The sequence below is a fragment of the Bacteroides sp. PHL 2737 genome (genome assembly GCF_004115325.2).
GTDB lineage: Bacteria > Bacteroidota > Bacteroidia > Bacteroidales > Bacteroidaceae > Bacteroides > Bacteroides hominis.
This window is the reverse complement of sequence record NZ_CP040630.1, coordinates 2,941,243-3,171,928: the sequence shown is the minus strand read 5'-3', so window position 1 is coordinate 3,171,928 and position 230,686 is coordinate 2,941,243. Positions and strand designations below refer to the sequence as shown.

175 protein-coding genes, 3 tRNA genes, 4 pseudogenes and 1 CRISPR repeat array (2 of these 183 running past the window's edge) are annotated in these 230,686 nt (G+C 41.2%); of the genes and pseudogenes, 48 read left to right on the top strand and 134 right to left on the bottom strand.

Going from position 1 to position 230,686, the window contains the following annotated elements; all coding sequences use genetic code 11:
• The 3 genes and pseudogenes from DBK98_RS12880 to DBK98_RS12875 form a co-directional block, all read right to left on the bottom strand.
• A protein-coding gene (locus DBK98_RS12880) for a DUF4492 domain-containing protein (RefSeq protein WP_005776680.1) crosses the window boundary here: on the bottom strand, positions 1–85 show its 5' portion. The gene continues 131 nt to the left of window position 1, outside the view; only the first 85 of its 216 coding nucleotides appear in the window; the start codon lies at positions 83–85; the stop codon falls past the left edge of the window.
• Between the two features lie 162 nt (positions 86–247).
• Positions 248–427: pseudogene (locus DBK98_RS23280) on the bottom strand (AAA family ATPase); the annotation flags it as partial.
• Between the two features lie 279 nt (positions 428–706).
• Positions 707–1,534, bottom strand: coding sequence for a DUF4373 domain-containing protein (locus DBK98_RS12875; RefSeq protein WP_005776678.1), 828 nt, complete (start codon positions 1,532–1,534; stop codon positions 707–709).
• A 459-nt stretch (positions 1,535–1,993) separates the two neighbouring features.
• Here DBK98_RS12875 and DBK98_RS12870 point away from each other — a divergent pair, with 459 nt between their 5' ends.
• The 6 genes from DBK98_RS12870 to DBK98_RS12845 all read left to right on the top strand — a co-directional run bounded on the left by DBK98_RS12870 (position 1,994) and on the right by DBK98_RS12845 (position 8,752).
• Positions 1,994–3,421: a TolC family protein gene (locus tag DBK98_RS12870; protein WP_005808797.1), complete on the top strand. Its 1,428-nt coding sequence runs from the start codon at positions 1,994–1,996 to the stop codon at positions 3,419–3,421.
• Between the two features lie 14 nt (positions 3,422–3,435).
• Positions 3,436–4,659, top strand: coding sequence for an efflux RND transporter periplasmic adaptor subunit (locus DBK98_RS12865; protein ID WP_005808799.1), 1,224 nt, complete (start codon positions 3,436–3,438; stop codon positions 4,657–4,659).
• A 2-nt stretch (positions 4,660–4,661) separates the two neighbouring features.
• Positions 4,662–5,405, top strand: a complete 744-nt coding sequence (locus tag DBK98_RS12860) for an ABC transporter ATP-binding protein (protein WP_005808801.1) — start codon at positions 4,662–4,664, stop codon at positions 5,403–5,405.
• A gap of 147 nt (positions 5,406–5,552) precedes the next feature.
• Positions 5,553–6,773 carry an ABC transporter permease gene (locus DBK98_RS12855; protein ID WP_005776673.1) on the top strand — a complete coding sequence of 407 codons (1,221 nt, stop codon included), beginning with the start codon at positions 5,553–5,555 and terminating at the stop codon, positions 6,771–6,773.
• Positions 6,774–6,998: 225 nt separating this feature from the next.
• Positions 6,999–8,057: a sensor histidine kinase gene (locus DBK98_RS12850; RefSeq protein ID WP_032536420.1), complete on the top strand. Its 1,059-nt coding sequence runs from the start codon at positions 6,999–7,001 to the stop codon at positions 8,055–8,057.
• Positions 8,054–8,752, top strand: a complete 699-nt coding sequence (locus tag DBK98_RS12845) for a LytTR family DNA-binding domain-containing protein (protein ID WP_005819743.1) — start codon at positions 8,054–8,056, stop codon at positions 8,750–8,752. Before DBK98_RS12850 ends, DBK98_RS12845 begins: the two co-directional genes overlap by 4 nt.
• A 229-nt stretch (positions 8,753–8,981) precedes the next feature.
• On the opposite strand, the gene DBK98_RS12840 is transcribed toward DBK98_RS12845, so the two are convergent.
• The 4 genes from DBK98_RS12840 to DBK98_RS23270 all read right to left on the bottom strand — a co-directional run bounded on the left by DBK98_RS12840 (position 8,982) and on the right by DBK98_RS23270 (position 11,992).
• Entirely contained in the window at positions 8,982–10,136 is a 1,155-nt protein-coding gene (locus DBK98_RS12840; RefSeq protein ID WP_022012965.1) for a hypothetical protein, read from the bottom strand.
• A gap of 193 nt (positions 10,137–10,329) precedes the next feature.
• Complete coding sequence (locus DBK98_RS12835; RefSeq protein ID WP_005808813.1) at positions 10,330–10,659, bottom strand: hypothetical protein; 330 nt, start codon at positions 10,657–10,659, stop codon at positions 10,330–10,332.
• A gap of 403 nt (positions 10,660–11,062) precedes the next feature.
• Positions 11,063–11,581 (bottom strand): hypothetical protein, encoded by a 519-nt coding sequence (locus DBK98_RS23275; RefSeq protein WP_005808815.1) that lies wholly within the window; start codon positions 11,579–11,581, stop codon positions 11,063–11,065.
• 144 nt (positions 11,582–11,725) lie between these two features.
• Positions 11,726–11,992, bottom strand: a complete 267-nt coding sequence (locus DBK98_RS23270; RefSeq protein WP_005808817.1) for a hypothetical protein — start codon at positions 11,990–11,992, stop codon at positions 11,726–11,728.
• Positions 11,993–12,621: 629 nt separating this feature from the next.
• On the opposite strand from DBK98_RS23270, the gene DBK98_RS12825 reads away from it, so the two are divergent.
• From DBK98_RS12825 to uraH, 4 genes are all read left to right on the top strand, one after another.
• A complete protein-coding gene (locus tag DBK98_RS12825; protein WP_050503203.1) occupies positions 12,622–13,356 on the top strand; it encodes an outer membrane beta-barrel protein in 735 nt (244 codons plus the stop codon).
• Between the two features lie 11 nt (positions 13,357–13,367).
• Positions 13,368–15,041: a S41 family peptidase gene (locus DBK98_RS12820; protein WP_032536421.1), complete on the top strand. Its 1,674-nt coding sequence runs from the start codon at positions 13,368–13,370 to the stop codon at positions 15,039–15,041.
• Between the two features lie 262 nt (positions 15,042–15,303).
• Entirely contained in the window at positions 15,304–15,408 is a 105-nt protein-coding gene (locus DBK98_RS23630; RefSeq protein ID WP_198286613.1) for a hypothetical protein, read from the top strand.
• A gap of 46 nt (positions 15,409–15,454) precedes the next feature.
• Entirely contained in the window at positions 15,455–15,877 is a 423-nt protein-coding gene (gene uraH, locus DBK98_RS12810; RefSeq protein ID WP_032536441.1) for a hydroxyisourate hydrolase, read from the top strand.
• 105 nt (positions 15,878–15,982) lie between these two features.
• On the opposite strand, the gene DBK98_RS12805 is transcribed toward uraH, so the two are convergent.
• From DBK98_RS12805 to gnd, 7 genes are all read right to left on the bottom strand, one after another.
• Positions 15,983–16,792: an RNA methyltransferase gene (locus DBK98_RS12805; RefSeq protein WP_032536422.1), complete on the bottom strand. Its 810-nt coding sequence runs from the start codon at positions 16,790–16,792 to the stop codon at positions 15,983–15,985.
• 49 nt (positions 16,793–16,841) lie between these two features.
• Positions 16,842–18,905, bottom strand: coding sequence for a sugar-binding protein (locus DBK98_RS12800; RefSeq protein ID WP_032536423.1), 2,064 nt, complete (start codon positions 18,903–18,905; stop codon positions 16,842–16,844).
• A 441-nt stretch (positions 18,906–19,346) separates the two neighbouring features.
• Positions 19,347–19,661, bottom strand: coding sequence for a hypothetical protein (locus DBK98_RS12795; RefSeq protein WP_032536424.1), 315 nt, complete (start codon positions 19,659–19,661; stop codon positions 19,347–19,349).
• A gap of 222 nt (positions 19,662–19,883) precedes the next feature.
• Positions 19,884–20,108, bottom strand: coding sequence for a hypothetical protein (locus DBK98_RS12790; RefSeq protein ID WP_005808830.1), 225 nt, complete (start codon positions 20,106–20,108; stop codon positions 19,884–19,886).
• Between the two features lie 356 nt (positions 20,109–20,464).
• Positions 20,465–21,181 (bottom strand): 6-phosphogluconolactonase, encoded by a 717-nt coding sequence (pgl, locus tag DBK98_RS12785; RefSeq protein ID WP_032536425.1) that lies wholly within the window; start codon positions 21,179–21,181, stop codon positions 20,465–20,467.
• Complete coding sequence (zwf, locus tag DBK98_RS12780; RefSeq protein ID WP_032536427.1) at positions 21,178–22,674, bottom strand: glucose-6-phosphate dehydrogenase; 1,497 nt, start codon at positions 22,672–22,674, stop codon at positions 21,178–21,180. The genes pgl and zwf overlap by 4 nt, the downstream gene beginning before the upstream one ends.
• 14 nt (positions 22,675–22,688) lie before the next feature.
• Positions 22,689–24,164: a decarboxylating NADP(+)-dependent phosphogluconate dehydrogenase gene (gene gnd / locus DBK98_RS12775; protein WP_005808835.1), complete on the bottom strand. Its 1,476-nt coding sequence runs from the start codon at positions 24,162–24,164 to the stop codon at positions 22,689–22,691.
• Positions 24,165–24,296: 132 nt separating this feature from the next.
• Between gnd and DBK98_RS12770 the strand changes: the two genes are divergently transcribed.
• Positions 24,297–25,475, top strand: coding sequence for a dicarboxylate/amino acid:cation symporter (locus DBK98_RS12770; protein ID WP_005808836.1), 1,179 nt, complete (start codon positions 24,297–24,299; stop codon positions 25,473–25,475).
• A 41-nt stretch (positions 25,476–25,516) separates the two neighbouring features.
• Here DBK98_RS12770 and DBK98_RS12765 read toward each other — a convergent pair whose 3' ends face one another.
• Together DBK98_RS12765 and DBK98_RS12760 are read right to left on the bottom strand one after the other, a co-directional pair.
• Positions 25,517–25,612 carry a smalltalk protein gene (locus DBK98_RS12765; protein ID WP_005786866.1) on the bottom strand — a complete coding sequence of 32 codons (96 nt, stop codon included), beginning with the start codon at positions 25,610–25,612 and terminating at the stop codon, positions 25,517–25,519.
• A 54-nt stretch (positions 25,613–25,666) separates the two neighbouring features.
• Positions 25,667–26,146 carry an HU family DNA-binding protein gene (locus DBK98_RS12760; RefSeq protein ID WP_005808839.1) on the bottom strand — a complete coding sequence of 160 codons (480 nt, stop codon included), beginning with the start codon at positions 26,144–26,146 and terminating at the stop codon, positions 25,667–25,669.
• A 788-nt stretch (positions 26,147–26,934) separates the two neighbouring features.
• Positions 26,935–27,315: a CRISPR direct-repeat array (repeat unit 35 nt; unit sequence ATGTAGATCTATTCCAGTATAATAAGGATTAAGAC).
• A gap of 241 nt (positions 27,316–27,556) precedes the next feature.
• On the opposite strand from DBK98_RS12760, the gene DBK98_RS23265 reads away from it, so the two are divergent.
• Positions 27,557–27,793 carry a hypothetical protein gene (locus DBK98_RS23265; RefSeq protein WP_032558201.1) on the top strand — a complete coding sequence of 79 codons (237 nt, stop codon included), beginning with the start codon at positions 27,557–27,559 and terminating at the stop codon, positions 27,791–27,793.
• A 241-nt stretch (positions 27,794–28,034) separates the two neighbouring features.
• Here the strand turns inward: DBK98_RS23265 and DBK98_RS12755 are convergent, their stop codons facing one another.
• From DBK98_RS12755 to upbY, 30 genes and pseudogenes are all read right to left on the bottom strand, one after another.
• Positions 28,035–28,985 (bottom strand): glycosyltransferase family 4 protein, encoded by a 951-nt coding sequence (locus DBK98_RS12755; protein ID WP_032530624.1) that lies wholly within the window; start codon positions 28,983–28,985, stop codon positions 28,035–28,037.
• 3 nt (positions 28,986–28,988) lie between these two features.
• Positions 28,989–29,996 (bottom strand): NAD-dependent epimerase/dehydratase family protein, encoded by a 1,008-nt coding sequence (locus DBK98_RS12750; RefSeq protein WP_032536428.1) that lies wholly within the window; start codon positions 29,994–29,996, stop codon positions 28,989–28,991.
• Positions 29,997–30,018: 22 nt separating this feature from the next.
• Complete coding sequence (locus DBK98_RS12745) at positions 30,019–31,230, bottom strand: glycosyltransferase family 4 protein (protein WP_032536429.1); 1,212 nt, start codon at positions 31,228–31,230, stop codon at positions 30,019–30,021.
• Positions 31,227–32,090, bottom strand: coding sequence for an SDR family oxidoreductase (locus tag DBK98_RS12740; protein ID WP_005817163.1), 864 nt, complete (start codon positions 32,088–32,090; stop codon positions 31,227–31,229). Before DBK98_RS12740 ends, DBK98_RS12745 begins: the two co-directional genes overlap by 4 nt.
• A 20-nt stretch (positions 32,091–32,110) precedes the next feature.
• Positions 32,111–33,241 (bottom strand): non-hydrolyzing UDP-N-acetylglucosamine 2-epimerase, encoded by a 1,131-nt coding sequence (gene wecB, locus DBK98_RS12735; RefSeq protein ID WP_032536430.1) that lies wholly within the window; start codon positions 33,239–33,241, stop codon positions 32,111–32,113.
• Positions 33,229–34,251 (bottom strand): polysaccharide biosynthesis protein, encoded by a 1,023-nt coding sequence (locus DBK98_RS12730; RefSeq protein ID WP_032536431.1) that lies wholly within the window; start codon positions 34,249–34,251, stop codon positions 33,229–33,231. The genes wecB (DBK98_RS12735) and DBK98_RS12730 overlap by 13 nt, the downstream gene beginning before the upstream one ends.
• Complete coding sequence (locus tag DBK98_RS12725; protein WP_032536432.1) at positions 34,238–35,365, bottom strand: glycosyltransferase; 1,128 nt, start codon at positions 35,363–35,365, stop codon at positions 34,238–34,240. Before DBK98_RS12725 ends, DBK98_RS12730 begins: the two co-directional genes overlap by 14 nt.
• A gap of 11 nt (positions 35,366–35,376) precedes the next feature.
• The gene (gene wzy / locus DBK98_RS12720; RefSeq protein ID WP_033572629.1) at positions 35,377–36,738 is read right to left on the bottom strand and encodes an O-antigen polysaccharide polymerase Wzy; all 1,362 of its coding nucleotides are present in this window, start codon (positions 36,736–36,738) and stop codon (positions 35,377–35,379) included.
• 11 nt (positions 36,739–36,749) lie between these two features.
• The gene (locus DBK98_RS12715) at positions 36,750–37,868 is read right to left on the bottom strand and encodes a hypothetical protein (protein ID WP_032536241.1); all 1,119 of its coding nucleotides are present in this window, start codon (positions 37,866–37,868) and stop codon (positions 36,750–36,752) included.
• A gap of 10 nt (positions 37,869–37,878) precedes the next feature.
• Positions 37,879–39,023, bottom strand: a pseudogene (wecB, locus tag DBK98_RS12710) (non-hydrolyzing UDP-N-acetylglucosamine 2-epimerase).
• Between the two features lie 4 nt (positions 39,024–39,027).
• Positions 39,028–39,624: a hypothetical protein gene (locus DBK98_RS23260; protein ID WP_255504366.1), complete on the bottom strand. Its 597-nt coding sequence runs from the start codon at positions 39,622–39,624 to the stop codon at positions 39,028–39,030.
• 85 nt (positions 39,625–39,709) lie between these two features.
• A complete protein-coding gene (locus tag DBK98_RS23255; RefSeq protein ID WP_255504365.1) occupies positions 39,710–40,255 on the bottom strand; it encodes a glycosyltransferase in 546 nt (181 codons plus the stop codon).
• A gap of 229 nt (positions 40,256–40,484) precedes the next feature.
• On the bottom strand, positions 40,485–40,916 hold the full coding sequence (locus DBK98_RS23250; RefSeq protein WP_255504364.1) for a hypothetical protein: 432 nt from the start codon (positions 40,914–40,916) through the stop codon (positions 40,485–40,487).
• Positions 40,907–41,821: an oligosaccharide flippase family protein gene (locus DBK98_RS23245; protein WP_255504363.1), complete on the bottom strand. Its 915-nt coding sequence runs from the start codon at positions 41,819–41,821 to the stop codon at positions 40,907–40,909. The genes DBK98_RS23250 and DBK98_RS23245 overlap by 10 nt, the downstream gene beginning before the upstream one ends.
• Before the next feature lie 383 nt (positions 41,822–42,204).
• Positions 42,205–42,864 (bottom strand): glycosyltransferase family 2 protein, encoded by a 660-nt coding sequence (locus tag DBK98_RS12695; protein ID WP_255504362.1) that lies wholly within the window; start codon positions 42,862–42,864, stop codon positions 42,205–42,207.
• Positions 42,864–43,965, bottom strand: a pseudogene (locus DBK98_RS12690) (DegT/DnrJ/EryC1/StrS family aminotransferase). The gene DBK98_RS12695 and the pseudogene DBK98_RS12690 overlap by 1 nt, the downstream one beginning before the upstream one ends.
• 19 nt (positions 43,966–43,984) lie before the next feature.
• On the bottom strand, positions 43,985–44,581 hold the full coding sequence (locus DBK98_RS12685) for an MBL fold metallo-hydrolase (protein WP_255504361.1): 597 nt from the start codon (positions 44,579–44,581) through the stop codon (positions 43,985–43,987).
• Between the two features lie 135 nt (positions 44,582–44,716).
• Positions 44,717–45,436, bottom strand: coding sequence for an AAC(3) family N-acetyltransferase (locus DBK98_RS12680; RefSeq protein ID WP_255504360.1), 720 nt, complete (start codon positions 45,434–45,436; stop codon positions 44,717–44,719).
• A gap of 12 nt (positions 45,437–45,448) precedes the next feature.
• Positions 45,449–46,177 (bottom strand): SDR family oxidoreductase, encoded by a 729-nt coding sequence (locus DBK98_RS12675; protein WP_187143812.1) that lies wholly within the window; start codon positions 46,175–46,177, stop codon positions 45,449–45,451.
• Entirely contained in the window at positions 46,177–46,386 is a 210-nt protein-coding gene (locus DBK98_RS12670) for a phosphopantetheine-binding protein (RefSeq protein WP_032536247.1), read from the bottom strand. Before DBK98_RS12670 ends, DBK98_RS12675 begins: the two co-directional genes overlap by 1 nt.
• A 2-nt stretch (positions 46,387–46,388) precedes the next feature.
• A complete protein-coding gene (locus DBK98_RS12665) occupies positions 46,389–47,453 on the bottom strand; it encodes a 3-oxoacyl-ACP synthase III family protein (RefSeq protein ID WP_032536248.1) in 1,065 nt (354 codons plus the stop codon).
• A complete protein-coding gene (locus DBK98_RS12660) occupies positions 47,453–47,683 on the bottom strand; it encodes a phosphopantetheine-binding protein (protein ID WP_032536249.1) in 231 nt (76 codons plus the stop codon). The genes DBK98_RS12665 and DBK98_RS12660 overlap by 1 nt, the downstream gene beginning before the upstream one ends.
• Positions 47,684–47,690: 7 nt before the next feature.
• Entirely contained in the window at positions 47,691–48,494 is an 804-nt protein-coding gene (locus DBK98_RS12655) for a GNAT family N-acetyltransferase (RefSeq protein WP_032536250.1), read from the bottom strand.
• On the bottom strand, positions 48,487–50,016 hold the full coding sequence (locus tag DBK98_RS12650; RefSeq protein ID WP_032536252.1) for an amino acid adenylation domain-containing protein: 1,530 nt from the start codon (positions 50,014–50,016) through the stop codon (positions 48,487–48,489). Before DBK98_RS12650 ends, DBK98_RS12655 begins: the two co-directional genes overlap by 8 nt.
• Before the next feature lie 5 nt (positions 50,017–50,021).
• Complete coding sequence (locus tag DBK98_RS12645) at positions 50,022–50,585, bottom strand: hypothetical protein (RefSeq protein ID WP_033572626.1); 564 nt, start codon at positions 50,583–50,585, stop codon at positions 50,022–50,024.
• Complete coding sequence (locus DBK98_RS12640) at positions 50,569–50,994, bottom strand: FdtA/QdtA family cupin domain-containing protein (RefSeq protein WP_032536254.1); 426 nt, start codon at positions 50,992–50,994, stop codon at positions 50,569–50,571. Before DBK98_RS12640 ends, DBK98_RS12645 begins: the two co-directional genes overlap by 17 nt.
• Positions 50,991–51,395: an FdtA/QdtA family cupin domain-containing protein gene (locus DBK98_RS12635; protein ID WP_032536255.1), complete on the bottom strand. Its 405-nt coding sequence runs from the start codon at positions 51,393–51,395 to the stop codon at positions 50,991–50,993. The genes DBK98_RS12640 and DBK98_RS12635 overlap by 4 nt, the downstream gene beginning before the upstream one ends.
• Entirely contained in the window at positions 51,385–52,278 is an 894-nt protein-coding gene (rfbA, locus tag DBK98_RS12630; protein WP_032536256.1) for a glucose-1-phosphate thymidylyltransferase RfbA, read from the bottom strand. The genes DBK98_RS12635 and rfbA overlap by 11 nt, the downstream gene beginning before the upstream one ends.
• A gap of 30 nt (positions 52,279–52,308) precedes the next feature.
• Positions 52,309–52,791, bottom strand: a complete 483-nt coding sequence (locus tag DBK98_RS12625) for a UpxZ family transcription anti-terminator antagonist (RefSeq protein ID WP_032530583.1) — start codon at positions 52,789–52,791, stop codon at positions 52,309–52,311.
• Positions 52,792–52,794: 3 nt separating this feature from the next.
• Positions 52,795–53,319, bottom strand: coding sequence for a capsular polysaccharide transcription antiterminator UpbY (gene upbY, locus DBK98_RS12620; protein WP_005786813.1), 525 nt, complete (start codon positions 53,317–53,319; stop codon positions 52,795–52,797).
• 521 nt (positions 53,320–53,840) lie between these two features.
• Here upbY and DBK98_RS12615 point away from each other — a divergent pair.
• The 3 genes from DBK98_RS12615 (at position 53,841) to DBK98_RS12605 (ending at position 55,520) form a co-directional block, all read left to right on the top strand.
• A complete protein-coding gene (locus DBK98_RS12615; protein ID WP_032536257.1) occupies positions 53,841–54,179 on the top strand; it encodes a hypothetical protein in 339 nt (112 codons plus the stop codon).
• A 140-nt stretch (positions 54,180–54,319) separates the two neighbouring features.
• Positions 54,320–54,667, top strand: a complete 348-nt coding sequence (locus tag DBK98_RS12610; RefSeq protein WP_032536258.1) for an SH3 beta-barrel fold-containing protein — start codon at positions 54,320–54,322, stop codon at positions 54,665–54,667.
• Positions 54,668–54,716: 49 nt separating this feature from the next.
• On the top strand, positions 54,717–55,520 hold the full coding sequence (locus tag DBK98_RS12605) for a DUF4373 domain-containing protein (protein ID WP_032536259.1): 804 nt from the start codon (positions 54,717–54,719) through the stop codon (positions 55,518–55,520).
• Positions 55,521–55,818: 298 nt separating this feature from the next.
• On the opposite strand, the gene DBK98_RS12600 is transcribed toward DBK98_RS12605, so the two are convergent.
• On the bottom strand, positions 55,819–57,090 hold the full coding sequence (locus DBK98_RS12600; RefSeq protein WP_032536260.1) for an ATP-binding protein: 1,272 nt from the start codon (positions 57,088–57,090) through the stop codon (positions 55,819–55,821).
• 213 nt (positions 57,091–57,303) lie between these two features.
• Here DBK98_RS12600 and gmd point away from each other — a divergent pair, with 213 nt between their 5' ends.
• The 4 genes from gmd to DBK98_RS12580 all read left to right on the top strand — a co-directional run bounded on the left by gmd (position 57,304) and on the right by DBK98_RS12580 (position 62,567).
• On the top strand, positions 57,304–58,377 hold the full coding sequence (gene gmd / locus DBK98_RS12595) for a GDP-mannose 4,6-dehydratase (protein WP_032536261.1): 1,074 nt from the start codon (positions 57,304–57,306) through the stop codon (positions 58,375–58,377).
• 4 nt (positions 58,378–58,381) lie between these two features.
• Positions 58,382–59,452: a GDP-L-fucose synthase gene (locus DBK98_RS12590; RefSeq protein WP_032536347.1), complete on the top strand. Its 1,071-nt coding sequence runs from the start codon at positions 58,382–58,384 to the stop codon at positions 59,450–59,452.
• A gap of 190 nt (positions 59,453–59,642) precedes the next feature.
• Positions 59,643–61,301: an AMP-binding protein gene (locus DBK98_RS12585; protein ID WP_032530426.1), complete on the top strand. Its 1,659-nt coding sequence runs from the start codon at positions 59,643–59,645 to the stop codon at positions 61,299–61,301.
• Positions 61,302–61,409: 108 nt separating this feature from the next.
• Positions 61,410–62,567: an LA_2272 family surface repeat-containing protein gene (locus DBK98_RS12580; RefSeq protein WP_005776596.1), complete on the top strand. Its 1,158-nt coding sequence runs from the start codon at positions 61,410–61,412 to the stop codon at positions 62,565–62,567.
• A 71-nt stretch (positions 62,568–62,638) separates the two neighbouring features.
• Here DBK98_RS12580 and DBK98_RS12575 read toward each other — a convergent pair whose 3' ends face one another.
• From DBK98_RS12575 to DBK98_RS12560, 4 genes are all read right to left on the bottom strand, one after another.
• Positions 62,639–64,633, bottom strand: a complete 1,995-nt coding sequence (locus DBK98_RS12575) for a fructose-bisphosphatase class III (RefSeq protein WP_005776595.1) — start codon at positions 64,631–64,633, stop codon at positions 62,639–62,641.
• A gap of 49 nt (positions 64,634–64,682) precedes the next feature.
• Entirely contained in the window at positions 64,683–66,344 is a 1,662-nt protein-coding gene (locus DBK98_RS12570) for a putative transporter (RefSeq protein WP_005776594.1), read from the bottom strand.
• Between the two features lie 85 nt (positions 66,345–66,429).
• Positions 66,430–67,782, bottom strand: coding sequence for an MATE family efflux transporter (locus DBK98_RS12565; RefSeq protein WP_032536262.1), 1,353 nt, complete (start codon positions 67,780–67,782; stop codon positions 66,430–66,432).
• A 112-nt stretch (positions 67,783–67,894) separates the two neighbouring features.
• A complete protein-coding gene (locus DBK98_RS12560; protein ID WP_005776592.1) occupies positions 67,895–68,341 on the bottom strand; it encodes a hypothetical protein in 447 nt (148 codons plus the stop codon).
• A gap of 479 nt (positions 68,342–68,820) precedes the next feature.
• Between DBK98_RS12560 and DBK98_RS12555 the strand changes: the two genes are divergently transcribed.
• The 7 genes from DBK98_RS12555 to DBK98_RS12525 all read left to right on the top strand — a co-directional run bounded on the left by DBK98_RS12555 (position 68,821) and on the right by DBK98_RS12525 (position 78,568).
• Positions 68,821–71,592 carry an outer membrane beta-barrel protein gene (locus tag DBK98_RS12555; protein ID WP_032536263.1) on the top strand — a complete coding sequence of 924 codons (2,772 nt, stop codon included), beginning with the start codon at positions 68,821–68,823 and terminating at the stop codon, positions 71,590–71,592.
• A gap of 217 nt (positions 71,593–71,809) precedes the next feature.
• Positions 71,810–73,210 carry a leucine-rich repeat domain-containing protein gene (locus DBK98_RS12550; RefSeq protein ID WP_032536264.1) on the top strand — a complete coding sequence of 467 codons (1,401 nt, stop codon included), beginning with the start codon at positions 71,810–71,812 and terminating at the stop codon, positions 73,208–73,210.
• Positions 73,211–73,267: 57 nt separating this feature from the next.
• Entirely contained in the window at positions 73,268–73,762 is a 495-nt protein-coding gene (locus DBK98_RS12545; RefSeq protein WP_005776588.1) for a calycin-like domain-containing protein, read from the top strand.
• A 162-nt stretch (positions 73,763–73,924) separates the two neighbouring features.
• Positions 73,925–74,560: a DUF4903 domain-containing protein gene (locus DBK98_RS12540; protein ID WP_005808896.1), complete on the top strand. Its 636-nt coding sequence runs from the start codon at positions 73,925–73,927 to the stop codon at positions 74,558–74,560.
• Positions 74,561–74,588: 28 nt separating this feature from the next.
• Positions 74,589–76,943: a TonB-dependent receptor gene (locus DBK98_RS12535; protein WP_032536265.1), complete on the top strand. Its 2,355-nt coding sequence runs from the start codon at positions 74,589–74,591 to the stop codon at positions 76,941–76,943.
• A 5-nt stretch (positions 76,944–76,948) separates the two neighbouring features.
• Positions 76,949–77,653 (top strand): HmuY family protein, encoded by a 705-nt coding sequence (locus tag DBK98_RS12530; RefSeq protein WP_005808902.1) that lies wholly within the window; start codon positions 76,949–76,951, stop codon positions 77,651–77,653.
• Between the two features lie 27 nt (positions 77,654–77,680).
• On the top strand, positions 77,681–78,568 hold the full coding sequence (locus tag DBK98_RS12525; protein WP_122200320.1) for a hypothetical protein: 888 nt from the start codon (positions 77,681–77,683) through the stop codon (positions 78,566–78,568).
• On the opposite strand, the gene DBK98_RS12520 is transcribed toward DBK98_RS12525, so the two are convergent.
• From DBK98_RS12520 to DBK98_RS12510, 3 genes are all read right to left on the bottom strand, one after another.
• On the bottom strand, positions 78,569–79,927 hold the full coding sequence (locus DBK98_RS12520) for an MATE family efflux transporter (protein WP_005776582.1): 1,359 nt from the start codon (positions 79,925–79,927) through the stop codon (positions 78,569–78,571).
• Positions 79,928–79,985: 58 nt separating this feature from the next.
• Positions 79,986–80,057, bottom strand: a tRNA-Glu gene (locus DBK98_RS12515).
• Positions 80,058–80,135: 78 nt separating this feature from the next.
• Positions 80,136–80,222 (bottom strand) — tRNA-Ser (locus tag DBK98_RS12510).
• 277 nt (positions 80,223–80,499) lie between these two features.
• Between DBK98_RS12510 and DBK98_RS12505 the strand changes: the two genes are divergently transcribed.
• Positions 80,500–81,081 carry a Crp/Fnr family transcriptional regulator gene (locus DBK98_RS12505; protein ID WP_032530433.1) on the top strand — a complete coding sequence of 194 codons (582 nt, stop codon included), beginning with the start codon at positions 80,500–80,502 and terminating at the stop codon, positions 81,079–81,081.
• A gap of 175 nt (positions 81,082–81,256) precedes the next feature.
• Here DBK98_RS12505 and DBK98_RS12500 read toward each other — a convergent pair whose 3' ends face one another.
• The 6 genes from DBK98_RS12500 to DBK98_RS12475 all read right to left on the bottom strand — a co-directional run bounded on the left by DBK98_RS12500 (position 81,257) and on the right by DBK98_RS12475 (position 89,155).
• Positions 81,257–82,018: a creatininase family protein gene (locus DBK98_RS12500; RefSeq protein ID WP_005776580.1), complete on the bottom strand. Its 762-nt coding sequence runs from the start codon at positions 82,016–82,018 to the stop codon at positions 81,257–81,259.
• Positions 82,019–82,188: 170 nt separating this feature from the next.
• Positions 82,189–84,480, bottom strand: a complete 2,292-nt coding sequence (locus DBK98_RS12495; protein ID WP_022012841.1) for a TonB-dependent receptor — start codon at positions 84,478–84,480, stop codon at positions 82,189–82,191.
• A gap of 68 nt (positions 84,481–84,548) precedes the next feature.
• A complete protein-coding gene (locus DBK98_RS12490; RefSeq protein ID WP_005776578.1) occupies positions 84,549–84,887 on the bottom strand; it encodes a hypothetical protein in 339 nt (112 codons plus the stop codon).
• A 44-nt stretch (positions 84,888–84,931) separates the two neighbouring features.
• Entirely contained in the window at positions 84,932–85,399 is a 468-nt protein-coding gene (locus DBK98_RS12485) for a GAF domain-containing protein (RefSeq protein WP_005776577.1), read from the bottom strand.
• Between the two features lie 6 nt (positions 85,400–85,405).
• Positions 85,406–87,145: a bifunctional UDP-sugar hydrolase/5'-nucleotidase gene (locus DBK98_RS12480; RefSeq protein WP_005808913.1), complete on the bottom strand. Its 1,740-nt coding sequence runs from the start codon at positions 87,143–87,145 to the stop codon at positions 85,406–85,408.
• 96 nt (positions 87,146–87,241) lie between these two features.
• Positions 87,242–89,155, bottom strand: coding sequence for a HAMP domain-containing sensor histidine kinase (locus DBK98_RS12475; protein ID WP_032536348.1), 1,914 nt, complete (start codon positions 89,153–89,155; stop codon positions 87,242–87,244).
• A gap of 115 nt (positions 89,156–89,270) precedes the next feature.
• Between DBK98_RS12475 and DBK98_RS12470 the strand changes: the two genes are divergently transcribed.
• Positions 89,271–91,394, top strand: coding sequence for a Tex family protein (locus DBK98_RS12470; RefSeq protein ID WP_032536267.1), 2,124 nt, complete (start codon positions 89,271–89,273; stop codon positions 91,392–91,394).
• A 145-nt stretch (positions 91,395–91,539) separates the two neighbouring features.
• Here DBK98_RS12470 and DBK98_RS12465 read toward each other — a convergent pair whose 3' ends face one another.
• From DBK98_RS12465 to DBK98_RS12345, 25 genes are all read right to left on the bottom strand, one after another.
• Positions 91,540–92,547: a DUF5106 domain-containing protein gene (locus DBK98_RS12465; protein ID WP_032536349.1), complete on the bottom strand. Its 1,008-nt coding sequence runs from the start codon at positions 92,545–92,547 to the stop codon at positions 91,540–91,542.
• 118 nt (positions 92,548–92,665) lie between these two features.
• Entirely contained in the window at positions 92,666–93,034 is a 369-nt protein-coding gene (locus DBK98_RS12460; RefSeq protein WP_005808921.1) for a hypothetical protein, read from the bottom strand.
• A 19-nt stretch (positions 93,035–93,053) separates the two neighbouring features.
• Entirely contained in the window at positions 93,054–95,027 is a 1,974-nt protein-coding gene (locus DBK98_RS12455) for a BACON domain-containing protein (RefSeq protein WP_005776569.1), read from the bottom strand.
• A gap of 146 nt (positions 95,028–95,173) precedes the next feature.
• On the bottom strand, positions 95,174–96,358 hold the full coding sequence (locus DBK98_RS12450) for a hypothetical protein (RefSeq protein ID WP_032536268.1): 1,185 nt from the start codon (positions 96,356–96,358) through the stop codon (positions 95,174–95,176).
• Between the two features lie 87 nt (positions 96,359–96,445).
• Complete coding sequence (locus tag DBK98_RS12445) at positions 96,446–97,381, bottom strand: fimbrillin family protein (RefSeq protein WP_032536269.1); 936 nt, start codon at positions 97,379–97,381, stop codon at positions 96,446–96,448.
• Between the two features lie 12 nt (positions 97,382–97,393).
• Positions 97,394–98,926, bottom strand: a complete 1,533-nt coding sequence (locus DBK98_RS12440) for a hypothetical protein (RefSeq protein ID WP_032536271.1) — start codon at positions 98,924–98,926, stop codon at positions 97,394–97,396.
• Between the two features lie 40 nt (positions 98,927–98,966).
• On the bottom strand, positions 98,967–99,923 hold the full coding sequence (locus tag DBK98_RS12435; RefSeq protein WP_022012833.1) for a fimbrillin family protein: 957 nt from the start codon (positions 99,921–99,923) through the stop codon (positions 98,967–98,969).
• Positions 99,920–100,990 carry a fimbrillin family protein gene (locus DBK98_RS12430; protein ID WP_032536272.1) on the bottom strand — a complete coding sequence of 357 codons (1,071 nt, stop codon included), beginning with the start codon at positions 100,988–100,990 and terminating at the stop codon, positions 99,920–99,922. Before DBK98_RS12430 ends, DBK98_RS12435 begins: the two co-directional genes overlap by 4 nt.
• A gap of 43 nt (positions 100,991–101,033) precedes the next feature.
• Positions 101,034–102,605 (bottom strand): hypothetical protein, encoded by a 1,572-nt coding sequence (locus DBK98_RS12425; protein WP_032536273.1) that lies wholly within the window; start codon positions 102,603–102,605, stop codon positions 101,034–101,036.
• 18 nt (positions 102,606–102,623) lie between these two features.
• Complete coding sequence (locus DBK98_RS12420) at positions 102,624–103,550, bottom strand: fimbrillin family protein (protein WP_032536274.1); 927 nt, start codon at positions 103,548–103,550, stop codon at positions 102,624–102,626.
• 15 nt (positions 103,551–103,565) lie between these two features.
• A complete protein-coding gene (locus DBK98_RS12415) occupies positions 103,566–104,621 on the bottom strand; it encodes a fimbrillin family protein (RefSeq protein ID WP_032536350.1) in 1,056 nt (351 codons plus the stop codon).
• Positions 104,622–104,643: 22 nt separating this feature from the next.
• Positions 104,644–105,639, bottom strand: a complete 996-nt coding sequence (locus DBK98_RS12410) for a fimbrillin family protein (RefSeq protein ID WP_032536275.1) — start codon at positions 105,637–105,639, stop codon at positions 104,644–104,646.
• Positions 105,640–105,663: 24 nt separating this feature from the next.
• A complete protein-coding gene (locus DBK98_RS12405; RefSeq protein ID WP_175414013.1) occupies positions 105,664–106,638 on the bottom strand; it encodes a fimbrillin family protein in 975 nt (324 codons plus the stop codon).
• Between the two features lie 12 nt (positions 106,639–106,650).
• Positions 106,651–107,652: a fimbrillin family protein gene (locus DBK98_RS12400; RefSeq protein ID WP_032536277.1), complete on the bottom strand. Its 1,002-nt coding sequence runs from the start codon at positions 107,650–107,652 to the stop codon at positions 106,651–106,653.
• A 16-nt stretch (positions 107,653–107,668) separates the two neighbouring features.
• Positions 107,669–108,607, bottom strand: coding sequence for a fimbrillin family protein (locus DBK98_RS12395; RefSeq protein WP_005808946.1), 939 nt, complete (start codon positions 108,605–108,607; stop codon positions 107,669–107,671).
• A gap of 27 nt (positions 108,608–108,634) precedes the next feature.
• Positions 108,635–109,612: a fimbrillin family protein gene (locus tag DBK98_RS12390; RefSeq protein WP_032536278.1), complete on the bottom strand. Its 978-nt coding sequence runs from the start codon at positions 109,610–109,612 to the stop codon at positions 108,635–108,637.
• A 20-nt stretch (positions 109,613–109,632) separates the two neighbouring features.
• Complete coding sequence (locus DBK98_RS12385; RefSeq protein ID WP_005808949.1) at positions 109,633–110,601, bottom strand: fimbrillin family protein; 969 nt, start codon at positions 110,599–110,601, stop codon at positions 109,633–109,635.
• A gap of 28 nt (positions 110,602–110,629) precedes the next feature.
• Entirely contained in the window at positions 110,630–111,742 is a 1,113-nt protein-coding gene (locus DBK98_RS12380; RefSeq protein ID WP_032536279.1) for a hypothetical protein, read from the bottom strand.
• Between the two features lie 18 nt (positions 111,743–111,760).
• A complete protein-coding gene (locus DBK98_RS12375; RefSeq protein WP_032536280.1) occupies positions 111,761–113,332 on the bottom strand; it encodes a fimbrial protein in 1,572 nt (523 codons plus the stop codon).
• 26 nt (positions 113,333–113,358) lie between these two features.
• Positions 113,359–114,282 (bottom strand): FimB/Mfa2 family fimbrial subunit, encoded by a 924-nt coding sequence (locus tag DBK98_RS12370; protein WP_005808954.1) that lies wholly within the window; start codon positions 114,280–114,282, stop codon positions 113,359–113,361.
• A 96-nt stretch (positions 114,283–114,378) separates the two neighbouring features.
• Positions 114,379–116,028, bottom strand: a complete 1,650-nt coding sequence (locus tag DBK98_RS12365) for a DUF5029 domain-containing protein (protein ID WP_032536281.1) — start codon at positions 116,026–116,028, stop codon at positions 114,379–114,381.
• 234 nt (positions 116,029–116,262) lie between these two features.
• Entirely contained in the window at positions 116,263–117,399 is a 1,137-nt protein-coding gene (locus tag DBK98_RS12360) for a clostripain-related cysteine peptidase (protein WP_032536282.1), read from the bottom strand.
• A gap of 4 nt (positions 117,400–117,403) precedes the next feature.
• Entirely contained in the window at positions 117,404–118,516 is a 1,113-nt protein-coding gene (locus DBK98_RS12355) for a DUF3868 domain-containing protein (RefSeq protein WP_033572625.1), read from the bottom strand.
• 14 nt (positions 118,517–118,530) lie between these two features.
• A complete protein-coding gene (locus tag DBK98_RS12350) occupies positions 118,531–119,097 on the bottom strand; it encodes a DUF3575 domain-containing protein (RefSeq protein WP_032536293.1) in 567 nt (188 codons plus the stop codon).
• A 623-nt stretch (positions 119,098–119,720) separates the two neighbouring features.
• Entirely contained in the window at positions 119,721–120,935 is a 1,215-nt protein-coding gene (locus DBK98_RS12345; RefSeq protein WP_005808960.1) for a site-specific integrase, read from the bottom strand.
• A gap of 1,655 nt (positions 120,936–122,590) precedes the next feature.
• On the opposite strand from DBK98_RS12345, the gene DBK98_RS12340 reads away from it, so the two are divergent.
• The 4 genes from DBK98_RS12340 (at position 122,591) to DBK98_RS12325 (ending at position 127,443) form a co-directional block, all read left to right on the top strand.
• The gene (locus DBK98_RS12340) at positions 122,591–123,442 is read left to right on the top strand and encodes a LuxR C-terminal-related transcriptional regulator (RefSeq protein ID WP_005808961.1); all 852 of its coding nucleotides are present in this window, start codon (positions 122,591–122,593) and stop codon (positions 123,440–123,442) included.
• Between the two features lie 83 nt (positions 123,443–123,525).
• Entirely contained in the window at positions 123,526–124,131 is a 606-nt protein-coding gene (locus DBK98_RS12335; protein ID WP_005808963.1) for a DUF3575 domain-containing protein, read from the top strand.
• A 10-nt stretch (positions 124,132–124,141) separates the two neighbouring features.
• The gene (locus DBK98_RS12330; RefSeq protein WP_032536294.1) at positions 124,142–126,271 is read left to right on the top strand and encodes a type IV pilus biogenesis/stability protein PilW; all 2,130 of its coding nucleotides are present in this window, start codon (positions 124,142–124,144) and stop codon (positions 126,269–126,271) included.
• Positions 126,272–126,276: 5 nt separating this feature from the next.
• Positions 126,277–127,443 carry a hypothetical protein gene (locus tag DBK98_RS12325; RefSeq protein WP_032536352.1) on the top strand — a complete coding sequence of 389 codons (1,167 nt, stop codon included), beginning with the start codon at positions 126,277–126,279 and terminating at the stop codon, positions 127,441–127,443.
• A 245-nt stretch (positions 127,444–127,688) separates the two neighbouring features.
• On the opposite strand, the gene DBK98_RS12320 is transcribed toward DBK98_RS12325, so the two are convergent.
• Entirely contained in the window at positions 127,689–128,540 is an 852-nt protein-coding gene (locus DBK98_RS12320; protein ID WP_032536295.1) for a CPBP family intramembrane glutamic endopeptidase, read from the bottom strand.
• A 104-nt stretch (positions 128,541–128,644) separates the two neighbouring features.
• On the opposite strand from DBK98_RS12320, the gene DBK98_RS12315 reads away from it, so the two are divergent.
• On the top strand, positions 128,645–129,691 hold the full coding sequence (locus DBK98_RS12315; protein WP_005808974.1) for a leucine-rich repeat protein: 1,047 nt from the start codon (positions 128,645–128,647) through the stop codon (positions 129,689–129,691).
• 138 nt (positions 129,692–129,829) lie between these two features.
• On the opposite strand, the gene DBK98_RS12310 is transcribed toward DBK98_RS12315, so the two are convergent.
• The 4 genes from DBK98_RS12310 to DBK98_RS12295 all read right to left on the bottom strand — a co-directional run bounded on the left by DBK98_RS12310 (position 129,830) and on the right by DBK98_RS12295 (position 133,710).
• Positions 129,830–130,897: a hypothetical protein gene (locus tag DBK98_RS12310; RefSeq protein WP_032530429.1), complete on the bottom strand. Its 1,068-nt coding sequence runs from the start codon at positions 130,895–130,897 to the stop codon at positions 129,830–129,832.
• A 20-nt stretch (positions 130,898–130,917) separates the two neighbouring features.
• Complete coding sequence (locus DBK98_RS12305; protein WP_005808978.1) at positions 130,918–131,340, bottom strand: hypothetical protein; 423 nt, start codon at positions 131,338–131,340, stop codon at positions 130,918–130,920.
• Entirely contained in the window at positions 131,337–131,900 is a 564-nt protein-coding gene (locus tag DBK98_RS12300; RefSeq protein WP_005776534.1) for an RNA polymerase sigma factor, read from the bottom strand. Before DBK98_RS12300 ends, DBK98_RS12305 begins: the two co-directional genes overlap by 4 nt.
• 196 nt (positions 131,901–132,096) lie before the next feature.
• On the bottom strand, positions 132,097–133,710 hold the full coding sequence (locus DBK98_RS12295; RefSeq protein ID WP_005776533.1) for an ABC-F family ATP-binding cassette domain-containing protein: 1,614 nt from the start codon (positions 133,708–133,710) through the stop codon (positions 132,097–132,099).
• A 234-nt stretch (positions 133,711–133,944) separates the two neighbouring features.
• On the opposite strand from DBK98_RS12295, the gene DBK98_RS12290 reads away from it, so the two are divergent.
• Both DBK98_RS12290 and dnaJ read left to right on the top strand, forming a co-directional pair.
• Positions 133,945–134,532, top strand: coding sequence for a nucleotide exchange factor GrpE (locus tag DBK98_RS12290; protein ID WP_005776532.1), 588 nt, complete (start codon positions 133,945–133,947; stop codon positions 134,530–134,532).
• 50 nt (positions 134,533–134,582) lie between these two features.
• Positions 134,583–135,767, top strand: a complete 1,185-nt coding sequence (gene dnaJ / locus DBK98_RS12285; protein ID WP_032536296.1) for a molecular chaperone DnaJ — start codon at positions 134,583–134,585, stop codon at positions 135,765–135,767.
• Between the two features lie 735 nt (positions 135,768–136,502).
• Here the strand turns inward: dnaJ and DBK98_RS12280 are convergent.
• From DBK98_RS12280 to DBK98_RS12215, 14 genes are all read right to left on the bottom strand, one after another.
• Positions 136,503–138,134, bottom strand: a complete 1,632-nt coding sequence (locus tag DBK98_RS12280; protein WP_005808983.1) for a RagB/SusD family nutrient uptake outer membrane protein — start codon at positions 138,132–138,134, stop codon at positions 136,503–136,505.
• 15 nt (positions 138,135–138,149) lie between these two features.
• The gene (locus tag DBK98_RS12275) at positions 138,150–140,894 is read right to left on the bottom strand and encodes a SusC/RagA family TonB-linked outer membrane protein (RefSeq protein ID WP_005808984.1); all 2,745 of its coding nucleotides are present in this window, start codon (positions 140,892–140,894) and stop codon (positions 138,150–138,152) included.
• Positions 140,895–140,989: 95 nt separating this feature from the next.
• Entirely contained in the window at positions 140,990–143,491 is a 2,502-nt protein-coding gene (gene galB, locus DBK98_RS12270) for a beta-galactosidase GalB (protein ID WP_032530390.1), read from the bottom strand.
• Between the two features lie 13 nt (positions 143,492–143,504).
• Entirely contained in the window at positions 143,505–145,754 is a 2,250-nt protein-coding gene (locus DBK98_RS12265; RefSeq protein ID WP_032536298.1) for a GH92 family glycosyl hydrolase, read from the bottom strand.
• Between the two features lie 62 nt (positions 145,755–145,816).
• Positions 145,817–147,889, bottom strand: a complete 2,073-nt coding sequence (locus DBK98_RS12260; RefSeq protein WP_032536300.1) for a family 20 glycosylhydrolase — start codon at positions 147,887–147,889, stop codon at positions 145,817–145,819.
• A 67-nt stretch (positions 147,890–147,956) separates the two neighbouring features.
• Positions 147,957–149,171 carry a cyclically-permuted mutarotase family protein gene (locus DBK98_RS12255; RefSeq protein WP_032536301.1) on the bottom strand — a complete coding sequence of 405 codons (1,215 nt, stop codon included), beginning with the start codon at positions 149,169–149,171 and terminating at the stop codon, positions 147,957–147,959.
• A 10-nt stretch (positions 149,172–149,181) separates the two neighbouring features.
• Entirely contained in the window at positions 149,182–151,506 is a 2,325-nt protein-coding gene (locus tag DBK98_RS12250) for a family 20 glycosylhydrolase (protein WP_005819544.1), read from the bottom strand.
• A 19-nt stretch (positions 151,507–151,525) separates the two neighbouring features.
• On the bottom strand, positions 151,526–154,096 hold the full coding sequence (locus DBK98_RS12245) for a glycoside hydrolase family 2 protein (protein WP_032536302.1): 2,571 nt from the start codon (positions 154,094–154,096) through the stop codon (positions 151,526–151,528).
• Positions 154,097–154,117: 21 nt separating this feature from the next.
• Positions 154,118–156,190: a GDSL-type esterase/lipase family protein gene (locus DBK98_RS12240; RefSeq protein WP_032536304.1), complete on the bottom strand. Its 2,073-nt coding sequence runs from the start codon at positions 156,188–156,190 to the stop codon at positions 154,118–154,120.
• Positions 156,187–156,849 carry an SGNH/GDSL hydrolase family protein gene (locus tag DBK98_RS12235; protein ID WP_022012119.1) on the bottom strand — a complete coding sequence of 221 codons (663 nt, stop codon included), beginning with the start codon at positions 156,847–156,849 and terminating at the stop codon, positions 156,187–156,189. The genes DBK98_RS12240 and DBK98_RS12235 overlap by 4 nt, the downstream gene beginning before the upstream one ends.
• Before the next feature lie 20 nt (positions 156,850–156,869).
• Positions 156,870–158,882, bottom strand: a complete 2,013-nt coding sequence (locus tag DBK98_RS12230) for a family 20 glycosylhydrolase (protein ID WP_032536305.1) — start codon at positions 158,880–158,882, stop codon at positions 156,870–156,872.
• A 32-nt stretch (positions 158,883–158,914) separates the two neighbouring features.
• A complete protein-coding gene (locus DBK98_RS12225; RefSeq protein WP_005776517.1) occupies positions 158,915–160,549 on the bottom strand; it encodes a sialidase family protein in 1,635 nt (544 codons plus the stop codon).
• Between the two features lie 510 nt (positions 160,550–161,059).
• The gene (locus tag DBK98_RS12220) at positions 161,060–163,075 is read right to left on the bottom strand and encodes a RagB/SusD family nutrient uptake outer membrane protein (RefSeq protein WP_032536306.1); all 2,016 of its coding nucleotides are present in this window, start codon (positions 163,073–163,075) and stop codon (positions 161,060–161,062) included.
• 11 nt (positions 163,076–163,086) lie between these two features.
• Positions 163,087–166,257 (bottom strand): TonB-dependent receptor, encoded by a 3,171-nt coding sequence (locus tag DBK98_RS12215; protein ID WP_005800573.1) that lies wholly within the window; start codon positions 166,255–166,257, stop codon positions 163,087–163,089.
• A 750-nt stretch (positions 166,258–167,007) separates the two neighbouring features.
• Here DBK98_RS12215 and DBK98_RS12210 point away from each other — a divergent pair.
• Entirely contained in the window at positions 167,008–170,277 is a 3,270-nt protein-coding gene (locus tag DBK98_RS12210; RefSeq protein WP_032536307.1) for a TonB-dependent receptor, read from the top strand.
• A gap of 27 nt (positions 170,278–170,304) precedes the next feature.
• Positions 170,305–171,876, top strand: a complete 1,572-nt coding sequence (gene nanU, locus DBK98_RS12205; protein ID WP_032536308.1) for a SusD family outer membrane lipoprotein NanU — start codon at positions 170,305–170,307, stop codon at positions 171,874–171,876.
• Positions 171,877–172,083: 207 nt separating this feature from the next.
• On the opposite strand, the gene DBK98_RS12200 is transcribed toward nanU, so the two are convergent.
• The 7 genes from DBK98_RS12200 to DBK98_RS12170 form a co-directional block, all read right to left on the bottom strand.
• Positions 172,084–173,646 (bottom strand): RagB/SusD family nutrient uptake outer membrane protein, encoded by a 1,563-nt coding sequence (locus DBK98_RS12200; protein WP_032536309.1) that lies wholly within the window; start codon positions 173,644–173,646, stop codon positions 172,084–172,086.
• Positions 173,647–173,664: 18 nt separating this feature from the next.
• Entirely contained in the window at positions 173,665–176,988 is a 3,324-nt protein-coding gene (locus DBK98_RS12195) for a TonB-dependent receptor (RefSeq protein ID WP_032536310.1), read from the bottom strand.
• A gap of 569 nt (positions 176,989–177,557) precedes the next feature.
• Positions 177,558–179,000: an alpha-L-fucosidase gene (locus DBK98_RS12190; RefSeq protein WP_032530379.1), complete on the bottom strand. Its 1,443-nt coding sequence runs from the start codon at positions 178,998–179,000 to the stop codon at positions 177,558–177,560.
• A 241-nt stretch (positions 179,001–179,241) separates the two neighbouring features.
• Positions 179,242–180,861, bottom strand: a complete 1,620-nt coding sequence (locus DBK98_RS12185; RefSeq protein ID WP_033572623.1) for a RagB/SusD family nutrient uptake outer membrane protein — start codon at positions 180,859–180,861, stop codon at positions 179,242–179,244.
• A 20-nt stretch (positions 180,862–180,881) separates the two neighbouring features.
• Positions 180,882–184,133: a TonB-dependent receptor gene (locus tag DBK98_RS12180; protein ID WP_033572622.1), complete on the bottom strand. Its 3,252-nt coding sequence runs from the start codon at positions 184,131–184,133 to the stop codon at positions 180,882–180,884.
• A 561-nt stretch (positions 184,134–184,694) separates the two neighbouring features.
• Entirely contained in the window at positions 184,695–186,263 is a 1,569-nt protein-coding gene (locus tag DBK98_RS12175; RefSeq protein WP_032536311.1) for a RagB/SusD family nutrient uptake outer membrane protein, read from the bottom strand.
• Between the two features lie 21 nt (positions 186,264–186,284).
• Positions 186,285–189,614, bottom strand: a complete 3,330-nt coding sequence (locus DBK98_RS12170; RefSeq protein ID WP_032536312.1) for a TonB-dependent receptor — start codon at positions 189,612–189,614, stop codon at positions 186,285–186,287.
• A 478-nt stretch (positions 189,615–190,092) separates the two neighbouring features.
• On the opposite strand from DBK98_RS12170, the gene DBK98_RS12165 reads away from it, so the two are divergent.
• Both DBK98_RS12165 and DBK98_RS12160 read left to right on the top strand, forming a co-directional pair.
• On the top strand, positions 190,093–191,415 hold the full coding sequence (locus tag DBK98_RS12165) for an ATP-binding protein (protein WP_005809009.1): 1,323 nt from the start codon (positions 190,093–190,095) through the stop codon (positions 191,413–191,415).
• Positions 191,416–192,157: 742 nt separating this feature from the next.
• Positions 192,158–193,408, top strand: coding sequence for an alpha/beta hydrolase family protein (locus DBK98_RS12160; protein WP_032536313.1), 1,251 nt, complete (start codon positions 192,158–192,160; stop codon positions 193,406–193,408).
• A gap of 355 nt (positions 193,409–193,763) precedes the next feature.
• Here DBK98_RS12160 and DBK98_RS12155 read toward each other — a convergent pair whose 3' ends face one another.
• The 6 genes from DBK98_RS12155 to DBK98_RS12130 all read right to left on the bottom strand — a co-directional run bounded on the left by DBK98_RS12155 (position 193,764) and on the right by DBK98_RS12130 (position 203,013).
• A complete protein-coding gene (locus DBK98_RS12155) occupies positions 193,764–195,401 on the bottom strand; it encodes a RagB/SusD family nutrient uptake outer membrane protein (protein ID WP_005809011.1) in 1,638 nt (545 codons plus the stop codon).
• A gap of 26 nt (positions 195,402–195,427) precedes the next feature.
• Positions 195,428–198,715 (bottom strand): TonB-dependent receptor, encoded by a 3,288-nt coding sequence (locus tag DBK98_RS12150; RefSeq protein WP_032536314.1) that lies wholly within the window; start codon positions 198,713–198,715, stop codon positions 195,428–195,430.
• Between the two features lie 459 nt (positions 198,716–199,174).
• Positions 199,175–199,621, bottom strand: coding sequence for a YhcH/YjgK/YiaL family protein (locus tag DBK98_RS12145; protein ID WP_005776497.1), 447 nt, complete (start codon positions 199,619–199,621; stop codon positions 199,175–199,177).
• A gap of 12 nt (positions 199,622–199,633) precedes the next feature.
• The gene (locus DBK98_RS12140) at positions 199,634–200,872 is read right to left on the bottom strand and encodes an MFS transporter (RefSeq protein ID WP_005776496.1); all 1,239 of its coding nucleotides are present in this window, start codon (positions 200,870–200,872) and stop codon (positions 199,634–199,636) included.
• A 15-nt stretch (positions 200,873–200,887) separates the two neighbouring features.
• Positions 200,888–202,072 carry an AGE family epimerase/isomerase gene (locus tag DBK98_RS12135; protein ID WP_005776495.1) on the bottom strand — a complete coding sequence of 395 codons (1,185 nt, stop codon included), beginning with the start codon at positions 202,070–202,072 and terminating at the stop codon, positions 200,888–200,890.
• A 23-nt stretch (positions 202,073–202,095) separates the two neighbouring features.
• Positions 202,096–203,013 (bottom strand): dihydrodipicolinate synthase family protein, encoded by a 918-nt coding sequence (locus DBK98_RS12130; RefSeq protein WP_005776494.1) that lies wholly within the window; start codon positions 203,011–203,013, stop codon positions 202,096–202,098.
• Positions 203,014–203,311: 298 nt separating this feature from the next.
• Here DBK98_RS12130 and DBK98_RS12125 point away from each other — a divergent pair, with 298 nt between their 5' ends.
• The gene (locus DBK98_RS12125) at positions 203,312–204,520 is read left to right on the top strand and encodes an ROK family transcriptional regulator (RefSeq protein WP_005776492.1); all 1,209 of its coding nucleotides are present in this window, start codon (positions 203,312–203,314) and stop codon (positions 204,518–204,520) included.
• Here DBK98_RS12125 and DBK98_RS12120 read toward each other — a convergent pair.
• The 5 genes from DBK98_RS12120 to DBK98_RS12100 all read right to left on the bottom strand — a co-directional run bounded on the left by DBK98_RS12120 (position 204,517) and on the right by DBK98_RS12100 (position 211,173).
• On the bottom strand, positions 204,517–204,981 hold the full coding sequence (locus DBK98_RS12120) for a WbuC family cupin fold metalloprotein (protein WP_005776491.1): 465 nt from the start codon (positions 204,979–204,981) through the stop codon (positions 204,517–204,519). The two genes, DBK98_RS12125 and DBK98_RS12120, sit on opposite strands and share 4 nt — an antisense overlap.
• Positions 204,978–205,511 carry a UpxY family transcription antiterminator gene (locus DBK98_RS12115; RefSeq protein ID WP_032530692.1) on the bottom strand — a complete coding sequence of 178 codons (534 nt, stop codon included), beginning with the start codon at positions 205,509–205,511 and terminating at the stop codon, positions 204,978–204,980. The genes DBK98_RS12120 and DBK98_RS12115 overlap by 4 nt, the downstream gene beginning before the upstream one ends.
• Entirely contained in the window at positions 205,487–206,599 is a 1,113-nt protein-coding gene (locus DBK98_RS12110; protein ID WP_032530691.1) for a Wzz/FepE/Etk N-terminal domain-containing protein, read from the bottom strand. The genes DBK98_RS12115 and DBK98_RS12110 overlap by 25 nt, the downstream gene beginning before the upstream one ends.
• A 5-nt stretch (positions 206,600–206,604) precedes the next feature.
• The gene (locus DBK98_RS12105) at positions 206,605–209,154 is read right to left on the bottom strand and encodes an SLBB domain-containing protein (RefSeq protein ID WP_005809019.1); all 2,550 of its coding nucleotides are present in this window, start codon (positions 209,152–209,154) and stop codon (positions 206,605–206,607) included.
• A gap of 114 nt (positions 209,155–209,268) precedes the next feature.
• A complete protein-coding gene (locus DBK98_RS12100) occupies positions 209,269–211,173 on the bottom strand; it encodes a nucleoside-diphosphate sugar epimerase/dehydratase (protein WP_005776487.1) in 1,905 nt (634 codons plus the stop codon).
• Between the two features lie 198 nt (positions 211,174–211,371).
• Here DBK98_RS12100 and DBK98_RS12095 point away from each other — a divergent pair.
• Positions 211,372–211,444 (top strand) — tRNA-Thr (locus DBK98_RS12095).
• Positions 211,445–211,888: 444 nt separating this feature from the next.
• On the opposite strand, the gene DBK98_RS12090 is transcribed toward DBK98_RS12095, so the two are convergent.
• Positions 211,889–212,869 (bottom strand): IS982-like element IS1187 family transposase, encoded by a 981-nt coding sequence (locus DBK98_RS12090; RefSeq protein WP_032536584.1) that lies wholly within the window; start codon positions 212,867–212,869, stop codon positions 211,889–211,891.
• A 33-nt stretch (positions 212,870–212,902) separates the two neighbouring features.
• On the opposite strand from DBK98_RS12090, the pseudogene DBK98_RS12085 reads away from it, so the two are divergent.
• The 6 genes and pseudogenes from DBK98_RS12085 to xpt form a co-directional block, all read left to right on the top strand.
• Positions 212,903–213,508, top strand: a pseudogene (locus DBK98_RS12085) (DNA/RNA non-specific endonuclease); the annotation flags it as partial.
• A 160-nt stretch (positions 213,509–213,668) separates the two neighbouring features.
• Positions 213,669–214,706 carry an endolytic transglycosylase MltG gene (mltG, locus tag DBK98_RS12080; protein WP_022011271.1) on the top strand — a complete coding sequence of 346 codons (1,038 nt, stop codon included), beginning with the start codon at positions 213,669–213,671 and terminating at the stop codon, positions 214,704–214,706.
• Between the two features lie 83 nt (positions 214,707–214,789).
• Complete coding sequence (locus DBK98_RS12075) at positions 214,790–216,382, top strand: thiamine pyrophosphate-dependent enzyme (RefSeq protein ID WP_032536315.1); 1,593 nt, start codon at positions 214,790–214,792, stop codon at positions 216,380–216,382.
• A gap of 3 nt (positions 216,383–216,385) precedes the next feature.
• Positions 216,386–216,970 (top strand): indolepyruvate oxidoreductase subunit beta, encoded by a 585-nt coding sequence (locus DBK98_RS12070; protein WP_005776481.1) that lies wholly within the window; start codon positions 216,386–216,388, stop codon positions 216,968–216,970.
• A 101-nt stretch (positions 216,971–217,071) separates the two neighbouring features.
• Complete coding sequence (locus DBK98_RS12065) at positions 217,072–218,379, top strand: phenylacetate--CoA ligase (RefSeq protein ID WP_032536316.1); 1,308 nt, start codon at positions 217,072–217,074, stop codon at positions 218,377–218,379.
• Positions 218,380–218,465: 86 nt separating this feature from the next.
• The gene (gene xpt / locus DBK98_RS12060) at positions 218,466–219,035 is read left to right on the top strand and encodes a xanthine phosphoribosyltransferase (protein WP_005776479.1); all 570 of its coding nucleotides are present in this window, start codon (positions 218,466–218,468) and stop codon (positions 219,033–219,035) included.
• Between the two features lie 65 nt (positions 219,036–219,100).
• Here the strand turns inward: xpt and DBK98_RS12055 are convergent, their stop codons facing one another.
• The 6 genes from DBK98_RS12055 to DBK98_RS12030 all read right to left on the bottom strand — a co-directional run bounded on the left by DBK98_RS12055 (position 219,101) and on the right by DBK98_RS12030 (position 225,827).
• Positions 219,101–219,889 carry an EFR1 family ferrodoxin gene (locus DBK98_RS12055; RefSeq protein ID WP_005809022.1) on the bottom strand — a complete coding sequence of 263 codons (789 nt, stop codon included), beginning with the start codon at positions 219,887–219,889 and terminating at the stop codon, positions 219,101–219,103.
• A gap of 424 nt (positions 219,890–220,313) precedes the next feature.
• Positions 220,314–220,664 (bottom strand): 50S ribosomal protein L20, encoded by a 351-nt coding sequence (gene rplT, locus DBK98_RS12050; protein ID WP_002561638.1) that lies wholly within the window; start codon positions 220,662–220,664, stop codon positions 220,314–220,316.
• A 100-nt stretch (positions 220,665–220,764) separates the two neighbouring features.
• The gene (gene rpmI / locus DBK98_RS12045; protein WP_004297539.1) at positions 220,765–220,962 is read right to left on the bottom strand and encodes a 50S ribosomal protein L35; all 198 of its coding nucleotides are present in this window, start codon (positions 220,960–220,962) and stop codon (positions 220,765–220,767) included.
• Between the two features lie 65 nt (positions 220,963–221,027).
• On the bottom strand, positions 221,028–221,639 hold the full coding sequence (gene infC, locus DBK98_RS12040; RefSeq protein ID WP_032530688.1) for a translation initiation factor IF-3: 612 nt from the start codon (positions 221,637–221,639) through the stop codon (positions 221,028–221,030).
• A 118-nt stretch (positions 221,640–221,757) separates the two neighbouring features.
• On the bottom strand, positions 221,758–223,698 hold the full coding sequence (gene thrS, locus DBK98_RS12035; protein WP_005809024.1) for a threonine--tRNA ligase: 1,941 nt from the start codon (positions 223,696–223,698) through the stop codon (positions 221,758–221,760).
• 80 nt (positions 223,699–223,778) lie between these two features.
• Positions 223,779–225,827: a tetratricopeptide repeat protein gene (locus DBK98_RS12030; protein WP_032536317.1), complete on the bottom strand. Its 2,049-nt coding sequence runs from the start codon at positions 225,825–225,827 to the stop codon at positions 223,779–223,781.
• 309 nt (positions 225,828–226,136) lie between these two features.
• On the opposite strand from DBK98_RS12030, the gene DBK98_RS12025 reads away from it, so the two are divergent.
• The gene (locus DBK98_RS12025) at positions 226,137–227,354 is read left to right on the top strand and encodes a 6-bladed beta-propeller (RefSeq protein WP_005809027.1); all 1,218 of its coding nucleotides are present in this window, start codon (positions 226,137–226,139) and stop codon (positions 227,352–227,354) included.
• A gap of 133 nt (positions 227,355–227,487) precedes the next feature.
• Here the strand turns inward: DBK98_RS12025 and def are convergent, their stop codons facing one another.
• The 5 genes from def to DBK98_RS12000 all read right to left on the bottom strand — a co-directional run.
• Positions 227,488–228,042 (bottom strand): peptide deformylase, encoded by a 555-nt coding sequence (gene def, locus DBK98_RS12020; RefSeq protein WP_005809028.1) that lies wholly within the window; start codon positions 228,040–228,042, stop codon positions 227,488–227,490.
• A 35-nt stretch (positions 228,043–228,077) separates the two neighbouring features.
• Positions 228,078–228,494 carry a Holliday junction resolvase RuvX gene (ruvX, locus tag DBK98_RS12015; protein ID WP_005809030.1) on the bottom strand — a complete coding sequence of 139 codons (417 nt, stop codon included), beginning with the start codon at positions 228,492–228,494 and terminating at the stop codon, positions 228,078–228,080.
• Positions 228,495–228,615: 121 nt separating this feature from the next.
• Positions 228,616–229,734, bottom strand: coding sequence for an OmpA family protein (locus DBK98_RS12010; RefSeq protein WP_005776469.1), 1,119 nt, complete (start codon positions 229,732–229,734; stop codon positions 228,616–228,618).
• A gap of 60 nt (positions 229,735–229,794) precedes the next feature.
• On the bottom strand, positions 229,795–230,544 hold the full coding sequence (locus DBK98_RS12005) for a YjbH domain-containing protein (protein WP_032530687.1): 750 nt from the start codon (positions 230,542–230,544) through the stop codon (positions 229,795–229,797).
• A 69-nt stretch (positions 230,545–230,613) separates the two neighbouring features.
• Positions 230,614–230,686: the end of a DUF3869 domain-containing protein gene (locus tag DBK98_RS12000; RefSeq protein ID WP_005776467.1), read on the bottom strand. Its footprint extends 1,004 nt past the window's final position; only the last 73 of its 1,077 coding nucleotides appear in the window; its start codon lies beyond the right edge, outside the window — the gene reads right to left on this strand; the stop codon is at positions 230,614–230,616.

Sequence of the window (230,686 nt, the reverse complement as noted above, 5' to 3'; positions counted from 1 at the left end):
TAATCAGCCACAGGGTGCGGCCCAGAGTCATGCTTCGAAAACCTTCGACATAGAAGTTCCAGATATGGAGCAGTGTATTCTTCATAATACAGGGTAATTTTATAACATATCAAAATTAGTGTCTATACAAATAATAACAAAGATAATCTTAAAAATGTTGATGAAACAAGCAAAATAAACGGTTCTTACTCACCACAGAGGACACAGAACGACACAGAATCGAATCTAAGTTTCTGATTATTACAAAGATAGTCAGGCAGCCACTCTGATAAATCATAGGAATGGGATTGCCCACATTGGCACGGTCATCGTTCAGTGAAGTGGAGGGCACTTCGATTCCTTCCATCTCCCGTAAACCGAAATTGGTCTTCTGCAGCATTTCCACCAGGAAAGCAGGGGTTCCGCCGGTGAACCAATAGTCGCCAAACGAGTTTATCGTACTCGTCGATAAGCAGTTTTTCGAAACTTTGTATCCCTATCGGGAGTTTCCGCAACGGAATGGTTACGGGTGTATTCATGACTCTATTGTGTTTTTAGATACGTGCAAAGATAACATTTTACGACGGATACCCATCCGGGCACCCCCTCACCGACAGCCGGGCTACATCCCACCGACAGCCGGGCTACACCCCACCGACAGCCGGGCTACACCCCACCGACAGCCGGGCTACACCCCACCGACAGCCGGGCTACACCTCACCGACAGTCAGGGACCAGATCTCTGACAGCCGGAGGCCCTTATTTTCCGATCGCCACTTCTTCCGGACACTCCAAGCAAGTGAGGTAGACAAGAGATAGATCTGCAATCCTCCCGCCAATGCCTCGTACCGATAGGGATATGCCCGATACAGCATTGCCTGTCGATCCGCGTTTCGTCCATCCTTATCCGCCGGTCTGTCCGGAAGCCAAACAAAGATTGTATGTTCTCCCCAACAACGGCAGTGGTGGCAGCAATGGCGGCGGCAACAGGAACAAGCACGGAGGTTTCACTTTTACTCTTTTCTGTTGTTTCTGTTGTTGTATTGTATTGTTCTGTATTGTTCTGTATTGTATTGTAGGTTTTTCTGGGTTTTTCTTCCTCAGCCACAGCAAGTTGCAAAGGTTCTTCCGCAACAGGTTCCGTAACCTCTTCCATCACTTCCGGAATCACATTATGCACAGTACGAGCCACCTTTGGCGGACGTCCTCCTTTCGCTCCATTACGACGGCTGTTTGCACATCTCCGGTCCATAGGTTCCATCACCCGGTCCAGATAAAAAGAATGAAACTCCGGCTCCTCTCCTTCACCAAAATCAAAAAGCCCGAAGTTGAGCAGCACATCTCTGAACAACTCAACAGTACCGTTATTGCAACGCGCCAACTGGCTCAATAAGGAAGGTCTGTAACACGTCGTATAGGCAGGCTGATGACGCAAGTAGATCAGAATTGCCATATAGGCTCCCACTCCTCCCGGTCCGAGAGCTTCTATCAAGTCTCCCACTTCCCGTGTGTTCAGGAAATCTTTCTCAAGAATAAAAAATTGTTTTCTTTCCATTTGTTTTTGAGTTTAATTCACCACGGAGGACACAGAGAACACAGAGAGTATCTTTCTCTTAAACATCTTAATAAACAAGAGATTAAAACTCTGTGTCCTCCGTGTACTCTGTGGTGAATCGTATTCATTTCTATACAGTTCATCGTTCTAAACGTTCCGGCTTACAAAAGTAAATATTTACCTTTTAAGAAGTGTGACCTGACAGGTCACACTTCTATCAAAGTTCCTGAAACACACCTCCTTTTTACCTGTGAGGGCAGTTACCGGTCACCGGGACATTTCCCACTCAGGAAATCTTAAAAAAGATTCTCTGTGGAACTCTGTGTCACTCCGTGGTAAACTTCATTCATCGATTATAGTTCATCTTTTATCGTTAAAACCTCCGCTCCCGTCTATCGCTTTTGCGCCTCTTTCTTATACGCTGTACCTTTGTTTCAGTAAAATCAAAGAACCAAGCGTATGACAAACGTAAAAAGAATCACCCTGATAGCCCTCTGCCTGGCAGCCACCCTGCCCGAAGGCGGATTGTGGGCGCAACAAACCGGAACCTCCGGGCAAATGCAGGCCAGCGACTCGGTGGCAATACCTGCCCGGTGGGACCTGCAAAGCTGCATCGATTATGCTTTGCAGCAAAACATCAGCATCCGTCGCAACAGAATCAACGCACAAAGCACACAGGTGGACGTGAAGACAGCCAAAGCGGCCCTCTTCCCCAGCCTTTCATTCTCCAGCAGCCAGAATCTGGTGAACCGTCCCTATCAAGAGTCGAGCAGCATCATCAGCGGATCGGAAGTGCTGAAGAGCAGCAACAAGACAACCTACAACGGAAACTACGGGCTGAATGCACAATGGACCGTATACAACGGCAGCAAACGCCTGAAGACCATCGAGCAGGAAAAACTCAACAACCGAGTGGCGGACCTCGACGTGGCTACTTCGGAGAATGACATCCGGCAGTCCATCGCCCAGACCTACATACAAATACTGTATGCGGCCGAGTCGGTGAAGGTGAACGAAAACACCCTGCAAGTATCCGAAGCCCAGCGGGACCGCGGCAAGCAACTGCTGGATGCGGGAAGCATCGCCCGGAGCGACTATGCCCAACTGGAAGCACAAGTCAGCACCGACCGCTATCAACTGGTCACGGCACAGGCCACGCTTCAGGATTATAAACTGCAACTGAAACAACTGCTCGAACTGGACGGCGAACAGGAGATGCAGATATATCTGCCTGTGCTGGGTGACGAAAATGTACTGTCGCCCCTGCCCACCAAAGCAGACGTGTTTCAGGCTGCCGTGGCCCTACGGCCGGAGATCGAGGCAAGCAAACTCAGTGTGGAGGCTTCGGAACTGGGCATCGGAATAGCCCGGTCGGGATATCTGCCCAGCGTCAGCCTGACAGCCGGAATAGGGACAAACCATACGAGCGGAAGCGACTTCACCTTCGGGGAACAGGTGAAAAACGGATGGAATAACTCCATCGGACTCAGCATCAGCGTACCTATCTTCAACAACCGGCAGACGAAAAGCGCCGTAGAAAAGGCCAAACTTCAGTATCAGACCAGCCAACTGACGCTGCTCGATGAACAGAAAACGCTGTATAAGACCATCGAAGGGTTGTGGCTCGATGCCAACAGCGCACAACAACGCTATGCGGCAGCTGTAGAAAAGTTGCGCAGCACGCAGACCAGCTATGAACTGATCAGCGAACAGTTTAATGCCGGCATGAAGAATACGGTAGAACTGCTTACGGAGAAGAACAATCTGCTGCAAGCACAGCAGGAGTTGCTACAGTCCAAATATATGGCCATTCTAAACACTCAACTGCTGAAGTTCTATCAGGGAGACGAGTTGACAGGACTCACCGCAGAGAACAAAAACATTTAATACGTATAAACGATATGAATAAGAAAAAGATCATCCTTATCGCCGCAGGCATCGTCGTACTGGCAGGCGGAGGGCTTTGGCTCTTCGGAAGCCCGACGGCCAAGCACAAAGTGACCTATACCACGGCGACCGTGAGCAAAGGCGAGATATCCGAATCGGTGACCGCCACAGGAACCATCGAACCGGTAACGGAAGTGGAAGTCGGTACACAGGTATCCGGAATCATCGACAAAATCTATGTGGACTATAATGCGGCAGTGACCAAAGGACAGTTGATTGCCGAGATGGACCGCGTGACGTTGCAGAGTGAACTCGCTTCACAACGCGCCACTTACAATGGAGCGAAAGCGGAATACGAATATCAGAAGAAGAACTATGAACGCAGCCGGGGACTGCACGAAAAGGCGCTGATCAGCGATACCGACTACGAGCAGTCGCTCTACAACTATGAAAAGGCAAAAAGCTCGTTCGAGAGCAGCCAGGCTTCGTTGGCCAAAGCGGAACGCAACCTGTCGTATGCCACCATCACTTCACCGATCGACGGCGTGGTCATCAGCCGCGATGTGGAAGAAGGACAGACCGTAGCTTCGGGATTTGAAACACCGACCCTATTCACCATTGCCGCCGACCTGACTCAGATGCAGGTTGTGGCCGATGTGGATGAAGCCGACATAGGCGGTGTGGAAGAAGGACAACGGGCTACATTCACCGTAGATGCCTACCCGAACGACGTATTCGAAGGAACGGTCACGCAAATCCGACTGGGAGACGCAAGCAGCACCAGCACGAGCAGTACGTCGACCACTGTAGTCACTTACGAAGTAGTGATCTCCGCCCACAATCCGGACTTGAAGTTGAAACCCCGCCTGACAGCCAATGTCACCATTTATACCCTGGACCGCAAAGACGTGCTCTCCGTGCCCGCACGCGCACTGCGCTTCACCCCGGAAAAGCCGCTGATAAGCGACAAGGATGTGGTAAAAGACTGTGAGGGCGAACATAAACTGTGGACACGTGAAGGAAATACATTCACGGCACATCCCGTACAGACAGGTATCACCAACGGTATCAATACCGAAATCACCGGAGGAGCCTCCGAAGGAATGGTAGTAGTGACCGAAGCAACCATCGGAAGCATGCCCGGTGGAAACGTAGCACCCGAAGCCGGACCGGACGGTGGCGGAGAGCAAAGCCCGTTCATGCCAAGCCACCCGGGCAGTAAGAAGAAAGGAAAATAAGTATGAGCAAAACAGTCATCGAACTTCAGAACATCAAACGCAACTTCCGGGTGGGAGACGAAACGGTACATGCGCTGCGCGGAGTTTCGTTCACCATCACCGAAGGGGAGTTTGTCACCATCATGGGTACTTCCGGTTCGGGAAAGTCGACGTTGCTAAACACGTTGGGTTGCCTCGACACACCCACCAGTGGAGAATATCTGCTGGACGGTATCTCGGTGCGTACCATGAGCAAGCCGCAACGCGCCGTATTGCGCAACCGCAAGATAGGCTTTGTCTTTCAGAGCTACAACCTGCTGCCGAAGACGACCGCCGTGGAGAATGTGGAGCTCCCGCTGATGTACAACTCGGGAGTCAGCGCCTCCGAACGGCGCCGGCGGGCCATCGAAGCCCTCCGCGCGGTAGGGTTGGGCGACCGGTTGGAACATAAATCCAACCAAATGTCCGGCGGACAAATGCAGCGTGTAGCCATCGCCCGCGCGTTGGTCAACAATCCGGCAGTCATCCTCGCGGATGAAGCGACGGGTAACCTCGATACACGCACCTCTTTCGAGATTCTGGTGCTGTTTCAGAAACTGCATGCCGAGGGGCGTACCATCATCTTTGTGACGCACAACCCGGAAATAGCCCAATACAGCAGCCGCAACATTGTGCTGCGCGATGGGCAGGTCAAGGATGATAGTGTCAACCCGGACATTCTTTCGGCAGCCGAGGCACTGGCCGCACTGCCTGTGCAGGAAGAATAATACAGTTTAGAAACGAATACGATTCACCACAGAGGACACAGAGGACACAGAGAATATATTTCTCTTAAACATCCTGATAAACAAAATATTAAAACTCTGTGTCCTCTGTGTCCTCTGTGGTGAATAATACTCAAAAACCTTACCATTATGAATGGAACCAATTTATTTAAAATAGCCCTGCGTGCCCTGAACAACAACAAGCTGCGCGCATTCCTTACGATGCTTGGAATCATTATCGGTGTGGCATCTGTCATCACCATGCTCGCCATCGGACAGGGATCAAAGAAAAGCATTCAGGCACAAATCTCCGAAATGGGCTCCAATATGATCATGATCCATCCGGGAGCAGATATGCGCGGAGGAGTCCGTCAGGACCCCAGTGCCATGCAGACACTGAAACTGACCGACTACGAATCATTGCGGGACGAAACCAGTTTTTTAGCTGCCGTCAGCCCGAATGTTTCCAGCTCCGGTCAACTGATAGCCGGTAACAATAACTATCCGTCATCCGTCAGTGGCGTGGGTACGGACTATCTGGAGATACGCCAGCTCTCGGTCGACAACGGCGAGATGTTCAGCGAAGCCGATATCCAGTCCAGCGCCAAGGTGTGCGTGATAGGAAAAACCATTGTAGACAATCTTTTCCCCGGTGGAGAAGACCCCGTGGGACGCATTGTCCGGTTCAATAAAATCCCGTTCCGCGTAGTGGGCGTACTGAAGTCCAAAGGCTACAACTCCATGGGTATGGACCAGGATGACATCGTACTGGCCCCCTACACCACCGTGATGAAGCGCCTGCTGGCACAGACCTATCTGCAAGGCATCTACGCTTCCGCCCTCACCGAGGATATGACGGACAATGCTACGGAAGAAATCACAGAACTCCTCCGCCGCAATCATAAACTCAAGGAAGGGGACGATGATGACTTCACCATCCGCAGCCAGCAGGAACTGAGCAGCATGCTCAACTCCACCACCGACCTGATGACCACCCTGCTTGCCTGCATCGCCGGCATCTCGCTTGTGGTAGGCGGAATCGGAATCATGAACATCATGTACGTCAGCGTCACCGAACGTACCCGGGAAATCGGCCTGCGCATGTCAGTCGGTGCACGGGGAATCGACATCCTGAGCCAATTCCTGATAGAAGCCATCCTGATCAGTATCACCGGCGGCCTTATCGGAGTAATCATCGGGTGTGGTGCCAGCTGGCTCGTGAAAAGCGTTGCCCATTGGCCCATCTTCATCCAGCCCTGGAGTGTATTCCTGTCGTTTGCTGTGTGCACCGTCACCGGGGTCTTCTTCGGATGGTATCCGGCCAAGAAAGCAGCCGACCTCGACCCGATCGAGGCAATCCGATACGAGTAATCTATCACAGAGGACACTGAGAACGTAAAGTAAAAAAAAGTATAAAGAACGACGAAAGCCCGATATTCTATCAGTAAAGCCTATGATGCTGATTGCTTTCATTGCCTATTATATATTCTTTATACATTATATATAGTAAACTCTGTGTCCTCTGTGGTGATCCCCGTTTATCGTTCATTGTTCAAAACGTCCCAAACGTAAACTAAAATTAGTATCTTTGTCCCCATGAAACAGTCTCTGACATCAGCCCGCCGCCCTCTGGAAATACTGATACATATTATCAGCTGGGGGATCGTGTTTGGTTTCCCTTTCTTCTTTATCGATCGTGCGGAAAACAGCATCAATTGGAGTGCCTATCTGCGCCACTCCGTCGTACCCATCTCCTTTGTCACCGTATTCTATCTGAACTACTTCCTGCTGGTCCCCTTCCTCTTGTTCCGGGAACAGAAGAACAAGTACATCATCTATAACATCCTGCTGGTCTGCATAATCGGCCTCCTGCTGCACATCTGGCAAAGCCTGAATGCCCCGGTACCCCCCATAAAGAAACCTCACATGCCTCCCGGATGGATCTTCTTTGTACGGGACATCCTGAGCCTTATCTTCACCATCGGCCTGAGTGCCGCCATCCGCATGAGCGCCCGCTGGGGAGAAGCCGAAGCCGCCCGCCGCGAAGCGGAAAAAAGCCGCACCGAAGCCGAACTGAAAAACCTGCGCAATCAGCTCAACCCGCACTTCCTGCTCAATACGCTGAACAACATCTACGCACTGATTGCCTTCGACAGCGACAAAGCGCAGCAGGCTGTACAGGAACTCAGCAAGTTGCTCCGCTATGTGCTTTATGACAACCAGCAGAACTACGTCCCCCTCTGCAAAGAGGTCGACTTTATCCGCAACTACATCGAACTAATGCGTATCCGCCTCTCTGGAAACGTAGAGGTCATTACGCAACTCGACATACAACCGGACAGCCAGACGAAGATCGCCCCGCTGATCTTCATCTCCCTTATTGAGAACGCCTTTAAACACGGCATCTCCCCTACCGAACCGAGCTTCATCCACATCCTTATCTCTGAGAATAAAGAAGAGATCCGGTGTGAAATACGTAACAGCTGCCATCCCAAAACCAATATGGATAAAAGCGGATCGGGCATCGGCCTCGAACAGGTGAGCAAGCGCCTCGAACTGTCTTACCCCGGACGCTACCGATGGGACAAAGCCATCTCTGAAGATGGCAAAGAATATATATCGAAATTATTAATATTTAATCATCCACAGCCGTGAAACTACATTGCGCCATAGTAGACGACGAGCCTCTGGCACTCAGCCTGCTGGAGAGTTACGTCAACAAAACCCCTTTCCTTGAACTGGCAGGAAAGTATTCCAGCGCTGTACAAGCCATGAAAGAACTTCCGGGACATCAGATTGACCTGCTGTTTTTGGATATCCAGATGCCGGAGCTTAACGGCCTGGAATTCTCTAAAATGGTAGATGCCCGTACCCGTATTGTCTTTACCACCGCCTTCGGTCAATACGCCATCGACGGATACCGGGTCAACGCACTGGACTACCTGCTCAAGCCCATCTCGTATGTCGACTTCCTGCAGGCGGCCAACAAGGCATTGCAGTGGTTCGAACTCGTTCAGAAACCCGAGGAAATAGACAGTATTTTCGTGAAGAGCGACTACAAACTGGTACAGGTAGAGCTCAAAAAGATATTGTACATAGAAGGTCTGAAGGACTATATCAAAATCTATACCGAAGATGCTCCCAAGCCCATCCTATCACTTATGAGTATGAAGTCCATGGAAGAGCTGCTTCCCCCCACCCGCTTTATACGTGTACACCGCTCTTTCATTGTCCAAAAGGACAAAATACGCATCATCGACCGCGGCCGCATCGTATTCGATAAGACCTACATCCCCGTCAGCGATAGCTACAAACAAGCTTTCCAAGCTTTCCTTGACGAACGAAGTTGAAAGGATTTGCAGCTGATTTATCGGTAAAATGTGAGCATTTGTCGATTATTATTTATATATAAACAAAAAAATCTCTATCTTTGTAACAAACAGAACGGAAGTTGTGAAACTTCCAAGAATAGAATAGTTTAGTTAAGTCTAGTTTAGTTTTTGTGTTGAAGGGCTTCTACCTCAGAGGAGGATTTAGAAGCCCTTTCTATTTATACCTTATAATTCTAATAAGAGACATCTACACTTGTTTGAGTCTGAGCGTATTCATCATTCTCTCTATAAATGGTTTTTCGTATGTCAGAGCTTCAAGGAATACATCTGGTAAAATTCCAGGGGTAATTGTATCCAATGTTGCCAATAATGTACTATATTTAGGTCTTAATAGTTCACACCCTTTATTATAGCAGCTATTTACGTATTCTTGCCACTGTCTGACCAACATATGCCCCCGTTGCTCCTCTAAATTCGGGATACTCCAGTTATCTCCACACCCCAAATGAGTAGCAGTAGCAGGCATACCTGAAGCTTCCATAAAAATACTACACGGAATGCACGAACCAATCTTAGAAGTTCCGGAACTCAAAGCAAACTCAACACACATCTCCTGCCTTTTATCCATAGTATTTCCAAATTGCATTATAGCCTGAGTCATCCCATGATTACTTTTGAATAAAAACTTTCCATCTAAAATGTCTAAAGATTCTAAGAGTTCTTTAGTAACAGTATCTGGAGTTTTTTCGCCACTTAAATATCCTGTAGGGATGTAGTGCCTTAATGACTTAAATTGTTCACTTACTTTTTTTATGCACTCTAAAGATTGATTAGTAGTTTTAGCCGCATCTTTGTAAGCAGTACTAATTTTTTCTTGTTCGTAAGTGTCAATTTCTCTATAATGGGGAGAATAGATTTCTAATTTTGAAGCTCCTATAAAAGATATAGTTTTCTCTACTATCTTATATAGCCCTCCTATATATGCTCCACGAAGAGGATTTTGGGCAGCTTTTTGTAATTGATCTACAACAACCTCAAAGTCTTTTGCCCATTGACTAAACTCTTCTACCGTCATTCCACCATGTTTAGCCCCAACAAAAGGCAAGTGAGATGACGGAAGTGCTTCTTTTATATCTACATTACACCCCACATTAGCCAATAGTTTTTGGATTTCCTTATGCTCTTGAACGGTTTTCGCATTTTTATCACTAATTTTTGCATTTTCTATAGCGATCCTCTCTTTTTCTTGCACAGTCATCGTTTTACTTTCTTGAACTAACGATTTTTGTTCATATATAAGCTGCGTCCTTTGTGGTTTTCTTTCAACAATTGATTGGTGAATAAACCCCACTGCAATGGCAGTACATAGAACATCTGCATTGTTTGAATTTAAAATAGCCATAATATTCCTGTTTTTTTAATTAAAGTTAGTGTAAGCTTACGATACAAAAGTATGCAATAGGAAGGTTGGAAGCAATTATAAATTTCTGATAAGGAAAATAACCTTTCGGATGCAAGAGGATTTCTCTTAAATGAGAAAGCCCCGATTCCTAAGAACCAGGGCCATAAAAGTAGAAATTAAGTTGAAAAGCTCACTATTCCTTCACAATCTCACCTTTTTCATTCAAAAGAACAGTGATATCTTCTGTAGATTGATCTTCCTTGGTTACAGTCACAATCACTTTATATACCTTACCGGCTTCTCTTTCCGAAACGAAAGCCTCCTTTATAGAAGCACCTTCATAATCTTTGGCCAATGCATTGATGACAGGAGTAGGAAGTTCCTTTGCGGCAACTTTTGTAAATTCGTCCTGAGGAGTTTGCAGAGTTTGTTCTACTGCTAAAGTGTCACCCGATACGCCGGCAAATGCTACTGAAGTGCCTAATCCCATAATCATTGCTAATGCTACTAATACCTTTTTCATAATCGTAATTTTTTAGTGTGAATAATTAAAACTAACTCTTATGCCAAATAAAAGGCAAAGGACATGCCAGAATACTAACAGGCCGCAAAGCGACTATAAAACAGCAAGTTACATTCAATATAATAAAAAAAAGATTGGGAAATAAATGGGGAATAGACACACACTTTGGGGAATAAATACACAATAAGCTCCGAATCTTTCGATCCGGAGCCTTACACGGTTATAAAAAAACAACGAGGAGAATCGCGTAGTTTTCCGTTTACACAATATTGGAGATAGTTACTTTAGGTGCCAGGGTTACCGATTTACTACTCAAGCAATATATTTCCATACTACCTCGGATATTTCTTCCTACCCTGTGATCACTTTTCAGAACCCGCCCATAACATTTAAAGCACATCAACTAAAGTACCGGACAAATAAAGAACTCCTTGGTTTTGCTGCTTTGTGCAAGTATATAACATGCTTGATTCTCTTTGAACGAAGTAACCGTATCATAAAACGAATCAAGATTTCCATTATTTAAATCTTTGTCTGTTTTTCTATCTGTAGAAAGTTCCCACATAAACCAACGTCTATCTTTCTCGCTGTGGAAATATGCAATAGGTTTGCCCAAATGCACAAATGCAGTCACACTTGGGTAATAGCGTGCCCAATTGCCACATCTCAATTCTGATTGACCGTTCCATTTTGTAGATAACTCAGAAACAAACCATCGATTGTCTTGTGCACTATGCGCAAACAAATAACTACGCCCATTTTCGACAAAAGGTATTAAGACCTTGTAAAAACGTGCCCAACGCCCTTCTTTAATCCTGTTCTTTCCATCCCAATTAGTGGACAACTCAGTCATAAACCAACTCTTATCCGAACTGCTATGAGCAAAAATATAATTTTTACCGTTTTCATTAAAGGGGATCATAACATCATAGTCTTTGCCGAATCCCTGGCCATTTTTTATTTCTTTCTGTCCATCCCATTTAGTAGATAACTCAGAAATAAACCACCGATTTCCTCTGTTACTATAACAGAATATGTAATTTTTTCCATTCTCAACAAACGGAACCTAAGAATTATAATACCAATGCCATTTATCATCGATAAAAACCTGACCTTCTCCCTCTGACGTCAGAGATGACAACTTAATCTTATTTCCATCAGCACTATGAGAAAAAAGAAAATTCTGACCATTCTCCTCAAATCTCACCATTGGTGAAAAGAAATAACTCCAATTTCCTCTCTTCATACCTTTCACATTAAGCAGGTTGCCCGCTTTTCCGTTACCCGCAATATTTCCTATATTGAAACCTGCTGTATCCATCTTTTCATTCATAACCCTAAAAATATTGTTCTACTCTATCAAAGGCTTTTCGAAACCCGCCTATACGTTTTAACTATTTCTGCAAGCTTACGATACAAAAATATGGGATAAAAAGGGAGGGAACAATTATGAATTTCTGATGAGCATATTGGCCTTCCGAAAACCGGGAGATTTCTTTTAAATCGAAGAAAAAAAACAAAATAGCATCAGTCAGATGGATACCGGAAAGGTAATATTACCAATATCATCTAACATATTTGTGGTATTTTTCATATAAATTTTAAAAAAAAGCAATGAAATGTGTTTGTTTTCCGGCATAGAATAATAGTTTTGTAAAATATAGAAGTACCTATTTTAATCAAAACCTGAATATATATGAAGAAATTTAAAGTTTATAGAGATAATCAGATGTAGGCGAATTCTTTCCACAAGAAGAATTCGCCAAGTGATATTTCAATCATAAGATACCTGAATATGATTGAGCATGCTATGGATCTGAATAGCATAAAATCGCATTGATGATACAGTTCCGTTGCACGTTTCTCGTGACAACATTAATACACAGTCGATACCTGTTCGTATTATACCTAATTTAATCCACCATAATTTACTTATTCGAACCACAACATCCGTTTGGTTCTTTGTTTAATTTAAACATTAATTTTATGAAAAAACAAGTAGCAATTTTCATTCTGTTAGGAATTATAACAATTCCTTCATCTGTAAAAGCACAGAAATTAAAAGTTAGTTTGGATGTCGGTATCTCCAAGAGTATTTTAAGTAGCGACGTTTCCAATCTGGTCAATACACGTTACAATACCCAAACAGGGGTTGCAACCGGTGTAAATCTTGAATATAACTTCTTTAAAGACTTTATTGTGGGAACAGGTCTGGGATTCATACAAAGAAACTATGAATATAAAAAGACGGATAATATTACGGGAACGCATACACTGTATAAAAACAACTTTATGAATGTACCGCTGAATGTAGGGTTATATATTTTCAATAACCCTTATAAAGAGAATGGTGTATGGCTCAAAATTCAAGGCGGTGTTTACTATGAATACTTTACAAGAATGCACCGGAAAGGAGAATACCCGATCTTTGCACAATTACAGAAAGACGGTTCCTATATCAGAGCTCAAGTGAATGAAACGTATGATTTCAAGCGAAATGAAAATAACTTGAAAAGAAACCTGTTCGGGATAGAGGGCACAGGAGAAATCGGTTATTCTTTTAAGAAGATCGATGTTTTTGCTTCATATACCTATCAGTATGGTCTAACCGACATATACAAAGCAAAAACTTCTTCGAATCGTAAATCGAGAAGAATCTCAAACATAATATCATTGGGCGTCGCCTATAAATTCTAAAACTATAGATTATGAAAACTAAAAAATATAATTGGACATTACGTCACTTCTTTCTTTTATTTCTTGTGCTCTTTATTTCTGGAAGTTGCGTTGAAGACGTTACAGAATCAACCAAAGAACCAACACGGTATACAGCAAGTGATATAAAATCATATTCTGACCTGTTCGATGTGTTTTGGAATACAATGAACCAGAAATACAATTATTTTTACGAACAGAGTAGTTTGAACTGGGAAGCGATATATAAAGAATATACTCCAAAGTTCAAAGAATTAAAAACGTTTAACAGGGATAAACAGTATACCAAAGCTGAAATATCAGATGATTGTAACAGAGCAATAGAATACTTTACAGAAATCATTGATCCTATCATAGACCAACATTTCTATGTAAAAATAGCACTTCCCGTGTCACATAGTTATTTCAAAAGCACCATTTTTTATGGTGGAATGAAGAGTAAAGACAAGATATATGCTTATCCTTTTGATCTAAAGTATGAATATATGAAACCTAAGATACAACCTGACACAGGAGTATTCGGACATAAAAATGATATGTTAGGTGGCTTCTTATCAGACAATCCCGACATATACTATTTCGGTTTTAAGTCGTTTACAATAAGTAATGATTATATAGTTTCTTTTGGTGATGAATACTTGGTTATAGATGATAAAAGCCCGTATTATTTAACAGGAAAAGAGATAAGAGATACCATTGAAGCGAAAATAAAAGACCCTGCTGTAAAAAGTGTCCTGATTGAGAAGTCTATAGAATATATAGATAAGTTTAACTCTTTCATGATGTCCGAGATCGCGCAAGATGCAATAAAAAAAATAGAGAACTTTAAGCAATCTGAAACTATAGACGAGAGTTTTGTCGAGGCATTACTCAAAGCCAAAAAGAATGCACCCAATATAAATTTAGAGCTATTACAGCTAAGCGGTCTGGAAGAGTTTAAACTAAATCCGAATTATACCAAGTGGTTTAAACAACGCTCGACCGAGCATTTACAATTAGCATGTGAGTATACAGTTTTTCTCTCGGATATAGATAATGTTATCAACAATCAATATAAGATAGATTTCTATAAGAATTTCCTGATACCTCTCAAAAACGGGGATATAAAAAAGATAATACTGGATCTTAGAGGAAACGGTGGTGGTATGGTTCTTGATGCAAGAACATTTACAGATCGCTTTATCACCAAAGACGCCATCTTTGGCTACCAGAGGTTCAAAGAAGACAATAATCCATTCAGTTATACCCCATGGACACCCTGCATGACAAAGCCAACAGACATTGGGATAAAAAAAGAAATACCGGTAGTTATTCTCTTAGACAAGAACAGTGCAAGTATGTCTGAAATCAGTACCCTAATGCTAAAAAGCCAGGGGAAACATGTCACTGTCGTAGGACATTATAGTGCCGGTGCAACTGCCGGATTAGGAGATTCGGATCAGTTTAACGGAGGGCTGAGAGGTAAAGTCGGTGATTACTTAGAGTTTTATATGCCTTTACTTGCAATGCAGGATGCAACTCATACTGTAATAGAAGGAATCGGGATTAAACCGGACTTCCTAATGGAACCACTAACCGAAGAAGAAATTTATGAAATGGCCCTTTCACCTTATACCCATATTGATCGCACGTTAAAACAGGCTGTAGAAATATTAACCAACAATTAACAGCCCTTTTACGATTAAGACCGGAGAGAGCCGGGAATCGACTAAAAATTAATTGCCGCATTGATGTTCCGGTCATGATGTGCCCTGTATTCAGTGTACAATCATTGACGGGATATCAAGCGGCATCCCTCCCGGCATAGCAAATTTGAGAATGTAAATCGAAGCCAGTTGATTTCATCCTTCTCTTTTTAAACTATATTTGTGACCCAATAATAAAAAAATGAATATATGCTTATATTAAGAACTATTTTAGTCTTCATACTTGCTTGCCGGCATTTGTGAAATTGGTGGCGGATATCTGGTATGGTTGTCAGTTAAAGAGGGTAAGTCGGTATGGAGATCCATCTTTGATCCAAACCAAACATAAATTCAATTTATTTGTTAATTATATAATCATAATAACGAAAACAGATATGACGCAACTAATCAAGAAATTCTCGGTAATTATTATTTTATCCCTCCTACCCTTCTCTATCTATGCCCAAACAGAAAGCCATCAGCTAAGTACACACATACTTGATATTAGTAAAGGAGAACCGGCACAAGGAGTTGACATCACCCTCTATAAATTAAATCCTTCCACCCCAAGCCAATGGAAACAGATTGCAACCGGCAAGACTGATGTAAATGGAAGAATCTCCAATTTTTTACCAGGCATAGAGGATAATACAGGTATATATATGCTTAAATTTTATACAGAGCCTTATTTCCTGAAACAAGGCTTAAAATCAATCTATCCGTTTGTCGAAGTTATATTTAGAATTGAAGGCAAAAAGCATTATCATATTCCGATTACTATGTCAGCCAACGGGTATTCTACATACAGAGGGAATTAATATATTCCTTATTACAATTTATAAAGTAAGGCAGCTTTATGAGGCTGCCTTACTTGTTATCTTTCATTTCTGTTCTTCTACATTATACACTACTCTTTGTATTCACTAATACTCTTTCTCAGCACGAAGTTGCCAGAAAGCGATGGCAGACGCAGCAGCCACATTGAGCGAATCGACCCCATGTGACATAGGGATGCGAACGACATAGTCCGCTTCGGCAATCCTCTCATGCGAGAGCCCGTCTCCCTCGGTACCCATCACAATAGCCAACTTGGGTTCGGTTGTCAGCACAGGATCATCGATGGAAATAGAATTATCCGTAAGCGCCATGGCAACCGTACGGAAGCCCCACCGAGCCAGATCACTGAGAGGACCATCCAGCCAAGTCCATGGTACAAGGAAGACCGCCCCCATAGACACCCGGATCGCACGTCGGTTTAATGGACTACAAGAGTTGCGCGTAAGCAATACCGCATCTATTCCGAGAGCGGCCGCCGAACGGAAGATGGCACCGATATTGGTAGTATCCACCACCCCGTCTATGATCACGATGCGCCTGGCTCTCCGGCATACTTCCTCCATACTTCGCGGAACCGGAAGACGCATGGCACAAAGTACACCACGTGTCAAAACGTATCCGGTCAGCGTAGCAAGCAGTTCTCTGTCACCTGTATAGACGGGTATATCACCACAGCGTTCAATGATATTCGCAGCATCCCCCGTGATATGTTTTTGCTCACACAAAATTGCTAAAGGTTCATAGCCTGCATCCAAAGCCACTTTAATGACTTTGGGACTTTCCGCTATAAACAACCCCTTTTCAGGCTCGAGGCGATTACGCAACTGAGCTTCGGTAAGGGTACTGAATATCTCTACTCCGGGATGGGACAAGGATGATATTTCGATAATAGGCATATTGTTATCCTTTATAACATTTGATTAAAGCATTCATATTTCACAGGCTTTATTCCGTTTTTAATCCCTTCTTATCCAGATAAGCTTTAAATTTATGAAGATATTCGTCCGATGGTCCGTCAAAGAAAGAGACACCGGACGCACCATTATCAAACGCCTCATCCAATGCTTTCTCAAAATCATTTTTTATATCAGGAAACATCAATCCTGCATACACTTTCGCACGTCCGTCAACCGTCTTCACACTCTCTTGAACCGAACGTCCGATCCACTCCGGCCCTTCGTAATAAAAGCCGTTATAGATCATCGGGAAATAAGCATCCAGTGTCCAATTTCCCCAATCCTGACGTACCATCTTCTTGGCCATAGAAGGTCCCGGGAATACTGCGGCAGAAATTGCTTTTCCGTCAGCTTTCACCGCTTCAGTAATCCGGTCTACAACACGGGTAATGGCATCCAAACGAAAATTGATCCACGACTGATCTTCCATCGGATACTTCAATTCCAACGGATCACGTCCCGTCTGCGCCTTAAACTTGGCACGACAAACCTCACAATAGCAATAATCATATTCAAAATGTTCACTCGTCTGTTCTATGCCATAATTTTTCCACAAACTGACAGGCAGAACCACATCCGGAAAACGAACATAATCCAGATGTACCCCATCTACATAAGGCAAATGAGCTATTTTCACATAATCATCCGCCAGGTATTGCGCCACTCCTTCATGGTTAGGACAGAGAAAACGGTAATAATCCACATAAGCAGGTTTATCATGCGTAGATTCCCCCTTGCGGTTCACCGCAAACCAATCGGGATGCACGTTCAGCAGTTCCGCACGATTCATTGTCCATTTCCAGAAATGGGCCTCAAGACCGGCTTCTTTACACATGCGATATAGATTTTCATCATACCCTTCAAACATCACCCCACTGATTCCGCACTCCTTAAGCAAAGCAAACCACTGACGGTAATCTGCTTCACTTTTATTCTTATTTATACGTGTCCATACCCAGTTCTTCACCTGACGCGGAGCAATCTTCTCTGTCCAGAAACGTCCTTCATTATTAATAACGTAACGCTTGTTTTCACCCGGAACAGTAATAGCTATCTGGTATGTATTCCGGGTAGCGTCAACTGAGATTTGCGCACCCTGCGGGAGTCCTTTCAACTCCGCATCCGTCAGGAAAAAATCTTTTTCCGTACGTAAATAGCTTTTCTCTTTTGCATATCTCTCCTGCTGTGCATAGAACATAGCCCAAAGCAGTTTATACACAGCAGTATTATACGGTAGCGCAACAGTACGTTCGGGCGCTCCTACTGCCTCGTCAGCGAAAAACAAATATCCCCAACGATCCGGCATGTGCATATCCACCTTTCCCGTAGGTGTCCAAACCCAATTTTCTTCAGGCCCTCCGGCTTTCAACCACTGTACCCGTGAGAAGTTAATTCGCCAGCAATTGCCTGCTTTCAACGGGTTGTTAAAATTCATAGTCAATGCCTTATGAGGAATAGCCATCTCCACACTCCAATATTTATCTTTGTCTTTCGATTTATTCAACGTACCTTCACGATGAATAGCCAACTTTAATCCCGGACAATCCCATTGCACCATAAAGTTGCCTCCCGACCGATAAGGTTTGTCCAGCATCAAATCGAATATAACACCCCGGGCATTGGTCTCTATTTCAAAATAGTTGTGTCCATCCCAATCAGGATCTATAAAAACCTCAAAATCATTATCATAGTAAATAATGGTATCCCGCTGAGTAAGACGTGCCTTGATGTCGTCTTCCTGTAAAATTGCCCCGACATACAAATATTCATCATCCCACAACATCTTAGCTGTAGTTTCATATTTGGGCGTAGGGAATCCTTCGCCACTGATATCTACAAACGGAGCTGTCGATTTTGCCTTCTGCCATGAAACTTCATCCAGTTTACCATCTATTTTCAGTTTACCGTCCACACGATAACACACGTATGAACGAGGTTCCGTCAGGAAACGATCGTATTTCTGAAAAATGCTCTGTGCCCCGGACGGCAAACTAAAAAGAGAAAAAAAGAGAAACAGCTTCACTGCCAGGCAATCTAAATGTATTTGCTTCATTATTGATTAGTTTTAGTTACAGCTTCAAAGATATGAATTATTCTGAAACCCGTAAATAATACCACCCATAATTATAACTTCCATAAAGTAGATATGACTTTTTTATTTACTTTTTTGATAAATCCGACAAAACGGGCAGTGAACAAATGCCGCCATTTATTCACTGCCTATATAACCCGTGCCTTATCCACTGTCTTCCTTATTTCAGGCCAGGCATTTTAGATAAGTTCTTAGTCATTTCTGTCTGCAAATCTCCTGTCCCTGCAAGCCTACAGTACAAAAGTATGGCAGGGGAAAAGCGGAAATAAATATAAATTTCAAACCATTCTATTTACCTCTCAAATACAGAATCATTTCTCCTGAACAAAAAAATAGCCCCGGTTCTTTCGAACCGAGGCTTAACATAAATTCAGTTGTGTGCTTTCTTCAAAAATTGGGAAACTATCTATTCAGTATATTCCCTCTTTCATTCAAGAACACTGCCTGTTCATGAAAATCGCTCGATAATATAATCACTTTGTAGAGTTTACCTTCCGAACGACTATAGGCCATAAAAGCCTCTTTAATCAGTGCTCCCTCACAGGATAACTCATCAATCACTGCCTCAGGAAGATTATTAACCTCGATTGGCGTAAAATCTTCCCGTGAGTCCCTCTGTTCCACTTTCGCAGATTTTTTCTTTAGAGGTTCATCTGCTTTTACTACTGAAAATCCCAATCCCATTACTATTACCAATGCTACTAATACCTTTTTCATAATTCTTGAAAACTTAATTGTTTTAGATCTACTAACTATAACTAAACATCTGAATATTATAATGCAATACACATGCCAGACATATACCAATCCAGATCAACAACTCATTTTCAGGCAATTATATAAAAACAGCTTCCATTGGAATAGTGGAATATGAAGGAGTATTCCACATTTATTGTGGAAAAATTCCACAGAATCGCAAATTGATTACATACTTTTAAGTCACTTCTCCTCCAGCTTCTCCCTGATACGATACAGGCGAGTAATAGCCGGATTGTAAAAAGCATCCGGATAATGGGCCCTGATGCAGGACAAATCAGATTCCACACAAAGTTTCACATCGAAAATGCGCTCCGCTTTACTCAGTTCAAGTTCCTGAGGCAACTGTGCTGTCTGTGCCCATTCCATTAATTCTTTCACACTTTGTTCGTCAAATTTATATTCCATCTTACTCTTGTTTTTCCGCAAATTTACAACTTAAAGAGCATAAAAACAAAACACACTCCCCTTTTCCCTGCGGTCCGATCCCTACTTATAGTGATTGACCTCTTCACAATACCTAAATCGAGTGATTGCTCCACAACACCAAACCAGCTATCTTTGCCAATACATTAATTAGTCATAATTATTACGTAAGTCACATTTAAGTGAGATAAGCCAATCCGGCCGAAGTGATTCTCCCGGATTCCATTTTGTTGAGTTGTTATTTTAATTATCATACTGTTTAATTGTTGTATGTAAATAACGTATTCAAATAGAACGAAAAACGTCCGGTCTGTGAAGATCGGACGTTTTTTTATTTCTTATCTGCTGACAACCTTTTCGGCAGCCGCATTATCCATAAACAACTCCACGTTATCGGCGTGATGCGCTATATAAGCGGCCGGCCCGGTATCCCCCGAATAGAAGATATCTTCTACAACCGGACTTTTTACCTTTCCCGTTATCAGAAAAATGATCCTGCGGGCATTCAAAATCGGAAGTCCTGTCAAAGCTATTCTCTTTTGGCCGTTATTCGGATTAAAATTTGCCTCATATATATGATCAGTTGAAAGCAGTTCCTCCTGTCCGGGAAAGATAGACGACGTATGTCCGTCATTACCCGCTCCTAACAACACTACGTCAAACACCGGAAAATCATTCTCCATCGGTACCTCTTTCATCACCAGTTTTGAATAGCGGGCGGCTTCCTTTTTCGGATTCTTCTCCCCTTGTATTCTAAATACATTTTCGTATGGAATAGGTACAACGCTCAGCAATAACGACCGCATCATGCCATAATTACTATCCGAGTTCTCAGGAGGCACACAGCGCTCATCCACCCAAAACACTTTCAGTCGTTCCCAAGGAGTGATATCCGTATATTCATTCGCCCATAAGTCAAACATCAGTGCCGGAGTGCTTCCACCACTAAATGCAATGCAGAAAGTCTTGTCCGGTTCATCTAACATCAGTTTTACCAAATGTAATATCAGTGCGCGTGCCGTCTCTATGGACGAAGGAAAAATATAGGGTTTCATAGTTCGCAATATTGATCTGTGTTTGTTAAATTCTTACATGGATTGGTCCAGTCAGCACCATGTTCATGCATCATAGCTTCACTCTCCAAAGGTCCCCAAGTTCCAGCAGGATAACCATACAACGGCGCCTCGGGATGTTCATTCCAATAACGCAGAATCGGATCGAAGAAATGCCAGGATGCTTCTACTGCATCACTCCGTGTAAAGAGAGTCTGGTCACCCAGGATACAGTCTTCTATCAGACGGGCATAAGCATCTCCGCTGGGAACACCTCCCAACTGATCATAGCTGAAATCCATCATTACCTGTTTGACCTCAAATCCGGGTCCGGGTACTTTCATGCCAAATTTCAATACAATACCTTCATTGGGCTGTAAACGCAGAATCAGCTTATTTGCTCTCGGACAATTACCACCCGCACAATGGAACATCTGGTGCGGAGTTTCACGGAAATGCACCACTATCTCGGTCACTTTTGTCGGCATCTGTTTTCCGGTCCTGATATAAAAAGGTACTCCACTCCACCGCCAATTACTAATACCCAGTTTCATTGCGATGTAAGTCTCTGTACGTGAATCCGTCGAAATATTCTTCTCTTCCCGATATCCCCTTTTATTTCCTCCGGCCGTATATTGCCCGCGAACAATATGCTCACTCAAATCCGTTTCGGTCAAAGGAGTCAGAGACTCGTATACCTTCACCACTTCATTACGGAAATTATCCGCGTTAAATACAGCAGGCGGCTCCATAGCAGTCAATGCCACCAGTTGGATCAGATGATTCTGTACCATATCCCGCAGTGCACCCGTCGTATCATAAAAACCGCCGCGTTGCTCGATTCCGAGATTCTCCACGGCAGTCACTTCCACATAATCTATATAATTACGGTTCCATAGAGGCTCGAAAATACCATTGGCAAAACGAAAAGCTAACAAATTCTGAGCTGTTTCTTTACCTAAGAAATGATCGATTCGGTAAATCTGATGTTCGTCGAATACAGAAGCATAGATCTTATTCAGTTTCTCAGCTGATTCCAGATCATACCCGAATGGCTTTTCAACGATAATTCGCGCACGGCCTTTATTCAGATGCACCGACTTCAGGTGCAACGGAATCACTCCATACAATGATGGAGGCGTAGCAAGGTAAAACAGCAAGTCATCCGGTCGGCTGTCTCCACTCAGTTCTTCAATTCGCAGGCGGAGTTGTGCGTATCCGTTTTCCACTGCCGGGTCTATTGCCAGATAGTGAAGATGTGCAACAAAAGCTTCCATCTTCTCCTTGCTTTGCTCTTCCGGCTTCACAAACTTTTCCATCTCACTATAAATGTAAGCCCGATAGTCCGCATCTTCATAAACCGTACGTCCCACCCCAAGAATTTCAAATTCTTCCGGAAGACGCTTGGCTACATACAACGAATACAATGCCGGCATCAACTTACGCTTCGTCAAGTCACCCGAAGCACCAAAGATAGTCATTACAAATTTACTCATATTTCTTTTTCTGCTTATACATTATACGTACCCGACTTTGTATCTCCTCCGTGCCCAGTCCAGTTTTCATGGAAAAAGACTCCTCGTAACTCATCTTTTCGCTCGAATGTATGAGCACCGAAATAATCGCGCTGTGCCTGCACCAGATTAGCCGGAAGATCAGCAGACACCAACGAATAGAAATAATTCAAAGCCGAAGAGAAAGCCGGAACAGGCAGTTCCTCACGCATGGCCTGTGCCACCAGATTCTTCCACCCGGACAACAGCCCTTTGATCTCTTCTTCAAAATAAGGAGCCAGCAGCAGATGTTTAGGCTTTTCTTTTGCCTCAAATGCCGCAGCAATATCATTCAGGAAAACACTGCGAATAATACAACCACCTCTCCACATCCGTGCAATCGAAGCCAGATCGAGGCTCCATCCAAACGCATCGGAAGCGCGCTGCAATACCGCAAACCCTTGAGCATACGAAACCAGTTTCGAAGCATACAATGCCGCGAAAATCTCTTTTTCCGTATCTTGTTTATTATATACAGCCATCGAATGTTTAGATTGATACTGTCGGGCGGCGGTTTCACGCAGTTCCTTCTGAGCCGACAAGCTACGTTCAAAAACGGCCGTAGCTATCAATCCTAATGGCATACCTAATTCCATGGCGTTGATCACCGACCATTTACCTGTCCCCTTCTGACCGGCAGCATCCAGAATCTTATCAATCAGATAGGCCCCTGTCTTATCTTTATGACGAAGTATATTGCCTGTGATTTCTATCAGATAACTCCGCAACTTACCTTCATTCCAACGGGTGAACACAGATGCCATCTCTTCATTAGTCATATCCAGCAGTTCTTTCATCACCCAATAAGCTTCAGCAATCAACTGCATATCACCATACTCTATCCCGTTATGGATCATCTTCACAAAGTGTCCCGATCCGGCAGGCCCCACCCACTGACAGCACGGACTGCCATCGGGAGCTTTGGCTGCAATGCTCTGCAAGATGGGCTTTACCTCCTCCCATGCTTTTTCCGAACCGCCCGGCATGATAGAAGCTCCATTCAAGGCTCCCTCTTCTCCACCCGACACACCGGCACCGACGAACAGAAAGCCTTTCGACTCTGCCAGTTTCACTCTGCGGTTTGTATCTTCATAATTTGAGTTACCACCGTCAATCAATATATCACCCGGAGAAAGATACGGGAAAAGTTGCTCCATCAGCTCATCTACGGGGCTACCGGCACGCACCATCATCATTATCTTACGAGGCAAAGCGATCGATTCTACAAAAGCCTCTATATCCGTGAAGCCCTCTATATGCTTGCCTTTAGCCCTTCCATTGATGAAACGTTCCACCACTCCTTCTTCCACACCCGGCACCGTACGATTATACACCGATACGCTCCAACCTCTGCTTTCCATGTTCAGAGCTAAATTTTCTCCCATCACAGCTAAACCAATCAGGCCTATATCTGTTTTATTCTGAGTTGCCATAATTGTAATATGTATCTAAATTAGTTGATATTTTGTTCTATTTCTTATTATTTATAACACATATCGAAAATATTTGTTCGGATAGTTTCAGAATAAAATATTACTTTTGCAACAAACTTCTAAAACCTCGTAATGAAGAAAATACACATAGGACTTTTGCCACGTATCATCATAGCTATTATACTTGGTATTGCTATCGGAAATTTCCTGCCGACACCTTTGGTACGGCTGTTCGTGACCTTCAACTCCATCTTTGGGGAGTTTCTAAATTTCTCCATACCACTTATCATCCTCGGACTGGTCACCATTGCCATAGCCGATATTGGTAAAGGGGCCGGACGAATGCTACTCGTGACGGCACTCATTGCATATGGTGCCACTCTTTTCTCCGGATTTCTGTCCTACTTTACCGGAGCCGCCATTTTTCCTTCGCTCATTACTCCCGGAGCACCTCTCGACGAAGTGAGCGAAGCACAAGGAATCCTCCCTTATTTTTCTGTTGCCATTCCACCCTTGATGAATGTTATGACGGCACTGGTCCTTGCCTTTACCCTCGGCCTGGGGTTGGCAAGCCTGCATAGTGACGCCTTGAAAAACGTAGCACGAGACTTTCAAGAGATTATCGTACGTATGATAAGCGCAGTCATCCTCCCGTTACTGCCCATTTACATCTTTGGCATTTTCCTTAACATGACACACTCCGGACAAGTATTCTCCATCCTTATGGTATTTATCAAGATTATCGGCGTTATTTTTATACTGCATATTTTCTTGCTGGTTTTTCAATATTGCATTGCGGCATTGTTCGTCCGTAAAAACCCGTTCCGCCTGTTGGGACGAATGCTGCCGGCTTATTTCACCGCTTTAGGTACTCAGTCGTCAGCCGCCACCATCCCTGTCACACTCGAGCAGACCAAGAAGAACGGTGTATCAGCCGATATAGCCGGATTTGTCATCCCGCTTTGCGCCACCATTCATCTATCCGGAAGTACCCTGAAGATTGTGGCCTGTGCTTTAGCCTTAATGATGATGCAGGGCATGCCTTTCGATTTTTCCCTGTTTGCGGGTTTCATTTTCATGCTCGGCATTACGATGATTGCTGCTCCCGGCGTTCCTGGAGGCGCTATTATGGCTTCTTTAGGTATCCTCCAGTCCATGCTCGGTTTCGACGAATCAGCTCAGGCATTGATGATCGCCCTTTATATCGCTATGGACAGTTTCGGTACAGCTTGTAACGTAACCGGTGATGGAGCCATCGCTCTGATTATAGACAAGATCATGGGGAAAAGAAAAACTCCCGAAAGCCTCTAATGGCTATCGGGAGTTCACCCTGTTTGGTTATTAATTCCGTTTTATAATGTCATAGCCTGCCCACCGATTACACCGGCTACAGCACTTGCCACAGCAATAATCAACTTCAATATAATATTCCATCCCGTTTTCTTCATATTCTTCATACCTCCTTTCATTTACAATAATTATTATATCTGCAATAAACTTTATCAAGCTGTCGGATCATCTACAATATCTCCATCTCCACTACCCGATCCACCATTAATTGCTCCCCCTATCGCACTGGCTTTCTGGAATTCCACTCCCTGAAGCAAAGCACGGGTAGTACCGATAGCTGCCGGACGAGTATATTCCGCGGTAAACAGGCAGCGAAGAGCCTTCACCTGATTCGGATTCACCTCCTCCTCTTGATCTACCCCATTCCCTTGTGTACAAGCTTTCATCGTGAAAGTACCTAATCCCTCCAGACGTACCGAACGGCTATTTAACAATTCTTTACGCATGGCAGTCATCAGGTTACGAATCACATTATGAACATCACCCGGTGTCAACGATGATTTTTCAGCTATTACTTCGGCCAACTGTTGTGAAGTTACCATTTTTCCAACTTTCACCAGAGTCAGGTGCCACTGTTTCTTTCCCTCTTTCGTTTTCAACTGCGATTGTCTCGCTCTATAAAATAAAGGCATAATTTTTCTCCTTCTTTACTAATGTTACTACTACGTTTCATTCATATTTCGTTGATCAACACTGCAAAGATGAAGATTTACAAATTATCGACAAAGGAAAAAACGGTCCGGAAAGCAGTTTTCTCAGAAAAAGTTGTAACACCCTTATTATCTGCACAATAATTTTAGGAGCCTCATTCAAAGAAACGCAAAGCCATTCGCCCGTAGTTGCCACACGATAGTGTTCACTTTTGTTTTGGGAGACAAATCAAACCTTTTGGTAGTAAAATATTAGCTGCAAAAACCTCTCATAGGCATCTTGAAGATTCCCCGCATTCACTCGAAATAGTTTTTTTCTAAATTCTTTTGCGAAAAAAAGAAAAAACTTAGTCATCTGATAATATGAAGATTATTCTATATTAAGAAAAAATAAGTGTAAAAAGAGATGCGCAAATAATAGCTTTTACGTATATTAGCAAATCATTTGCGAAAAAAGGATTGATATGTTATGCGCTCTTTGAAATATTGTTCTATATATCAGCAACTTACGCAACATAGTTTTAGGGTTGTTTTCGAAACTCGCCCACCCCTAAATATCCAACGATTATTTGCGAAAAATGAAGTTTACACAGCATTCTAATTATCAATCATTTAGGTCAAAAAATCACTATTTACACATCAGAATTACAGAAAAAAAGACCTACTTTTGCGAAAAAAGACTTAGATTCGCATCTACTATTCTGGTTTACAACCTATTATGATCACAGACAAATACATTTAAGAATATATAATAGTCTAATAATCAGAGTATGTAGATCTATTCCAGTATAATAAGGATTAAGACCCCCGATGCGTTGTGCGGCATGAAAAATTTTTATCAATGTAGATCTATTCCAGTATAATAAGGATTAAGACCCAAGCCATAACACCTTCAAGGGTTACTTTAACAATGTAGATCTATTCCAGTATAATAAGGATTAAGACGTTCTTGGTTACATAGGTAATGGTGTCATTGGTATGTAGATCTATTCCAGTATAATAAGGATTAAGACTTCCGGAGCTTCATTCCAATATAGCTCCTTACAATGTAGATCTATTCCAGTATAATAAGGATTAAGACGAAGGCAATTGCTTTTTTTGCCAGCCAATTGTAGAATGTAGATCTATTCCAGTATAATAAGGCTAACGGTTGGTTCTTCTTCAAATTTGGTGGTAAGCTTTCTTCTACTCATGAATCTAATTCAGTTTTCGGAAGTGTAAGCTCTCGTTTATAGTTGACAAGAAAGCAAGTATCCCGGCTTTCGCCCGAAAAGCCCATTCGTGAGGCGGAGAAGCGAATTTTAGACTAAACCATCTGAAAATCAACATCTTTAAAAAGTAAGATTTCTATCCTCAAAAGCTTTGTTTTAACACAGAGTTAAAGCTTATTCTTTGGATGTAAATAACAAGTTCTTTAAATGCATAAGACTTGTTATTTGCGCACAAGAACCTGACAACCTGAAAAAGGCGTTAACAATGTTAATTGAAGAAAGGTATAAGGATGAAGATACCGGTTCAGACGGTGTAGATTCACTTCCGAAACTTGAGTTATCTGATTCAGCCAGTGTCTGTTTTTTCTTATTAAAGCGTAAGCATTCGGCCTCGTGCGTGTTTCTCTCCAAGTTATAATAAAGTCAAAAGCCAGACGTATTTCGTCTGGCTTTTGACTTTATCAATTTATCTTGTTTTACAATCTGACAAAAAATGCCTTCCCTTGCATACAGATAAAAAAACTCCCGATCGCCTTATGGGCAATCGGGAGTTAACTCTATATAATATTGTTTTGTAACCCTATTATTTATCCGACTATAACTTATCTTATTTTTTAGAATATATTAGACCTATGGCAGAAAGCATAATATTTCCAATATCACTTCGCTTGATGCAAGCAAAAGAAACGCTTCATAAATAGAATATAGACCAAACTCAGCGCAATAATGGTACCCGACAAATACCCATATTCATTCCCCGGAAATAGAAGATACCCGGCTATAACTACTGCCTGCACCAACATATACACCAATGAAACCACCACGTGAGGAATTTTCAGTTCATTTGCCATAATCTGGTACAAATGTTTCCGATGTGGCAAACCAATATTCTCATGCAACATCAACCGATGAATTATTGTCAGCACACTATCCACCCCATAGACTGCCAACAAGACAATCCAGCTGAAATTTTCCGTACGGATTATCAACATACCGATCAGAAAGAGGATCACGAAAGCAATGCTAACCGAACCTACATCCCCCGCAAAACACTTTGCCTGTTTCCGGAAATTGAAGAAGTTAAAGACCAACACAGCACAAAGCATGGTATAAATCAAAGCCGGCTCTACAAATGGAACATATACCCCATTTATAAATGCTAATGCCGCCAGCACCACCAACGAGTATCCACCTGTAATGCCATTAATACCATCCATAAAATTATAGGCATTGATAATCCCTGTGCAAACAATCAAAGCAACCACAATGGTCCACCAAGGCAAGCTGAACAACCCCCATTGATAGAACATCAAAGCCATCGCCGTAAAATGAAACACCAAACGTAACCCCTGAGAAGTAGAACGAATGTCGTCTACAAAACTGATAAAAGTAATCAATGTCAGAGCCAGCATAAACCAAGGATACTCAAACTGATTCGTCAGAAAGTAAGCTAATGCGCCAAAGAAGAAAATGATTCCTCCCCCTCTCAAAGTGATCCGGGTGTGCGAACTCCGCTCGTTCGGTTTATCGATGATATTGCATTTATCAGCAATACGGAAATAAAAAAGTTCTACTAAGAATAGCAGAACCAGGATTATTAAATAGTACATAACTTATTTAGTTTCTTCAAATGAACGAATGGTTTTAATCAATCCCTCTTTAGCTGTCACAGGCATTTTATCAATCCCGAGAGCAGCTTTGATCTTAGCATTACTTACCACATAATTCTCTGTCAGTTTACGAAGCCTTTCCGTATTCAGTGGCAAATGGAGTAAAGTTCCCAGTCCGGCACATCCTTCCATAAAGCCCTTATTCATCTTCCAGATATGGGGCTGTTTTCCCATTGCCTCACACATGATGGCAATCAACTCATTTGTTGATAAAGCTTCATCATCCCCCATGTGATAAATGCCCGTAGGTACCTCTTTAGTCAATAATCCCTCAATCACATAGCATAGGTTATCAATTGAAGTAAACGAACGACGATTTTCGAAGTCACCCAATGGCCAGAGAATTCCTTTCTTCACCACATTATACAATAGATTCAGATTTCCTTTATTCCCCGGACCATGAATCATACAAGGTCTTAATATATAAACCTGTTTTTCTGTAAGCGAAGTCATCTCCCGAAAAGGAGAACACTCGCAGGAAGAGACAGCAGGAAATACACAATGTTCCTTTATATACTCTTCAGCTCTTATTTTACTTTCCCCATAAGGACCAACAGGAGCCGGAATAACATCCTCAGTAAGCATATCTCCCACTACACTATCAGCCGCAGCTTTTACTGAACTAAAAAATATGAATTTCTTCGCAGAAGACTCCAAAAAGAAATCAAATATCTTTTGAGTCAGACCGGTATTAATATCAAAATAAGACTGAGCAGCTGATTGGTTTTTCGTATCATGAGCCTTTCCGGCAAGATGAATGATTGCATCAAATTGGGGGAGAGTTTGTAATGGGAATGACTCTGGATCAATATCTTTCCAACAAAATGTTTTCAGTACACCTTCTCTTGTCGGACACACGATATCAAGTCCGTAAAGGTTGTGTTTAATTTTTAAATTATTAATCAGATTAGTGCCTACAAATCCATAAGCCCCTGTAATAAGAATATTCATTTAATTCCATTATTTAAATAAATCACTCAGATTGAAAAACTTCTATTAAATTATCAATTATCTTTTTCTTTGCAAAAGATAATTGATAATATTCCTTCCCGGCTCTCCCTTTTTCATACAGCATATTTTTATCCATTCGAGATAATCTTTTCACATTGTTTGCCAACGATTCAAAATCTCCGGCATTAGCTGTAAAGCCGCAGTTTGCCTCCTTTATTATTTCATTACCAATACCATTTATCATAGAAATAATAGGTTTTCCAAAAGCCATATAAGATTGTATCTTTGATGGAATAGTTAAAGAAAAAATATTCTGGTCTTTTAAAGAGACAAGCATTACATCTGCATGAATAAACAGATCCGGCATGTCTTCCAAAGGATAGCGTCCTAATAAAAAAACAGTATCACATAAATTCAACTCTTTAACTTGCTGCTCTACAAACTCTTTTTTTCGTCCATCGCCAACAATTACCCACTTAATATCTTTATACTCTTTGGTCCGAATGGCAGCTTTCAATATTGAATCAAAATCTTGGGCCTCTCCTATATTACCAGCAAACATTACAACAAATCCATCAGGGATCAACGACTTAAAATGTTCCTTATTAATCAAAGAATCATCAGTGAACAAATCTTCAGCCCAGTTAGGAATATAACTAATTTTATGCTTATAATCTCCTTTTTGCAGTATGGACTGACTAAAGGCTTCCGACTGTATACAAATCCCATCGACTTTTTGATAGATACTTTGTACCATCTTAGTTAACATCCGATATACTAAACCAGAATTCATCTTACCCGCAGCGGACACACTTTCAGGCCACAAATCCTGAACCCAAAGATAAGCACGACTACCAAACAGCTTTTTGTGAAGTAGAGCTGCATACACCTGAGTAATAGGAGAAATTGCAAATGTTAAAGAAATATCAAACTTTCGCTTATGAAAAAGTATGTATAAACAAGAAAACAATACAAAAGACAAATAATTCAATGCCAAACGCAACCCTGAACCTTTACCACGAGGTATTAACGGAACACGAATCAGTTCAATACCTTTATAATATTCTTTTTTATAGCCCCAAAAACTATATCCCTTATAAATAGCCCCTTGAGGATAATTAGGTTTTCCTGTTAAGACTGTCACTTCGTTACCCCGTAATACAAGCTCTTGCGCCAAATCATTAACACGAAATGTCTCTGGCCAGAAGTATTGGGAAACCAATAATATTTTCATAAATATAGAGTTCGGTATAGCTCCTGTTTATTCTGCATCCAATCATATTGTTCCCGAAGCATCTCTTCATATCCGGGTACAACATAACTAAATCTTGCGGACTTTGCGATCGACTTGTCTATTCCATTTCCATCAAATGGCAGGATCTCAACATCTTGTTTGTGCCATATACGGGAAAACAGATGTAACAAATCATATTTACTTATACCAAGGCCATTACTCAGTTGTATCAAACCGGTTACTCCCTGATCGATGGCCACATCAATGGCTTTCGCCAATTCCAGAGTGGTCACACCTCCCCAAATAGCAGTCTGGAAACCATTCACACAACCATGCTGATGCATAAACCAATGAAACAAGCCTTCGCCATTCTCCTTCAATTCAGGACCTATGATAGAAGTACGGATTGTCAGATCTTTGTCATTGATTATCTCACCGAGTGCTTTGCTACGACCATAAACATCGTCAGCATCCCGGAAATCAGTTTCTGAATAGTTGCCTTTTTTACCGGAGAAAACACAATCCGTACTGATATGAATCAACTTTGCTCCCACTTCATCCGATAGTTTCTTGAGCAAATGAGGGAACCATGCATTTATCAGAATAGCATTGTCCGGATGTTCTCTGGAACCTCTTATCAATACGCCAATACAATTCAGGATAAAATCGGGACGGACTTCACGAACGAGCCGACTGACAGCATCCCCATCCGTCACATCCACAACGATACTATCATCAGTCAATTGGGTACGATAAACTACATTCACAAGATCGTATTTCCCCGTACATTGCAGATAATAATAAGCCATATGCCCGGCCATACCTGTGGCGCCGAACAACAGAATCTTCTTTTTAACCATAAAAAATAAAAAAACAGGAACTAGATTTCTTTATGCCAAACCGTACGGTTGACATAATCTGTATAGGAAAGAATGATACGGACTACTTTTTTAGATACATTATCCGAAGCATAATCAGGAATAGAGTGAATTACGTCTGCACCTTCTGCATACTGGGAAGTTACAATTTCGATAGACTCCAGAATACGGTCACTATTCAATCCGGTCATGATCAGCGTCCCTTCATCCATACCTTCAGGTCGCTCGTGTGCCTGACGGATAGTTATAGCCGGAAAATGAAGAATAGAAGATTCCTCCATGATCGTACCACTGTCAGAAATAACACAAAAAGCATTCTGTTGAAGTTTAATATACTCCATGAAGCCAAAAGGTTTCATAAACTCAATCATCGGATTGGAATTAATAAAGCCAATAGATTCCAACTTTTTGCGGGTACGGGGGTGGGTGGAAACAATCACCTTTTTATGATACCTGTCCACTATGGCGTTCAGAGAAGAAAGCAGGTCAGAAAAGTTCTTCTCGGAATCCACATTTTCCTCACGATGCGTACTTACAATAAAGTAATCACCTTTTTTCAACCCCTCTTTTTCTAAAACATCATTCTCTTCTATTTCCGCCTTATGATAGATCAAAACCTCTGTCATTGGCGATCCGGTTTTGATCACGGTCTCCGGACGTAACCCTTCAGCCAGCAAGTATTTACGTGCATGCTCTGAAAGAGGCATATTGATATCACTCAAATGATCCACAATCTTACGATTGATCTCTTCAGGAACACGCTGGTCAAAACAGCGGTTACCAGCCTCCATATGAAAAATAGGAATCTTACGCCGTTTTGCGGAAATCACGGAAATACAGCTATTAGTATCACCATACAACAATAAAGCATCCGGTTTCACTTGGTCCATCAATTCATCCGATTTACGGATTACATTGGCTATCGTCTCTGCGGCATTCTTTCCGGCAGCATCCAGAAAATAGTCCGGCTTACGGATGCGAAGTTCCTGAAAAAAGATTTCATTCAGTTCATAATCGAAATTCTGACCGGTATGGACCATAATATGTTCAGTGTATTTGTCCAACTCAGCCATCACACGGCTCAACTTTATGATCTCAGGACGAGTTCCGACAATCGTCATTACTTTAAGCATACATCCTCCTTTATCATATCAAGTTTCAATAACAACTGTTTCATACCGTCCACATCCAAACGATGGGTATTATGTGAATGGTAGTCCTCGAATTTAGAGACCTTCTCTTGGCCTTCCACAAAATATTTATCATAATTCAGATCACGGGCATCACAAGGTATCCGATAATAATTACCCATATCTTCCGCCTTGGCCATTTCCTCACGAGTCACTAATGATTCATAAAGTTTCTCACCATGGCGTGTACCGATAACACGTACGGGGGTATCCTTTTTGTAAAGTTCCTTTAAAGAACGGGCTAGCGTATCAAGAGTAGCTGCAGGTGCTTTTTGGACAAACAAGTCGCCATTATGCCCGTGCTGAAAAGCATAAATCACCAGATCAACCGCATCATCCAGTGTCATCATAAAACGGGTCATGTTCGGATCGGTTATTGTGATATCCTTACCGGCCTTCATTTGCTCCACCCACAAAGGGATCACTGATCCGCGGCTTGCCATCACATTGCCATAACGGGTACAGCAGATAGTAGTTTGACCACCCTCTCCCATTTGACGTCCTTTAGCAATAGCGACCTTTTCCATCATGGCCTTACTGATCCCCATGGCATTGATAGGATAACAAGCCTTATCCGTCGAGAGCACAACTACATTCTTGACTCCATGCTCAATGGCTGAATCAAGCACATTCTCAGTACCTAATACGTTTGTCCGGACAGCTTGAACAGGGAAAAACTCACAAGAGGGAACCTGTTTCAGTGCAGCGGCATGGAAAATATAGTCCACCCCATTCATCACTCCATCCACAGAACGTTTATCACGCACATCACCAATGTAGAATTTCACCTTCTTATTTTGAAGGTGATGGCGCATATCGTCTTGCTTCTTTTCATCACGGGAAAAGATACGGATCTCTTTGATATCGGAATCCAAAAATCTTTTCAATACGGCATTACCGAAAGAACCTGTTCCACCGGTAATTAAAAGGGTCTTGTCTTTAAAAATGGACATTTTTATTAATATATTTTGAACAAATTTTTAAATACATCTCAGCTCTTTCAGCTGCTGTCTTAAATAAGTTAACTCTTTCAACCCCATTATTTACCAATTTTTCTTGTAAAGATGGGTTCCTATATAATTTAATAATAGAGTTTGCTATATCTATAGGATCAAGAGGATCGAAATATAAGGCTGAGTCTCCACAAATAGAATGTGAGAAGCTTAGATCAGAAGCTAATATTGGTTTGCGCATTATCATCGCCTCAGGAAAGTTCGCTGTAAAGCACTCCAATAGTGAAGGTACAAATGTTGCATGACATTCTGAATACAATTGAGGAACCAACTGGGAAGGAATAGGTCCAACATTAACCACAACTAAACGATATATCTCAGGAATTAATCTCAAATATTCTTTTTGAGAAATAGTCAACACAAATTTAAAATTGAAAAATCCTTTTTGATGCAAGACATCTATTACTGGCAATATTATATTTAGATTTTTATGGGGATATGCACTACTTACGGATAGTAATCTATATTCATCCATCTCCAAATTGGGCAATATTTTATCGTTAAGCAAAGCATCTTTCTTAAAGGAATGAAAATTACGGCTATAAGTATTTGAAACTGTAAAGCAAGGCTTATGGAGTAACTTAGCAAGTCGAATAGTAGCATCTTCTGTTTCAGTAATAAACGCATCAGCATCTCGTTTTAAGAAAAAAAAATGGATATTTTTTTTTATAAGCCAAAACAGTTTATCTTTCCAAGGTACCATTCCCCAAAATGGTGAATCACTATATAAATAATGTCCCAATGCAAATCCCATAATATGTGGAGCTCTAGATTTCCAATACACAGGACCAAAAATAGAAAACACAACATCTGGAACAATTTCCCTTTCAATCTGAGATAAATAAGTATGAAATTGGTAAAATCTCAAATTTGGAATATTATAAAAAACGAAATTAGTCGGATAGCTTGTTACATCAATTTGAGAAGATACATTTTCACTCATAAATACGTAATAAGTGTTCTCGGGTATCAAAGCACATTCTTGAATAAAAGAAAGAGCAACCTGTAACCCCCCTCCGACATAATTCAAAGACGCATTTATTATTAACTTCATTTATATATAAATTAATTATGAACTATCTTCTTTTTTCGGTATACCAATTGAACTATAATTATAAAAAGGATAATAGGATATATACCTTGAGTAATACCAGACAATAAATCACCTCGAATAAATTTACCAGAACATTGAAAAAAGAGTAATGCAATAATTACTGATAAATAATTTTGAGATAATATAAATCTAAAATATAATTTAGAAAAATATCCGCTGTAAACTCCCATTAAAACAGAGTACAAAAATAATCCCAATAATCCACCGTTAGCCCATCCTTCACCAGCAACTCCAACAGCAAACGAAGTCCTCCATTTTACAAGATTTTCAACAGAATAATCATTATTTCCATATTTTGCCTCTGTTAACACAGTGCCAAACCCTATTGGCTTTTTAGGAAAAATAGCACGTGGAATTGGATTACAAAGTACTGTTCCTAATGTATAAGTTACGGGAAGAAATGAAATCTTACTACCATAATTATCGAATGTAAACTGCAAGTCGCTTAACATCAAATCTTTTTCAGATTCTCCATACTCTTCCGTTCCCTGAGATAATTCAAAAGAGCTTAAATGTTCATATAAATCAGCAATATCATCTAATTCGATCCCTCTAATAAAAGTAAGAATAAAAAACAAGAAACAAGAAACAATAATAAGTGAGCAATATTCAAACATCCTTTTTGAATAAAAAGCGAGTTGCTTTACACTATAAAATTTCACATAAAATAAATCAGCTAATATTAAAAACAAAATAGGAGATACAGTTGCTCCACGAGATCCCTTTGGGAAAGAAATTAAGATCAAAATAGCAATTGGTATATAAATTAGGGCTGTCTTTTTATGATAAATATTTTGAAATAAACGAAAAACAAATATTAAAGATATTATAGTAGTCATAATAAATACTTGCATATTAACAAGAAAAGAAGGTGCCTCATCAATAGTCTGACGCACATAAAAACGCGTCATTGCAGCCTCAAAAGAGCCATACAGCCATGTGTTCAACCATAAATCAAAACATGCATAAAGAAAAACAATAAATATAAAAAAGGAAAAAACGCTTCTTTTACACAACAAATCTCCATTACTATTTTCCTTATGAATAATATCATTAATAAATGATACACTTTTTTTTATAACGAGCCTAGTTCCAATAGAATAAGAAATTAAAAATATCAAAAATGAAAATAATAGTAGCATTTCAGATCGTAAAGAAAATTCCACACTTTCATATCGTCCATAAAAATTATAAAAATTAACACAAATCATTGCTAACGGAAGAGTCACAAGTGTTTGTATTTTCCCTTTAACATGTACGATTATTAAAAATAACACACAAAGTGAAATTATACCTGCATAAGTAAAATGCATCGAAGAAAAAATTAAATTGACAACGTATTGTATATTATAGAAGTTGTATCTACAGAGGTATATAACCTCTCTGCTCCCATCTTATAATATTCCATACTATTTTTTATTTTTAATATTTTATTCTTAATTGAATTGGTCGACTGCATATCAAATACTTCACCAGCCATAAATTTTTCAAAAGGAATAGATAAACCTGGAATATTATTACCTATCATTGGTACTCGATAACCAGAATATTCAAATATTTTATTAGGAGCACAAAATATTTGATTAAGTGAAATTGGATTATAGATCAAAATACCTATATACGCTAAAGATGTTATATATAGATGCTGGGGTGAAGAAATTTGGGGTACATAAATAATTTCTGGACAACTTTGAATATAGTCATTTAATGGTCCGTAATCACGTCCCATAATAACAAATACAAATTCATTTCCTAATTCTTTCACAGCCTTTATTGCAGGTAACAAATTTCTATCATATGAAACGACTCCTTGATACAAGATTATTTTTCTGTTATTCTGTATAGCATCATATAATGGAAAAGATTTCTCTTTTACAAATTCAATTGCGGCTTCTTTCTCTAACAATCTATAAGGTTTATTAGGAAGGATAATTGGATATTTATTTAAATTAAACCACATGTTAAATATGGCAGCACGATGTTCCTCACAAACAACCATATTATAAACGTATTTTGCATATTTATCTATTACATATTTATAAAATATAGAATTTTCATAAGTTTCTAAAATATGGAAAATAAACTTATAGCGATTAAATATATTACTACATAACAGAGGAGCAATACTATCCGCATTTACAAACCATATAATAAAATTTGTATCTAGTTGTTTTAATATCCTTAATACAAACATTCTATATTTCAACCAAATTTTTAGTCGACTTATGAGGCTAACCTTTCCACCTCTTAAATATCTATTTATATTAAGGCTAAAATATTCGATATTCCTTTTATGTAATTCCAACTCCCAATATTTATCTATAGATAAGGTTATTAGCTTTACAGATACGCCCAAATCACTTAAAGTTTGAAGTACCATCTGAGTCGGAGGTTCCACATTGATGGAATTCTTATGTACTATTATTACATTCATCTCTTCCATATGAAAACTTTTACATCAAACTTTCAATAATTCTATTACATGCGAACCCATCTCCATAAGGATTAACAGCTTTACTCATCGCATTATAATATTGACTATTATTCAACAATTGAGTTGTTTCTGAGATGATCTTATCATAGTCAGTTCCCACTAATCTTACAGTACCTGCCTCCAAAGCTTCAGGTCGCTCTGTTGTATCACGCATTACTAATACAGGCTTGCCTAGTCCTGGCGCCTCTTCTTGTATTCCCCCACTATCAGTAAGAACTAAATATGCCTGTTCCATTAAATATACAAAGGATAAATATTCCAAAGGTTCTATAAAGAAAATATTCGACAACTCTTCGTTATCAAAAATATCATGAATTGGCTTACGAACATTGGGATTTAAGTGCATCGGATAAACTAAATCTATTTCCGGGTTTTGTTTTGCTAATACTTCTATTGCTTTACAAATAGAGACAAAACCATCTCCAAAATTTTCTCTTCTGTGCCCCGTTATTAAAATCATTTTTCTCCCCTCTTTCAAACGATTTACATCGTATCCTACAGTTTTCATTTTCGTACACAGTTCTATTTCAAGATTTTTATTGCTCTTAATCTTATCAATTATCATATATAAAGCATCAATCACAGTATTACCCGTTACGATAATATCTTTTTCATCCACCCCTTCCATTAACAAATTTTTCTTACTAATCTGCGTTGGAGCAAAATGAAATGTTGCAATACGACTAGTGATCTGACGATTCAATTCCTCAGGCCATGGACTATATATATCATATGTACGCAATCCAGCCTCTACATGTCCAACTGGAATTTGTTGGTAAAAAGCCGCTAATGCTGCAGCAACTGAGGTCGTTGTATCACCATGAACTAAAACAATATCCGGATGAGTATTTAATAAAACACCACGCATCCCAAGCAGGACTTTTGTAGTAACGTCATATAAATCCTGTCCACTTTTCATAATATTTAAATCATAGTCCGGAATTATATCAAATAAATGAAGAACTTGATCCAGCATTTCACGATGCTGTCCCGTAACGCACACAATCACTTTTACAGAATGCGATTTTCTTTTTAATTCTCTCACTAATGGAGCCATTTTTATAGCTTCTGGACGAGTTCCAAAACAAGCATAACTTTTTTCATATCATTATATACTTTTTACAATCTTTCTTACACAATATAGTGGATAAAGACATGCATTTATCACATATAACCCCTTCCCCTTATATCCCAAAGATTTATCATATTTTTTTTTATTTATTCTATCATATTCCACTTCCCAATTTTTCATCACTCTATCCATATCATATACGTATCTAAATAATTCAAAAGCCTTATTTTCTGCTTCTACTCTAAAAATATCATCACAAGATACCTGCAAAATAGCATCTTCAAAAGTTAATCTATATGATTTATACCTCCAGTCCCCTCCTATTGCATTTCTGTCCAACGAAGGCTGCAATCCCCAAAATCCCCATGCATACTCCATCATCCCATCAAACCCACTGGCAATTATAATAGCTTTTCGATAAGAAGCCGCCGTTAGAAGAGCTGTGCCAACTCCAATAAAAGCAACACAATTCTGATATAATACATCTAAATCAGTACCAACAACAGTTCCTTTCATTACCACAGCATTATAACCTACTTCGTCATTTACACTCTTAACTAAACATTCAATCTCTTGCCTTAAAATGCCATCTCCTACAACATACAAATATTTAATTAATCCATCCTTTTTCATTTGTAAGTAATTACCGAATGATTTTATTACAGACTTCAAGTACATTTTATCTTCAGCCAAACGTCCTACCGTCAACAGATAATTATTATTTATAAAAAGAATTATTAATATGAGGTACAGGTATTGGAATTGGAATTGGAAGAATATAAGTACAGAGAGAAGTCTTACACTTATATTCGATGTATGAGTGCATATTTGCTGTCAACGTATAAAATAGTCTTCTGATTGCTAGGTACTTAGTCAAGTAACATAATTGTAAATTGCCATTATATGAAGTTTCCAACAACACATTTAATATATAAGGGATACGATGATACTTATATGACATGGCAATAAACAAAACAGGGGTCGTATTATGTGCTTCAATTACATCAACTTTATTATCTACAAGTATTTTGGAAAGCTGATTTAACGCTTTCTTTAAAACCAATGGGCTATAACTATATGGCATTTGAGCAAAAGTATTCACAATAAAATGCTTTACTTCTACGGGTAACATTTCAACAAAATCTCCACCGCATGAAATTACAATTACTTTATGTCCATGCTCTATCAACCATTTAGATTTTCGAAGAATATAAATCTCAGCGCCGCCTACTACAAATTGTGGAGTCACAAAAGCTATTTTCATTTTATAACAAATCCTTAAATTACAATATCAAATTTCACAAACACACATTAACTATCATAATTAATCTAATTAGCTACCCCATCTAAAGCTAGCGATTAAACTTTCTTTCGAAAAAAAATCCAGTTTTTATACTAAGTTTACGTAAACAAAATAAGGTACAAACGATTAGAAGTAATACCATTCCCAAATAAGATATCATACTATTACTCACATAACTAAACAAAAAGTACTAAATATAAATAATGATACTATTACAACAAGTCTCAAAAAGTTGAATCATGATAGAAATTATACAATTTTCGAGTAACAATAGAATATAGAAAACATGAAAAAAAAGACAACAAACAGAAAAAGAGATAGCAATACCTTCAACTCCCCAAAAATGATAAAACATGACATTTAGACCTAAAACATAGATGCTAGCTACTCCTTCTAACCAAAAAAAAGTTTTTCTATCTCCTTTTGAGAAAGAAATATAACTCATTGGAAATGCAATAGCCTTAAAAAATAATCCTAGACTAAACCAACGTATAACAGGTATTAATGATATAAAACTCTTTGTAAGCAATAAACGTATAACTAAAGGTGAAGTGACAATTAACAGTAAAACCAAAGGTGCTACTATAAGAAGTACAACCTCAGATTGTTGATTCACCAACATCTAACCTTATTATTATCAGAACAGATAGCTGATAAACGAGGGAAAAAATCTAGACTCATAGCTGTAAAAACTAAACCGACATATTGGTTTGTAATTGAATTTGCCGCCTGATATAGACCAACATCTTCTATTGATCCATAGTTACTAATATATGCATTCAATAAGTAATTAGATAATGTACCCAACAGAGTCGCTATCATCATAACCATTCCAAGAGAAACCATCTTGCGTACTAAAGGAAGCATTCCAAACCAAGAAACTACAACTGTAGACACAGATATTTTACTTGAATGGTAACGATAAAACACAAAGACAACAATTGAGAGAATAATCATTGATGGTACAATACCATCATATCTATAGAAATAGTAAAGTGGAACACCAATAAAAAGTCCTACAAATGCTCCTACAATAGAAGCAAAGGCTATTCGCTTTAAAAATTTAACCCCCTGTAATATAGATAATTCTCCATTAGAAAGCGTAGTAAAAAATACCACAATAGATAAACATATAAAATGCCAACGATATTCAATATTACCAAAAGCCCATTTACTCAATTCCGAAGAAAAAATAACTGTTATTATAGCACCAATTGTAGCACTGCAATATAGAAGACGTCGAACTATTACAATTAATCTGGATAGATAATTGCTCTCTTTATTTCCACTAGCTTGAGATACTTCTCTCACTATTGACAGATTTAACCCTAAACTACTAAATTGTTGAATAGTATTAGAGGAAGAGGTCAAAAAAAAAAAAATCCCCATTCCTTCAGGTCCAAGAAAAAGAGCAACCAATTTCCCTCGAATCAAATTAATCACAATATTGAAGACTTGTACACCACCAAAAATAGCTGTACCTTTTAATATTGTGCGATACCCTGATTCATCTTTATTATCTTTCATTCTCTAAACCCTAAAAATCCGATTTAATCTAATATAAGTCATTTAACACATATAAAACCTACTTCTTCTTTAGCAAAACATATATTTTTATCAAAGAAAAAAAACATATAATAACTACGAGCAAACATCTTTAATATAAGATACTTAACCTCATTAGATTCAAATTCTAATATAGAATTCTATATTTCCAATATATTTCTTTTAATTTTTGCCTCTTTTTTTTTCTATCTTGTAACAGATTCTTATCTTTTACACATTTCATCATAAAAGATGTCCAAAATAAAAGATTTTTTTATTTTTAAAAACAATTTTAATTCTTCGTCTATGGAATCTTTTAAATAGTTCTAAAATACGTATATTGGTTTCAAATTGAGTCAATTCTTTTAAACTAACTTTCTTTGTATAAGCATTTGGATCACACTGGTTATAAAAAAAGAAGAGCAACAGAATCCCACATTCTCACAGCTTTTCAGATATACTAATCCCGTATACTCGTCTGAATTATATGAAAAAGTAAAACATCCGATAGATTTAACAATAGACACTTTATAAAATGCATTAGGTGATACCTTACAATTATAAGCACATAATTCAGCTGCTCTTTCACCTGTTAGCTCCTGTCCTAACATTTTTCTTGCATTGAAAAATAACCAATCATGGTCCTCATAGTGCATATAGAGATTAGGCACTAGGGCATCATATTTTCGCAACTGCAAAACATCATTAGCCGTTTTAAAAAAATCTTTATCAAAAGAATCATCTTTTGATGAATAAAAATAATAATCTCCTGATAAATAGCGGATTCCATAATTAATTGCTTTTGCTGGTAGCCCTTCATTTTCCTTTGTTACAATCCGAATTCTAGGATCGCTAATAGCCAAAGATGTCAAAATATCCAATGTATTATCAGTGGATCCATCATTGACACACACAAGTTCCCAATTAGCATATGATTGGGCTTGTAATGACTGTATTGTCGGTATTACTTTTTCTCCCTCGTTATAATATGGAATCAACACCGAAAACTTCAAACTCTCATTCATTACTCAAAATTATTTAACAGCTCAATTATTTTTTTTTTTTTTTCTTCTGTTATCACTGAACTCATCGGTAAACTCAACTCTTCCGCATGGATCCGTTCTGTAATTGGAAAACTTAAGTCATTCCATTCTTTATAACATTCCTGTTTATGAGGTGGAATAGGATAATGAATAATAGTCTGTACCCCATTATCCATTAAATATTTCTGTAGTTCGTCACGTTTTTCACAACGAATTGGGAATATATGAAAGGCATGACTGCTCAATCATTCACTAACGGAGTAATTATCTTAGAATTTGTGATATTTTCAATGTAATACTTGGCTACCATTTTCCGAATGGATACATCCTCATCCAAATACTTCAATTTAACATTCAAAACAACCGCTTGTATTTCATCTAAGCGACTATTACGACCCATATATTTAAAAACATACTTCTTAGTTGAACCATAATTGGCTATAGCACGTACCACATCCGCCAATTCTTCATCATTTGTAGTAACGGCACCAGCATCACCAAATGCTCCAAGATTCTTACCAGGATAAAAACTATGTCCAGCAGCATCACCTAAAGAACCTGTTCTTTTACCATTATAAATGCATCCGTGCGCTTGGGCATTATCTTCTACTAACTTTAAATTATATTTCCTACATATATCCGCTATTTTTTGTGTATAAGCACATTGTCCGTATAAATGGACTATCAGTATCGCTTTAGTTTTAGCAGTTATTGCAGGCTCTATTTTACTATCATCTATTTGATAAGTATCAATAGACGGCTCTACTAAAACAGGTTTCAAGCCATTCTCTGAAATTGCTAAAATAGAGGCAATATAAGTATTTGCAGGTACAATCACTTCATCACCTACTTCCATCACTCCCATCTCTATGTAAGCTCGAAAAATCCAAATCAAAGCATCCAAACCATTAGCGCAGCCCACCGTATATTTAGTTCCAATATATTTTTGAATAATTAGCCTCAAATTTTTTCATTTTCATTTCCTTGTAGATACCAACCTGAATCAACAACTCTATCTACAGCCTCATGTATCTCTTGTGAATACTTTTGAGTTATTTTTTGTAAGTCTAAGAATTTAATCATAATATTATATTTTGAAGATTCATATCTTCTCCATGTCACACTTAATCAAGCAATTCTCTGTTAAACATTCGTTAATCAAGCACTTAACACTATTATACCATAAAGTACGATTTCCACCAGGTAACTTTACACAAGGAGATAATCCTTTCAATAATAAATCACCAACAAATATAAAATCATCAATGGAAATACACATTCCACCTTCTGAATGTCCGGGAGTTTTATAGAGCATTATATCATAAGTACACCAAAGTAATGATGTGTTTTCACTGATTACAATATCAGCGCTTCCCACTTGAAAACCTTTTCCATCATAAAATAAAGACAGATTTTTCTTTGGGTTTGTTATATATTCTGATGCTTTATCACTAGCAACTAAAGCACAATGGTACTTATCCCTCAATTGGTCAACACACCAAATATGATCAAAATGTTCATGAGTTATAAAAATCAGATCAAGTGTCAATTGATATTGTTTAATAATAGAATCAATTTCAACACTATCCAATGAGCCAGGATCTATTATTATACAATTATTATTTTCATTAGGTAACCAAACAATAAAACAATTAGAGGTAACCGGATAATTAGCCAAGCGTATTACTTCCAGCTTCATAGATTACAATGCGACCATCTCTTTAGTCAATTCAAATGTCTTATCTTTTTTTTTAATATATTATTTTCACAATCAACAAAATAAAAAGGATTATAAAGTAAACATTCATGATATGCATCTGCCGCAACTTTTTCTTCAACAATCGATATCGAACTGTCCCCTAATTGTTTTTGAGTGCAATCGAATTACGATACATATCTTCTTCATATATATAAAATTGCTATTGGGACTCACTGTTGCATAACGAACAAATAAATCATATTCATTCTTCTCCATACGTCCTCCCACAATACTAGTACCTAAAAACTTTCTGTCATATCTATAATCAACACCATACAGCCATTCCAAATAATGCATATAAGTAAAGCAATCACCTATTTTTGTCCCTAAAAATAAGAATTTCACATTATCTCTATGCCTCAGCTTGTCAAATGTTGAATTATCCCCTATAGAATGCGTTGATATACCTAGAGCAATATCTTTATCCTCTCCCAATAAAGCAATAGACATTAATGGGTCATTAGAACGAACAACGTGTTCTTGTTTTCTAAAGAACTCATTAAGAACACCCATTTTACTTTTAGACAAGAGAGGATCAAAAGTCAAGCCATTACAATAGCTAAATGTAAAAGTAGGCATACACAATGTAGGCACATTTAAGTGAAGTAAAACAGTATAAATTTCCAATAGTAGCTCCGATCTCTTTAAATTAGGATTAGGAAATCCAAATGTCAATGCACTATGTACATATAAAACCTCACATTTGTTTGCTCCGATCTCCAATAAAGATTCATACAAATCAATATTACTAACCCAATATCCTGTAGTATCTCTAAACAAATCTACTCTTTTCATTTTATATATATTTTATAACACGGAACGCCCGCCATCAATTTTAATAAGTTGTCCTGTAATCCATCTAGCTTTCTCTGATAAGAGAAATTCAACATAATCTGTTATATCCGAACATTCCCCAAAGCCTAAAGGGTAATCTCTCAATTGTCTCTGCCCTATTTCACTATCTAATAACATTTCAGTCATAGGGGTTTTCACTGCTCCTGGCAAGATAGAATTCACTCTAATTGTAGGTGCCAATTCTTTAGCCAAAGAAAAAGTTAATGCATTCAAAGCGCCTTTTGATGCAGCATAAATGCTATTGCCTACTTCACCACGAATACTCCAAAGGCTAGAAATAAAAATGACATTCTTCAAACTTTTTTTTATTGTCTTTTTCAAAAGCGTCTTCAGAATCTCTATGGCCGAAAATAAATTAACAGTAAAAATTTCATCAATATTCATGACTGATATATTCTTTATCGGAAGTATTTTTGTTATACCAGCTGAATAAATCATATTTTGGATTGTTATATTTTCACGAATAAGCAATGCAGTCAACTGTTGGAACAGACAGGCTCTCTCACTGGATAAATCACATATAAATAGTTTATGATTATCCGAATTATAACATTTTAATCGCACCTTCTCTAATTTCTCAGAATTACGTCCAACCAGTAATAAATTAGATTTTTTAGATAAAGAAATAGCCAAGGCCTCTCCTATACCCGAAGAGGCTCCAGTAATCAACGTATATTCCATTAGCCCAAAATTAAAGCACACAGATTCCCTATTGTATGAGCCTCTCTGACAATTTCCGCTGTTAAATGTTTATTATATTGTTCGGAAACCATTGCAATAATAGAAAGTATTGTCAACGAATCCCAACAATCAAAGGTACTCAAAACATCACTATCATTAACTTTCTCAACTTCTAACAAACCCGCCAATTCTTTTTTTAAATTTTCCATAATCAATAATTTATTTGTTCACAAAAAGATAAATTTCCAACTTTCATTAATAAGCTCCCCCATGTCAATCCCACACCAAAACCGGCAAAGCAAAGATTTAACTCTTCATTTAATAATTTCTCTCCTAAATTAAAAGTAATATTAGTAGGTATGGATACTCCACTTGCATTGCCAAAATTTTCAACCACATTACTAGGAAGTTTTTTATGAGAGACTCCTATTTTATCCGCCAATTTATGCAGCATAAATCGATTCGGTTGATGAAACATATAATAATCGACCAAATCTTTATCAATGGAAGCATCATTCAACAAAGCTTTTATCATAGGAGGAACTTCTAATTGGACAAAGTTAAAAACTTCGTCTCCTTTCATAACAAGATTATCTTTGGAGCGAAAATTTCCACTAATATCTTCTTTCATAACCGCTGTCTCAGTTGATGATGGTTCACGAAAACCTCCTGCTGGAATTATTAATGCATCGGCCCTGCTACCATCCATCTGTAGTCTGCCATATATTAGAGATTCATAATAAGAACGCTCTACAATAGTAATAGAGGCACCATCCCCTATCAAAGGATTACTATTACGATCCCTTTTAGACACTTTTTGACTTAATACATCAGCATTCAGCAAAATGACTTTATTTACCTCCGGCTGATCAAGCAACATAAAAGACTGAATTAAACCTATAATAAATCCAGCACAACCTTGATTAATATCCAAACAAATCATATCCTTCTTTAACCCCAGTTTTCCTTGGATAATATTACTTGTAGGTGGCATAAAATGATCAGGAGATTGCGTTACAAGAACTAAAGCGTCTATCTCCTCCTTTTCTATTCTTTTATTAGTAATCAAATAGTCTAATCCATAACAACACAAATCAGATACACAAACACCTTTTTCCACAATACGGTGCTTATTATATCCCATAGCCAATTTCAATTTTAGAGATTTTGCATGAGAGAAATTATAATTATCCATTTCATCTTCAAACAGAACCTCTTTCTCGGGTAAAACTGTCAATATGCCCGATATTCGTTTATTATGAAATAACAACTTCATTATACCACTCCATTCTTTTTTAGAAGTTCCATAATATTTTCTAAAGAAGAAAAATTTTCCGGTAACACATCAATACCATCAATAGAAATACCAAAGGTAGAATCCAACTCATTCACTAAATTAATTACATCAAATGAGTCAAGCATCCCTTCTTCAATAAAATTAACCGACTCACTAAAATCAAATTCTGGTCTTAAACCATTTAGAATTGCTATAATCTTTTCTTTCATATATATGTCATTTTTTAATTAAAACATAATCATATAGTTTTTCTGGAATAAACCCATAATGCAAATAACGTTTTATCGCATTTTCATTTCTTGAGATCACCCAAAGCATCTGCCGCTTCGATAGAATTCCTTCATGCATAAAAGCATTAAACAACATGGCGCCAACTCCCATCTCACGAAATTCCGGCACAACAAACCAATATCTCAAATAGAGAGTGGCTCCAATAAGTTCATAAATAATAAAACCACATATAGAATCATCCTTCTTATAAAGTAGCATTCCTTTATTTGCCACAAAATGTATTAATTCCTCTTCTGAAGGTATTTGCTCTGATAATGGATCAAAATAAAAGTTAAGTAACTCCTTAACCTCCTTAATATTATTCAGTTCTCCTTGTTTTATGTTTTCAGATATAGGGAATGAAACATTTGGATATCCAATCCTATTCATTCGATAAAGTACTTCGTACTCTTCAAATCCCGCAAGTATAAATTTATTTTTAAGTGGTAATATAAATTCATTTCCTACTAAATCAACAACATAAGTCCCAGGTTCCTTTTTAAGAAATATGGAAACGGATTCCATAACAGAGTAAATATCTGTTGAGATAAAAAAAAGATAGGAATAAGACTCGTTCCGTTTAATCAATAAAAAACAATCTCCAAAACATTCATAAAAAAAACTATTATGTCTTATCCAAAACGAATGCTTCAAATTATCAAGAAAGAAGTTTGTAACAAAACCCTTCTTTTTATCCCTTATTTGCTGAATCAGGGTTTGAATTTCATTAATCGATTGTAGATTATCCATTAATCTTCTTATTATAGAATAGTCTATCAATTTTACCATTTGTGTTACGCTGTAATTCATCCAATCGATAGAAAGCAGTAGGTAACATGTATTTAGGTAACTCTTTCCCTATTTTAGTTCTAAATTCTGCTGGTGAAATATCTTTCTCTGATTCATAAAAAAGAGTAATTTCTTTATGGGCAAAATTATAAACTATACATCCATTCTTCACAAGTTTCAACTTATTTATGATAATATGCTCTATCTCCCCCAGTTCTGTACGATATCCCATGTGTTTTACTAAACTGTCTTTTCTACCTTTAAAAACAATTTCTCCTAAAGCATTGATATATACAATATCCCCTGTACGATAAATAATTTCAGGATAAGCACAATTCAATGGATTTTGTACAAAAGCAATAGCCGTTTTTTCCGGATTATTATAATATCCCATCGCTAGAGAAGTTCCCCTAACGCATAACTCACCTTCTTCATCAACCTCTGTGACAAGTTTATTACTTTCGTTGAGTATTAACACATCTGTATTCCGACAAGGAAAACCAATAGGAATAGGTTCTTCATCTTTTATATCTCGGTCTACAATATAATATGTACAGTCTAAAGTTATTTCAATTGGCCCATATAAATTAGCAAACAGGACATTAGGTAACTGCTTCTTCCAATAATTAAATTGTTTGGTCGGGAATACCTCTCCTGCAAACCAAACTGTCTTCAAATCCGGTAATTTTATCGTTGACAGCAAATCCATATTAGCAATATTAACCATAATGGTAGGTACCCAAAAAAGGAATGTAACTTTATGTTTTTTCAATATTTGTAATATAGAAGCGGGAAAAGCGGACAGCTGTTCTGGAATTACCACAATAGTATTTCCCTTTGCCATCAATAGACAAAGTTCAAAACTATATATATCAAAAACTAACGGTGATAAGGACCCAATTATTTCATTTTCTAAGAAATTAAATACACCTAATGCCCATTCTGTAAAATCAATAAAACTTTTATGATTTAGCACTACCCCCTTGGGAGTACCAGTAGAACCAGATGTATTTATAATGCATAGAGGATCGGTATCAATAAGCTTTCGCAAATTAGCTTCAAGTATAACTTCATCAACAGATAATCCCCAATCCATTTCATCCAAATTCACTACCTGCACAGAATCAGGGAGAATATTAGCAATATTCTTTAAATATTGATTGTTAGTGATAATAGTTACAGGAGAAATCAAATCTATTATATTTTTTATACGTTCAGATGGAGTTTTCACATCTAGATTCATATAAAAATTCCCTGAGTAAATAATAGCCAAATCTGCACATACACTTTCGATGCTCTTATTAAGATAAACAGCTACAGGCTGTTTAACCACATCTCTTCTTAACAATATATTAGCAGCTAAAAGTTTCGATCTTTTAGATAACTCTATAAAAGAAATATTCCTTTCTTTATCTATTACAGCTATCTTCTGAGGACATTTATCCACTGTTTCCTCAAAATATTCGATTAAATTGATCTTCATATCATTTATTTATTATATTCCACTCCAAGAAGATTTGTACAAACCTCAACATGTCTCATTTTATTATTATTAAAAAGAGTTTTATCAAATCTTAAATAAATATTTTCTTCATCCTCTTTTATAATTTCTGGTTGAAACGACATATTGAATTTGATTACAGATTTATTATTCTTTCTTATATCAGCATAATCACTTTCTAGTCCTAAAATATCATAAGCAATTTCTTTTACGATTATACTAGATAGTACAGAGAGTCCCACTGGAGACGTAGGTAAAAAGACCCAACTACCTGATGTGAAATCTTTTTCTGTAATATTATATAAGCGAGAAACCCCATAATCAACACCACGAAAACTATAAACAAAATAATATTCAATACCTTTCTTTTCTCTCTCTTTATAACTTTTTATCCAATTAACTTGTGCAATTACATCATCTGACGTAAAATGAATATATTTATTTAATTGAGGATTTGTACGTAAACTAACTATAAACTGAGCATCACTCTCTTTAACAAGACGCACATGTACACCGTACTTATCCATCTGAAAATCAAAAGGCAGAATCATTTTTACACTTCTTAAACATTTCATAAACTCTTATATAATCATTTTCATCATAAACGTGGGAAGCTAATACTAAACAGACAGAACCTGAAGAGAATCCCTGTTCAGAAGCCCAAATACCCGGAGGAATATGTAATCCGTAAAAAGGACGATTTAACAATATGGTACGTTTATTAATCCCATCATCCAGTACGACCTCGAATGCTCCACTAGCCGCTATCAGAAATTGATGGCATTCCTTATGAGCATGAGCGCCACGTGCCTCACCTCCGGGAATATCATAAGAATAAAACACTCTTTTTATAATAAAAGGGATATTTAAATTCCCATGAACAGGAGTTATATTTCCTAAGCGACTCTCTATTTTAGGGAGTTCTATTACAGAACAGTCATAAACAGTGTAATTTTTCATTGTTTCGAATTAACAAACTCTTTATAATCATATATATAATCTTGAGGATTATATGAAGTAGATGAAAGAACCAAAGCCAATGAATTCGTAGAAAAGTTATTCATTTCACGCCATAATCCTTTAGGTACATAAAGCCCATAATAGGAACGATTTAAAGAAAAAACTTTTCTATTACTACCATCATCCAAAACCACATCAAAGCTCCCGGATAAAGCCACAATAAATTCTTCATTTTCTCTATATGCATGTCCCCCACGTGACTCTCCTCCTGGAACATCATAAATCCAGTAAGTCCGTTCTATTTTGAAAGGGATGTTCTTGAATTCCTCAATAATGGATAAATTACCTCGTTTATCCAAGATTTTAGGAAGCTCTACGATTTGAGCTGATTCAGTTTTCATTTTTAGAAAGTTCTTCTATTACTTTAAGCAAATACTGCCCGTACTGATTCTTTATCATAGGTTGTGCCATTATTTTCATTTCCTCTGTAGAAATCCAACCTTGCCTCAGAGCAATACCCTCTAAACAGGCTATTTTCAATCCCTGGCGTTTCTCTATTACCTCAACAAATGTGCTTGCTTCCGACAATGAATCATGTGTACCTGTATCCAACCAGGCAAAACCACGCCCCAGTAATTGAACCTGTAGGCCTCCCCTATTCAAATACATTTGATTAACTGTTGTGATTTCTAATTCTCCTCGAGAAGAAGGACTTATATTCTTAGCTATATCTACCACACTATTTGGATAAAAGTATAATCCCACGACTGCATAATGAGATTTAGGGACAGTAGGTTTCTCTTCAATACTAACCGCCTTGCCTTCTTTATCAAAATCCACTACTCCGTAACGTTTGGGATCATTCACCCAATAGCCAAAAACAGTGGCTTTCTCTGCTCGCTCAGCCGCATCAACTGCCTCTTGTAATTTAGGAGTAAAACCTTGCCCATAAAAAATATTATCTCCTAAAACTAAACAAACAGAATCACTGCCAATAAACTTCTCTCCAATAATAAATGCTTGTGCTAAACCATCAGGAGAAGGCTGCTCTGCATACTCAAAATGTACTCCAAAATCAGAACCATCACCCAGTAAACGTTGAAAACCCGGTAAGTCATGAGGAGTAGAAATAATTAGTATTTCTCGTATCCCAGCTAACATAAGTACAGAGATGGGATAATAAATCATGGGTTTATCGAAAATTGGAAGAAGTTGTTTGCTTACTCCTTTAGTAATAGGATATAAACGTGTACCAGATCCCCCAGCTAAAACAATGCCTTTCATAAGTCAAATAAATAAAAAAATAGAATTATTCTATTCCATTTCACTATAAGGATATGGATTCTCTTCCAAAGTTCTCAAATTATTGATTGCCTCTTTTTTATCTTCAGAAAGTTCTTTATCTTTCCAACTTTCTATGATAGTATGCGCCTCTTTCGCCAACTCCTCTTCAAATACCTCACCATAACAATAAGTCAACAATTGGCATTTCAATAAAGTAGCAGGAAGTTGCTCAAGCACATCCCAACAACGATTGAGAACAACTTGCTTTTTCTCCTCCTTGTCACCCTGATTATAGATGGTTGCATTGTAACCCATCAATAATGCCAGACAGATGTTTGCTTCCTCTTCGGGAGTAGCACCACGCTGAGGATACAACGCATCGGATTGTTCTAAAACTTCTTTGTTCAACTGACGGAAATGATCGGTATAAATAGGAGCACCATCCACACCTAAATAGAGTAACTCGTGCGCGAGACTCTGTAATTGTTCAATTTGAGAAGTGAGTGTATTCATAACTTAAATGACACGTAAATAACTTTTAGGAACTTTGACGCTGGCGCTCAATACACCGGCAATACGAATAACAACATAAGTTTTGTTGGCCTCGCTGGCAAGTTCGCCCTCGACACCACAGAAATCACCTTTAACTACCTGAACCCTGCTACCGACAGATAAATGGTCATTATCGAAACTAACGCCATTCGGATCTAAATCCATGACAAATATGAAGTCCTGCATCTGTTTATCAGGAACTATCAGCATAGCCCTGGTAAGCAGGTCTTTCATATAAAAAAGCTGGATATTGTATTTATTAGAAATATCACAAGCATCTTGCTTGGTAGCTTGGATGAAGATAAGATTCTTAATAACAGGGACTTCCACCCGTTTTCGACGATACTTCAACTGCCGGATGACAAATTGAGTGGGAAGATAGTAATTGAGATCAAGTTCAGTCTTCAATTTTTCAAGAGAGTCACGAATAGCAAACTCTTGCTTATCTCGGGTACGGGCGGCAAACCAATACTTCTGTTGTTCAGACATTTACAATTTATACTTGGGGAAAATTTCCTTTGTTTCGGGTGCGCTTCGCGGTTTGAACGAGACATCTTTTCTCTTTCAAACCGTCAAATTTTACGAAACATTTTTAGAAGTTGAGAACGAACGAATGTGTTTCAAAAAACGTTCGTCTTTTGAAACAGCATTTTTGAATTTTTTTTCGATGAAAAAATGAATATTGTAAAGTAGCTGAGCAGAAAACTTTTTCTTCTCTATATGTATTTGAAAATCAATAACATAAAATCTTTGATAAAATTTTATCCACTAAATATTTTGTACATTAAAACAGACTCCTTACCTTTGTTCAATCAAACGAACGTTTTTTGAAACAACACCTATATCTTAAGATAAACAACTAATAACAAGATCCTTACACTTCAAGATTCTCCCTTTAAGCTAAAAAAACTCCGGTATTCTTTTATATTTATATTTTTTTATACAAACTTTGTCCTTTCATAAATTCATTTAATAACTAACATTATGGAAGAAAAAAAGTAGTTATCTCATTGAATGATAACTTAGTAACCATCGAAGTAAATGGAAAAGTAATCTTTGCGGGTAAAGCCGACTTGCAATTCAGCCTCAATCAAAAGGTTAGAGAACCACTACGCATCACAAAAGGCAAAGGAAAGCTAATGGAGGCACTTACCGAAAGCTTTATCAAAGGCGGAATCAACGACATGGAAAACAGACCCATTGAAGAACTACAGGAAACAATAAAAGAATATCTCACCTTTGAATATCAGCGCAAAGGCATTGCTACAGAGCCCAATAAACGTTCTTTTCTATCAGAGCTGAAAAAATATGCCAGAGCATTCCGGAAAAAGCGAAATGAAAGCAAATAACCGATTGTTAAAATCCTGTAAAAGTCCCTTTCTAAAGTACTTTTACAGGATTAGTCTATTCAAAACTTATTACCGTACTTTGCCACGGGTAAAAATAAAAGCCCGACAATAACTCATTAATAAACTTAAAAAAATCAATTATGAAAAAGAACAGGAAATCAGTATCGAAAAACGAAATGATGAAAGGAAAATGGAAAAGACAAATCATGCTCGAAAAGGACTACACAGAACAGTGCTCCGAATGGATGGCAGAACGACTGGAAGCCCTCATAGAATATATGCAATATGGACATGCAGCCGTAGCTTATATGAAACAGGACGGAACATTCAAACTGGTGAAAGGAACATTGGTGGGATACGAAAAAGATTTCGGAAAGCAGTATGACCCGATGGAAATAAAAAACACAGTGGTCTACCGGGATGTGGAGCAACAAAGGTGGATGACCTTCAAAATAGAGAATTTCATGGAATGGAGAGCGATCGTATAGGAGAATCTTTCAGTGACCAATTAATCAGCAACATAACAACTTAACAATTATGGCAACAACATACGATGGAATAAATTACTTTCCAATAGCTGTAAATTTTATGGAAGAGAACGCAATGGAGGTAATAGAAGCAAAATATGGCATGAAAGGACTCGCGATTGTACTGAAACTCCTATGCAAAATATATAAAGAAGGATATTATATTCCGTGGGGTGAGGAACAATGCCTTATTTTCGCCAACAAGACGGGAAAAGAGGCAGACGCAGAAGAGGTGCAGGGGATTATCGAGATAATGATCGAGAAAGGAATGATAGACAGGGGAAGCTATGCGGAACATAAAGTACTGACCTCTGAAGCAATACAAAAAGTATGGATAGAGGCAACCAAGCGAAGAAAGAGGAACTGGACAGCCATGCCTTATCTACTGATAAAACCGAAAGAGACATGTAATGAAGAAAAGACCGTCTGCACGCAAAATGTAGAGCAGGATGCAGGCTCTGATGCAAAAAATGCATGCAATACCGAACAAAGTAAAGTAAAGCAAAGCAAAGAATTTCCCCCCTCAGCTCCCCCAAGGGGGAAGGAAGAGGAAGTCAATGCTACGCCGGTCAGTATGCCCGGATACGCATTTAATACGATGACACACAACTACGTGGGATTAATGGGAAACCTGGAACGATTCGGAATAACAGACGAAAAAGAGATCGAAGCAATCCTGCGACTGTCGGATTACGGGAGAAAAGGAACCCCTGTATGGAAACTGATTTGCAGCACGAACTGGAGTAACATCGGAGCAAAAGGAAAATACATGATCGCAGCGTTGAACCGGGCAAAGAAAAGAAGCGGAACCTAAAAGAAGAAGAATTTTTCTGACAAACAGTATGTTTTTATATTCCGGAAAATGCTGTTTGCTTGCAATCAATTAAAGAATGCAGCTGTTTTCCTCCGGAAACGAGCACTGATTCTCAAGGGGTTGAAAAGCGATTCAAAAAGCACTAATACGAAGTTAAAATCGTGACTTCAGGAAGTTAACTTCCCAGAGATACGATTTTAACTTCATAATGTTATGATATTAACTTCGTAAACGACAAGATGTTAACTTCGTAAACGGCATCATCCGGACATCAAAGCTATCAAAAAAGATTGTCAGACTATAGTATTTCAGACAGTTGCCAGACTTGTATGTGACGAATCCCTTCTTTGGAGGGCAATGTGGTATCGTCCATAGAAACGACCCACTTTTCATAATTGTCTTGTATCATCTCCAGCGTATTGTACATTTGCTCCACTTGAAAATCATCATTGAGCAGAGGTGCACATTGCAAATACACAATGCGGTCTTTCTTCCTGCCAACAAAATCGACCAGTTTACCCCCACGAAGCACACCTACAAAAACGGTATATCCGGCACGCCGCAGTTCCAGATAAACCTGGTTCTCAAAGCAGGATTTTCGGGAACCGGCAAAAAAAGGATAAAGATGGCGCATGAACGCCCAATCGTTAATATAGTATTTGCAGCTACCCAGAAGGATCTCTTTGCTGCGGATCTGATAACGTTCCACGCGATGAATCAGAGAGGTATCTTCCAGATAGCAGATATAATTGGCAACCGTATCATAACTCGTCTTCCGGTTCTGGGAAGCAAAGTGACTGACCAGCTGACCGATGGTAATCAACTCAGCGAGATGGGTGCACAAATAGACGAACACATCTTCGAGCAGGCGGGCATCCTTAATCCGATACCGACGGATGATGTCACGAAACAGAATCGTATCGCGAAGAGCGGAAATGGCTTTCCATCCGGCCTCCGCATCCGAAAGATTGAAAAGAATGGGTAGTGCCCCCTTACCCATATATTCCGCGTAATTTTTGCCGGTAGCCTCTACCCTCTCCAATATCCTGTGCTCGGAAAAGCTAAAGGGAAATATCTCAAAACTGACGTAATGTCTGGCCAAAAGCTTCTCGGCTTCACCCGAAAGCATATCCTGGTTGGAACCACTGATAAACAGCTCGCAAGTATCTACAAAATCCTGTGAATGGGAATGGACAAAATGTTCCCAGCCCTCCACTTTTTGTATTTCTTCAATAAAAATATAGACTTTACCTACCGGATGGATTTTCTCACGATAGATAAAAAGCAAGTCGTCCAGATCACGATAGCCGGAAAGTACGCCCGAATCTGTGAACTTCTTACTTATATATAGAATGTTCCGTGATGAAACGCCATCGGCAATCAACTGATAAATGATCTGCCGCAACAGGCATCCTTTACCTACCCCTCTCTGTCCGGTCAGGACCTTTACAAGGCGGTTACCTACATACCCGAATATACGGTTTGTGTAACTTTTACGGGCAAATTCCACTTTCGGAAGTTTTCCATTCCAGTAGTTGGACAACGCCAATTCATCAAATATATCGTTCATATATGAATTTATTTAAAATAAAATCCATTATATAAAATAGAATAGATATTTCAATATTAAAAATCATAATATTCATTTCTATTTTAATAAATTACAGCAAAGATAAGTTTTTTCCGTTGAAAAAAGAAAATAATTCAGCAGATAGATTGCCCGTTCTTATGAAAATACCGAATATTGCATCGTCAAAAAGATTATAAACTCAAAACAATAGACATGAAAAAAGCTCTTATTTCAGGTATTACCGGACAGGATGGTTCATTCCTCGCCGAGTTTCTTCTTCAGAAAGGTTACGAAGTACACGGCATCCTGCGCCGTTCATCTTCTTTCAATACAGGCCGGATCGAACACTTGTACTTTGATGAATGGGTGCGCGATATGAAACAGAAACGTACAGTCAACCTGCACTACGGAGATATGACCGACTCAAGTTCACTGATCCGCATCATCCAGCAAGTACAACCCGACGAGATATACAACCTGGCGGCACAAAGCCACGTAAAAGTATCGTTCGATGTACCGGAATATACCGCCGAGGCGGATGCACTCGGTACATTGCGTATGCTTGAAGCTGTCCGCATCCTGGGACTGGAAAAACAGACACGCATCTACCAGGCTTCCACTTCCGAACTCTACGGAAAAGTACAGGAAGTGCCGCAAAGCGAAACGACTCCGTTCTACCCGCGTTCTCCGTATGGAGTAGCCAAACAATACGGTTTCTGGATCACCAAGAACTATCGTGAAAGTTACGGAATGTTTGCCGTAAACGGTATCTTATTCAATCACGAGAGTGAACGCCGTGGCGAGACTTTCGTAACCCGTAAGATCACGCTGGCAGCAGCACGCATCGCACAAGGCGAACAGGATAAATTATATTTGGGTAACCTGGATGCCAAGCGTGACTGGGGCTATGCCAAAGATTACGTAGAATGTATGTGGCTGATCCTGCAACATGACGTACCCGAAGATTTCGTAATCGCTACCGGTGAAATGCATACCGTCCGCGAATTCTGTACACTGGCATTTGCCGAAATAGGCATCAACCTGCGTTGGGAAGGCGAAGGCGTCAATGAGAAAGGAATCGACACGGCCACCGGTAAAGTACTGGTAGAAGTCGACCCGAGATATTTCCGCCCTGCCGAAGTGGAGCAATTGCTCGGTAACCCGACCAAAGCCAGAACCGTATTGGGATGGAATCCATGCAAAACGCCATTCCCGGAACTGGTAAAAATCATGGTACGCCATGATATGGCCAAAGTGAAAAGAATGATTGCGACTAAACATGATTGACAGAATGGATAAAAACGCAAAAATTTATGTAGCCGGACACCACGGACTGGTGGGTTCGGCTATATGGAAAAACCTGCAGGAAAAGGGATATACGAATCTGGTGGGACGCACACATAAGGAACTGGACTTATTGGACGGTGCGGCCGTAAAGCAGTTTTTTGATGAGGAAATGCCGGAGTACGTATTTCTGGCTGCCGCCTTTGTAGGAGGGATCATGGCCAATAGTATCTACCGTGCGGACTTTATCTACAAGAACTTACAGATACAGCAGAACGTGATCGGAGAAAGTTTCCGCCATCAAGTGAAAAAGCTGCTTTTTCTGGGAAGTACCTGCATCTATCCACGAGATGCCGAACAGCCGATGAAAGAGGACGTCTTGCTCACTTCTCCGCTGGAATATACCAACGAACCTTATGCCATAGCCAAAATAGCCGGACTGAAAATGTGCGAAAGCTTCAACCTGCAATATGGAACGAATTACATCGCCGTGATGCCGACCAACCTGTATGGGCCGAACGATAACTTTGACTTGGAACGCAGTCATGTGCTGCCTGCCATGATCCGTAAAATTCACTTGGCACACTGCCTGAAAAAAGGAGATTGGGAAGCTGTGCGTAAAGACATGAACCTGCGTCCGGTGGAAGGCATCAGTGGTGCCAACTCCAACGAAGAGATCCTCAGGATTCTCCGGAAATACGGCATTACTGAAACGGAGGTGACACTTTGGGGAACAGGAACGCCTCTAAGGGAATTTCTTTGGAGTGAAGAAATGGCAGATGCCAGTGTCTTCGTAATGGAACATGTGGACTTCAAGGATACCTACAAAGCCGGTGCAAAAGACATCCGCAACTGCCACATCAATATAGGCACCGGCAAAGAAATAACGATCCGCGAACTGGCAGAACTGATTGTAAGCACAGTCGGCTATCAGGGAAAGCTGACTTTCGACAGCAGTAAGCCGGACGGAACCATGCGAAAACTTACCGACCCGTCGAAATTGCACAACCTCGGATGGCATCATAAGATCGATATTGAAGAGGGGGTACAAAGAATGTACGAGTGGTATCTGGGATAATTATTCACCACAGAGGGCACAGAGGACACAGAGTTTTAAAATAGAAAAAAATAAAACTCTATGTCCTTCGTGTTATCCCGTGATGAATACAATGAAAGCTGCAAAAGAAAAATTTAAATAGCTTCTAAGTTTTCAAATCTCAATTAAATGGCTATATTTGCACAATTTATCATCAAATGTGCAAAAAACAATGGAACAAAGTTTTATAGCTTACATTGAAAACAGTATCAAAAACAATTGGGATCTGGATGCCCTGACAGATTATAAGGGTGCCACCCTACAGTATAAAGACGTAGCCCGCAAAATAGAAAAGCTCCACATCATCTTTGAAGAAAGCGGAATCCGTAAAGGAGACAAAATAGCCGTTTGCGGAAGAAATAGTTCCCATTGGGGAGTTACTTTCCTCGCGACTCTCACTTATGGAGCGGTTATCGTCCCCATCTTACATGAATTCAAAGCAGATAACGTACACAATATCGTCAATCACTCGGAAGCCAAACTCCTGTTTGTAGGAGACGTGGTCTGGGAAAACCTCAATGAGTCTGCCATGCCGTTGCTCGAAGGTATCCTGATGATGAACGATTTTACGTTACTGGTATCACGTAGCGAACGACTGACTCACGCACGTGAACACCTCAACGAAATGTTCGGGAAGAAATTCCCAAAAAATTTCCGTAAGGAACATATCGAATATCATAAGGATCAGCCTGAAGAACTGGCTGTTATCAACTATACCTCGGGAACCACCAGCTATTCAAAAGGTGTAATGCTCCCCTATCGCAGCTTATGGTCGAATACGACTTTCGCTTTCGAGGTACTTCCACTGAAAGCAGGTGATAAGATCGTATCCATGCTGCCGATGGCACACATGTACGGACTGGCCTTTGAGTTCCTGTATGAATTTGCGGTAGGGTGTCAGATCTACTTCCTCACCCGTATGCCAAGCCCAAAGATTATCTTCCAGGCGTTTGCCGAGGTAAAACCCAACCTGATTGTGGCTGTTCCGCTGATTATCGAAAAAATCATCAAGAAGAGCGTACTTCCGAAGTTGGAGACTCCTACCATGAAGCTGCTGCTTAAAGTGCCGATTATCAACGATAAGATTAAAGCAACGGTACGCGAAGAGATGATAAAAGGCTTTGGCGGCAACTTTGAAGCTGTCATTGTAGGTGGAGCCGCCTTCAACCAGGAGGTGGAACAATTCCTGAGAATGATCGACTTCCCTTATACAGTGGGCTATGGTATGACCGAGTGTGGTCCTATTATTTGTTACGAAGACTGGAAACGCTTCAAACCGGGTTCATGTGGAAAAGCTGCACTCAACATGGAAGTGAAAGTCCTTTCGCCCGACCCGGAGAATGTGGTAGGCGAAATTGTTTGCAAAGGCCCGAACGTAATGTTGGGTTACTACAAAAATGAAGAGGCTACCGCCCAGGTAATCGACAAAGACGGCTGGCTGCATACCGGTGACCTCGCTTTGGAAGATGCCGAAGGAAACATCACAATCAAGGGACGTAGCAAAAACATGTTGCTCAGTGCCAGCGGACAAAATATCTATCCGGAGGAAATAGAAGATAAACTGAACAACCTGCCATACGTGGCCGAAAGTATTATCGTACAACAAAACGACAAATTGGTAGGATTGGTTTATCCGGATTTTGACGAAGCCTTCGCGCATGGCTTGAAGAATGAAGATATGGAACGGGTAATGGAGGAAAACCGGATTACCCTGAATGAAATGCTCCCGGCTTATAGCCAGATTTCGAAAATGAAAATCTATCCGGAAGAGTTTGAAAAGACTCCGAAAAAGAGTATCAAACGCTTCTTGTATCAGGAAGCCAAAGGTTAAAAATAATTTCTATTTTCATTAAAAAGACATCGATTACGCAGATTTGCATAGATTTTAATAGGATAATCCGTGCAAATCTGCGTAATTTGCGTTTTAAAAACTTAGCTTATGAAGAAAATCATTCTTGTTGCAGCTCTTCTTTCGGCTGCAGTCTGTCTGCCTGCACAGAATAAAGGCGGAAATAAAAGTGGTGGAATTAATCTTTCTTTATGGAAAAAAGCATGTACGCAACCACTTGACAGTACACAGACTACTTATGTCAACCTGGGACTTTTCTCGGCTATGCATAAGTTACATGGTGTAGGTATCAATGCTTTCGGCAGTATGGTGCAAAACGATATGAACGGTGTTCAAATCTCCGGGCTCGCCAATCTTGCCGGAGGAAGTATGCGTGGCGTACAAATTGGAGGTATCAGTAACGTAAATGGTAACGACCTGGCAGGATTGTCCGTCTCGGGACTCGTAAATATTACGGGAAATAAAGCGAAAGGCGTATTGATTACCGGCTTAAGCAATATCGCCGGAGACAATACACGCGGATTAATGATCAGTGGTATCATGAACATCACAGGTGATAAAGCCGCAGGTGTACAACTGGCAGGTCTTGCCAACGTAACCGGTGAGGAATATGACGGACTTATGATGTCGGGACTGCTGAATGTAGTGGGAGAAAAAATGAATGGGTTGCAGCTCTCCGCACTCGCCAACGTGACCGGCGGCCAAATGAACGGAGCACAATTGGGGTTGTTCAATTTTGCGTCGAAAGCGAAAGGATTGCAAATCGGACTTTTCAATTATTATAAAGATGACATGAAAGGGCTCCAATTGGGACTGGTCAATGCAAATCCGCAAACCAAAGTACAATTAATGGTATTTGGAGGCAACAGAACCAAAATCAATGTAGGTGCCCGCTTTAAGAACAAACTCTTCTACACTATACTCGGTGGAGGTACACATTATCTCGATTTCAATGACAAATTTTCTGCAGCTTTATTCTACCGGGCAGGTCTCGAACTTCCTCTCTACAAAAATCTGTTTGTAAGTGGCGATTTAGGCTTTCAGCACATCGAAACTTTCCGGAATAAAAAAGTAGAAGGTATTCCGGCGCGTCTCTATGCCTTACAGGCACGCCTCAATCTGGAATATCGGTTTACGGATAAATTCGGTTTATTCGTAACCGGCGGTTATGGTGGCAGCCGTTACTATAATAAAGCCAAGACTTATGACAAGGGACTGATCGCTGAAGCGGGAGTGGTTCTGTTCTAATTGATTTACCACAGAGTCCCACAGAGGAATAATTTAAATATAAACTCTGTGGGACTCTGTGGTGAACCTGATCAGACCTTCTCCTTGATCAACCCGATCCGATAAGCTACCAATAACTTCTTTAAATCCTGAATTTGCGTTACCAGCTCTTTCCCCTTATCGGTATCTTTCACCATCATCCGCTGTGAATTGAATTCAATAACAAAAGTAGTCGACTTAATGTCCTGCCCCTCCTCTATTGCCTTCTGAGTAGACTGGAAAGGTTCATGCTGGACCAACTGCAGCCCATGCGAATGATATACCAGCGTATATCCGGCAATACCGGTCTCCGGTTGATAGGCTTTTGAAAAACCGCCATCGATCACCAATAATTTTCCACCTGCTTTCATGGGTTGTTCCCCTTTTATGGTTTTTACCGGCACATGCCCGTTGATAATATGAGTATGCTGTCCCGTCACTCCGAATTCTTCAAGAATACGGTCACAGATTTCTTCTTTATTACGCAACGCATAATAATATCCTTTCGTCTCTTTATGCAAACTTTTGTCCGCAATGAAATAACGTTCAAAAGTAGCCATCTTATCTTTATCGAACGAGGGAGCATCCGGACCACACCACAGATACCAGATATAATCCATCGCAAAGCGTTTCTCCTCTTCGTCATCTTCATCAAAATAAGCCGTACGGATTAGCTGATCGATCTTATCCAGCAAATTCTTTCCCCAATATTCTTTTCCGCAGATATTCACATGTTTGAAACTTCCATCTTCGTTGAGAGGCACAGAGGCATGATAAAGCAGATTGGAATTGCACACCAGATACATACCTCCATAGGTAAAGAGACAACGCATATGCTTCTTCAACTTCTCACTATTCATAAACGAATAGTGTATCTTTTCGATCAACTCCTGTTCTTCATCACTCAGGCGATAAGGGTCTGCCGGATCGACCGTGGGGAAGTTTGTGTCACGCAACGAATATTCTTTGCCCTCATAAACAAATACCCCCCGTTCAAAATCGATTTTCTCAAGTAGTTTGCGGCCTTCCATACCAAATTCCGGACGACGATTGATGATGCCTGCCTCCAGCTTAAACTGAATGATAGTGATGGCTTTATGCATCTGGGTAATCAACCTCAGAGTCTTTTCATTATAAGTAGAATCGGCAAAATTGGTCTTAGGCGCAAAAATAGTGCAGGGATCATCTGCGTAAGTATCCATCGCAAAAGTAGCAAGCGGCAAAAGATTAATGCCATAACCGTCTTCCAATGTCCCGAGATTACCATATCGCATGGAAAGGCGAATGACATTGGCCATGCACGCTTCATTTCCCGATGCCGCTCCCATCCAGAGAATATCGTGATTCCCCCATTGGATATCGAAATTGTGATAATCGCACAAAGTATCCATAATGATATGGGCACCCGGACCACGGTCGTAGATATCGCCAACGATATGGAGTGAATCGATCGTAAGACGCTGTATCAGATTGCACATGGCTATGATAAAATCGTCGGCACGACGGGTTGAAATGATAGTACTGATAATCACATTGATATAAGCATGCTTATTGGGCTCGATAGTCGATTCGTGAAGTAACTCCTGGATGATATAGGAGAACTCGGCCGGCAATGATTTGCGAACCTTCGAACGGGTATATTTGGAAGATACATTCTGGCACACCTTCACCAGCTGATTGAGCGTGATCAGATACCAATCGTCAATATCTGTTTCGGTAGCTTTTATCAACTGCAGTTTCTCTTCCGGATAATAAATAAGGGTACAAAGCTCTTTCTTCTCAATTTCACGGAGAGTGTGGCCGAAGATCTCGTTTACTTTCCGCTTTACGGCTCCCGAAGCGTTCTTCAGCACATGCTGGAAAGCTTCATATTCGCCATGTATATCAGTCAGAAAGTGTTCGGTTCCTTTAGGGAGATTCAAAATAGCTTCAAGATTGATAATTTCGGTACTGGCGGCGGCAATGGTCGGGAAGCTGCGTGAAAGCAGTTGCAGATAACGCAGATCGGCAACGATACTTTCGGGGGTTATATTACTTTGAGCAGTCATATGATTTACGATTTAACGATTTACAATTTTAAAATTCACCCTAAAATGATTACAGAAGAAACATGAGCAACACCTGGGCTATAATGACGCGGAGGAACATACTCAACGGATAAACCGTAGCATAAGCTACCGACGGATTATCCCCGGGAATGGTATCATTGGCATAGTTCAGCGCCATCGGATTGGCCATACTGCCACATAACATGCCGGAAACGCTACCAAAGTCGATCTTCATAATCTTAAAAGCAAAGAAACCCACAAGCACAGTAGGCACAACGGTCAGACCGAAGCCAAGGCCGATCCACAAAAGACCTTCGGGACGAAAAACCGTATCGAAAAAATGGGCACCTGCATCCAATCCCAGGCAGGCAAGGTAAAGTGACAATCCCAAAGCACGCAGCATCAGATTGGCACTACGGGTGGTATAAGTAATCATATGCAAACGGGGACCGAAAGTTCCGATCAGGATACCCACAATGATAGGTCCGCCCGCCAATCCGAGGCGAATAGGTGTACTGATACCGGGAATTGAAAACGGCACGGCACCCAGAGCCAATCCCAGGATAATACCTACAAACACAGCCACAAGATTGGGTTCTTTCAAGCTTTTAACAGCATTTCCAAGTACCTTTTCCACATTCTGAATAGCAGCTGCTTCACCGACTACTGTCAGGCGGTCACCCAACTGCAATGTCAGTTCGGGAGTAGCCAACAACTGCACACCCGAACGGTATACACGGCTGATATTGATTCCGTAATGATTACGAAGACGAAGAGCTCCCAACTTCTTCCCGTTCAATTCTGGACGGGTAACGACAATGCGTTGTGAAATCAACTGGCTGTCGATGGCATTCCAGTCGATATCTTCTTTATTCCAATCCGTATTCTCTTGCTCGCCAAACAACACGGTAAGCGCTAACGCATCTTTTTCGGAAGTAACAACCAACAGGCGGTCACCCTCTTTTATGATCTTTTCGGATGTGGGAATACTGACATTGCCGTCTCTCCACAAGCGGGAGATAACAAATTTGGGATAGCTCATGTGAGCGATATCTTTAATGCTTTTATCAAAAATAGCGGGGTTGTGTACCTGGAAAGCGGCAATATAGGTTTTGTTGGCATCATCTTTCTCCTTCACTTCAAGGTCTTCACGACGCACTAACAGTTTACGGATCAACAGAACAGCCAGAATGACTCCGATCACTCCAAGAGGATAGGCCACTGCACATCCCAGAGCAGGTGTACTGCTTTCAAGCCCCATCTGTTTCAGTGTCTGCTGGGCTGCACCCAAAGCCGGGGTATTGGTCGTGGCACCGCACAGGATACCAACCATATTGGGCAATGAAACTTCTGTGGTATAACTGCAAACAACCGTAAGAAGAGTGCCCAGAATCACCACGGCAATAGCAAGCATATTGAGGGTAACTCCTCCCTTACGGAATGAACTAAAGAATCCTGGACCAACCTGTAACCCCAAGGCATATACAAAAATAATAAGTCCGAAACTCTCGGCGTAGTTCAGCATCTGCGGATCTATGGACAATCCGAAATGTCCGGCCAGAATGCCGGCAAAAAAGACAAAAGTAACGCCAAGTGAAATGCCACAAACATGAATTTTGCCCAATCCAAGCCCAATGGCGGAAATCAGGGAAAGAACGACAACTGCCTGCAAAGCAGAATGTTCGATAAAGAGACTATATAACCACTCCATGTGAATAATTTACCAATGTATCCATAAGCCAATGTATCCGTGAAACGCATAAGGATACATTAGCGTCCGCAAAGATAGCAACTATTTACGACCTCACAAAGCTTTTATTAACCCACTTCATCCCATACCAGCGACGGACAAAAATAATTCCTCGAATGTTCTCGTCGAGAGCAAAAGCAACCCACATACCGCAAATGCCCCAGGCCCAGTAAATTCCAAATAAATAACCGACACCGACAGCAACACTCCACATCACAATCAACCCGACATAAAAAGGATAATTCACATCACCCGCTGCACGCAGGGCATTCGTCGCAAAAATATTAATGGGACGGCCTATTTCAAGTACCACATCAATCAGCAATACAATCACTCCCATACGGATAATTTCGGGATTGGAAGTCAGCCAACTCAATAGAGTGTGGCCTGAAGCCGCAATAATACATGAAAGAATCAAAGTAATCATTACCGACTTCTTCATCACATATTTCCCAAGCAGAAATGCTGCATGGGGTTTCTTCTCCCCTATCAGATGTCCGATACAGATAGCACCTCCCTGTGCCATGGATATACTGAATAAATAGACAAACATAATGATATTGACACAATAGGTGCGGGTAGCCAACGCTTCAACTCCAAGCATGTTAATGAAAAAAGTAATGACTACCTGCGATGAACTGTATGAAAGTTGCTCACCTGCAGAGGGCAGACCAACCCGCATCAAATTTTTCAGCTCTACAAAAGGGAAAGGCCGGAAATAAGCCAAAGGGAAACGATGGATATGTTTGCGGAACAGAATAATAAACAGAATAACCATAGACACTCCCCTGCTGAAAGCAGTAGAGATTGCAGCCCCTTCTACCCCGAGTTCGGGAAAACCGAACTTACCAAAAATCAGCGAATAGTTACCGATGATATTAAGAATATTGATTACCACTGTTACCAACATCGGATATATAGCCTTATTGGCACTGCGTAAAGAAGCTGAAAGTGTAAGAGAAATGGCCTGAAAAAAGGCGAAAGCACCCACGATACGCATATAATCCATACCGTCAGCCATCAGTTCGGGTCCCAACCCCATCCATTGCAGAATGGTGCGGGCCATCGTAAACAGAAGCACACTGATAATCCCTCCAACCAATAAATTAACAAGTAACGACACACCTACCACCTGTACCACTTTCTTTTCGAGCCTCGCACCAAGATACTGCGAACAGAGTACGGACGTACCCAAATTGATCACTTCAAACACCAGAAAAGTCAGCATGATAATCTGATTGACAACTCCGACCGCAGCTACACTGTTATCAGAATGGCGGCTCAGCATAATGGTGTCGACCGCTCCCAGCATCATTATCAGTAATGTTTCAATAAAAATCGGAACGGCCAGTTTTGCCAAGCGCCTCTTTATGCTCTCCTGTTGAATTCTGTGTGTCATTTTACCTTAATCCTTTTCGGGCTGCAAAGGTATTTAAAAACACTGAAAAAGCGGATTGACATATATCAAGAATATATCAATCCGCCTACAATTATTTCAATAAAGGTTCGGGTTATCTCACTCCTGTAAAGTCAACATAATTATCATGTCCGTCCAAGTATCCGCTCAGTACATTCCCCCTGATCCAGACATCATCCAGATAGGAAACATCACCGGGACCATAGACCATCCGGAGAGAATATTGAGAACGGTCTTCCCAATTCCAGGTAAAAGAGTACACCGATTCGGAATAACGTCCATTGGGATATTCCACACGAATATAATCTTCACCATGACGGTCCAGATAAAAATTCAACTCCTGATAACAATAGTTTCCGTCAGCATCATAAAACGTATCTGCCCAGGTACGACTGCAAAGATCGAGGGACTTGTTATAATAGGAACCGCCAATGTTATCATCGTCATAAAAGTCATCTATCTCTATCTCACATGAAGTAAGATTTACCATTGCCACTGCCAGCAGAAACAATTTTAAATATTTGAAAGCTAAAGTTTTCATATCGTATAGTTTTTTAGTTATATCAGTTTGATGTGAACAAAAGTAGGGAAACAAATGATCTCAGGAAAAAGAAAAAACCTACATCTTCGGAGGGAATCGCCTAATTAAAAGAGGGAAACAGGAGTAAGAAGACCGAAAGCTCTAAAAAGGACATATCAAACGTTAACAGAAAACGACAATTCGCTAAATAACGTTACAAAATGGAGATTTATATCCGAATAATTTGCAGATATAATCCAAATCCGTACATTTGCAATGTGTTTTTCATAGTATTAGATTTAAGGTTAACAAAGATTGGTTGCTCGTGAGAGTAGCCTTTTTTTATATCCGATAATCTGCACTCCCACCCTTTATATATAATTCCGGTTACATGCATTGAGAACTATGACTCATAAATCTGATTATTATACCTAATAAAAGGTATTGAACGCAAACCTGAAACTCGCTAATTTTGCAACCATTCATACTAAACATACGAAATGGACGTGCGTAAAACCTGTATCTTATTGCTTTTAATTTCCGGAATGGCTATTGAGCTATATGCCCAACAGTCCCAAAGAGTCAGCGGACAAATATGGAGCATGGCAGCAGACGCAAAAGAAAAAGAGTCCTTACCTTACGCCAGCGTTCTCGTCATCAACGAAAAAGATTCTACGCTTGTTAAAGGCACGACAAGCAACGCAAATGGGAAGTTTAGCCTCCGGTATCCTGCGTACAAAGATAAACGCTATTTATTGAAAGTTTCTTATACAGGAATGCAACCAGTATTCCATAAGTTAACAGAAAATGTTCCTGACATTCATCTGGAAAACATTGTACTGAAAGAGGGTATCGAACTGGATGAAGTAACAGTTACCGCACAAGTACGTGAAATAGAGCAGATAGGCGATACTACCATAATCAATGCGTCTGCTTATAAAACACCGGAAGGTAGTTATCTGGAAGATCTCGTAAAACGTATTCCCGGGTTGGAATACAACAGCAAAGATAAAACTCTGGTCTATAATGGTCTGCCCATTACTGAAATCAACGTTAACGGTGAAGCCTTTTTTTCCGGAAATAACAGTCTGGCATTGGAAAATTTACCGGTAGAACTGATCAATAAAATAAAGGTATACGATAAAAAAAGTGATCTGGAAAAAATGACAGGAGTCAGTAGCGGAAAAGAAAATTATGTCTTAGACCTGCAAACCAAAAAAGAATTCAACAGCACTTTGCTGGCATCGGGTAAAGCCGGACTGGGCAACTATAATAAGAAGGACCTCGAATTATTAGGTAACTACTTTAAAAAAGGCGGTGAGAACCTTTCACTGATCGTCCGTTCGGGTAACCGTAACATGACAACCAGTTACAAGGACAATATACAGGATAACATAGCACTTAACTTTGTGAAAAGATTCGGCAGAAATTTGACCATTAATGGTAATACGACTTATAATCATAACAATAACGGTAATAAATCGGCCGGATACTATGAACAATACCTGAGTACGGGAAATAAATACCAATATTCTGCCGGTGAAAGTACAAACCGAAACCATACCATAAACTCTATGCTTGCCCTGCGTTGGCAAATAAACGAAAAGACCTTTGTGAGCTTCTCCGGCAATCTGAACTCAGGCAGAGGGAACAACACCAATAACAACCGGCAAGCCGCATTCGACGAGAATCCCAATCTCGAAACATCAGACCCTTTCGGCAATATCGGTAATATCCCCGATGATATGCGGCTCAACGATATAACAATGAATTCATTATCTACAGACAAGCGCCTCCAATATACTTTCAATGCCAACATCACGCGCCAAATAAACCGAAAAGGAAGCAGTCTCAGCCTGATGGCACAATATAGTGACAGCAAAGGTAAAAATGAAAGTTTCACTATTTCGTCAACCACCTATTACCGATTGGAAAATAGCTTAGGGAATGACTCGGTTCTCTATCGGAATCAATATCAGCGAAGCCCTAACGGAAACCGGAATCAGAATATCGGACTGATATTCACTCACCCTTTTACAAAAAAAGTTCAAATGCAGCTCTCTTACAATTTGAACTATAGCAAACAGCAGAGCGACCGTAACACTTATAACCTATCCGGTCTGACGGATGAAACAACAGATCCTCCCGGCTATCTGCCTCCGCAGTATGAAACCGGATATACCGACAGCCTTAGTAACCGAAGCCACAGTCACACACTCGGACACGAAGTCTCTTTCCATATAAACTACTCCACCCGGGTATGGAACATTGTTACCGGACTATCGATTCAGCCTGAGCAACGCAGTCTGGATCAGAAGACAGGGCTGAGACAAGCTGATACTACCATGTATTCAGTCGGATTCCGACCGACATTCACCATTCTGTGGAAAAAAGGGAAAAGTCTGATACGCTTGAACTATCGGGGAGATACCCGACAACCTTCCCTAACCGACTTGCTTTCACTGACCGACAATAGCGACCCGCTAAATATCACACGCGGCAATCCTGACCTGAAGCCCTCATATAACCAATCTGTCCGTTTGGAAGCACAAAACATCCGAAAAGGTATATTCGCTACATTGAACTGGCAAAACGAGGTAAACAGCCAGACCCGTACCATTACTTATAACCGGCAAACGGGAGGGCGAGAGAGTTATCCGGTAAACATAAATGGTAACTGGAACATCCATGGAACACTACGTTACCAGAAACGCATCCGTAGTTTTAATATTTCGGCCGTCGGAGGAGGATCTTTTATCCAAAATGTCGGTCTCATCAATGAAGGGGAAAGTGAACAACCGGACCACAGTACTACCCATAACACCGGACTGAACGCAAATTTACGACTGGGATACTTCCCTAAATGGGGAAGTATCGACCTGAATGGGAACTGGCGCTTTCAACACTCTTCCAATTCATTGCGGCAGACAGATACGTACACCCGTAACTATTCTCTGGGATTCAATGCCTATGCCGATTTACCCGGCAACATACAATTAAAAACCGACGCGACCTATACTTTTCGTAATGGTACAAATATCCGGAAGGGAGAAGACGACCAGATAGTATGGAATACAGGTATCACCTGGCGCTTCCTGAAAAAAAAGCAGGCCGAATTATCAGTCTATTGGGCAGACATGCTGAATCAAAAGAAAAACTACAGCCGAAATACAACATCGAGTGGTTTTTCCGAACACCACACCCAACAAATAGGAAGTTATTTTATAATCTCGATGAAATACCGCTTTAACCGTCCTCTACACAAGCAGTAATAGCACAATTCTTTTTAACATAAATATCTTCCATAAAAAGTCATCTCATAAAATACAAACTACAACAACCAATAAAATATATTTATATTAAAAAGTTTACTATTAAACTTCAACAGCAGAATACCCATAAATGGGTATTGTACATATTTTAAACCGCATATAACTTTGTAACCGGATTAAAACAAATATTAATTATCAAAAAACCCATCATTAAACAATGAATAAAATTCAAACGTATATTAGCACGTTTATAGCAGTTTCCGGTATATGTTTCACTTCATGTACTAACGATAACAACATTGATTGGAATGGAGTGGAAGTGACAAATACTGAACTAAGAACTATCTTGCAACAAAAAGGATATACCTTTAATGCAGAAGGCAAACTGGTACAGGATGATAAAGTAAAAAGTACAACTTCGCTTGATCTATCGGGCACCAAAATTGCTAATCTATCGGGACTGGAAGTATTGCCTAACCTTGCTGAAGTTAATCTATCGAACAATGAGTATGGCCCCGTTTTCGACTTCTCCGCATTGCCCAAAAACATTACTGCGATTGATTTATCAGGTAATAAAATATATGATTTTAAAGGTTTGGTAGATGTGAAAATGGTAAATGATGAAATGAGCACTACTGTCTTACATCCACTCACCAAATTTTATTTACCGGAAACGGCCAAATACAATATAGAGGATCTGGTTCCATTCCATGCCGCCAGTGCAGCCACCGACATGCAGATGCAAAATGCAAACGGAACCCTGCAAGCCTATACCACCTTGCGTGATATTCCCGATGAATACTTCCGCACTTATCTGAAATCGAAGTTTGCAAGCCTGTTTACAAAAGATGGAAACCAGATTGACATTAGTAAGCCAATGGGCCTGACCGAACAAGGCAGCGGCATTAACATAGATGCCTGGTATGCGGATAATGAAAATATACATTCAATTGAAGGATTAGAATATTTTATCAATAATCCTTTCTACAAACCATTCTATGTGCAAGTTGAGTGCATGAATCATTGTTCGGTTGCTCATCTTATGCCTCGTGACAACCTTAAAGCCCTTTTCATTCTGAATGCAGAGACCCCTGAGGGCATTGATCTTTCACAATCTGCCAAGTTGGCAAGTTTCGGTTCAAGCAACAACAAATATTTGACAGAACTGGATCTATCAAAAACACTTGTCACCAATCAGGAAGCAACCGACTTTGATAAAACAGTCTCTAATGTACTACATGTATTCGATTGTGAGAATTTAAAAGAAATCAAATTTCCGGAACAGAGCAAAGGGCTTGTCTCTCAATTAGAACTGGCCAGCCTGCCTTCATTGAAAAAAATGGATTTAAGCTTTCTCCGCGGTTTTCAGGCTGTCATATTATTGCAACTCGAGAATTGTACCATCACTTATCCCAATTTCCAGTATGTCTATAGTGCAGCGTACGAAACACTAAAGCCACTGGCTGACGCACAGAAAGCCACAATCCTTATTTCAGAAAATGAATTCAAGCAAGAGGCATGTAAAACATTCCTTAGTACTTACAAAAAAAATCTAAATGACTCCGGATACAGAGACTACAGTGATTATGGTGCTTTCCGTTGGACAAAGAAGATTTAACAGCTAACAAGCATATATATATGTGTTATTTTTTATTTTAATTTTAAAACCAATCTTATGTTGAAAAAAGTTTTTATCTGGGGAATAGCTTTATTCGGAATGACAGCTATTTCAAGTAATGTTTCTGCAAGTGCAGCAAGTGACGTATATTCAGTAGCAACTGTTGCCGAAAGTCTGGAAGGTAACTATCAGGGTAACCTGATCCGAGTTTACATGAATGGAGAAAAAAATCCGGTTTATGGAAAGGTTGCCAATGTAACCGATAATGGAGACGGAACGGTCAATATTCATATTGATTCATTCAAAATAGGTTCGATGCCGGGATCGATTACGGTCGACGCGATGGACATCACTGTCCCTGCATCCGGAGGAAACTTCAGCCAGACCTGTGAAAGTGCCGTAAAACTCAAGATCGGTATACTCCCCCTATCCTATGATGCTTTAGTGGAAGGAGAAATTACCGGAAACTACCTGAAGTTTACAGTTACCGTAAATACTCAATATTCAGGTTCACTATTCGAAGCAATTGTTACATTTGAAGGAACAAAGTGAATTTTAGTGGAGCATAAAGTTTTTTATAATATTCTCCACAAAATGAACTAATGTACCATAGGTTGTTTTCTTGTCACAACAACAAGAAAACAACCTTTCATTCATATAAAAAAACAATAACCGAATATTCATTATATAAACCATAAAAAACTATTTTTCAAGATGAAAACAATAAAATTATCCTATATCATTCTTTGCAGTATCTGTTTATTTTTGGCATCCTGTTCATCCGACGAAGAAATAACCAAAGGAGGAGCTTCGGAAGAGCTCGTAAAGAAAGCAAAAGATTTTCTGACCGGAGAAATCGTATTGAATACCCATGCCACCCTGAATGGTGTCAATAAAACATTGCTTGAAAAAGGATGCCCCACCAAATTTAAGTTTGACTGGAGCAATACAGATACAAATACTTTCAGTGTGTCTCTTCTTAATTTCACCGTAGGCAAAATGGGGATGATCATCAACTTTAAATGTGACGTACAAACCATGCAACTCAACACATGGGAAAAAGACGAATATCCGGGTGCAGGCTGGATCAAATTCTATGGTGAGGACGGCTCTACTTGGGGGGAAGAAAAAGACGGCACTCCGGCCAATGCTAAAGGAAGTAGTGTAAAAGGCTATTATAATACCGACACTCACCAGATTAATTTTATTGTGGACTACAACATGATGAACGTTCGCTCGGAGTGTTTCCTGCAAACAATAGACAAGACGCGCATCAACAACTATGAAAAGGAGTTCGCACAATTTGAAAAAGACTTGGAAGAGTATAAGAAGAAACATGGGTTATCATAAACTGTGAATCACACACCCTTTTAGAAAAATGAAAAAAAGAGAATTTGTAACGATCACATGCCTGCTTCTGTTTATATGTACCGCCTCTATGGCCCAAACAAAAGTGCAACTCACAATACTGGAAGCAAAGACCGAGCAACCGATAATAGCGGCAAATATAGCATTTGCAGAAAATGATAATCCGGAAAAGACGTTGTATGCCATCACTGACCTGAATGGCAATGCCATCTTGAAGCTCCCTCGTCCCGGTACATACCATTACCACATCACTTCCGTAGGCTACATACCCCTGAAAGGAAAAATAACACAAGCAACCCGAAACCTGACCCTTCACATGACGGAAGATGTAATGGGACTGAACGAAGTAGTGATAACGGGTTCACGCACGGCACGTCCCATCAAACTTTCTCCGGTGACCACGCAGGTGTTGGGAGGAAAAGCACTGGTAGACGCCGGATATGGAAACTTGCAGCAGGCTCTGCAGCAGGAAACACCAGGATTGAACATACAGAAAGTAGGCTTTGGCAATGAAATAAGCATGCAGGGACTTGATGCACGCCATGTGTTATTCCTGATGGATGGAGAACGACTGACCGGAGACATGGCCGGAAACCTGGATTACGAACGTTTCAATCTGCATGCCATAGACCGCATCGAGATTGTGAAAGGTGCCAGTAGTACTCTGTATGGTTCGCGTGCGGCAGGAGCCGTTATCAATCTGATAACTAAAAAGACGAACAAACCTCTTAGTATCGATGCCGGAGTGCGTTACGGGCAAATGAACGAACGTAATTATAAAAATCTATCAAAGAGTGACTTCCTCTACATGTTCGAAAAGAATGCTGACCGCCCAAATCTGCAAAGTTGGGTCTCCGCAGGTTTTAAGCAGGGAGCATTTACCTCGCAAACAGATGTATGGTACAGCGAAAGTGATGCTTTCTATCTTTATCAGGCGGAAAATGACAAGAAGATATATACACAGGAAGCCAATCCCTTCCTACCTCACGATATCATTGTAACCAGTGCTACAGCGCGTCCGCCTATGGGAATCGAAGGAACCGAGCACATTTCAGCTTCACAAAAGGTTTATTACGATCCGAACAAAGATTTATCGGTTTTGCTCTATGGCAGCGCATTCTTCATGAATACATACGACCTGATACAAGATCTGACTTTTAGTCAGGCACGTGACTGGACGGGAGGAATCAAAGCCACTTACCATGTGAAGGACTGGTTTTCTGTAACCGGAAGTTTACATAGCGATTTTTATGACCGCTTTAAACGACACGAACGCCGGAATGAACGGCAGAAGGTATATGAAAGCCGAATCTTGCAACCACGACTGACCATCACCAGCAATTACTTTAAAGCCCACCATCTGATCTTTGGAGTGGAACATATTTCGGATGACCTGACAAGCGACCGTTTTGTGAATCGCAAAATGACTACACGGTCACTGAAAGAAACGGAATATTTTCTGCAGGACGAATGGGAAGTGTCTAAACAATGGATGATTTCCGCCGGGTTGCGTACTAACTTTTCCCATGCTTTCGGATTCATGGGAATGCCCAAAATCGCAGCCAAGTTTTCACCCAACGACCAATGGAGTTTCCGTGCCAACTATTCAATGGGTTACCGTTCACCCAGTATCAAAGAGCTTTTCTTCAACTGGGACCATCTGGGCATGTTTCAGATAAAAGGCAACGAATACCTGCAACCGGAGAAAAACAACTACATGTCAGTTGGAGCCGAATACACCAACGACCGGCTATTCTTGTCCGGTACGGTTTACGGAAACTACTTTAAAGATAAAATAGAAGGAGTCTGGAGAATCTATGACATGCAATACAATTTTGAATACACTAATCTCAGCAAACAGCGCTTACTGGGCCTGGAGGCACTGGGACGTTGGCGCATGTTTGACTTCCTGACACTGAATGCCACCTACAGTTTTGTCAATGTGAGCAAACTTAAAGGTGTACAGGTTAACACCACCTCTCCTCACGCAGCTACAGCCAGTTTGGACTATAAGCACAATCGCAAAAACTATCGGTTGGGTGCCATATTCAGCGCATCATTTATGGGTAACAAGAAATTCGATGTGCAGGATCGTGTATGGATTGAGGAGGAGAATACCAGCAAGGATGCCTACTTCCGTTGCAATCTTCCGGCATATGTGCTGTGTAATCTGGCCGTTTCACAAACCTTCTACAACAAAGTAAAAGTGACACTGGGTGTCGACAACCTTTTAAACTATAAGCCCAAAACATTGGGTTCGGGAGTGACCATGTTCAATGTGCCCGCCACCCCCGGTGCCCGCGGACACGTACAGATTGAGTTTATGATAGACGACGTAATAAATGCATTAAAGAAAAAGAAATGAGAGAAATGAATGTTTTTAAAGCTTTATGCTTGTCATTCTGCTGCATTATAACAACTTCGTGTGTAAAATATGATGCCGAACCGTTTACCGGTAAGACACTGCCCCGCACATGCGGTTATTCCACCGGTGTTACGAACGATTGGATTTATTTCAACTTACGTACCGGAGAGCGGTTTAATACCCTTTCACCTAATCAGGATATTACTGAAGGAGAACAGAAAGAGCGCACAGATTGGGATCTCGCATTCTGCGGATATCGCCTGCGCACCAACAGTGGTACCAGTGGCATCGGTCAGGGTGCTGCCGCTGACCTGGGATATGGAAGCTATGACAAATGGAAAACTGTTTCGCAACTACCCGCTGATTTGAAATGGACGGTAGACAATGATACTGAAGTATACGTCACAATGTCGCAAAATGACTGGAACAAATATCTGATAGAGCATGGGCTGGATTTTAATGAGAATCCGTGGTTCGACCCCAATACCGGTCCGGCTAAAACATTGACCAGCGCCAATCCGATATTGGCTGAAGCCATGAGTTTCGCCGGCCCCCCTCCGGTTTACACGCCCTCTTATCACACCTACGTGATACGTACCGCCGATGGTAAACGATATTTCAAGATACAAATCATCAGTTGGTATAATGCCGATTCGGAGATAGGCGACAGTGGCGGACAAATCAGTTACTATTGTGATGAATTAAATTAAGTATAACCCAAAATGAGACAAACAACAATGAAAAATCAAACCAGATATTGGTGGAAAACAATTGCTTCTTTTCTTTTAGTTCTATTTACCATGCCTTTGGGACATGCCCTAATGATTATGATGGAGCATCTGATCATTCCTACTGCACTCCATTATACGGCATTTGCCATGGGAGGAGTAGGATTGCTTATGGTTATCATCGGTGTCTTCGCACGAAACGACACGAAACAAACGCTTTGGGGACTGTTCGGTGGCCTGCTTTTTTGGACAGGCTGGGTAGAGTTTTTATTTATGTACTATGCCAACCGATATGGAGTACAGCCCGAAATGCTAAATGGAGAAGTAGTAACACGACCAGAATATCTGATTATGCCGACCTCATTCGGATTCTGGGCTATGTTCATGGTGCTCTATCTATTTAGTGTAAAGACAGGCTGTAACTTTATCAATTGGTGTCAGACGGCATTGTTCCGAAGTAAGAAAAGTGAAATCGTGGCACGCCCCATGACCCGTCATACATCTATCGTTACCTTCATGGAACTTAACATGATGTTATGGAGTTGCTACCTATTACTGATGTTCTGTTACGACAGTAACTTCCTTGGGGACCATCATCCGGTGACTATGTTGATAGGTATGGGTTGCCTGGTCGGTTCAGTGTTCATGTTTCGCCGACAGTTACGACTTGCCTCTTGGGGAGCAAACATCCGCATGGCAATAGCCACGGTAATCGTATTCTGGACACCGGTGGAAATATTGGGACGAATGGATTTCTTCAGCGAAATATGGGTTGATCCGTTAGGGCATCCAACAGAGATGATCACGATTCTGGCTGTTTTTGTCATATTGGCTATCTATTTATGGTATATAGCCTCTAAGAAAAAACAAAAAGCGGCACATCAACCCTCTCGGTAATCAACGCATCGCCAATTTATTCATAATCTTCGGGAACTGAACAGCGAAGATGGCTGTGCAACAAATAGCTGCCGTAGCATCCGATATGCCTTCGGCAGCATAAACTCCTACCACGCCCATCAGATGCGGAAGTATCAGAGCCAACGGAACCAACAAAATCACCTTACGGAGCAATGCTATGAAAATGGAAACTTTTGCCTGCCCCAGTGCGACAAACATATTCTGGCATGCCCGCTGCAATCCGAAAATCGTCATTCCTGCCAGAAATACAGGCATCACCCGCACTACGGTTTCTATCAGTTTTTCATCGGACGTAAAGGCTGAAGCGATGACAGACGGAAACAGGATCATCAGCAGAATCAAAATAAAATTGAACAAGAACATAAAGGTCATCACTATCTTAAAGCATTCTTTAACCCTCTCCCGGTTTCCATGCCCGTAATTATAACTCACAATAGGTACAAATCCCAATGCAAATCCGGAAAGCGGAACGCTGACAAAAAGCATGGCACTCTGCATGATCGTCAATGCGCTCACGTAGATATCACCAAATGTTTTCAGAGACCCATTCAAGACAAAGCCAACCAGACTTTCGGTACTCGCCATAATAAACGGTGAAGCGCCCAATGCCAGTATAGCACCCACTACTTTCCTATCCAATTTCATATATCGGGATTCAAGTCGCAAAGAAGCACGGCCGGATGTCAGAAAAACCAATACCCAAGCAGCACTGCAAGCTTGCGAAATGATAGTAGCAAGCGCCGCCCCTTTCACTCCCCATCCAAAAACAAAAATAAACAGAGGATCGAGTAGGATATTGAGTAGCGCTCCGATAACAATCGACAACATAGCGATACCGGGACGGCCCTGAGTATTAATAAAGGTATTCAGCCCTACAGAAACCTCTACAAACAGAGTACCGATCAAGTAGATCGAAAGATAATCCGTAGCATATCCGAGAGTCTGATTGGACGCACCTGTAAACAAAAGTACCGGCTCCATAAAAAGATAAGATAAGGCAGATGTCAGGAGCGTAAAAAGTAATAATAGCACAAAACCGTTCCCCAATATTTTTCCTGCATGTGAGCGATTGCCCTGCCCTAAAGCTATGGCTGCAAGGGGTGCACCTCCCCCCGCCACAATAGCAGAGAAGGCGGAAATCAAAATAATCAGAGAACCTGCCACACCGATACCAGCAAGCGCCTGTGTACCAATTCCGGGAATGTGTCCGATATAGACTCGGTCTACAATATTGTAGAGTAGATTTACAATTTGTGCAATTACTGCAGGAAGTGCCATCCTGAATACAAGCGGCAACATACGGTCAGTACCAAGCCTCTCTTCATATTTATCATTCATAACCCAAAAGCAATAAAAAAGCCCTTTACGTTATCGTAAAAGGCTGATTATTAATTCGTAGTGGGTACGAGAATCGAACTCGTATTACATGCGTGAGAGGCATGTGTCCTAACCGTTAGACGAACCCACCGACTGAAAATTAGATTCAAAAAAGAGCCAAGCAATAAACTCGGCTCTTCCCTTGTCATCTTAAAGTTGAGATTTGGTGCGGAAGCTGGGGGATTCGAACCCCCGGTACGGTTACCCGTACGTCAGTTTAGCAAACTGGTGGTTTCAGCCACTCACCCAAACTTCCTTTTTAACCGCATTTCCTCTCAAATGCGATGCAAAGATAGAGGGAACTTTTGAACTACGCAAATCTTTCTACAACATTTTTTTCACGGATTTTATGCGAAATAAGTTAACCAGCTAAGTTTCAAATGTTAAAGGAGAGAACTTTTTTTTCATACTCTCGCTCTCCAGGGCAGTCATTGGAGTAGAAGGAATCTTTTTACTTTGAAAAATTGATTTATATCAACTGATTTTCGTATTTTTGTCTCCGCAATCTATAATAACTTATCAATATATACATGATGGAAAACCTGAAAGAGACAGTGGATGCTGTTGTAAACTCCAGATATCCGGAGATGAACAAAGAGGGACGGGAACTACTGGCACAGGTCTTGATACGTAAAGAACTGGAAAAGGGTGAAATGTTGTTGAACGAAGGACAAATAAGCCGTCACATGGTTTTCGTCGGAAAAGGAATGTTACGGCAATTCTATTATAAGAACGGGAAAGATGTCACCGAACACTTCTCATACGAAGGATGTATTCTGATGTGCATCGAAAGTTTATTGAAACAAGAACCCACCCACTTGATGGCCGAAGCGTTGGAACCGGCAGTGATATACATGCTTCCCTACGACATCCTGCAAAAGTTACTGGAACAGTCCAAAGAGATCAATGCTTTCTATCGCAGAGTGCTGGAATATTCACTCATTGTATCACAAATAAAAGCTGATTCATGGCGTTTTGAAACGGCACGTGAACGTTATAACCTGCTTTTACATCACCATCCGGAGATTATCAAGCGGGCACCGTTATCACACATCGCTTCCTACTTGCTGATGACCCCGGAAACACTCAGTCGTGTACGTTCGGGAGTACTGTAAAAAATATTTTTTGATTTATATCAAAACGTAATCCAATTACATGCTGTATTTTTGCAGCAGTTAATAAATAGGTTGTTTTTTATAGGAATAAAGATTAGTTTTTAGGTAACAATTAAAAAAACAGGCAGTGTCGGAAATCCGCCACTGCCTGTTTTTTATAAGTATACCTTCCCCATCATTCATAAAGGTCGTGTTTCACCATCTCTTCGAAAAGTCTGGCGAGCTTCTCCACGATCGGTTTCACATAGCGTTCACCTTTTTCAGCAGTAGCTTTTCTGGGATCTCCCACTCCACTGTCTGCTGTCGCTTTATCCCAATGGCGGGGCACCCAGGCTACTTTCTCATTCAACGAAGCGATGGCAAACGGTTTCGACTTTCCGTCACCGGCTTCAGCCAGATTCACCAATTCCGGATGATAATGCATCATCACAGCAGTTTCCGACTCTCCGGCATGATCGTCAACCTCCGCTTCAAAATACCCTTTGGGAGAAACCACTTCAAACCAGTTTGCGGCAGCAATCAGAAAATCGGGATATTCAAAGGCAAGATCACGAATCATCCCCTTAAAATTGTTTCCTCCGTGTCCACACAGGATGACCAGTTTCCGGAATCCCTGCACATAAAGAGAAGATACGATATCTTCCAGAATAGCCTGTTGAGTAGCATAACGGGTATGAATACAAAACGGCAATTCACGTTGTCCCGGATTATGCGCTCCAAAAGGTACGGGCGGCATCACCATACAACGCACTCCCGAACGTGCAAGTGCCATTTCGGCTGCCTCTACGGCAATATCGTGAGGAAGAATACAATCGGTAAGATACGGTAAATGCAGATTATGGGGTTCCGTAGCTCCCCACGGTAAGATGATAACGTCATATTTCAGCCCTTTCACCTTTCCAAGGCAGGATACTGAAAGATCTACTTCTTTATTCATGGTCTTCTTTTTTTTAATTCAAATGTAACATCGCAAAGATATGAATAAAAACATTCCGACGAATACCTGATAAGTAAAAACGAGTTCACCATAAAATAGACAGAGCCCCACAGAGTTTTTCCTATTTCTTCTCGATAAAACTCTGTGAGGCTCTGTGGTGAACCCTGGATTTAATTCATTATCTTTATTCCCACAAAATAAGTCCGCGGCTGAGTCGGTCCGTAAAAGTAACCTGCATCCCGGAACTCTCCTTTATCCAAGTCCTTTTGGAAACTATTGAATATATTTTGTATTCCACCGTTCACCTGCATCTTGATATGATCTTTCAGCACAAAAGTATAGTTCAGTTTCAGATTAAGGTCCACAAACTGCGGGGTGTGCTCCATACGCGACTTCTCGATGTATCCCGCCATATGCGGCACAATCATCTTACCGGTATAAGTACCGGAAAGTGAAAAGTCAAAGCTCTTCAACGGTGCCGACGTGAAAGTGAAATAACCGTAATAATCCGGTGTACGAGGCATCCGTTTCGTTGTCTGTTCCTCTTCCCCTTCACTGGTCCATATCTCTGCCCGGTTGTATCTGCTGCGTTGCACTGTAAATCCCAATTGCAACTGTGCCTCACGCCCGTGAGCTACCTTCGCATCCAGATTGACACCATATACTTTCGCCCCGCTACCATTCCGGCGCTCCTTTATCTTATCTCCATTCTCGTCCAGACCGATATCCTCGAGCACAAATACATGATGCAGATCAGTATAAAAACCTTCCAGAAGAATATTAGACTGCCAGTGTCCCATTGGGAACGACCAATCCACCGAACCACTAAAGCTGTTGGAACGTTCTTCACGTAACCCCTCAGCCAGTCGGATCTGCACCCCTTCACCTCCCACAGCTGTCACATGCAGGTCTTCATCGTAAGCCTGCGGGGCCCGGAAGCCGGTAGAGTATGTCAGACGTGCCTGCAAATTATCGCTCGGCTTATATAGAAAATTCACACGCGGGCTAAAGATCGGATGATCGATCAGGTTATGCTTGTCCAGACGTGCTCCCACGAGCATGGTCCAGCGGTTCAAGCGCCATTCGTTCTGTACAAATCCTCCGGCAATACGGACATCCTGCTGCATGTCACGATGATACCCGGTCATCACATCGTGCAGAGAGTTATTCTGATACTCTACACCACCTGTAAATGTAGCAGGGGCAAAAAGACAACGGTCCATATTTCCCACATACATACCTCCCACTACCCAAGTCAGATCGTTTGTTTTACCATACGCATTCATATCCTGTTGAGCACCGTAATAGCTGTTGCGATCCGTATGCTGGATAGATCCATATACAGACATCTTATGCTTCTCTCCCCAATAACGGTCATAACTTAATCCTCCGCTATTGATAATATGTTTTGTTTGTTCGGTAATATCCGATTCGTGAGGTTGTAAATTGAATTTATTGCCACCCCGGCGAAATTCATTTGTTGTGTGATACTCCACATTGATGCGGCTGAAATAGTTGGGACGATAGTATGCACGCATCCCGAAAGTATTCATATTCAATTTGCCCAGTTCCGAAAAACCATCCCCGTCCGCATCATAAGGATTACGATTTCGGTATGTCTCATACAAAGCGATACCGTACGAATTATCTTTCGCAACCAGAGAAACGTTTCCTCCCATATATTGCTCCCACGACTTACCATTCATATTAGACATCGTGCTTGCCACCTGAAAAGAATTGTTTATCGGATCTTTTGTAATAATATTGATTGTACCTCCCACAGCATTGGCCCCAAACAGAGCCGATCCACCTCCGCGCACCACTTCCACACGTTCGATCATATTTACCGGAATCTGTTCCAGCCCATACACTCCCGACAATGCGCTGATGATAGGACGGCTATTAATCAGAATTTGCGAGTAAGGACCTTCCAATCCATTGATACGTACTTGCGGAAAACCGCAGTTCTGACAATTGTTCTCTACCCGCAGCCCTGATTGAAAATTAAGCGACTTCGCCAGGTCGGTAGAATTCACCGTTTCAAAAAGCTTGGCGCTCATCACGTTCACCACCACCGGCGCCGCCTTCCGGCTCACCTCATTCCGGTTGGCCGAGACAACCACTTCATCTGTCATAAAACTCTCTTCTTCCATCTGGAAATGAACCACCGATGTGGCCTCTGCACTGACCGTGATTGTTTTTTCCTGTGTTTTATACCCCATTACCTGTACACGGAGTGTATATTTCCCGGCAGCCAACTTACGAAACTCAAACTGCCCTTCTTCATTGGATACCGCACCACGGTTGGTCCCTAATATCATTATCGTTGCGAACGGAATGCTTTCTTCAGTGCCTTTCACAATAACGTGTCCGGCAATCATATTACCTTCTTTAATCGGATTGACTGCATACAAACTCATGCTTACACACGCAAGCACAAGCATAACTATATAATTTTTCATTGTTTGTTATTAGCTATGATATATAAAAGAGTAAAAGAAACGGAAAGGGGCTCTCCCCTAAATTTAGTTTAAGCCTGTTCGGCCGGAGGGGCACGCAAAGAAATTACCCGTAAATGTGTTTCTGTTGTCACCGGTATACTCTCAGGTATCTCTACCGTAAACAGCACCGGCCGTTCGGGTGTAAAATCATATTGCACATGGGCTTCCAGCGAATGGAATGTAGCAAAATGGGCAATAACAACAATATTAGATGTAGAATGTGAGTGAGTACCTTTATAGGGGTGAGAGTGCGCAATCATTACACCGTTTACGTAATGCACATGGGTAAACATCGTAATGCTCACCTGGTACGTCACGAACAGCGTCAACAACAGAAACGATAATAGAACTCTTTTGATGTATCCCACCTATTGCACTCTTATTTTTAAGTCGGCAAAGATAGTTATTATTTTCATAAGTATCTGCACATTTCTTCCAGATATTTCCGGTCGGTTTCATCAAAGAAATTCAGGAGATCACTGTCTATGTCCAACACTCCCCATACCCTACCTTCCTTTATCAGTGGAACCACAATTTCCGATCTGGAAAGCGAGCTGCAAGCAATATGTCCCGGGAAAGCTTCCACATCCGGAACCAACTGGGTTTTAGCTTCCTCCCAGGCCGTGCCGCAAACTCCTTTACCTTTTCGAATGCGCGTACAGGCCACCGGTCCCTGAAACGGTCCCAGTACCAGCCGGTCCTGCTTCACCAGATAAAAACCTACCCAGAAAAAATCGAAAGCTTCCTTCAAGACAGCAGCTACATTAGCCAAATTGGCAACCAGGTCCTCTTCCCCCTCTATCAGAGCCTTTACCTGAGGCAACAAAGAGAGATATTGTTCCTCTTTGCTGCCCGATATAAATGTAAGTTCTTCAGCCATATTCTATTATTTAGTTCCAAACAGATATTCATAATCCCTCTCTGCAGCGGGCTTCACCCACTCTTCGGGAATAAATTTCCACTGGTTCAACGCACGGGGATTCAGTGTGCCTTTCTTTTCGATATACTGCATCAGATAAAAACGGAGATCTTTATCCGTTGAGAATATGATACGCTCTTTCAGCTTTTCTTGTGGAATTCCCGATCCCTTTGTCAGTAGTTCTCCACCGCCGTTGCCACGGTAAGAGTTCAGTGCTACCTTATATATATGATCCATTCGGAACGGAGCACCGTCTGCCATGCTGACGATGGTCACTTTCTCTCCTTTCGGTTTAGTCACATCCACTGTATAAATGATTCCGGCAGCCGAATCGAAGTTAAAGCTGAAATTCTGGAACGAGGCCCGGTCTTCGGCACCCGCCGTACGTTTCTCCTTCAACCACAGCAAATGATCTTCCGGCGACTTCATCTGATTCGTCCACATATAATAGGATTCCTCCAGAAAATCTTTAATCTCTTTTCCCGATAGCTTCATTACATAAAGCATATTTTCATATTTATACAGGTTGAACATATCGCTCACGCGGATATCTCCTTTCTTTATCTCAGCATCAAACGATAGCGGAGCGGCAAACGAAATGTCTGCCCCCGAAATGTCGAGTTGCAGCGAATGGATAAAATCGATAAACGCCGACGAACCGAAATAGGCCGGACGAGTAGACAGATCTTCCGTAAACACACCGATTTTCTTCGAAACAAACTTCTCTACCGCACCATATTGCACTGCGAAATGTCTCATAAAGGCTTCACTTACACCATATTCTTTTGTATCCGTCAATACCCCGTCTATTTGTTTGCTCACCACTCTGCCGTCTTTCAGTTTCAGTGTCACATCAATGTCCGACACTACAATCCCGTTACTTGCCGGATCAATCACCAGCACGGAGTCACCCGCAACGTTCACTATCTTTTTGCACTCCTTGGCATGGTCATGCCCCATCAGTACCATATCGAATCCCGGCACATTCTTCGCCACATTCAACGATGCATTCTCGTTATACTTACCCGACATGACAAAAGCATCCTGACCTGCATGAAACAGCCCGATTACCAAATCCGGTTTTTCTTTCTCACGGATCACTTTCATCCACTTCCGTGCTGTCTCCTCCATATCGTCAAACCGTAGCCCCTGCCACAGATTCTCCGACAACCAGGCAGGAATAGCCGGTGTAATCATGCCCAGTACCACAATCTTCACCCCGTCACGTTCCAACACTTGATAGGGAGGAAGATGGGTCTTGCCCGTAGCCGTTTCGATAATATTAGCCCCCAGCACCGGAAATTTACACTCACCGATCCAACGATCGAATACAGGGCGACCCGTTTCTACATCATGATTTCCCATGTTTCCGGCATCGTATCCCATAAAGTTCATCATTTCGGCACACACATGTGGTGCTACTGTATCTATATAATTATAGTAGTAAGCCGAAGGCTGTCCTTGCAGAATATCTCCGTTATCCAGCAAAATAAGGTTCTCTTTATAAACTTCCCGATTCTTTTGCACCAACGCATACACGCGTGCAAGGCTTCCGCCCCACTCCTTCTGAGTGATAAAATTATAAGGAAAGTAATTACCATGCACATCGCTTGTCTGCACAATCTTCAGTTTCACCTCTCTCTCTTGTGCCGGCAATACACACACCAGGCAAAGCAAGAAAGCACAAATACAAATCAATCTTTTCATCATAATAATGGTTTAAATTTGATTCACCACAGAGTCTCACTGAAAGGATTTAAATAGAGAATAAACTCTGTGTGACCCCGTGATAGTCTCTTTTTCTTATAACGGATGCGAAACAACAAACCTCGCCCCTCTTTCATAGTCAGGATCAATCCAGATACTACCACCCCATTTATCCACTGTCAGCTTACAGATCGAAAGTCCTAATCCGGTCCCCTGAGCATATTCGTTCAGCTTCTCAAACCGTTCGAACACCTGCTTCTGTTTCTCTTTCGGAATGCCGCAGCCCGTATCCGCCACAGCAAACAATACCCGCTTCTTCTCCCTGTCTACTTCAAACTGCAATGTGATTGTACCGTTTTTGGTAAACTTCGCCGCATTCGTCAGCAAATTGATAAGCACCTGCTGCAAACGCTGAACATCTACCTGTAAAACAAAAGAGTCGATCTTGGTTTCAAAAACAAACCGGTTACCCGATTCCCGGCGCGACATCTCTACCGACGACAACGCCTGCCTGCATAGCTGAACCACGTCACAGTCTTCCGGAGTCAGCGTCACTTTATCTGCCTCCAACCTCGAAAGATCGAGTATATCATTAATCAGCCGTAACAACAAATCGGAGTTCGACTGGATAATTCTGAAATAATTCCGCTGATCCTCGTCCGAGCTTCCACCCGAAGCCAACACGTCCGAAAAGCCCACGATCGCATTCAATGGTGTCCGTATCTCATGGCTCATATTAGCAAGGAAAGCACTTTTCAACCGATTCGATTCTTCCGCCCGGTCTTTCGCTTCATACAAATCCGCCTGCGAACGTTCCAAATCATCCTTCAGCCGTTTCGTCCGCAGATAGAAATAGATAGAAATCAGCAGTCCCATAACCAGGACACACAGAACGCCTACTCCACCCCAGATCTGATACCGGTATTGCCGATAGAAAGAGGGTGATTCGTTTACCAGCTTCACCGCCATAGGCAATGCAGCCACGTTTATCTTCTGTTCCTTCACTTTTTTACTATCCAGTAGTGCTTCCGTGCCTACCACTTCCACCCGTAGTGTCGTATCTCCGGGATTTTCCAACAACCGGGCTGTTTCCGCCGCCAGCTCTTTACCAAATGTCCGGAAAGCAGGCACTACCCCTCCGACAGCCCAATAACCCAGTCCGATGGAAGTAGCTGTAAATGTCGGTATGTCCGGAATCGCTTCCATCATCGAATACGTGGCATTCCTCATAAAATAGCCTTCGTTCTTGTCCACCCTCCACGTGCCTATTAGTACAGCCGTATGTTTCGGCAGTTTCCGAAGTTCGTCCACAATGGTATAAATGGTGTGTTCGCGCCCGTCCAGCAGAATCAGGTTCAGTTCAGGAAACTGTTTCATCTCCCTCCGCACATGCGCCTGCAAAGTGACACCCCCATAAGTATTGTCCGATATAAAAGCGATATTCTTTGTATCCGGATAGATAGCCCGGATCATGCGGATGTTCGATGCAATGTCATATTCGTACATAAATCCGCCACGTACCTGCCGTTTCAGATTATCTTCATAAAAATCCGATGATTCCGGCATCCAGTGTGCCAAATCTTTTTCATCATCCGGAAGTAGTACCACATTCCGGCTGGTCAGTGCGCACAACACGGGCACTTCCCCTGTCACCGAATCGTTCAGTGACAAATAAGAGGCCCATGCCTCCTGTCCGAACAGAATAATCAACGCCGGCTCTTGATTCCCCCGGTATTTATCTAAAATGTCTCTCATCACCCCTTTCCAGCGAGGAAAATCAGAGAAGCTCTTACAGTTCATATTTTCAATGACCACTCCCCGTTTGCCCCCTAATCTCTCATATTCATCCATAAAATCGGAAACATTGGCTGAAGTAGGATACGCTCCCGGATTATACGAACAGATCATAAGGATAGGTTTCTCTCCGGTAGCGGCATATCCCGTCAGGGGACGGCAGAAACCCATAACTACCAGAAGCAAAAAAAGAATATATTTAAGCGACACCGGCATATTCATCTGTTTTAGAGTGTGTGTATCCGTTTTTTATGCCCGCAAAGATACTAAAAGTTGATGGTTATAGTAGATTATTGCGTACATTTGTCGCTCAATGTCCTAAAAATAGTTTATGGAAATCTTTCACAAAATGATTTCGGCAGCGCTCAACCTGCCGGAAAAGCAAATCAGCAATACCCTCAGGCTATTGGCCGAGGGAGCCACTATCCCTTTCATCAGCCGCTATCGTAAAGAAATCACGGGCGGCCTGGACGAAGTGCAGATAGAAGCTATCAAAACGCAGTACGATAAACTCTCCGACCTCGCCAAGCGTAAAGAGACCATTTTCGGCACCATCAGTGAACAGGGCAAACTGACACCCGAATTGCAGCAACGCATCGATGCGACCTGGGATGCCACTGCCCTTGAAGATATCTACCTGCCCTACAAGCCTAAACGCAAGACTCGTGCGGAAGCCGCCCGTCAGAAAGGGCTCGAGCCCCTCGCCCTGTTGATAATGATGCAGCGGGAGAACAACCTCAACGCCCGGGTTTCCGCCTTCGTGAAAGGCGATGTCAAAGATGCCGATGATGCCCTGAAAGGCGCCCGGGACATCATTGCCGAGCAAGTCAGCGAAGACGAACGTGCCCGCAATGCCGTGCGTAACCTCTTTGCCCGTCAAGCTGTTATCACTGCCAAAGTAGTAAAAGGAAAAGATGAAGAAGCTGCCAAATACCGCGACTATTTCGACTTCTCTTCTCCCCTGAAACGCTGCACTTCACACCGCCTGCTCGCCATCCGCCGTGCCGAGGCCGAAGGTTTGCTGAAGGTCAGTATCACCCCTGACGACGATGAATGCCTCGAACGACTCTATCGCCAGTTCGTACGCAGCACCAACGAATGCGGACGCCATGTATCCGAAGCCGTGCAGGATGCCTACCGCCGCCTGCTGAAGCCTTCCATTGAAACTGAGTTTGCCGCCCTCAGTAAAGAGAGAGCCGACGATGAAGCCATCCGTGTTTTCGCCGAAAACCTGCGCCAACTGCTCCTTGCTCCGCCTCTGGGGCAAAAACGTGTCATGGGCATCGACCCCGGATTCCGTACCGGCTGCAAGGTAGTCTGTCTCGACGCGCAAGGTAATCTGGTACACAACGAAAATATCTACCCGCATCCCCCGGTAAACAAAAAAGCCGAAGCCGCATCCAAACTCCGGAAAATGATAGAAGCCTACAAGATAGAAGCCATCGCCATCGGCAATGGGACTGCCAGCCGCGAGACAGAAACCTTTGTCACTCACCAGCAGTTCGACCGTCCCGTACAGGTATTTGTCGTCAGTGAGCAGGGTGCTTCCATCTACTCCGCTTCCAAGATAGCCCGCGACGAGTTCCCCGATTATGATGTCACCGTCCGCGGCGCCGTATCCATTGCCCGCCGCCTGATGGACCCGTTGGCGGAACTGGTAAAAATCGACCCCAAATCCATTGGTGTAGGTCAGTACCAACATGATGTAGACCAGACGAAGCTGAAAAAATCGCTCGACCAGACGGTTGAGAACTGTGTCAACCAAGTAGGCGTCAACCTCAATACTGCCAGTAGTCATCTGCTCACCTACATCTCCGGGCTGGGTCCGCAACTGGCACAGAACATCGTCTCCTACCGTGCCGCCAACGGCGCCTTCTCTTCTCGCAAAGAGTTGATGAAAGTGCCCCGCATGGGAGCCAAAGCTTTTGAACAGTGCACAGGGTTCCTTCGCATCGCCGGAGGTGAGAACCCACTGGACAACACCGCCGTACACCCCGAGAGTTATGGCATCGTCAATCAAATGGCGAAGGATCTTTCGTGTACCGTACCCCAATTAATTGCCGACAAAGCCCTGCGCAATCGTATCGAAGTAGAAAAGTATATCACCCCCACTGTAGGGCTCCCCACTCTGAAAGATATTCTCCAAGAGCTTGATAAACCGGGACGTGACCCGCGCGACACGATACAGGTTTTTGAATTCGACCGGAACGTTCGCACCATCAATGACCTCCGCGAAGGCATGGTGCTTCCCGGTATCGTCAGCAATATCACCAATTTCGGTGCTTTCGTGGACATAGGCATCAAGGAAAACGGACTTGTCCATCTCTCCCAGCTTGCCAACCGATTCATCACCGATCCCACCGAAGTGGTCTCCATCCATCAGCACGTCACGGTGAAAGTACTGAGCATTGACTTCGAACGGAAACGGATACAGTTGACGATGAATGTCGAATAATGGCTTCAAACAAAGATTTCACCGCAGAGGTGAATAAAACCCCGGTACCTCCTTCAATTAGCCCCTAACAAGAATAAACGACAACCACTGTTGTACATGCTCTTATAGAAAGAGGTAACCGGGGTCAGACAGATCTTCAATGTCTTTATTTCTTCTTTGCGTCCCGTGTCGCCAGATAACCGATTAACTGGTCCATCGATGCGTCCTTCAGGATCACCCGCTTCCGGCGGTCCAGCAAATAGAGGCTCGGCGTGGCATGAATGTCATACAGCTGCCGGCTGCGGATATCCCCCGCCTTATTCCAGCCTACAATCCATCCCCGCGGCATGTGTGCCGACTTCACCAGCCATTCTTCTTCGTTCTCATCCGGATAGACAGCCAACACGCGCAGCGTCCCTTGTTCCACCATCTCTACAAAAGCGGGCATCTCCTCAAATACCTTCTCAAATTTCCGGCAGTTTGAGCAGTCCGGATCATAGAAAAACAGCAACGTATACTCTGCCTTCAATCCGCTCATCCGCCCGCTCTCACCCTTCGGGGTGACGTACGCAAAATCTGCTGCCTTCATCCCCGGCCGGTTCTTGCGCACCTGTTTCAAGCGATCCGCGGGGCGTATCTTCTCCCACTCCGTCAGCCGCCCGGATGCCACCATTTGTTCCAACACAGCGATGTAATAATCCTCGTTGCGCATCGGCGAGTTCGGTTCGTAAAGATACTTCTCACCCAGCAGGCAGAAACGCTTGTACGCCGTACTGTCTGCCTCCATCCTCACCATCATGGTATACAACGCCTTCAAATTTGCCTCCGGCTCGGCATACTTCAGCGCGTCGATGAAGTCGGCATACAGTTGCTCCGTATCCATGCCGTTCACCCACGCCGTATCATCCACCAAGTAGTCATCCCAATAATGTTTCACGTAATATGCCGCCCGATCCGCCGGCTCAGTCATCACCTGTGGTATCTCCGGCCGTGTGTAATGCACTACATGTACTGAATCTTTCGCCGCAGATCCAACTACCGGTTCTATTCTCACCTCTTTCCATTCATCCGTCCCCGAACAAACTTTTACCAGCAGCAGACCCAGACAAACCACCACCAGGGCCATCAACACTACCGTCGATACAAATGCCACCAACTTCTTCTTTATATTCATTTTGTTCATGCTTATTATTTCGCCACAGAGTCTCACAAAGACATATAGTACTTAATTCCATATATTAAGAAACTTTGTGTTACTATATATCTATCGTGGTAAATCCGTTTATTGTCCCTCATCTTCTCCATCTTCCCCTCACCACCCACACCGCAGGCAACACATACACCTTTCCTTCATCATCCTTCAATCGTACCGCAGGACGATATTCTCCCGGTTTGAGTTCCGGAATAGCCGCAATCACCTTCTTATCCGAATATGTATACACAAGTTTGATCTCGATTACCTCCACCGGTTTCCTCTGTGCCACCAGACACAATTTAAAATCCTCCAGCGCATAATGTCTCAAATTACGTCCCCAAACCACCAACGGTGCCATTGGTGTGATCGTCCCGTCTTTCTTTCCGCTCAGCGGATCATAAATACCCGTAATCTCCGGAATATCCACACCTCTCCGTACCTCTTCAATCTTCCTTATTTCTATCATACCCTTCCTGGTTAATCGTTTATAGTTCATCATTCATCACGCTTCTTACCGGAAACCCATATTTCTTCATATCGTGCATCAAATACATCTGTCGACTGGGTTCTACGCAAAGCGAATAGCCATATACCGGACTTTGACTACTCCCCGTCCAGTAACGATGACCGTGCGGAACCACAATCCGGCAGCCGTTGATATGGCTCCGGTGTCCGCACAGCGGCAGGTATACTGGTACTCCGTCGTCACTCAGAAGGCAGATATTCGTCCGGTCCTCCTCCCGTTGAAGCTCCATCGGAGCAGCGGGACTGTTCATCAATGCCTCCATTTCAATACGCGATGGTAGCCTCCACCCCTCCGGTGAAGGGTCCAACTCATTAATCCGTGCAGGACTCTCTGCCGTGCCATCGTACCAACTGCCGCGACAGGGCGTAAAATTCTCCTCCCATCGATCAGTAGGACAGCCAAACTGAAAATACGTACCCTGATTAAGTGTGGTACCCACTTCCAACCCCAACGGGATGGCTACCTGTGCTAATTTCCCGCCTGCCGCCAGATTACGGTCCAGCCAATATTTACCCCGGATACGTACGTATCCACCTTGATAAATAAGGATATCGCGTACCACGCCCGTATCATTCACCAACGAGAGCACCGTGTGACGCGCTGCCGGAAATCCACCACGTACCCGGTATCCTGCATTAGAATGTACCTTCACCGTGAACCGTCCGTCATAATGTCCCTGCAACAGTTCAGGTTCGCTCACCTCCACCCAGGCCGCCGCCTCATCGCTCACGATACGCCACGACTGGTTACTGTCCACACACACACTGTATGTCCTCACCTCCTCCCTGTAACCCGGTGGCATCTCTATCACCCCGCTATGTCGTGCACAAGGATCTTCCGGCGGATACTCTATATAATAATCAAAGCAGACACCCTGCATCAATAACAGATCTGTCGTCTGGCTGAAAGGATATGTACCCGTCTCCAACGTCAGAGCCAGCGAGCGCGAGCGCACATTGGCTGGTTTCGCTTCAAGATGTACTTTCAAGTTCTGACTCCCTTTCTGTTGCAGGCCCACAGGCGGATAGACCGAATACCAACATCCACCGTCGTTAGCGTTAGCACTCTTCACGCACCAACATGCCTGTTCATTGTCAGGGATAACGGTTAGCGTCACAGCCTCGTTCTTCCGCCCGGCACTGACATAGAGCCGACGACTGACCGTCAACGTGGGATGAATACCCATCACCTGCTGACGCACCTTGAGCAAGTGTACTCCCTCGCCATTCCCTATCTCAATGGTTGCCTCCCGTTCCACGGCAGAAAAGTTGGTACGAAACTGCATCAACAGCCGGTCCCCCTCACGGCGCACGGCAAGCCAGTTATCCGGTTCACCTTTCGCATAATGCACGCTTCCCGTATACCATTGTTCGCTACACCCCTTCAACTCTACCGGAAGATCCTTTGCCATTGCGTCCGTAACCAATTCTCCCGGAAGCAATGCATCCAATGTGGCAGAATCGGTCTTCTCATTTTCCTCGTCTGTTTCCGTACCGGCAGCTATCAACTCCAACGACGCGCCATGAACAATCTCCTGTAATCCAGTTTCGGCAATACAGATGCCGGTATGACCGGCAAACAGGCGATCCACATCATCACGATGATGTATCCCGCTCAGGCAAAGCGCATGGGGGGTGAATAGCACACAGAAGTTCAACATCCCCTCCTGTACAGTGCAACGCAGCCGCCATTTCTTTTTCCGTTTCAGCACATCCGCCTCAGGGTACTTGCGCACCAGATATCCTCGTCGGTCAAAGACCAACAAGACCGCTCTCCGGCACTCTTCCGACAAATAATCCATACGTTTCAGAATCAGACTCACCGGCCACTCACGGGCAATGTGCACCTTTCGGTTTACCCGCCAATACTTCACGGCGTTGTATGTCATCCCCGAAGCGATAAATGCCATTGTTGCTATTTCCGCTATATCCATAACTTTCGTCAGTTTGTGTTTTCCATTTTTCTTTTCACCACAGATTACACAGATTTTCACAGATTCTTTATTCATACTTTACTAAATGCAACCACACGGAGAGAAAAAACGACTCCGTGTGAATCTGCGTATTCTGTGGTGAGCCTTTACTTACTTTGCACGAAGCGCAGTGCCCTCCCTGCCGGCACGCTTCCTCCTGCCTGTGCCAGGCTCAGGTAAACTTCCGCCTTTCCCTGGTCACCTTCAAGCAGACAGAGAATACCCATATTACACCCGGCTTCAGGCAGGGTGGCAAAGCGTTGCAGATATCTCCGGGCACGCTCCGTATCGCGACGCAACAAGGCTACTCCGGCAGCGTTGATGCACGCCACCGGACTGTCCGGATAAAGACGTCCCGCCAAGTCCATCAAGTCATTGAATTCAGCCGAACCTACGGCATGTGCTTCTGCCAAGCGGCAGAAGTCCGCCACCGAGAATGCTTCCGGTTTGCCCGAAGCAACAACTGCCTCCCCTTCTGTCATGCCTATCGATGGCTGCGCCGCCAAACTTCTGTCTACGTAGCTTACCTCGTAGTCGATACGACGCAACTTCCCGAAGAAAGCTGACGACAAATAGTGATAGGCAGTCCCACCCGCCAAATCCATCAGCATTCGTTCGCGCCCGTCCACCACATCCACTGTACGGATAATGTCGAGTACAGACTCTTTGAATGCCATCTCCGACCCAACTATCAGATCGGTCAGTCCTTTCCAATCCTCCGCTATCCAGTTCACCTCAAAAGGCACTGTGCCGAAGCTTTTCTCCCGCCGGATATAATCTTTCAATGCCAGTGCGCGTTGTAAGCCCAGACGTTCGTTTGCCCGATAGTCACCGTCCGGAGCCGTATAACCTGTCAAACGAATACCTTCCAGACTCACACCCGGTGTTTCTTTAAGCGGACGTGTCACAGCCAAAAGTTTGTAAACAGCTTCTACAAAATTACGCTCATCATATTTCGTCTTCTGCCCGCGACTGTAATCCAACACGATGCTGCCACGCACCGTCTGCCGTACTTCCTCAACCTTCGGTGCCTCCGTAACCGAAGGTGACAAAAAGTCTACCCACGAGAGCAACATGCTGTCCGTAGGTAAGTTAACTTTCACCTCGCATACGGACAAGGGGCGTACCGAAGTAGACTTTCGAGTACCCACCGGGGTTATTTTCTGTCGTACGTTTTGTTTATTGTTCATTGCCGACGCCGTTTTTTTCTCCGGTGAGTCGGCACTGGCCTTCACTCCTGTCATTCCCGGAAGCAGCAGCAGACACAAGACTATGCTCAGTTCTCTTTTCATCTTATCTATTTAAAATCAATTTATTAAAAGGTGTGGATAGTCCGCTCACATTTACCGAGCCTCTCCCATCACTTATTATCAGTCATTTTAAACTACACTTGGAGTGTTATTCTGAATGGTAGTATTATCCGTCGTATACCCATTGTCGATTACATTCGCATTCGGAACAATCTGCACATCATTGATTGTCAATGTAACATGATAGTATCCTCCTGCATTCAATGCATCGACAAACTTAGTAACCGTGACCGTACGGACTTCGCCATCTACCGTTACCGAAATGGTCAATTTACTATCGGTCAAAGGTTGCGGAGGGAGCAAGTATTCATAAACCCGATTGCCGGATGAAATACTCACGTTCGGATTGTGTACATATCCCCCCGCCGCAGGGGTCCCTCCGGTAATCACGCCGGTAGTTATATCGACTTGCCGCTGAAGATAAAAGTTGGTTGAATTATTCTTCAACACTATGTTTTCTATTTTACATGCACGGCCTGACATCACATCGGCCCCTCGGACAAATGTAAGTTTCAACCGGGCATAGGCATGTCTCATGTCAATAAATTGCACTGCTTTATGATCATTATTTATCTCCGGCGATCCATCTGTAGCCGCAGCGGTACCGTAACACACATCTTTAGCTACATCATAAATTTGAGCAACTAAAGTCGCAGTCGTCGTGTTATCGACAAATGATACAGACTGGTAAGGGTAATATGCGTATAGACCCACCGGACGGTGATCCACCAGTATTTCTGTGAATGCGGTCCAACCGGCTGCGCTATAAGTATAGGGAGCATCATACTGAGGTGGATATCCGTTAGCATCTGTACGGAAAAGACCTAATTTATAAGTAGCAGTATTGATGACTCCACGCGTGGACACTCTCGTACTTAAAGAAGCTTCTGTAACCCCGATAGGCACTTGTCTATCGGTTGGGATAGATCCTTCTTCCTCCTTCCCGCAGGAGAAAAAGAGGAATAGACTTAATGAAAGCAAACAACATTCTAATACCTGTTTCATTGGACATACAATTTATCGTTTAACACATCTTATCGTTCTGCCATCAGCCCGCGCCCAGCTTGTGTTTATAAAGGCACTATTCGAGCCTTGAGAGGCATTAAGCCCTTTAGCTGTTGCTCCTGAAGGAATCCGGGACCAATAAAATGCCCAAGAATCGCTTGCTGATATAGGGTTGTTTATTGTAGTAGATGACTGATTTCGGCTTCCCAGAGCAAGCAAGAATACACCATTGTTCCCTCCAAACCAGAAACCTTTAGGAGAACTGCTATAGGTGACTCCCGCATTAATCAGATCTTGTAATTGTCCATCAGAAGGTGTTTCCCAAGTACCGGGAGGGACTACTTGGTAACAAGGATCATTGGCTGTAGAGTAATTTCCACTATTATATTTAGCTACACCAATATCAAGAGTATTCCATCCGATGAATCCTCCTTCTGTCGCACCACCATGATAATTTGTCTGAGAAGCCTCAAAGTAAAAATTAGATCCGCTTTTATAAAGATTTCCCCTTGCCCATTTATAGCTCCTCACTGATATATAATTTGGCACAATGCTAACCGTTATCTTATAATTACCGGCTGCACTGAATAAACGGTTTGTAGCACTAACCGTAATGGCGTTATTCATTTGTCCATTACCGATTTTTAAAGTAGTAAACTTAATTGTAAGTGTACGGTTACTTTGAGGGAGTATCTTATACACATTACTATTCACTGTGGTAGCATTCGGATTGGTCCATGCCACGTTCAACGTCCCGCTTGTCCCTGTTACAGGAAGAGTTGTCTGGCTCGCATTCCAGGTCACAGGGCTGTTGCTAAGTCCCGAGATAGTTGCCGCACACTGCTGAACCGTATTATTATTAAACTCTTTAGCCACTACACACAACTGAAGTTGGGCACACTGCCTTGAAAAACTAATGCCGCTCAACAGGCATTGCCCGCTTGCATTGGCCGTAACATTTACCCCGGTCTTCTGACACAACATGAAATCCTGGTTATGCGTCACTGTTGTCGACCAATTACCGGACAAAGCGGCCGGAGCTGTATTGGTTCCGTATGAATAAAAGACAAACGCATACGTCCCGGGCCTTAACACCCACTGTCCGGAAACACCTGCGGGAGTGGCTGTATTCGCTACAATCGAGGCAATGCCGGAAGCATTGGTACTATAAACCGCTGTACCCGCATAATTAGCAGCCGTTATGGAATTGTTTTTATAGGCTACAACCCGAAACTGCATATTGGCCATATTGCTACGCGTCTGCACCGGATTAACGGGAAGTAAAGATTCAATTGTCGTTTCTACATCATAGCCCGAATCATAAGTACTGTCCAAAGGCTGCACTATCTTTGTCAAAATCTCTCCGGAACGGGTAACCGCACCACCTAAAAACTCATCTACCCCATCTACTTTTACGTTGATAGATACCATCTCCCCATCTCCCTTTATCGGATCATGATGTCCCGAAGGAAATCTTTCATCTTCCTCCCTGCCACACCCTGTCACTGCAAGCAAAATCAAGAACAAAGAACATGAACGAGCCATTAGGCGAATCATACTTCTAAGTATTCCCGTTTGCGTCCTGTCAATTATGCATCTCATATTTATAATCAAAATTAGTATTCCCTTGAGTCCCGTAATCATTCACTGTCAAAGCATTCGTAGGTACCATCTGTATATCTGTAATCGTCAGAGATACATTGTAGTATGATCCGGCATCCAACGAACTGCCGAATCCCGTAATATTCAAAAAACGCACTTCACCGTCCACCGTCACAAGAACTGTTAATGTATTGCCGGCAAGTGGCTGTGGAGGCAGCAGGAAGTCATAGCTCAATTGCCCCCCGATCGCTATATCCACATTCGGATTATAAACATAGCCTGTTGCGACGGCAGTTCCTTCGGTTGCGCCGGCTACCGTAGCGATATTCAAATGACGTTGCAGATAAAAACTTGTATTATTAGATTTCAAAGTAATATTTTTGATATTACATGCCTTACTCTTATCATAATTCGTTCCGCGCAGCAATGTCAGTTTGAGCCGGGCATAAGCGTGTTTCATAGCTGTAAACTCCACTTCCGGAGCATCATTATTAATCAGGCTTGCACTTCCCACAGGTAGCCCCTTCCCATAACACATATCTTTGTCCGCACTGTAAAGTTGCGCATTCAGGACGGCTGTTGTCGTATTATCTACAAAGGAAACGGATTGATAAGGATAATAAGCATACAAACTCACCCCGCGATGATCCACCTTCACTTCTGTAGAAGCCGTCCATCCGGTTGCTGTATACGTATAAGGCGCATCATACTGAGGAGGGTAACCTTTGTCACCGGTACGAAACAGTCCCAATCGATAAGTGGCGTTAGCAATCAGCCCACGCGTAGTCTCCGCACCGTATTCAGGAACAGCAACTGTCGATATTCCTATAGGAATCTGCCTGTCGGATAATACTTCGGATGAAGTATCCGTTGTAATCTCTGCCCCGCATGATATAAACAATCCGCACATGGCAATAAAAAACATATTATTAATTTTCATGACCAAAAACAGTTTAAAACAGAATTTGTATGTATAGTAGCCTCACCTATCAAGTCTCCCGAAGCCTCTTGGGGCGTAGGCCAGTCAACAGTAGAAACTCCATTCGCCCCAATGACGATTCCATGCGCCCCCTGTACGGTAATCTCAATCAAATATTTTTTCCCGGCTTCCAATTGAGACAATTTAGTAAGCGGAATCCCCAATGTATATACATCACCATCTACTGTAAGGTCTACTTTCATGCCACAGTCAGCTACTCCCAGAATGGTTCCGATCGATCCTAATGTGCAAGGCGCGATAAGGAAGCCCACCTCTACATAATCAGTTTCCAGTTCCGGAATCGTTTCGTCCACTTTCTCTGCGATTCCCGGCTCCGGAGTGGCTTCAGAGGCGGCATAAGTTCCGTTTGTAATATCCAGAGTAGTGTATGTCAACACATTGGATACCTTTATTTTTGACAGCTTAGCATCTTTGGTATACTTATGTCTGTTGACCTGAAAAACGACCCAGCTATAAGCATGCTCCATATTTAAAAAAGAAATATCTACAGGAGTTTTACTTTTTACAGGCTGAGTAAAACTGGTCTCATCGGCTATTCCGGTTCCCGGCCCATAGCACAAATCTTTCTCAGCCGAATACAGTTTTGACTTTAGAGGAATGGCTGTCCGATCCGTATAATCCAATCCGTTTTCCTTATCGGCATGATAAGGATAGATTGCCCAAAGGTTTGCATAAACTCCTTCGGCCAGTGACACAGTGTTTTCATCATCAATCGGCGTCCACTTTCCTGTCACCTTGGCATATTTACAGTTATTCCTGTCCGAATATTTTCGGGTACTACCAGCTCCATTCGCCGCCACATCGTCAGTCAAAAAGACCCCGATGGATTCTCCGTCATTAAGTGCGGCACGAGTATTGACCTTATGCGGCTCGATTACACTCACGCTATTGACAGTGCAAGGTACGGTGGCATCATCGGGTATACCATCCATATTGTCATCCTGGCTGCAGGCGACCAAAACCAGTAGCAGACACCAAATCCTGATCAGATCATTTAAATTATTCATTATTCATTTTTTACGACATTACACTTCACCATTTTCAAAATTTTCATCTTTTGACGCATCTTATCGGGAATGCATCCCAATACCAATAATAGTTATTTTTAACAGCATAACTCTGATTAAACTCCAGATAATAGCAACGCTTATTACTGGCGCCCGTACTGCTTCTGTAATACCCCGTTTCACGCCAATAGTTTACATTATTTTTACCTCTGTTTCCCATTGCAGGCAGAAAAACTTTATCACCGCCAAAAAATCCTCCCCTCTTACCATTCATATTTCCAGACCTATAGCCACTATTTCCCAGATTCTGTAACTGGTTGGCAGTCGGAGTACACCATGTTCCTTGGGGAAGAACCTGATAGCAAGGATCATTGTTGGAGGAAAAAGAGCTTCCTCCATACGTATTATTACTGGAAGAGAGAGTATTCCAGCCGAAAAAAGATCCACCTTCTGTACCACTGTGATAACCACTTTGTGAAGACTCTAAATAAAAATTACTCCCACTCCTGTAAACGTTCCCTTTCGCCCACGTAGCTCCTCCCACAGTAATACCGTTTCCGGTTATCTTAACAGTTATCTTATAATTACCTCCTGCCACAAATTGACGTCCGGTGACATTAACCGTCACTCGGTTGTTGTATTGTATATTGCCAATTCTCAAAGTCGTGAACTTAATGGTTAACGTACGGCTGCTCTGAGGCAGCACCTTATATACATTACTATGAACCGTAGCCGCATTCAAGCTGCTCCAGGAAAAGTTTACAGCTCCTCCTGTGCCGCCTGTTGAAAGGGCTGCCTGACCGGCATTCCAGGTTATGTTATTGCTATTCAAGTTGGATACAGTGGCTGCACATTGTTGAACCGTATTATTAGAAAAATCATTGGCCGTGACAGCCAGTTGGAGTAGAGCGCACTGACGTGTAAAGCTGATTCCTCCCAATGTAAACTCTCCCCTATCATCGGGAGCTACTACAACTCCTTCTTTCCGGCAAAGCATAAAATCCTGATTGTGCGAAACGGTTGCGGACCAATTACCGGACAGCATTGCCGGTGTACTATTCACTCCATAAGAATAGCACACAAAAGTATATGTGCCCGGCCCCAATATCCATTGTCCGGCACTATTGACAGGAGTAGCTGTCTTGGCTACAATAGCCGCGACTCCCGAACCATTTGTCTTGTAAACAGCTGTCCCCGCATAATTAGCGGCAGACGAAGCATTTGTTCTGTAAGCCACTACACGAAACTGTACATTACCCAAGTTGGCACGGGTCGACACACTATTCTCCAATGGAACCGACTCCACTGTTGTCTCCACATCATATCCGGTATCATAAGTAGAATCCAAAGGCTGCACTAAACGAGCAACAGTTTCTCCAGAACGCGTCACTGCCCCTCCGTAAAATCGATCAACCCCGTCCACACTCAATTGTATCGGAACCATCCGGCTTTCATCCACAGCAGGCTGTTCTTCATCCGGAATCGATGGATAAAACGTATCGCTTTCCTGACTGCAACTCATTACGAAAAGAGAAAACGACAGGCTCAAACAAACCATTTCCATGTACCGTCTCATTCCGCCATTTACTTTTAGTTTATCTTTCAGTTGTATCATCTTTATTCTCCGTTTATGTTATAATTCCGTATCTATCGGAGTATTTCCTTGTCCGCCAAAATCATTGACAGTAACAGCCGCCGATGACAGGATGATTCCCACATCCGTAAATGTCAGCGATACTCCATAATATTTCCCCGAATCCAAAGAACTGCCTAACGTTGAAATGTCACAACTCCGAGTCACCCCGTCGACAGTGACAAGAATAGTCAATTTACTACCGGCAAGTGGTTGCGGAGGAAACATATACTCGTATGTCACGCTTTTACCGGCGGCAATATTAACGTTAGGATTATGAACATACCCGGTAGTCACAGCGCTTCCTCCGGTAGCTCCGGCAGTTGAAGCAATATCGAGGCTACGTGTCAGGTAAAAATTGGCATTATTCGATTTGAAAGTAATATTCTGTATATTACATTTCTTAGTCTTATCAAATTTTTCCCCGCGGGTCAGTGTCAACCTCAACCGGGCATATGCGTGTTTCATATCCAGAAACTCAACAAACGGATTGTATACACTAACCGGACCTCCACCCAAGGCTCCACCTGCTCCATAGCAAATGTCCTCTCCGGCATTGAACAACTGTGCTTGCAGGGTCAAGGTAGTGCCACCTGCCAGTCCGGCATAATTTCCGGTCGCTGTATGATAAGGATAATAGGCAAAAAAAGAAGCATTCCGATAATCTACCTTGATTACATCATCAGATCCCCACTCTCCTCCTGAATAAATATGCTTCACATTGAATAAAGGCGTATAAGTACCGGCAGTGGTCCGAAAAACCCCTAAAGCGTATGTATCATCGTTTATAATTCCGCGTGTTGAGGGCCTATCGTCGGAAGAAGCGGACACTACAGCCAGTGCCTTTTCTCCGGATACCTTGTCTTCTTGTTCACAAGAGACTAATGCAAATAGGATGCAAATAAAAAATAATAGGTTTGTCTTCATACGTTTAATATTAAATTACAGTGCTCCTGATCCATTTTCTGTAGGATCCGACGCCCAATCTTCTGTTCCCACTTTACCACCATCAATAATGATCTCTGTTGTATCTTTAATAGTAGTGGCATCACCACCGTCAAATTCTGTTGATTGCCACTCTGTCGTGGTAACCTCCACTATATTAATCGGTATTCCCCCTCTGATATCCAATCGGACTACGTGGCGCTTTCCTGCTACCAGCCCGCCAAGATCCTCCAGTGGCACAATCACACTGAAATCACGTTCATCGATGGTCAAAGTCAGTTTCAACCCGGACGCGAGAGTCTGAGGAACAAACAGATAGTTACAAGTGGTATCTCTCGCCGCTTCTCCTACCCCCAATCCCGTGTCATGCATAGGTCCGGAGGTTGGATATGAATAAGAAGTAACATCCGTTGTGTTTTGCAGGCTCCCGTCTTTTATATCGAACGTCCCGGTGTCAACCATCGGGTCCCCGTTTTCCAATTCTATACGTACATTGGTTATTTTACACTGCAACGGATACCTTCCGTTACGAATCATCTCCAAAGAGAGCTGAGAATAAGGTTTCTCTAATAAAAATTCTATCTGTGGTGACAGATTATTGACTGTGAGAGTCGCATTGTCTTTGGCATACCACCAATCCGCCTCCTCCGTGTAAGCTTGGTTTTTTAATGTGGTCTGTGTAACTGCGGAAAAAGTAACTCTACCATATGGATAATACGCACACAGACCGGCTCTTGCCCCGCCCACCCAAACAGGGGTCTCTGACGTCCATTCGTCATCAGGCTGATAAGTGTATTTCACATTACTCTGAGGGATAACATAGTTAGCATCCGCTATCAAAAAAACTCCGATACTGCTCTCTTCAGGCAAGGGTTGAGCGGTGGCTCTTGTAGTCACATCCGCCTTGAACGAAGTGAATACGCTTAAAGGCACACTGTCCGTTTTTTCTGTCGGAAATAAAGTTCTTTCCTGCGAACAGGCAACCAATAATAACATCATTGCATATATGGCAGCCACAGAAGTATTTATATTCATATTGAGTTTCATAATCATGCTGTTCATTTTTGTATAATCATTAAGGTCGTCGGGGAAGCGGTTCGTAATCTATACCTTCATTCAGTATTTTCTCATCCCAGTCAGTAGTGGTTACGGTCACCGATTTAATTGCAATCCCTCTCAATTTCAAAGAGACAACGTATTTTTTACCACTCTCGAAATCAGAGAGATCGTCTATCGGAATGATCACCGTTGCCGGAAATCCGCTTACATTCACTATAATGCTAAGCCCTTTAGTCGGTTCAAAAGGGTCAGGCAATAATTTTGTAGGAATCATAAGCAGATCAGCCTGGTATTTTTTATCAGGACTGTCTAAAACATAAGGAAGGTCTTTTGTAATGTTATATCCACCCCTGAATTGTTTCTCCGTATCATCCGGATGGATGCCAACAGTACCACTCGTAATATCTATCACCGCTTTTCGAAACAATGAGTCGTTTGCCAAAGCCACCGAATTAATACTACATGTAGCCGGATAAGCATCTTCGACCCCTATATTCAATACTAAACGTGAATAAGCATGCTTAAAACGCATATTTACAAAATATTCCTTAGCATCAACTTCCTGGTTAGTCACATAATACAGTTCTTTTAAAACGTCATAGTTTTGTGTCTCCATAGGAATTTTAGTACGGTCCTTATAAAGCTTATCCACTGTTTCTTCCGTATAGGGATAATACCCGCACACATCCGCCTTCTCGCTACCTAAATAAATGGTACTCGCCTCCGACTCGGCTGTCCATTGACTCTCACCGGCATTTAGCGTATATTTTCTGTTATTCACAGGCGTATAACTCGTTTCGGCAGCCTGCCCATGACAAAACAAAGCAATGGAACTTCCGGACGTAAAAACTGCATCGGCACGGGTCTGTAGATTGCCTTCCACAATGGAAGCAGACGCAATCTCCAACTCAGTACGGGCTGTTTTGTCTTTTTTCCAATCCGGTAAGCTATCACCATCGCTGCACCCCAGTAACATGCAAACTAAAAAACTTATGTATAGTACTCCTTTCATAGTAGCTCAGTTTTAAATATGATTTTATTCAACAGGATATTTATCCCCGCCATTGACCTTATCATCTTCCCATTCCAATGCTTTGACGGTAGGCACGATTTCTGTTCCTTTGATCTTTAATCCGATAACATACTTCTCTCCCTGCCTGAACTCTCCAAGTTCGGAATACGGGATCTCCACGAGCATCTGTTGTCCATCTACCACAAGGCTGACAGACAGCCCGAATTGTCCTCCTTCCGCATCTGTCCGCTCAATTTTAAGCGGAACCGGAATCATCAATACACGGCGTACATAAGATCCGCCAACAGCCAATGTATAAGGTGAAGCCGCAGTTACTGTTGTCAAATCATAATTCCCTGTTTCCGAAGCCTGTATGCTTCCGTCAACGGCAATGTTAATAGTGCCTTTTTTTATTAAAGCAGAATTCATCAAGGTTATTTTACTAATTTCACAAGGCATGAAGTAGTTCTCACGACTGATCTTTAGCTCCACCAAAGAATAAGCATGCACCATATCAAAAGTAATCGCAGGAGTAAAACCATTTATCATTGTATTCAATGCATAATAGATATCTTCAGTATCCACATAATCCTGTGATTGTAATGGAATGACCGTCTTATCCGCATACAATTCATTATAAGGGTAGTAAGCGCAGACATCAGCATCGTTACCCACTAAATAAATTGTATCATTAGCCGTCAGAGGTCCCCAATGACCTTCGCTGTAAACGTATTTACGGTTGTCAATAACTTTATATCCGCTATCCGCTTGTCCGCTTTCAGGTTCTGTGCCCGACAGAAAAATCCCTATGGCCCCCTTCGTCAGAGCTACCGGATCGGGAGCTAAACGTGTAACTACCTCCTGCTTAATGACTGCCGAAGATACCTCGAGCGGTACTCGAAGTGCAGATGCTTTCCATCTCCCGTCATCCATCTCACTGTCATCAGAACAGCTACTCAATAAAATACCTCCCACCAGGATCAATAATAAACGTTTCATAATCTTCATATTCTAATTAAAACTGGTATCATAATCACCGCCACTGCCTCCGGTCCCTGTCTGCACCTCTGTCCAATCCCTGTCAATCAAGATTTTGTCACTCAGCAAAGTTAACTTTCCACCTTTGACAACCAATGACACAGTATATTTAGTACCTCTTACAAATGTGCTCAGTTTATCGACCGGAATAGTGACGGAATAATCCATGCCATCCACCGTAAGTGTCAAGACTACGCCTCCGGAAAAAGTTTGTTGGGGCAGCAGCCAGTCAAAACTCGTATCATCTGTAACCCCTATTGCAAATCCGTCTTTTAAACCGGTCGTCACAGTGTGAATATATTGAGGTGTTTGTGTTCCGCTTCCTTCGGTTCCGGTACTGATGTCAACCGTATTGGCTGTGATTATATTTCCGGCAGAAGCCTTTATTTTTGCTTTCGTTATCTTACACGTGTTCGGATACGTGGCATCCCGTACCACAGACAATACCAAACGGGCATACGCACGCTTCAATTCAAAATTCGCAGTAGGAGTCTTTTTCCAGACTTCATCTCCCCCACTGACAGCAAAACGCATATCTTTCTCCGCCGCATAAGTCTGCATTGTCAGGCCGGCTTCTGTTTTCAACGAACTATTTTTAAACTCTACAGAGTTATAGGGAGCATAAGCACATAGCCTGGCGTAAGTGGCACCGACATATATCACAGTAGAAGCCGGCTTCCAGTTTTCTCCCGCAACACGGTTATAACGAATATTTTCCAATGCCGTATAATCCGTCTCGGGTAAACGGAAAATTCCTAATGTTCCTTCAGTCATTTCTACAGCAGTAACAGCACGAGTGTCGACCTCTGCACCGGTTGTAGCCCGGATTTCAAGAGGTATCTCTCCGTTCTCACCCCCTACAGAGTCTGCAACCTCTACTTGTGAACAAGAGCTCCAGCCTACTATTAAAAGCCACATCAGCCACAAGCGTCTTGCCAAGTGAGAATCCGGATTATGCGTATAAAGTCGTTTCATGATTCATCCTTCCTTTTTATGGTTCCGGATTATATTCACCATCTACCGGTTGATTATCCCACGGAGTATCTTTTACACTCAGTTCAAGTGCAGTACCTTTCAGTTTCAGGCTGATCTGATGAATAATGCCTTTGGTTAATGCGCCCAATTTAGTATACGCAACCGGAACTGTCATCAGTTGACCGTCCACCGTCAACTCCAGTGTCACTCCTGTATCTCCATTGTTGGCCAATGTACAGGGAATCATCAGTACATTACTTTTTATAGTCCCCGATTCAGGAACCACAATGCCATCTGCCTGCTTTGCCACATTTGTCCAATAACTGAACGCAGCATTGATTTTAGTCGATGTATAAACCGCTGTTGCCAGGTTCAGCGTAGCATTCTCAATTATATTCGCGTTCTTTATGGCTATTTTAGTTACTCTGCATGTATTAGGATAATTCTCCCGGCTAAAGACAAATTCGATTTGCGAATAAGCATGTCCCATGATAAACTCAACGCTCTTAGCGGCAGAAGTACCATTCACTGTTTTCTTACCTGCATATACCAAATCAAGTTCGGCGTCAAAAATCTGAGAAGTCAAAGAAACAGCTTCTTTAGTTGCCAAATCTAATTTCGTTGTTTTCTTATAAGCACACACATTGGCATTCTCTCCACCCAGATAAATTGTTTCCGTGTTTGGTTTCCAGCCGGAGTTATAGTCATACTGTATATTGTCTTTTTTTACATAACTGGTTCCGGATTCGCCTTCCAGAAAAACTCCGATCGAACCTGATGTAAGTAATTGTGGCGTGACGGCACGTGTCTGCACGTCACCTGTTACAAATGCAGAAGCAATCTCTAAAGGAACTTTTTGTTCTTCTACCGGAAAATCATCATTACCACAGCCCGCCAGTAAAATCAGCGATAAAGTGGCTATTATAATTGGTTTCATATCAGACTTGGTTTTCATTACTATCCTTTCTGTTACAATCAGTTATTAATCTAAAGTCGCATCGTTATCACCACCGGGTACAACAGAGGTATCCCATGGATATACTTTCACTCCCGAAATATCTACTCCCGTACCCTTGACCTCCAGGAAAATGGTAGATAAATACCCGGCTTTCAGAGCTTTCAAAGTCTCGTACGGAATCGTTACCGAATATTCACTTCCATCAATTGTCAATATCAGTTGGGTATTGTCCTCAAAATCCTGTGGAGGAAACAATTTGCTGATACTTACATCCGTACTCCCTTGAGCTATCCCTGCTGTCCCCATAGCAAGCGCAGATGTATCCAGCGTCCAACCGGAAGCTGTGCTCCCTCCCAACTGTCCCGCATCCGCAGCGGATTTACTGATATCCATGCTACGTTCCACATAAAACGTCTTTCCGCTCGTTGCGGGTTTCATCACAATCTTGGTTAACTTGCACTTCAACGGATAAGTCGAATGACAAGCAATGCTGAACTTCACACCGGCATAAGCATGCTTCAGCAAAAAGGAAGCAACCGGATTGCGGTTATTGACTGCCGCTAAAGGAGCATCGGCATAACAAAAATCATTATCCGCCGTATTATCTTTCACTGTCAAAGCAGTAACCGTACTATTATCACCATTAAAAGTGACCTTACCATACGGATAATAGACATGCAAAGAGGCGTCCGTACCGCCAACATATAGTTTATCTGCCAAACTCCATCCGGTTCCGTCGTGAGTACACTGTACATCATATTGTTGCGGAAACGTAGCAGTGTAAGGTGCCGTGCGAAATATTCCTATACTGGCATTTGACAAAGCAACCGCACGTGTTTCAACGCCATTATCCGCAACGGTTTCCACTCTGACAGGAACATACTCGTCCTCCCCGCCGTTATCCACCGGATCCATCCCTCCGTTGCTACAAGCAATCAATACTATTGCCATCATCATATTTGCCAGAATGTGTTTCATCTTTCTCTGCTTTCTTAAAAACATATTTATTCCTTTCTGTCTCTTTATTGCGGCACAAACGGATCACCGGAGTCTCTGACTGCCTCTTCTATCCATTCCTCCACATCCACAGTTCCTATCTCTACTTCAGTGGGACGAATAATGACATCTATCTCATACTTTGTCCCTTCCACCATTTTCTTGTTCGTACCACAAAGCTCGGCAGCGCCAATCTTACCTTTCATCTCCTTTCCATCTACCATTAGTGTAAAAGAAAGATCCCCGGTGAAGTCAGCAGGCACCACCATATAATCCAGGACGGCAGGAGCTGCAACGGTTCCGATAGTTATCGGAACGGTATAGCTGAACATCACCCCCTGCACTCCTCCTTCAACGATCCCTGTAAACAGATCCAGTGTTCCGGTGATCCGTAAAGCCGCAGAAAATGTAAATGAGCTGATCTCACCGTTCCCGGTATACTCTCCTTTATTCAGAGCCACATCCGTTACTCCCCTGATAAAATTGAATCTCAGGAGCGAATAGGCTCTGCGTAAATTCAGCGTTACGGCACCTGTTGTATTCGAAGCCTTAAAAGGGCAATAATAGATTTCTTTTGAAGCCGCATAGAGCTCACTGTTCATCACCACACTACTTGTCCGATCCTCTTTATAAGGATAGTAAGCCGTCAGTTCCGCCGGCCCATCGATCAACACCAGTTCTTCCCCATCCGTCTTCCAGTATGGAGTTCCATATGTATATTTTCTGTTATGAATGGCTTCGTAGCCATTCGCGATATCTTTTTTCTGAAAAATCCCGATAGCGTCGGTTGCTGTAGTAAGCTCAGCAGCCGAACGCGTAAGTACCTCTAACCGCCCTGTTGAAACCCCTCCTATGCATAAAGAAGTGCGCTCTCCTTCTCCTGTCCTTCCGTCATCCGGAACAGCGCAGTCATACTGCGAACAGGAGAAGAGCGCAACACACAGAAGAATGCAGGACTTCTGAAAACAATCTATTTTACACTTCCTTATTATCATCGTTCTCATTATCTTTTTATGAAATCATTCAATTCACTTCTACATCCGGTGGAGTTACTATCCCATCGGGAACTTTCCAATCGGTAGGGACAGTAACCGTTCTTATACCAAAACTACCCGCTCCGTATGCCTCATCGGGAGTGTCAGCCCCCTGACTCAAAACATCTTTAATAACCACCGTATAAGCATTGTTACGTCGTAAATACTGCACATCATTTTTATCGATATTAATATTCACCCGATACCATCCCTTATAAGGAGACTTTTCACATTGCAGCAGCAGACATACCGCCTGTGTCTGTAGCAGATAGGGAGTATGAAGGGTACGCAACACCTCAGTGGCATACAAACCGCCTATGATACTGAATTGCTCCGGTGCATTTTTTTCATTTGCATAGGTCAACGGCAGGAAAGCCATATCCTGCGGATCATTAAATACAGGTATTACCGGTGAAACATTACGAAGCATAGCCGATTTCAAGAGAACCGTCCCCCTTTTATCCTCAGCCACCCGGACATCTATGCGTACGGCGGCACGCAGTAGCTGTACACTCATATCTTTCCCTGCTTCTTTGAATGTTGTTCCGCTCATAAGTAAACTGTTATCTGTAACGGTATATGTTCTGTCCGTTATTGACTGCAACGGCATATCTCCCCGGAGTTGCACCCGCACTGCATTTTCAGTCTGTCCGGAACAATAAGTATCAAAATCCATTCCGGGAAAATAAGCAGAAGCATTGGCAAGCACCAATACATTATAATCCGTATGATTGTCGATGCTTCCGCTTTCCGGTATAATCACCGATATTTTCCCTGTCTTAGCCAGATGATTGCCATCGACGGTTCCCTGCAAGGAACCGGCATACAACCCGTTGCCATGTTCATCGTAAATGAAAAATAAGAGCTTTACATCATTTATCACACTTTCCTCCGGACGGGCCACAGGTATTTTCCCTCCTGTATCGGATGCCCTTGTTTCCGGATCATCAGCATCGGGGATGGTATAGTTCAGCGTGAAAGCGACAGGCTTGACAGGCTGCATATCACGTCCCTCTTCACTTGAACAGGCTGTAACCCCCATCAAGCAAAATACGCTTAGAAGCATACATCCTTGCCATATATTTCTTTTAAATCGTTTCATAAGCCAACTAATCTATGTTTAATTATGCAGTTCATCTTCCTGGCTTCCTCCGTTTCCCCAATCATCGGGAGAACGGTCTACCTGAGTCAGTTTATAATGCACTGTCAAATTCTTTACTTTTATATAGAAGTCATCGTCATAAGCCTCACCGGTGGCAAGGTCTCCATAAGACTTTTTGGCCTTTACGGTAAGCGTACCCGCAGTGACGGTTATCTCATAGCGTTCATTGGAGATTACGGCCGACACTGCACCGTCAGATACCTTTACAGGTGCAACCGTCGCATTACCGTTAACCGGACTCGACGCATCAAAACTCAACTCCCAGAAAGGACCGAACGCGACATCGCTTTCTATGGGAATGGATTTCAGCGAACCTGCGTAACCGGATAAAACGAGCTTCTTTGTACCCGAAGAGAACCAGTTCTCACGGTCAAAGTCAATTTCCGTATTCACGTCTATCCAGTCAATCACTTTCACATAGATATTCATCGGTACCCCCGTAGCCGCATCGTCAGGATTGTCATACCCCGGACCCGAGACATTCATAATCTGAAAAGTGTACTTATGATTGCGCAATAGTTCAACCAGTTTTTTCGGATCGTCCGGATCCGTCAGATCAATCCGGTAATAAGTGACATCCGCATCGTCTCCATAAATTCCGCCTACCACCAAACGAGTGGTAGCCACTTTGTCGTTGCCGGCAATATATCCGGGCTGATCAAAGCCGTTATCCGAGTAATAAGTGTTTTCGTATAGATAGAGCGGTCCGGCAAGGGGCAAAGAAGACTCACTCTTCAAAAAAAGCTTGTCACCTATCGGGCGAACCCCTAATTTGGCGGGTAAAGTCGTTTTAACCACATTACGGGTCTTTTTCTCGTCTTCTGAACCTGCGGCAACCACTTCATAGGCCTCCTTTAACGGAGCCAACCTACCGCTATCCGCCGGGAAATAAGCATAAAACTCACGCAACTTAAAAATCACCTTACCATCGCTATCTAACAACTCACCCGGATTTCCCGTATGCGCGTCATCCACTTTTGCCTGTACAGCGGCTACCGAACGCAGCACCGGTACACTAAGCGTTTGCCCTACCGACTCTTTCGAAACAGTCACTCCTGACAAAAAACCATGCATAGGCAAACAGTCTATCCCGGACAGATTATTCTCCACTTTGGATACCATTTTTTCCAATAATGCATTCATCTCCATCCCTAAACCTTTATAGGCACCGCTACGCACCAACTCTGCATGGCTATTCGTAAATACATGCACTTCCAATCCTTCTCCCACAGGCATAGTCACCTGAAACGTATTTTTACCGGCAACCGGAGTTCCTTCGGATGCTGATTTCAGATACAGCCGGTTCCGGTCAGACACTCCCGGAGCAAATACCAATACGTCAATGCCATTGATCACCGTCTCTTTGTTATCCGTCCCATCGGCTCCGGAAGCATAAGTGCGGGGAACATTCACACGGAGGTACATGTCTTTATCCGGGTTCTGAGAGATACTTTCGGAAGTATCATCCGAACACGAAACCAAAGCCACGGCCAGAAATACCATCAGTTGACATATCAGAATTCTTTTCATGCTATACTCTCCTTTTATCAGCTTACTTACATATTACTTTCTATTGCCGCCACTTTCCATCCGTTGACACGAACTTGCATAACGGGCTTCACATAATGTCCGTCAATCACCAAGTCAATATAATTGCCCGGAACAGAAGTCAACTCAATAGGAGCACAATCAAACGAAGCGACCTGTTCATCACGAATAAACACGTCTACTCTCAGGAACTTTCCTTCCGAAGAAAAAGAACCGAACCAGGGAGTCAGTACATTTCCGGTACTTTCTTCGTAATAACATTCAGGTTCAAGTATCACTTCGTCCGTATTTGCTTTATTATTATAATCTACACCACTACGCGTACCGTAAAGGTGGAACTTAAAATCTTCGGGGGAAGGAATAATACTGCTTGCGGCACGTGTTGCTCCTCCTTCTTCAACGACCTGATCCTCTACTGTCTGAGGAATCATTGTTATACGCGTACGGCATACGGCACGCACAAACGGAATAGTCACAATATTGCGGTTTTCACGCAGGCCGGCATCTATGGCAATGCGTCCGTACAACAGATCGTCTACAGGCCGGCAGATTCCGCTGCCGTCGGTAATTTCTTTTAATTTCACATACCCCTCTCCTATGGGAGTATCAGGAGTATCTACATAATCAATTGCCTCATCATATGTCCAGGCTATCAGTTCCAGACTGTCTATATCATCAAAGGTTTTCAAGAATCGATAAGGTTCGGTCAATCCTACTTCATCCAAACCTATTTCCAGTTCCCGATATTTATGCTTCTGTTTATAAAAATGAAGTTGCGTAGGAGTAGAAACCGTTTCGAAAAAACGATTGGCTCCACCATAAATATAGCTGAAATAGATGTGCATATATCCGGCACAAGCATCCATATCATCTTTAATACATGAATTCAGCAATAGGGCAACCCCCAGAAGTATCGGTAGCAGTTTCTTCATTTTAGTTTTGTATTCTTCTCTTTCCGAAAAAGAAAGAGATATAAACCGGAGCGGATTTTCCATCCGCCCCGGATCATATAAAAAAAGAGATTCTGATTACATATTTATATTGTTAACAACATATTTCCATGGCTTAACAACTACCTGTACAAGCATGTCAATATTATCCGAATTGATAGCATCTTCAATACTCTTGGCACCCAAAGTAGTAATAGTACCTGTAATATGATAGAATGTGTTGCGTTCGGTAATCTTCATTGAGGTTGTTTCGTCATCGCTATAGTTGGCAACATCAGCACGATAGTAACGTTTGTCGTTAGGTTTAATCGTAATAGCAGCTTCTTTCTTAGCGTCTTCCGTTTCACCTCTCAACGCAAGTTTATACGTCTCATTCGCTTCCAGGAACGCAACCAATGCTTTTACATGATCAGCATCATCCCAGAAACCAGCAGCCAATTTATCATAGGTGACAGATCCGTCAGTAGAAGTAGCACCTTGGAAAGTGCCATCTGCCAAAGCTTCTTTCAACATTTGCTCCGTAATAGTCGGTTCAAGCAGGGTATGTGTACCGATATAAGTAGCCTGGGTAACTACCACAGTAGCACAACCGGCATTATCGGCATAGTTAGGAGTTACATAAAAATAAGGAGAATATAACTTGTTGCTCTTAACGTATACCATAGATTTTTCATCAGCCTTCTGTCCATCAGTCAGCGCCTTCTCACCAACAACCCATGTCAGACGATATTCTTTCGCAACAGCATTGTATTCCCCTTTATTCAATGCCAGAGTCGTTCCGGCAACTTCTGCAGTACCGGGTACAGATTCTTTCTCACCTGCAAATGCTTTCAACCAGTTCAGCACATCCCAGTCTTTAGCAGTCGCATCCGCGCTCTGCGGGAAATACCAGTCACGAGTCTGTGCTGTGAACGGAGATACACGTCTCGGGATACGCACTACGACAATACCATCAGGATCTTTAGTACTTGTCGGATTTTCCCATTCTGCATCTTTGATTTCCATCTTACCATAAGCCTCGTATACGGGGTTGGTAGTAACGGAAGCATTAAAGAATACTTTCGCTAATTCACGGTTCAAAGGAATCGAAACTTTTACGGTAGATCCATTCGGAATATTCGGGTTGGTAGGAATAGCCGATACACCTGCCATGATATACTTTTTAGTTTGCTTTCCGTCTGCAGTAACGGTCAGATCATTCAGGTAGCTCTTAGACAGATTAGAGATGTAGGCACGGATAGCGGCTTCCGATTTGTCAGCCTGGTGTGCCAGTGTCTGAGCGGTAGCAAGGGTCATCTGAGGATCATTCACAATGACATAAACGCTATCTCCCTGACGTACGCCGTTAAACGTACACATATTTTTCTTCGTTCCGGGAGTCGCAACATCGCCCTCACCAATTGCGTCTGCCACATCAGTGTCTTCCGCATTACTGTCACCTGCCACACGCTTCACAGTCCAGTCACCTACTTTCGCGCCTTCATGCTGCGGATCATTTTCTTTGGCAAACAGATAGGCCACATACACGTTATTTTCAGTACCTACTCCTTCTATTTCACCCTTATCCGCACGGGTGGCAGGAGCTGTAGAATTGGTAAAAGCAATGCTGATAGCATCAATCAATTCACCTTTTTGACCACCATTGTCAATTCCCGGTTCATCATCATTACTACATGCAGCCATTGCAAGAGCCGCCAATGTAAACGTAAATAATTTGTTTAATTTCATGTTACTAAAAAATTTAATTATAGATATAAGTTCGAATATTTTATACTCTTATCCGCTTTGGATATTCCTTTCTCCCTTCCGAATCGCGAAGGGTGAAAGGCAGAGAGAAAAAATGCGGATACTCCCTGTTCCATCGTTCTGTTAACTGTCACTGTCTGTTTCGTTAATCAAAAATTCCTTTCCATCACTTTTTAATTCTATTATTACCATTCACTAATTAATTTGAACTATATATTATTGCATTAACTTCAGCTTCTTTCTTTCGGTCAGCAATGCGGGAGCGGTGGCATCAGGTATATACAATGTCATGCCGCAATGATCGCTAATCGTAAATCCGCCCCGGCTCTGTGACATAAAGTTCTCCGTAGCCGCTTTATAGATTATCGCTTTCTCCAAGGCCTCATCAAAAGCGGCAGACTCTTCTGCGCTTCCAATCCTTTCCACATAGGCCGAAGCGTCATAAAAGAGATGTTGTCCATCCGGCAAACGATCAAAACTCTGTAAGCCGCTACGGTCTATCCACTCCCAACGTTCCACCCGGCTCTCGGCTGCACGAAGTTGCGACTTCAACATTTCCAAGCCGTTAGTCCGGATCACACTGATGGTAGCCGAACGGTAATCCCCTTCCAGATTGTTATAATAATCATAATAGGCGGCAGCCACTGCCGACAGATCCGCTTCCTTTTTATAAAGCAACGGAAACATTTGTTTGTATACCGGAGTGAAGCCCGGTGAAAGCATCTCGGCCGATGACCCGACCACATATTGTGTTTTATCTTTCAGTTCATAGGCTACCTCGAGTCCGGCCATGAAACAACCTTCGAAAAGGATGAAATTGAACTGGCCATCCGGGATGGCTGATGCAAAATCCTGTAAAGTCATTTCAGAATGATTATCCTTGACAACCGAACGGGTCATACCGCCCGGAACCACTGCCGTACCTACCGGCAGCCATCCGCTGGTATGAGAAAATACGATCAATCCCGGATCAACGGAAGGATACCGGGCCATAGCCTCATTGACAACCCGTGCAAATACGGAGGCACTGGCTGAATTCTCCTGCTTATACTTAGCCAATATTTTTGTTACCTTTTCTCCCTGTTCATCAAAACAAACCTCTAACAAGCGGGTACTATCCGCTCCTTTTTTATCCTGATAAATCAATAGATGCCCCGGAAACCTGTCCCATGCCTCTGCTAATGCTGACAATTTTTCGTCGGTCTCATCGGCTAAATCATTATCCCCTCCCATATAAACCAAAAGGGTACGATCAGACAGACGTTGCTCCAACAGCCCATCCGCTTTCTCACCGACTACACAACCGGCAAGCAACAAGCAAAGCATATATCCTATGTAATACATTCTTTTCATATTCTTATTTTACGTATCTAATACGACATGACACTCGCCGGAGCTTCGGAAAATATTCCCGCAGCAAGACTCCGAATGTTTTCCCTTTATTCAGCGTTTTCAAAGATTTTTTCCGTTGATTGTTATCTTTTACGGCACGCAGGATTGAAAGAATTTCATCACGCTCCGGAAGGTCGGAAAGTTCTATATCTTTCTCAAACTGTTCCCAATCTTCGCCTACCCACTCAACCGCGATCTCCATGCGTTCGCCATATTTATTTTCAAGAAACTCCTGAAGAGCTTTGGCACGCTTCTCGGCCAGACGTTCGTTATTCAAGGCATATCCTTCCGGGGAAGAGTAGCCGGTAACAGTGACTCCCGATATGGAATTCCGGTTATCCCGCTCAATAGAGTCCACCTGATTAACGAAATGCATCCAAGAGGCACGGTTCAACTCATGATCGGGAAGAATGCGCATTTCGTTAGTAGGGAAATAAATATCAGCTTCATAGCCCGCCTGAATAGGAACCACCTTCCTATGGGAAGAGGCATCCGCAATCACAGGTGGCTGTTCAGATACATCCGGAACTACCCGGACGGTGTCACGAATCACAATAGTATCCACCCGCTCTACAATCAATGGGGGTATCTGCTCTGTCTGCATGGCAAAAGGTACCAAACGGGCATCACAATTGCAATTGGTATCCCGCATCCACACTTTCACATCTTCCATCCATGCCGCATAAGGAACTTCGATTCGATAATGGATGTAAGGCAAGGCGTGATCTCCCTCACGAAGCACAGTATAAGGAGGAATCTTCTCCAATCCCGAAGTAGTGCCCAAGGCCCGGCGTCGGCGATACATCAAATCGCTTTGAGGCCCATTGAGCACAATGGGAGGCAGCGACAACGAATCGGCGGCATTGCCCGAAGAGAGTAGCGGAAACAGATAGACCGTACAGTCCGGCGCCAGATGGACGCTGGTTAAGTCGACAGCCAGATCGACCAACAAGACAGAGTCCCGGCGTTCCAAACGATACACCTCTGTACGGACAGGCTGCGTAGATCTATCTGCCGCTAACACTGATAGAGAGATGAAAAATGAGAAACTTATGAAAAAAGCTTGCCTGATATTCATGTCTTACCCCTCCCCTACTTTAAAAGATAGATAATGGACACACCAACCTTGGTAGGGCCTACATAACCGGTCCGGTAATGATCGACACGCTCACCGCAGGTAGGACAATAAAACTTATCATAATCAACTTGAAGGTATCCCAAACCGATATCGACTCCGATATTCACCCGGTTACTGATAATCCACTGATAACCATAAGTAACCCCTCCACCATACAACTGACCTTCAAGCCGATAATCCTTCAGGATGCCAAAAGGAAGGTTACCGAAGTTGAAGATACCTCCCGTAGCATGCACGCCCAAATAATGCCCCTTGAAAACTTCACTCAGCCAGTAACGGTATTCTACCTGCCCGACCAAATGTTTCATTTTCCGGTTTTTAGCGTAAGTAAAAGGATTATATTGAATAAGACCGGCTACACTCATCTTTGAACTAAAAGCATATTCGACTCCTACATTCGGAGCAGCCGTGGCCCAGTAAAGACCATTGGTAGTCAAGCCCCATTGCTGAGCGCGCCCCATACAAGGAAACGCTAAAAGCAAAGCAACAACCACCCCCAATGTGCATAGTACCTTTTTCATATTTATGGTTTGTTTGATAATTAGGGGCTCTTTCTTATAATGAAAGGGAAAGCTTCAGAATTACCAACATAATCACCTGTAAGACAGAAAAATAAAAGAGTACCGATCCGGAAATGTTTCTGATTTTTTTTATTTTCAGAAACAATTGCAGGAAGTATGAAAGTAAAGCACTGATTCATAGAGCATTGCTTGATATTGACTCAGAAACGATTTCAGAAACATAGATGGAAAGGGCCGTAAAAGAGCAACACGAAGGATGATGTACGACCTGCATATATCTGATTATAAACAGATTAATCATCCTTGTGAATAAATAACGGCATGTGCCTGAAGCAGTGGGGACGGGCAGATGAAAACCGTTGGAAAAGAAATAGCGAGAAACCGGTGTATGCTTTCTTAGAAGAGTCTGTAGACAAAAAGAAGGTGTACAGGAGGATGTTTTTTTCTATATGGAAAGAGAAAATAAATAATTGACAGCAAAAACAAAAAAAACTAAAAAAAGATTTGCTTTATTAATAATTTAATATGTATCTTTGCAAAAGTTATTTGAGATCAGAGGGTATCTCACGGTTGGCTCTTTCATTATAAGAAAGAGTTTTTTTTGTCCTTTTCTCACCCCCTCTTTACCGAAGACAGTTTATCACTAACCGATTGGCCCTGTCAAGCCGCGTAGTATCTATACGATCCAAATAGATGCGTGTAGTCTTCTCCGATGTGTGTCCCATGCAGTCACTGATGACCGAGACAGGTATATCGTTCGCATGAGCAAGGGTCGCCCAGGAGTGGCGGGCCACATAAAACGTAAGCGGCACCTCCAACCGAAGCCTGTCACCCAATTCGCGGATCTGTTTGTTAAGCTTGCGTTGCTGTCGGCGGTAATCCTGATAGCTGTCACCACGGCGGAGCATCGGGAGCAGATAATCCGATGAAGAATCGGCATAGCGGTCAATCAACTCACGCAAACCGTTTTCAACTCGTATCCGCAACTCTTGTCCCGTCTTCTGCCGTTTATAGCAAAGGTAGTCTCCTTGCAGATTTTCTTTATTAATATAGCACATATCTACAAAAGACATTCCACGCGTATAGAAACTGAACAGGAACAGATCACGAGCCAACTGCATATCGGCACGGGAAGCAGTCAAATCGACTTGCTCGATCCGTGCAATCTTCTCGCGGGAAATGGCACGCTTGGCAGTCACCTCTTCTTTAAGGTTCAGCCTCCGGAAAGGTTTCTGATCAGTATAAACCAAGTGGTCGGCACAGGCGCGATTGTAGATGGCACGCCACTGGCGGAGATAAAACGAAATGGTGTTTGGCTGATTGCCCCGGTTGCGGAGGAAGTCGGCAAAGCGGTCGATTACTTCGGGGGTCAGTTCTTCGAACGAGAAAGGACGGTCACCCACAAACAACTCGAACGCCCGGCGGGCACTACGGTAATTGGCGGCTGTGCCCTGACGCCCTTTATTTTCCAGACCGGCTATCACGGAGTCGGCGTAGACCAGTACCTGGGTCAAATCATTGTGATAGTTGTAGACGCGTACAATGTCGTCCACCGTATAAGCACTCCCCTTCTCCGCTTCCAGCGATTCGCAAATAGCTGTCAACTCCTTCCTTATATATATAAGGTATTCGTTGGCTTCGCGAACAGTGAGCAGGCGACGGCGATTGCCACCGGTATTCTCTACCATTTCTAAACGGGTGTTGAACTCTGCCTCCCAAAATCGGTAAGGCGTATAAATCTCTCTTTTCTTTCGATGGCGTATGATCTGTATCACGAGTGGATAGCTGCCATCACGACCCTCGCGCGAGCGATTGAGCCGTGGAGTGATGGAGGTCATCTTCTTTTTTACTTTTGAAAATTTTGCAAAAGTATAACAACGTCCACTATCAATATGTTGGCAGCTTTTTGACTTCACTATCTTAAAAAATCTTATACATTTTGTTTGTACTCCCCTCCATGAAGAGAGGAGCAAATGTAGCCCACCCCCCGGAAACGACCTAAAAATAGCCGTTGCATTTTTGCAACACCTCTCTTTTTCAGGGTGTCGCAAATATGCAACACCGGATTTCCATCGATGAAATGGGCTATTTTTGAACTACCTGCATGATTTTCTTTATTTCACCGGGAAGAGAAAAAAATCTGTCCGGATAAAAAAGGCATGGATATTATGGGGTATCATATGATCTAAACTTTCGATTACCCGATTAGCACAACAAACAATAACCTACGCCATATACGCGATATATATGAAAAGTATATACACGATAAGAAAACATGAACCCCATATTACCTGCTATTTGTTAATCAGAAGTTATCGAGACTTCAACTATAAATAACACTCAGAATGCTTTCCTTTCATTGAAAAAGCGCAGAAGCAGCACTTATCTTTGCACTGCAAAGCGTAATGTTTGCTCTCGTAGATCAATCGAATCACTTATTTGGCAATAGAATCTGAAAATTGTCATTTTGTATTTTCTATAGCTTATAGAATTCATTTTTTCCGTCCAAGTTCCAAGGTTAATCAAAAGAAGCTCAAGAATCCGTATCAGAGTAAATCGAAAAGAAAGCAAATAAGGCAATACGCAATCCACAAAATCGGCATGCGTAACCGATTGCAATATAAAAGATAAATATAATTCCAATTATAGATCATTTTCATATATTCAGAGAAGTCATAGACGAGAAGCAACCAGAAAAATATGCAGTGTTTTATGCCCCTTTTCCGAAAGAAAAAAGAGAGTTATCGGCTGCAAAGCAACTTGCCACCGGTTAGATGTTAACTTCCTGCCGGCACAAAGCTAACTTTCTGCCGACAAAGAATTAACTTTGTGCAATTACAAAGTTAACTTCCTATAGATAAAAAAGTGAATATCCGGTTCTTTTTTACTACCAAACTCTCTTTTCATCTGTCTTTATATCCCCGCAAAGCCCCTATTCCAAGAAAACGGAGCATTGCACGCGTCAGCAAAAAAGGAAATATCAAAGCAAATAGTTAGAATTTGAAGGAAAATCAATACGTCCTCTACACACTCTCAGAATAGAATCCACCAGCCAATTCATATTTAAGCAAATCAGGAGTTCTACTTATCAAAAACATTTCTGAAAGTTTTCATTTTTTATCTGTATCTTTGCCCCAATTATATGCGGCCGGAGAAACAAATCGGTTTTAGCAACATAAACGATAGCCTAATCGTCATCAGAATCACCACCTCCGATAACCAAAGAAAGGCTATAATAGACTTACTCATTGGGGTAACTGTACCGTCTCAGGACGTGGTGCACTGCCATTGAGTAAGCAGGCTTGTGGTGAGCCTTGATGACGTATGGCGGGCGCACTACGTCTTTTTAATATATATATGTTTGAATTGATTTTGAAATTATTCACATTTATTATGGGGGAAAAAGGACGCTGTGAGAGTTTTGTCCACGGGACTCGCAAACATTGTGCGAATAGGACATAACCAACATCTGACATTGAAATCAAACATAAATATGAATCTTAAAAGCCTTCCTTTTCATAAAAGAAACGAGTATCTGCAAAGAAAATACCACCAGTTCAAGAATATAGAAAGTGCGGAACAACAAACGATCTATTACATCTATTATAGTACAGTGGTCTGCTTCAGTATCGGAATCCTGGCCGACCTTTGCGTCTACCTCATGCGAAATAACTTATTGCTGGCAATATGCAATATACTCTCCCTGGGATTATTTGCGTTATTCACTTATTTACTGATTCGGAAAAAAGCCCGGATCGTATCTCTACTAAACAGTGTTTTCTATACGATACAAGGCAATATACTGATCTCGATGTACAACCGTATCTACCTACCGCCGGAAGAAGCCGGATTCTTTTTGTCGCAGGACCTGATTATCGGAATGGTGACCTGCGGACTGGCTTCCATTTCCGTAAAACGCCACACGGTCATAATCCTATCCCTCTCACCGGTTTTGCTCTACCTGGGCATCGGACTCTATACATCGTCCGACCTCTACCTTATGAATTTTCCCAGCCTGACGGTAGCTTATATTTTTCCTCCGGTAATGCTCGCCAAGTTACAGGAAATATTGCGAAGCATGCACCGGCAAAAAAAAAGGATGACTTCCGAACTAAAGCTATGGGCGGCTTTCAACGCCCTGCACCTTCAACCCAGCAACAAAGAAATACAATTCTGCTGCCTGATATTGGAGAACAAAACAACCGAAGAGATAGCTGAACTTCAATATATAGCCCCTTCGACTGTGAGAAGCAACCGGAGCCGGCTCCGACAAAAATTACAGATAGGGCAAGAGACTGATTTACAGGAGTATTTATCAGAATTAATAAAAAAAGATTTCGATTAGTTGAAAAATGTAAATTAAAACCTCTATATTTGTCACCGACAAGAATAAACGACAGCACGCTTTAGACAGAAGTGAGCGCGTTTATGAATACATTTAATTTAAAACTAAATTTCCCCAACTTGTTGTGGGAGATAGCCGGATATAATTTCCCGTCTCTATTCGGGAAACGGGCTATACTCTTTATTTTCATAGCAATATCTTTTCAAGTATCCGCCCAACGTATGGCCATCAAGACTAATACGCTGGAATGGTTAGCGGCATCTCCCAATCTGGGAGTGGAATTCCCGCTAAACGATTGGATGACAGCCGAAATTTCGGCATCGGCTAATCCCTGGAAGATTACAGATAAACTTTTCTACCGTCATGGGCGCGTACAAGCTGAAGCTAAATATTGGCTTCGGAACCTGCTGGCGCGCCATTACATCGGTATCACAGGATTCTATTCCATGTTCGACGTAGGAATAACCCCCAGGGCATATTATGGAGATGCCGTAGCTGCAGGTGTCACGTATGGATACAACTGGATTCTGTCACGCCGCTGGAACCTTGAGGTTTCAGGCGGTGTGGGTGTGGCACGCTACAGGTTGGTGCGCTACCAACCGGGAAGCACTCACGGTGAACCGAATGAATCGGGATGGGCCCCCATACCGGTTAAACTAAGTGTATCTTTTATCTATATAGCCAAATAAAATAACCCTAATGAATATCAAAAGATTTTTGCTATTGGGGATAGTGACCCTATACGCCATTATTCCGGCATGGGGACAAGCCCAGAAAGTAGAAATACGCGGAAGCGTAATCGATGACGAGGGAGAGCCTGCCATCTCTATCGTAATCAGAGACCAGAATGAAAAGGGAGATGTATACGGCATCACAGACCTGGACGGAAAGTTCAAGATCATGGCAGATCCCAGTACGACCCTCCATTTCTCGGGCTTTGCCTACGCATCAAAAACAGTAAAACTTAAAGGAAAGACAACGATAAACGTAGTGATCTCGTACGAAGCATCGATGATTGACGAAGTGGTGATCACCGCCAAAAAAGTGGTGGACAAACTGCTACCGGAACCAACCGACATCGAGATCATCGGAAATCAATACATCATCCACCCTAAAGTAAAAATTCCCAAAGAAATGTATAAGCCGAACACACGTATCGTAGTGCAACCGATGTTGGTGAATATTACCCGTAAAACACAGAGCCTGTTCCGCCCGGCAGTGGTGACCGGAAAGGAGTATGCCATCACATTGGAACGAATGATGGAATTCGACCTGAGCAGAGACCCGTTAGCACCTTTTCAGGAGAAAACGCAAAAGATTGATAAAAATGAAGTGATTGCCTACGTAGACTCCCTCTATATGGATAACCCGGACGATGAATGCCGGTGTGACATCTACATGTATCTGGTAGAATATAAAAAACTGGCATACAAAGATACAGTAGTGATAGCCAAAGGTACGGTAAATCCGATGCGTTTCTTTACGTACCAAGCGGATGGCATGAAAATCAGAGATGAAAAATACATCCCTAAACCTCAAAAACAACAAAGAGGCGACAGAGGAGAAGTGAAGCTGAACTTCCTGATCAACTCGGCAACGATAGACGAAAAGGATCCGAACAACCAAAGAGAACTGGAGAAAATGCGCTTGCGCCTGCAGGAAATAGAAAACGATCCGAACTCGGAATTCCTGTCGTTTTCCGTCAAAGGAGTATCGTCGCCAGAAGGTCCGTATCAGTCGAATCTGAAACTGGCACAAAAACGCACGGACAGTACGCTGAAACGTATCTTTGGTTTTCTGAACGGAGGTACTATAGACGCGATAAAAGACAGTACATATACAGAAGGAGTGGTGGCCTCATGGGAAGAGGTAGCAGAATTGATGGAACACGACTCACTGCCTACAGACAAGTTACGGGAAATCATCAATTGCTATCCGGACAACATGGCCTCGCAATACAGCCGGATCCTACGACTACCGGAATACCGGAATGTCATTCTAACGACTTACTTACCACGGCTGCGCCGGGTGGAATATAGTTTCAACTATTCGGTGATGAGATTACTGAACGATGAAGAAATACGCATAATGTATAAACAGGACTATAAAAAATTGGTACCCTATGAATTTTGGCGGATATACCTGAATGCCGATAATGACTCTACACGCGAAGTAATCTGCCGACAAGCACTGGAACAATATCCTAAATTTATGATTATGGCCAACGAATTGGCTGCATTACTGATAGAACAAAAGAAAGCAGACAGCAAATTGCTGGAACCGTTTGTCAGCAGATCGGCTCCCACAGAACTACTCTGTAATCAGGTAATCGCCTTAATGGACGAAAGAGCTTATAACCGGGCGGACTCCATTATAGACTTTTTGCCGGACAACGACATGACACAAGACGTAAGAGCCATCGTTGGAGCTTACAACGGGCATTTTGAGGATGCTTATGAACGGTTCGGAACACAAGGCGGCATAAATGAAGTGGTATTATTAATGGCCATGAAGCAAAATGAAGAAGCGTGGGAAAAGGCACAAGAACTACCGGATGAACCACTCAGCTATTATCTAAGGGCGGCATGTGCCAACAGGTTGGACAAAGTGAGCGAAGCATATGCTTTCATAAAACGGGCCCTGAACGAAGATCCGTCACTGAAAGAGATTGCGCAGATAGACGGAGACGTAACCGACCTACTGCAACAGTTGGAAGAGGAAAAGAAAGAACAGAAGGATAAAGCGGAGAAAACAAAAGAAAAAACCGAAACGGAAGACACCGAAACGGAAGAGAACGGCTTGAATGAAGAAAGAACGATAAAGCAATGAAGAATATGAGAAAGAGCTATAAAAGAATCCTGCTGTTAGGAGTCGGTTTCGGCTTATGCGGAACTCTGGCAGCACAAGAGCAAAAGCAAGATTCAACAGCGGGAAAAAACAATATAGAGGCCTCAGAATATTTGATACCCAAAAGAAAGGGAGCGGAAAAGTTCCATTCGAAGAGAGGGGCGGAACATCTGTTTTTCTCTGTCGGATCGGGCATCGGTTATCTGTTTAACGTAGGAGGCGGACAAACCGCTCACGGACCACGGGCATCATTCATGGCAGGCAATTGGCTGACTCCCGTCATAGGATTACGGGCCGGAGGGGAATATACACAGTGGAAACAAGGAAATACGGATATGCATCTGGCAGGAGCCAATGTAGACTACCTGATCAATATCAGTGCATTTGCCGCCAGATACAACCCGAAGCGGGTATTCGAAGTGATCGGCGCTCTCGGACTCAGTTATCAGGCCACTATCATAAAAGACCAAAAAACAATCCATTCATACGGATTGAGGGCAGGATTACAAGGGAAACTGAATGTATCGTCTGCTTTTAACCTGTTTATCGAGCCACAACTGGCACTTTATCCGGACCGGGTGGACAACCAGCCATCGTGGAAAAGATATAACCTGGCAGGATCACTAATGGCAGGTATTACTTACAAACCGGCAGGATACACTACCCTGACCTTCCTTAAAGGAGGTTTTGCCTCACTGGCGGCCGGCACGGGAAACACCGGAAATGTATTGTTCGACACGGAATTCGCTTTAGGTAAATGGTTCGACAAAATTAACGGAATGCGGATCAGTGCCGGCAGTAGTACCGCCTTTTTAGATAATGAAGAAAGCGGAAGCAACCGCGATTTTAATATCAGCCTCAACATCGACTATCTGTGCAACCTCACAAGGCTTTTTTCCGACCGGGACAGCCACGTGTTCAACCTGACAGTGGCAGGTGGCATCGGGAGCTATTTTCCCGGAACGGAATCATCATCTTCCATCATCCTGAACGGCCGCATCGGACTACAGGGAGAAATCAGGTTGTCGGCGCATACCGGGCTTTGGCTGGAACCCCGAATCAATATATTTAAAGACAGAAGTTATCGGGCTGACCTTCAGGAACCCATACGGGGAACAGTGGGGTTAATGGTGGGAACAACGTATAAATTTTAGAATAAGATTCACCCCCACATACTTTATGCTCTCTCTTATGGACAAATTAATATAAACCTACATTGATGCAAGTGTTATAATGGCTGTTGTACAGCTTTTATTTTGTTTTGTTTGTGTTTAATAGTGCGCAACAAACTTACTGCGAAGTAAATGCGTCCTTGCTTTTCCACTCTGACTTACTGTGAAGTAAATGTGGTGTTTGTTTTATCAATGTCCCAGAGTTCAGCGGAACATGGGACATTTTTTTATTGTTCAAACCACCAGATTATGAGCAGTGTAAAGAGCGTTGCCAATGCCGTGCAAACCAGCGAACCTTCAAAACCAAATGCTCCTCCGTTGATCAGATTATTTGCGGGCAGGCGAAGTGAAAACAAGGTTTCACAGAAACGATTGCCACTGACTTCAAATCCAAGCACGGGCCCTTGAATCCAGTTCCAAAAGAAATGAAGCGAAATTGGAAACCAAAGGTTACGGGTATAAAGATAGGCAGCTCCCAGTAATAATCCTCCCAACACCAGATTAAGCATAGGCAAAAAAGCCACATTGGGATTCATCAGATGGAGCAACGCAAACAAAAAGGAAGAGATGAAAAGAGAAATAAATTTATTGAGTCGCGTACGCAATAAGCGCCCCAGAATATATCCGCGCATCATAGTTTCTTCGACAATGGCAACCATAGCGAAAAACAGCCCGCTCAAGAACAGATCGCTCCAATGAAAATGAACACCGACAACCTCAATCTGACCGGTCAGCAAACAAAGAGCAAAGCCAATGGCATAGATAAGCAATGCCATCAAAAAGCCGTATAAGATGTCTTTACCACGTCCTTTCAGACTGAATCCTAAATCGGAGAAGGGACGATGATCCAGAAATTGCATCATCAGGAAAGTAACAACAAACACGCTCAGCAACATAGCTCCCTCCCCAATAAAGAAAGCCCCCATTCTCCACTCTTTTAATACAGGGATAGAACTCAGGATAATCCCAAACAGAGGTATAAGAATATAGAAACCCACCAGAAATAATGCAATACTTGCAAATGCCGGAATTCCTCCCGAAGAGGGGATCGGACTGTTCTCTTTTTCTTGTTGTTCCATTTTGTTAATTTATTAGTTGAAGGACAAAAATAACTATATTTTCCTAAAACTCTCAACGAGATAAAGTATGATTCGCTATATTTGTCTAAACATTTATCATAAATATGAAAATAAAACATCTGTTTATAGGAATAGCCCTTGCTGCCAATCTATTTGCAGCTACAGCACAAGAAGTTAAGAAAACATATTTCGTCAGCAAACCGGGAACTCTTATTTCGATGATGACGGAAGAAGAAGCAAACCAGGTGACTCACCTCACTCTGACAGGAAAGATCAACGCAGTGGACTTCAAGCATCTGCGCGATGAATTCAAAAATCTGCAAGTGCTCGATATAGCGAATGCAAGTATCAGTATGTATTCGGGAAAAGAAGGTACGTATCCGGATAAATTCTATATTTATATGCCAAACTTTGTTCCGGCCTATGCTTTCTGCAAGATGGAAAACGGCATTGCCAAAGGGAAACCGACCCTAAAGAAAGTGGTTCTTTCGGAAAAAATCAAGAACATTGAAGATGCAGCCTTTATGGGATGCGAGAACCTGAACATCTGCCAGATCAAAAAGAAAACTCCTCCCAACCTGCTGCCGGGAGCTTTGGCTGACAGCATCACTGCAATCTTTGTACCGCTGGGAGCAAGTGATGAATACCGGCTGAAAAATCGTTGGGATAACTTTGCGTTCATTGAAGGCGAACCATTGGAAGCTAAAATAGAGGTAGGTGCTTTGAGCACGCTGGAAAGTGAAATACAAAAAGCAGGGCTACAACCGAAAGAGATCAACTTCCTGACCATCGAAGGTAAACTGGATGCAGCCGATTTTAAACTGATACGGGATTATATGCCGAATCTGGTTGCCGTAGACATCGAAAAGACCAATGCGACAGCTATCCCGGACTTCACTTTCTCACAAAAAAAATACCTGCTCCGCGTTCGTTTACCTCATGGACTGAAAAGCATCGGACAGCGGGCTTTCAGCAATTGCGGACGTCTGTGTGGAACCGTGGAATTGCCGGAAAGCATTACAGCCATCGAATATGGTGCTTTCATGGGATGTGACAGGCTACGCTACGTAGTTGCCAAAGGAGATAAAATCACAACCATAGGAGACAATTTATTCGGGGAAGGGAAAAATAAGTTGATTTATAAACGATAAAAAAACGGGAGCATATCAAAAAACTCACCACAGAGGACACAGAGGAACACAGAAGGAATTTTAACGACACGAATAATCTGTGGAAATCAGCGCAATCTGTGGTGAGAGGACCTTTGACACAACTTCACTCCTTCTTGTTCATCGCTTTTTTATCCAATAACCTATACCCAAAAGAATAAGCAAGCCGGTGAGGATAAAGGCCCAGATGTTGGGTACGCGCGACTCGGCAGTCAAAAGATATTCGCCTGCCAAAAGACGATAGGCATCTACTTTCCAGACCCAATGACCATCCTCCCTAAAGGTTGTATTTGCCGAAAGCATTTGTCCGGGCATATTGAGTTCATATTGAATCACCACTCCAAATAACTCAACGGAACGTGTTTCCTCATCAAATTTTTGATCCACTTCCTGCTGTTTTTCTTTATAGAGAAGCGAAAAGCAATCAGTATGAAAGTGAGTATCAAGTAATTGACAAACGAGTGCCGGAGAGAAGTCCGGATCATCATTCTGAGGCCGATATGCCTGATACAATGAATCCTTAGCCGCATTCAGGCGTGAAAGATAGTCACCCTGCTTCAGGTCAGCTATAAAAGGCCGCATCACTTCAAGACTTAATTCATAGAGACTACGGTTGTACCATTGAACAAATTGTCCTTCCAAACGATCGAGCACTTCTTTCATCTCCAATCCGTTCATTCCCCGATACGCAGTGTCGTCGCCCTGAAACCAAAGTTTCTGTTCCGACTCGTTCAGATAGTTTTTCAGAGGTACAGGCCCTTTTTCTGTCAGTTCGGGATAAACACCGTTATAGGTATAATACGTATAGAACCAACGGAAATGTTTGGTCAGTGTTTCCCGCGGAGTCACCAAAGGACGAAACATCGGATCTTTAGGCCGGACCTGCTCCGAAAATAAGTCGACAGAAGCCTGCTCCCTGCTGGCACACACGTTTATCTTTTCCTTCTCTCCAAAATAATTATGCATCCGGACAGAATCAAAACGCGTCACCGTCCAACCGGAATCCAATGAGAACATAAAAGGATTTTGTGCCCGATTTCCGGCCATGAATGCAGAATCGCCAAAGGCATAAACCTCCCTACGAGCCGATCCATCAGGAAAAACCTGGGTTTTCACTTGATAATAGGTGGTGCAGGACACCATTGAAACGGCCAGCAACAATATCGGTAAAAGATTTTTTGTTTTCATACGCATCTATTTTTTAAAGATCACTCACTCTTCATTATCTGTTTATACTGAGTATAAAGCCGTTCTCGTTTAAGCATTTCCCTTTTCCGATTACGGGATGCGGTAAAGAAAAGTTCCTGCTTCTCTCCTATCGTCAAACCTCTATGCTCCAGACTGCCTGTGAAAGTATTCGATTGATAGGGCTCCGGTATGATGATTACTTCAGACGAGGGAAATGAATCAACAGACATCGTTTCTGCTACCCATATCGCCAAGAGCAAAGTTGCAGCAATGCCCGAACACCAGGCAACAAGATTCGGTCTGCGCTTGGCCGGACTTCTGAAAGAAGCCGCCTTGACAGCACGCATAATATCTTCGGTCAATGCCTCCGGATTTTCCAGAATGGGGGGTGTCTTTTTTAACTGTCCCAACCACCTTTCATAATTAATTTCTTCCTTTTTCATCTTTCTTTATTTATTTCATTCAACTTCTTACGGATACTCTTCCGAGCGAGATAGAGGTTTGTTTTGATCTGGATCGATGTAAGTCCGGTAATAATCTCGATCTCTTTGATTTCCAACTCTTCTATATCGCGCAATGTAAATACCAGCTTCTGCTTAGGAGTCAGTTGTTGCATAAAGTACAGGATATGTGCTTTCAACTCCCGGTTGACTAACACTGCTTCGACGTTATCATCGGAAAGAATGGGCAACTCGGAAAACGCAATATCGGAAAGCGCTCCGGCCGGCGAGTGTTGTAAAACCCGCAAACGATCATAACAAATATTACACGCAACCCTGTAAAGCCAGGTCGCAAAGCGAAATTCAGGACGGTATTTGTCCAACGAAAGCCAGACACGCAGGAAAGTCTCCTGTACCATATCCCGCGCTTCCTCTTCATTACACAACAAGCGGAATGCCAGGCGAAAAACAAAAGTCTGATACTCTGCCACAAGCAAAGCAAATGCACTTGCATCTTGCTTCCTGCTCCTTTCTACTAATGCCTGTATTTCCTTTTGTTCCATAAGCCACGGTATATGTTGTTTATATATGATACGTAATAAATGGAGAAAGGTAAAATAACGATGAATGATAAACTATGAACGATGAACAACAGTAAACGATAAATAAAGTGAATGCGAACAAAAAAACGATGAACAGGTGCCCATTCAGGCACAACCTGTTCATCGTTAATCGTTCATCGTTCAAAACCGTACATCATTACTTGTACATCTTGGCTCTCAGCTCTTTGATGTGATCGGAAGTAATGTATTCGTCGTATTCCATCATCTTATCGATAATACCGTTCGGAGTCAGCTCAATCACACGATTGGCAACGGTCTGAATAAATTCGTGGTCATGTGAAGAGAAAAGGATATTGCCTTTATAGGTTTTCAGGTTGTTGTTGAATGCCTGAATAGACTCCAAGTCGAGATGATTGGTCGGAGTATCGAGAATCAGACAGTTGGCATTGCGCAACTGCATACGGGCAATCATACAACGCATTTTCTCACCTCCCGAAAGTACACTCACTTTCTTCAGTACTTCTTCACCGGAGAAAAGCATACGTCCCAGGAAACCTTTCATATAAACTTCATTGCCCTCGCCGTATTGGCTCAACCAGTCGACCAGATTCAAATCAGTATTGAAATATTCGGTATTATCCAAAGGAAGATAAGCAGTTGTAATTGTTACCCCCCAGTTGAAATGTCCTGCATCAGGCTTCATATGACCGTTGATGATCTCAAAGAAAGCAGTCATCGCACGCGGATTACGGGAAATGAACACAATCTTGTCACCTTTCTCCACATTGAAGTTCACGTCGTTGAACAATACAACCCCTTCTTCGGTCTTCTTGCTCAAACCGGAAACTTCCAATATCTGATTGCCCGGCTCACGCTCCGGAGTAAAGATGATACCCGGATATTTACGGGAGGAGGGTTTGATTTCTTCAACATTCAACTTTTCGAGCATTTTCTTACGACTGGTAGTCTGCTTGCTCTTGGCAACATTGGCACTGAAACGGCGGATAAATTCTTCCAGTTCTTTCTTTTTCTCCTCAGCTTTGGCCTTCTGGTTCTGCTGCTGACGGAGGGCCAACTGACTGGATTCATACCAGAAACTGTAGTTACCGGCAAAAAGATTAATTTTTCCGTAATCGATATCGACCGTATGTGTACAGACAGAATCGAGGAAGTGACGGTCGTGACTTACAACCAACACGGTATGTTCGAAATTAGAGAGATACTCTTCCAACCAGGTAACAGTCTCCATATCCAGGTCATTGGTAGGCTCGTCAAGCAACAGGTTATCCGGATTTCCGTATAATGCCTGTGCCAGCATCACACGCACTTTTTCCTTACCGCTCAATTCACCCATCAATGTATAATGTTTATCTTCTTTCACACCTAAACCGCTCAACAACATAGCTGCGTCACTTTCAGCATTCCATCCGTCAAGTTCGGCAAACTTCTCTTCCAGTTCGGAAACCTTCAGACCGTCTTCATCAGTAAAATCTTCTTTGGCATAAAGGGCTTCGCGCTGCTTCATAATATCCCACAACACGGTGTGACCCATCATTACGGTATCCATTACCGTATAAGCGTCCCACTTAAAGTGGTCCTGGCTCAATACCGAAAGGCGTTCGCCCGGACCTAACGTAATGTTTCCGGTAGTCGGGTCGAGGTCACCGTATATCGTACGGAGAAAAGTTGACTTGCCGGCGCCATTGGCACCGATAATACCATAACAATTTCCACTTGTAAACTTCAGATTTACATCATTAAACAATACCCTTTTACCAAACTGTACCGAAACGTTTGAAACTGTAATCATTCTATTATTATTCCTTAATTTATTTATTATCAAATAATGCGGTGACAAAGGTAGACATTTTTAGTGAATAACGAACTATCAGTAATGTGTCAATCTGACATAAAAGTATTACCTTTGCTGCGTTTTTTGGCAAAACAAACAAACTGGCAAAGTTTTTGCTGCAAAGCCAATACATTAAAATGCCGTATTGACATGAAACTAAATCCGTTTAACAAGAATAAAAACAGAATAGATATGGACCCAAAAGAAAAAAAAACCAAGAAAGAAGAAGAGTTGACAGTAGACGATATTCAGGATACCGTTGAAGGACAGTCGCAAAACGAAGAAACCACTGAAGAAAGCACACCGCTGACCGCAGAGGAGAAACTGGAAAAAGAACTGGAAGAAGCCCATAGCCAGATCGAAGATCAGAAGGACAAATACCTCCGTCTTTCGGCTGAATTCGATAACTACCGTAAACGGACCATCAAAGAAAAAGCAGAGTTGATTCTGAACGGTGGTGAGAAGAGCATCAAAAGTATTCTGCCGGTAATCGACGACATGGAACGTGCACTGACAACTATGGAAACGGCTACGGACGTAGCTGCCGTAAAAGAGGGTGTTGAGTTGATATATAATAAGTTCCTGTCTATCCTGTCGCAGGATGGAGTAAAGGTTATCGAAACCAAAGACCAACCGCTGGATACGGATTATCACGAAGCCATCGCTGTGATCCCTGCTCCGACAGAAGAACAGAAAGGTAAAATACTGGATTGTGTACAGACCGGATATACCCTTAACGGCAAAGTAATCCGCCATGCAAAAGTAGTTGTGGGTGAATAACCGGGACACGACAAACTTGCTAACATAATTAAAATCAACGAAACTAAAATATGGCAGAAAAAAGAGATTATTACGAAGTGCTGGAAGTCACGAAAGAGGCAACAGTCGAAGAAATAAAGAAAGCATACCGGAAAAAAGCCATCCAATATCACCCGGACAAAAACCCGGGTGACAAGGAAGCAGAAGAAAAGTTTAAAGAAGCAGCCGAAGCGTATGACGTACTGAGCAATCCGGATAAACGTGCCCGCTACGACCAGTTTGGTCATGCAGGAATGAGTGGAGCAGCCGGAAACGGCGGACCGTTCGGAGGATTCGGTGGTGGAATGTCCATGGACGACATCTTCTCTATGTTCGGTGATATTTTCGGCGGCCATAGCGGCGGCGGATTCGGTGGTGGTTTCGGAGGCTTCGGCGGATTTGGAGGCGGAGGTTCTCAACAGAGAAAATTCCGTGGCTCAGACCTCCGGGTGAAGGTGAAGCTGAATTTGAAAGAGATCTCTACAGGAGTTGAAAAGAAATTCAAACTAAAAAAATATGTACCTTGTTCGCACTGTCACGGAACAGGGGCGGAAGGTAATGGCGGTTCTGAAACTTGTCCGACCTGTAAAGGCAGCGGTTCGGTAATCCGTAACCAGCAAACCATCTTAGGAACCATGCAGACACGTACTACGTGTCCTACTTGTAATGGCGAGGGAAAAATCATTAAAGACAAGTGTAAGGTTTGTAGTGGAGAAGGTATCGAATACGGTGAGGAAGTAGTAACAGTAAAAATTCCCGCCGGAGTAGCAGAAGGCATGCAACTCTCTATGGGCGGCAAAGGAAATGCCGGAAAACATAACGGTATCCCGGGCGACCTATTGATTTTGGTGGAAGAAGAGCCACATCCGGAGCTGATTCGTGATGAAAACGATCTGGTATACAACTTATTGCTGAGTTTCCCTACAGCAGCTATCGGAGGTGCGGTAGAAATTCCAACCATCGACGGAAAAGTGAAGGTAAAAATCGAAGCAGGTACACAACCGGGAAAAGTGCTCCGACTCCGCGGTAAAGGGTTGCCAAGTGTAAACGGTTACGGCACAGGAGACCTGCTGGTTAACGTAAGTGTATATGTGCCGGAGACACTGAGTAAAGACGAAAAAAGTACTTTGGAAAAGCTGGAAGAATCGAAGAACTTCAAGCCAAGTACTTCAATTAAAGAAAAGATATTCAAGAAGTTCAGAAGTCTTTTCGACTAAGAAGTTTCACCACCGATCACACTGATCTACACAGAGAATATCTCATAAAATCTGCCCGGGTATACGTCGAAAGATGTAAGCCCGGGCAAATTTATATAAAACAGAATACCGGATAGTTGGATAGTATCCCGATGATTTATCAATCTGCCACCCTTTATTACATCCCGGCTTCAAAAAGACATAAAACATGCTGTTTGAAAAACGCCACATTTCTTTTTTGAGACACATCTGGGAGAAGGAAGTTCCCTCAAGGGGACTTTGCAAGCCGAAAAGCCGGGATTGAAGGCTTCGAAAGCCGGGATTTTGAGAGAATAGCGCCGGGCTTTCCGGAAAAAGAAGTAAGCATTTTCACAAAACGCTTACTTCTTTCGGGACAAATGCCTACTTCTTTCAGAAAAATCTCCCCATGTTTTTCCATATTACCCATATTCTTCACAGTCGAAAGCCGAAAAGTGACGAAAATTTCCCTGGTTGCTACTCCGAAACGAACAAAGCAAAAATGACAAATAAGCGGATATTCGGGATAATTACTGTCTATAGGTTCTGACTTTCACCGAAAGTAACGTGATTTTATCTACTTGTTTCTCCATTCAGATGACAGAAGTAAAATCACTGATTTCCTTGGGAGACGTTTTTAGCCACACTGTTTAAGAATGGGCCGAAAAAGAGCAATCCAGGAGAAGTTGAAATATCATTTTGGCAAAATGTCAGAAACCGTTTGTGTGTTTTGCAATTTTAATACCCCGGATTCTGTGTCAGATTGGGATTCATCAAACGGATTTTCTCCGGAATAGGAAATACTGTAGTATAGCCACTTTCCTCACCCGGAAGCCGGGGCCTGCTTGTATAAGCACGGGTATATTGGCGAAAACGAACCAAATCTTGCCTGCGCCAACCCTCCCAGGCAAACTCTAATTGACGTTCCGAAAGCAAACTTTCTAATGTAGCTGTCCGGAAAGGAGCATTCACACGGGAGCGAACAAGATTCAGTTCTACATCTCCATTTTCTCCGTTACGGACTTTGGCCTCACTCTTCATTAATAAAACATCGGCATAACGATAGAGTACAATATCATTTTCCATCAGTTTACCATCTTTTGTGGCGGTTTCATCAATCTCATACTTTTTCATCCGTGCGCCTGCGGTTTTTTCATAGGAGGTATTGGAGATATCGACATCCACCTTCCAAGGAAAATACTCCAGCAAAGTACCGTCATCGAGTGTGATGACCTTTCCCTTCAAATCGTAAACAACACCTGCAAAATAACATTTATCAAAACGGGGATCGACAGTTTGGGTATCATACCCAAAGGTTCGAAGTACTTCCACAGTAGCGCTTGAACCATTCTCTCCTCCCAATCCGTAGGCCTTGGCATGATTATAGTGACGGGAACGGAAAAGATATTGCATCTGGTTAGTATATAAAGTCTTACTCATTGGAATGGTAAAAATATTCTCGGCAGAAGATTCATTGTAAACAGCAAAGTTTGCTTCATAGTTATCTTCCAGACGATATCCCGCCGCAGTAATGGAATCACAATATGCCTCCACCGTTTGCCAAGCATTGAGCCGGTTGCCATCTACTTCAAAATAGATGTCTCTTCCATCGGGATATTGTGTATCGGTCCAGTTATCATCCGCATATATCTCAGCATTCAAGGCAAGTTTGGCAAGCAAGAAATGGACTACAGGACGGGTAATCCGCCCATAATAACTGCCGGAACGATTGCTATATGTTTGCGCCAATAAAGGGGCAGACTCCTGTAACTCCTTCACAATAAAATCAAAAACTTCTTTACGGTTGTTTTGTTTCACCTCTTTCAAAGGTATAGCAGATGAGAGAATAAGAGGAACACGTCCGAACAAGTCCATTAAATGATAGTAATACAAAGCACGGAAAGCACGAACCTCTGCCCGGTAAGCAGGAAGTTCCATGTCATGGTGAGTCTCCTGATAAGTATCGATTCGTTCAAGTGACTGATTGCAAAGACCTATAACCTTATATAAATATTCCCACGTAGCCTGAATAGCATCATTATCGACTCCCCAACGATGAAGAAAAAGTCCCTGCCAGAATCCTCCATCATACCAGTCACCTCCACGGGTAGGCATAATAGCCTCATCGGTGGTAAAGGTATTCAGATCGTAAATTCCCCTGCCGGTGCCCTGCAACCCCTGACTATCACTATAACCTCCTATGTTATTGTATAAGGAAGCCACTGCATTATAATACAAATCGGTGAGACTCTTGTAAGCATCCTCTTCGGGAATCTTGTCTTTAGGATTTTCATTCAGAAAGTCATCGCATGAAAACAGCAGACTAAACATCAGGATACAGACAAAGGAATATATATAGTGCCTTTTCATAATTAATCCTCCAAATTAAAAGTTAATACTCAAACCAAGCGTATAGGTACGTGCTAAAGGATATCCCCGTTTGTCATCCACTCCCAAAGTAGAATTAACGGTAGAACTGTTGATCATAGGTGACAGACCGGAATATCCGGTAATAGTAGCCAGATTATTGACAGTCAGCGCGAGACGGAGGGACTGGACGTATTTTTTCCACTTCGACACCGGAACATTCCAGCCTATCGTAACATAATCGAAGTTTACATAATCACCTTTCTCCAGCCAATAGTCCGTAGCGGTCTGGTCTTTGATATTACGTCCGGGAGCTTTCTTCATTACATTGTAATCAGGGAAAATATTCATATTCATGTAGGTCAGTGAAGTACCGTTATAGATTTTATGACCGAACGCCCCGTTTATCTGTACTGAGAGATCGAAACGTTTATAGCGAAAACTGATATTGGAGCCAAGTAAAGTCTTGGGTACCGCCTGACCTGCCACATAGCGGTCTTCTCCATCTTCAAGGCTCACCCCTCCACCGTTCAAATCGGCAATGTCATACGTATACCCACCATTTCCATCGGAAATAAGCCCTTTGCAATGAGGCAGGTAGAATACCCCTAAGGGTTGTCCTATCATCTGATACACAATATGATTATATCCACCATGAAATCCGGCTCCGTCCAGACTTGCCAGGCTTTTATACTCAGGTGCCGAAATATTCTCTCCACCATACATTCCACTTAATGAAAGCAATTTATTTTGCTGGAAAGTGACATTAACATTAATGTTCAATTCCATGTCGCGGGTCTTCAAAGGAGTGATGCCGACAGCAATCTCCGTACCGCTGTTGCGCATGGAACCTATATTTGCCAAAAGAGTGTTATAGGTAAAAGGCGGCACACTGACATTATAAAGATAAAGCATATCAGAGGTCTTGGAATTATAGTAGTTCAAAGAAAAGAGTAACCGGTTGCCAAACATACCAAGATCCGCACCTGCATTAAAAGTACGCTTTACTTCCCATTTCAAATCGGGATTGGTATTACGCATATTACCCAAAGTAACCACCTGTGAACTACCAACAGGAACAACTCCGTTAGGCTTTACCAGATTAAGCGTCGTATAAGAGTCGATGCCACTCTGATTGCCGGCCAGCCCGTAACCGATACGAAATTTCAGATTATCCACCAATGAAATACGTTTCATAAACTTCTCTTCACTGACAACCCAGGCAGCCGACACGGATGGAAAAAAGCCCCATTTATGATTGGCACCAAACTTGGAAGAAGCATCGGTACGGGCATTCACCGTAAGAATGTACCGATCGTCAAACGTATAATTGAAGCGACCGAGAAAAGATGCCAACCGCGGCTGTTCAAAATAAGAGTTCGTTCCTTCCCAAAGGCGAATGGCACCTGCCTGAAGGTTGTTATAACCAAACTGATCGGAATTGAAATTGGTCACAGTGGTGTAAAAACCGCTATAAGTCTCTTTTTGAAGTTCCGCCAGGGCCAGCACATCAAAATAATGTTTATTCCGGTTCTTTTTATAGGTCAACATCAGATTGCCAAGCAGTGATTCCATTTTCCGGGTACCTTTATATGCTTGTCCGTGTGCCCATACAGATGTAGGCAGATACTGGGAATTTTCAACAATATTATAAGTATAAGAACCAAAAAGAATCAGTTTAAGCTCGCGCAGTAAGTTAAAGGTCAGCCGGGCATGAGTACTGATATGTGAAGTCGCATCATGATCTTTCACTTCCATCCAGGCCAAAGGGTTAGTGATCTGGCTGGCATTGGTAATCTGATCCCAGGAACTGGTTTCCGGATTACGGTGATCGGGATATGTAGGATTAAAAGTTGCAGCCGAATAGAATGTTTTTTGAAGGTCAAACAAATTATGGTTCTTTTGGATAGAGCCAAACATACCTAACTCGCACACCAGAAAATCATCAAAAACATGCTGGGTCATGTTCATATTCGAAGTGAAGTTCTTCATATCCTCGTTCAATATAATGCCCTGACGATCCATAAAACCCAACGAAACACGATAGCTTGAAGCATCCGTCCCACCATAAAATGCAACATGATGATTCTGTTGCAGACCTGTTTGCTCTATCTCCTTCAAAAAATTGGTTTCATTCCCTTTATCAAGTATTGAAATGCCCTGTTGCTGCGCCAGATTGCGAAACTCACTGCCGGAAAGCATCTCCAGATTTTTGTATACGGAGGATATGCCGAAACTACCGTTATAGCTGACTCTGGTTTTGCCCCGAATTCCTTTCTTGGTAGTGATCTCGATAACACCTGAAGCACCACGGGAACCATATTGTGCTGTCTCCGAAGCATCTTTCAAGATAGTAAAGCTTTCTATATCGGTAGGATATATAGAAGTCAACATACTGAGATCACCAAACACACCGTCAACAATAATCAGAGGGTCGTTACCACTGGTCAGTGAAGTGGTTCCCCGCAAACGTACGGCATCCAAAGCAGCCGGACCATTGGTTCCTTTTTCTATGGTGAGTCCGGGAACACGTCCACGGATAGCCTCCAGAGGATTGGTAATCTGATCTTTATTCATTCCTAACTCCGTAATTTTTTCCACCGAACCGGAAATATTCTTTTTATTCCCGGTGGCGTATCCTACAGTAATAAGAGAATCTGCCAGCCAAACAGGCTTATCCTGTGCTCGCAAAACAGAGGTGGTAAACACCAAAAACAAAGCTAAGACGAATGTTGGTATGTGAATGATCCGGTATTGTTTCATACTATCATCATTTAAGGTTTGCATATAAAATATAACAAAAAAAGAGGGTATCTGGTTGCCCGGATCCCCTCCTTTCTTATCTTTATCTGAACGGATTATTTACTCTCGATCACCAATGTACCTTTTTTCAGGCCCTTCGCGGCAGCCTCGAGTGTAATCTTTCCTGCTTTCTCGGTAGATTGCACAATAGCTGTCATCATGCCACTGAACACTTTCATCTTCGGAGTCTGGAATGACTCGAGTGAAGCCGGATTACCATTGGCTCCTGCGCGATAAGTACCTGCCCCTTTCACCTTGAAGCTGATTTCATTGTCGGCCAACGGGCAAAGATTACCATCTTTATCAACCACCTTAACCGTTACAAACGAGAGGTCCTTACCATTAGCATCGATCACACTGCGGTCTGCCACCAACTCAATATGATCGGGCTTGCCGGCAGTATGAATTTCTTTTTCCGCAACGGCCTTACCATCCTTGTCATAAGCGACTACTTTCACGGTACCCGGTTCATACTTCGTATCCATCCACATCAGACGATAACGCTGCTGACGTTTGAAATTGGCGACAGAAGCAGAATCACCACTATTATGTACTGTAACCGAAAGGTCTTTTGTGCGTTTACCCTGGCTTTTACCATTGATAAACAGCTCGGCCGAAGGATAGTTGGTATATACAAATACAGGGGTCACTTCACCTTCACGTCCTTCCCAATTCCAGTGAGGCAGGATGTGCAAGGTTTCCGCATCTTTATTCCAGTGGCTGCGGTAGAGGTAATAACGGTCTTTCGGAAGTCCGGCAAGGTCGATAATCCCAAACAATGAAGAGTGACTGGGCCAATCAGTATAATACGGAGTAGGCTCACCTAAATAATCGAATCCGGTCCATACAAATTCACCAATGCAATAAGGCAGATCTTCATGCTGGATAAAATCATCTTCAGGAAGATTGGACCAACCACAGTGTTCTACATCATACGATGAAGACTGGTGGTCGTCATATTTCTGCATGGCACGACGTACCACCGGGAACTTGTAAACCCCACGTGAACTGACAGTAGAAGCAGTTTCGCTACCCAAAATAATCTGTTGCGGAAGTTTCTTGTAATTTTCCTGATATTTGTGAGGGCGGTAATTGAAACCGGCTACATCCATCACGGCAGCCATGTTGTTATTAACCACAGCATCAGGCGCATCCATACCCTGAGTAACGGGACGTGTAGGGTCTTCACGATGGCAGATGTCTTGCAGGAAACGTGAAAGCTTCGGTCCACGATCGCCGTTCCACTGATCCGGCACTTCATTACCGATACACCACATAACCACACTTGGATTGTTACGATACTGATGAATCAGATTCACCAGATCTTTTTCTGCCCATTCATCAAAAACTTTATGATAACCGTTCTGCACTTTGGCCGCTTTCCATTCATCGAATGATTCCGCCATAATCATCATACCCATCTCATCACAAGCCTTAATCAACTCAGGAGCGGGCATATTGTGTGAAGTACGGATGGCGTTACACCCCATATCCTTTAGGATACGGATCTGACGGCGAATACCGGCTTCATTGGCGATACCTCCCAACGGACCGAGGTCATGATGATTGCAAACACCCTTGAACATGGTTTTCTTTCCATTGAGGAAAAAGCCTTTGTTCGGAATGATCTCAATGGAACGGATACCGAACGGAGTAGTATATTCATCCTTCAAAGTGTTGCCTTCGTACACTTTTGAAACCGCATTGTAAAGGTTAGGAGTATCGGGAGTCCACAAAGCCGGAGCAGTAACAACAAAATCCTGTTCAAAAACATTGCCGTCGAACTGACTGCCCTGCTTTTCATTAGTTGCCACAACCTTACCATTCTTATCCTTCAATTCGGTGACAATACGGTATCCTTCAAATGTTTTGCCTGCAGGTATATCGAGTTTTGTCTTCAGATTGACCTTAGCAAATTCGTCCTTCACTACCGGAGTGGTCAACTGAGTACCCCAAGTAGGAATATGAGCGTCTTCATTCACTACCAGATGTACATTGCGATACAATCCCGCACCGGGGTACCAGCGTGAAGATTCGTTTTCGTTTTCAAGACGAACAGCCAGTGTATTCTTTTCACCCGGCTTCAAATAAGGGGTGGCATCCACATAAAAACTATTGTAACCGTAAGGCCAGTAACCGGCCTCTTGTCCGTTGATATAGACATGAGCATGGCTCATAGCACCATCAAAAACCAAAGTAGCCTTCTTACCTTTACTGAATGAAGGAGCCTCAAAATCGAGACGATACCATCCTACACCTACAAAAGGAAGCCCACCGGTACGTCCGGCATGCTCCATCGCCTCTTTTTGTCCATCTTGCGAAATAGCCACATTCTGCTTATCGTTATTAATGCTGAATGGCCCGTAAATAGCCCAATCATGGGGTACCGTTACCGACTGCCACTTTGCATCATCATAAGTGGAATTACTGAAGTCCTTACTGTCTTCACGGGTAAACTTCCACCCTTTTTCAAAGGTTTGTTCCGTACGGACCTGTGCACATACCAACAGTGGCACAGCGAGCATCGAAGCAAATGCAATTTTGATTTTCTTGTTCATGATTGATCTGTTTTTATTTTAATATAAATTCCATCGTTCCGGCATGTACCAACTCATCATGGCTGATACGATAGCCTGCATGTTTCTTTCCGTTCAACCTCACCTCTTTGATCAAATCGGCATCATTTCCGGGACGTACTGCCGTAATAACCAATTCTTTTTCTTTGTAATACTTCGGGTCAAGCCGAATAGTCACTTTGTCGAAAGTAGGTGTAGTCAGCATATAATCGGGCATTCCCGGACAGTCGGGATAAAGGCCTATCATACTGAAAATGGCCCATGCCGACATAGTTCCGGTGTCATCATTACCGGGAATACCATTAGGCTGGTCAGTGAAATATTCAGCAAGCAACCGTTTCACCTGTTTCTGAGTACGCCACTCTTCTCCCTTGAAGTAGCTGAACAAATAAGGATAGGCAATATCCGGTTCATTAGCCGGATCGTATAGCCCCTCATCAAAGACTTTCTGCAATTTATCCACAAACTTCTTCTTACCTCCCATCAGACGGGTTAAACCTGCAATGTCATGGGGAACATAAAAAGTGTAGTTCCAGGAATTGCCTTCATGAAAACCGGGACTGGGAGCAAAATTGGCACCCTCCATCGGGTCGAACGGAGAGTAAAATGTTCCATCGGGTAAAATAGGACGCAATGTACCAAACTCTTTACTGTAATAATGTTTATAACCCAATGAACGGTCATAGAACAATTTTGCATCTTCTTTCTTTCCTAAAGCCTGAGCAAAACGAGACAAGGCATAATCGGCAATATAATATTCAAGTGCATGCGAAACAGAATTGTCATACTGCTCTGTCAAAGGTACATATCCTTTAGCAATGTAATCATCGATATCGGGACGCATCAGATTATCTTTACCCGGAGTCGTAGCGGACTTATACATGGCTTCATAAGCTGCCTGTACATCAAAGTCACGTAAGCCTTTCATCCAGGTATCTACGATAACGGGAATACTCGGATCACCCTCCATAGTAAGCGTTTCACGGCCGTAAAGTTCCCATTTGGGCAGCCAGCCGTGTTCTTTATACATATCGACCATCGTGCGAACCATATCCAGTTGGCGATCAGGGAAAAGCAGGGTCATCAGCTGATGTACATTACGATAGGTATCCCAAAGAGAAAACACGGTATAACGATTTCCCTTCGTTGTAAGGATCTCACTGCCTTCCATAGCCGGATATTGTCCGTTCACATCCTGCAAAATATTCGGATGGATCAGCAAGTGATACATAGCGGTATAGAATACTGTCTTCTGCTCTTTCGTACCACCTTCAACGAGGATACGCGAGAGATCGTCCTCCCACATGGAACGTGCTTCGGCACGAATCTGATCAAATCCTTTACCAGCCTGTTCCTTATCCAGATTAAGACGGGCATTGGCCATGCTGACAAAGGACACTCCCATGCTTACCTCGATGGTTTCGCCTTCTTCGGTATCGAAAGTAAACCATGTACCAATGTCATCGCCACTCATCTCCTTGGTATAAGCAGTATACAATTTATTCTTGCCGGACGTATTGTCCCATTGGGCTTCTACTGTCATCGGACGCATCTTTTTCCAGTAGCCACGGGCACGAGGGACCTTATTGATACGCATTACAAAATAAATGGGAAACACAGCTTGCGGATTGTAGCAAAAAGTACCCAGTAGTTTAGTTCCCTCTATCTCACGCTCATTGACAAAACGGACGGTAGCTCCCGTCTCATTAGTCAACCCTTCACCAAGATTCAGCAAAATATTACTTTCTCCTTTAGGAAAAGTGAAACGAGTGATTCCGGTACGTAAAGTGGCCGAAACCTCATTCTTGATTCCGTATTTAGTCAGGATATTCGAGTAATAACCGGGCGTGGCCTTTTCGTCTTTATAAGCACTTCCGTACTGTAAATAATCGACGTTCAGCTTTCCGGTTGTAGGCATCAACAGTAGAGAGCCCAACTCCGGACATCCCACTCCACTCAGATTGACGTGTGAAAATCCGGTAAAATAAGCATTAGTATGTTCATAAGGAGTAGACCACCATTGGCTGTCTTTATCTATTTTATTACCAACGGACTTTCCTCCCATCACATTGAAAGGGACAACCGACATCATGCCTTGAGGACAGATGGCTCCGGGATTCGTTGTTCCGTAATTCGTTGTTCCGATAAACGGGTTCACATAATCCACCGGACTCTCTTGCGCAGAAGCTACTGCTATGGACAGCCAAACGGCTGCAAGTGATACTAAATAAGGTAGTTTCTTCATTCTTTCAATACTCTATATTTATCTAATTTATACGTTCGGTTTTACCGGACCTGCGGAAAGAGTTACTTTACGACGATTTCGTCTGTAAACACCCATCCCCCGAATTCCTCTCCGGCACGAGCCTGGTAACGGACATAACGTCCTTTGGCATTTCCGTTCCATGCATAGTTCTTAAATACTACAGCATCCGATTTAACCACTTCATGCGTCTGACGGCTCAGCTCAGTGAAGTTTTCTCCATCTTCCGAGACAGAAATTATCACTTCGACAGGCAGAAATACTTCAGGACCCACTACCTGCATAAAATCAGCACCAATCAAATGCAGATCTGTCGATTCTCCCATATCGATAGTTACGTCCAAACGATCGCGGGAAATAAATCCCTGCCATGCCCCGTCGCTATAGGTCCAACTCCCACGGATTCCATCAGTCAGGGTTTTATCACCTTGTGCCGGATAAGACGAATTGTAGGGAGCATTATATTTTACGGTCTTGCCCAATGCAAGATGCTGAATCGGTTGCGCTGCTTCCGGCCGATTGCCGATCTCCTTTTTCAAATCGAACGGATGATATCCTTTGGATTGTAAATATCCTACAGCCTTTAAAGCACGGGGACGAAAATCGGTCCATGATTTCCGTTCAGGTGCAGACCACGCGACCTCTGCCAGCGCAAGAATACGAGGGTAAATCATGTATTCACAATGCTCGTCAGTCTGAATATATTCTGCCCAAAGATTGGCTTGAACACCATAAATCAATTTTGCTTCATCGGGTGTAAGCGAAGCGGGAATCGGATTGTAAGAGTATACTTTTTCCAATGGCAGATATCCTCCGATGGCTTCGGGCTGAGAATAAGGAGCATCCTGATAACTATCTATATAACAGTGCGAACCGGGAGTCATAATCGCCTGATGACCGGATTTTACGGCATCGATACCACCTTGTTCACCACGCCATGACATTACAGTGGCATTAGGTGCCAATCCACCTTGCAGAATTTCATCCCATCCCAGTAACTTGCGGCCATGGGCATTGAGGAATACCTCCACACGATGAATCAGATAACTCTGTAACTCATCTACATTATCCAGTTGCTCATCCTTCATGCGTTTTTGGCATTTAGGGCAGGTTTTCCAAGCAGCTTTTCCGGCCTCATCACCTCCAACATGAATGTATTGGGAAGGGAAAAGCTCCATAACTTCCGTCAACACATCTTCAAGAAAAGTAAAGGTTTTCTCGTTTCCGACACAAAAATCGGCATTCTTATAAGGCTCTCCTGAACAAGACAGTTCCGGATAGGCAGTCAGAACCTCTTCCGAATGGGCAGGCATCTCTATCTCAGGAATAATAGTAATATGACGTTCACGGGCATAATTGACCAATTCACGAATATCATCCTGCGTATAATAACCTCCGGAAGCACCGGGAGCATCAAAACGACAATATTTCCGCCCACCTTCATTCCACCATCTTTTCCAGTTGGCTTCCGGACGCCAGGCAGCAAGTTCCGTCAATAAAGGATATTTCTTAATCTCGATACGCCAACCGGCAGCATCGGTAAGATGCAAATGCAGGCGATTAAGTTTATAATAAGCCAATGCATCTATCTGCTTTTTCACAAACTCTTTAGAACGAAAATGGCGGGAAACGTCAAGCATCAGCCCACGGTATTCGAAACGTGGCGAATCCTGAATCGTTGTAGCCTGAACTGACCAGGCACCCTCCATTGCAGGTTGAGCCATTTGCAAAAGAGTCTGAACGCCATAGAATAATCCGGCACCGGAAGTAGCCTGCACTGTTATTTTATGCGGAGTTACCTCCAGTGTATAGCTCTCGGGAGAAGATAACTGAGGATTAGCCTTCGTTATCATAAGAGAGACCACGTTCTCTTTCGTTTGCTTTTTACCGTTTTTGAAATGGATAGGTAATGTCTCCAGATAATCCATCAACATTTTCTTCTCTTCACCTTTCAGGTTGGTATACAGCTTAGTGTCACCGGTAAATAGAAAAGTACCGCTACCTTGCTCCATCCGGAGAGGAATAGGAATGACAGACTGCGCTTTCACACCAGCTGTTGCTATCATCAAACCGGCCGCAAGCAAGAAAGTACAAATTTTCATTGTAGGTTTTATCATGATATGATTGGTTTTAGTTTTTTGTTTTCAATGTACAAATATAAGTAAAATGTCAGATTATCTGCAATCAGTCAATCATTATCTTAACTATTTCCGGGGTACGGATTCCCGGCTTCAGCTCACCATTGATATTAAAGAAGGTCTGTCCCTGCCCTGTCAATGCAGCACCGGCACGGGCAACATCTTCACCCCGAACAGCCTCTTCCCACTTATCCCGACGTGTATTATAAATCAAAATCCGGTCATTAAAACGATACCATCCTGCCGGATGCAACATATACTTTTTTGCTTCCAACTTCAGACTGTCTACAACAGTTTGCTTGCCATTCGCCACGGCTGTCTTCATCATTTCCTCGCGCTGAAGAGCAGAAAAGAAAATATCTTTGTTGACTCCACCGGTACAAAGTATCAAACTGTCCGTCAGTGCTATACCGGCTCCACCACCCAAAGCGACAGGCACAGAATCATTGCCAACCGGAACAGATACCGACTGCCATTGTTGCAAAGATGGAGAATAGCAATATCCGTCAGTAGAAAGGCTTGCAGACCGTCCATCGGATGCACCGGCAAAACCTCCCCATAAATATAGAAGGGTTTCCCCCTCTTTACGTTGTCCTACACATACCGGTTGTACACGGGGAGAACCCGGAAAATCGGGAAGCCTCTGCCATCCGGTCTCCGGGCTACTCAGACTGAGGCAATAAAGTGCATTCGAAGGTTTACCATCCACATTGCCTCCGGCTACGAAAAGTGTATAATCCACTACTGAACCGCTCATATTATCCATTGTACAAGGTAAAGAAGGTAGTGTATCTACAATCACAGTCTGTTTATCGTCAGTCAAAGAAAGGCGGTAAACAGCAGATAAGGATCCATTTTCGTTCGATCCACCCACACAAACTACCCCTTGAGGAGTCGAAACCGAAACTCCATAAGCAGCAGCAACAGGCAGCTGACCGACTTTTCTCCATATGAAAACTGAGTCTGCAGAAGCGTCAGCGGCATAAATACCTTGGTAGAATTTCTTCTTTCCTCCTTCGGCTGCCGGCGTTTCCGGAAAATTACATCCGCCGGCAATCAATAACTCTCCCTGATAGATGCCGGCATAACATGCCGATACACCCAAAGAAAAACCGGGTTCTCCTTCGGGGAATCCGGTCATTTTCTGCACGCTAATCCCTTCTTCATTAGGCGCAACTTGCCGGGAGCTGCACGAAGCAACCATCCCGGCAAGTAAACATCCAATGATAGAAAGAAAACGAATCGTTTTAGTTTCTGTCATTTCTATTTTTTCAATTCAACGTAATTTCATCTACAAATAAGAAACCCGGGTTACCTTTACCACCATGCCATGCCGGAATGGAGTGTTCCGACGTTGCAACCACTTTCACATAACGGGTTTTTACCGGATCGAAAGTCAATTTGTGCTCATAAAGCCCATTACGGTCGGTCTCTTTCATCTCGGGATATGCTTCAGAAGCAACTTTAGTAAAAGTCTTATCATCATCTGAAACCTCAATTGAGAAAGAACGTGCATCGAATACCCAGTCACCCTTCTCAACACAAGTAGTGATAGCTACACTTGAAATTTCGGTAGGTTGCTGCAAGTCAATTGTTACATCCATATCATTCTTATAGAATGCGATCCAACGGCCGGTTTTGTAGTTACCATTTCCTTTCAGTCCGTCTACTAATGTAGAAACACCACCAAATTCATATTGCTTGTTTACAGGCTGATTAGCTTTAATAGGCTTTGAAGTAGATTTACTGAAAGCAATCTTTTCAGTCAGCATTTTGCTGTTTCCGGTAGGACGAACAGCAACCGCCTTTAAAGTACAACTTTCCTTAATCGTAAGAATACTGTCACATACGGGAGAAGCTGCCGTAGGCTCAGTTCCATCTAATGTATAATGGATGGGAGCACCGTCAATAGTAGTCATCACTACATCTACTGCTCCTGTGGCCGAATTAGCAACAAACTCGGATTTCACATCAAATACATGTTTGGCATAATTATATCCTTCAGCTTCATATATATTAATCAATTGTGGCAAACGGGTCAGGAAGTTTTCATAATTCTTCTTTTCAGGATTAGACCATTGCACCTCTGCTAAAGCAGCCCAACGCGGCAACACCATATACTGAGCCTGAGAGAAAGTAGGAATGTATTCCGTCCAAAGATTAGCTTGTACACCAATAATATATTTTTGCTCTTCCGGAGTCAATGAAGAGGGCATTGGCTCATAACTATACACTCTCTCCAAAGGTAAATAACCACCAATAGCCAAAGGTTCATTCTCAGTATCTTTGGTCTGATAGTAGTCAAAGTATAGATAAGTGTTCGGAGTCATGATAACATCATGTTTCTGCTTGGCAGCCTCGATACCGCCACCTTCACCACGCCATGACATCACGGTTGCATTCGGAGCGAGTCCACCTTCCAAAATTTCATCCCAGCCGATAATCTGACGTCCGTGCTCGTTCAGGAACTTTTCTGCATGGTTGATAACAAAACTCTGCAAATATTCTTCTTTTGAGTGCTTAGCATCGCTCTTGATTCCCAAAGCTTTGATACGAGCCTGACACTTCGGACATTTCGCCCATTCACTCTTCGGACATTCATCACCACCAACATGAATATATTCAGATGGGAAGATATCCATAACTTCTGTCAGTACATCATCGATAAAGGTCAGTACGCTGTCGTTACCTGCACACAATACCTGATCGGATACTCCCCATATCTTCCAAACTTCATACGGACCACCGGTACATCCCAAATGGGGATAAGCAGCCAATGCTCCCTGCATATGTCCCGGAAGGTCAATTTCCGGAATAACAGTGATATAACGATCGGCAGCATAAGCTACGATTTCTTTTGCTTCTTCCTGAGTATAGAAACCACCATAAGGTTTTCCATCATATTCTCCTGAATTACGTCCGATTACAGTTTCCGATCTCTTTGAACCGATTTCTGTCAACTTAGGATATTTCTTGATCTCAAGTCTCCAACCCTGGTCCTCTGTCAAATGCCAATGCAAACGGTTCATGTTATGCAAAGCCATCATATCGATATATGTCTTTACTTCATCTACTGTGAAGAAATGACGTCCCACATCAAAATGGGCACCACGATAGCTGAAACGAGGATAGTCGTTGATTTCTACAGCCGGCAATGAAGGAGTTGTACCAATGGCAACCGGAATAGACTTGCGTAACGTCTGGATACCATAGAATACACCGGCTTCAGTGGGAGCAGCAATGGTTACACCATCTGCATTCACACTCAACTGATAAGCTTCAGGGTTCTCTGATTCCATACCCAATTTAAGCAGAATAGCACCTTTACCTTCAGTTCCAGCTTCAACTGCATAATCCTTACCTGTAGCTTTCTTCAGATAATTCGCCAGAAATTGGGCATTACGTTGCATCTTCTCATTTCCTTCCGGATAGATGATTTTCACACTACCATTCAATGTAAATGGTTGGCTTTGAGCAGTAGTAATTTCCTGAGGTAAAGGAATTACCTGGTAATTAGCTGTAGTCTCTTTGTCGTTACACGAAGAAATAAATCCCGTGAGCGCCAGTAAACCGGCAATTTTAAAAAGATTTCTCATACAAATTATTTAATAGGTGTTAGTTATAGGTATCTCGTACATGTTTCACTGTAATATTTTGCTGTTCTCCTTTCTTAATATCCGGAGACGTAATCGTTATCTTCTTGTTTTCCCCCGGCAACAGATCAAAGAAATTATCACTGAAACGGGCGCCCTGAACAGGAATCTGGATAAATACATCTTTAGCCAGCTTAGAAGACGATAAGGTCACTTCACACTTACCATCGGATTGCTTTACTTTCATAGAAACATTTGTTTGGGGCAACTCCAAATCCTTAGTCTTATTAAAGAAATAAACCTCTTCAGCTATTTTCTTACCGGTTTTATCTTTCAAAGCAAGTAGTAAGAAACTGTTTTTACGATGTTCCGATGTCACCCACTCACTCAACGGTTTACGAAAGATGCAAGAAGAAACATTCGCCGGAACCTCGACTGCCCTGACAACTTCCTTATCTAATGTCTTGCCATTAAAGTCAATCACTTTCATTTCAAGTGTAAGTTGACTCTGTTTCTCCAACAAATCAGATATCAGATAAACACTCAAACTATCACCTTCTTGTATCGCATTGACCAGCAGTGGTGCAAAAGCTCGCTTTGCCTGATAGTGCAATGCCTTCCAATTGCCATAATAGTCTATACTTGACCAGGAAACGACAGGCCAACTATCATTAAGCTGCCAGTACAATGTCCCCATACAATAAGGCCGGTTGCGACGATGTGCTTCCATGCCATGGCGCATACCATGCCCCTGAAGTACAAGTCCGATATATACAAAGTCTTCAAACTTCTCAGGAACAACATAATCACGCTCCATATAAGTTCGTATCAAATCGTTACCGATACTGCTTTTCTGGTGTCCGTTCATTACCTCCGATTCAATCTGATAATCTTTCGTAGACGCAAAAGTAGCAATCGTCTTCATTTCAGGGAACGACTGGAAACCGAATTCGCTCATGAAACGAGGCAAATCGGTATCTAATGACTCAAAAGGCTTTTTGCCATACCACACACCCCAGTTATGACTATCGCCCGTGCCCCAGGACTCCGGACGTCCCCAATTTGCGAAATAGGGAGAAGTATGTTTGTAGAAACGCCCTTCATCAAGTTCTTTCACCTTTGCAGGCAGCAATCCCCGGAATAACTTATCATATCCCCGGAACATGTTTTCATATACTTCCGGAGTATAATTCTTTTGCCATCCCCAGTATTTTAATCCTTCCAGAATTTCATTATTCCCACACCACATGGCGAGTGAAGCGTGGTTTCGCAGACGTTTGATATTATATTCCGCCTCCTCTTCCACTCGCTTCAAGAAAGTAGGATCACTTGGATAGGAAGTACATGCAAACATAAAATCCTGCCAGACAAGAATACCATTTTCATCTGCCAGATCATAGAAACGATCGTCTTCATAAGTTCCCCCACCCCATATACGAACCATATTCATATTAGCCTCTTTCATATCTTGAAACAGAGTCCTATAACGTTCGGTAGTTATATTGGGGAGCAACGCATCATCAGGAATATAGTTTGCTCCTTTTGCGAACATCGGGATGCCATTCACCTCAAAATAAAAAGATTCTCCATCTTTGTCTTTTTCGTTCACTACGCGTATCGTACGAAGGCCGATTCGATGCTGTCGTGCGGCGACCGTTTTGCCATCACACACCACCTGCACTGAGAAATCATATAAATGAGGTTTCCCCCACCCATTGGGCATCCAACGCACGGGGTTCTGAATATCCAATGGAATTTGGACTTGATTTAAACCCGGTTTTAATGTTACATTTTCCTTTACCATCACTTCCTCTCCTCCTTCCAATGAATAAGAGATCAAGACCTCAGCAGGCTTTTCTTTCTCAGAAATACTATTAATTTCCAATTCATTAGAGAGTTTTGCAACCTGATCTGTCAGACTAAGCTGCTTCACATGAAAATCTGCAATAGTAGCAACATCATAAAAACGAAGAGTAACAGGACGCCAGATACCGCTTGTAACCATACGGATTCCCCAATCCCATCCATAACTATAAGGAGCTTTCCTGGTAAATACACTAAGACGTTTTTCGTGGTGATCATTATCTGCCGGATAATTAAATCCATTGGAGGACCACTGTGGAAGGGTTTGTTTTATCGGAGAATGAAAATAAACATGCAGCAGATTCTCCCCTTTACGTAATACTTGTTTTACGGGAACTACATAGCCCACAAACATATTATCTGATTTCAGAATCAGAGAACCATTCAAATAAACATCCGCATAAGTATCCAGTCCCTCAAAGGAAAGCTGGGCGGCATCTCTCTTCAACTGCTCTTCTGTAACGACAAAACTGGTTTTATATTCCCAATCCTCATTTTCCACCCACTGAATCTTCTTTTCATTGGTACCATAGAACGGATCGGGTAGCAATTTATGATGAATCAAATCCTGATGAACAGTGCCCGGGACAGTAGCTGGTAGCCATTTTTCTGTCCCCACCTGTGAGAATGACCAATCGTCATTCAACATTAACACATCCGAAGTGTCCCTGTTTTGCCCATAAGCTAAACCGCAACAACATACAAGTCCATACAATAATTTTTTCATCATAAACTGCTCTCTTTTTCAAGTTTATCTTCCCCAGTCCGTACGGAACGTAGATACCGGTAAACCATCACCATTGACCAGATTGGCCCGGGTGAAAGGCTGCCAGCCGTAACGTACACGAAGAGGATTCTTCACTTCTTTACTATATACTTTTATTTGATTTCCTACAACTTCGGCTGTAGCCGGATAATAAACATCCTCTGTTTCAGCCACTTCGAATGTTCGTAACGGTTTCCCATCCGATGAATGCATACCTTCAGCACAATCAAATGACACGTAAGCAGCACCATCACGGAACTCTACATTGCGGAACATCGGCCCCGAAGGCGTTACATTCTTCTTTCCATAAGTATGATTCAAAGCCCAATGTGCCAAACGCTCCCCAACCGGCTGTTTGTGCTTGGGGTGTACATCAAGCGAATCACCCAGGTCACTCGATACTGCCATACCTGTATTAGGAATCTCATACATCATTCTGCGCTGGCTATCACGGAACCATGGCCATGACGGACGGTTGATGCTTGACAACTGCACATAATAAAATGGCAAATCTTTATTTTCCCAGTTTTTACGCCAACTTTCAACCAATAGTTTAAACAATTTCTCGTGTGCTTCAGGATTATGTGCATTCGATTCACCTTGATACCAAATAATACCTTTAATAGGATATTGTTCTAAAGGACGGATACCGGCCTCATACAGGTAACAAGGTTCATAAGGATGACGTTGCTGTTTGCTATCCGCCTTTTTCACATTAAGAGCGGCACGACCGCGTACCCAGTCTTGGATAAAGTCATTTTGAGTCCAGTTACGTAATATAGCCGGAAATTTATATTCCAATGTATTACGGTCTACCCATGCTTCGGTAGGCGAACCGCCGATTGCGTTACAAATCAATCCGACAGGTACCTTTAGACTGTCCTGCAGCATTTTACCAAAATAGTAAGCTACCGCAGAGAAAGAACCGGCAGTAGCAGGCGAACAAACTGTCCATTCGGTATCTTTATAATATTGCAGATGATTTAATGAATCCAATACGGACTCATCCCATTCAACAGCATCTGTACGCCAGCGCGCCTTCATATCGAACAAACGAATCTGATCATTGGCGGCTTGCGGAATATCCCTTTTAGCAGTTTTACTCCAACCAAGGTAGAACTCCATGTTCGATTGTCCGGAACAAAGCCATACCTCTCCGGCCAATACATTATTGAAAGTTTGTTTCTGCTTTCCGGCAGAAACAGTCAAAGTATATGGGCCGCCGGCCTTCAAAGGCTGGAGAGTGATCGCCCAATCACCATTGGAAGCAGTTTTCACAGACTGTTTCTGTTTAGCTATTGCTACAGTCACTTTTTCTCCTGCGTTTGCTTTGCCACGGATAGTCAGAGGCTGCCCATGTTGAAGCACCATATTGTCAGTATACAGTTCAGATAAGTGTAATCCACCGAAATCTCCCGTAATCGCAGAATATACCGTTTTCGCAAGAATGCCGGCACCCTCTACATTAGGATGTACAGCATCCGGAAGAAGATACGGATACGGATAAAGCGGCGCATGGAAATCTATCAACTGAACCCCGGCATATTTAGCTATTGTCTCGATACTTTGCTGAATTTCTCCATGCCAATCACGGGTACCCGACTCAAAACGAGGATGACGATCGGCAATCGGTGTCAGTCGGGCAATAATAATATGACATTTAGGATTAACAACACGGAAAGAATCAATCAATGCCAGATAATCTTTCACGAAATGATCACGATAGTTCGGCCAGTCACGAGGATCCGTATCATTGATTCCCAAGTGAATAACAACAATATCACCGGCAAAGGCAAGCGCTTTTTTAAATTCTTCCTGCTGCATGTAAGGGCGGTGTCCTTTATTTAATAAAGTAGCCCCTGATTTTCCGAAATTTCCAACTTCATAAGTATCGCCCAAAAGTTGCTGCAACTGTGAAGGATAAGAATCCGTTGCCGGATTTGGAAGAGTATACCCATACGTAATACTATTCCCCACGCAAGCAACTTTTATCCGCTTCTGTGCGGACAAAACTGCGCAAATCATCAAAAATAGAGATAAGAATAGTATCTTTTTCATTTCTTGTTTATATAAGGTTTAACAATATCCACCCATTTAAGGTAGCCTTTACCCAGTAAGTGTAAACCATCATTTGTATACTCAATATTCATCTTGCCGGTCTTCTCATCAACAAAATGAGAATAGAGATCAATATAGGTCACGTGTTCTCTGTCAGCCAGCCGAAGCAGCCCTTCATTAATCTTTTTCACCTCTTGCCAACGTGACGTATGTCCGCCAAACATCTTATAATGATCGGTTACCGGAAGTACACTTTGCAAATATAGCTTTGTTTTTGGAGATTCTTGTTTAATTTTTTGAGTAATCATACCAATACGATGAACAATTGTATCCGCAGAGGTGCCCCGGCTTACATCATTTATACCGATCAACAAGAATATTTTAGCGGGTTTTCCTTTTAAAATCGCATCCAGCCGATCATAAACACCCATACAGATATCACCACTGATTCCCCGGTTTTTGACATGCTTATTATTCAATAATTCACTCCATTCTCCCCCGTTAGTAATACTATTACCCAGAAAAATGATATCTTTTGAAGTCACAGGCAGCTCCTCAAACAGAGTTGCACGTTGATAATAGAACGTAGAATATTTGCGTTCCTGTGCGTTGCCCGCCATTGAGGCGAGCAACAACATCATTAATAAAATTTTCTTCATTCGTTTTTATTTTTTCTCGATCACTTCGTTTTGTCGGGCGAATAGATAAGTCCGTCCACTGCATTTTCTCCGTCAGGAGTTACAAAAACTGTAGTAAACATCCACTTCACCAACCGCACCTCGGGCATATTGAATTTGCCAACCGGCAATTTCAGGAAAACTTTATTCCAGCCTTTATTCAGATGTACGGCGATAGGCGGACGTGCCACACAATTTTCATTTCCCAACGCTATTTCATTACTCTTTGTACTATGAGTAGCTGTCCATACAGGCGGCTGTATTTCTTCATTATTGATCCAGATACGGCTGCCTTTATAGTCCCATTTACCTTGTAACGGAGCCAAGTCCATTTCCGAACGACCATAATTCTGAAATTCAGCCCATAGCCCTACTTCCTGATCTTTCGGAGAGTAAACCCATGTATAGGCATAAGCCGTATGATTCTCTTGCGGATCTTTATAGAAAGTAGGTACCATTTTCCCCCATACATGACGAAGATAGATACCCGCACCAATGGCAGGGTGTACCCCATACTCTTTTCCTTCATATAAATAAGAATCCTTCAATTCCTGTTCCGGAGGAAAGACTTTATTCAAATCTCCACCATTAGGAAATGCATCAGTAATATTCCATTTTACATTCGTCTGTTTTACATAGGCGAACGGATATCCCTTAAATGTATGCTCTTTATGCCAAAGCATACGATTCTCAAAATCAGCAAATTCTTTAAACTCCGGAGAGTCTTCAGAAGGTAAGATAGTACCATTCTTATCAAAATATTCTGTACCTCCGCCTTTCCATGCACGTTCAGCAATAGCCAGCATATTAGGATAGAAATTATTCTCAAGTATAATATTGCGTTCGTTAGCTACGTAACGGTCATTCCAGATGGCAAGAATTGTCCCTGCAATATCGTCACTTCCTTGCTCAACATTATAAATACGGCTGTTATACAATGCAATGATATCGCCAAAAGTATCAAAATGATTGAGATAATGAAACTTAGAATCAATTGCGGGAATACCTTTTTGGGCTTTTCCACGATAACTCCACAAATGCGTCATATCAATTTCGCCAGGTTTATAATGCCATCCCGGATTCCACGAAATTACTTTCTTTCCTTTGGCACGGACATATTCGACCATTTCCGGAACGAACTTTAGATTGGTAAACCGAACTTCATCCGTACCAATATGAAGATAAGGTACATCAAAAGTCTCGCAAACTTCATCTACCAGCAATTTAAGAATTTTCATTCCTTCCGGGCTCTGCATATCATGACGGAATGTACGGACAAAAGCCTCACTATGCCCCGGCATATCAAATTCCGGGATTAAAAGTATATTATGCGCTTTACAAAAAGTGACTAAATCTTTCGCTTCTTCCAATGTATAGTATTTACCCGGCATACGAGTCGTATTCACACTGTCATTCAGCATCGGAAAAATTTTACTTTCCAGCCTCCACGATTGATTTTCAGTCAGGTGCCAATGAAAGACATTAATTTTAAAACGTGAAAGAATAGCAATTTCACGTTTCAATTCTTCAATCGACATATACGTACGCCCTACATCCTGCATAAAGCCACGTATTCGGAAAGCAGGCCAGTCAACAATTGAACAACCGTTGAATGTTGCCTTTTTCTTTCGCACATCCTGTAGCTGGGCCAAAGTTTGCATAGCCCAATACACACCATGCTCCGTCACAGCCTCAACCGTAACTTTACCATTATTTACCACCAGGCGATAAGCTTCGTCTGCGTTCAAAGGTACCTCTTCTAATGAAGGTACCAGTTTCACTTCAATACTTGCACGAGCTTTGTCATCAATGACTCCACCCCTATCGACAACAAAAGCTTCCCACTCTTGCCGAAGCACCGGAGTAGAAAGCTTTGTTCTGCCCAGTACAAAACTGGAACTTAAAGGAGTAAACTTTTGCGGCTCCGGAAGCAGGTGATATTCACCTGCCCGGACCGTAGAAATTGTGCATAAGTAAATAATGAAACTGATTAAGAAAATTTGTTTATTTCTCATCGGTGTTTATTTAGTTTATGGGGGGAAATTTCTCATTTAATAATGTCTTTCAACTTCACTGCCTGGAATGTCATATGTGCCACACTGCTTTCATAAAGAATACCAACCGTTTCTTTATCAATCATAGTAAGACAAGAATAACCCCAGTTATTGCCTTCATCCAATAAAAGTTGGTGTTCGGGTGACCAAGTCACACCACCATCCAGACTGATTTTAATAGTAGTATTATAACGTCCTTTCGTCGTATTAGGATTAGAGAATATCAATAAATCCTTGCCCAAAACATTATCTTTGGCTTTCACGCTTATCAAACTAGCCATGCAAACCGATTCCGGCAATGCCTTGCGAGAAGATTCATGTTCTGTCCATGTTTTACCCAAGTCTTTTGTAATAGCCACAGCACGACTTCCACCACGATTATCACGCATATTCAACATCAATACTCCGGGCTCGACCTCGGCAACCTGAGCCTCTGTAGTATTCGTGCGTGCATAATTGTGCATTTTCCAGTTTTTACCACCATCTTTGCTATACATGATACCTGCATTGGGTACACGTGTCGAATCAATAAACTGAGTAGGGAATACCAAAGTACCGTCACTCATAGTGATGCCCCGACCCGGACCTTGCAACAGAAAATACCAAGACGGATCTTTTACCTGTTCTGTGATATTAATAGGTGCAGACCACGTTTTACCGTCATCCGTACTTTTGGCAAGAACAAGTTGCGCAGTATGATTCATATCCATACCCGGATGTGAACTCCACCATGCACGTTGGTTACCCATACCATGTGTCCAGGCAGCAACCACCCAAACATTATTTGTTTTTGTATCAACAAGGATAGAGGGGTCTCCTACTCCATTCTGACCGGCAGGCAGACCACCGAACTCCCCAAATGCCAAAGGCAAACGCATTTTCTCCCAGGTTTTTCCACCATCTGTACTACGGCTTAAACCAACATCAACATGCTCTTGCAAGTCCACGCTACTATTATACCGTACATCATAAACTCCCAGCAGTGTACCTTTATTAGTAGTCACCAATCCCGGGATACGGAATGCGGCAGAATTATCATCCCCGGCATGACGTACTCCTACCCCCATGCGGTGTTCAATTCCTTCTTGCGAAACAACGTCCAACAGAGCCTTCTTACCATCCAGAGTGACCGAAGCAATATCGGCAGTCACTTTACTGGTAAGGGATGTACCCGGCTTCATTTGCAGGCTAATCCAGAAATAGTTAATTCCCGGAAACAGTTTTTGGTTCCCTTTCAAAACAACTTGATTGCCAGGATTACTCACTTCCGATTTTTTTATTGAGTAAGAAGGATTGGCGGCAAGCGTTTTTCCCGGAGTGTTACTGGAGATGTATCCCACAGGAGCAAAACGTTTCTTATCTCTGTCCTGCAATGCTTCTGTACCACCATAATAAAGTTTTATAGACTGAATTTCAGACAGATCCACTCCTTTACCAAAATTCAACACTACATCATTAAGAGTCTGGCTCTCTTTAGCATCCAAACGAAGATAGAACAAGACATTATCTTGTCTCTCTATCAAAATAGGAATACGGGTCTCACGAACAAAAATTGTATCTGCGGCTCGAACTACCGGTATAGCACACAGAAAACAGAAAAGCGAAAATAGAATTACAGCTTTTTTCATGGTATCGACTAATTAATATTTATGTTATCGGGAGCAAAGATAGTATTTTTTATTATACAATGGCTATATTAATTAAATATTTTATTATATATCAACCTATTAATAAACTACACACAAGTTAAGGGATTGTTTTTAATTCTATTTGCCATAAAAGCCTGTCTAAATTTCCTTCGTCTGTTTTTTCACAGAACACAGACACTCCCAAAAGGATAGAAAGAGACTAAGAGATCAATTATAAAACGACAAATCCCTCTTTCAAAGTGCTAAAGGACCGAAAACAAACTTATCTAAAATGGTAATCAAACTTCATCCTGGCTGCCAAGATAAACTTGGCTTGTACGAAGAAAACATTTCTCTAAAGATCAAGATATATTTTACTCTGAATCTTTCGGATTCTGAGTTTTAACTTTGTGATGAGCATATCTGAAGTCAGAATAAAAAAGAGAGAGACGTTATCTTCAATAACACCCCTCTCCTCTACTTTATTTTAATAATCTATTGAAAACCGAATTATTCTTCAGCAACCTCTCCAATCTTAGTTGGCCAATAAGGGTTCTGGTATAATACAGACGTTTCTACTTTTTCATCCGGAGACAGCAATTCCATCTCGCGAACCGGCACAGGATTGAGATAATGGGCTTTCTGCCAGGTATAACCGTCGTATACGTCATTATTGGCTTTCAAAATGGCATAAGGACGCAAATACTTAAAGGTACGTGAAGAGATATTGGAACCTTCTTCACCGGAATCTTTAAATGTAATCTCAGCACCATTCTCATCTTTGTTAGCCGACTTATACATTTCATCCCAGAAATTACATCCTTCAGGCATATAGTTTTTCGTCAGCAAGTGATCCATCGAACGCCAACGAACCAAATCATCCCAACGCATACCTTCACCAATAAATTCACAACGACGCTCACGACGTATATTTAATAAGGTAGCATCTACAACTTGGGCACCTGAATACTTACCCCAATCTGTTTCCTGATTCAAATCAGTCGCATTGATAGTTTTTGTAAAATCAGGATCCAATCCGGCACGCTCACGAATAGCTCTCCAATACTGAGCTGCTTTACCTGTAACGTTACCATTCTTCATATAATAAGCTTCCAGATAATTCAGATAAGCCTCTACGCCACGATAAATAATACATCCGGTAGTCGACTCAGCTTTTCCCCATACATTCTGTGCCATATCAAAGCTGGCATATTTACGAATACGATATCCTGTCTGGTCTCTCATCTCTTCACGGTTAGATACAGGATGCGGAGCAAACATTTTCACAGTGCCCGGTTCCTCGGTCGAATATACTGGTACAAAATTGCTTTCACCAAACATAAACAACTGAAGACGGTTATCGCGATTAGCCTTCACATCATCCAATGTAGCATCCCCCTTATAAGGTGCTGCGCTACTGGCCGCATACCAAGGCAGACCATCCTGCATCAAGAAGCTTTCAACATAGCTTTTCAACAAGCCATGATTAGAACCGGACGCAATCCATGCCGGAGTACCATGCATGATAGAGAAACTACCGGTTTTTGCATACTGACGCCAGAACAACACTTCGTCATAGCCGCTTAAATCAACATTGGCATACATTTCAAAATAAGGATTCCATCCGGATATAATAGAAGGACTAGCAGGATCTTCAACCTTTGTATTAGGGGTCAAAGTTATTTTATCTGCAACTTCTTCCGCTGCTTTCATGGCTTCTGTCAAGAAGAAGTCAACCTCAGCTTCTACATCCAATGAGAAATTAGAATGTACTTTCTTTCCCGGCCAGTTATCATCTCCCGGTACACGTCCTGTACCCTTGTGGTATCTTTCAAAAGAGGCTTCATACAGTGCCACCCGGGATTTAATCAGCAAAGCTGTCTCACGATTCAAACGGGTATTATTTTTAAATCCCTTACTGTACATCATATTGGCAGCATCATCCAAATCTTTCAGGATAAAGCGGGCAACCAGATTACGAGGTTGGCGGACACCTTTTTCCATCAGCACCGTTTTGTCATCGGGCAAAACCTCTGTTACGATCGGAAAGTCACCGTAAGTACGCAATAAATTATAGTACACAAGAGCACGCATCAGATGCATTTCGCCAATATAATGGCGAATATCGGCATCTGCTCCGGCAACCTCACCCGCTTCATATTTAGGCACAGCATTCTCAAAGAAGTAGTTGCAATAACGGATATTGCTGAAACTCCAGTTACCATCACTGGAAGGAACTTTCCAAAGCCCTTTTACATAGCGACTACTACGCCCTCCGGCCACCATATTATCCGTTCCACCATCGTTATTCGCTATACCTGCTCCATAACCACCATGCGAAGGAAAATAGTTTTGATACCTCGCTATGGAATAAGCGGCAAAGTGATCCACCGTTTGAAAGTAGACTTCCGGTGTGACAGAAGAAAGAGGTTCTCTATCAAGAAAGTCATTACAGGACGTGAGCGCCATTACCCCTCCCGCAACAAAACATGCTTGTACAAACAGATTTTTTATTTTAAGCTTCATAATACTTCAATTTAAAAATTAACGTTAACACCAACAGATATCACTCTTTGCAAAGGATATAACTTACCGGATCCTGTTCCGGCCAAACTTCCGGTAGCTTCCGGATCGAAAATCTTAGAAAGACTGGTTATAGTTGCCAGGTTATCACCCGAAACATATACACGTACAGAAGATATTCCGGCTTTCTCTGTCCATACCCGAGGCAATGTATAACCCAACTGGACATTCTTCAAACGCAAATATGCTCCATTCTGTAAATAGCGTGTCTGAATCTTGGTATTACGGCCCCCACTAAAGTTGACGCGCGGATAATATGAATTCAAATTAGCACCTAACGGGTCACCCTCCGGACGGAAGAAATCCCAATGTTCGGTAAAGCCGGTAGATTGCCACTCATTTCCTTGTCCGTTGGCTCCCCAGAAATAACATCCGTCCAGCCACAGGTCACGTTTTCCAATCCCCTGCATAAAAATGCTGAAATCGAATCCTTTCCAAGCAGCATCCAGTGTAATACCATATTTAAAACGAGGAGTCGAATTACCGATAATACGATAATCGCCCGTATCTCCTAATTTATTGGTTCCGTTACTGATTTTTCCGTCACCATCCAAATCGGCATACATAATATCACCGGCACCCCAATTGGTTCCTACAGAAGATTGATCGACTTTTGCCAAATGAGCATCCATCTCTTCCTGTGATTTAGCAATACCGATTGTTGTCAATCCCCAAATATCATTCAAATGTCTACCTTTATAATACGAACCTACGTCATACGAGTCATTCGGATAGCGCAGAATCTTCTGTTGGTCATCAGAAAGTACAAATTTTGCTCCATAAGAAACTTCACCGATCCGATCTCTCCAATTTACCTCCAATTCAAAACCATACGATTTCATGTCCGAGTTGTTAATCTTCGGAACTGAAGTTCCCAACAAACTTGAAAGTTCGGGAGCCGGGCCGATCATATCATAAGTATAACGTACGAAATAGTCGAATGAACCGGATAAACGGTTATTGAAGAAAGACCAATCCAAACCGACATCCCAAGTCTCTACTGTCTCCCAAGTTTTCTTAGAGCTGACAATACCCGGATTTGTAGCATAGTTAGGACGTTCGCCATTTACTAGCCAACCGTAATTAGACCCTACAGGCATCGTTTGATAAAATGGATACCACGCATCATTGGTATTCGTATTACCCAACTGACCCCATGAAGCTCTTAACTTTAAACTTCCCATATTAATTTTTTCAGCAAAGCTCTCCATGAATGGTTCGCGAGCAATATTCCAACCGGCAGAGAATGATGGGAAGAATCCCCAACGTTCTTTTCCTACGAAGCGGGAAGAGCCATCATATCGGCCATTAGCCTCAAACATATAACGGTCTTTATAACTCCAGTTGACACGCGCAAAGAAACCGGCTACTGAGTTGTCAGCATAACCACCATAAGCCTGCGGATCATCAGTTGCCGTATTAATAGTAGGTACCCCCGGGGTAATCAATGTATTTTTCTCAGCCGTGATGTTTCTGGTTTTATATAACTCTGCATTAAAACCGGCCATCACTTTAAAATAATGTCCGTTATCGAACTGTTTGAAATAGTCCGAATAAATATTTGTGGTATAATAATTTTCCTTCCAACTATATTCATTCACGCGAGAAGAACCTGCCGCATAAGAACCATATCCCATATCCCACACTGTATAATAGGGATCTCCATCCACATTGTAGGCATAAACAGGTAATACTTCCCAATGCTGATATTGAGTAGTGGTACGTACACTACCTTCAAGATTGATTTTCCAGTTTTTAATAGGCTCGAAAACCAGTTGCAACTGATTCGTATAAAAATCTTTCTGGCTATTCTGCTTTCCACCATTTTCCATCTGTTCCACTTCACCTTCGTCCATAGGGAATCCGTTAGGATCATAAGCCGGATGCACAGGCCATTTACGAGCTAAGTTATGGAAAAAGCTTCCTGTCAAGTAAGTAGGACGTTCAAAATCCTCACGGGTCCATTTAGTAGAATACGTCACCTTGAACCAATCAGTGACAGCCGTTGTGATTTTACCATTCAATGTGTAGCGTTGAAACTTATCTGATCCATGACGCATTAAACCTTTCTGATCCAGAAAACTTCCACTAATCAAGTATTGAGTTTTGTCCGTACCACCATTAATACTAAGGTTATGTTCCTGAGATGGCGCCCAATGATCATAAAATTCTTCAAACCAATCCGTGTTTCCATTCGCGTTAGCCCATTTTTGCCAAATACCTGCTCCATTATCAACTGTAGTAGCTTTCAGCGTTCCTTCTTGATAAGCTTTGATACGTTCCATTACAGCAGGGGCAAAAATATCACCGCCACCCTTATTGGCAGAAGCACGATTGAAGTACTGAGCAAAAGTGTAAGAATCCATAATGTCCGGAATACCAATAGCGTCTGAGAAACGAGCACTACCGCTATATGACACATTGGTCTTACCGCTCTTACCACTCTTCGTTGTTACAAGAATTACACCGAACGAAGCTCTTGCACCATAAATAGAAGCCGATGCAGCATCTTTTAATACCGAAACAGATTCGATATCATTGGGATTGACAGTATTCAGATCACCCTCAATGCCATCAATCAAAACCAATGGAGAAGAACCCGATCCATCACCAATCGTTCCGGCTCCACGAATATTCATGTTTAACGTTCCATCAAGGGCACCACCGTTATTACCAACAGTAAGGTTCAAGCCGGGAACAACACCCTGCAATGCTTGTGAAGCATTTGCCACCGGACGCGCTTCCAACGCCTCGGCACTAACCATACCTACAGCCCCTGTAACGTTCACCTTCTTTTGCGAACCATAGCCGACTACAACAACTTCATCCAAAACCTCCGCATCCTCTTTCAGCACAATATTATAAGTGCTTTCAGAGCCAACTTTAATTGTTTGTTGCTTGTAGCCAATATAGCTCACCAAGAATTGTGAATTAGGTGCCACCTTTAACGAGAACTTACCGTTTAAATCAGTAATTACTCCATTAGTGGTTCCCACTTCTACAACACTTGCCCCAATAACGGGCTCCCCGGTAACATCTGTTACCAGTCCCGAAATCGCCTTTACCTGTGCCATCACATTAAACGATAGCAAACAGCCCAACAAAATAAAAAGGACTTTTTTCATAAATTGATTTTTAGTTAATAAAAAAGGAAAATTATCTCTTCTAAACTCCATAAATATAAATACCTGAAAATGAGTACAGTCCTATCGGGACTTATCCTTTTAAATAGTAATCCCAGAATCAGATAAAAACATAATTGTCTATAATACAAACTATTACGTCTTAATAGTGAATCAAAATAACAGGGTATTTTTAGTAAAAAAACACTTATGAATTAATAATGGTGAAAAGTAGTGAAGCACTAAATATTTTTTTCTCGCCCCAATTCCTCTAAAATCTACTTTTCAATAAGCCAAGAAAAATTATCTATATTTCAACACAAAGAAACACCTTATAACATATAATAAGGTTTTTGAATATATTCTCTCGCCCTTTTCAAGTCAGTCCAATAGCTTTTTAAAACAATAATATATTACATATACCTATTCTAAGGTGAATCGCTATATATATAATATAAGAAATCAATATTATATGAGAGAGGATACCCCATAAACAATCTTTTGTGAAATTTCCAAGTGGATTATCTTAGTTTTTCAATATTATTTCGTCTATATAAAAAATATATTTAAAATATGCTTGTGAGTTTTTAATATAATATATATATTTGCAACGGTTTGATAGTATATAAATGAAAAGAAATAATAAATTTAACCTTTTTCATTTATTATTTAGGTAATGAAAATACCAAGTACCGATAGAACTTAGTAAAAACAATTATAATTTTCTTTATTATTAACTAAAAAGCAATACTTATGAAGAAAACCATCTTCTTGATTTTGTGCATTTTATGTTCTCTTGGGACCATGGCGCAAAAGAAATCTATCACGGGTGTGATTACAGATGGTGCCGGTGAGTCAATCATTGGTGCAAGTGTCGTTGAAGTCGGTACAACTAATGGTACCATAACTAACTTTGACGGCGAGTTCTCTTTAACGATAGCTACTGGTGCTAAATTTACAGTTAGCTATATTGGGTATAAATCTCAGACGATTACTGTTGGTGCTGAAAATACCTATAAGATAGTACTGAAGGAAGACACAGAAGTGTTGGATGAAGTAGTGATAACAGGATATGGAGGTTCACAAAAGCGTGCTACTTTGACTACTGCTATCTCTAAATTGGATAACTCGGTACTTAAAAATGCGGCTTTCAGCAACGCAGGACAATCCTTGCAAGGCTCTGTAACAGGACTCCGTGTTGTAAACAAAACAGGTCAACCCGGTAGTGAACCGGATATTACATTACGTGGTGGTGCCACTATTACAGGTGATAATAGTAAAGCACTTATCGTAGTCGATGGTATTGTCCGCAATAGCATGAGCGATATCAATCCTTCCGATATTGAGTCGATTCAAGTCCTTAAAGATGCTGCTTCAACCGCTATTTATGGAGCGCGTGCCAATGGCGGTGTTATTTTGGTTGAGACTAAAAGTGGTAAAGAAGGTAAAGCATCTGTTAACTATAAATTCAAAATGGGTGTGAATTTCGCTCGTAAAGGTTATGACTTTTGCGATGCGCACGACTACATCTACTACAATCGTTTAGGTTACAAAAGAACCGGACGTACCAATGTAGATACACAAATGGGATATGGTATTGGTAACAATCTATTTGACATCCGTTATTTGACAGATGAAAACGCTAACTTAAAGAATGAAGGTTGGGCTTCTATGGCAGACCCATTTTATGATGGAAAAACAATTCTATATAAAGACTACTCAGGTGAGTTGGATGATGTTGTTTTCAATAATAGCGCTTTGACACAAGACCATTATGTAAACATTACAGGCGGTAACGATAAAGGAACCTTCTCTGCCAGCCTAGGCTATTACAAAGAAGATGGTCAGATTAGAGGTACCGGATACGAACGTTTCAATGGAGCATTGAACGGTTCGTATAAAGTATTCCCTTTTTTGACGGTAAAGGCAAATGCGACTTACTCTTGGTCAACTCAACCGGAACTCTGGATCGGTCAATATGAATTTTTCTACCGTACACGCTCTCAACGTCCGACATGGAATCCTTGGAATGAAGATGGAACTCCGGCCTCCGGTTTCGGTACAGGAGACGGTAATCCCGATTATTACAGAGATAAGTTGACGAGCGAGAACAGCACTAATAAATCAACCTACAGTGTTGGATTTGCCCTTGACATTTTACCTAAAAAATTAGTGTTAAATGGCAATGCTTCACTTTATCGTTATGACTGGCAGAGAGAGAAGTTTAATAAATCTTATCAAGCTCAATCTTCCGCAACTCCTGACAATACACGCCAGGCTGAGGCTTATGTTCAGAAATACAATCAAATTCAGTTGAACGGAACACTGACATACACAGATACTTTTGCAGAAAAGCATAATCTGGAAGCAATGTTAGGAACCGAATATTTCACTTATGATCAGTTCGATTTTGAAGCTAAAACTCAAAATTCTCCGACTGATGATATTCCTACCTTAAACGCAGGCTCTACAAGAACCTATACTTCAACAACCAAAACAGCATATCGTATTCTTTCCGGATTCGGACGTATTAACTATAACTACGATATGAGATATTTAATTTCGTTTGTTGCTCGTTATGACGGTATTTCGAAACTGAAAGATAATCGTTGGGGATTCTTCCCGGGTGTGTCTGTCGGTTGGAATATTATGGAAGAAAGATTCTGGAAAGACTCTAAGATATCAGGAGTTATTTCTAACTTGAAACCCCGTTTGAGCTATGGTGTCAATGGAAATGTGAATGGAATCGGAAATTTTGATGTATATGGTGCATATTCACAAGTAGGTGCAAAAACATACGGAGGTTCAACCGCATTCTACAATTCAGGTTTGGTAAACACTGGATTACGTTGGGAACAAAGTCAGTCATTTGAAGCAGGACTTGACATCGGATTCTTAAATAATCGTTTGAGCTTTATCCTCGACTATTATAACCGTACTACAAAGGATTTGTTAACCAAACAAGCTCTTCCGGGATATACCGGTTTCACGGAAATCATGACCAATATGGGAACTCTGCGTAATTATGGTTTTGAAATGGAAGTCAGAGCTAATATTCTGAATAATCCGAAAGGGTTAACATGGGATGTAACAGCCAACCTGTCTTCTGTTGCAAACAAGATCGTAAAATTGCCCTACAATGGTAATCCCAATAATCGTGTTGGTGGTTATGAAGTAGCAACCGGACGTAAAAAAGCCGATGGAACAGATGAAACCAAATGGATCGCCGGTCGTCAGGAAGGTGGTAAACTGGGAGAACTAGTTGCCTATAAACAAAACCACATATTCAAAGATTGGGATGATGTGAAAAAATATGCCAATAATCGTATCGATGAGGTAGCCAACTTATATGGTCCGGGACTTGCAGCCCAATATGCCGGAAAAGAGGGATGGCAACCTATCGAACCGGGTGATGTTTGCTGGGAAGACATTAATGGCGATGGTGTTATTAATGGATACGACCGTCAAGTAGTAGGAAATATATTCCCAAAAGTTACCGGTGGATTCTCTACTACATTGGGTTATAAAAACCTCTCCTTATATGCCCGTTTCGATTATGCTTTAGGACATACGATTTATAATGACCTTGCAGCACGTTCATTGGGGCAATATCAAGGTTCGTTCAACATCATTAAAGAAGTTAAAAAAACATGGAGTGAAACAAATACCGATACTGATCTGCCTGCATTCTATTATGCCGACCAGTTAAGTAAGAAGAATATAACACGTTCAAATAATGGTCTTACGGCTATTGACAATAACAGTTCACGTTTCTATGAAAAAGGTGACTATTTGGCCCTTCGTGAACTGACATTGAACTATAATCTGCCTAAAACATGGATTAGTAAAGTAGGCATGACAGATGCCTCTGTTTATGTAACAGGTCAGAATCTATTCTATATCACCGGATACACAGGCGTTTCACCTGAACCGGCTGTAGATACGACTTATGGCCGTGGAATAGATAACGGCCGTTATCCTACTCCGAGAACAGTTTTATTCGGTTTGTCAGTGACATTCTAATTATATATGACTAATACAAATAGCATTATGAAGAAAATATTTACATATATGTTAGCAGGGCTTTCTCTCCTGCTGTTTTCAAGATGTGATGCGCTGGATATTGATCCTACCAGTTCTATTGCAGATAGTAATTACTGGAAGACAGAGGCCCAGTTCAGCACTTTTAATGTGGGGTTGCACGCATTGCTTAGAGAATGCAGCTTTAACTTTTTCTTGTTAGGTGAGCCTCGTGCAGATATTTACGGAGATGTTCCTTTCGGAGGAGAAGCAACTCAAGGTATGGAGCGTCTGCCTTTCAATACAATCAATAAAGAGAATACAGGAATAAGCAACTTCGCAGGAATGTACAAAGTGATCAATCAGATCAATCTGATGATAGCCAAAACAAAGGAAACGACAGTACTCTCCGAAGCTGGTAAAAACTATTACTTAGGCGAAGCTTATGGAATGCGTGCTTATCTTTATTTCCATTTGCTACGCTCTTGGGGAGATGTTATCCTCTATCTTGACTATACGAATGGGGCTTCTTTGGATTTAAGCAATCTATCGAAAGCAGCTTCTCCTGCGGAGGAGGTGATGAAACAAATCAAAGAAGACATTACAGCGTCCGAAAAAGGATTTGGCAGCGATTATTCTTTCAAATATGGCAGATATTACTGGTCGATGGCTGCTACACAGATGTTAAAAGGTGAGGTTTATTTATGGAGTGGTCGCCAAATGGGTGGCGGTACAGCCGACTATACTACAGCTAAAACTGCTTTGCAATCAATCGTCAGCAATGCAAATGTTAGTTTGCAAGATGATTTCTCAAAAGTATTTGCTTATAACAATAAAGACAACTCTGAAATCATTTTCTCAATACGCAACGCTAAAGACGAGTATAATATGTGGGACGATAGATTCAGACAGAACCTGGTGCCCCAACAAGCATATATGACCTCTACTTATTGCAATAAAGAGGGAGTGTCATTTAAAGATTTGCCCGAAGGACAATTGAACGGTTTGATTCGTCTACAGATAAGATATGATTTGTACAATAAAGCATTCCGCGATGGAGACACCCGTAAAGATGCTTCTATGACGGCAGTCTACCAGAAACAGCAGGATGGTACAGTTAAATATATTGCTCCATTTTGTAATAAATACCAGGGAGTTCTACTTGATGGAGCTTCACAACGTAGCTTCTTGAATGATTATCCAATCTACCGATATGCCGACTGCCTGTTATTGCTTGCTGAGGCTAAAGCATTGTTGAGTGAGGATCCGACTGCCGAAATTAATCAGGTCCGTGAACGTGCTTATGGAAAAGAATTCTTTGAAGCCAACAAAGCTACATTGGCTTATCCCAATGATAAAGGAGACTTCTATACAGATAATAAATATATGTCCGGTGACGAAGATCCTTTGGAAGCTATTTTGAAAGAACGTATGCGTGAGTTTATGTTTGAGGGAAAACGTTGGTATGACTTAAGATTGCTTGGTGCAGACTATGTGACTAAACGTACTTCAGCCGTTGCTACCCGCTTATTATGGCCGATCAACGAAAGTGTATTGACAGATAATCCGGCATTAAAACAGACTCCGGGATATGAAAATTGATTAGTTAGTATAAGCGGGGAATGTCCGGTCGGACATTCCCCGCTTTATTTTGTTCTCCTCCATCTGCATATATAAAAATCGGCTCTATGATTGGAGAATAAGGAGTAATGTGTGTATGGCTATGAAAAAAGAGAAGCTGTCTCAATAATAACCGAGACAGCTTCTACATTTAATAAATAATCATATTTAAAACCTATTGATTAAGTTTTATTTTTCATATCCAGGTGTCTGTTTCAGCAACGGATTGACACTCATAATGTTAACATCGATAGGCCATAATAACTTATATTCCTCACTTGAGTCCAAAAGAGGTTTATCCGAAGGATAATTCGCAGTAGCAGAGAAAGCAAGAGATTTGCCATTAGCATCATGCATACGTACTACATCAAACCATCGCTTACCTTCCCAAACAAACTCTTTATCACGTTCCTGGAGAATGGTCAATTCATTCTCTGCATAATTTCCTTCCGTATATTTATTAGCCTCATAATTGGAGCCATATGCACGTTCACGCACTTCATTAATATAACCTGCGCAAGGATTTCCTAAACCATTTTCTATTTCAGCCATCATCAATAAAGCATCGGCATAACGGTAAACAATCACATCGGTATCATAAATACGATTGTTGTTCGAGTTGATAGAACCAATAGCCTTAAGCATAACACAACCAAAGCCTTCTTTATTCTTTTGGGTATAATATTCTAAGAATGTTGCATCACGACGAGTGTCTTTATCGCTATAGCTTTTCCAGAAATCTTCTGTATATTCATGGCGGAATGTACCTCCGGTACCTTTCAAATTTAATGTATCCGTTTCAATTTTATTATCATCACGGTCATATACCTGTCCAATGAATACTGCCTCCTGATAGAGGAACATGCCTCCCCAGTTTGTAGCTTCGCCATCAGCAAAATGTAAGGTGAAAATAACCTCTGCATTATTACGGTTAGCTGTACTAAATACATCGCTGAATTTATTTAATAGCTGAAATTTGCCTATCACTCCATTCAGAGCTGTTTTGGCTGTTTCTAAATCCGATCTTCCAGAAGCTGTATAGCCATTTATTGAAACTTTAGCAGCCCACATATAAATTTCCGCTTTCAACATCAGAGTAGCAGCTTTAGACCACATTGTCTTATCATATTTATTGGTCACTTCTTCTGTACCAAAATAGTTTTCAGATTTACCGATATCTTCTTTTATGAAGGCCATAGTGGCCTCGGGTGTAGCACGTTCGACATAAAATTTATCTGCAGTCACTTTGCCATCCAGCAACTCGACTGTTGTTACAATAGGTACCCCGCCGTAAGTTTTATAAAGCATAAAATAATAAAGAGCCCTTAAACCATATGCTTGTCCTAAATAGGCTTTTCTGTCTGCCTCACTTAAAAAATCACATTCATTCTCAACTTTTTGAATGAAATGATTAACTTGCATAATCGGACTATATAATCCAAACCAGTTGCTGAATCCCGGATTATCCTGGCTTAAAGTGTTGGTACGCAATATGGCATAGTCCAAACTGGTGTTTTGTGAAGAACTACCAACGCGCTGTGTACCACCGCGCAATTCTCCCAAACAATAAAACATATTATAGTTACCTCTCAATTGAGAGTGCATGCCATTCATAAACCCTTCCACCTGGGCTTTATTATTCCAGTAGTTGCCGCTTCCGAAATAGTCTTCCGGAGCGAGATCCAATGCATCGCATGAAGTGTAAAGCACAGACGATACAAATAAGGAAATGATATATATTATCTTTTTCATAATTTGTCTTTTTTATATTTAGAAAGAAACATTAATACCAAAAATCACTGTACGAGGTAATGGATATCCTCCATTATTATCTGCTTTTTCCGGTGAGAATAGGTGTTTTGCTTCTGTCAAATAGCCTAAGTTCTGACCTGTAATAGATAGTTCCACATTGCTCAACTTAGCTTTTTGCGCCCATACAGATGGTAATTTATAGGATAATGAGAGTTCACGCAGCGCCAGATAATTTCCATTATAGGCAAACATGGATGAGCTACGGCAATAATTACGTTTACCCAATTGATCGGCCCATACATAAGTTGGATATTTAGCATTCGGATTTTCAGGAGTCCATGTGTTTTTGGTCTCCTCAATGGTATTATAAGTACCTTGAGCACATGCCATGATCCACATTGTTTTCCAGTCCACTGCGGTGAATCCCAATGCATAGTCGAAACGTGCAGACAAGGTAAGGTCCTTCCAGCTTACAGTAGTATTGATACCTCCTGTCCATTTAGGAACAGTATTCCCAATTTTCACCATGTCATAATTATCAATAACTCCATCGCCATTTACATCTTTCCATTTCACGTCACCCGGCTGAATCGGAAGGGCATTGGCTTTTTGAGAATCTGTTAATTTATTGTAACCTTCTGTTCCACCATAAAGAGGACGGCCACTTGAACCGTTATTACCTGTTGTCAAGTCAATCAAGTTAGCCGGGATTTCGTCTTGAGATTTATAAAGTCCTTCTGCCACAAACATGTATAGATCGCCCGGACGTTGTCCTTCCTGATATCCACCAACCCACATTTTTTCATCTCCGTTTCCAGTATAAACCTGATAAGCACTTTGACGATTTCTTTCAAGTCCATTGTCCGGCAAAGAAACAACCTTGTTTTTGTTCAAAGCACCATTCCAGTTCAAGTTCCACTTCCAGTCTTTGGAATCAATGATCCGGAATCCTAATTCAAATTCAAATCCTTGATTCTGGAACTCACCATTGTTTGAAGTAACAGAACTTACACCTGAAGTAGACGGTACTGTGATATTAGCATATTTATCACTAGTCAAACGGTTGTAATATGTCAAGTTAGCATTGATGCGATTTTCCAAAAAGCCCATATCTAAACCGACTTCAAAAGTTCTCGATTTTTCCCACATCAAATATGGGTTAGGAATGCTGCTTAACAAGAAACCGGTTGAACCATTATAGCGATTGCTGCCATAAGCTCCCTGAACTGTATAGTTTCCAACAAAGTTCTTGTTTACATTACCATTTAAACCAAAGCTGGCACGTAATTTACCGAATGAAAGAATAGATGCTGTGTTTTCCATAAATTCTTCTTTACTGAACACCCATCCCGCTGATACACCCGGAAATACTCCCCAACGGTTTTCTTTAGCTAATTTGGAATATCCATCCCGTCTTAAAACCAAAGAAAGCAGATACTTAGATTGGTAGTCATAATTAACACGTCCAAAGAATGACATAATACGTTGACGAGAATGTGAAGAGTCTATAGAACGCATTCCTTCCTCTTTTGAGGTGTATTCCAAATCCATAAAATCATCGGTGGGAGCTCCAGAACCAGAAGCACTGAATCCCTTGCCGTATGAATCATAGTATTCAAAACCAACCATTGCATCCAAGAAGTTGTCCTTATTGATCTGATAATTATAGTTCAATACGGCATTATATGTTTGGTCTAAAGTACGGCTATATGAAGCAGAGGTGGCGTGAGATGTAATCAAGTTACCCGGAGAGCTCAAATAGTCTTTATTAAAAGCTTCTGTTTTTTCTTCGGAATAATACCAGATGGCTCCTAATTTCAATGAGAGACCTTTCATGAAATCAATTGTGAAAGATTGATTCATCGTAAACTTATCCGTATTATTATCACGAACGAATTGCTTAAAATTGTATTGTTGGTTACCATCACCGGAGTTCGGTCCTAATAGCATATCTCCATCTGCATTATAACCACGGAAAGTAGGAGGTAATGAAAGACAGCGTGAGAAATAGTTAGCCTCAGCTGTTTGCGATGCAGGAAGTCCGTTCCAGGTCGCATCTGCAAAATTGAAACTTGAATTAGAAGTTAACCATTCCTTAAGTTTATAATCAGCATTAAAAGTAAAAGTAATTCGTTGATACCAGTTACCTACTGCTGTACCCTCACTCTTATTGTAGCCCAAGCCGGCATAATAACTTCCTTTATCATTACCACCGCTTACGCTTAAGTTATAATCCTGAGAGAATGAAGGTGTGTTTATATTAAAATCGGCAATGTCTGTATTTTTATAAATAATTTTATCTCCATATACCGGGTCAATCATAGTCTGCCATCCTTGATTGAGCAGAAAAGATAGATTATCTGAATAGATCATCGGACTCCAAATAGCAGAACTTGTTTTATTTCCGTCTAATGGCGTTACACCATCCTTGTCAAAATATAAATTACCTGTTCCATAAGGAGTTGCAGTAGTCAATCCGCTTAGAGAAGACCATCCTTTCACATTAGCGCCGTCCGGGTGTTTCATATCTCCAACGTAAGCATTCATATAACCTGTACGCATCCAATAAAGGTAATCACCGGCATTCATAAAGTTATAAGAATTCTTGAAGTAGTTCAAGCCAAACTTTGCTTTTAGATTTACCTCTGCTCTACCCGCCTTACCACGTTTTGTTGTTACAAGTACTACACCATCATTAGCACGTGCACCGTAAATAGCAGTTGCACCGGCATCTTTCAACACCTCCATTGATTCAATATCATCCGGATTAATATCACTCAGCGAAGAGCGTACCTGACCGTCAATTAAGATCAGTGGAGAACCGGAACCATCAAAGTTCGTACCACCACGGAGTACTAAAGTTGGAGCACTACCCGGATTACCCGAAGTCTGACTTACTGACAAACCTGCTACAGCACCGGAAAGAGCTTGAGCCGGATTAGTAAACATACCTTGTTTTAAAGTTTCCTCTTTTACTTTGGCTATGGAGTTAGTCACTTTAGAACGCAATTGTTTACCGCCATAACCTGTTACAACCACTTCATCCAACATTTCAGAATCTTCCTTCAACTTAATATTAAAAGAATTTCTGCCCTTTACATCGATCGTTTGAGGCTGATAACCAACATAAGAGACTTTGATCTTTCCGTTGGGATCGACCATTAATGTAAACTTGCCGTCAATGTCGGTAATTACACCATTGGTAGTGCCGACCTCGACAACACTTGCTCCGATGACTGTTTCACCGGTAGCATCCGTAACCACACCTGTGATTGATTTCTTTTGCGCCATGGCTCCAATGGAACATAACAAGCACAAAATCAAGAAGATGGTTTTCTTCATAAGTATTGCTTTTTGAGTTAATAATAAAGATGTTTATATGTGTTTTTAAAACTGTTTGCTAAGTTCTATCGGGACGGTAGGCGAAAAATGGAAGGAGAAGAGAAAGAGAGTAAGCAGAAAAGAAGCTGATATACAGATATATACAATTTGTTTTTTAAGCCCCCAAAGGCTAATATAGGTGAGAAAATAACTTTTTTCAGACGGTAGACTAATGGTATAAAACAACAGATAAATGTTATAAAAATGCAATATAAACATTACTGCGGACAAGAACAGGGGAAAAAGAAAGTCATTAGAAATAATATTGATAATTATTTACAATACAGACATTCTAACACAATAGAAAAAGCAATGCCACTATTAACATTTTATAGTACTAAGTGACGGATACTTGAAGGAAAATAAATTCAGCTATACTTATAGAGATAATTATTTAAAGAAAAAGCTTCATAGAGTTTATATTTAAGGCAGTACCCAAGTATACAGAAAGATACTCAGATACTGCCTTTTCAATTTGTGCAGCATGCTCGTGCAACAAAAAAGGAACTAATCGGTTTTATACAATATACCTATCGATCTTTTTTATTTTCTATATTGTCCAATTTAAGAACCCATGCATAATCACAAGGTAATTCATCTGCGTACAGAGAAGGCATTGTGATTTCAAGATCATTACCTTTTTGTTTCCAAAGGACTTTCTTATCTGATCCTAATAAAGCAATCTTAGTCTTATTCCTTGTTTGAACGTTTTTCAACACAATTTTATTTTTAGGATATTGAGGTAAAATAGCGTATACGTTTTCTCCCTTTTGGGTGAAAAAAACTTCTTTTACCGCATATCCGGGCTCCGGATCGACTGTCTGTTTCAATATAGCATCTCCACTGACATAATGCTTCTCTTTTGATTTCCACTCCCTGTTACCCTTAGTCCATTGGCATGAACGGTTCCAAGCGCGTGTCCCATAAATCGCTTCTCCGTTTACCTGCAGCCATTTACCTATCTGCAACAAGCGTTCCTGCATTATAGGAGGAATTTTGCCATTAGCGTTTGGACCAATATCCAATAGTAAGTTTCCACCTTGGCTAACTATGTTTGCAAGCGTCAATATTAATGCTTTCGGTGAAGTGTAATCTTCCAAATCTTCATTCTGATTATATCCAAAAGAGAGGCCAATTCCGCGGCACTCTTCCCATGGCTTATCAAAAGTACTGTTAGTACTGCTATATTCTCGTGTATAATAGTCACCATGTTTTCTGCCGGTGTTATTGGCCCAGCGGTCATTGACCACGATGCTGTCTTTTACCGGAGATTCTGAATACAACCAAGCTAATGTCCTTTCAGCTTGCCACTGTTTGTCATTTATCTGATCAGGACCGTCAGCCCATATCAGATCCGGCTTATAACGATTTACCAAATCTTGTAATTGCGGAAACCAATGGCGTTCATAAAACAAATCCATTGTCTCTTTATTATAAAGTGGATTATCCCATTCTCTTAAAGAAAAATAGCATCCGACTTTGATATCCGTTTTCCGTAACGCATCTACATATTCTCCCACCAGGTCACGATGTGCTCCAATTTCCATACTATTCCATGGTCTGCCATAGCTGATTGATGCCTCTCTACTTGGCCATAAGGCAAATCCATCATGATGCTTGGTTGTCAGCACTACATATTTTGCACCTGAGCGCTCAAATAAATCAGCCCATTCTTCGGGATCATAACTAAGAGCTTTGAACATGGGGGCAAAATCTGCGTAAGTGAAATCTTCTCCATACATTTTCCGATGGTAATCATATATTTCTGTTCCTGTAAAATTTCCATTACCCATCAATGTTCTTTTATCAAGCCAATATTTATACCATTCCGAATAAGTTCCTTTGGGCGACCATGCCGGTACAGAATATAATCCCCAATGTATAAAAATGCCAAATTTCGCATTTTCAAACCATGCAGGAACCGGCCTTTTATCTATAGACTCCCAATTCGGCTTATAAATAGGCTGCCCCATTAAAGGAATACATATTAGACAGAATAGAAGTAAGCAATATTTTTTCATATTATATAATTATATTAAATAAGTTATTTTACACTCACTCACAATGTTAGCAAAAAAGATTCATTTATACAAACTAATAAAAAAGATTCTTAGTAATAGCATGCAAAAACATACTATTACTAAGAAAAGAGTATCAAATATTAATAGAAATCACATTTGATATAACTAACATATTAAGTATGCAGATATTGTGTTATTCTTCATACCCTGGAGTTTGCTTTATTGACGGATCTTTATCAAGCATATTCTGTTCAATAGGCCAAAGAACTTTGTGACTCTCTGTCGCTTCATTTAAGATTGGCACTCCATTATTTTTCAAATTAGCTTCTTTACAGAATACTAAATGCTTACCACCTTTTGTCAGAGTCATGCGTAACACATCCCACCAACGTTGCCCTTCTTGAACAAATTCTTTATCTTTTTCATGTAATATGGCCAACTCATTTTGAGTGAAATCTCCTGATTTATACCCATGCTTATTTTCGTCCCAATTGGAAGCATAAGCACGTTTACGAACCAGGTTGATATATTTCTCAACACCAGAATTATCACTTTCCATATTAGCAATTTCGGCTAATGAAAGATAAACCCAAGGTAGACGATAGAATGCATAATCCCCACAAAAAACACGATTGCCTTCAGAATTTATGTAACCTATATTCTTTTGGACATGAGTTCCCCAAAGACTTAAATTACCATCTTTATCTTTTTTATAAGAAGCCAGGAAAGTCGCATCACGACGAGTGTCTTCTACGTCAAATAATTGAAAGAGTTCAGGAATATACTCACACCATTGAGCACCACTTTTCTTTAATCCTAAAGGATCGTTCCATGGAGTCCCATCTTCACGAAAACCTCCTTTATCTATCTCTCCCTGACTCATGTATGTATAGTTGACATTTCTATTGGTCGCTTCTCCTTCAAGATAACGAATCGCAAATATTATTTCATTGTTGCCTTTATGGGATTTAGCTTCGAAAACATCTGAAAAATTATCCATCATACTCAGACCGTAATTATCAATGACACTCTGTAAATGTTGTTTTGCTACTGCCAAATCAGCAATATTAGCCTCGTTGTCACCTGTAGTAACCTTGGAAGTCCATAGATAAACTTCTCCCATCAAACACTCAGTAGCTGCTTTGGACCAATATACTTTTTTACCGCGATTATATGGATCAAAAGCTGTTACATTGCCAAAATACTCCATTGAAAGATCCAAATCTTTCTTGATTTGCGTCATTACTTCTTTAGGTGTTGCACGAGCCATATATAATTTATTGGGATCAAGCACTCCATCAATTACTTCTACATCCAATCTCAAAGGTACACCGCCATAAATACGATAAAGTTCAAAATAGATAAAAGCACGTAAACCATATGCCTGTCCTAAATAAAATTTCTTCTTGGCATCATCTACATAATCTGCTTTCGTCACACGGTCAATAAATAAATTAATATTAGCCAAACGTCCATAATGACCTCCAAAACCGGTTACACCTGTATTGTTCTTATCAAAATTCTGCAATATAATACTGCCATAATATAGTGCGTTACCATCAGATGCATTGCCACTTTTATAGATTCCTCCTCTTAGTTCTCCGAAGGTGAAAATGTGTTGTTCGGCTACATCACGCAGATGTTTATGAAGACCATCCATATAACCGGTAACTTGTGCTTCAGTGGTCCAATAAGAACCACTTCCGTAAAAATCAATTGGAGATAAATCCAATAAATCACTGCATGAAGTCATTATGCCACCAGATATTACCAGTAACATACCTGATATAATTATTGATTTTATTGTTTTCATATTTCTTATATTTCAAATTATTAAAATGTAACATTAATACCGAAGAGTAAAGTACGCGGTAAGGCATATCCAGAACCGGCACTTGAAACTTCCGGAGTTGCTACATTGGCTGAAGTAATATATCCTAAGTTTTGACCTGTTACAGATACATCTAATTTCTGGCAATAAAATTTCCGTGCGATATTCTGAGGTAAAGAATAAGACAAAGAGAGCTCACGGATTGCCAGATAATTACCTTTATAAGCAAACATGGTAGAGGTACGATAATAATTGGCAGTGCCTAACTGATCGGCCCATACATATCTTGGATATTTAGCGTTAGGATTTTCTTCGCTCCAAGTATTGAATACATCGGTTGTTGTATTATATCCACCTTGCATACATCCCAAGAACCAAGGAGTCGTATTATCATAAATCCAATAGTCCAATGCAAAGTCGAAGCGTCCATACAGCGTCAAACCTTTCCATGTCAATGTAGTATTGAAACCACCGAACCAATGAGGAGTCGTATTCCCTATTACTATCTGATCAAAAGCATCAATCATACCATCATTATTAATGTCTTTCCATTTTACATCACCGGGTTCAATCTGAAGAGCTTTCGCTTTTTCTGCATCTGACAATGCAGCATACGCTTTCGGACCATATTGATATTTTCCTTGATAATTTCCTGTTTTTACGACCAGATCTTCAGGAATATCCTTCCAATCTTTATATAATCCTTCCGCTTTATATCCGACTAAAATACCCGGTTCCTGTCCTTCTTGTTTGCCACCTACAAAAATTACTTCATCTACTTGATTCCCCGCTTCATCTAAAACTTTACGTCCGGTATAAATTTGCTGGCCACCAATACGATTCTTTGGCTGACCATTGTTCGGTAAGGTAACAACTTTATTTTTATTATACGAAATATTACCTCCCATTTTCCAAGTCCAATCTTTTATCTTGAGTATTGTACCAGATAGCTCCATCTCAACACCACTGTTACGAAAATCTCCATTATTATTCTTTACTGATGAAAAACCGGTAGTAGTAGGCAAGCTCAAATCAGCATATTTATCCATCGTTAAACGGTTATAATAAGTAAAGTTTGCGTTCAGTCGGTTATCAAAGAAGCTTAAGTCTATACCAACTTCAGTTGTACGGGTCTTTTCCCATTTTAATCCCGGATTAGGGAGAGAGCCAATCAGATATCCTACATTACCATTGTATTTTTGAGAATTATAAGAACCCTGTAAAGTATAAGCTCCAATACCTGTTGCATTACCATTCACACCATAGCTGAAGCGTAACTTACCAAAAGACAAATCAGGAACGGCATTTTTTATGAAGTCTTCTTTGCCAAAAATCCATCCGGCAGATACTCCCGGGAAAAATCCCCAACGGTTATCCCCAAGCAACGAAGAATAACCATCATAACGGAACACCCCTGATAACAGATATTTCCCCAGATAATCATAATTCAAACGACCAAAATAAGAAAGAATGCGATACTGGCTATGCCATGAATCAATTGTGCGCTTCCCTTCCCCGTTATCTGTCAGGTTGAGATCTGCAAAATCGTCAGTAGGAGCACCGGAACCTGCCGCACTAAATCCTTTTGTCTTTTTATCGTAGTATTCAGAACCCAACATGACATCTATATTATGATTTTGAGCAAATGTGTTATTATAATTTAGTACCACATTATAAGTTTGAGAGAAGTCACGTTCAAATTTGGCAGAAGAAGATCTAGTTGTATTGAATTTACCCGGAGCTGTTTCGAAATCTTTGGTAAAACTCTCATAGACACCTTCCGAATAATACCAGTTGGCGGTACCTTTAATTACGAGGTTCTTCATTGGCCTGATTTCCAACGATTGGATCATTGTAAATTTATCTGTTTGGTTATCTACAAGCCATTTTTCAGGCTGATATGACTGGTTTCCATCGCTATGATTAGGACCGAGAACAGGATTTCCATCTTCATCTTCATATCGAACAGTAGGGGGTAAAGACATTATACATCCAAAATAGTTCCCTTCATTATCTTGCGAACCGGGCATAGAACGCCAATTAGCACGATTGTAATTAAAATTAGAACTTGCGGTAATCCAATCAGCCAACTTATAACTGCCATTGAAAATAAAGCTATAACGCTCATAAAAAGAAGAAATGGGAAGTCCTTCTGATTTATTATACCCTAAACCAGCATAATAAGTTCCTTTATCATTTCCACCTGACATATTTACATTATAATCCTGAGTTAGAGAAGGGTTATTCAAATTATAATCAGAGGGTCTGATATCTTTATAAAGAAGGGTCACTGAAGGATCAAGCGGATCCTGCATTTGTTGCCAGCCTTTATTCAATAGAAATTCGTTTTCGTTGTCCTTTACCAGTAAATTCCAAACCAAATCGCTGCCATATTTATTTCCTGTCCCATAAGCGGAGGCACCATCCAATGATGATTTACTGGCCCATGGTGTCGTATCATAGGCTGTACGTAAAGCTGTGATAAAATCCTTAGCTCCTAGAAAATCATAGGGATTATTAATGTAGTTCATACCTACCTTAGCCTTAAGATTAATTTCCGCCTTACCGGCTTTACCCGTTTTGGTTGTAATCAATATTACACCATTACTGGCTCGTGCACCATACAATGCAGTAGCACCTGCATCCTTCAAAACTTCCATAGATTCGATATCTTCCGGATTGATATCATTTAAACCGTCACGGAGCTGTCCGTCGACCATTACTAAAGGAGAACCTGATCCATCCCATTCTGTACCTCCACGGAGTACAATGGTCGGTGTACTTCCTGGATTACCGGAACTCTGTGTCACTTTTAAACCGGAAACCGCACCTGATAGCGCTTGTGCCGGATTAGAAAAGACACCAACCTTTAATGATTCCTCACTAACTTTTGAAATAGAGTTCGTAACCTTCGTACGTAGCTGTTTACCACCATAACCGGTAACAACCACTTCATCCAGCATTTCAGAGTCTTCCTTCAACTTAATATTAAAAGAATTTTTGCCTTTTACGTCGATTACTTGAGGCTGATAACCAACATAAGATACTTTGATCTTTCCATTGGGATCGACCATTAACGTAAACTTGCCGTCAAGGTTAGTTATTACACCATTGGTGGTACCGACCTCGACAACACTTGCTCCGATGACTGTTTCACCGATAGCATCCGTAACCACGCCTGTGATTGATTTCTTTTGCGCCATGGCTCCGATGGAACATAACAAGCACAAAATCAAGAAGATGGTTTTCTTCATAAGTATTGCTTTTTGAGTTAATAATAAAGATGTTTATATGTGTTTTTAAAACTGTTTGCTAAGTTCTATCGGGACGGTAGGCGAAACAGAATGAAAGAAAGATAACACAACAGAACATCAATAAACTCATTTACAAACAATTACAAATAATACAATCATGTAAAAAAGGGAAAAATTGAATACTGTTTTTAATGAAAAAGTAGTGGTATCATAATAGTATAAAACAACAAAGTAGAACCCCTAAAATTGAGAGGAAATCAATATAAGAAACACATAAGAACAATAAAAGAACCCTATCTAATGAAGTATGAAAAAAAAAATACAGATGAAGAGAGAAATATATCAAGCTATCCAATATCTTTATTAACATTTTTATACAAATATCCAAAGAGAATATTTAAAATGGTTGTTAGATTATAATAATGTCACATTTATAGTCGTCGTTGTTATGTAACTATGATTATAATTCACCTCCAATAAAAAAGCCAACTGACTTATCATCAGTTGGCTTATATTTATATTATCCAGAAAACATCCCCGAATATTGTTAACAACTTTTACTTATTTATAACCTGGAGTTTGTTCCAATTTGGGGTCATTGTTCAACGTATTGACATCTATTGGCCACAACAATTTATAGGCTTCACTTTCTTTGATTAACGAAGTTCTCTCATCGGGAGTCTCATTATTAGGGTAGTTAGCTTCAGCAGAAAAAGCTAATGATTTTCCACTTGCGTCATGCATCCGTACTATATCAAACCAACGTTTTCCTTCCCAAACAAACTCCTTGTCTCTTTCATGTAAGATAGCCAATTCATTTTCAGAGTAACTTCCATCAGTGTATGCAAAACTCTTTGGATCCCAATCTTTAGCATAAGCACGCTTACGAACTTCATTAATGTAAGATGCACATTTTCCATTTAGCCCATTTTCTATCTCTGCCATCATTAATAATACATCAGCATAACGATATACAATAATATCTGTATCAAATATCCGCTGATTATTAGAATTGATAGAACCAATTCCCTTTTTCATAGCAATGCCAAATCCCTCTTTCTTTGCACTGGCATAATGATCCATGAATGTAGCGTCACGTCGTATATCTTCATCATCATATGAATCCCAAAGTGCCTTCTTATATTCATGAAGAAATTGTCCTACTGTCCCTTTTAAATCCAAAGTATCTTGCATCAATTTTCCATCACGACCATAACGTTGTCCTTCGAATATGTTGCCATAATAAATAAAAGGACCTGCCCAATTGGTTGCTTCTCCATCCTTAAAATGAATAGCAAAAATAATTTCATCATTTGCTTTCTTAGAGAAAATCTCTGAAAAATCATTTAATAATGAAAATTGGTTAATCAAAGGTTGAAGAGCTGATTGAGCAATTGCTAGATCACTATTCCCTGTTGCTTGATGATCACCTGTAGTTACTTTTGCTGACCACATGTAAACCTCTGCTTTCAACATTAAAGTTGCATATTTCGTCCACATTGCTCTATTTATGGTAAAATTGCTTCCGAAATTAGATTCAGATGCTTCAAGGTCACTCTTAATGAAATTGAGTATTGTTTCTGGAGTAGAACGTTCTGTATAGAGAGCATCTGCTGAAATCTTTCCCCCTTCAAGTACTTTTACATCAGTAATCAAAGGTACTCCACCATAAGTTCTATATAACATAAAATAATACAGTGCTCTTAAACCATGTGCTTGACCTAAATAAAATCCCCTTTTACTTTCACTTAAGAAAGAACATCCATTAGAAACCTCTGATATAAAGTGGTTTAATTGCATAATCCTGCCATATAGATCATACCAATTGCTAATACCAGTGTTATCTTTAGTCAGCATATTGTTTTTAATAGGATCACTATAGGTCATAGATGTACCTAATGATGATGTACCATAGCGAGATGTTCCACCACGAGCTTCCCCAAGTACATAGAACATGGTATAGGAACTCCGCAGATTATTGTGCAAACCATTCATATATCCCTCAACTTGGGCTTCTTTAGTCCAAAAGTTACCACTACCATAGTAATCTTCCGGCGAAAGGTCCAGAGCGTCACATGATACATACAGTAACGCAGATAAAAATAATAAAATAGATGTTATCTTTTTCATATTTATTACGATGTTAATTTTTTAAAAGGAAACATTAACTCCAAAAATAATAGTCCGTGGTAATGGATATCCCCCATTATTGCTACTATTTTCCGGAGAATATATATGTTCAGCTTCTGTCAAATAGCCAAGATTTTGTCCGGTAATAGAGAAGGAAACATCACTCATTCCTGCCTTCTTAACCAACTGTGAAGGTAGTCTATATGCTAAGCTAAGTTCACGGAGAGCTAAGTAATTGCCATTGAATGTAAACATAGAGCTACTACGTGCATAATTACGTTTTCCTAGCTGATCAGCCCATGTGTAAGTGGGGTATTGTGCATTTGGATTTTCAGGGGACCATGTGTCTTTGGTATCTGAAATCGTATTGTAAGTTCCTTGCATGTTACCCATAATCCAAGGAGTTCTCCAGTCAATAACTGTAAAACCTAAAGCGTAATCAAAACGTGCTGATAATGTCAAATCTTTCCAAGATACAGTTGTATTGAAACCACCCGTCCATTTAGGTGTTGTATTGCCGACTTTCACTTGGTCATATACATCAATCACTCCATCACCATTTACATCTTTCCATTTTACATCACCCGGTTGAATAGGGAGACCTTTACTTTTTTCTTGATCGGTTAATTTAGCCCATGCTTCCGGACCATATAAAACTTTATTGTTAGAACCATTATTTCCTACAGACTTATCAATCAAATTACCAGGAATTTCTGATTCACTTCTATATAGCCCTTCTGCTTTATATGCGTAAATATCGCCAGGACGTTGCCCTTCCTGATATCCTCCAACCCACATCTTCTCGTAACTTCCATCATCTAATTTACGGCCTGTATATACTTCCATCGCATTCTGACGATTTCTCTCGAGTCCATTATATGGCAGTTCTAGGATTTTATTTATATTATAGGCCGCATTGAAGTTGATGTCCCATTTCCAATCCCGCTTTTCAAGAACTTTAAATCCAAATTCCAGTTCAAGACCTTGATTTTGGAATTTTCCATTATTTGAGGTTATACCAGAAACTCCAGATGAAGATGGCAAAGGAATAGTGGCATATTTATCGTCTGTCTTACGATTGTAATATGTCATGTTAGCATTAATTTTGTTTGCCAGAAAGCTTAAGTCCATACCTACTTCAAAAGTCTGTGACCTTTCCCACTGTAAATAAGGAATAGGAAGAGAACCCAATAAATATCCTGTATTACCATTATATTTGTTGCTGCCATAAGAACCTTGAACGGTATAGTTGCCTACCCAATCCTTATTTACATTCCCATTTAAGCCGTAACTTGCACGCAATTTAGCGAAAGAAACCACTTGCTGAAGAGACTCCATAAACTTCTCTTTTCCGAAAACCCATCCTGCAGAAATACCCGGGAACACTCCCCAACGATTATCTTTTGCTAATTTAGAATATCCATCTTTTCTTAATACCAGTGATACTAAGTACTTACTTTGGAAGTCATAATTTATACGTCCAAAGAAAGACATGATGCGTTGGCGACTGTGCCATGAATCGATATTACGTTTTCCTTCTTCATTACTTGTAAATTGGAGATCACCGAAATCATCGGTTGGGGCTCCGGAACCAGAAGCATTAAATCCTTTTTGATAAGCATCATAATATTCGAAACCTAACATGGCAGCCAGATAATGATCCTTTGTAATCTGGTAATCATAATTTAAGACGGCGTTATAAGTCTGATTTAGTGTTCGATCGTATTCAGCTGAAGTAGAACGGGATGTGTTCATATTATTGGGACTTGACAGATAGTCTTGATTGAAAGCTTCATATTTAGCTTCATCAAAATACCAGTTTGCTGTTAGCTTTAAATTCAATCCTTTCATCAATTTTATATCGAAAGATTGTACCATGGTAAATTTGTCGGTATTGTTATCACGCTTAAATTTACTTAGATTAAATGCTTGATTTCCATCTGAGGAATTAGGCCCCAATAACATTTCGCCATCAGCATTATACCCACGGAAAGAAGGAGGCAATGAAAGCATTCGGTTGAAATATTCCACTTCACCTCTGGAACCCGGAGAGAGTCCATACCAAGTAGCATCTGCAAAATTGAATGAAGAATTAGATGTGAGCCAAGACTTAATTTTATAATCAGCATTGAATGTAAAAGTTAAGCGTTTATACCAGTTACCGGTAGCTGTACCATCTGTACTGTTGTATCCGATGCCAGCATAGTAGTTTCCTTTATCATTACCACCAGAAATACTGATGTTATAGTCCTGAGAAAGAGAAGGGGTATTTAGATTGAATGATGCAGGATCTGTATTTTTGTATATTAACTGATCGCCATATACAGGATCTGTCATAGTTTGCCAACCTTGTTTCAATAAAAAAGCCAAATCATCAGTATACTTCATCGTACTCCATACAGCGCGTACGTCTTTGTTTCCATCAAGCACGGCCCCAGTGCTAGGATCAAAATAAAGATTACCTGTACCGTATGGAGTTGCATTATTTAAGCTATTCATATCCGCAGTACCAACCCAATTGCCTTTAGAGTCTTTATAAATTTGTCCAGAACGCTGATAGGCTGTACGCATCCAGTAAATATAGTCACCTGCATTCATGAATTCATATGGACTATTATAATAGTTGATACCGACTTTAGCTTTTACACTAACTTCGCCTTTTCCTTCTTTACCGCGTTTAGTAGTAACTAAGATCACACCATTATTGGCACGAGCACCATAGATAGCAGTAGCACCAGCATCCTTTAGAACCTCCATTGATTCAATATCTTCAGGATTGATATCACTCAAGCTACCACGAACTTGTCCATCGACTAATACCAAGGGAGACCCTGTCCCATTATAATCGGTCCCACCACGCAAAATTATAGTAGGAGTCGCTCCTGGGTCACCCGATGTTTGAAGAACACGTACACCAGATACAGCTCCAGACAAAGCTTGTGCCGGATTAGAAAAAAGTCCTTTTTGTAGAACATCATCTTTTACCTTTGCGATAGAGTTCGTAACCTTCGTACGTAGCTGTTTACCACCATAACCGGTAACAACCACTTCATCCAGCATTTCAGAGTCTTCCTTCAACTTAATATTAAAAGAATTTTTGCCTTTTATGTCGATTACTTGAGGCTGATAACCAACATAAGATACTTTGATCTTTCCATTGGGATCGACCATTAACGTAAACTTGCCGTCAAGGTTAGTTATTACACCATTGGTGGTACCGACCTCGACAACACTTGCTCCGATGACTGTTTCACCGATAGCATCCGTAACCACGCCTGTGATTGATTTCTTTTGCGCCATGGCTCCGATGGAACATAACAAGCACAAAATCAAGAAGATGGTTTTCTTCATAAGTATTGCTTTTTGAGTTAATAATAAAGATGTTTATATGTGTTTTTAAAACTGTTTGCTAAGTTCTATCGGGACGGTAACCCAAATGTGGAGAAATGGAATAATAAGCACATTTAATAAACAGCTAACATACAGCAATTTAAATAATTCACATAATTATAAAAAAGAAAAAAATAGACCCATTATTTATAAATATTAGCGGTAGCATAAGGGTATAAATGACAAACAAATAAGGTTATATTATAAATATAATCTTCATAATTAACTTATATCATAATAGACAAGACGTTAGTTTAAAATAGTTGACATATATAAATTGGCATATCGAAAAGAACACAATTAGCTATTAACATTATTATACAAAGCGTCAGAGAAATCTTATGAAACATTGTACTTGAAATAATAGAAATAGAGTTATCTTTGTAACCGCGGTTACAGTAACGCCCGTTACAAAGTAAGGACTAAATAAACAAAGAATATGAAGTTTTACAATAGGGAGAATGAATTGGCTGAATTACAAAGGATACAAGAATTATCTTTTGGAGAGAACTCTCGTCTGACAGTAGTTACCGGAAGAAGAAGGATAGGTAAGACAAGTCTTATTATGAGAGCCTTTGAAAAAACTCCTACTATCTATTTGTTTGTGGGGAGAAAAAATGAAGCATCTCTATGTCGGGAATTCATAACCTTAGTTTCCCAGGCACTTGATATTTATGTACCAGAAGAAATATCGACTTTCAAATCCCTCTTTCGGTATATTATGGAAACTGCTACCAGACAATCATTCAATTTGGTTATAGATGAGTTCCAAGAATTCTACAATATCAATAAGTCAATTTATAGTGATATACAAGATATCTGGGATCAGTATAGACAAAAAACCCACATGAATTTCGTTGTGAGTGGCTCTATTTATTCTTTAATGGAAAAGATTTTTCATAGTGAAAAGGAGCCGCTTTTTGGCCGTGCTGACAACATTATAAAACTTTCTGCTTTCAGTCTGAATGTATTAAAGAAGATCATGAAAGACTATCATCCCCAATATACAAATGATGATTTATTGGCATTATACTCATTTTCTGGTGGAGTTCCTAAATACGTCGAATTATTTTGTGATAACAGAGTGTTAACCGTTGATGAAATGATCGATTTTATGGTCAGAGACAACTCCCCCTTTACAGATGAAGGAAAAAATCTATTAATAGAGGAATTCGGCAAGAATTACGGTACTTACTTCTCAATCCTGAGCGCCATCTCTGGCGGATATAATACTCAGACGGAAATAGAAGCACTACTTGGCGAAAAGAGTCTGGGCGGTTATCTAAAGCGATTAATTGAAGACTATAACATAGTAGTACGCCAACGTCCTGTCTTTTCTAAAGAGGGTTCTCAAACTGTCAGATATGAAATATGCGATAACTTTATTCATTTCTGGTTTAATTATTTCGATAGAAATCGTTCACTCATTGAAATAAAAAACTTCGTTGGCTTACGAAAATTAATAAAAGCTGACTATCCGACATATTCAGGAAAAATCCTGGAACAGTATTTTAAGCAAAAATATGCTGAAAGTTATGAGTTCCGTCTTATTGGTTCGTGGTGGGAGCCCAAAGGCAATCAAAACGAAATTGACATTGTAGCTATTTATTTAGATAACAAAAGTGCAATTGTAGCAGAAGTCAAACGTCAAAAAAAGAATTTCAAGCCAGAACTTTTCCAAAAGAAAGTGGAGCACTTAGAGAATAAAGTTTTGGCTAAATACCAAATAAATACAGTCTGTTTATCATTAGAGGATATGTAGTAGATAAATGTTCATTAGTAAAATGATAAAAGTATCTCGCTATGGAGCAGCCTGTTTTTTGAATACCCCTTTTATCAATTTGATATATTGGTACAGATCTGACATTTTGTATTTCTTGATGTCTCTACATCGTGCTAATCAGAGGGATGAGAGGAACCAGAATAGAAAAAACAAAATCTGAACCGTTTTATCAAATCAAAGGAAAAGTGAAATCACGATTCTACGATCAAAAAGCATATTTTTACCGACTTACGATTTACTTTTGCATAGAGATATTTCAAAAAAGGAACATAGCCACATATTTCTTTTTTCTTAATTTCATTGTCAAATAGAACATATAAAAGATTATTTTCACACTCTTAGCAGTGATTTAGACCGTCTGTTGACAGAGAACTAACAACTTGTTTTCAAGAAATTAATTTCGTATCTGTACGAAGTTAACTTCTTGAAAACACAAAGTTAACATTCTGATTTTAGCCAGTTAATATCTTCCGGTAGCAGTAATGAATTTATATACATTACTTTTGCCAATACAGTATATTATTCCTCAATTTATTCATATTATCTTCTATTTGTAGGATAGGAGATAATATTACAGGATTCTCAAACAAATAAAATACTATCTTTTTGCATCATATCTTATACTGTCACTTACTATATGTCCAATTGTATATTTCAGCAATTAAAAGGAGCATATCAAAAAATAAAACTATATTTGTAAAATCTATAAAATTTAAATCACATGAAAAATATTTTTTTAATAATTGGAATATCACTATTTTTTAATGGCAGCCTATATGCTCAGTCCGATGGCTGGTCTCCTAAGGATCATAATTTAATCACGTCTGCACGTGAGGACGGGCGATTTTTAAGCTCTTATGGTGTAGTGCACGCTATGCTCAGAAATACTAAGCCATGTTATGCTTTTCATGATGACTTCTCTCCCAAACAATTTCGAAAATGGCAAAAAGGACTTCGCCATGCGATGGAAGAAATAATGAAATTTCCTCAAATAAAAAATTCTCCTGCTCCTGTTTGTATAAAAAGAGAACAGCGGGAAGGTTATCGATTAGAAAAATGGGAATTTTATCCGCTTCCTGAATGCGTTTCTACTTTTCTTGTTTTAATACCTGATAATATAAATAAACCCGTACCTGCCATTTTATGTATTCCCGGTTCCGGAGGAAATAAGGAGGGACTTGCAGGTGAACCGGGGATAACTCCCCAATTGGACGACCGGTACAAAGATCCGAAACTGACCCAAGCCCTCAACTTTGTAAAAGAAGGATATATAGCGGTAGCAGTAGATAACCCGGCTGCCGGAGAAGCCTCAGACCTGGAGAGATATACTTTGGGCTCTAATTATGATTACGATGTTGTATCTCGCCATCTTTTAGAATTGGGATGGAGCTATTTGGGATACGCTTCATATTTGGATATGCAGGTTTTAAACTGGATGAAGACCCAGGATCATATTCGTAAAGATCGCATTGTAGTAAGTGGATTTTCTTTGGGAACCGAACCTATGATGGTATTGGGTACGCTTGATACTTCAATTTATGCTTTTGTTTACAATGATTTCTTATGTCAAACTCAAGAACGGGCGGAAGTGATAACTATGCCTGATAAAAACGGACGCCGTCCATTCCCTAATTCCATACGTCATTTAATACCTGATTTTTGGAAAAATTTCAATTTTCCAGACATTGTAGCAGCTTTGGCACCCCGTCCTATCATACTGACTGAAGGGGGATTAGATAGAGACTTGAATCTTGTAAGAAAAGCGTATGCTATAGCAGACGCTCCCGATAACGTGAAAGTATATCATTATAAGAAATTCGCAGATCCAAATACACGAAAAAATGTAAAACACTTACCTGAAGGACTGGATCGTAATGAATATTTTCGAATGGTAAATGTAGATGGTCCCAATCATTATTTTAAATCAGAACTGGTTGTACCATGGTTGAGAGAATTATTGGAAGAAAGATGAAATGTAGTAATTGAAACCTAAATAAACAATCAATTTTAATTGAGGAGACGGAAAACAAAAACAGGAAGAAAAGAATTTTGTTATCCGCCCTCTCATATCACCATGTATACTGTTCGGTACATGGCGATTCTTTATCTATGATACAATTTACTGTAATACTCCACCAAAGTGGGATATTTCGCCTGTTTCAGTTTGTCATTATTCAAATCAGAGGACGGATAAACGGAATCTACCTTTATGCAGATAGATAGTTATCGAGCTCTGTCTCGTCTTAATGGACGGACAAAAGACATGCCGTATACTAAACAAAGTACACGGCATGTTGGCAATTAAGATTAATCGTATTTAATAATACCTATTCTTGTTTTTTATAAGTAGCATACCCCGGAGTTTGATAAATCAAAGGATCATTACCCAATAAGGTTTTGTCAACCGGCCAAAGCACTTTATGAGCCTCAGTTGTTTCGTCTAAAGTAGGCGTATCTGTTCCAATGCTTCCCTCTTTACAAAAAACGAGATGTTTTCCTCCTTTAGTCAATGTCATGCGACGAATATCCCACCAACGCTGTCCCTCTTGAATGAACTCTTTATCTTTTTCATGAAGAATCGCTAATTCATTTGTTGTATAATCAGAGTTTTTATATCCGTATATTGCCTCATTCCAATTAGTGCCATAAGCACGTTTACGAACAATATTAATATATTGAGCAACATTTCCTCCTTGCATATTCTCAATTTCGGCAAGCATTAAATAGACAAGTGGCAAGCGATAAATAATATAATCACCACAATAGATACGGCTTCCCTGAGCATTCACATAACCAATGTTTTTACGAACATGCGTTCCTCTTAAGGTCAGCTCATTTGTCTCAACATTTTTATTATACGAAGCAATAAATGTAGCTTCACGCCGCGTATCTGTTACATCAAAACTATTATAAATTTCATGTTTATATTCCAACTGCTGACTACCTGTATTGGCAATATTCAATGCATCAAGAAATTTTTCACCATTAGCTAAATAATTATCTTTAGTACTTCCAGTAGCCATTGCATAGGTGAACAAATTATTGTTATTAGTGGCCTCACCTTCTGCATATCTAACTGCAAATATGATTTCAGAATTCCCTTTTCCATTTTTGGCATCGAATACTGATGAAAAGTCATCTAACATTTTCAGTCCATAATTGCTCAAGACGTTTTGCAAATGTGTTTTTGCTATTCCCAGATTCGATTCATTCGCAGAATCATCTCCAGTAGATACCTTGGAAATCCAAAGATAAACCTCACCCATCAAGCACTCAGTAGCGGCTTTGGACCAATATCCCTTTTTATTTCCACGATTATTTGGATCAAATGAGTTATTATCACCAAAATACTCCATGGATTTATCCAAGTCTTTTTTTATTTGATCCATGACTTCTTTGGGAGTAGCACGCGCCATGTATAGTTTATTGGGGTCAATAACTCCTTCTACTACATCTGCAGAGAGACGTAAAGGTACACCACCATAAGTGCGATACAAATCGAAATAGTAAAAGGCTCTTAAACCATAAGCTTGTCCAAGGTAATATCCTTTTTTGGTATCGTCCATATAGGTGGCATCCGTTACTCTGGCGATAAAGAGGTTTATATTAGTCAACCGCCCAAAAATATCACCAAATTTATTAATGCCTCCAGTATGGTCTTCGTCAAAATTCTGTAATTTTATGTCACCATATAACATACCCATGCCATCGGCACTAGTACCGGAACTTATTAAAGCACCACCACGGGCTTCTCCCCAAATAAAAGTATGCTGAAAGGCCGCATCACGTAAATGCTTATGTATACCATCCATATATCCTATTACGTGTGCTTCTGTTTTCCAATATGAACCACTCCCATAGTAATCAATCGGGGAAAGATCTAATTTATCGGCACAAGAAGTACAAAGTACTCCGGAAGAAGCTGCCAGTAGGCTATATAATATTGTAGATTTTATTCTTTTCATATTTATTCTATTTAGTAATTAATTACTTAAAATGTTACATTAAGTCCAAATAAGAGAGTTCTCGGCAATGCATAGCCTGAACCCGCATTAGAAACCTCAGGTGTTGCTACATTGGCAGAAGTTATATATCCCAGATTTTGACCGGTGATTGACACATCTACTTTTTGGCAATATGCTTTGTTTGCCCATGCTTTAGGAAGTGAATAACTCAAAGAAATTTCCCTGATAGCTAAATAGTTTCCCTTGTAAGCAAACATAGTTGAATTTCGTGCATAATTAGCATTCGTTAAGACGTCTGCATATGCATAACGGGGATATTTTGCATTAGGATTCTCTTCTGACCAAGTATTGAATACCTCTTTAGTTGTATTATAAGTACCTTGAGCACAAGCTAAGAATATCTCAGGTAAAGTGTGGTCATAGATCCAATAGTCCAAAGCAAAGTCAAAACGACCATAAAGTTGGAAATTTTTCCAGCGTAAAGTAGTGTTGAAGCCACCGATCCAGTGGGGAGTTGTATTACCTGCTACGACTTGATCATAAGAGTCAATGATTCCATCTTCATTAATATCTTTCCATTTCATGTCACCCGGCATAATAGGCAAAGCACTTTTTTGTTGTTCTTTGGTTAGTTTTTTCCATGCTTCAGGACCATACATTTTTTTACCAAAATAATTACCGGAGGTAATAACCAAGTCCCCGGGAATCTCATCCCAACTACGATAAATTCCTTCTGATTTATAAACGACCATTACTCCCGGCTCTTTCCCTTCCTGATAGCCGCCAACCCATTTTTTTGCATACTCTATTTCACCTTTTTCATTAGTGAACTTTTCTCCTGTATAGATTTGTTGTCCACCTTGACGATTGAGTTCCAGACCGTTTTCTGGTAATGCAACTACTTTATTCTTATTAAATGAGATATTTGCGGATGCTTCCCAACTCCAATCTTTTGTTTTCAGAATTTTTCCAGATAGTTCAATTTCAATACCACTGTTTCGGAATTTTCCATTGTTATTTTTGATAGAGGAAAAACCGGTTGTTGATGGTAAACTGAAATCTGCATACTTATCAGATGTCAAACGATTATAATAGGTAAAGTTTGCATTCAAACGGTTTTCAAAGAAACTCAGATCCATACCAACTTCAGCTGTTTTTGTTTTTTCCCATCTCAATCCCGGATTAGGTAAAGTTCCAATTAGAAAACCTGTATTTCCATTATATACTGCTGTATTATAAGAACCTTGTAAAGTGTAGGCACCAATGCCTGAAGCATTACCATTAACGCCATAACTAGCACGCAGTTTACCAAATGACAAGAACGGAATGGCATCTTTTATAAAATTCTCCTGACCGAAAATCCAACCGGCAGATACACCTGGGAAAAATCCCCAACGGTTATCACCTAATAGAGAAGAATAACCGTCTTGACGGAATACTGCGGATAGAAGATATTTACTCTTATAGTCATAATTTAGACGGCCGAAATATGAAAGAATACGATATTGTTCATGCCAGGAATTAATAGTACGTTTTCCCTCTCCTTTATCTGTTAAACTCAGATCAGAGAAATCGTCTGTCGGTGCACCACTTCCTTTTGCTTCAAATCCACGTTTGTAGTTATCATAATATTCCATACCTAACATTAAATTAACATTATGATCTTTGGCAAAAGTATGAGTAAAGTTCAGGACTGCATTATACGTTTGCGCAAAGTTACGTTCAAACTTGGCGGTACTTTCGCGAGTTTTAGTGTAGTGTTCAGTCAACATATTATCCATATAATCTTTAGTGAAAGATTCATATAAGCCTTCTGAATAATACCAGTTTGCTGTACCTTTGATAAACAACCCCTTCATGATATCAATCTGAAATCCTTGAATCATGGTAAATTTATCTGTTTGATTAAAATTTTGCCATTTTTCAGGTTGAAAAGCCTGATTTCCATCAGCAACGTTAGGACCTAAAGTCGGATTTCCATCTTCGTCTTCAAAACGAGCCGTAGGAGGAGTTGACATGATACGACCAAAATAATTTCCTTCACTTCCATTTGATCCCGGCATGTTTTTCCAGTTGGCTCGATTATAGTTGAAATTGGAAGTACTTGTCAGCCAATCTGTTATTTTATAGTTAGCATTTAATACAAAACTATAACGTTCATAGAAAGTACTGATTGGAAGACCTTCCTGACGGTTATACCCCAGACCGGCATAATAATTTCCCCGATCATTTCCTCCTGACATATTAATGTTATAATCTTGTGAGAAAGAAGGATTATTTAAATTATAATCGGCAGGATTAATATCTTTGTAAATAATCATATTTGAAGGATCCAATGGATCAACCATTTCCTTCCAGCCTTTCTGCAGCAAGTAAGCATTATCTGCTGTTTTTCCCATAATATTCCAAGCAGATTTACCTAATACATTCCCTGTACCAAAAGGCGAGGCACCTGTTAGATTAGCCAATGGAGCAATTGACACGTATTCACCATCAGAACATTTATAGCCAGATTTAGCATAGGTAGTACGCAAAACGTTGATATAATCCTCACCTCCCAAGAATTCATATGGATTATTCACATAGTTAAGACCTAATTTTGCTTTAAAGTTTATTTCACGATGACCGGCTTTACCATTTTTAGTTGTAACCAATATAACACCATTACTGGCACGTGCACCATACAAAGCGGTAGCACCTGCATCCTTTAAGACTTCCATTGATTCAATATCCTCAGGATTAATATCATTCAAACCATCTCGAAGCTGACCATCAATCATAACCAACGGAGATCCTGTTCCGTCAAGATTGGTACCACCACGCAATACAATTGTTGGAGTTGCTCCCGGACTACCTGAAGCTTGTGTTACCTTCAAACCTGCAACAGCTCCAGATAATGCCTGTGCAGGATTAGAGAATAAACCGACTTTTAACGATTCTTCTTTTACTTTTGAAATAGAGTTCGTAACCTTCGTACGTAGCTGTTTACCACCATAACCGGTAACAACCACTTCATCCAGCATTTCAGAGTCTTCCTTCAACTTAATATTAAAAGAATTTTTGCCTTTTACGTCGATTACTTGAGGCTGATAACCAACATAAGATACTTTGATCTTTCCATTGGGATCGACCATTAACGTAAACTTGCCGTCAAGGTTAGTTATTACACCATTGGTGGTACCGACCTCGACAACACTTGCTCCGATGACTGTTTCACCGGTAGCATCTGTAACCACACCTGTGATTGATTTCTTTTGCGCTATGGCTCCGATGGAACATAACAAGCACAAAATCAAGAAGATGGTTTTCTTCATAAGTATTGCTTTTTGAGTTAATAATAAAGATGTTTATATGTGTTTTTAAAACTGTTTACTAAGTTCTATCGGAACCCCAGCACATTATTACTCTCAAAGCATTAAATAGGGAGAAACATTATATTACTATTAATCAATTATTTATAATCACATTTATAAATTAGATGCAAATACATAATGCATATATTTAGTCTATTAAAAGACAGTATCATAATAGTCATTCTCTCTAAAAAGACATTTACCTTATATAGAACATAATAACACTGATTATAAGCAATATATAAATAGAGGAGAGAGAATCTTATAATAAGAAACTCTCTCCTCTCCCATTTGCATAGAAAAAATAAACATCTATCAAATCAATGATGATAGAAATTTACATAACAGCTCTATAATAAAAAACGCCTGGATTATTAATATTAACAATCCAGACGTTTTTTTTATTATGCGTTTAACAAACTACAATTTAACTTTTGCTATAAGTTTACGAATCTTACCTTGTCCGATAAGGGGAGCATGGGGATCCTCCGGATATACAATCATGAATTGTCCCGGGAGCAAATCAACGAATGTAGTAGGCACATCAGAGTAAAGAGCACAATCCCCTTCTGCCGCATAAGGTTTCATTTCACTCTTTAGATCTTCAATAGCTTTCCAGCCTATAGTCTCTGTTCCTTCCAACAAAATATGTACATCAATGTAATCGCGATGTAACTCCAAAACTTGTTTATCGCGTGTAACACACTCAGGATTCACATTATTAATAAATAAGTTATCACCATCTATCTCAATTCGTCCTAATTCGGCATGAAGTAAATCATGTGTTTTTACGTAATCAAACAGAGTTTTAAACAGTGGGTGAAGTCCTTCTACCCTTTGGCTGTTCTGTAAATTAGATACAATCATTTCCTTTTATTTTTATTCCATATTATCTGTTTTCGGACGCAGGAAGTAGAGTTGTACTGCCAGTGCTATAAATACAATGATAGCCAACATGGCAAAACCTAAACCTAAATTTCCACCATCGGTCCACTTACCCAGCAAATCTGTGATAAATGCTCCTGCAAATACTCCTGTCATATTCATGATGCCATATGCTGTTGCACGATATTTAGAAGAAACGAACTGACAAAGAATAGGCATATTATTAGCATCAAAAATACCATAGCCGATACCGAATAACAACCCAGCCCCAACAACAGCAACAAAACTATGCCCAAATCCCAATAATAACAAAGAGGGAATCGTCAATCCCAAACCAATTGCACCGGTATATACACGCCCACGAATATTTTTTTGTACCCATTTATCAGAAAGAGTACCACCTAAAATTACACCAATAAATGAAGATAGTGCAATTGTTATAGTCGACATAGGTCCTGCCTGTGACATTGGAATATCAAGGTTTTCAGCAAACAAAGTTGGAAGCCAATTTTTAGTAGCCCATCCCGGCAAACTAGGAGCCGCAAAATAAAGCAATATAACCCAGAAAGCTATATTACTGAATAGTAATGATAAGCCTTTAAACAAACCTGCTTTCTCGCCATTCTTGGATGAAGGTTCCGGACGTTCTACTTTAACATGCTCTTTTTTATCTCTTAAAAATAATACCAAAACAAAGGCATATGCAATACCAATAATACCAAACCAATGAAAAGTAGTATGCCAAGAGAAAGCAGCCGCAACCGTAGCGCCAAAGCCACCAATAGCCTGTCCGGTATAAAGTCCGGTCATGTGAATACCAACCGCCAAAGAACGTGATTTTTCACCATGATAATCAGCAATTAAAGAAAGGCCGGCCGGAATATAAAGAGCTTCGCTCACTCCCATCAATGCACGTAACCAAAAGACTTGATTAAATGTTTCTGCAACTCCCATTAAATAGGTCACAAAAGACCAAACAAAAAGACTGCCAACAATCAACCATTTACGATTCAGTCTATCGGCAATCATACCAGAAATTGGGCTCATAAGACCATAAATCCAAAGGAAAACGGCCATTAAACGGCCAAAATTAGTTGCCGACTGAAGTTCTACAATATCTACTTGCATAGCATCTTTCATCGTGCTAAGCATTTGTCGGTCCATATAATTGAGTAGGGCTACCCCCCATAGGAGGGCAACCACTATCCAAGGATAAATTTTTGAGTTTTTCATGATATAAATAAGAGATTATTTTTCTGACAGCAATTCCTGACAAAGTGCATAGCCTTTCGTCATCATTCTAGGGATGTGGAATGGTCCCTTAAACAAATTTCCTTTTGCAGGCTGAGAAATTGTTCCGTCACGATGAAGATAACCGTACCATTCACCAAATTCCGGATCAGGGAAATGGGCATAAGTCCAATCACTGATTTGTTTATGCATAGCCAAATATTTCTCATCTTTAGTAGCTTGATATGCATATAATGTTGCAATAATGGCTTCTGTCTGTGGCCACCAGAACTTCATATCATGTGCGTAATCTTGCGAAGGCAGGTTTCGACAGTCACGGAAGTTTATAATACCTCCAAATTCCTTATCCCAACCCCATTCCCAGGACCAATCAAGAATCGTAAGCGCTGTATCGACCATCTCTTTATCCCAATTACGACTCTTAGCTTCTTCAAGAATAAACCACGAAGTCTCGATACAATGCCCAGGATTAATGGTACGAGTAGCATTTGTATCAATAAATTCTCCATTGGGACCTACTGTTTCAAGCAAAGCTTTAAACTCCGGATGCATGAAGTCTTTACGCAAAATGGCTATAGATTCCTCTATTTGTTGATCAAGAACCGGATCATTAATAGCAGCACGAATACGTGAAGCTACATTAATAAGAATCATAATAATAGAGTGTCCTTTCATCTGTACGCGTTCACAATATTTCGGTTCCAGAATTCCAGGAGTAGAAAGAAAGCGCCGGATATCATTGAACAGTTTCAAGGCTTTAACAGCGTAATTATGATCGCCCGATGCGATAGCATATTCCGACATCGCAATAGCAGCAAATGTTTCAGAGAAAACATAACGACGTTTACGAATAGGCAAACCCGTTTCAGTCACTTCAAAAAACATACGCCCATCTGTATCGAAACAATGTGCTTCAATAAAATCAAGGGTACTTTTCGCAGCTTCCAGCCATTCTGAATTATGTTCAATGTGATTATATGCATATGAACATGTAAAAGCAAATCTCCCTTGGAACCAAACAGATTTGGTTGTATCCATCAGCTGGCCATCTCGGTCTACGCAGGTATAAACACCTCCGTTTTTGCGATCCCAACCATATTTCATCCAAAAGGGCATGATATTGCTTATCATGTCATTTTTATAAGAGTCAGACCATGTCTGTAGATATTCTGTAGTATTCATAGCAATTGCAGTATTAGTTTATCTTAAAACTTATTGCAACGATCAAAGAAATGAATAGCCTCTAACTCAGCTTTCATACGTATTTCTTCATCATCTGTCATATTCTGGAAAGGAGTACGATTCTTACCTAAATCCAATCCTATCAATTTCATAATCCGCTTTCCACCTACAATATTTCCTCGGAAATGACAGATTACATTAATAACTTCCTGAGAGAAATTCTGTAATTCGCGCGCTTTATCAAGATCTCCGGCTTTCCATGCTTCTATAATACCAACCAGATTTACACCATTATAATTGGTAGTTCCTCCAATGCCGCCTTGAGCACCACCCATAGCCAGACATGGAAGAATGGTTTCATCTTGCCCATGCAGCATATCAAATTTACCTCCTTTATACAAGCGGCACTGATTGTATTCATACATACTCTCAAAAGTATATTTAATTCCCGCAAAATTCGGAATACGTCCATCTACTGCCTCCAGAAATGAAACCATTGATAAGAATGCTCCATTAAATGCAGGAATATGATAATAATAGAATGGAAGATTTGGAGCGCCACAGGCTATTTCTTCACAGTATTTCACGAGTTCTTCGACACGACCCACTTTCGGAAAAGGAGGAGCCATAGCGCCAATTCCCCATGCACCGATTTTCTGAGCATGTTCGGCAAGCTTACGACTTGACTTTACACAGCAACTACCTACATGTACAATTACCTTAAATCCTTCCGGTGAAACTTCTACCCAACGTTCGGCGAGTTTCATACGTTCTTCATCGGTTAACATATATCCTTCACCAGAAGATCCATTAATGAATACACCTTGCAGACCGTTCTTTACTAACATCTTAGCATATGCTTCAATGGGTTCATAATTTACTTCTCCATTTTCATAAAACGGAGTAAAAGGAGCATTGATCAATCCAATAATCTTTTCCATGATAATTTCGTTTTTATATTAATGATATAGAATTTTAATATGGATTAGGAACTAGTTTTTCATAATACACTCGTAATATCCTTAGCATATCGGTACAAATATACGCATATTTATTAAACAATCAACATATAATAAAATATTTTATTAATAAAAAGAAGATTCAAATATCCGCTTAATAAAATTCATTCACTATTATTATCAATTAAAAACAATAGAGAAACATCTTTTCACCCTGAAAAACCTGAATTAATAAACAAATTAACTATCTTTGTAGATATTACCAAAATAATTAATCTATATGAAACAACATCTTTTAAAAGAAATAGAACTAGGAACCAAAAGCGCTCTTCTCAAAAAGAAAATTATTACACATTATATATATAATGGCAGCTCAACAATTACTGACCTGTCTAAAGAGTTGGATCTTAGCGTCCCCACAGTTACAAAATTTATTAGTGAAATGTGTGAGGAAGGCTATATTAACGACTACGGTAAATTAGAAACAAGTGGAGGGCGCCATCCTAATTTATATGGCCTAAACCCGGAATCCGGTTATTTCATAGGAGTTGATATTAAAAGATTTGCTATTAATATCGGTTTGATAAACTTCAAGGGCGACATGATGGAACTTAAAATGAATATCCCTTATAAATTTGAGAATTCAATAGAGGGATTGAATGAATTATGCAAACTCATTTCAAATTTCATAAAGAAACTGACAATAGCCAAGGAGAAAATACTGAATATCAATGTAAACGTTTCAGGCCGTGTTAACCCGGAGTCCGGATATAGTTTCAGCCAGTTTAACTTTGAGGAACGTCCATTATCAGAAGTCTTGGCAGAAAAGTTAGGATATAAGGTCACTATAGACAATGATACACGCGCCATGACCTATGGAGAATATCTAAAGGGATGCGTAAACGGTGAAAAGGATATTATTTTCGTAAATATCAGTTGGGGATTAGGTGTTGGAATTATTATCGATGGCAAAATTTATACGGGCAAATCAGGATTTTCCGGAGAGTTTGGCCATACCAGCACTTTTGATAATGAAATCATTTGTCATTGTGGCAAAAAAGGCTGTCTTGAGACCGAAGCTTCTGGTTCCGCACTACACCGTATCTTGTTAGAACGTATACAAAACGGAGAAAACTCTATTTTATCCAGCCGTATAGGAGATGTCAATAATCCTATAACACTGGACGAAATCATTGCTTCTGTAAACAAAGAAGACCTTTTGTGTATTGAGATAGTGGAAGAAATTGGGCAGAAACTAGGAAAACAAATTGCCGGACTTATCAATCTCTTCAATCCAGAACTTGTCATTATCGGTGGAACAATTTCACTTACAGGTGACTATATCACCCAACCTATAAAAACCGCCGTCCGCAAATATTCACTTAATTTAGTAAACAAAGACTCAGCAATCGTAACATCAAAACTTAAAGACAGGGCAGGTATCGTAGGAGCTTGCATGCTTGCAAGAAGCAGAATGTTTGAGTGTTAAAACTCAAGCATTCGCTCCATAAATAATCGGGCAGCCTCCTTGTCAGCAACTGGAGGTGCCCAAGATGCCAGATTCTCCGGAGTAAGAGGTACAAAAGGCCCCTGCTTAATTTCATAAATAACCGTTCCTGATTCCAAGACAATAATAGTATGCCATACGCAAGGAGGAATCTCAATTCCATAACGACCTTGAGTCGGATTCAGATTGACCTTTTCCATTACATTACCCTCATCATCAAATAAAATAGCCAATAAGCTCCCTCGTAAAACCAAGTAAACTTCTTCCTTATCCGGGTTTTTATGGCGATGAGGGGGCAAATAAGTTCCAGGCTCTAAAGCATTCAACATCCTATGAATAGCAGCTTCCATGGATTCATGGAAATTATAATTCATTCGAAGACGTGAATTCTCCTTAGCCTGATCAGTTACTCTATCAAGAAGTTCTTCAGTAATCAGTTTCATTGTTTTTCTTTTGATACTACACAATCTGCAGATACTGTAGCCAAAGCACATCCCAACCCTTCAATCCGAAGTAACAACTTATTGTTTCCCTGACATTCAACTAATTCAGCCACTAATCCCTGCAACTGTCCACGAATCACCTGTACAGTAGCTCCTGGAACAAAATCTGTAGGCGCGAACTCAACCAATTCATGGGAACGTTCTATCATCGTTCTGAAAGTTTCCATCTGCACCTCAGGTATAGAAACGTATTGTCCCTTTTCCTTCAGCAAAAAAGCTACTCCATGAATACTGGTTATTTGTGCAATCTCTTCAGAGGAGATATATACAAATAGACATCCCGGAACAACAGGAATAAAAATCTTTTTCTTACGATTGTTCCACATACGAATCACTGGCTGAAGAGGCAGGTAGTTATCAATACCTATCTTATCCAGTTGTTCCTTCACTTTCTTCTCTGCTCTTGGTGCCGTATATACAGCATACCAACAAGAAGCATTTTCTTTTATTTTTCTGGCTGTTTCTTCCATCCGTTCAATAAATCTTTAACAAAGAGAATCCATCCTATACTACCAACACCCGCTAAGAATACAAAACCAATTAAAATCATGATTTTATTAGGTTTAGCCGGTCTCAAAGGGACTGTTGCAGGTTGTACTACAGTATAAACAGGAGTAATTTCCTGTACTTTAGCTTTCGCTACTTGCAATTGTTGCGCCACTTGAGTGAACACTCCATAAGCCAAATTTACCTCATTTTGCAAGCGCTCTTGCTCTGTACGAAAACTCTGCATAATGATATTCTGGTTGCCATCCATGAAGTGAGCATATTTCTGCTGAGCCTCATAGTAGTTCCCCTGAGCTTCATCAAATAGTTTCTCCGTAAAAGCCAAATCATGACGCGCTTTATTTGTGCGATAATCAGTTATATAATTTTGCAAGCAATGCATTACTGTATCTGTTAAAGCTGCAGAAATTAACGGATCCTGCATTGTTACAGAAAGTGTAGTCACTCCTGTTTTCTTATCTACTGAAACAGATATACGATGACTCAAAGCATCTGCAATCCCGGCCTGATCCGGAGTCAGACAAAAAGGATTTATTTTTGCGTCTCCAAGTTCTTCCGGTGTATCTTTAAACAAAGAAACCACCCAACCTAATGCTTTAAAAGGAGCTGATGCAATCGCCCCCCACCATGGAGATCGCTGATGTTTATCCAAGTACTCATATAGAGTCGTATTAATTTTGCCTTTCTGGTCAGTCACTTTTACATCAAACATTTCCAACAAGAATGGCGTAGAGCTGACAATATCCGGATATAATTCGGGAGAAAGAGCATCTTCTCCACTTGAACTGCCAATATTGATACCAGCCATAGCAGCTAATGCTCCCATACCTCCTGTAGATGACTTACTACCAGTCTCAGGCGCCAGCGTCACACTAGTAGAATATTCTTTGGGAATACTAAAAGCTACCACAAGGCCTACCAACAGGGCAATCCCACAAACTTTAAATACCAATTTCCGACCAGCCCAAACTTTCTGAGCCAACTCTATCAAATCGATCTCTTGTTCTTCAGGTTGTGGAGTCGTTTTATTTATATTCTTATCTTCAGTCATAGTCATTACTTAAAAAGGTTAACCATAGTTGCAATCATAGTAGCTAATGAAGCCGCAGAAGTACCCATTCCTATAATTTCGGCTGCCGACATTCTCTTCTTCGGATCCTTACTTGGCACAATAATCTCACATCCCGGTTCTATTGCCTTGGAATTACCTGTACGCAGACGAGAAACGGTACCATTCATATAGACAACAAAAGCTCTTTTCTTTTTCGCAAGACTTGCAAAACCACCAGCCTGATTAATATAGTACTTCAAACTTTCACCCTTCTTATACAAGACTGTATTAGGATACATTACAGCACCATTGATTTTTACTGTACTTACATATTCCGGCACGAACAGAATATCACCTTCACGCAACACCATATCAAAGTCCGATCCGGGATTAGCCAAAGCCTTTTCCAATTCTATACCCACAGAATAAGTATCAGAAACATCCAGTGTCTTGACAGAGATAGAATCAGCCCCACCTTTATTAGCCATGCGGAGCGCATCTTCCTTGCGCCGTAATTCCTCTTCAGTCATTTTACGAATCAAACGCGCACCTTTTACATAAGCATCTTGAGTAATCCCACCGGCCTTGGCAATCAAGTCACTAAGGCGTTCATTCTTTTTCGATAACGCATAGCGACCACCAAATAAAACTTCACCGCCAACCGTAACATTTTGTTGTTGATGATAAGCAGGACTACGACGAATATACACCTCATCAAAAGGCTCCAAATGGAAATCCTGATCGCCTCCAACAAGGAAACCATCCTTCAACTCAAAAGAGAAAGTCTTACCAACCACATTGCTCAATTCTGTACTTTTTGAATTTTTAATTCGACGGGACACATCAACACGAGCTGTTGAAGCAGCTTCTAATAATCCACCGGCCTGCAAAACAAGATCCTCAACCGACATATTCGACGAGTATAAGTAAGTACCCGGATTGGCAACCTCGCCATGAATAGTAAGTGTCGCTTCTTCTTTCAAATCTTCAATACTTGGAATATAAAGTATATCATTCTTCTGAAGAGGAATATCAGCAACTGTGCCATTCAACAATCCCTTCAGATCAATTTGAATCATTTCATGAGTAAGGTCGTCGTTTTCACGATCGATAATGGCACGATTCAAAAAAGCATCTCCTCTTACCCCTTCAGCTTTCTTTATTAGCTGTTTTACAGTATTTACAGTACCATCAATTTGATACATACCGGCACGATAAACAGCTCCACGGACTTCTACACGATTCTCAAAACGTTCTAATACCGAATCAACAGCTAAAACGTCTCCATCATCCAGTTTAAATACCGAATAGTCCATTTCGTCCACATTATATACTTGATGTTCACGACCCGTTTTACGAATCAGGCGTATAGCTTTCTTATAAGCATCTCCAGTGAATCCTCCTGAGTATTTCAAAATAGTAGCCATCGTCTCAGAAGGTTTCATTTCATAAAACATTGGTCTTTTTACCTTGCCAGTAATTTGTACTAAGGATTCATAAGGATCAACAATAACCACATCACCGTCTTGCAAGCGGACATCGTCATTCAATTTACCTTTCATTATAAAATCGTAAACATCCAAATCGGCTATTTTCTTACCGTTACGCACGACTTTGATACTACGCAGACTACCGATCTTATTAACGCCACCAGCGCGATACAAAGCATGGAATACAGAAGAGAATGCCGAGAGCGCATAAGTGCCCGGTATAGCCACTTCTCCCATAATACTGATTTGGATAGTACGTATATTCCCCAATGTTAAATCGACAGAGGTGTTAGGGTTCGGACCTGAAATGCCGGCATAGATTTTTGAAAATTCACGACGTACCGTGTTATTAGCTTCACGAACAGTCATCCCGCTTAAATAAATAGGACCGAGATTATCAACTAAAATACTGCCCTCTGGCGAAATAGTCTGTCTTATTGTTGTCTGAGAAGCTCCCCAAACATCTATAATCACCTCGTCTCCAGGACCCAAGCGATAGTTTACAGGAGTAGCAATATTTACATTAGGCTCAAATGTAAGATTCTCGTTAGTGAAGATATTATGTCCAAAAATCTGTTGTGTCGGATCCTCTTCCGGTTTCATCATATATTCATCAGACCAATCCTCTTCATACATCATGTCCTCATCAGTCATTTCCTGATTATCATCGCCCATACCCCGTTTATTTTTCTGGTTAGCCGATTGACGGAGACCTTTTATATTTTTCTGATTCTTTTGATTTTTCTGATCCTTCAGGTTTTTCTGAGAACGATTCGAATAGTCACTTTCATCATTTTGCTGAGTACGTGTACGAGACCTTGTTGTATTCTGGTTACTCTGTGTACTTGTACTACCATTTCCATTTTCATATTTTTCCTGAATACGCTCGACCTGTTCCTTCGTAACGCCTCTTCTCATCAACTCTGTTGTAATCTGCTTCTGAGTTTTACCCATCTTTTGAGCATCTTTTACATACTGTACGACCTGATCATCGGACATTTGCTGAGCTACAGCTACACCGGATAAGGTAAAAATCAAGAAGAATAGTGTAATAAATCTACGCATAAGATATTCTGATTAATCTTTAGTGTTCCTCTAATAAATTATAAACCGGGCACAAAGGTAACATATTATTTTCATAATATACATTTATTTCATTCCTAAGTTTTCGAAAATAGATTAAAAAGAGGCTTTATCCAATATCTCAAACTCAGAATTCTTACTAACAAACTCTGGAACGATCTTTTTCATAGAAGCAACAATGCCCATGGTGTCTGAAGTATAACTCAAATCTATTAACCTTTGAATTTCTTGCTTTATCTCCTCATAATCATATTCACGAACTTTTGCTATCATTATTTTTTCATGATAAGTAGGACAAGTAGACTCTTTTACATTCAGCAACTCTTCATACAGCTTCTCACCATGTCTTAATCCGGTAAACTCTATTTTTATATTTTTCTGCCCACTTAAATAAATCATTCTTCGCGCCAAATCAACAATCTTCACAGGATTACCCATATCAAAAATATAGATTTCACCTCCATTTCCCATGCTTCCAGCCTCCAATACCAACTGACAAGCCTCTGGAATAGTCATAAAATAACGTATAACCTGAGGATGTGTCACAGTCACCGGACCACCCTTTTCTATCTGCTGCTTAAATCTGGGTATTACAGAGCCATTTGATCCGAGTACATTTCCAAAACGAGTTGTGATAAACTTCACTTGTGCCCCATCTTTTGCATATTTAGATAACTTACGAGCAAGGGACTGAACATAGATCTCGGCAAGCCTTTTACTGCACCCCATAACATTGGTCGGATTAACAGCTTTATCTGTAGAAACCATCACAAACTTATCTACGCCATATTTCACAGCCAAGTCGGCCATAATGCAAGTTCCCAATACATTCACCTGTATCGCTTCAGACACATTATCCTCCATCATTGGCACATGCTTATAAGCAGCAGCATGAAAAACATATTGCGGCCGATACTCCTTATAAATATACTCCATCCTCGTTCGATTAGTTACATCAGCCACCAACATTTTAGCATCAATATCCCGCCAATTATCCAGTAATTCTAATTGCACATTATGTAACGGAGACTCCGCCTGGTCAACCAAAATCAACTTATATGGGTTCAGCCCCGCTATCTGCCTAACCATCTCACGTCCTATAGACCCAGCAGCTCCCGTGATCATAATCCGCTTCCCTTCAATGTGTGAAGATATTTTCCGGATATCAACATGTATTGGATCCCGTTGTAACAAATCTTCAATCTGTATATCTTTTATTTGCACGCCTTGCCTTCCAAGATCATTGATAGGAGGTACTGTAAGAATACGGATATCTTCAGCTATCAACCGATCAATCATGCCGGAAGTTTCAAGACGATGTACTTTCTCGGAAGAAACAATAATAGCCTCGACTCTTTCTTCTTCTAATATATCAAACAAAGACTCATTATTCGCGTATACCCGGCAACCCATCGTTTGCTTCCCAATAAATCCCGTATCATCAGAAATAAACCCTTTCAATCTAAAATGATTACTTCTACTAACCCGTAGCGATTTGGCAATATTAATACCAGACCCTTTTGAACCATAGACAAAAACGCGAATACTGTGCCTACGATCAAAAGTCATCAACTCATGTATCATTTTCACCAAGATTCGCAAACAAACCATCAAGGAAAAATTAACTATATAAGCTGTAAGAATAACACTAATCGGCAGAACTTCTCCTCCACTCCACCCTATCCAAAGCAAATTGCCGATACAAACAACAAAATAGCCCAGAGTTAAAGAAATAAAAATACGAGAAATGTCAATAAAGGAAGAATAGCGAATTACTCCTACATAAGTACGATTCAGATGAAAGAAACACACATTACATATCACGCAGAATAGAGTTGTCCACACCCATAGTGAGAATTCAAAAACTAACACAGACAAACCTATTTGCAAAAGGCTCGCCAAAAACATTGAAAAAATCACTAAAAGAACATCGACAGCAAGTATCAGCCATTTTGAAGCAACTCGTGATGAAAGATACTTATAATAAAATCGTATATTCATAGTAATATAAAAGTAGATTTATCAGTAAATATGCAAAGATGAGTTTTAATATTTGAATCTACAACTATTTTCTAATTTAATCCTCAACCTTTTTATTTTATAAACATTTCAGAGAAAATATCACGAAAAAAGTATAGATTCATTTTGTTTTTAAAAATAAAGATGTAATTTTGCACGCCGTAAACGATAAAATGCAACGCCGCTATAGCTCAGTTGGTAGAGCAACGCATTCGTAACGCGTAGGTCGCCAGTTCAAGTCTGGCTAGCGGCTCTTTTATTATCCCAAAGGTGTAACTTGTATATAAATACCTGTTACACCTTAATTTTATCCATACAATAGCTGCTAACAATAATCATTGGAATACAATAATGCCTACGTACCCACATATTACTCGAAATTTCAAGCTTTAAATTTTCAATATCATGAAAAACAAGCGAAAAAAGTCGTCTAAAAAATATCATAGAAATTCGTTTAAGAGTATTTTCGGAATAGCTCTATTTGCAATCTTACCTTTAATTTATGGAATCTATCTTTGCATACCGGAGATTCAGACTACCCTCTTTCAGACAATAAAGGAATCAAAAGAGAAAGCTGTACCTAACTGTTTACGTTATGAGAATCTGGAGATTCCAATTTCTCAACACTCGCTAAACGGACAGCTGGTTTGTCACAAGGGATACACTGTATCTTATAATACAATACCTGTTGGCGGAATTAATTTAGTGCATACTTAATTCTGCCAATGGGCTTGTCGTTAATGAAGTTTACGTATTGCAGAATGGTAAGTGCACTAATTTTGCCAATGATTCTGGCAAACAAACCATTCGTTATTTTCGCGTAGTTCCTGATGACCAAGAACTGGTCTGTAAGTTGTGAGAATATTGTCTCAATCCTCTTTCTTGCCTTTGCAAACGGAATGAATGTCGGTTTCCAATCCTTTTGGTTGAGCCGATACGGACACTCCAGTCTTATGTGTGCGGTTTCGAACAAGTCAAGCTGTACGTCAGCTCCAATATACCCTTTGTCACCATAGATGCTACAGTCGTGATAAGTATGTTTTACATCCTTCATATAATGGAGGTCAGCCACACTTGCCTTTGACAGATCATAGGAATGGATAACTCCACTTAACCCACAGAGAGCGTGTAACTTATAACCAAAATAATACGTGTTCTGCGAAGCACAGAAGCCGAAGTCGGGAGCTTGCGAGAAATTGCCGGCACGCCCCATCTTGCAACGTTTTCCTCTTGCAACCCTACAGACCTCTATCGGCTTGGAGTCAACAAAGAATTGTTCCTCTCCGCCATCCATTTCCATGGCAATCCGCTTGCGCAGTTCCTCACACAGGCCTGACGTTTTCTTCCTGCGGTCATTGAACTGTCTCCTTGATATGAGATTGGGAATGCTGTCCTTGTATTCTTGCAATTTATAGTCGAACAACCACTTCTCACTATCAATGCTCTCGGTCTCTGCCGTCAGGGATAGCGCCACCACTTCCAAATCCGAAAACTTGGGAACAGGACCACGACGTGGAACATTACCCGAATCATTGACGAGATTTTCAGAGAATTGCTTGCATATCTCAAGTATTTTGACGAATTTTGCATAAAGGTTGTACATACGATGGTTTGAACTTAATGTTTTAATCACCACTAAGTTACTAAAAATCAGCGACATGTACAACTTTTTACTCATATTTATCAACTTAAATTAATTCCGCCAACGGGTAATACAATCCAAAAGATTCCAAACTGGGTAGCTTATGAACTCACTCGACAAGAAACAAAGGGAAATGCCCAAAGAAACAATCAATTCCTCGCCGATCCTTCTATCAAAGGCAATATGGCAACTAATTCTGATTATTCACATTCCGGATTCGACAAGGGACATATGGCCCCCGCTGCCGACATGAAGTGGAGTAACGAAGCTATGAAAGAGTCTTTCTATTTCAGCAATATATGCCCGCAACACCCCGAATTAAACCGGCGAAAATGGAAAGACTTGGAAGATAAAGTACGTGAGTGGGCAGTAGCCGACAGTTCCATCTTCATTGTCTGCGGTCCGATAATGAATAAAGAATCCCATACAATCGGCAAGAACCAGGTAACCGTACCAACAAGATTTTTCAAGGTCATCCTTTCTCTTTACGGTTCTCCCCCCAAAGCTATTGGATTTGTTTTCAACAACGAACCTGCAACAAAACCACTACGAAATTATGCAGTCTCAGTTGACAGCGTTGAACAGCTCACCGGCTTAGATTTCTTTTCTCCTCTTCCCGATTCTTTAGAAAATAAACTAGAGAGCCAAACAAATATCGCTTTGTGGAAAATATGAACGGGAACAAAAGCGTATATCAAAAACTAAAAATGAAAAAGTAAATACCCCTAAAAAGTAAATAATAACTAAACAGACAGAAAACATTTATTATCCAAGAACAAACATCTTTGAAATCTTCTTAACTTTGGCACAACTTTATAAATAGTGAATATTCTATATGAATAAGAAAAGAAAAAATATATTTTTCAGCATACTGGCTATTATTCTCTTCATTGGCATTGCTGGTTCCGGAATAGTTTATTACTATTTGTTCTATCCTCAATTTCATCCAAGTAAAACCACTTATATTTATATAGATCGTGATGACACTACAGATTCTATTTTCAACAAAATAAAAAAGCAAGGAAATCCTCATAACTTTGATGGTTTTAAATGGATGGCCCATTTCCGTGAATTTAGTAAAAACATCCACACCGGACGTTACGCTATCAAACCGGGTGATAATGCATACCACCTATATAGTAGGTTATCAAGAGGATACCAAACACCTGTCAATTTGACCATCGGAAGTGTACGAACTCTGGACAGATTAGCCCGCAGCATAGGAAAACAGTTAATGATTGACTCCACTGAAATTGCTACAGCGTTATACGATCCCGCTTTCCAAGAGAAAATGGGATATACGAAAGCTACCATGCCTTGCCTTTTTATCCCTGAAACCTACCAAGTATATTGGGACATCAGCATAGAAGACTTTTTCGCCCGGATGAAAAAAGAACATAATAAATTCTGGAACGAGGACCGATGTTTAAAAGCTAAAACAATCGGAATGACACCTGAAGAAGTTTGTACATTAGCCTCCATTGTAGAAGAAGAAACTAACAACAACGATGAAAAGCCGATGATTGCGGGATTATATATAAACCGTTTACATACAGGTATGCCTCTGCAAGCTGATCCAACAATCAAATTCGCCTTACAAGATTTTAGTCTGCGCAGAATTACCAACCAGCATTTAAGCATACAGTCTCCATATAACACTTACCTGAATACGGGTCTTCCTCCGGGCCCTATCCGGATACCTTCTCCCAAAGGGCTTGATAGTGTATTGAATTATGTAAAACATAACTATATTTATATGTGTGCCAAAGAAGATTTTTCGGGTACTCATAATTTTGCTTCCAACTATGCAGACCACATGGTCAATGCAAGAAAATACTGGAAAGCACTGAATGAAAGAAAGATTTTTAAGTAATCCCGTGATAAAATGATCTTAAAAACGTATCTTTGCCCGATATTATAACAAAATACGTGATTAACACCAAAAGAAAATAAGATATGAGCAAACAACTCTTACTTGGCGACGAAGCCATTGCACAAGCAGCACTGGATGCCGGACTTTCAGGCGTTTACGCTTATCCCGGCACTCCATCCACTGAAATTACCGAATACATCCAGATGGCTCCTATCACGAGCGAACGTAACATACACAACCGCTGGTGTGCCAATGAAAAAACGGCTATGGAAGCTGCCTTGGGTATGTCTTTTGTCGGCAAGCGTGCATTAGTCTGCATGAAACATGTGGGAATGAACGTAGCTGCTGACTGTTTTATCAATTCAGCCATCACAGGCGTAAAAGGGGGACTGATTGTAGTTGCGGCAGACGATCCCAGTATGCACTCTTCACAGAACGAACAAGATAGCCGTTTCTATGGCGACTTCTCATTAATACCCATGTACGAACCGAGCAACCAACAAGAAGCTTATGACATGGTATACAATGGTTTCGAATTTTCCGAGAAAACCGGTGAACCGATACTAATGCGCATGGTAACACGTTTGGCTCACTCTCGTTCAGGTGTAGAAAACAAAGCACAAAAAGCACAAAACGAAATCTCATTCAGTGAAGATCCACGCCAGTTTATCCTGCTACCGGGCAATGCACGCAAGCGTTATAAAGCATTACTTACACGTCAGGATGAATTTATCAAAGCATCCGAAGAATCACCTTATAATAGATACGTAGATGGCCCCAATAAAAAAATGGGCATCGTAGCCTGTGGAATCGGCTATAATTACTTGATGGAAAATTATCCTGACGGTTGCGAATATCCCGTTTTGAAAATTGGGCAGTATCCACTTCCCAAAAAGCAATTAATGCAATTAATCAATGATTGTGACGAAATCCTCGTATTAGAGGATGGACAACCATTTGTTGAGAAGCAACTGAAGGGATATCTGGGCATAGGATTAAAAGTAAAAGGTCGTCTCGACGGTACATTGTCACAAGACGGAGAATTAAATCCGGACACCGTGGCATGCGCTGTCGGCAAAGAGAATCGTTCCGAATTCAGTGTTCCGAATCTTGTAGAGATGCGCCCTCCGGCTTTGTGCGAAGGCTGCGGGCATAGAGATATGTATATAACATTAACTCAAGTATTGAAAGAAGAATATCCCACTCACAAAGTATTCAGCGACATTGGTTGTTATACGCTGGGAGCAAATGCACCATTTAACGCAATCAATTCTTGTGTAGACATGGGAGCATCTATCACTATGGCTAAAGGTGCATCCGATGGCGGACTCCATCCGGCTGTCGCTGTAATCGGAGACTCTACTTTTACTCACTCCGGAATGACCGGACTTTTGGACTGTGTCAACGAGAATGCCAATGTTACCATTGTCATATCCGATAATGAAACGACAGCAATGACCGGTGGACAAGATTCTGCCGGCACAGGCCGACTTGAAGCTATTTGCGCCGGATTAGGCGTAGATCCGGCTCACATCCGTATAGTTGTTCCTTTAAAGAAAAACTATGAAGAGATGAAACAGATCATCCGTGAGGAAATAGATTATAGAGGAGTATCCGTTATCATCCCACGCAGAGAGTGTATACAAACATTAGCACGTAAAAAAAGAAGTAAGTAAGCCATGAAAAAAGATATCATATTATCAGGTGTAGGTGGACAAGGTATCCTGTCCATCGCTACAGTAATCGGAAAGGCCGCCCTCAAAGACGGTCTGTACATGAAACAGGCAGAAGTGCACGGCATGAGCCAGCGTGGCGGAGATGTACAGTCGAATCTCCGAATCAGTGACCAGCCCATTGCATCAGATCTGATTCCCTCAGGTAAATGTGATTTGATCATCTCCCTTGAACCCATGGAAGGGCTTAGATACCTCCCCTACCTCAGCCATGAAGGTTGGTTGGTAACAAATGAAACTCCATTTGTTAATATCCCCAATTATCCCGCTGAGGCAGATGTTATGGCAGAAATCAATAAACTGCCGCATAAGGTTGTTCTGAATGTAGATAAAGTAGCCAAAGAAATAGGCTCTACACGAGTTGCCAATATTGTTTTATTAGGTGCCACTATCCCATTCTTAGGCATCGATTATGAAAAGATACAGGATAGTATTCGTGAAATATTCCAGAAAAAAGGTGATACAATAGTCGAACTCAATTTAAAAGCCTTGGCTGCCGGAAAAGAGATCGCAGAAAAAACGATGAAATGACCAGGAACAATTGAATATAGAAAAGGTGATAATGTGATCGGGACAACCGTTGCATTATCACCTTGATACATTATCCCCCCTACTTAAATAATTTATAAGCCATGAATACAAAATATTGGGAAGAAGAGATAGAGACCATGAGTCGTAAAAAACTGCAGGAACTACAACTCGAGCGACTCAAGAAAACAATTAATATAGCAGCCAATGCCCCTTATTACAAGAAAGTATTTCGAGAGCATGGCATCACTTCGGAAAGTATCCAATCACTGAACGACATCCGTAAACTGCCCTTTACCACAAAAGCAGATATGCGAGCCAATTACCCTTTCGGACTTGTCGCCGGAAATATGAAAGAAGACGGAGTACGTATTCACTCTTCAAGCGGAACAACAGGAACACCAACGGTTATTGTCCATTCACAGCATGACTTAGATTCATGGGCCAATCTGGTTGCACGATGCTTATATTGTGTAGGCATACGTAATACAGATGTTTTTCAAAACAGTTCCGGTTACGGTATGTTCACAGGAGGACTCGGATTCCAATATGGAGCTGAACGGCTGGGAGCTTTAACTGTACCTGCCGCTGCCGGTAACAGTAAACGCCAGATCAAGTTTATTACCGACTTTAAAACAACTGCCCTCCACGCCATCCCCAGTTATGCCATCCGCTTAGCTGAGGTCTTTCAGGAAGAAGGGATCGATCCATGCAGTACCACTCTCAAAACTCTCGTAATCGGTGCAGAACCACACACAGACGAACAGCGAAAAAAAATAGAACGCATGTTAGGTGTTAAAGCATACAATAGTTTTGGAATGACCGAAATGAACGGCCCCGGTGTCGCGTTTGAGTGTACAGAGCAGAATGGCATGCACTTTTGGGAAGATTGCTATTATGTAGAAATCATTAATCCCGAAACCGGAGAACCTGTCCCAGAAGGAGAAATCGGAGAACTCGTACTCACTACCCTTGATCGGGAAATGATGCCGCTCATACGTTATCGTACACGTGACCTCACTCGTATTTTACCGGGAGAATGTCCCTGTGGACGTACCCATATCCGAATTGACCGCATCAAAGGCCGTAGTGACGATATGTTTATCATCAAAGGAGTCAACATCTTCCCCATGCAAGTAGAAAAGATATTGGTACAATTCCCCGAATTGGGAAGCAATTACCTTATCACACTTGAGACTGTTAACAGCCAAGATGAAATGATTGTAGAAGTAGAATTGAGCGATCTTTCTACAGACAATTACATTGAACTTGAAAAGATACGTAAGGACATTACCCGCCAGCTAAAAGACGAAATACTTGTCACGCCCAAACTCAAATTGGTAAAGAAAGGCTCTCTACCACAAAGTGAAGGCAAAGCTGTCAGAGTGAAGGACCTGAGAAACAATAAATAATCATCCAATGAACCCAATATGCCGATGTACCATCCGAATACATCGGCGCATTGGCATATTGGGCACATTAACTTATTATTATAATCATGCAATTACTTAAAAAAAGAATCCTGCAAGACGGAAAATGCTATGAAGGGGGAATTCTCAAAGTAGATAGTTTTATCAACCACCAGATGGACCCGGTACTAATGAAGTCAATTGGCGTAGAGTTTGTGCGCCTTTTTGCCGGAACAAACGTCAATAAGATCATGACCATAGAAGCCAGCGGAATTGCTCCGGCCATCATGACGGGCTATTTGATGGACTTACCCGTCGTTTTTGCCAAGAAAAAGTCGCCAAGAACCATACAAAATGCCTTGAGCACTACAGTACATTCATTCACTAAAGACCGTGATTATGAAGTAGTCATCAGCTCTGACTTCCTTACCCCGAAAGACAATATATTATTTGTCGACGACTTCTTGGCCTATGGAAACGCTGCTTTAGGTGTTATCGACCTCATCAAACAGTCTGGTGCCAATCTGGTAGGAATGGGATTCATCATTGAGAAAGCATTTCAAAACGGACGTAAAACACTTGAAGAAAGAGGAGTAAGAGTAGAGTCTCTTGCCATTATTGAAGATTTATCCAATTGCCAGATTACAATAAAAGATTAACTCTGTAAAAAAGCCTTTGTATTCTCTCGGACAGGCTATACAAAGGCTTTTCTTTATAATACTTTCTACTTAGCTGATTCGTGTGAAATACTCACATTAGGGTTTAAATACTGCCCTTTACTTCTGGTTCTTTTCCCATATTGCACTGCATGCTTCGGACAAACGTGGTAACAAGCCAAACAAGATGTACAGTCCATCCCCCACACCGGTCTCCACCCTATCACAACTACATTCCCAACCGGACATATTCTTTCACAGCGCTTGCAACCGATACAATCATCAGTAACATAAAACGGTTTTGCAGAAGTCATAAAACGATTAAAAAGCGGATTCAGTATCTTCGTTTTCAACCATGGAAAACTCCCCTCATTGCAATGAAAACCCGTCTCACGAGCATTTATCGAGTAGTTAACTTCTTCTACCCTGCCGACAGCTTTTTCTAATTTCTCTTTCTCCAATTCTTTCTTATCCACGTCAAATCCGGGAAGCAACACATAATTATTAGGCATCGTCACCGAAAATCCGGCATTACACTCTATTCCTTTACGAGATAACGCCCTGCAAAACACTTTCTCCGTCAATCCTGTATCATCTCCGCAAGAACACACGAAATAGACATATTGGGAGTGATAATTAGCCAAAGTGACCCAATCCAGAAACTGCAACACGGCCAACGGAGGTCCCCATGAATAAACAGGAAAAATAAAACCTACTTTTTCATTATCCGCCAACACAAACTCTTTTATTCCATCCCTAATGGCATTCGGCATAAAAACAAGTGTTTCGTTTTGTACCCTTGCAATCTGCTCCGCAATCCATTTAGAATTTCCAGTTCCTGAAAAATAGAATATCATAACTATATGTGTATTTAAAAGAAAACAGCATAAAAAAAGGACGGTAGTCTTTAAATGATTACCGCCCTTTTCCTTTATTAAAAAGCCGCACCGATGATGTGATGAAACTCCGAATGACATGATTTGAGTGCCCGTCCTCTTTGTAATCCACCGACTATAAAGTTATCCCGAAGGATGTGGCCCGCCATTGAGAAGCGAAGCTTGTCTCGGTTTTCAGTTTAATTGATGAGTTTCCCGATCCAATCAATGCGGCTAATATTTTACTACAACAAATGTAGTTACTTTTAGTGAGATAAACAAGGAAAAAGAAGATTTTGTTTCTCTCTTAGACTATTTTTTAAATTATAAACCCAGCTTTAAAAATGAAAAATGCCGGTTACAGTTAATGTAACCAGCATTTTGTAAATCATAAAACTGTCGGAACTTAAGCTGCTTTAGCCTTAGCGACTACAGCTTTGAAAGCTTCCGGATGGTTAACAGCTAAGTCAGCCAAAACCTTACGGTTAATTTCGATACCGGCTTTGTGCAGACCACCCATCAGTTTAGAATATGACATTCCTTCCAGACGTGCAGCAGCATTGATACGTTGTATCCAAAGAGCACGGAAGTTTCTCTTCTTGTTTCTACGGTCACGGAACGCATAGGTCAAACCCTTTTCCCAAGTGTTTTTAGCTACGGTCCATACATTTTTTCTTGCACCAAAGTAACCTCTGGTCAATTTCAAAATTTTCTTTCTTCTTGCTTTTGAAGCAACATGATTTACTGATCTTGGCATAGTTTTCTCTTTTTTGAATGTTAGCGCCGTTACTTCACGTAACGAACTTGAAGCTAAAGCATTCGGTTAATAACTTTAATAATACTTTGTACGCTTTTGATTACTTCATAGCTAAGAGTTCCTTAACCTGGCTTACATTTGTTGTATCAACAGTTGTTGAATAACACAGGTTTCTTTTTCTCTTCTTAGACTTCTTAGTCAAAATGTGACTGTGAAAAGCGTGCTTTCTTTTGATTTTACCTGTTCCGGTAAGGGTAAACCTTTTTTTAGAACCGGAGTTAGTCTTCATCTTTGGCATCTTAATTGTTTTTAAATTATTAAATTATATGGCAACGCACTATACCTGCGCGTTACGCATTTTTCTTACTCTTCATTGTTTTCAGCAGGCTTTTCTGCTTTTACTGTAGCCGGAGCAGCTGGTTTGGGAGCCGCAGGCTTCTTTACAACTCCTTCTTTCTTCTTCGGAGAAAGCTGAATCGTCATACGTTTACCTTCCAGAATCGGCAATTGATCGACTTTTGCATAGTCTTCCAGATCATTAGCAAAACGCAACAGAAGCACTTCACCTTGTTCCTTAAAAAGGATGGAACGACCTTTGAAGAAAACATAAGCTTTCACCTTGTCACCATCTTCCAAAAAGCCTTTAGCATGTTTCAACTTAAAATTATAGTCATGGTCATCCGTTTGCGGACCAAAACGTATTTCTTTTACGTTTACTTTTACCTGTTTAGCCTTTTGTTCCTTCTGACGCTTCTTTAACTGATACAGAAACTTGGAATAGTCAATAATACGACAAACAGGTGGTTGGGCATTGGGAGAAATCTCCACGAGATCCATTTCTTTTTCTTCAGCCAATTTTAATGCCTGAAAAATGGGATATACTTTAGGCTCTACATCATCACCTACAATGCGGACTTCTTTCGCACGGATCTGTTCATTGATCCGATATTGCGATTTCATACTGTCATTCTTCATTAAATAACGTTTACTTCCAGTTTGTTTTTTATTGTCTACCAAATTAAATTATGTATTAAAGTAAAAGCTGTCTTTAGAACATTATCAAAATGCTGTGCTTTTACAATTGGGCGCAAAGTTACCATTTATTTATCATATTCTGAACTTCTTCGTTCAAAATTTCACCAAAATCTTCAAATTTCATGGTTCCTTTGTCTCCTTCTCCCTGTCTGCGGACAGAAACTTCACCATTTTCAGCTTCTTTCTCGCCGACAATCAGCATATACGGAATGCGCTTCATCTCGTTATCACGAATTTTACGGCCGATCTTCTCATTGCGATCATCCACAATTGCGCGAATTTCTTTTGTTTTCAAGTAAGTCTTCACTTTTTCCGCATATTCATTGAACTTCTCACTAATCGGGAGAATAACGACTTGTTCCGGAGTCAGCCATAACGGGAATTTACCGGCGGTATGTTCAATCAATACAGCAACAAAACGTTCCATAGATCCGAATGGAGCGCGATGGATCATCACCGGACGGTGCTTCTGGTTATCCGATCCCATATATTCCAGTTCGAAGCGCTCCGGCAGATTATAATCCACCTGAATAGTTCCTAACTGCCAACGACGACCGATAGCATCTTTCACCATAAAGTCCAATTTAGGACCATAGAAAGCAGCTTCACCATATTCGATCTTAGCTTTCAGCCCCTTTTCTTCGCAGGCCTCAATGATAGCTTGTTCAGCTTTTTCCCAGTTCTCATCACTGCCAATGTATTTTTCACGGTTCACTTTATCGCGCAAAGAAATCTGTGCTTCAAAGTTAGTGAAATCCATAGAACGGAACACGATTGAAATAATATCCATCACACGAAGGAACTCTCCCTTCACCTGATCCGGACGACAGAAAATATGTGCATCATCCTGTGTAAAGCTACGCACACGTGTTAATCCATGAAGTTCACCGCTCTGCTCGTAACGACACACAGTACCAAATTCAGCAATGCGCAGAGGCAAGTCCTTATACGAACGAGGGAAATTCTTATAAATTTCACAATGATGAGGACAGTTCATCGGTTTCAGGAAGTATTCTTCACCCTCTTCCGGTGTATGAATGGGTTGGAATGCATCTTTACCATATTTTGCATAGTGCCCCGAAGTCACATACAATAACTTGTTACCAATAGGCGGAGTAATCACTTCCTGATAATCGTAACGAGTCTGGATACGGCGAAGGAAATCCTGCAAACGCAAACGCAAAGCAGTTCCTTTCGGCAGCCACATAGGCAATCCCTTACCCACCGTATCGGAGAACATGAAAAGTTGCATTTCTTTACCAATCTTACGATGGTCACGTTTTTTAGCTTCCTCCATTAAAGCCAGATACTCATCCAGCATTTTCTTTTTAGGGAAAGTAATACCATAAATGCGAGTCAGCATTTTACGGTCTTCATGTCCGCGCCAGTATGCACCGGCAACAGAAGTCAGCTTAATAGCTTTAATAGGTGCGGTTGTCATCAAGTGAGGGCCACGACAAAGATCCGTAAAGTCACCCTGTGTATATGTTGTAATATGTCCGTCTTCCAACTCCGAAATCAGCTCACATTTATAAGTTTCCCCACGGTCGCCAAACATCTTTAAAGCATCGTTTTTTGCAATATCCCGGCGAACCACAGCTTCTTTCCTTGCAACCAGTTCAGCCATTTTTGCCTCAATTGCAGGCAGATCAGACTCTTTGATGACAGCCTCTCCCGGATCAACGTCATAGTAGAAACCGTTTTCAATAGCCGGACCAATACCGAACTGAATACCCGGATAAAGCTCCTGCAAAGCTTCAGCCAACAAGTGAGCACTTGTGTGCCAAAAAGCATGCTTACCCTGTTCATCTTCCCATTTATAAAGCACTACCGAAGCATCTTCATTGATGGGACGTCCCAAATCATAAATCTCACCGTTCACTCCACACGCCAATACATCTTGCGCCAGACGCGAACTGATACTTTCTGCAATTTGCAGTCCGTTTACTCCCTCGTTATACTCACGAACAGAGCCATCAGGAAATGTTATTTTTATCATAATGTTATGTTATATTTTTCATTATTGCACGCAAAAATAAGGATTTCTTTTTGAGTTTACTATTTTTTATCTAAAAAATGTTATTCCGGCACTTCTGTAAATCGTTTCAGGATATTATAGGCCGAAACAATGCCCAACTCGCCTGCCTTACTTAAGTCAGCTATTCCATTCTTATTGTTACCCAGGAAAATATGTGTCAATCCACGATTAAAATAAGCCTCCGCAAACTCTTTATTCAATTCGATAGCTTTATCATAGTCCGCAATTGCCGCACGATAATCTTTCAACATGGCCAATACATTGGCACGGTTATAATACGCATAAACAAAATCGGGGGCTAAAGAGATCACATGATCCAAGTCACTTTTCACTATATCATAGTCCAAGGCACTGATTTCCGACTTCGGTGGAGCGGATATACCCGGTAGTGTGGCCGGTGCTGCCGAGGCTGCATTAGCTTCTTCTGCCTTTTGATATTCCAACTGCTTGTAACGCACCAAGGAACGCATAAAGTAAGCAGGGAAGAATTTATCATCCAACAAAATGGCCTGAGTCAGATCTTCAACAGAACTGGCAAAATCTTGTACCAGATAGAAATCAAGTGCACGGGAGAATCGTATGCGTGCATCCTGCGGATTTTCAACAATTGCCGAAGTATGTGTATCAATCAATGCAAAGTGGAACTTCACTTGTTCTTCGGTAAGCGGTGATTCCATATTAGTGATATACAAACGTTTTGGTAAAACACCGGCACGATTCAAATCATCTATATACTTATAATAATGTACCGTCCGCTTCACATCGCTCATCTTCTCGTAATAGGTAAGAGCATACATCGGTTCCATCTTGATATTAACATTACGATCCTGTACCCTGCCCCGAATATCACTCTTATATTTCTGTTCCACTTCAGAATTATCTGCGATAACGATTTTCCGGTAATTATTCATATCCTTATCGGACTTTTTACGAGTTTTAGTCTCCTCTTTCTTATTACTTTTTTTATTATCAGCCACGGTCTTATCGCTATTACTTACACCATTTTGCTTGTCAAGTTGCGCTTTCATGACTTTAAACTCGTCCATTTCAGCACCTTTACGGTCGCCGATCTTTCTCCTTGCCTCTGCACGTTGATAATATCCGGCCAAAAAGTTCGGATACATATCAATCACAGTTGTATAATCCTTAATGGCTCCCCGGTAATCCCCCGTTTGTGCACGAAGTAATCCTCGGTTAAACGTAGCCATCATGTTATCCGGTTCTATTTGCAGTACAAAATCAAAATCCTCAATAGCTCGATTGTCATCTCCTACTTGTGCCCGAAGCAAACCACGGTTATAATGTCCGATAAAATTATTCGGATCAATATCAAGAGCCAGATCATAATCACTCATGGCTCCCCGCAGATTATTCTGATGGAAACGGGCTAAAGCACGATTAATATAATTCCCGGCGTTTCTGGCATTCAAATGCGTTGCATGATTCAAATCCGATTCTGCCTCTGCATATTTTCCCTGTTGTAACCTGACGATGGCCCGGGATGCCCAGGCATCAGGATCATACTTATCCATCTCAATAGCTGTATTGAAGTCATTCAAAGCCCGCAATGTATCCTGTTGCTTCAAAGCCACCTCTCCTCTCATCAGATAGGCTCTTGTATATTTGGGAGCAACTGCCAGCAATTTACCCAAATCATCTTCAGCAGCTTTATAGTCTTCTTTCTGTATATGGCATAAAGTCAGATTATGCCAAAGCGTAATATTTTCAGGGTCAAAATGAAGTGCTTTCTTATAGTCTTCAATAGCCCCATCATACTTATTCTGTTTAATCCTTGCAAGCCCACGAATCTGATAAGCACCCACTACAAAAGGATTCCTGTCAATGGCCGCATCACAGTCATCTTCAGCTCCCTGATAATCATCCAGGTTGATCTTGGCAAGCCCTCTGAAAAAATAGGGTTCATACAGGTAGGGTTTTGCATTGATCACTTGATTAAAATACTGAATGGAAAGGACATAGTCCTCAAAGTATAACGCGTTTCGGGCAATCATCATTACCCTGTCTGTGTTTATCTGAGCATATATAAATGTAGGAAACAACAATAATGCTGCTAATATCTTTTTAATCATCGGCTTCTGAATACTTTTTAAGTAGAGCAAAAGTAATGCTTTTCATCTATTAAACAGGGATAACGGACAACTTTTTATATTTTTTGATTATTTTATAGGACCCCTCCATGCAGATATTCAGTAGTCTATACACCTTCTTAACACCTATTAACCTCACATTCATTATTAATTTACGATTATTTCGTAGATTTGTAATATGTCCATAAATCAATATATGAAACGGGTTATCCGAAAATTAAAAATACAGAAAGAAAGACACCTGTACAATATTGCAAACAGGAACTCTTTTATACATAAAATAGTATCAACATGAAACAAAAATCACTTCTTTTACTACTACCTTTCCTGCTGCTTTCTTGCAGCGGAAAGAAGAACAGTGACCAGCCGTCCGAAGCAACGGTCCAAATTACAGAACCAGAATTCCCTCAAATCGTACCTTTCGAAACAGGTATCGAAACAGAACGGGAAATACTACTGAGTGAAATAGCCGATTCAATACGGTATATCCCGTTGGAGACAAACAATAAATGCCTGATAAGAGGGTTAAAGGGAACCAATATCATCCAGACAAAAGAGTATTTCTTCCTACCATGGCTCGATAAATTATTTCAGTACACAAAAGATGGTAAATTCATACGGACACTGGGCCGCAAAGGCGGTGGACCAGGTGAATTTAACTGGATCATGCAGATTGACGTGGATGAAGAAAAAGGATTGGTCTACATGCTAACAACTACAGGAAAAATCAATATCTACTCTATGGAAACAGGTAAATTCATCCGTGCAATGAAAGTTCCTAATATAGAAGTTAGTGAGTTTGCGATGTTACGTGTTCAGGATACAATTGCCGCAACATTCATGCGCAATAATAACGGAAGACGAAAAGAACGTATTTACCTTTCCAACCTGAAAGGTGATACGTTGCAAATCTTCAATCGTTGGGACCTATTTGAGCTAAACAGCCAATATCGCTGGATGATCAGTAGTGATATAGATCGTTATATGTTCCATTACGAAAACCACACCTGTTATAAAGAATATTATAACGACACCCTATTCACCGTCACTCCAGAAGCTTTAGAACCCCGATATATATTCCAGATGGGCAAATACTCATTACCGATGGAATGCAGGTTTGAATATCTCGATGGAAACGGAAAGCGTTTTCAGGAAATGGCCGCTCCTTACATACAGTACAGTGCCATAGAGACTGACTCCTACATATTCATGCCTTATTCTAATTGGGCAGGAGAGAAAGCGCGAGAAAGACAAATGGCTATTTACGACAAAAAAGCCAAAAACTGTTTCAAAGTAGCCACAGGCCATATAAAAAATGACTTGACTCCTGGTTTACCATTACGCCCGATAACGGCACTTGACAGCCATACACTGTTATATGTATGGGAAGCTCCTGAACTTTTAGAAAAAGCGGAAGAAACACCTTCCATACTTCAAATCGAACAGTTGAAAGGCTTAAAGGAAGACGATAATCCGGTAATGATGCTGGTATATTTAAAGCAACCATAACCGGGCTCTTTTAAGAAAAACATCAAATAGCCGTTGCAGGATATTTGAAATGCAGTCCTGAAAAAGTAATGGGTAAAATTGATTTATATGATCAACTTTACCCATTGCTTTTTATTCGAAAATCTCAGGTATATCATTTCACCTGCTTCATCTTATAGGAGCTACGAGCCTTTCCTTTCAACATCGTATTCAGTTTTCCTTTTATCATTTGTTTACGCAAAGGAGAAATGTGATCTATGAACATTTTCCCGTCCAAATGGTCAAATTCATGCTGCATAACCCGTGCCAGAAACCCTTCTACCACTTCGTTATGCTCTACAAAATTTTCATCCATATATCGTACGTGAATCTTACTGCCTCTCTTTACAGACTCGTGTATGCCGGGCAGACTAAGACATCCTTCTTCCATGGATACTTCTTCACCCTCCACAACATCAATATGTGCGTTTATATAAGCCTTACGAAAATCCTTGTATTCAGGATAATCTTCTGAAAGCACATCCAGGTTAATAACAACTACGCGGACAGGTAAGCCAATCTGAGGAGCGGCAAGCCCTACCCCATCGGCATGATCCATCGTTTCAAACATATTTTCAATCAGCTCTTTCAGGTTCAGATAATCCGGCGTGATATCCTCCGCCACCTGCCTGAGAACTGGCTGACCATATACATAAATAGGTAAAATCATATCTTATAATTATTCTTTTTAAATATTCTTTCTTCTTACAAACGTTTGCTTTCCAGATAAGACTGCAAAATAATAGTTGCGCTAATTTCATCGACCAATGCCTTGTTCTGTCTGTCTTTTTTCTTAAGCCCGGCTTCAAGCATCGTACGGTGTGCAAGCACAGAAGTAAAACGTTCATCTACATATTCAACGGGAATATCAGGCAAACGTTTTCTTAACGAACGTACAAAAGGCTCTATATTTTTCATATTTTCAGAAACCTCATTATTCATCTGCTTCGGCAAACCTATAATAATGCGTTCCACCGGTTCCTGTTTTACATAATTGGTTATGAAATCCAGAAGTTCATGACTTGGTACAGTTGTCAGCCCGTTAGCGATAATCTGCATCGCATCACTCACAGCTATTCCTGTACGTTTTCGCCCGTAATCTATTGCTATTATTCTACTCATATTTGGAGTGCAAAAATACGATTAAAATTTGGATTATTCCCTATTTAACAAACAAAAAGGGTATCCGTTGTGCGGATACCCCTTCCATTATTTATCGGGCTATTGCCTCAATAAAGTTATATTATTCCAGAATCACAACGCGGTTCAAGAAGTTCTTGCCAAACATGTTGGCAGTTCCACCGAAGCCTACCAGTTCAAGCTGATCCTTGCTTACACCTTCTTTAATAAGTGCATCGTAAACAGCCTGTGCACGAGCTTCAGACAACTTCTGGTTCCACTTGGCGCTACCGGTAGCTTTATCTGCATAACCTGCCACCTTATATTTCTTATCCGGATTAGCCTTTAGGATCTTAGCTGCCAACTGAATATTAACCATACCATAGTCGTCAATCTTAGATTTGCCAATCTGGAAGAAGATAGCACGAGGTCCGGCTACTTCAACTTCCTTCACAACTTCTTTTGTTACAGGTTTCACGTTAGCCAACGCGTTCTTGGCATCAGCCAAGTCAGACTGAGCCTTAGCCAGTTCGCTTCTGTAACGATTCAGTTCTTCATTGATAGCATTCTGGTCTACCTGAGAACCACAAGATACGAATCTCTTGCCACCAAATGTATAAGTTACACCTGCAGTCAGAGAAACAGCGCCGTCGGTATGGGCAGAGCTAATATTACCGAACGGAGAAGGAGAAACCTCGCCTCTTGCTTCAATGTTGATATCTAAATACTTATTGATATTGAACTGTCCAGCCAAACCTACAGAACCGTTGATCAGTGCATTTACTTTATCCTGATCGCCATAAGCTTTGGCAAATGTCAAACCGGGACCTGCAAAAACAGAAACTGTGAACAAACGGTCCGGATTGTAACCGCCAATAGCATTCGACAAGTTAAACATACCGTCCGCACGCAGAGTGAAGTAATGTTTATTCTTACTCTTAATATAAGTATCGGCAGGTTGTCCGTAGTTAGAATACAAGGTAGTCCATGCGCCAGCCACCTGACCACGGATACCCCAAACCGGATTGAACAGTTTACCAACTGACACATTGATCAGCGGAGTTATGGCTTTACCAAAGCCATAATCAAAGTTGTCCGGGTTTACACAACCCTGAGCGCCAACACCTACACTCACAAAGATATTGTCCTTAAAGCTTTCGCTATAGAACGTCTCTTTAGTCTGAGCAGTAGCTGCAGTAGCACCGGCCAACAATAAAGATAATATTACTAATTTACTTTTCATTGTTTTTTGTTTTTAAATATTTCAACTCTTTTAGTTTCTTATTTGCTCCGACCATTCTGCTTACTTCAAATAAATCTTATATGTAAGCCCGCCGGTAAAATATTTCATTCTTTGCAATTCTACCTGCGCATGCAAATGGTTGAAAAGCAAATAGGTAGCACCAAACGCGAAGTCCTTTGCATCATATTCTGCGATTACTGTCAGATCAGGAGCAAAAGATGGAGCATAAGTGAGCCCTCCGGCTAATCCATTCAAGTGGTAATCCACTCTTCGGTTGTACAGATATGACAGATGCACACCTATCTTCTCCTTTCCAACCGGGATATGCTTGGTGGCTGCGACATAAAAACGGCAAAAATAGCCATTACCATCGGCAGAACCTACTTGCCCATCGCCTGACTCAGTATAAGGATCAGAAGTTCCCACTACAACAGCCGGCATGTGCTTCCACAATTGTCCTTCTTTCAAAACTCGCAAACGGGCAGAAAAATATCTGTCCTGATTCGTAAACTTCTTCTTTCCAACTTTCCAGTCAATCCCTATAGTCTGCGACTGAAACAGCGTACATGTATAGGCTATTTCGAGCCAGGGAAAGATAGTCACGTTCAAAAAGTAATTATACGTATGGTAATCCCATGTAGGAGGAGTTATCTCCTTATTTAGAAAATTTCCACCGATCATCACTGTCTTATCCCGTTGCATTTCTGCTGACGGAGCATGGAGCAGACCGGTAGTTCCGTACGTCAACTGAGCCGAAAGTGCCAAATGACAGCAAAGGAACAAGCCCATAAGAAGTATCTTTTTCATCATTACCTGCAGTTTCTATACTTTCGGTTCAACTCGTACTTTTTAATTCTCAACAATTACTTTTACCTCTGATTAGTCGTTAGATCCACCACCGGCGTTCGGGTTGAAGCCGTGAGAGTCATGAGAATCGTGAGAATCGTGGCTG

Excerpts from the sequence above, each read along its gene's own strand:
- DBK98_RS12390 (WP_032536278.1), bottom strand. The coding sequence starts at position 109,612 with ATGTTTTTAAGAAAGCAGAGAAAGATGAAACACATTCTGGCAAATATG.
- DBK98_RS12220 (WP_032536306.1), bottom strand. The coding sequence starts at position 163,075 with ATGAAGCTTAAAATAAAAAATCTGTTTGTACAAGCATGTTTTGTTGCG.
- DBK98_RS12455 (WP_005776569.1), bottom strand. The coding sequence starts at position 95,027 with ATGGATATAGCGGAAATAGCAACAATGGCATTTATCGCTTCGGGGATG.
- DBK98_RS12570 (WP_005776594.1), bottom strand. The coding sequence starts at position 66,344 with ATGGAGTGGTTATATAGTCTCTTTATCGAACATTCTGCTTTGCAGGCA.
- def (WP_005809028.1), bottom strand. The coding sequence starts at position 228,042 with ATGATTTTACCTATTTATGTATATGGTCAGCCAGTTCTCAGGCAGGTG.
- DBK98_RS12860 (WP_005808801.1), top strand. The coding sequence starts at position 4,662 with ATGAGCAAAACAGTCATCGAACTTCAGAACATCAAACGCAACTTCCGG.
- DBK98_RS12430 (WP_032536272.1), bottom strand. The coding sequence starts at position 100,990 with ATGAATAATTTAAATGATCTGATCAGGATTTGGTGTCTGCTACTGGTT.
- DBK98_RS12170 (WP_032536312.1), bottom strand. The coding sequence starts at position 189,614 with ATGAAGAAAACCATCTTCTTGATTTTGTGCTTGTTATGTTCCATCGGA.
- DBK98_RS12070 (WP_005776481.1), top strand. The coding sequence starts at position 216,386 with ATGAAAAAAGATATCATATTATCAGGTGTAGGTGGACAAGGTATCCTG.
- DBK98_RS12125 (WP_005776492.1), top strand. The coding sequence starts at position 203,312 with ATGAAACAACATCTTTTAAAAGAAATAGAACTAGGAACCAAAAGCGCT.
- DBK98_RS12655 (WP_032536250.1), bottom strand. The coding sequence starts at position 48,494 with ATGGATAATCTACAATCGATTAATGAAATTCAAACCCTGATTCAGCAA.
- DBK98_RS12065 (WP_032536316.1), top strand. The coding sequence starts at position 217,072 with ATGAATACAAAATATTGGGAAGAAGAGATAGAGACCATGAGTCGTAAA.
- DBK98_RS12275 (WP_005808984.1), bottom strand. The coding sequence starts at position 140,894 with ATGAAACAATACCGGATCATTCACATACCAACATTCGTCTTAGCTTTG.
- DBK98_RS12530 (WP_005808902.1), top strand. The coding sequence starts at position 76,949 with ATGAATGTTTTTAAAGCTTTATGCTTGTCATTCTGCTGCATTATAACA.
- DBK98_RS12550 (WP_032536264.1), top strand. The coding sequence starts at position 71,810 with ATGAATAAAATTCAAACGTATATTAGCACGTTTATAGCAGTTTCCGGT.
- DBK98_RS12870 (WP_005808797.1), top strand. The coding sequence starts at position 1,994 with ATGACAAACGTAAAAAGAATCACCCTGATAGCCCTCTGCCTGGCAGCC.
- DBK98_RS12855 (WP_005776673.1), top strand. The coding sequence starts at position 5,553 with ATGAATGGAACCAATTTATTTAAAATAGCCCTGCGTGCCCTGAACAAC.
- DBK98_RS12495 (WP_022012841.1), bottom strand. The coding sequence starts at position 84,480 with ATGAAAAATTATATAGTTATGCTTGTGCTTGCGTGTGTAAGCATGAGT.
- DBK98_RS23245 (WP_255504363.1), bottom strand. The coding sequence starts at position 41,821 with ATGAAAGATAATAAAGATGAATCAGGGTATCGCACAATATTAAAAGGT.
- DBK98_RS12130 (WP_005776494.1), bottom strand. The coding sequence starts at position 203,013 with ATGGAAAAGATTATTGGATTGATCAATGCTCCTTTTACTCCGTTTTAT.
- DBK98_RS12725 (WP_032536432.1), bottom strand. The coding sequence starts at position 35,365 with ATGAAGTTAATAATAAATGCGTCTTTGAATTATGTCGGAGGGGGGTTA.
- DBK98_RS12675 (WP_187143812.1), bottom strand. The coding sequence starts at position 46,177 with ATGGAATATACGTTGATTACTGGAGCCTCTTCGGGTATAGGAGAGGCC.
- DBK98_RS12005 (WP_032530687.1), bottom strand. The coding sequence starts at position 230,544 with ATGATGAAAAAGATACTTCTTATGGGCTTGTTCCTTTGCTGTCATTTG.
- DBK98_RS12750 (WP_032536428.1), bottom strand. The coding sequence starts at position 29,996 with ATGAATATTCTTATTACAGGGGCTTATGGATTTGTAGGCACTAATCTG.
- DBK98_RS12335 (WP_005808963.1), top strand. The coding sequence starts at position 123,526 with ATGAATACATTTAATTTAAAACTAAATTTCCCCAACTTGTTGTGGGAG.
- DBK98_RS23260 (WP_255504366.1), bottom strand. The coding sequence starts at position 39,624 with ATGAAAAAGGATGGATTAATTAAATATTTGTATGTTGTAGGAGATGGC.
- DBK98_RS12300 (WP_005776534.1), bottom strand. The coding sequence starts at position 131,900 with ATGGAACAAAAGGAAATACAGGCATTAGTAGAAAGGAGCAGGAAGCAA.
- DBK98_RS12135 (WP_005776495.1), bottom strand. The coding sequence starts at position 202,072 with ATGAATACTACAGAATATCTACAGACATGGTCTGACTCTTATAAAAAT.
- DBK98_RS12195 (WP_032536310.1), bottom strand. The coding sequence starts at position 176,988 with ATGAAGAAAACCATCTTCTTGATTTTGTGCTTGTTATGTTCCATTGGA.
- DBK98_RS12240 (WP_032536304.1), bottom strand. The coding sequence starts at position 156,190 with ATGAAAAAGATACTATTCTTATCTCTATTTTTGATGATTTGCGCAGTT.
- DBK98_RS12500 (WP_005776580.1), bottom strand. The coding sequence starts at position 82,018 with ATGAATAAAGAAGTAGATCTTTCAGTATCCTGCCTTGGAAAGGTGAAA.
- DBK98_RS12025 (WP_005809027.1), top strand. The coding sequence starts at position 226,137 with ATGAAACAAAAATCACTTCTTTTACTACTACCTTTCCTGCTGCTTTCT.
- DBK98_RS12635 (WP_032536255.1), bottom strand. The coding sequence starts at position 51,395 with ATGAAAACTGAATCAGCTCAAATCGTAGAGCTTCCTAAAATCTTGGAT.
- DBK98_RS12450 (WP_032536268.1), bottom strand. The coding sequence starts at position 96,358 with ATGAAAAGAGAACTGAGCATAGTCTTGTGTCTGCTGCTGCTTCCGGGA.
- DBK98_RS12120 (WP_005776491.1), bottom strand. The coding sequence starts at position 204,981 with ATGAAACTGATTACTGAAGAACTTCTTGATAGAGTAACTGATCAGGCT.
- DBK98_RS12230 (WP_032536305.1), bottom strand. The coding sequence starts at position 158,882 with ATGAGAAATAAACAAATTTTCTTAATCAGTTTCATTATTTACTTATGC.
- DBK98_RS12875 (WP_005776678.1), bottom strand. The coding sequence starts at position 1,534 with ATGGAAAGAAAACAATTTTTTATTCTTGAGAAAGATTTCCTGAACACA.
- DBK98_RS12740 (WP_005817163.1), bottom strand. The coding sequence starts at position 32,090 with ATGGTTAAAAAGAAGATTCTGTTGTTCGGCGCCACAGGTATGGCCGGG.
- DBK98_RS12315 (WP_005808974.1), top strand. The coding sequence starts at position 128,645 with ATGAAAATAAAACATCTGTTTATAGGAATAGCCCTTGCTGCCAATCTA.
- DBK98_RS12505 (WP_032530433.1), top strand. The coding sequence starts at position 80,500 with ATGGAAAACCTGAAAGAGACAGTGGATGCTGTTGTAAACTCCAGATAT.
- ruvX (WP_005809030.1), bottom strand. The coding sequence starts at position 228,494 with ATGAGTAGAATAATAGCAATAGATTACGGGCGAAAACGTACAGGAATA.
- DBK98_RS12415 (WP_032536350.1), bottom strand. The coding sequence starts at position 104,621 with ATGATTATGAAACTCAATATGAATATAAATACTTCTGTGGCTGCCATA.
- pgl (WP_032536425.1), bottom strand. The coding sequence starts at position 21,181 with ATGAAACCCTATATTTTTCCTTCGTCCATAGAGACGGCACGCGCACTG.
- DBK98_RS12645 (WP_033572626.1), bottom strand. The coding sequence starts at position 50,585 with ATGATTCTGCCTTTTGATTTTCAGATGGATAAGTACGGTGTACATGTG.
- DBK98_RS12155 (WP_005809011.1), bottom strand. The coding sequence starts at position 195,401 with ATGAAAAGAATAAAATCTACAATATTATATAGCCTACTGGCAGCTTCT.
- DBK98_RS12110 (WP_032530691.1), bottom strand. The coding sequence starts at position 206,599 with ATGACTGAAGATAAGAATATAAATAAAACGACTCCACAACCTGAAGAA.
- DBK98_RS12325 (WP_032536352.1), top strand. The coding sequence starts at position 126,277 with ATGAGAAAGAGCTATAAAAGAATCCTGCTGTTAGGAGTCGGTTTCGGC.
- DBK98_RS12360 (WP_032536282.1), bottom strand. The coding sequence starts at position 117,399 with ATGAAAAGAATGTATTACATAGGATATATGCTTTGCTTGTTGCTTGCC.
- DBK98_RS12770 (WP_005808836.1), top strand. The coding sequence starts at position 24,297 with ATGAAGAAAATACACATAGGACTTTTGCCACGTATCATCATAGCTATT.
- DBK98_RS12320 (WP_032536295.1), bottom strand. The coding sequence starts at position 128,540 with ATGGAACAACAAGAAAAAGAGAACAGTCCGATCCCCTCTTCGGGAGGA.
- DBK98_RS12715 (WP_032536241.1), bottom strand. The coding sequence starts at position 37,868 with ATGGAAGAGATGAATGTAATAATAGTACATAAGAATTCCATCAATGTG.
- DBK98_RS12805 (WP_032536422.1), bottom strand. The coding sequence starts at position 16,792 with ATGCCTATTATCGAAATATCATCCTTGTCCCATCCCGGAGTAGAGATA.
- DBK98_RS12305 (WP_005808978.1), bottom strand. The coding sequence starts at position 131,340 with ATGAAAAAGGAAGAAATTAATTATGAAAGGTGGTTGGGACAGTTAAAA.
- DBK98_RS12420 (WP_032536274.1), bottom strand. The coding sequence starts at position 103,550 with ATGAAGACAAACCTATTATTTTTTATTTGCATCCTATTTGCATTAGTC.
- DBK98_RS12075 (WP_032536315.1), top strand. The coding sequence starts at position 214,790 with ATGAGCAAACAACTCTTACTTGGCGACGAAGCCATTGCACAAGCAGCA.
- zwf (WP_032536427.1), bottom strand. The coding sequence starts at position 22,674 with ATGAGTAAATTTGTAATGACTATCTTTGGTGCTTCGGGTGACTTGACG.
- DBK98_RS12480 (WP_005808913.1), bottom strand. The coding sequence starts at position 87,145 with ATGAAAAGATTGATTTGTATTTGTGCTTTCTTGCTTTGCCTGGTGTGT.
- DBK98_RS12850 (WP_032536420.1), top strand. The coding sequence starts at position 6,999 with ATGAAACAGTCTCTGACATCAGCCCGCCGCCCTCTGGAAATACTGATA.
- DBK98_RS12410 (WP_032536275.1), bottom strand. The coding sequence starts at position 105,639 with ATGAAAGGAGTACTATACATAAGTTTTTTAGTTTGCATGTTACTGGGG.
- DBK98_RS12445 (WP_032536269.1), bottom strand. The coding sequence starts at position 97,381 with ATGAAACAGGTATTAGAATGTTGTTTGCTTTCATTAAGTCTATTCCTC.
- DBK98_RS12385 (WP_005808949.1), bottom strand. The coding sequence starts at position 110,601 with ATGATAATAAGGAAGTGTAAAATAGATTGTTTTCAGAAGTCCTGCATT.
- DBK98_RS12010 (WP_005776469.1), bottom strand. The coding sequence starts at position 229,734 with ATGAAAAGTAAATTAGTAATATTATCTTTATTGTTGGCCGGTGCTACT.
- DBK98_RS12475 (WP_032536348.1), bottom strand. The coding sequence starts at position 89,155 with ATGCCGGTGTCGCTTAAATATATTCTTTTTTTGCTTCTGGTAGTTATG.
- DBK98_RS12090 (WP_032536584.1), bottom strand. The coding sequence starts at position 212,869 with ATGAGTAAAAAGTTGTACATGTCGCTGATTTTTAGTAACTTAGTGGTG.
- DBK98_RS12380 (WP_032536279.1), bottom strand. The coding sequence starts at position 111,742 with ATGAAACGATTTAAAAGAAATATATGGCAAGGATGTATGCTTCTAAGC.
- DBK98_RS12640 (WP_032536254.1), bottom strand. The coding sequence starts at position 50,994 with ATGAAAAATTACACTGTTTATGACTGTTCTGTAATAGAACTCCCTAAA.
- DBK98_RS12800 (WP_032536423.1), bottom strand. The coding sequence starts at position 18,905 with ATGAAGCAAATACATTTAGATTGCCTGGCAGTGAAGCTGTTTCTCTTT.
- DBK98_RS12575 (WP_005776595.1), bottom strand. The coding sequence starts at position 64,633 with ATGACTGCTCAAAGTAATATAACCCCCGAAAGTATCGTTGCCGATCTG.
- DBK98_RS12310 (WP_032530429.1), bottom strand. The coding sequence starts at position 130,897 with ATGAAAACAAAAAATCTTTTACCGATATTGTTGCTGGCCGTTTCAATG.
- DBK98_RS12255 (WP_032536301.1), bottom strand. The coding sequence starts at position 149,171 with ATGACAGAAACTAAAACGATTCGTTTTCTTTCTATCATTGGATGTTTA.
- DBK98_RS12840 (WP_022012965.1), bottom strand. The coding sequence starts at position 10,136 with ATGGCTATTTTAAATTCAAACAATGCAGATGTTCTATGTACTGCCATT.
- DBK98_RS12520 (WP_005776582.1), bottom strand. The coding sequence starts at position 79,927 with ATGAATGATAAATATGAAGAGAGGCTTGGTACTGACCGTATGTTGCCG.
- DBK98_RS12165 (WP_005809009.1), top strand. The coding sequence starts at position 190,093 with ATGAAGTTTTACAATAGGGAGAATGAATTGGCTGAATTACAAAGGATA.
- DBK98_RS12140 (WP_005776496.1), bottom strand. The coding sequence starts at position 200,872 with ATGAAAAACTCAAAAATTTATCCTTGGATAGTGGTTGCCCTCCTATGG.
- DBK98_RS12030 (WP_032536317.1), bottom strand. The coding sequence starts at position 225,827 with ATGATTAAAAAGATATTAGCAGCATTATTGTTGTTTCCTACATTTATA.
- DBK98_RS12330 (WP_032536294.1), top strand. The coding sequence starts at position 124,142 with ATGAATATCAAAAGATTTTTGCTATTGGGGATAGTGACCCTATACGCC.
- DBK98_RS12565 (WP_032536262.1), bottom strand. The coding sequence starts at position 67,782 with ATGACACACAGAATTCAACAGGAGAGCATAAAGAGGCGCTTGGCAAAA.
- DBK98_RS12235 (WP_022012119.1), bottom strand. The coding sequence starts at position 156,849 with ATGAAGAAAATTTTATTAATGATGTTGTTGCTCGCCTCAATGGCGGGC.
- DBK98_RS12600 (WP_032536260.1), bottom strand. The coding sequence starts at position 57,090 with ATGAACGATATATTTGATGAATTGGCGTTGTCCAACTACTGGAATGGA.
- DBK98_RS12730 (WP_032536431.1), bottom strand. The coding sequence starts at position 34,251 with ATGTCCATTTTTAAAGACAAGACCCTTTTAATTACCGGTGGAACAGGT.
- DBK98_RS12290 (WP_005776532.1), top strand. The coding sequence starts at position 133,945 with ATGGACCCAAAAGAAAAAAAAACCAAGAAAGAAGAAGAGTTGACAGTA.
- DBK98_RS12865 (WP_005808799.1), top strand. The coding sequence starts at position 3,436 with ATGAATAAGAAAAAGATCATCCTTATCGCCGCAGGCATCGTCGTACTG.
- DBK98_RS23255 (WP_255504365.1), bottom strand. The coding sequence starts at position 40,255 with ATGAAAATAGCTTTTGTGACTCCACAATTTGTAGTAGGCGGCGCTGAG.
- uraH (WP_032536441.1), top strand. The coding sequence starts at position 15,455 with ATGACGCAACTAATCAAGAAATTCTCGGTAATTATTATTTTATCCCTC.
- upbY (WP_005786813.1), bottom strand. The coding sequence starts at position 53,319 with ATGTCTGAACAACAGAAGTATTGGTTTGCCGCCCGTACCCGAGATAAG.
- DBK98_RS12760 (WP_005808839.1), bottom strand. The coding sequence starts at position 26,146 with ATGCCTTTATTTTATAGAGCGAGACAATCGCAGTTGAAAACGAAAGAG.
- DBK98_RS12790 (WP_005808830.1), bottom strand. The coding sequence starts at position 20,108 with ATGGAATATAAATTTGACGAACAAAGTGTGAAAGAATTAATGGAATGG.
- DBK98_RS12365 (WP_032536281.1), bottom strand. The coding sequence starts at position 116,028 with ATGAAATTAAACAAATTATTTACGTTTACATTGGCGGCTCTTGCAATG.
- DBK98_RS12665 (WP_032536248.1), bottom strand. The coding sequence starts at position 47,453 with ATGAAGTTGTTATTTCATAATAAACGAATATCGGGCATATTGACAGTT.
- xpt (WP_005776479.1), top strand. The coding sequence starts at position 218,466 with ATGCAATTACTTAAAAAAAGAATCCTGCAAGACGGAAAATGCTATGAA.
- DBK98_RS12370 (WP_005808954.1), bottom strand. The coding sequence starts at position 114,282 with ATGAAGAAACTGCTACCGATACTTCTGGGGGTTGCCCTATTGCTGAAT.
- DBK98_RS23270 (WP_005808817.1), bottom strand. The coding sequence starts at position 11,992 with ATGAATGAAAAGATGGATACAGCAGGTTTCAATATAGGAAATATTGCG.
- DBK98_RS12435 (WP_022012833.1), bottom strand. The coding sequence starts at position 99,923 with ATGAAAATTAATAATATGTTTTTTATTGCCATGTGCGGATTGTTTATA.
- DBK98_RS12560 (WP_005776592.1), bottom strand. The coding sequence starts at position 68,341 with ATGAAAACTTTAGCTTTCAAATATTTAAAATTGTTTCTGCTGGCAGTG.
- DBK98_RS12210 (WP_032536307.1), top strand. The coding sequence starts at position 167,008 with ATGAAGAAAACCATCTTCTTGATTTTGTGCATTTTATGTTCTCTTGGG.
- DBK98_RS12190 (WP_032530379.1), bottom strand. The coding sequence starts at position 179,000 with ATGGGGCAGCCTATTTATAAGCCGAATTGGGAGTCTATAGATAAAAGG.
- DBK98_RS12200 (WP_032536309.1), bottom strand. The coding sequence starts at position 173,646 with ATGAAAAAGATAATATATATCATTTCCTTATTTGTATCGTCTGTGCTT.
- mltG (WP_022011271.1), top strand. The coding sequence starts at position 213,669 with ATGAATAAGAAAAGAAAAAATATATTTTTCAGCATACTGGCTATTATT.
- DBK98_RS12695 (WP_255504362.1), bottom strand. The coding sequence starts at position 42,864 with ATGAATGAGAGTTTGAAGTTTTCGGTGTTGATTCCATATTATAACGAG.
- DBK98_RS12795 (WP_032536424.1), bottom strand. The coding sequence starts at position 19,661 with ATGAAAAAGGTATTAGTAGCATTGGTAATAGTAATGGGATTGGGATTT.
- DBK98_RS23250 (WP_255504364.1), bottom strand. The coding sequence starts at position 40,916 with ATGTTGGTGAATCAACAATCTGAGGTTGTACTTCTTATAGTAGCACCT.
- wecB (WP_032536430.1), bottom strand. The coding sequence starts at position 33,241 with ATGCTTAAAGTAATGACGATTGTCGGAACTCGTCCTGAGATCATAAAG.
- DBK98_RS12535 (WP_032536265.1), top strand. The coding sequence starts at position 74,589 with ATGAAAAAAAGAGAATTTGTAACGATCACATGCCTGCTTCTGTTTATA.
- gmd (WP_032536261.1), top strand. The coding sequence starts at position 57,304 with ATGAAAAAAGCTCTTATTTCAGGTATTACCGGACAGGATGGTTCATTC.
- infC (WP_032530688.1), bottom strand. The coding sequence starts at position 221,639 with ATGAAGAATGACAGTATGAAATCGCAATATCGGATCAATGAACAGATC.
- DBK98_RS12610 (WP_032536258.1), top strand. The coding sequence starts at position 54,320 with ATGAAAAAGAACAGGAAATCAGTATCGAAAAACGAAATGATGAAAGGA.
- DBK98_RS12405 (WP_175414013.1), bottom strand. The coding sequence starts at position 106,638 with ATGAAACGTTTATTATTGATCCTGGTGGGAGGTATTTTATTGAGTAGC.
- DBK98_RS12465 (WP_032536349.1), bottom strand. The coding sequence starts at position 92,547 with ATGAATATAAAGAAGAAGTTGGTGGCATTTGTATCGACGGTAGTGTTG.
- DBK98_RS12160 (WP_032536313.1), top strand. The coding sequence starts at position 192,158 with ATGAAAAATATTTTTTTAATAATTGGAATATCACTATTTTTTAATGGC.
- DBK98_RS12375 (WP_032536280.1), bottom strand. The coding sequence starts at position 113,332 with ATGAAAAGAATTCTGATATGTCAACTGATGGTATTTCTGGCCGTGGCT.
- DBK98_RS12670 (WP_032536247.1), bottom strand. The coding sequence starts at position 46,386 with ATGGAAAATTTAAAAAAAGAATTGGCGGGTTTGTTAGAAGTTGAGAAA.
- DBK98_RS12180 (WP_033572622.1), bottom strand. The coding sequence starts at position 184,133 with ATGAAGAAAACCATCTTCTTGATTTTGTGCTTGTTATGTTCCATCGGA.
- DBK98_RS12260 (WP_032536300.1), bottom strand. The coding sequence starts at position 147,889 with ATGATAAAACCTACAATGAAAATTTGTACTTTCTTGCTTGCGGCCGGT.
- DBK98_RS12680 (WP_255504360.1), bottom strand. The coding sequence starts at position 45,436 with ATGAAAAGAGTAGATTTGTTTAGAGATACTACAGGATATTGGGTTAGT.
- DBK98_RS12590 (WP_032536347.1), top strand. The coding sequence starts at position 58,382 with ATGGATAAAAACGCAAAAATTTATGTAGCCGGACACCACGGACTGGTG.
- DBK98_RS12250 (WP_005819544.1), bottom strand. The coding sequence starts at position 151,506 with ATGAGAAATCTTTTTAAAATTGCCGGTTTACTGGCGCTCACGGGATTT.
- DBK98_RS12340 (WP_005808961.1), top strand. The coding sequence starts at position 122,591 with ATGAATCTTAAAAGCCTTCCTTTTCATAAAAGAAACGAGTATCTGCAA.
- DBK98_RS12440 (WP_032536271.1), bottom strand. The coding sequence starts at position 98,926 with ATGGCTCGTTCATGTTCTTTGTTCTTGATTTTGCTTGCAGTGACAGGG.
- DBK98_RS12555 (WP_032536263.1), top strand. The coding sequence starts at position 68,821 with ATGGACGTGCGTAAAACCTGTATCTTATTGCTTTTAATTTCCGGAATG.
- wzy (WP_033572629.1), bottom strand. The coding sequence starts at position 36,738 with ATGCATTTTACTTATGCAGGTATAATTTCACTTTGTGTGTTATTTTTA.
- DBK98_RS12525 (WP_122200320.1), top strand. The coding sequence starts at position 77,681 with ATGAAAAATCAAACCAGATATTGGTGGAAAACAATTGCTTCTTTTCTT.
- DBK98_RS12660 (WP_032536249.1), bottom strand. The coding sequence starts at position 47,683 with ATGAAAGAAAAGATTATAGCAATTCTAAATGGTTTAAGACCAGAATTT.
- DBK98_RS12225 (WP_005776517.1), bottom strand. The coding sequence starts at position 160,549 with ATGAAAAAAGCTGTAATTCTATTTTCGCTTTTCTGTTTTCTGTGTGCT.
- DBK98_RS12765 (WP_005786866.1), bottom strand. The coding sequence starts at position 25,612 with ATGAAGAAAACGGGATGGAATATTATATTGAAGTTGATTATTGCTGTG.
- DBK98_RS12145 (WP_005776497.1), bottom strand. The coding sequence starts at position 199,621 with ATGATTGTATCTAATTTACAGAACAGCCAAAGGGTAGAAGGACTTCAC.
- DBK98_RS12835 (WP_005808813.1), bottom strand. The coding sequence starts at position 10,659 with ATGAAAAAGGTATTAGTAGCATTAGCAATGATTATGGGATTAGGCACT.
- DBK98_RS12280 (WP_005808983.1), bottom strand. The coding sequence starts at position 138,134 with ATGAAAAGGCACTATATATATTCCTTTGTCTGTATCCTGATGTTTAGT.
- DBK98_RS12585 (WP_032530426.1), top strand. The coding sequence starts at position 59,643 with ATGGAACAAAGTTTTATAGCTTACATTGAAAACAGTATCAAAAACAAT.
- DBK98_RS12395 (WP_005808946.1), bottom strand. The coding sequence starts at position 108,607 with ATGAAAACCAAGTCTGATATGAAACCAATTATAATAGCCACTTTATCG.
- DBK98_RS12295 (WP_005776533.1), bottom strand. The coding sequence starts at position 133,710 with ATGATTACAGTTTCAAACGTTTCGGTACAGTTTGGTAAAAGGGTATTG.
- galB (WP_032530390.1), bottom strand. The coding sequence starts at position 143,491 with ATGAACAAGAAAATCAAAATTGCATTTGCTTCGATGCTCGCTGTGCCA.
- DBK98_RS12400 (WP_032536277.1), bottom strand. The coding sequence starts at position 107,652 with ATGAAACGACTTTATACGCATAATCCGGATTCTCACTTGGCAAGACGC.
- DBK98_RS12755 (WP_032530624.1), bottom strand. The coding sequence starts at position 28,985 with ATGTACTATTTAATAATCCTGGTTCTGCTATTCTTAGTAGAACTTTTT.
- DBK98_RS12185 (WP_033572623.1), bottom strand. The coding sequence starts at position 180,861 with ATGAAAACAATAAAATCAATAATTATATCAGGTATGTTACTGGTAATA.
- rfbA (WP_032536256.1), bottom strand. The coding sequence starts at position 52,278 with ATGAAAGGCATTGTTTTAGCTGGGGGATCTGGTACACGTTTATATCCT.
- DBK98_RS12175 (WP_032536311.1), bottom strand. The coding sequence starts at position 186,263 with ATGAAAAAGATAACATCTATTTTATTATTTTTATCTGCGTTACTGTAT.
- DBK98_RS12265 (WP_032536298.1), bottom strand. The coding sequence starts at position 145,754 with ATGAAGAAACTACCTTATTTAGTATCACTTGCAGCCGTTTGGCTGTCC.
- DBK98_RS12245 (WP_032536302.1), bottom strand. The coding sequence starts at position 154,096 with ATGATGAAAAAATTATTGTATGGACTTGTATGTTGTTGCGGTTTAGCT.
- gnd (WP_005808835.1), bottom strand. The coding sequence starts at position 24,164 with ATGGCAACTCAGAATAAAACAGATATAGGCCTGATTGGTTTAGCTGTG.
- DBK98_RS12485 (WP_005776577.1), bottom strand. The coding sequence starts at position 85,399 with ATGGCTGAAGAACTTACATTTATATCGGGCAGCAAAGAGGAACAATAT.
- DBK98_RS12055 (WP_005809022.1), bottom strand. The coding sequence starts at position 219,889 with ATGATATTCTATTTTTCAGGAACTGGAAATTCTAAATGGATTGCGGAG.
- DBK98_RS12470 (WP_032536267.1), top strand. The coding sequence starts at position 89,271 with ATGGAAATCTTTCACAAAATGATTTCGGCAGCGCTCAACCTGCCGGAA.
- DBK98_RS12625 (WP_032530583.1), bottom strand. The coding sequence starts at position 52,791 with ATGAATACACTCACTTCTCAAATTGAACAATTACAGAGTCTCGCGCAC.
- DBK98_RS12105 (WP_005809019.1), bottom strand. The coding sequence starts at position 209,154 with ATGCGTAGATTTATTACACTATTCTTCTTGATTTTTACCTTATCCGGT.
- DBK98_RS12540 (WP_005808896.1), top strand. The coding sequence starts at position 73,925 with ATGAAAACAATAAAATTATCCTATATCATTCTTTGCAGTATCTGTTTA.
- DBK98_RS12820 (WP_032536421.1), top strand. The coding sequence starts at position 13,368 with ATGAAAACTAAAAAATATAATTGGACATTACGTCACTTCTTTCTTTTA.
- DBK98_RS12745 (WP_032536429.1), bottom strand. The coding sequence starts at position 31,230 with ATGAAAATATTATTGGTTTCCCAATACTTCTGGCCAGAGACATTTCGT.
- DBK98_RS12580 (WP_005776596.1), top strand. The coding sequence starts at position 61,410 with ATGAAGAAAATCATTCTTGTTGCAGCTCTTCTTTCGGCTGCAGTCTGT.
- nanU (WP_032536308.1), top strand. The coding sequence starts at position 170,305 with ATGAAGAAAATATTTACATATATGTTAGCAGGGCTTTCTCTCCTGCTG.
- DBK98_RS23275 (WP_005808815.1), bottom strand. The coding sequence starts at position 11,581 with ATGATCCCCTTTAATGAAAACGGTAAAAATTATATTTTTGCTCATAGC.
- DBK98_RS12545 (WP_005776588.1), top strand. The coding sequence starts at position 73,268 with ATGTTGAAAAAAGTTTTTATCTGGGGAATAGCTTTATTCGGAATGACA.
- dnaJ (WP_032536296.1), top strand. The coding sequence starts at position 134,583 with ATGGCAGAAAAAAGAGATTATTACGAAGTGCTGGAAGTCACGAAAGAG.
- DBK98_RS12115 (WP_032530692.1), bottom strand. The coding sequence starts at position 205,511 with ATGGAAGAAACAGCCAGAAAAATAAAAGAAAATGCTTCTTGTTGGTAT.
- thrS (WP_005809024.1), bottom strand. The coding sequence starts at position 223,698 with ATGATAAAAATAACATTTCCTGATGGCTCTGTTCGTGAGTATAACGAG.
- DBK98_RS12605 (WP_032536259.1), top strand. The coding sequence starts at position 54,717 with ATGGCAACAACATACGATGGAATAAATTACTTTCCAATAGCTGTAAAT.
- DBK98_RS12460 (WP_005808921.1), bottom strand. The coding sequence starts at position 93,034 with ATGATAGAAATAAGGAAGATTGAAGAGGTACGGAGAGGTGTGGATATT.
- DBK98_RS12425 (WP_032536273.1), bottom strand. The coding sequence starts at position 102,605 with ATGATACAACTGAAAGATAAACTAAAAGTAAATGGCGGAATGAGACGG.
- DBK98_RS12215 (WP_005800573.1), bottom strand. The coding sequence starts at position 166,257 with ATGAAAAAAGTCCTTTTTATTTTGTTGGGCTGTTTGCTATCGTTTAAT.
- DBK98_RS12685 (WP_255504361.1), bottom strand. The coding sequence starts at position 44,581 with ATGAAGCTGGAAGTAATACGCTTGGCTAATTATCCGGTTACCTCTAAT.
- rpmI (WP_004297539.1), bottom strand. The coding sequence starts at position 220,962 with ATGCCAAAGATGAAGACTAACTCCGGTTCTAAAAAAAGGTTTACCCTT.
- rplT (WP_002561638.1), bottom strand. The coding sequence starts at position 220,664 with ATGCCAAGATCAGTAAATCATGTTGCTTCAAAAGCAAGAAGAAAGAAA.
- DBK98_RS12355 (WP_033572625.1), bottom strand. The coding sequence starts at position 118,516 with ATGAATATCAGGCAAGCTTTTTTCATAAGTTTCTCATTTTTCATCTCT.
- DBK98_RS12100 (WP_005776487.1), bottom strand. The coding sequence starts at position 211,173 with ATGAATATACGATTTTATTATAAGTATCTTTCATCACGAGTTGCTTCA.
- DBK98_RS12150 (WP_032536314.1), bottom strand. The coding sequence starts at position 198,715 with ATGAAGAAAACCATCTTCTTGATTTTGTGCTTGTTATGTTCCATCGGA.
- DBK98_RS12345 (WP_005808960.1), bottom strand. The coding sequence starts at position 120,935 with ATGACCTCCATCACTCCACGGCTCAATCGCTCGCGCGAGGGTCGTGAT.
- DBK98_RS12350 (WP_032536293.1), bottom strand. The coding sequence starts at position 119,097 with ATGAAAAAGGTACTATGCACATTGGGGGTGGTTGTTGCTTTGCTTTTA.
- DBK98_RS12650 (WP_032536252.1), bottom strand. The coding sequence starts at position 50,016 with ATGAAGATCAATTTAATCGAATATTTTGAGGAAACAGTGGATAAATGT.